The sequence below is a fragment of the Mesoflavibacter sp. SCSIO 43206 genome (assembly GCF_019904215.1).
Lineage (GTDB): Bacteria > Bacteroidota > Bacteroidia > Flavobacteriales > Flavobacteriaceae > Mesoflavibacter > Mesoflavibacter zeaxanthinifaciens.
The window spans coordinates 1,520,415-1,751,100 of the sequence record NZ_CP063201.1 but is presented as its reverse complement, the minus strand read 5'-3'; the positions used below and the strand labels follow the sequence as shown (position 1 = coordinate 1,751,100).

Here is a 230,686-nt window from a genome sequence, read left to right as displayed (position 1 = left end):
TTTGGATTTGCTCAGTTTGAAATCCCTAAAAAACCAGATTTTCAAACTAGTGTTTACGATTACGTAAACTTATTATCTGCATCAGAAAAAAACACACTAGAAAACAAACTAGTTAAATACTCTGATAGTACTTCTACACAAATTGTTGTTGCAATAATTGCATCTACAAAAGGTGAGTATATTAATTATTTAGCGACAGAATGGGCGCATAAATGGGGAATTGGTCAAGCTAAAGAAGATAATGGTATATTTATTTTATTAGCCAGAGATGACCGTAAAATAATGATTGCAACGGGTTACGGCGTAGAGCACTTATTAACCGATGCAATGTCACGCAGAATTATAGAGCGAGACATAATCCCTTATTTTAAACGTAATGATTATTATGGCGGTTTAAATCGTGGTGCAGATGCTATTTTTGAAGTCTTAAAAGGTGAATATCAAGGCACAAGAAAAAGTTCTGGTGGTGGTTTTCCTGTTGGTGTCATTTTCTTTTTGATTATCATCTTTATAATTATTCTTATTTCAATATCAAAACACAAACGTAATGGTGGTGATGGCGATCATTTTGGTGGTGGCGGAAATAGCACACGCGACATCTTAGAAGCCATTATTTTAAGCAATTCTGGTCGTGGTGGCTACAGACGTAGCTCTGGTGGATTTGGTGGTGGATTTGGAGGATCTTCTGGTGGTGGATTTGGTTCTGGTGGCTTTGGCGGCGGTTTTGGTGGCGGTTTTGGTGGCGGCGGTTTTGGCGGCGGTGGCGCTTCTGGTGGTTGGTAGTAAGGTTTACAGTCGCGATCGTATTTTTAGTTTCATTAGCAGACAACAAATTCAATTTCAACTAGTTCTAAATTTCAATATAAATTCTTTAGATGAAATATTTCACTTTTATATTAGCCTTCGTTTTTTGTATTTCTTGTAAAACAAAACCTCAGCAAACCTTAAAACATAATCAAGCAGTTGTCCAAGATTATGCTAATGTATTTTCTATAGTTGAAGAGGATTCGCTTACTAATTTCATTTTAAATTATGAAAAATTAACTACTAATGAAATTTGTGTAATGACCATAGATTCTTTACCTGCAAACACAAAAGCACTTAGACATGCAACAAATATTGCTCAAAACTTAGGTATAGGAAAAGCAGATAAAAACAATGGTCTATTACTTTTAATTGCTAAAAGTGACAGACAAGTTGCTTTTGCTACGGGTTATGGTACAGAATTGGTTTTAACAGATAGTGTTTGTTATCATTTAATTGAATCTACACTAATACCGAATTTTAAAAATAAACTGTATTATAATGGTGTAAGACAAGTGTTAGATTCGGTTAAGACTAAATGGTATTAATCTATAAAATACATACTGCTATCTCCACTTTCTCCTTTTGGACCTAGGCTATTAAACTTCCAACTAAAGTTAAGCATAAAATATTGCCTTAAAACGGTACTTTGCGTGTCTTCTATATAATCTAAAGTTGCGGTACGTCTTGCGTTGGTGTTTTGGTTTAATAAATCATAAACTTTTAAGGTTAGTAATCCTTTATCTTTTAAAACAGAATAAGACACACTTGCATTCCAGAACCAAGCATCTTTTTGAAATCCTTCGGCAACATTTGGATTGTAATTATATGCTATATCGTTTCGCCATTCAAAACCTTTAGGTAAGAAAAATGCAGTATTTAAATCTAAATTATGAGATGTGAAATTTCTGTCTTCAAATGTATCAATATCGTATTTATTATTTGTTAACGATATACGGTAACGAGGTCTAAATTCAAACACATTATTGTGGATGTAATCAAACCCTACGTTTGGATTAAAGCCCAATCTTTTACTAGAATATTGTACATCGTTATTATAGTTTATGTTTTCAGAAAAATTTCCCCACATACCTACTCTAGCTCTAAAACTTCTTAAAGAATCTATTTTGAATTTTTTTCTGAAACTACCACCAAAATATCCATTTTTGTTACCATTTACATTATCGTAAGTTGTTATTCTTGTCAAAGTTTCTGGATCTATGGTTGTTCTTGACACTATAGCATCATTAGTTATTGTAAAATTAGAATAGAAAAAGAAACCTGTTTTTTCTTGCCAATTAAACGAGTTAAAGTTAGCGTAAACACTATGAGAGTTTGTAGGACTTAAGTTTGGGTTACCTATTACTGTATTTAAAGGGTTAGAAACATCTTCAAAAGCTTGAAGTTGTCTTAGTGCTGGCGGTCTATTACTTAAGTTATAACTAACATATACTGTAGAGTTTTTACTAAAGCTATATCTAAAGCTAGAGTTAAGCTCTACAGCTTTAAAGTCTCTTTCTACATTAAACTGTGGTCTTAATCCATCGTTATTTTTTAACGTTCTTGCTACATAATCTGCACCAAATCTTGCAAACCATTTTTCTTTTCTAATACTTAACTCTATACCTGGTGAGTTTCTTGTATCTGTATACTCAAAGTCTGTACTTAATGCTAGATTAAAATCGTCATAAGCATTTGTGGTGTTATTAAAATCGAATGTACTCTGCTTATTTTCATCCTTATTATTTTGATATTGATAACCAAACTTTACAAAGATTTCTTTTGCTTTTATTGGTAATCTATACTCTAAGTCTGCTCTTAAATTTGTGCTGTTATTATCGCCATCTGTAAATTGATCTCTAACAATAGTTTCTGGGTTTGTTCCAAAAACTTCAGCAACTGAGTTTATGTAGTCATCACTTTCGTTATTGTTTATACTATTATCTAAATTTAATCTTAAAAACGCACCTTTGTTTCCAAACTTTTTGGTTGCACTAATTTCGTTTGTAAAATTGTTTGCTTGATTTTCTACAAAGGAGTTTAATGATGATTGGTTTGTCAGTACTTGTTCTTCGTCTAAAGTTTCGTCGTTACTTACGTAATCTGTGTTTGTTTTGGTGAAAGAAAAACGAGGTCTAACGTTAATCATAAAGGTGGTGTCTATTTCAATTTCAAAATCTGCATTTGCCGTATGCGAATTAGATTCGCTTACAGACCTTGATCTAGAGTTTGTAAAAAACCTAGAGTCTGACAGAATTGTTTCTCTTTGAGAGTTAGATTCATTTTCCGAGCTACTTCCTGAATAAAAATAATCTGCAGATGCTTCTAATGCTTTACCGTAATTATCTGCAAAATTTGCTCCTGCTAATTTTGAGGTCGTTATACCTTGTCCGCCTCCAAATTGTCTTCCGTTAATACTAAAAGAGCCATTACTGTTCCATGATGTGCTACCGCCACCTCCAAACATTTTTTCAATTTCTCCAAAACTAAATCCTGGAGAGTTAATGTTATTACCACCTACTAACGCACTAAACCTTTGGTCGTTATTAAAATGATTAAACATACCTGCAAATTCGTAGCGTTTGTCTGTTCCTGCTCCTGCTGCAACGCGACCAAAGACACCTTTATTGTTTTCTTCTTTTATAGTAAGGTTTATGGTTTTGTTTTCGGCATCACCTTCTTCTCCTGTAAAAGCTTCACTTTTAGTTTTTGTATCTACAACTTGAATTTTCTCAATAATTTCTTTAGTTAAGTTTTTTGTTGTAATTGACGGATCATTACCAAAAAACGGCTTACCGTTTACTAGGATTTGATTTACTTCTTTTCCATTTACGGTAATTGTGCCTTCTTCATCTACTTCTACACCTGGTAATTGCTTAAGTAAATCTTCTACTGTTGCGTCTTTTTTTGTTTTAAAAGACTTTACATTAAACTCTAAAGTATCTTTTTTTATGGTTACTGGAGCTGATGTTTTAATTAAGACTTCATCTAAAGCGTTACTGCTAACTTTAAGTTTAATTTCACCTAACTCTATATTATTTTTGTTTATAGCTATCTTTTGTTTGTAAGATTGATAACCAACATAAGAAACTAGAAGGTTTAGATTCTGATCTGATGTTTTATCTTCTAATTGAAAACTACCTTCTTTATCTGAAATAGTATAAGAAACAAGACTACTATCCTTTTCTCTTTCTAAATAAACAGTTGCTGCTTCTAAAGGTGTATTATCTTCTTCGGCTACAATTTTTCCTGAAATTTTAAAGTCTTTAGATTGACTAAACGAAAGTAAACTACATAAAATAGTTACTACAAAAAGTAATTTACGCATTTGGTTGTTTTTGATTGATAATAGCATGTCTAGTTAGGAATGCTAACTCTAAAAAAAACGAAAATATACTTGTTGTAGTATTTAAGCTCTTAAAATAAACTTAAAATTTTAATAAATTATTTTTTACGCATGTATACACTTACTGGTACACCTTTAAAATCATAAATTTCTCTTAGTTTATTTTCTAAGTATCTTTTGTAAGGATCACGTACATATTGTGGTAAATTACAGAAAAATGCAAATTGTGGCTGTGGTGTTGGCAATTGCATAATGTATTTAATCTTTACAAATTTACCTTTGTAAGCTGGCGGCGGATAACTTTCTATAATTGGAAGTAACGTTTCGTTAAGCTCGCTAGTTTTAATACGTTTTGTACGGTTATTATAAACCTCAACAGCAGTTTCTATAGCTTTATAGATACGTTGCTTTGTTAATGCAGAAATAAATACAATTGGCACATCTGTAAAAGGTGCAATTTGTTCTTTTATATATTTTTCAAATTGAACGGTTGACTTATGGTCTTTTTCTACTAAATCCCATTTATTGACAAGGATTACAATACCTTTTCTATTTCGCTCTGCTAACCAAAAAATATTTTGAACTTGCCCGTCAAATCCTCTATTTGCATCTACCACTAATAAACACACGTCTGAATGTTCTATAGCTCTTACACTTCGCATTACAGAGTAAAACTCTAAATCTTCTTTTACTTTAGATTTTTTACGTATTCCTGCAGTATCAACTAGGTTAAATTCAAAACCAAAACGATTATATTTTGTATCAATTGCATCTCTTGTTGTTCCTGCAATATTGGTAACGATATATCTATCTTCACCGATTAAAGCATTTATAAAAGAAGATTTTCCTGCGTTTGGACGACCAACAACTGCAAATCTTGGTAAGATTTCTTCTCTTTCGTCTTCTTTAGGTTCTGGTAACGCTTCAACTAAAGCATCTAATAAATCACCTGTACCACTACCATTTATACTGGCAATTGTATAATAATCACCAAGTCCTAAGCTATAAAACTCTACAGCATCTTCGGCTCGTTTTCCGTTATCAACTTTATTAACAACTAAAAACACTGGTTTTTTAACCTTTCGAAGTAGTTGTGCAACATCTTCATCCATTCCTGTTACACCAGATTCTACATCTACCATAAAGATAATTGCATCTGCTTCATCAATAGCTAATTCAACTTGCTTATCGATTTCAGCTTCAAAAATATCATCGCTACCAACTACATACCCGCCTGTATCTATTAATGAAAACTCACGACCATTCCAGTCTGTTTTTCCGTAATGTCTATCTCTAGTTACACCACTTACTGCGTCTACAATCGCTTCGCGACGTTGAATTAATCTATTAAAAAAAGTAGATTTTCCTACGTTTGGTCTTCCTACTATAGCAACAATATTACTCATATCTTTATGTTTTAATCTGCATTACATATCCTGCAAGCGAGTGCAAAGGTAGTGTTTAAACTATTTACTATTCAATAAAAAACAGTATTTTAGTTTATTATGAATTAATTATGAATGAAAATTTAAACGAAGTCATTTTAAGACCACGCTTTAAAATTGAATTAAATAAAAACAATATTTCTGTTTTAAATGCTTTTGAAGCTAAAAAAACATCTCAAAAAAAGTTTGTAGTCTCTAGAGTTGATGATCATGTTTTTATAAAATTCCCAAAAGCTAAGCAACGGTTTTGGACACCACAATTACATTTAGAAATTAACGAAACTAATGATCATAAAAGCTTGCTTTATGGTCTATTTGGACCCAATCCAACGGTTTGGACTATGTTTATGTTTTTTCATTTTGCAGTTGCTGGTTTTTTTATTGCATTTGCCATATGGGCATATTCTAATTATGCTTTAAAAACCGATTACTACCTACAAATTTGGGGTATGATTTTGATGATTATTTTATGGTTTGTACTGTACTTTGCTGGTAGTTTTAGTAAAAACGCTAATCAAGATGAAATGACACAACTTTACACATTTATGAGTGATGTTTTAGATGAATAATCTACTTTTGATTATACCCAAAACGTTTAAGTTGTCTTTGGTCACTTCTCCAATTTTTGTTCACTTTTACATAAAGTTCTAAATGTACTTGCTTGCCAAAAAATTTCTCTAAGTCCTTTCTTGCTTCTACACCTACTTTTTTTAAGGCGCTACCTTTATGACCGATTATTATTCCTTTTTGAGTTTCGCGTTCTACCATAATTACAGATCGCATACGGATAATGTTTTCTTCTTCAAAAAATTCTTCTGTATCTACTTCTACTGCGTACGGAATTTCTTTTTTATAGTTTAGAAGAATTTTTTCACGAATGTTTTCATTTACAAAAAAACGTTCTGGCTTATCGGTTAATTGATCTTTTGGATAAAATGCTGGACTTTCTGGAAGCAACTCGATAATTTTCTCAAAAACTTCTTTTACATTAAAACCTTCTAATGCAGAAATTGGATAAATTAAAGCATTTGGTACTTTTTCTGACCAAAGTTTAACTTGCTCTTCTAATTGGTCTTGATTTGAAGTATCAATTTTATTGATTAATAATAATACAGGAATTTTGGAATTGGTTATTTTTTTAAAAAAGGCTTCGTCTTTTAATTCCTTCTCGCCTATTTCTACCATGTACACTAAAACGTCTGCATCTTCAAAAGCAGATTTAACAAAATCCATCATAGAAGATTGCAGCTCGTAAGCTGGTTTTATAATTCCTGGTGTATCACTTAATACTACTTGAAAATTTTCACCATTTACAATTCCTAAAATACGGTGTCTTGTTGTTTGTGCTTTAGAGGTGATAATGGATAGTTTTTCTCCTACAAAAGCATTCATTAATGTAGATTTACCTACATTAGGATTACCAATTATATTTACAAAACCTGCTTTATGACTCATATGTAATTATTGTTTTAAAGTGCAAAGTTACGACCTTGGTTTGTTTATTCCTCTATCATACATCACAATACTTCCTGCAACCGATACATTTAAGCTTAATTGCGACTTAAATTTAACTAAAAAATGACTTTTTTCTATTGCTGCTTTTGATAATCCGTGATCTTCTGCTCCTAACAAATAAACACAACGTCTTGGGTGATGGAAGGTCTCTAAAGATTCTGCTTCTTCAGTTAATTCTACACCAACTAGTCTTGCGCCCTTAGGTAGGTTTTTATAAAACTCTTCAAAATTTTCATAATGAAAATAAGGCATAGATTTTACAGCATTATGCGTGTCGCAAGCTTGTTTGGCGTAACGATTACCTATTGTAAAAATAAAACTTGCTCCTAAATTTTGGGCAGATCGCCATAATACACCAAGGTTTTCTGGTGTTTTTCCGTTAAGGATACCGATGCCAAAAAATTCGTTTTCAAAATTATCAATCATACTGCAAAAGTATAATTTTTTATTAGCAACATTTAAAGCTATCTATAAGGTAAATTTAAAGCATTCGATTTTTTTATAAAGAAAGCTAATAATTTAGAACTAAATATTACAAATCAAATTGAAGATAATTATCATTAAAAAAACCTCAGGTTATGAGTTTAAACAAAAAATCTCTAACACCCCTATTTACAAGGCTTCCCTGCGTACCGTAAAAAAAACCTTATGCAAAAACGTATGCACTTTTTGTTGCCGGTTTGGCACCTCTGTTATACAATAAATTTATACACAAATCTACACTTTTTTTGGTTAACCTTGGTTAGGTTTGGTTAAAATTTTAGAAAACACCACAAAAACACAAACGGCTAAATATCAGTATCTTATGAATTTAAATATAATTGAGTTTTTGGTTAAGTTTTGGTTAACCTTGGTTACGTTTAGTTAACCACAAAAAATGTTTTTGATGTCATTTTTTGTTATGATTTGAAGTGTTTTTGAAACAAAAACATCTGGATTTTATTTTTATGAATATTTAGGTGTGAAAAAATTTAAAAAAGATGGGCTTATTAAATGGTAACTTTTTAATTCTTTATATTTTAAAAAAAGCGGATCATTGATCCGCTTTTTTTGTTTTGGTTTTTCTTTGGATCATAATTCATATTGTATCTAGTTATATTGATTACTTGGTTTAATTTGTAGCTTTTATCTTATAATTAAAAATTGTTTTTTTATATATTTACCCTAGCTATTAACAATAACCCTATTACGGATTACCGTAAAATAAAAACTATTGCTTGTATTATTTTTGGGATTATGTGATGTCTAATTATAAGTATTAGATGTTAGAATTTTATTATTGATAACAATAGTTTGAGAAAATTCAACAAAAAGAATAATTAGAATGATACTACTTGACAATTTCCCTGAAGTAAGTAACTTTTTTAGCAAAAAGTCTTTTAATGATGAAGAACTAAAATCATTCATAGACTATATTGAATACAAATATCCTGAAAGACATCTGAAGAAATCAGCTTTATCTTTAATTAAACTGCAAGTGATGAAATACGAGCTTGATCTAGAAAAAAACACTAAATCAAAATCTAATTATTTGTTTGATTATGAAAAATTAAACATTGGAATTATTTCAAAAAAACTCCAAGTTAGTACGAATTTAATTATTGAAATGCTCAAACAAAAAGGATTTACAAAAAATGAATCTGACTGTCTAGACTTAAAACAATATTTAATTTTGGAAGATTTTTTTAAGTCAAGAAAAAAAGCAATAAATAGAAGAATTAAACAAGAGCAAAGATTATTTAAAAGAAAACTAAAAATTGTAAAAAAATCATCATATAAAGGAATTCCTGTATATCAAGATATATCAAAAAACGGTGGTGTTGGCAAATTGATTTATATCAAAAAAAAATAAAATAATTTTATCGTTATAAATTACATTTTCAGTGTTTAGTTGTTCTTCACTTACTAGTACAATTAAAAACACACTTAATTACATTGAATTTAACAAAAATGACTTTGAGTACACTAAACAGGTAACTTCAACTGCTAAAATCAATTTTTTATTCGGAATTCCTTTATCTAACACAAGAAAGTCTGGTAAATTTTCAGATGGTAGCACATCAATAGTTGGATTTAGAAGCAAATTAAATAAAGCTGAAGATGTTGCGATATATAATTTATTAAAAGAAAATCCAGAATATGATTTAGTACTATACCCTAAATTTGACACTAAATCTTCTGGTTTTATTTTTACAAGTGCTCAAGTAACAGTTTCAGCAAGATTAGCAAAACTTAAAAAATAACAATCTGACGTCAACATCTTTATAGGTAAAACATGAGTCTAATTAAATAGTAATTTTAATTATTAGAAAAAAAGCGGGTCGTTGATTCGCTTTTTTTTGTTTTTTTTTCTCTGGATTAAAATTCATACTGTGTTTAGTTATATTGAATTCTTAATTTAATTTGTAGCTTTTATCTTAAAACTAAAAGTTGTTTTTTATATATTTACCGTAGCTATTAATAATAAACCTATTACGGATTACCGTAAAATAAAAACTATTACTCGTATTATTTTTTAAATTACATGATATCTAATTATAACTATTAGATGTTAGTAAATATAATTACTAATACGTTTTGCCATAATTTTAAAAAAAAGAAAATAAATGTCAAAAGTAACTGAAGTAAGATTAACATTAGCTGCCTTAATTTATGGTATCGAAATTGATTTAAAATCAACAATTAACAAGAATATTGTACCATATTTTTCAGATCTGAATTTTTTTCAGAATCAAGAGCTAATTGACAAAGTTTCTGAAAGATTTTCTAAAGAGAATCCAGGAATAGATATTTTATTGAATATTGAAGATTCAATAGACTATTTAGATTTTCACGACACTTTTGTAATCTTAAATAAGAACAAGTCTTTTTTAACTAAACAAGGAAGTGAATATCTTAAAAATATATTCAAAAGTCTAGAAGAAATAACCCCAATTCGAAATAGGGTTATGCATACACGACCTCTACTTGGAGGTGATTTCACCACTGTCTATAACTTTGTGTCAGAGCTATCAAGTAAAGACCCTATTGATTGGACAATAACTCTTGAAACTAAGAATAAAATTGAAAATGACCCATCTTATGTTTTAACACTTACTTTACCGACAATTGAATATCAAAATTCCCAACAAAAGGTAATACATAACTTACCATTACCTGACTTTGATGAAACAGGATTCATTGGCAGAAAAAATGATGTCGATGATATAAAAAAACTGATTTTTTCAAACAAAGTAGTTAGTATTATTGGAGATGGAGGAATAGGTAAAACAGCTTTAGCATTAAAAATAGCATATGATATTGTTGATATGAATGATAAAAGCCCTTTTGATTTAATCATTTGGACTTCTGCGAAAACAACAATGCTTACTCCCAAAGGAATTGAAGATATATATAATGCAATAACAAATTACACTGGTCTGGTAGATTTAATCTCAGACACTTTAGAAATTGAAAAGACTACTAGTGACAAACTCGAAGAAATAATAGAATATTTTTCATTATTTAACACTTTGTTGATTATAGACAACCTTGAGACAATTCAAAGTGAAGAAGTTATTGAATTTATACGTGAAGCTCAAATGAAATGCAATATTGTAATTACTTCTAGAATTGGACTTGGAGAATTAGAATATAGACGTAAATTAAAAGGTTTTTCAGATGCTGAATCCACCAAATTAATACGAGAAATTGCAAGAATAAGAGACAGCGAGACTTTGTTAAAATTACCTCAAGAAACTTTAATTGAAATTTCAAATAAGCTTTACCATAATCCTCTAGCAATCAAATGGTTTGTTAATACAGTTGAAGCAGGAATAAGTCCATCCGAAGTATTAAACAACAAGGATGACCTTTTAGACTTTTGTTTAACAAATGTGTATGGAAAATTAAGTGCTGGTGCTATAAAAATTCTAAGTACTTTACGTGCTGCAAGAAAAAGTTTGAGGTCTGCCGAAATCATTTATTTATCAGAACTTGAACCAATTGAAGTTCGAAAATGTCTTTTAGAACTATTTAAAACAACATTAATTAGTTCAGAGATAACAGATGGAGGTAATATTGAAGAAACAAATTATTACATATCTGATTTTGCAAAAGACTATTTAACAAAAAACCATACAATAGATGCTAGATTTATTAAGCAAACATCCTCTAAATTAAGAGATTTAACTTTAAGTACTGCCCACCTTAAAAAGGTTAATGCTTATAATACATTTGAAATTAATGCTATAATTTACAGAAACTCAAATGAAAAAATTGCAGCTAAATATTTACAAGATGCTTTAACCTTATCATGGAAAAAAGAATATGATGAAGCTATAAAAAAGGTAAATGAGGCAAGAAATATTGTTCCTAGCCATTTTGAATCTTATCGTGTTGGAGGTTTTATAAAAGCTACTTCTGGTGATTTACTAGGTGCTGATGATGATTACAGGCTAGGTTTAGAAATAGAACCTGAAAATCATAAACTCCTATATTTCTACTCACAATTTTTACTCTTTCAAATGGAAGACCCAGATTCAGCATTAGAATATGCAGAAAAATTAGCAGAGCAAAATGTAGAGCATCCATCAGTTGCTTTTCTTTTTGTAAGGATTTTTAACACAAAAAGAGAGTACAACAAAGGAATAAATAAATTAAAAGCATTACTTGAAAACCATTTGGATTCAAAAAATGAAAGAATTGCCTATACCGAACTTATTTCATTATACAATCATATGGGGCAAAGTTTTGCTAACATTGAAAAAGATTTTGACAACTCTTTAAGACACTTCAAACGAGCAATTACAGTATATCAAGAGTGTGCTGAAAAGAAAATACTTGACCCAAAAATGATTAAAAATTTTTCTGAGACTTTATTGGCTTGTTTTCAAATGTTACCATTAACATCTTTACAAGACGATAAAGATTATTTTAAAAATCTTATTTCTGATAATGATAGTAAAATTGGATTAACAAATATGAAACATAAAATAATTCATAGATTTTCAGAAAAATTTGATGATTATTCTTTAAGTTCTTTGTTAGACGAAACTAATTCCAATTCTGACAGACATATGGGTACTGTCAGAAGAAGTCAAAACAACGCAAGCAAACCATTTGTGTTCATTCAAACAGATGATAAATCAAGATATTACGCAAATATGTTTGACTTCACAGATATAAATAATAGAAGTGATTGGAAAAAAATAAAGAATGGTCAACTTGTGAGTTTTGAGATCGGTTCTAATCCTCAAGGTGAATGTGCTAAGAATATAAAAATAATTGAATAAAAACTATGGCTAACAATGGCTACAAGTAATTGCAAGTAGTAAACCACGCAACTACTCATAGTCGAGACCATTAGCTGCAATAATAAAAAAACTATGGATTTAACTTTAAAAATTTTTTCAAGTAATATTTTATCTGTTCTTTCAATATACAATGACTCTGAAAAAACAAGGTTAAAAAATAGAAATGAATTGCTTGAAAAATTAGAAAAAGAAGCAAACTGGTCTGATAAGGAATTCGATAAATTCTCACACTATGAATATCATTTTGAATGGCTATTAATGCATTCTCTTTTCATTTCCGCTTTTTCATACTTTGAGACTTTTATGCTATCGATAGCAAAACAAATTGAAAAAAATACCAAATCAAAAATCAAACTTAATGATTTAAAAGGGAAAGGAGATTTAGATTGTTATAGAAAATACATAAATAAAATTGGAGAAATAGAAAGCGCTAATAACACTTCGAAAAATTGGAATGAAATATCGGAATTTAAAACCATTCGGAATTCTATAATTCACAAATATGGAATAGTGAACAAGAAAGTTAATCTGATAAAAAAGTTTGATTTATATTTTGGAACAAATGAACAAATGATTAGAATAAAAAACATTAAGTTTCTCGAGCGATTTTGTGAACTTTCAACTGAATATATGAATGAAATAATATCTGAAACAAAAGAAAAAAATTACAGCTAACAATGGCTATAAGTAATTGCTTGTTCTCTCCTACTGAATAAAAATCGGTATATAAATATAATTCTTATTTTAGCGTAAATTAAACGTTCAATTTACGTTAAATAACTATGCTAGAACCAAAACACTATACATGCAATTATTGCCAACAAGACTTTGTGCCTAAGCGGCGTCGTGTACAAAAATACTGTAGTAACTCTTGCAGGTCTTCTGCATATCAATTAAGAAAAGGCAAGAAAAATAATTTACCTGCAACAAATAATACAAAACCTTTTACAGAACAAAATGATAAAATGACGTTAGCTGGTGTTGGTAATGCTGCTGTTGGATCTATGGTTGCTGGAGGACTTGTAAAACTTTTTACAAACGAAAAAAACAAACCAGCAACTAAAGGCGATATAGATTTACTTTTACAAAAATTAGAAGGTCGTTATCATTTAGTGAAAAATTTACAACCTAATGCTCAAGGTGCTCTACCCTATTATGATTTTATACAAGGTATAATTGTTTAATTGTAATTTTAAAATCATATTGAAATCTAATTACTCCATAAAAGATCATTTTAATAAATACATTGATTTTACCGAAATAGAAATTGATGATATTTTGTCTCATTTTACTTTAGTTGAATTCGATAAGAAAGAGGTTTTATCAAAAGAAGGTAATGTTTGTAATCATAAATTTTTTATAATTGAAGGCTTAGTTCGTTCTTATCAACTGGATCATAAAGGCAATGAAAAAATTAATCAATTTGCTATTGAAAATTGGTGGATTACTAATGTTGAAAGTTTTGTAAACGAAACGCCATCTTTGACTTCTATAGAAACTATCGAACCAACTATAGCTCTTAAAATTGATAAAAACACTTTGGAAGATCTATACATTAAACATCCAAAGCTAGAGCGTTATTTTAGGATTATCACAGAAAATATGCTAGTTGCTATACAACGTAGATACGAAGTCTTTCTACAGCTAAAAAGTAAAGACCGTTACCTCAACTTTATTAATAACCTACCAGAGTTTTCACAACGTGTTCCTCAATATATGATTGCATCTTATCTAGAAATAACACCTGAATATCTTAGCGAACTTAGAAAAGCATAAATTTATTTCTTAAGATATCTTAAGTAGATTGATATAGCTTCAAAATAACTTTATACCATAATTAAAATTTAAATATTTATGGAACGAATAAGTTATACAGATGTACCTCAAGACATCTTCAAAAATCTGATGGCAATTGAAAATTATTTAGATAATTCAACACTAGATTTACATTTATTAGAACTAGTGAGGTTAAGAGTCGCACAAAAAAATGGTTGTGCATATTGTGTAGACATGCATCACAAAATTCTAAAAAAACATAATGAAACCGATTTAAGACTTTCGTCGCTTTGCGTGTGGGAAGAGACTAATTATTTTAGTGAAAAAGAATGTGCTGTTTTAAAGTTTACTGATGTATTAACAAGATTAGAAAGACATCCTATATCTAAGAATGTTTTTAATCCTTTACTAGAACATTTTACTAAAGCTGAAATTGCTCAACTTACATTAGCAATATCTCAAATAAATACTTGGACAAGACTTATGAAAACGTTTGGTTTTGCACCTAGTAAATTTAGGGTTGATTAGAAAGATTTATTATAATTATAGAAAGGGGTTGAAAAAAATTAAAACACTTGTTTTATAGTCAATTACTTAATAAAAAAAAAAAAAAATATTCAAAATAGTTTATTACATTAGACCATATGATTAACTAACTGTTTAAAGAAGCAGATAAAATAGGTTTTATTATAGAAAGATTTTAAATAACTTTGGTAAACAAAATAATTAAAAACAAAACATGCCAAATTCTAATGTTCAAAGTAGAAGATAATAAAATGTTCCATATCTTAAAAAAAGGTAATATTACACCAAAAAATCTCAAAAGAATTTTTAGTATAAAATGAATAAAAAATTCACATTTATTGATCTATTTGCTGGCTGTGGTGGTTTAAGTGAAGGGTTCTTATCCTCAAATAAGTTTAAAGGATTAGCTCATGTAGAATGGGAACTACCCATGGTAAATACTTTAAGAAAAAGGCTTGTAACTAAATGGAACCATACAGAAGAAGAAGCATTAAAAAATGTTGTCCATTTTGATATTCAAAAATCGGAAGAACTTATAAACGGTTCATGGAAAGATGCAACAAAAAAACTCTATAAAAAAACCAATCATGATAACACTGTAAATAAAGGTTTAAAAGGGATCATTGGCAACAAAAAAGTAGATTTTATTATTGGTGGACCACCTTGTCAAGCATATTCAATAGCAGGAAGAGCTCAAGACAAAAATTCCATGAAAGATGATTATAGAAATTACTTATTTGAAAGCTTTGTTGAAGTTGTAAAAGAGTTTGAACCTAAAGCCTTTGTTTTTGAGAACGTACCTGGTATGCTAAGCGCAGAACCTGGCGGAATTAAAGTTACAGAGAGAGTATACAAAGCTTTTAATGAAATAGGTTATGAAATAACAGCTCCAAATAATTTAAAAAATAGAATATACGTAGCTGATGATTTTCAAGTACCACAAAAAAGAAGAAGATTAATTATAGTTGGGATAAGGAAAGATAGAAATTATAACTTGAATGAAATATACAAAAATATAGATACTCAAAAATCAACAAATAAGAAAACTGTAAAAGATGCTATTTTCTGCCTACCTAAAATCAAACCTCTAAAAAATATCACAAAAATTAAAGGAAAAAATGTTTCGCATAAACTTGTTCAAAACAAAGAAAAAATTAAACAACATGAGCCAAGACATAGTAACGAAAGAGATGTAAAAATTTTTAAAGAATGGGTTGAAAGAGAAATGAATCAAAAAACTTTGAGTGAGAAAATAGAGTTTTATAATAAGCTATTAAAAAAAGAATCAAAACATGCAAAATATCGCAATTTAGAATGGGACAAACCTTCTCCTACAGTTGTTGCTCATCTGTATAAAGATGGCCTAATGTTTATACATCCTGATTCTGAACAAGCAAGATCAATAACAATACGTGAAGCAGGATTACTACAGTCTTTTCCATTAGATTTTGAGTTTATTGGAAGTAAAGGATACTGCTACAAAATGATAGGTAATGCTGTACCTCCACTAATGGCAAAATCAATTGCTTTGGGCATTAATGATTATTTTAAGAATTTAAATTTATGAAAATATTAGTTGCTTGTGAAGAAAGTCAAGCTATTACAAAAGAACTAAGAAACCTTGGGCATGATGCTTACAGCTGTGATTTATTACCTTGCAGTGGAGGACATCCTGAATGGCATTTTAATTATGATGTTTTCAAAGTGATAGAAGAAAAAGGAGGCCTTTTGCAAAACGGCGACATAGTAAGTGATGGTTTAGATTGGGAATTAATGATAGCTCACCCTCCATGTACTTTTTTGGCTGTTAGTGGTGCTAGGTGGTATTATCATCCAGACGATAGTGGTAGGCCCACATCTGAGAGAAGACCACACCCAAGATTTCCTGATAGAGCAAAACATAGAGAAGAGGCTATTGAATTTTTCATTAAACTTTGTGAAGCTCCTATAGAAAAGATTGCTGTTGAAAATCCTGTTGGAATAATAAGTACAAGGTATAGAAAACCTGATCAAACAGTCCATCCGTGGATGTTTGGTGATAAAGCATCTAAAACTACTTGTCTATGGCTTAAAAACTTACCCTTTTTAGAACCTACGAATGTTGTGGAAAAAGGAGAAAGAGTGGTTTTAAAAAGTGGAAAAAGTTTACCAAAATGGTATTCTGACGCTTTAACTAAAGCTAAATCTCCAGCTGAAAGGAGAACTTTAAGAAGTAAGACATTTAAAGGAATGGCTAAAGCCATGGCAAAACAATGGACCTCACAATAAAAAACCAAAAATGGATCGAGATACTATATTTAAAATTTTTAAAGTTAAAATAAGACAGGAACTTGAAGCTTTTGGCTCTAATCTAACCTTAGATACTATTGAAAAATTTATAGAAAAATTACCACAAGAATTAACAATTGCTACTCAGATATACAAATTAGATACTGAGCAAAAAGACAAGCTTCTAAATCTTACAAAAAAACAATTCGGTTTTACAAGTGGGTCACATGTATACATCAAAGGAACTGGAATATATAATGACAGTGAAGAAATTGAGTTAGACAAAGAAAATTGGCATTATTATCTAAGACATAAAAACTACTTAAAAGATAATATTTTTAGAGATAACCCTGATATTGTTGAGTCACTAGATTACGAAACAGACCAAATAATTAAAAAATTTCCTAAGCCCGATAAGGATAAAAAAAACGTTTTTAGTAAGAAAGGTCTAGTTATCGGTCATGTACAATCAGGTAAAACAGCTAATTTTACCCACTTAATTTCTAAAGCAGCATCAATTGGTTATCGATTTGTAATTGTATTAGCAGGTATGACTGACACCCTCAGAATGCAAACTCAATTTAGATTAGATAAGGAATTGGTAGGTAAAAATAGTGCAGGAATAAAAGATTTAGAAACTATTAAATGGTTAATTGGGGAAGAAAAATTTCACCCTTTAACACGATTACCTGATCCAAATGTAGCATTAGACAATGGTGATTTTTCAGCACCGATTTCAAATTTTTCGGATCACTTTTCAAGCACTTCAGACGTTTCTATAGCTGTAATTAAGAAATTAGCAAGAACAGGTAATGAACATAAAAGATTCCAATCTATTTTAGGCAGCTTGATTAATTGGATTGAACATGCTAATGATAAAAATACTATTAACTCTGTTCCTCTGCTAATTATTGATGATGAAGCTGACCAAGCAAGCATAGATAATTCAGATGTAGAAACTGATCCTACAGTAATTAATCATTCTATAAGACACTTATTAAGTCTTTTCCCTAAATCAGTATATGTCGGTTACACGGCTACACCTTTTGCAAATGTATTTATTAACCCTGCTAATGATTATTTGGGGCTGCCTGACCTTTATCCAAAGGATTTTATTTATTCATTACCTGAACCTGAAGAATATTTTGGTAGTAGTAAGTTTTTTGGTATTAAGAATAAAGAAAATGAACTAGCGCTAATCGAATTTATAGAAGATAATGAGAGAGAAATAATAAATGATGAAGATCATGATATTACTTCAAATCTAGAGTCTGCAATAAATACTTTCATATATGCCTCAATAATTAGGAGGTATAGAAAGAATGACAAATATTGTGGTATGATGATTCATACAGACCACAGAAACAATCAACACAATACAGTTTATTCCAAAGTTAAAGAGTACATTCTTGGTTTAAAATGTAATTATCAAGTTTTTGAAAAATTTATAGAATTTAAAGATAAAAGTCAAAGTATTGGAAGATTACAAGGAATTGTTAGTGATTTACCCATTTACAATTTCGAAGAATTTGCTAAAGAATATAATCATGTAACTAACTATTTAAAGAGCTCTAAGGGAGGTAAAACAACTAATATTAAGGTTATAAATAGCAGAGAAGACAGGCTCGATTATCTGAACGAAGAATTGAAATACTTAATATGTATTGGTGGTAATATAATGTCAAGAGGTGTTACAATTGAAGGTCTAACAGTAACTTACTATCTTAGAGACACCCTAAAATATGATACTTTACTTCAAATGGGAAGGTGGTTCGGTTACCGAAAAGGATATGAAGACTTACTCCGCATATATACTACAAAAAGAATTGCTGAGCATTTTGAATATGTAATGGCTGTTGAAGATGACTTAAGAAATGAAGTTAGACGCTATATTGAAGAGGGTTTGACGCCTATTGATTTCGCACCAAAAGTAAGAGCTCATATGAGGATGCAACCAACTGCTAAAATGGGTAATTCAGCATTAACTAAATCCTACTCTCAACAAACAATTCAAACCATTTATTTTAACCGAGATTTATCTATTTTAAACTGTAATTATAATCTCGGAAAATCATTAATCAAGAAGTATAAAGATTCTTTTAACAGACCTAATAATTTAGATTATAAATATCTTGCTAAAGATTTAAGCATTGAAGATCTTTTAAGTTTTATTAAAGATTATAAATACACACCCTATAATTCTTTCGATTTAAATGATATAATTAAGTATATTAAAAAGAGAGTTAGAGATGGTGAAATAAAAGTTTTTGACATTCTTATTTCAGGGATAAAACAATTAAAAGAAAAAACTGAACCAACAAAGCTTTTTGGTTTATCTGTTAATCCCGTAAAAAGAAACCTAAGAAAGAGTAAAGGTAGAGAATATATTAATGAAAACATTGTCAATATAGGTGTGATTTCTGATACTGCTGATATTAAAATTGCGAATGATAATGATAAATTAACTCTGATTTTATATTTCATTGACCGAAATCATTCAGATGCTTTTAACGAATCTGATAAAAATTATTCGTCTGAAAATTTAACCTTTAATCCAATAGGATTTACAGTTGTATTTCCTGAGACTAAAATCGCTAATGGTGAAATCGATTATTACCAACAAATATTTGAATAAATGATAGAGAATTATATTTCCAAATTAAGTTTCACATCCTTAAAAGATGAAAAAATAAAGGCTTTAGAGGTACCCTTAAATGACTTAAAATGCTATTTGTATTATGATTACTCGAAGCAACTTCATTTAATTATTAAATCTGAAGAATCAATTAATGAAAATAGAAAAGGTATAAAAGTAAAAAATACTACACTAGATTTAATTGATTATGGTAAAGATAAATTTATAGATATTGTTTGTACTCATGAAGATTTTAAAAAAGAGTTTATTCAAATCATTGAACAAATTATTGAAAATTTTAAAGAAAATAATGATATAACAAGAGCTGTAAAGTTTACAATAAACAAATGGTACTACTTTTTTGAAAAAGAAATGAATGTTGAATTGACTGAATCTGAAATTAAAGGATTAATTGGTGAACTTCTACTAATCAAAAATTTATCTCAAAAAATAAACTATAAAGAAATTATTAAAGCTTGGAAAGGTCCTGAAAGTAGTTTACGAGATTTTAATTTTAAGACTTTCGACATTGAAGTTAAAACAAGTTCTAAAGAAATAGGTCATATTCATAAAATAAATGGTCAGATCCAACTAAAATCAGAAGACATACCTCTATACATTTATTCTGTAAGCCTTAAAAAAAGTGATTCTAGTAATGCCATTACAGTCAAAAAACTAATTGATTTTATTTGTATGGAAATTGGTAACGATTCATTTTTATTAAATGAATTTTTTGAAAAACTTGAAAAAATAAATGTTTTAGTTCCTGAAACAGAAAAGTATAATCGTTTTTCATACGAGGTAAACAACATTTTAACTATCAAAATTGATAACAAAAATGTAGATCAATTTTTAGTAAAGAATGAAAATACAAGGATTTCTAATTTAATTTATGATTACGATTTCAATGGTTTAACAAACAACGAAATAATATGAGTTTACAATCTAATGATGTTTACTTAAAAAAACTAACTACACAGGAGCTTGGCTACAGAAAAGGTAGGCTTATGACTGGAGGATATTTTTATATTTCTAAATCTGCAGTCGGTACTTTCTTCAAAGAGTTAGACAAATACGTATTAAATGATTATTTAAAATTAGATTTTAATGATCCTTTAGAACCTGGCAATATAATTCAAGCCTCCTATGTTTATCACAATGACAAATTTGCTAAAGAAAATGGAACTAGAAATGAATATCGAATATATCACAATAGGGATATTGCCAAACACGAATTACACTTCCAACCTTCTGAAATAGTAGCTTTTATTAAAGAATCTGATAATAATTTTAGAATAGAACATTTTACTCCTAGAGATAATAATTATAAAATTTTACTCGAAATAATAGAAAAAAGTAAAATTAGAGGTAATCATGCATTATTAAGCTTAATAGAATACAATAAAATTTAAGTGTAAAATCTCAATTATTAGACTACACGTATTCATTAAAAGAACTACACATAAAATCATTATATAATAAAAAAAAAATCTATCAATATAACTCCTCTTTTTTCAATAACAATATTAACTCTTCAAAACGTTCAGGTTCTCCTATCTCTTCAAAAAAACACTCTACTAAACGAGGAGGAAATTGTTTTATATTCTCATATGAAAGCTTTGTTGAGTAGAAGTAATCTTTAGCTTGAGGAACTTCAATAAACATATAAGCCAACTTTTTATGATATAAACCAGACATTTGAGCGAGTTGTTTTTTAGTAATCGGTTTTGACAAGTTTTGATTTGAATCTTGCCATTTAGTTATATACACAAGAATTATCTCTCCAATTTTAGGTTTAATCGATAAGTCTAGATAATTTGAAAAATTTTTTTTGTATGTATGTCTTGTAGTATTAAATAACCTGTAAACTTCTTCTTGACTCAGAGTTAATTTAAGATGATCATCTACAATATCTGCTAAATCCTGATTAGAAAGTGTAAAGTATGGTCTTTTTTTTAAATCAACCCAATTAGATAAATACATTATATAAACTAACCAACGCCGTGAAGATTTAAACCCATCACTAAATAAATAACTAAATACTACATTAAGTAGATGCCAAACATTCTTCCACCTATGGCCTTTTGGTGTTATTGCAACCAATAATTCAGTCCATTTAACATTATTCCTTTTTGGCATCTATTAATTATTTTACTTTTTAGATTCTCGATTTGGATTTAATTGCGCACCTCTATTGCCGTGTACTTGGCTATTTGTTTTATTACTACCTGAAGTACCTCTATTTGTATTAGACTGATTTGATTTGTGATTGTTTTGTTTACTCATAATAAAATTTTTAATTAATAATATAACAAAAATAAATCACTAAAAATTACTTTTTCTAGATACTGACAGTTTTAAAGTATTTATGAAATAATAGCCGTTTAATTCATTGTATCAAAAAAACTCTATAAAAACTTTCATCTTTTGCATAAAGCTTATACAATTCTAATTCTTGTTTTCGCTTTTGGTTCATGAGCTCGTCTAAAATTTTCTTAAACACTAAATCACTATTTTACTAGTCACTATTATTAACAACGTTTGCCTCAAAATAAGGGTTTGATTGTATATACTTTATTAAAATAATAAACTTAACACGTTGGTCTTTTGGTGTTGCTTCCTAACCTTGAAACCAACTTTGATTAAAGGGTTGAATAATCAAACCTAAAGGATCTTTTTCCTCATCAGCACCATTCTCACCTCTTGAATTTAAATTTTTTGGGTCTACTTCGCTTTCTGAAACATCTAACTTAATACTCGTGATTAGTTTTACAAAATCTAAAACATAGGTAGGTAAATCTACTGACTCTGATAACTCCTCTATGTCAAACTTTGCGATAAAAAAACTCAGTTGCTCAATTTAATAGCCTTTTCCTGTTTGATATATTGTGATATCTTCATTTATAGCATCAATAGAAATTCTTTGTAATTTTAGATCTTCTAAACAAATTCCTATCATATACTTTTCTGTGGCTACTTCTAGAGCTTGTTCGTTGTTTTGGTTATGTATATAATGTTATTTTAAACAATTTCTAAATGAACTAAATATTCATTTACACTAGTAATATATTTTGGATTTGAGAAGAAGTCATAAATTGGTATAATATCTTGTTTATTTTTAACTAGCCATACTTCATAGTCCTTTTCATTGTTTTTCCCGAAATCATATTCATATTTAGACAGGAAAAATTTGCCATTATCAAAGGTTTTAACTTCAACATACTTTACTTCTTCTTTTTCGTTAGTGTATCTTATATCGCATTGCAGACCTTCATTGTCATCACTTACAAGGTCAACATTTTTATAACCATTTTCTATTAGAAAATCATAGACTATTTGCTCCGAATTATTACCTTTTAACTTTAAACCTTTATTATTTTTCTCTTTTGGCGTATAAACACTGTGTCTATTATTACCATTAGTTGGGCTTTTGGTTTTTAAAACATCACTACTAAATAAACGAGTTTGTAAAACAACATCATTATCATTCCTACCATTATCTGAAGAAACTTCAATTTCAAGTTCTATATCTTTATTTAATTCTTCCTTAATTATTTCCAATGCATCTTCAAAATACAGCAGACTATTTAAACGCTCGCTTTGTCTTATTTTATAAAGCTCATTTTCAGTAAATTTCTCTTTGTGCTTTCTTTTTATTTCGTCAAGATTTACATTATCTATTAAAGTCAAATTTGGATAGACCAAATTCAAATAATCTTTAAAGACTATAGTCTTATCTATATTGAATTGATGTTTAAATTCTTCTGCTTTCTGTTGCGCAAATTCTTTATAGTCTTCATATCTATTTATTTCAGCTAAAAACTTCGCTTTCTCATCAATAGTTTTTTCTTTAAAATTTAGCCAGATAGAAGATTTTATGACATTCTTTTTAGAAAGAATTGCATCTTTAATTTTTGAAAGATGGTATTGAGCAATGCTAATTTTATAACTATAATAGTTAGCGAAATTTTCTAGAGTTATATCTAGTTCATCAAATAACTGTTCTATTTTTACTAATTCATTTTCTAAGTTTATCTTTTCGTAATCCAAGGAATTGGTATCAAACTCAATACCCAAACTCCCTTTTATTGTTTTTTCCAAAGCCAAATCGTCCAACAAATCATTATATTCAAGACCTCTTACTTGAAAAACGGCTTGCCAAAATGCTTGTTTATAATCTGCAAGTCCTAAAAACTCTCTTGCCTCATTTAACGTATCTTCTCCTAAGTCGCTTTTAATACTATTCTGGACATCTTCAAAGTCACTCCTTAAAATATATTTATATTCATTTTTATCACTAGTAATATCAAAAGCTAGAGAAATTATATCCGAAAAACTATTTGTGAAATCAACATTTTTCTTTAAACTATTAATAGTATCAAAATCATTAATTTTAATTAAATATGTTTGTTCCTCTAAATGTAAGAACTCATAGTCTGCTACTTCATAAACACCTTCTTTGACTTTATATTCTACCGAAGAACACAATAGAATTTTAATTTTTTGACATATTGAAGCTTGAACTTTTCTTACTTCAACATCTTCAATTACATTTAATCTATGGCTTAATAAGAAAGGCTTCAATTTGAACAAAACATCTTCAAAGCGTTCTGTTATAGAAGTTAATAACATTTTGTCTTTGACTTCGATTTTCACCTCTTTTAAATCGTTAATACCGAAAAACTTAATAGCTTCTGCACCACCTGCTCTAGCTGGATAATTAAAAATTGGGAAGTCTTTTTTAAGCTTATTGGGTAATTTAATTTTCTCGCTAAAATAAACATCGTTTTGGTTATAAAGCTGAAGTTCATTTCCATCATGAGCAAAGAGCTTTAGAGGTACTTCAATTTCAATTTCATTATGATTAAAATGGCTTAAGGCTTTTTTGTAAAAAGTTTGCGATTTAGCCCCTGTTGGGTAGTTATCAGGTAATTTATTTATTATTTCGGCGACTTTTTCTATTGGAAGGTCATTAAAATCATCGTTTGCACCTAAGCTTACTAGAATTTCATTAATTATGGTTTTATTGATGTTTTCATCCAAATCCATAATCTTTTTATAATTGATCTTAAAGTTGTTTACCCATGAGTACTTTTCATCAATAAGAAATTCTGAAAAATCATACTTGTAGAATTTTTTAATTAAATACTTTAGATAGGATGGTTTGTTCGTTATAATATTATAATCGTAATAAAAATATCTGAATCTGTCATCGTTGTTATAGTCATACAATTGCTGTTTTAAAACATCATCATAATAAATCCAAAGAATTAATTTTTCTATAGCTATCTTTTCTAAGATGGATTTAAAACCATTTATAGCGAGATAATCTATTCTGTATCCTGTATATCTATCAAAACCATCATATAGTTTAACGTGTTTAAAGTAGTCTTCTATTCCGTTGTCAACAACAGACTTGTTTTTATATCGGGCGTAAGAATTAACCTTAATCCATTTTAAATATCTTTCTAATTCGTGAATGTTTTCAGCCTCGTTGAAACCTAAATCTGTTGGTTTGGCAACGAAGGTTTTCTCTGGTAAAACGCCTTCAAAAATCAACGTCGTTCTTTTCCCTAAAGGATAAAAATCAGAAAGTACTAAGTCTTCAGTATAAGCCTTTGTTCCGCTTTTAGAAATACAAGGAATTTTGACTGAATCATCAGGAATTTTTGTACCATCGTTCATCAGCTTAAAATTGTGGTACAAGCATTGATTCATTTCTTTGATACAAACAATACTTTGATCGGTGTCCTTTTCAATTACCGCATTCGTTTCCCTAATAATCTTCTGTGCCAATGTTGCAGGTTCATAACTGTGAATATTGCAGAAACCTTTTAACTCATCATAAATAAAACGCGATTTATTAGGGTTGTCACGTGTATTAAATTTTAGTTCTGTCAGTAAAGCTTCAAATAGATTGTCGTTTATGAATTGTATATTGGTAAAAATGGGTGTTTTTAGCTTTTTCTCTTTTGTTATTGGGGTATAAATATATTCGTCTCCATTTATAAGCTCTCCATTATTATTGATTAGAAAATTACAACCATTTTCATGGTGATTCTTTATAAAGCTAGCTTCTTGCGTTATTAATCGTATCCATTGAGCACGCTGTTTTATGGATAACTCTTTATTTGAAATTTGATTTAAATGAAATAAATAATCTTCTAAATTTTGTAAACTACCATATATTTCATCTTCTAAATTAAAATTTTCAAGAGTTAATTCTTCCAAAGGCAGTAAGTGAATAGAAATTATATCTTCAGCATTTGCGTCTTGTAAAAATTCTGCAAATTCATCATTTATATAAATAACTTCTTCTAATTTTCTATACTCATTATCAATGCAAGGAAATATAGCCTCATTGTTAATTGCTTCTTCAATTAAATCGTAGTATCCTAAATTATCTAACGTATCGGCTTTGTGTGTGTGATTTAATATTGACAAAGGTTGATAAGATACTTTTGATTGCGAATAGTATTTAGCAACCTCAATAGTAAAAGCAACTACTTTTTCTAATATATATCTATTCTTTTCTGATTCGTTTAGTTGATTTCTTGTGGCATCTAAATCAAAAGTAGCGTGTAAAACATAAGGTTGATTTAGCTTAATATTGGTTGGAAAAAAAGAATACAAATTTGGGGAAGACTTTTCAAAATTATCTTCTACCGCTATTTTGATTTGATAAAACTGTTTTTCTGTTTTATTGGAATCTTGAAACTTAGAAGGCAACTCTTTTTCAACTTCAAATATAGACCAGGAATTAGCTGAAAATTGAATAAACTCTCTAGGTGAAAATTCAGCTGTTTTATGCAAATGAGTTTCTCTTTTGCATTTTATGTTTGCAACATCTTCAAAGCCTTTAAAATGTACTTCTTCTATGTGCTTTAAAAATAGTAATGTTTCGGGTGTTATATTTTTAACTTGTTTAAAAATATTTTTAAATACCTTTTTCTTAAACTGAATAATTATAGCAGTTTTAAAATCACCTTGATTTATATTTTTAAGTATTGGCATACTTAAAAATGGCACTGGAATGGTGTTTTCACCAAGATTTTCTTCTTCAACTATGCGTTGCCTTTCTTCTTTTGAAAACAGTTTTTCATAGTTCTCTTTGGTGTTTTGTTCTGAATAGAAAAGAGATAGATTATTACTTTGTATTTCTATAGATTTACTCCAGTTTATAATAGAACGAAAGCCTAAGCCTTTATTACCAATATATTTACGAGAAGTTTTAGAAGATAAATTGGCAATGAATAACGAACGATACCCTTTTTTTGAAAATGATGTATTACCATTGTTGCTTATACTAATTGTTCTTGCATCTTTGTCTAATGCAATAGTAACTTTAGTAGCGCCTTCATCATCACAATTTTGAAGCAACTCTAATAACTGCCTACCATTATATCCTTTAATAGTTTCTAGCTCTCGTTTGTAATCACCAAGCATCTCGCTATAATCTTCTCTATAGCGTTTTTGTTTATTCTCTATTAGTTGTAAAACAAAATCTCTCATACTAAATATAATTTATCTTAATTTTTAAATGTATGTTGTATTATTATGTGATAACTAGAATTCCAATTTATTTATTTCCATTTACCTCAGGTTTATCTGCTAGTGTAAACTCTTAAATTTTAAAACAAATCATAGATACCGCAGACATGTCTTTTAATTTTTTACCATCAAAGTCTAAAGTTTTAAGTGAAAAACTATTCATGTTAAGTTGATTGGTTAATATCCATTGTGTTGCTGTTAATTCTGCGTGTTCTTTCATTTGCTCTACAGCAGCAACACCTGCTCCAATAGCTAATAAACCACCTATTGCAGTTGCAGCTACAGCACCATCGTTTTAAGCTTTTACGTTGTTTGGTATAAATTGAAAGATTAAGACAAAAAGTATTATAATTTTTTCATTTGTTTAGTTTTAATTTTATTCTAATTTGTAAACTGTTGCTCCATAATAATTTACTTTCATTATACACTCAGTAGAATAACTAGCATATCCAAAATAACCTCTGAAAGTAACATAAATATTAGTATCTTTTATTTCATATAAATCACCATCTGCATCTGTTAAATCAATCTTATATTCTCCGGTATCAACACTTGTCTTAACATAGATGTAATCGATCGAATTTCCATCATCATCTAGTGTACCATAATCTAAATCTATTTTTTTGTGAAACTCTTCAACTTGATAATTATCTAAATCATCTAGATTTTGAGAAAACACATTACTAATACCTGTTACAAAAACAGAGCTATAAAATACAGTTTAATTAATTTCATATTATTCAGATTTTTCTTCCCACTTTATAACTGGTTTCATAAACTGAATCCAAACCATTGCAATAATTGGCATTGCAAAACCAAAAATTCCCCAACCTACTTGGTTACGGTTTAACTCTTTAGCTTTGCTTGCACATACGAATATTCCTAGTACTCTTAAACACAAGAATACTATTGCTAAGACACCTCTATCTTCCATATTAATTTATTTTTAAGTTTAATTTATTAATAGCTTCTTCTTTTATCTCTAAAAGTTTTTGATAATTTCTCTTGTTTTTAGATATATTTTGAAAAATTTCCTCTGCACTTGAGTGCTTATCAGTATTTATGAATCTATCAGGATGACAAGTTCTACTCAGTTGTTTATATAAGTCTTTTGAATTGTTTATACTATCCATCAAATTACTCATATCAACATTACTATTTTTGACTTTTTTCCTTAGATCTTTTTTACTAACGTCATTGAATGTTAAATCTGATAATTGCTTCTTTTTAAATAGTTTAAAAAGCAAAAAGCATATTACAGCTAATTCTAAAACTGCTATCCAAAACCATATATTTTGATAAAATAAGTCTGAATCTTGAATTAACCCAACTACCTTATCAACTTCTTGATTATTTTCTTGTATTAATTTCATAGTAAATCTATTGCAGGAAACCTCCTATGTTAGCATGATCTTTTAACGCCCATTTAACTCCATTATAACCTTGATTAGAATGTACTTCTAATGTATCCCAACCAAGTGAAATCATTTTTCGGGTTAAAGTTTCGTTATCAAGAACAACTCTTCCTATTTCAACTAATTCACTTCTTTCAAGGTTTCTACCTGATAAAGCTTTGATTCTAAATCCTCCGCCTCTCCATTTAGAAAAAGCATGTTTATATCTTGGGTCTCCTTTTGTTATTTTTGCCTCAAGTAATGTTGGAGCTGTCCCTCCTATAAATGAGAGTTTTGCTGCTTTATTAAAATCTCGAACTAAAACAAATCGTTCAGCCATTTCGCCGAACCATTCTTTGACTTCCATTATACGGTGCCACATAATTTTAAAAGTATTGGTTAATTATTTTATTGATTAATTTCAAACATAAACACAAAACATAAATATTCTTTACGGTTAACCGTAAGAGTTAAAATGTAATTAGTATGGTTTTATGCTTAAACTTATTGGGTATTATTTTGTATCAAAATAATACGTAGTAATAGAAAAGTTATGGTTATTCATTTGATTAATTAGCGATTAATTGATTTTGAATATTTTGGTTGGAATAAAACTAAAGAAAATCTTCAAAGTTGAAAGTTAATTCAAGTCTATTTTTCTATAATTCTTACTAAACCAAAATAACATAAAAACAAATCCGTTTTTGAAAACCAACATTAATTCAACAAGAATCAACAATATTCAACAGCAGATCAACAGCGGATAAACGATAAATCAACAAGATTCAACAACTAATCAACAAAAATCAACAGCGGATCAACAAGATTCAACAAAAATCAACAGCAATTATACATCTAAATTAAAAACACGCTTTAGTATATAACTTTCAGCTTCTTGATTAGCTTTTTCTTTTATGGCTTGTAATTTTTCTTTCTTTAGTTGCGACTTTGACTTTTTAACTTCTTCTTTTTTGTCATCAATTAAAAGTTGCTTTTTTGTTTTAAAGTCTTCAACTTTTAATTCTGGAATTTTTGAATTTGGAAAAGTACCCTTTAAGTCATTTAATCTTTTTTGATTTAACCAAGAATTTATATTTATTGGCGGAAAATTGTAAGGACTAAATTTAGAATCAAATTCCTCTTTATGTTTAATTAAATAATGATATTGATTTTTAAAGGAAGCTTTAATTGTATTATTAGTTTCTGGTATGTCATTATCAATATTATTAAAATAATACTCAGCTATATAAATTACTGCGTTAAGAGAATCTGTATATTTTTCTAATATGTACTTAAAATTATCTTTGTTATGCTGTTGTTTTAAAATATTTAAATCAAATATATTTTGACTTAACATAGATGATTTACCCATAAGCATAAAAAGCTCGGTCATTGTAGGTTCTTTGTCATAACCCTTTTTATCAATAATAATGATTTTATTAACCAAATTCTGAAAAAAAGTATCACCTTCTTTATTTATAAAATTGACGAAACGCTGAGGTACATATCCTATTGAACAACATATTAGTCCTAAGTTTAATTTATGATATATTTTACTTAAATCCTGTTCCATTAGCTTTTTAATAAATCTGAATAATCGTTAGGCAATTCAACATCAATATCACGAAGATAAGATTCCAATGCAGTCATAGAGGTATGACCTGTAATTTGCATTAGCTGACTTTTTGCTTCATGTGGTGATGAGTTTTCTTTTAATGCTCTGTATAATTTAGTTATAAATGTATGTCTAAAACTATACAAACCATACTCTTTACCTAAGTTAAACTTATCTTTTACTACTGTTTTAAAACGAAGGCTATATTTTCCTCTTTTAGTATCCTCTGATGCATTCCAATAACCGCCTAATTTTTTATAATTAAAAAGAAACTCATCCTCCTTAAATTGACTCAAATCTGGTAATTCATCAATAAGTATCGATGGAATAATTTTAGTTTTTAAAGGCTTATTTTTTGCTTTAAAAGAAATTGTTTTGTTCTTTAAATTAATATCTCCAATTTTTAATCGGCACACTTCTATTGGTCTTAAAAAGTTATACGACACAAATTTTATAAATAAAAGTAATGTTGGATCAGCTTTTTCTAAATAATCAAAAATTTCTTTTTGCTGCTCTTCTGTGTAGGTTTTGTTTCTTACCGAATTAGTTTTAAGCTTTTTTATCGAAACTATCTCATTAGTCTTTAAAACATCATTATCTACTAATGTTGAATAAAAACTACTAATACTTGCTTTATAATTATTTCTATTTCTAGCTGAAGAGTTTAAAAGCACCTTGTTTAAATATTTAATCACAACTGATTTATCTACTTGTTCAATATACTTTAAATGCTTTTGTTCTTTACGTAACCAGTCTTTAAATCGTTTTATGTGACTTGAATATGTTCTATAACTAGTTACTCTTAACGACTTTTGTTTTATCCTATCATCTAGGTTAAATGCATCGTCAATTAAAGTTTTGCCTTTATTATCTTCAACTTCTTTTTTTGATGTTGAATTAGACGCCTCTTTTATCTGGTTTCCTTCGGTTGCTGTACCCGAAACAGTTTTGGTTACGTCTTGGTTAACTTTGGTTAAATTTGGTTGTGTATTATCCTTTTCAACAGGCTTCACCTCTTCCAAAATACCAGCATTTACAGTATTAGAACCAACATCACTATTTTTATCTACTGTAGTTAACCTATTTGGTTTTTCCGGTTGCGGTTTTGGTTCATTTTTGGTTGGTGTATTCAGTCTTGTATGCAGCTCTGTATTATCTTCATATGGACTATAACCTTGCTTTAAAAGTTTTAATAAAACACGCCTATAAATAGTTAGAACGGCTAAACGTTCTTCTTTTGTTTTATAGGTGTTTGCATCGCCATATATTGGCGTTTGTCTAGTTAGCTTTCCTGTTTCAGGATTTCTGTAGGAAAAATACACGTACCATCGTTTTGATAGGTCGTTGTTTCCTAAGTAAATTTTTGGTTCAGAATATTGTTGTTTCATAGTCAAATCGTATGCACTTTCGTATGCACTTCTGTATTCACTTTCAATTAACTGCTGAAAATTAAGCATAAAAAAACGGTTTGTGAGGACACAAACCGTTGATTTTATTAGTCTAAAGACTTAGTAGCGGGAACAGGACTCGAACCTGTGACCTTCGGGTTATGAGTTGTATTTTAAACTCAAAAACACCTTCTTTTATGTCTTTTTTAGTAAAATCGTGTACAGAAGTATGTCCGTCAGTTATACTTAATATGGAGTAAAAGTAGTAATATTAAATTTACAATAGCATAACGCTATGGAATATGATTATTATGTTATATTTGAAATAGAATTTAAATTAATATGCATTACGGTTATCCGTAATAAATCTATTATTAGAGTTATTATTTTTGATTACTATCTAAACATAATTCATAACAGATTAAAAAGAAAAGAAACTTCCTATTCAATACGAAAATATATAATAATTAAAACCAATAAAATGACAAGAAAATACATCTTGATTATATTAAGCTTATTTGCATTTCAGAGCTACTCTCAAACTTGTGAAGAACTAATGGAATCAATTAAAGAAAATAACTACGGAACAACATACAACAGTTTTACAAGTGAAGCTATATCTAAAGTTACTTTCTACGATGTGACAGTTGATTATCAAACTTATTATTTTGCAATAGTATGCTTTAAACAAAAATATTCTTATGGCTGCAATGAATACTTATATCAGGTTTCATCTAGGACTGAGATAAATTATTCTTTAAACTATTTGGACAGCGCTGGTAAAGCTTTTTGGAAGTACATACAACCTCACAACGAGAATTTAGACTGTGCTCCAACATTTAATTAAACTAGATCATAAGTAGAATTAATAAGTAAAAATTGGAATCAGGAGAAAAAATCTGTAAAAACTGTAAACATTTGTTTATTTCTGGCATGCTAAAATCATGGGGAGAAACTTCTGGTTACTGTAATTTAATAAACCTTAGTAATAGACAAAAATTCAAACACAATGATATTCCTAAAGCAAAAGTCGAATCCATAAAATCAGTAACAGATAGTTGTGATAAATTTGAGAAATAGAAGATATAGACAACAGCTTCTGTAAGCAAACTAGATACCCACCTTATTAAGTTGAGTAAACCTGATAAAAGTATTAAGGCTTCAATAAAAAATATAATAACATTATTGCAATCAATAACACCTCTTAAAAAAACAATGAATAGTCATTTAAATATATTTAAGTCATACACTAATAAAAACCGTTCATATCAATTAGAAAATGACTTAACCAGAGCTTTAGCAATTTCTCTTCAAGAAGATTCTCTTTTTTTTCATGAAATTATTAAAGAGATTTTAAAAGGAACAAACTTTTATAATCAGCTTTTTGAATCTATAGAAAGCGAAACAAGTGTAAACATAAACATACAGCAAAGAACTAGTCAAATATCTGGATTTGATCACATTTTCGCTATCTCATTAAGTGAATCTGAAATTGATGACTTTTGGTCACAAAACAATAATAAGTATTATGACCCGATATGTGATTTAGTAATTCAGATTAACAATATAGTTTTTGTTTTTGAAGCAAAAAGAGATGATGTAAATTGTACTCATCAACTTTACAACCAAATATTAAATATTACTAAATCAGAGGACGAATTCAAAGAGTTTAATAAAGATAATTACGGAGAAATTATTACTCCTTTTGATTTTAATTGGCCTAAGCTAATGGCTATTGCTATTAAGGTTTCTAGCTTTGAAAAAACCATGAATAGTCAGAATAGGTTTTTATCTGATTTTATCTCTTTAGTGAAGCAACATAATTTTAGATGGTTACCAGAACCATCAATCTCTGCTCTTCAGCCTTCTAATAAAAAAGCTATATTAAGAAGAATTGAATCAACCATTGAAGAGTATGCTAAAACATCTAAAATTAATAGACTAAATTATAATGATAGATTAGGACTTGAATTTTATAAAAACTGGGCTAAAGAAATACTATTTAGCATTAATGATAAAGGAAGTTTAATAGTTGGGATATATCCTGGTAACACCAAAGCACAAGGGTATTCTCTTTTTAGTAAAAATCCTAAATTTAGAGAAAAGCTAAATATTTTAGACAATGAATACCTTGTCTCATACAGATACCATGTTAAAATGACAAGTTTTCAAAAATATTTTCAAGGTCTTTGGTTTTCAGAAAACGATTTAAAAAAACCACTTTACACAAAAGAAAATTTCCTGGAATTTACTGGTAGAAAGAAAAGAGGCGAACATTGGACACAACTATCATACTTATTTGATGATCATCTTAATTACAACTGGAAAAAGCAATGTGACTGGGAAAATTCAATAATAAATTCAGGTAAAAATCAATTTGATATTTCTTTTGGATATGAAATTCATATAGAGATACCTTTTGAGAAATTAAAACAATTAGATCAAAAACAATCAGAACTAGACAATTTGATAAATCTAATTAATGACATATACAATAGCTTTAGTGACAATTTGTTGGTAGAAGAATAAATATGACTAAAGCATATGCTTATTTCTCTTTTTACCCTACACTATTAAATATTAACTAGTTTATAATTCGTTTTAACATACTAAACCAAAATTTAAATAAACCAAACATGATTGCAAGAGTAGAAAAAAAAGGGAACTATTTGGAAACCTATGACAATAAAGGCAAAAGAATTAGTCGATTATATACTAATTCTGATTTCTTAGGATATTCTTCAGAAATAGTAGTCATTCAAAATAATAATTATATAGAAGTATATGATCAGGAACTAAAAAGAATATCTAGAATATATAAAAAAGTAGATAAATTTCTAGGTGCTTCAGGAAATACATTTTCCATTCAAAATGGTAATTATGCTGAAACATATGACGAAAAATGCAAAAGAATAAACAGAAAATACAACAATTAATCATGATTAAATCAAGTATAACAGATATACCAAGAAATGTATCACTTGGAGAAAAAGACAATTTTGGCATCGAACCATTTGAAAATGGACTCACCAAATTCATTCAAAACACAAATACTCCAATAACTATTGCTCTACAAGGAGAATGGGGAAGCGGAAAAACATCATTAATGAACAGCTTAAAAGACAATTTAAGCAAAAAAGATAATTCTAAATTTCATTCTATTTGGTTAAATACCTGGGAATATGCTTTAATGAAAGATGCATCATCAACATTAATAGATATTATCTCAAAATTGATAGAAAGCGTTTCTACTATTGCTAATGTTGACAATGAAAAGAAAACTAAGTTATTAAAGAATGTCAAAAAAATTGGTTTTTCTGCCCTTAAGGTTGCTAGTTCACTCAATAGCATAACAAGTTCTGCAATGGATGAATATACAAAAGCTTTAAGTCAAGAACAAGATGTAACAATTAGTCAAATTAGGGACGAATTAGAAACTATAATAGCTAATTGTTTAGACAAAGACACAAGCAAAGAAGGTTTTATCTTTTTTATTGATGATTTAGATCGAATAGATCCTCCTATTGCAGTACAGCTTTTAGAGTTATTAAAGAATATTTTCACTCTTAAAAACTGTGTTTTTGTCTTAGCCATAGACTATGACGTTGTTATAAAAGGACTTGAGCCAAAATTTGGAAAATTATCTGAACAAAACGAAAGAGAATTTCGTTCTTTTTTTGACAAGATTATCCAAGTTCCTTTTTCTATGCCAGTAAGAAGCTATAAAATTGATACTTTTTTAAAAGAAAGCTTAGTATCAATAAATTATATAAGTGAAGCACTAGCTGAAAATGAAAAGCTTGTCTCTAAATTTTCCGAAATTTCAAACTTATCTGTAGGAACTAATCCAAGAGCGTTAAAAAGACTTATGAACTCTCTTTCTCTTATAAGCTGTATCAACACTACAAAAAATCACTCTCAAGATGATGATCAATTAAATGAAGAATTAGAGCTATTAATAAACTACGCATTGGTTAGTATACAAATTGCTTACCCGCCTGTTTACAGATTACTTTCTTTACACTCTGCATTTGATAAATGGAATGAGAATGTTGCCTTGCAAATGAATTTAAAACCACTAGATCCACAAAGTATAGACAAGCTAAATCAGTCAGAAGAGTTTGATGAAGAATGGGAAAAAGTATTATTTCGTCTTTGTGAAAACGATCACTATCTAAAGAAGCGTGCATTAAGCATATCTAGACTATTAAACTCTCTTAAAGATTCAATAACAGAAAAAGGAGAAGATATTGAGGATATAATTAGTTCTGTAATTTCATTATCATCAGTAACCAATCTTGAAGCATTTGACAAACCTGTTGTAGACTATCATAGAGGTAATTTCTTAAAACATTTAAGACATCTTATAATACCTGAATTAAAAAACAATCTACCAAAAATAGCAAATCAAATAAATCCACAAGGTAAAAGAGTTCAATCCAATGCCTATATAAAATTTACTGAAAAAGATTGGGGACATTGGATTAAACTAAATTCGCAACCCTATGAAGGTGGTATTAGATTAATGATAACTTCAGATAAATGGGTTTCTCCAATAAAAAACAATAAAACCTTACAAGATTCTATTAAAGAAGCTGGACTAGAAAATGATTTTAATCAATTAGAAGCAGATTACAATAATTTCATAACAAGTTACTCTAACTTTACTGCTACAAAATTTTATGATCAAGTTGTTAACCGAGAAGGCTGTTTTGTATTGAACTATTATATCTTTTTAACCCTTCCAAATACAACTGTTTTTTATGAAGAAAACAATGTTAAAAATATTGGCTTAGTAATTACTGAAATGTATAAGTTTTTAGTGCGTTTAGAAGACTTAAAAAATAAAGTTTGGGAGTATTACGAGTAAATCACATTTCAAAACAAACCGATTCAATCACTTTAAAATGAATAAATTAAAACTTTAGAAACAAAAGCAACAGGAGCTAATAAACTAGTTTAAAATTATTTTTTATTGTTTTTATTGAAGGTTATTTTATTCTAAAAAAATTTAAACTATAAAATCTACAAACCAAACTCTTATGATTGACAAATATCGTAACCGACTAAAAGAAATCATTGAAATGTCGTTTCAAACGTTAGAAATGAAACTTGCAAACGGAGGAATAAATTCTAGAAATGAGGCTTCTTTTCAGCTCGAACTAGGATATATTTTAAAAGTTTTCGGGCAACTTTACGAATTTGCCCCTAAAGAAAAATTTAATCTTGAAATGGAAAGTTATATTAAGTTAAATACAAAGAGTATTAAAAGTAATAGCAAAAAAGCAAGAATAGATATTTTATTAACTTTTGGAACCGAAACTGAATTTGCAACTGGAGCAATAGAACTTAAATTCTTTAAAAAGAAAAACCACAGAGAGCCCAATAACAGATACGATATCTTTAAAGACATATCTAATTTAGAAGCTTACAAAGAAGATGGAATTGACTTAAACTATCTTTTCATTTCGACTGACCATAAACACTATGTAAATCAACTAGAATATTCAGTAGATACTAAAGACTTTGATATACGTAAAGGATCATCTTATAAATCAGGACAAGTTTTAGAATACAGAACAGCTAATCCTTATGGACCACCAATAAAGTTAAAAGGAAATTATGAGTTTGATTGGAGTGATCCAATTGAAAATATTTATTTTACAAAAATAGAAATTTAAAACTCTTACTACAGAGATGAAAGAAAGCAAACTAACTTTAAAAATTATTAATATTAAAATTAGAACACTAAATGTAACTAGAGAATTAAAAGTTTTAAATGGTTTAATTAATCAAAAAAATCATCCTGTAAATAATGACAAATTAAGTACTGAGATAAATTCTATAAATAAAGGGTTAAAAATATTATCGCTTATTTTAAGCAAAAAAAAACATGAATCATTACATAATTTAATAGAACAAGTTAGAAAAGATGATAAGCTGTACGTTTTTTTAAGAAAAAACACCAAAAAAAACAACAATAAAAAATTTACTATTAATAGCTTACTAAAAAGCTTAACTACTTTAAATAAGGATATAAATATTCAAAATAAATCAAATTTAACTATATCTACTAACTCAGTTCGAAATTGTTTAAGGTTATTGTTTTTATTAATTGACAAAAAAGAACAAAAACTATTAACACCCTTAACCACTCTTATAAATGATAATAATGACCTATACCAATATATTCATCATAGAACACGATCTTTAGATAATAAGAAACTACTTTCTCCTAAGAATATTTTAAAATCTATGTATGAAGTTTTAAATGAGGTGAAAAAAGAGAAAGATAACGGTATAGTATTAAGAAAAAAACCAATAAAAAAGAAAAAAGTTAAAATAAAAGAAGAAGTTGTTGTAGAGGAAATTACCAAGAAAGACTGTGATAAAGTATATTTTACTTGGAAAAACCTAATTTTTACTAATAGAGGAATAAAGGTAGATCCCAATATTTTGTATTTATCAATATCAATTGACGGGCCAACAAATATTTTAAATCAATTAAGCGAAACTTATTTTCAAAAAAAATATGCAAACGAACTTTATAAAGTTTATATTAATAAGTCAACAAGAAAAATAGTACTAAATTTATCTACAGACATAGATAAAATTAGAGACATCGTTATAAATCACGTAAATAATGTAAAAAAAACACAACTTAAAAGATCACAGATAAAAAAAGAAACAAAAGAAAATAAGCAGTTATCGTTTTCGAAAGAAATCAATTTAAATGAAATTAAAAAAAAATTTAAAAGCAATACATTTATTATACATGCTTCCAAGTTCATAAAAAATAAAAATAAAGCTATTGCTTTGTGGGAAAACAATAATTCCTCACTAGAAGAAGCCTTACTAATAATCATTAAAAAAAACAGACACAACTTTGTTATCTGGGAAAACATTAATGAAAATAGAGCATGCTATATCTTTAAATTCAATAATATAAATTTCAATAAAAAATTAAATAACTTAAAAAAATTTATAAATTCAAATGTTGAATATAAAAGATATGATCTATTTGCCAATAACGGGAAAGCAAACAAATTAAATTATTTAGAATATTATACTGTTACTCATGAAGATATCAACACATATAAAAGCAAACTAAACACAATTTTGAGATCTTTTTAAACCTTAATAAAATTACATTATTATATTATAAACACAATTTTACAACCCTCAAGAATTAACAATTAACCTAAATACAGTTCAACAAAACCCTCTGCTTAGAGTTTAAAAACTAACATTCCAAATAATTAAAAATAACAAAAATGAAAAAAACACTATTATTAACATTAACATGTTTGCTTTATGGACTTTTAACAGCTCAAACAATTACGTATAGTGATATGATTATTGGTTCCGAAAATTATGAGGTATTTAGAGAAACTCTATTATCAAAAAATTATATGATTGAGTCTCATAATACAGATAAGGATGGTTATGTTACAGATATTTTCTATCCAATCGAACTAGCTAACAAAGGAAAAAAACATAGAGTTTCTATGTCCTATAAACCTAATATGAAACCAGCATATATCTTATTAAATATCTGTGATGAATATAAAGAAAAGTTCATTGTAATGCAGAATAAAATAAAAGCAAACTTTTCGGTTGACAAGACTTATTTTAATGAAGATGCTAACAATTATACAACACGTTATTCAAATGGAAAAACCTATTTTACAATTGCAAACTATCTTGATTCGAATAACTCATCTTTATGCGTACAAATAACATGCTCTAAAAAGTTTTAAACACATATTTTAGTTTTCTTTAAAAACTTAATAAAATTGTATTTATCAACAGATTATACATCATAATAAACCATAAGATTCATAGTTTATTTTACAAAATATTACATTTTATTTTAATTAAAAAAACGTAATTTAGAACCCTTTAAAAATTAATCAATGACTAAAAACATCAACCAAAACCCTGAACAAATAGCTCGTGATAAAATAGACGAAATGCTACGTGCAGCTGGTTGGTTAGTTCAGTCTAAAAACAAAATTGATTTATCTGCAGGAAAAGGAATTGCAGTTCGTGAATACCAAACGGATGTAGGACCTGCAGACTATGTACTTTTCGTTGACCGAAAACCTGTCGGAATTATAGAAGCAAAACGAGAAGACGAAGGACACAGATTAACTATTGTTGAAGAACAATCTTCAAACTATGCCAACGCAAAACTTAAATATCTAAATAACGACCCTTTACCTTTCGTGTATGAAAGTACCGGAACAATAACACGTTTTACAGATTATCGAGACCCAAAGCCAAGAGGTAGAAATGTATTTTGTTTTCATAAACCTGAAACCATTGCAAAATGGTTGAAAAAAGGAAAAAGTCTTCGTGAAAGATTGTTATCAATTCCAACATTAGACGAAACAGGACTACGTCCTGCTCAAATTGTAGCGATTAACAATCTAGAACATTCTTTTAAAAAGAACAGACCCAAAGCCTTAATCCAAATGGCAACTGGCGCAGGTAAAACCTTTACTGCTGCCACATTTATTTATCGTTTATTAAAACACGCAGATGCAAAGCGTATTTTATTTTTGGTAGACACCAAAAACTTAGGTGAACAGGCAGAGCAAGAGTTTATGACCTTCCAGCCTAATGACGATAATCGAAAATTTACAGAATTATACAATGTTCAGCGTTTAACATCAAGTTATATCGCAAACGACAGCCAAGTATGTATTTCAACTATACAACGCCTCTACTCTATTTTAAAAGGAGAAGAATTAGACGAAAGTGCAGAGCTTGATAATCCAAACGAAAATTCTTGGCTTCAAAATAAACTGGCTAAAAATAAAGCTGTTCCTGTAGAATACACACCAAAAGTACCTATTGAACAATTTGATTTTATAGTCATTGACGAAGCGCACCGTTCTATTTACAATCTTTGGAAACAAGTTCTTGACTATTTTGATGCGTTTTTAATTGGCTTAACAGCAACACCAGACAAAAGAACTTTCGGTTTTTTTAATGAAAATGTTGTAAGTCAATACACCTATGAAGAATCTGTAATAGATGGTGTAAATGTGCCTTATGATGTGTACACCATTGAAACAGAAATCTCTAAAAATGGTGGTATAGTAGAGTCTGGATGGTTTGTTGATAAAAGAGATAAATTAACACGTAAGTTGCAATGGGAACAGATGGATGAAGACGAGCATTACAACAAAAATAAACTTGACAAAAAAGTTGTCAATCCAAGTCAAATTAGAAACATCATTCGTGAATACAAAAAGGCTTTAAAAACAACTATTTATCCAAATCGTATAGATGAAAATGGCGAATACGAAGTACCAAAAACTTTAGTATTTGCCAAAACAGATAGTCATGCAGACGATATTATAAAAATTATAAGAGAAGAATTTGACGAAGGCAACGACTTTTGTAAAAAAGTAACCTATAAAATAGACGAAGACCCAAAATCGGTATTAAACCGTTTTAGAAATTCATATTATCCAAGAATTGCCGTTACAGTAGATATGATTGCAACTGGTACAGACGTAAAACCTTTAGAAGTTTTACTGTTTATGCGAGATGTAAAAAGCATCAACTACTTTGAGCAAATGAAAGGTCGTGGTACACGAACCATTAATAGTGATTCTTTACAATTAGTAACCAAAACAGCAAAAAGTAAAACACATTTCGTTATTGTAGATGCAGTTGGTGCCACCAAATCTAAAAAAACAGACAGCAGACCTCTAGAGCGCCAAAAATCTGTTCCTATGAAAGATTTATTGGGTGCAGTAACTATGGGAGTTGCGGACGAAGATTTGTTTTTGTCTTTGGCTAACCGTTTAATTCGTTTAGAAAAACAAATTACAGAAAAGGAAAAAGATAGATTATTAGAATTTTCTGGTGGAAAAAACTTAAAACAAATTACCAAAGAATTAATTACAGCTTTTGACCAAGATGAAATTGAAACCAAAGCACAAATTGAGATTGATAAAATTCCTGCGCAAGACCAAACACCTGCTTTAATCGAAGAAGCTAAAAAGAAGGCACAAGAGCAGTTAATTTTAGAAGCAAGCAAAACATTTAACGGAGAATTAAACGACTATTTAGATAATGTTCGTAAACAACACGAACAAATTATAGACAGCGTAAACATAGATACGGTTACAAAAAGCGAATGGGAAACCACTTCTGTAGATAAAGCAAAGGAAGTTGTAAAAGACTTTACCGAATATCTGGAAGCAAACAAAGACGAGATTAAAGCATTAAGTATCTTTTACAACCAACCTTATAACCGCAGAAGCATCACGTTTAAAATGATAAAAGAAGTGATGGAAAAGCTGCAATTAGAAAAACCACTATTAGCACCAGATTATGTTTGGGATGCATATACACAATTAGAAGATGTAAAAAGCCAACAACCCAAAGACCAATTAACGGCGTTGGTATCTTTAATTAGAAAAGTTTGTGGTATAGATAAAGAGTTAAAAGCATTTGATAAAACCATAGACGAAAACTTTAAAAACTGGATGTTTAAACAAAACGCAGGACAACACAACCGTTTTACCACAGAGCAGGTAGAATGGTTACGAATGATAAAAGACCACGTAGTAAGCAGTTACCACATAGAGATAGACGATTTAGACTACACACCTTTTGACGCTAAAGGTGGCAAAGGAAAAATGTACCAACTCTTTGGTAAGGAAATGAACACGATTATTAACGAATTGAATGAAGTACTAGCAGCATAATGAAGGAAGATTGCGAAATAAATTACAAGGATGCTGTTTTTAAAATATCGACTACCAAACAAAAATTAAAACAGAAAGAATATTTACAGAAAGGAAAAATACCTGTGATTGACCAAGGTCAAGAACTAATTGGTGGTTTTACTAATGATAAAGAAAAAATACTTGATTGTAAATTGCCTGTCGTTGTTTTTGGAGACCATACAAAAAATGTAAAACTTATTAATTTTCCTTTTGCACCAGGAGCAGATGGAACTAAAGTTTTACAACCTAAAAAGGGAATATTGCCAAAATACCTTTCCTATGTGACAGAGGTTTTAGTTTTCAAAATAAAAGATAATGGATATGCAAGACACTATCAACATATTGAAAAAGAAGATTTCCCTTTAGTTTCAATACCAGAACAACAAGCTAACGTCAAAAAAATAGAAGAACTTTTTAGCAGTTTAGATAGTGGTATTGCAGACCTTAAAAAAGCACAAGACCAATTGGCTGTTTATAGACAAGCGGTTTTAAAAAAGGCTTTTGAGGGAATTAAAGAATTTAAGCCATTAAAAGAGTGTGGAGAATGGAAAGGTGGCGGAACACCAAATCGTCAAATAAAAGAATATTGGGAAAATGGCAAGATTCCTTGGGTTAGTTCTCGTGATGTAAAAACTAAAGAAATTCACGATACAGAAAGACATATTACAGAAATAGCAATTCCAAATTCTAGCACAAAATGGATTGAAGAAAATTCACTTCTATTTGTAATGCGAAGTGGAATTTTACGAAGAATTTTTCCAATTGCTATTGCAAAAACTAAGCTTTGTGTAAATCAAGATATCCAAACAGTTTCTCTTGATGCTAATTGGAATACAGAATACGTGTACTGGTTTTTACAAGGAAATGAATCTGATATTAGACATTCTTGCTCTAAAGATGGCACAACCGTTGAAAGTATAGATGCAAATTCTTTAAAAGCTTATCTAGTACCTTTTTGTAGTTTAAAACAACAACACCAAATCGTCCAAGAAATTGAAAGTCGTTTATCTGTTTGCGATAAAGTAGAAAAAGACATTGCAAACAGTTTAGAAAAAGCCCAAGCCTTACGCCAAAGTATTCTTAAAAAAGCATATGAGGGTACTTTGTTAAATGAAGAAGAATTAGCAGCTTGTAAACAACATAAAGATTACGAACCTGCTAGTGTTTTGTTGGAGAGGATTAAAGCTGAGAAAAAGAGTAAATAATGGCAGATAAAAAATTAAAAATAATGGTTTCTTCTACGGTTTACGGCTCAGACTCTGATTTAGACCAGATAAAGTACACACTAGAAGGATTTGGTTATGATGTTGTTATGTCTAAAGAGGGCTCTGTGTATGTGCCTATTGACAATGACCCAACAGCTGCTTGTTTAAAAGCAGTTGAGGATTGTGATTTGTTTTTTGGTATTATTTTCCCAAGATATGGTTCGGGCATAACGCATAAAGAATTTCAAAAAGCCATAGAGGAAGACAAGCCAATGTGGTTTATGTGCCATCATTTTATAGAATATACTAGAAAATTAATGCAACAATTCATGTTCGATAAAGATAAAAATCGTCTTGATTTTGATATTCATCCAACTAGCGTTTTAGATAGCGTAAAAGTAGTTGATATGTATAATTTAGTTAGACATAAATGGGTGCAACCATTTTTTAAAATAGATGATATTTTGTCTTTTATTACTACACAATTTAAAGATATAGAGGCAAGAAAAGAAGAATTAAAAAACAGAAAGAAAAATGAGTAACGAACAACTTTTAAACGACCTTATCAAGCAAGGTGAAAGTGAACAACTAGAGTTCAAAACAGTTGTTCAAAAAGATAGTATTGCAAAAAATCTTTGTGCATTTTTAAATGCAGATGGCGGAAGAGTAATTGTAGGGGTAACTGATGATGGTGAAGTTTTAGGTATTGAAAATGCAGTTTCTTACAAAGAAGAATTGCAAGCATTTTTAATCAATGCTATTGTTCCTGATGTGCCCATTAGTATTTCAGTTGAAATTTTAAACCAAAAAGAACTATTGGTTTTTAAAGTTTGGGGTGGCAGTAAGCAACCTTACATCTATGATGGAAGTATATTTTACAGAAAAGGAAACAAAACCCAAAAAGCAACATCAAAAGAAATAGCTTCACTAATTCACGACAGACAGCAAACAGAAAAACATTGGGAACGTCAACTCGTACTTGGAGTTGATTTGGAAGATTTAGACACCAAACTCATTAGAAAAACAATTGAAGAGTCTATAATTAATTATCGTAGTAGTTTTGAAGGAAATGATATTTTAGATTTTCTTACACATTATGGCTTATATAGTAATGGTTCTTTCACCAATGCCTGTGTAGTGTTATTTGCAAAAAATCCGAGTAAGTATATTCCTCAAATTAGAGTTCGCCTAACCGAATATGCAGAAGGCAAAAACGATAACGCTTTAATCAGAAATGAAATACTAGAAGGTAATTTGTTTCAAATTAGAGATGAGCTAGAACGTTATGTAAATGGTTTAGGTGTAAGAAGTGTTTTTGATGATAAGCAATGGAAACGTTTAGATTTTACCTTTCCCAAAAGAGCTTTACAAGAAGGAATAATTAATGCTTTAATGCATAGAGATTATAGTAGTTTTTCAAGCAGCGTAACTATTAGTGTTTATCCGGATAAATTTGTGATTTCAAATAGTGGTAAACTTCCGGACGATATTAAAGTTAAAGATTTAAAAAAGAATCACGATTCTCATCCTGTTAACCCAGATATAGCACATATTGTGTTTCTTAATGGTCTAATTGATAAATTAGGTAGAGGTACTATTAGAATGATTGAAGAATGTAAAGATGCTGGTTTAAAAGTACCTTCCTGGAAAGAAACTTCATCAGGTGTTGTACTTACTTTTAATGGTCCAAGAGGTTTAGCAGAAAAGAAAGAAAGAAATGATGCTGTAAATGATGCTGTAAATGATGCTGTAAATGATGCTGTAAAAGAATTTATAAATGATGCTGTAAGTGATGCTGTAAATGATGCTGCAAGTGATGCTGTAATAAAACGTTTAATACAAGAAGTTTTATTGCTTTTAGTAGAGCGAGGAAAAGGATTAAAAGATTTAATGGCTTCATTTAATGTTGCCAGAGCTACTATGCAGAGAGATATGGCTCTTTTAAAAGCACATCAATTTGTAATTTTTAAAGGCTCACCTAGAACAGGTGTTTATGAATTAACAGACTCATTTAAAAAAGAAATAGAAAAAATATAAAATGACAGACTCAACAATAATATCAAAAATATGGAACCTTGCCAACGTACTTCGTGACGATGGTGTAGGTTATGGAGATTATTTAGAACAAATAACCTATTTGTTATTTTTAAAAATGGCAGATGAGTTAAATAAACCACCTTACAACAAAGGATTAGTTTTTCCAAAGTTAAAAGATGTTGAAGGCAATGAGGTTGCAGATGCAGAAGTAGCCAATTGGGAAACTTTATCTAGCAAACGTGGTGCAGAATTAGAATCCTTTTATAGCCAATTATTACGAACATTGTCTACAGAAAAAGGTACGCTTGGACAAATATTTACCAAAAGTCAAAATAAAATTCAAGATCCTGCAAAACTGCTTAAAGTTATCAATCTAATAGACAAAGAAGATTGGTCAATGATGGGAGCAGATATAAAAGGTAAAATTTATGAAGGACTTTTAGAGAAAAACGCAGAAGACACAAAAAGTGGTGCCGGTCAGTATTTTACACCAAGAGCATTAATACAAACTATTGTTGCTTGTGTAGAACCAAAACCAATGAAAACTATTGTTGATCCAGCGTGTGGAACTGGTGGTTTCTTTTTAGCTGCATACGATTGGATTGTAGAAAACAACCAACTAGATCGTGAAGAAAAAGAATTTTTAAAGAACAAAACCTTTTACGGAAACGAAATTGTTGCTAACACTCGTCGTATGTGCTTAATGAATATGTATTTGCACAACATTGGAGAAATAGATGGAGAATCGTTTATTAATCCAAATGATGCATTAATTTCGGATGACGGAGAACGTTATGATTATGTGTTAGCAAATCCACCTTTTGGTAAAAAAAGTAGTATGACCTTTACCAATGAAGAAGGTGAAATTGTAAAAGAAGATTTAAGTTATAACAGGCAAGATTTTTGGGAAACAACATCCAACAAGCAATTAAACTTTTTGCAACACATAAAAACACAACTAAAAATAAATGGTGAAGCAGCTGTTGTGTTACCTGATAATGTTTTATTTGAAGGTGGTGCTGGCGAAGAAGTGCGTAAACAACTAATGAAAACCACTGAATTGCACACTATTTTAAGATTGCCAACAGGAATATTCTATGCGCAAGGAGTAAAAGCAAATGTGTTGTTTTTCAACAACAAACCTGCAAGCAAAGACCCTTGGACAAAAGAGATTTGGTTTTATGATTACAGAACTAACGTACATCATACACCAAAGAAAAGTCCAATGCGTCAAGAGCATTTAAAAGAATTTATAGAATTGTATAATGGTAACAACATTAGCAAACGAAAAGAAACTTGGAGCAAAGAAAATGAAGAAGGAAGATGGAGAAAATACACCTATGATGAAATCATTAAGAGAGATAAAACGAGTTTAGATATTTTTTGGCTGAAAGACAAAAGTTTAACCGATTTAGACAATCTTCCAGACCCTGATATTTTAGCAAATGAAATCATTGAAAACATAGAGTCTAGTCTGAATAGTTTTAAAGAAATAATGGAAACAATAAACGGAGAATCTGATTAAAATACTTTAACTATTCTTCATAAATTGAAAACTATGAATAAAAAAAATATTATTATAGGTGCTATAATACTTTTAATACTTAGTTTCTTTAGTATTAAAAGTTACTTAATGATTGAGGAAGATCAAAAAAAATATAAAATTTTAAGAGAGCAACAAAAATCTTCTAAAAAAGATCAAGAAGAACCAGCATCGAAACAAAAAGTTTTTGTTTACAGTAGTGATTATTATGACATTGAGTACCCTGACGGGAGTATGATTACAAAAAATGAGGTTACTTATCACACATTTGACTTTAATAATAAAACAGTAACACAAAACTCTGAATTAAATGGAGAACGTTTTATAATAACTTATCCTTTTAAAGAGATGTATGAGGTAAAGGGATTAATAGCAACAACGCATGTTCTTAAAGTAGGTACTTTAGGGTTAAAGGAAATTTGGTGGTCTCCTGAAGTTAAAAATTTAGGGTATGATTATGATGACGGCAAGAGAATTGCTTGTTATGGATTAAAAATTAAAGCTGATTAACTTATTCTGTGATTAAACAAAAATCTTCAAGTTATAACTATGTTGATATATAAAGACTGTTATGAAAGAATATACACTAAATTTTGGGAAGCATTCTGGTAAAAGTATTCTTGAGGTTTGGAAAGGCAATTTAAACGCCATTACTAATACTGTAATAGAAAATTATATAGACTCTTTTATAGATTTTTTATTTGGAAGAATTGACATTGACAAACACATAATTAAGAATTCTTATTCTTTTTCTAATAAAGATATTGAATTTATTAATACCCTTTACTTATCCTCATCTTTAAGAGACACAATTAAGGTTAATAAAAGTCGTATAAGAATATCTGATTCAGAAATAAGCAATCAACTTTCAGATTTGTTAATCAAGTGTTTTAACTATTCTCATTTTAATAAATCCCATCTCAATGTCTTAAAACATAAAGATAGTGAAAGTGAAGAACTAAATCTAGACAATAGTTCTTTAGAACTAGCTAAGCATATACCTGAACCAAGTTATATTGAATGGTGCTTTGAAGAAATAGAAGGTTTTAAAGAAAAATCAAATATTAGCTTAGAATATTTAAAAAAACAAGAGTCTTATTATCCTTCAATTATACTGGATAAAGTCAATAAAAATGAAATTAGATACAAACTATTAGCCTACGTTCATTTTCATGAATAAAAACAAATTAGCCAATGACATATCAAGAGCAATTAGATAGAATAGAATGGAAGAAAAAAAGAGAAGAAATTATAGAGCGTGACAATTTTTGTTGTAATAAATGCGGAATAGAAAGAAATAAAATTTTAGGGCTATCAAAAGATTTTGGTATTAACAGTTATAACGATTTAATTGAAAAAGGGTACAGCGTATCTTTAAGTAATACTACCCCAAAACTAATTTGTATACTAAAAAATAGTTTTATGAATCTTTGTTTTTATTTTGGTAAAATAGAAACTGTTCAAAGTATTAAAGATTTAAATTATGCTATCCAATGGATTGAAAATGAAAATGTATCATCAAAAAAAAGTAAAAGATTTGTCTGTTTTGATAAAACTATTACAATTAAAGACATGTATGATTTAAATGTTCATCATAAATATTATGTTGAAAACAAATTAGCATGGGAATACAATAATGACGCATTAATTACTTTATGTGCAGACTGTCATTATGAAGAACATCAAAATAATAAAATACCTTACTATAGCGCAAAAGGTGAAATTTTAGGTTTTGCAGAAAATTGTCTAAGATGTGACGGTTCTGGATACCTTTCCGAATTTAATTACTACAAAAATGGAATTTGTTTTGCTTGTATGGGTACTGGTTCTAATTTAAAATAATATCTTCCGTTAATTTTATCCAATTTGATTTCAGATTTAATAAAATAACATTTGATATTAACACTAAGAAACTTTTATCAAGTGAAGTCTTTTCAAATCACGAGTTACAGCCTGATTCATTTAATGAAATAAAAAAGTTATACAAAAGCATCTGTAAAACTACTCTTTAATAAATATATAATATCGTTTAGTAATTTGATCATTCATAAATTAGCATTCACTTTTTAACAAGCTATGTGCTCTATCAAGTTATAACTAAATCAATATTTAATCAATAAAATTCAACAACAGATCAACAGTGAATCAACAAGTTTTAACACTAAATCATCAAGAATCAACAGCATATCAACGCTGAATCAACAAACATCAACAGTAGATCAACAACAGATCAACAAACATCAACATGTATTTCTTCTTTTAAAAACAAATCAACTAAATCGGAACCCTCTTTTAAATTCTTATTTTCTAACAAATTACTACATCTTATATTAAACCCTTTTCTGTTTAGTATTTTAGATCTAGAATCCCAATTACTAAATTCACTTTTATCGGGATAAGCAACAATGTTATAATCTTTAATAGGTTGTAAAAACTCTTCTTTAAATCCTGACTTGCTACCTGTAGCTAACCACAAATTAGATGGCATAATAATACTCATTATTATTGCTGTTTTTTCAGACTCAACAACACAAAGAGTATTACTTGTATCATAATCACATAAATTATGTAAACCAAATAAACATTGCTGTAATACAAACTGGTTTAATTTAAGTTTTTTATGCATCCATGATATGTGATTATATGGTTGTTTTACACGTTTACCTGTATTACAATCGTATAGCATGATTTTCCCTGCTTTTATATTCATATTCTGGTCTATCTGCCAAAATACTGTTGCTCCTGCCCAATGATTAGAAGTGCCCATAAAGTATTTTTTAATTGCTTGTTTTACATCTATTGGTGCGAAGTGTTTTAGTAAATATGATACAAAATGGTTGTTTTTATAATTGCAACCCAACTTTTTTATTAAGTAGTTATTGTGATAGGATGGTTTAACCTGTTCTATAATACATTGATTCTTTTGTGTTACAATTTGGTTAGATTCTGGTTTTTTAAAGTAACCACATTTGGTTTCTCGGTCACATCTACCATCTATTGTATTTAAATAATTACCCGTTAATGTGTCTATAAACCTGACTAATGTCTTTTTATTACAATTTGGGCAAATATGCTTTTTACTTGTTTTATCTAATATATATTTATAATTCTTCTTCATTTGGGTAAACTCGTACCTATTCGTACTAATTTAATAGTACGAATAGGTACGAGGTTTATTATTTTTTGTTAAAATGATTAGTTAATAAGTACCTGATAGAATCTTCTAATGAAAAATCTGGTAATTTAGAAGCTTTTATTTTTGATTTAGGTTTAATAATTAACGGTTCTATATCTGGATGTTGAGCTAACAGCTTATAAAACTGTTTAAGCTCTTTTTTTGAAAGCGCTAAAGCTATTTTATATACATCTCTTGCTACCATAATTAAACACCTAATTTTTTTCTACGCTTTCTTACAGCTCCTTCTGATATACCTAATTCAGCACCGATTTTAACGTTACTAAGTCCTTGATCCAATAACTCAAGTATCTGTTCATTAGATTCTTCGGTTGACTTTCCGCTTAAAGAAGCTGATAAATGCATGGACTCACTTTCATAATCTATAAAATTGAATAAAAGAAAGTTATCTTCTTTTTCTAAAGTGCAGACTATAATGTTACCAGAATGATAAAGATGCTCTGTATTACGTTGTTTAATTTGCTTTAGGTACCTATACTCTGCCCCTTGAGAACTGGCTCCTATAGCAAACGAACTATCACAAAAATTCATTAGCATTTTACTACCTGCTAAATCATCTTTTGTTATCGGTTTGGAATTGTCTCGTTTTGGTGTATGAGATAAGACTAAAACAGAAACATTATTTTCTTTGGTTAACTTTTTTAATAATTTCATTAACTCTAAAGCATTTTTTGCCTTTTCGTTATCTGAATTTAAATAGGTAAGATTATCTACTATTAATACTTTAATTTGTTTCTCTTTAACTGTTTTTTCAAGAGTTTCAATAATATATTCTTCTAAAGATTTACAATTTTTTGGTAATAAAAAATTAGGGTTTAATTCTGCTCTTTTGAAGTTTTCATTAAACTTGTAATGATTTTTATAATTATTAGAATACCTGTTTTCTAATTGTTTGTCTGATAATTCAAAATCAATATATAATACTTTTTTGGCTTTTGTTTCTAATTTAAATCCGGGTATTGGTTTACCTTTACTTATACTATCTGCTATTTGTACAGCTAATATAGACTTCCCTAAATTTGTATCAGCAAATAATATACACAACTCATTTTCATACCAAAACTCATTAAATAACATGTTAGGTATAGGTCTTTTTTTGGCATCATTTATCCATTCTTCTGTTTCTTTAATAATAAAACAACCAAGTGTTTTTGTTTTTTCTTTTAGATATTCTTCATTTGCCTGAAGATCATCACTGATTTCTTTAATTTTCTTATTCATAGCTTTTTTTTTGCAATTAACAGAAACAAGACTCTGTCAACTTTAGTTTTATTAATTGCAAAATTTCAAATTATGAAAGCAAAAAAACAGGAAAGAAAAAGGGGAATGTTTGGGGAATTTGTGGGGAAATATTTAAAATTTAGGTAATTTAGAGTTATTGGCTTCTAGAGTTATAATTCACCCATTGCTTTCTTAGCTTTTCTACACTTTGGATATGTGAATTAGAAACAGAACTAGGTGCTTTAATCAATCCAATATTTAAGTTAAAATAGGAATTAACAATATTAGTAAACTGACTAGCAGTTGGCATCTTTATATTAATTTCTTTCTTAAAGAAATAAAATAATGCTAAGATAAATGCTCGATCCTTTTTTTTATTTTCATTTATTCTTTGTTCTATAAATTGAACCTGCTCTAAAGAATCGAAAGAAGTCTCGTATTTTTCATAAATAGAATAGCTAACACTAGATTTTGAAAAATAATCATCTCTTTCAAAGTTATATACAGAATTAAAATGACATATTACTTCTAATATATCTTCAAAGTATATTAACTGCTGAATTAAATTATTATTTTGATATAAGTCATCATTATAAAAAGCATGATTACCTTTTAAGTAATGTTCACTTAAATTAATATCAAAAGCAACTTGATTAATTAATTCGTCTTTACGTTTTTTTAATGCTTTAAATCTATTACCTGGTATCACTTCTCCTTCTTTAATTTCAGGGACATCTATATATGATTTATCACAAATATTCTCAAATAATCTCTGAAAATAATTTAACGCCTCTTTTTTTAATTCTGAATCAGTGTATCCAAAAGTCTCATATTCAAACTCTTTAAGCACATGTTTTAATGCTCCGGAATATATACTGTATCTATGTAACAAGAAGTCAATAAATTCTATAACAACAGGATAGTCTAATTTAGTACCTACTAACTTATCCTTAGTGTATTCAAAAATGATATTTATATTTCCATCATCATCATTCTCAATCAAAAAATCATCAGAACTAATCTGGTTGTTTTTTAACTCATAATTAAGTTCATAAACATCCCTATATAGATTTAAACTTGCTATATAAGTTTTTTCATCCTCTTCTGTTAGTGTAACTAGTTTTTTAGGATCTATAATTCCATAATATTTAAACTTCATTTACATTAATAATTTTGAGTAGTCTTCAGGTAAAACTGCATCAATATCTCTTAAATACTGTTCTAATGCAGTCATTGTTGAATGACCAGTAATTAACATTAATTTACTTTTTGCTTCATTGGGAGCATGCTGTTTTGCTAACTCTCTATACATTTTTGTTATATAAGTATGTCTAAAACTATATAAGCCATAGTTAGACCCTAAATTAAAATGATCTTTAACATTTTTAAATCGTTTGGTAAAATAATCTCTTCTATTACTTTCTTGTGCATCCCAAACACCTCCTATTTCATGAGGAGTAAAAATTAGAAGATCTGGTTTTTTATTTTTAAGAACTGAAAGTTCAGAAACTAAAATATCAGGTATGATTTTAATTTTAACTGGTTTATTTTTAGCTCTTACATACAGCTTTTTATCTTGTAGATCTAAATCCTCTATTTTTAGTCTACACACTTCTATAGGTCTTAAAACGTTATAGGATATAAATTTTACGAATAAACTTAAAATAGGGTCATTTTTATCAAGATATCTCTGTATTTTAATTAATTGATCAGGCTTGTAAGTCTTATTTCTTTCAGGAACTGCTCTTAATACATTTATCTTCTTAACAAAATTTTCCTTTATCAAATCATTATCTTCTAGAACCTGAAAAAAGGATGATAAGTCTACCCTTGTATTATTTCTATTTCTTGGACTTGAGCTTTGTAAAACAGAGTTTAAATATACAATTAGAGTCTTTTTAGTAATTTTAGTTATACAATCATTAGAATTAAAGTTATTTTCTAATAACCACTTTTTAAATCTATTGACTCTACTCCTATACTTTGGAAATGAATTTTGATTTAAAATACTTTTTTTAGTTTCTAGTACTAATGAAAAAGCATCATCTAAATTTAATACCAACGGATTTTCTTCTTTAACCAATGTAGGCTTAATATTTAAATTCACTTCAGAATTAGACTCTAAATGCTTTGTGTTTGTTTTTGACTCTTTGTTTTTTTCCTTATTAAACTTCAGATTTATATAATCTTCTATATTAGAAACAGAAGAATATGGATTAAAACCATCTTCTAAAAGGATCTCTAGACCTCGCTGTAACTTTTCTAGAATACTGTATCTGGATCTTTTGTCTTTAAAAAGGTTGGCACCTCCTTTAATATTAGATTGCCTAGTTAATTTACCAGTTTCAGGATTACGGAAAGAATAATAAACATACCATTGCTTTGAAATAGCTTCTTTTTTTTCTTTTGTAGAAAGTTTAGACCATTGATGTATATCTACACCTCCTGTATAAATTTTTGGTTTAGAATATTTTAATTTCATTCGTAAATCGTGTACTGAATCGTGTACTTGTTGTAAAAGCAAAAACATGTTTGACATAAAAAAACGGTTTGTGAGGACACAAACCGTTGATTTTATTAGTCTAAAGACTTAGTAGCGGGAACAGGACTCGAACCTGTGACCTTCGGGTTATGAGCCCGACGAGCTACCTACTGCTCTATCCCGCGATATGTATGTTGAAATGCTTTTCTTAGCTTTTAACTTGTCGATTCATAATGCCGACCAAAACATTTCGGACTGCAAATATACAACCCTTTTTACATATAACAAGAATATTTTTTAAAAAAATTACTGATCGATACTAATAGCTTCAAAATTAAATAGTTCTGCTTCTTCAAAAACTGGTGTAATTTGTATTGGATTACAACATACTTCGCAATCTTCTACATAAGTTTGATTCCTAACACTAGCATCTAGTAACATAGATATTGTTTCCCAACAGTAAGGACAAGTAAAAAAGTGTTCTAACATAATATATTAATATAAAAAAAGTCAACCAATTGGTTGACTATAATTTACAAACTTTATTTTAATTCTAATCTTTATCAACAACCGTTTGGTCTTCTAAAAATAAAGATACTTTTTTTGGATTATTATTAACTACAGTAATATAATCATTATTAAGATTATTATCACTAACCATTACTAATGATAGATTATTTAATTGCGATAACTGAAATGGTAATACTCCTGTTAAATTGTTATTTGACAATACTAATTCTTCTAATTTTGATAGTTCTGCAATTGTTTCTGGAATATTTCCTTCTAATCGGTTATCTAATAAGCTTAATTTTTTTAATTGCGTTAAATTGTTAATAGTATAAGGTATTGTTCCTTCTAAATAATTACTTCCTAATTCTAAGCTCTCTAACTTAGTTAAATTTGTAATGGTTTCTGGTATTTGTCCTGTAAACTTGTTGCTGTAAAGAGCAACAACTTCTAAATTCTTTAGATCTCCTATCCAAGATGGGATATTTCCTTCTAATTGGTTTAAGAATATCTCTAAATTTTCTAAAGATTTAAGATTAGATAACGTCTCTGGTAATGTTCCGTTAATTTTATTGAAGCCTAAATTTATTGATTTTAAGAAAACTAAATTTCCTATTTCTGAAGGTAATTGCCCTTTTAAATTATTGAAAGAAAGATTTAAAGCAACTACTTTAGAATCTTGAACAGTTACACCATGCCAAGTATTTATTGGCGCATCTAAATCCCAAGTTGTATTCCAACCAGCTCCGTTTGTACTGTTATAAAGTGCTACTAAAGCTTCTTTTTCTGAATTTGAAACTTCTGCAAAAGATAACATTGCAGTTAAAAAGAAAACGATGGTTAATTTTAAGTGTTTCATGGTGAATTATAGATTTGGTTTCTAATTTCATATTAAAACTAACTTAAAAGAAGGTGAATGACAAATTCTTTCGATTAAATGCATGAAATTTTAACATTCATTTCGGAAAAAGATGCACTTCATCGGATATTTACTTGAAGCTAAACATTATATTCTACGTTTATCGACTAAAAACACTGTTAAACAGCATTTTGCTAAAATTCAACATTTAATAATTCTCCACTAATTTGAAGTAATTGTAATTCGGCTAATTTTGCAGCATATTTAGCTTGATTTCTGCTTAATTCTGCATTTAATAAATTAAGTTGTGCTTGTCTAAATTCGATAGAATTAACTTGTCCTATTTTAAATTTTTCTTGCGTACGATCAAAGTTATTTTGGGCAGTAATGATGTTTTTTTCTTGGATATTATATATCTCCAATTTATTCATATAATCGTCCCAAGCGTTATCAAAATCTCTTTGGATTGATAGTAAAATATTTTCTTTTTGAAGTTGCTGTGTTTCTAAATTCACTTTTGCATTTCTTACACGCGTCACAGTTGCTCCGCCATCAAATAAATTCCAGCTTAAATTAAGTCCACCAGACAGTCCTGTATTTGTAGATACAGTCACAAAAGATGCTGCGTTATTATTGTTTTTATTCCAACCATAACTACCTGTTAATCCTAAGGTTGGCAAATATGCAGATTTACCTGATTTAATATCTAACTGACTAATAGCTATATTTTTTTCTGTTTGAAGTAAAGCTACATTACGCTGTTTTGCTTTTTTAAATAAGCTATCTTTTTTAAACTGAAGTAAAAAATCTACTTCTGTTTCTACGTTAAAATCTTCGGTAAACGTTTCGCCTAACACCAGCTTTAAATCTCGTTTTGCTATTTTTAAATCTTGTTTTGTGTTTATGATATTAATACTATCTGTATTTATATCTACTTCTGCATTAAGTACTTCTAGTTTAGTATTTTGTCCGTAATCAAATTGATATTCTGCTCTAACTAACCTATCTTTTGTTACTAAAAGTGTTTGATCTAAAGTTTCTAAATTTTCTGAGAGTTGAGCCACATTGTAGTACACAGAAAACAACTGTACAATTGTATTCTCAATGGTTTCTCTTGCCTGCAATTCACTTAATTGATACTGTTCTTTTAGCCGTTTGTAATTATAATGTCTTCCTAAACCATCAAAAATGGTATAATTTAAACTTACACCTGCATTATACCTGTTACTTTCTGCTCCGTTTAAAACGGTTGAATTTCCGTTAGAAAATTCGGCTTCTGTATTGTCTAAATTATAAGTTGCACCAGCAGTACCTGTTAGTGTCGGTAAATATCCAGAGTTTAAAACACTAGTGTTATTTTCGGCAACTTGAACATTGTTATTGGCAATTTTTATATCGTAATTATTGTCTAAAGCTAATTTTACAGCTTCCTCTTTAGTCAACATTTGTTGTGCATTCAAATTATTGATGCAAAACATAATAGAAATGCTTATTAAAAATGCAAAATTACTCTTCTTCATCTGTTTCATGTTGTTCTATTATTGCACGTTCTACTTCTTCTTTAGTTACATTATTACCTGTTGCTAACCACTTTCCTTTTTGTTTAATGGTATTGCTAAACGATAAAAATAGAGGCAGTACTAGTAATGTTAATATTGTGGCATAACCGATACCATAAGAAATAGAGATTGCCATAGGCTTTAAAAATTGCGCTTGCCTACTTTTTTCTAAAAGTAAAGGTGCTAAACCAGCAATAGTTGTTAAAGAGGTTAAGAATATGGCTCTAAAACGTGATTTACCAGCTTCAGATAATGCGATTTCAAATGGCATACCTTCTTTTAAATTACTATTGAATTTACCAATTAAGACCAAACCGTCATTAACCATAATTCCTATTAAAGCGATAATACCTAAAAGCGATAAAATATTTACAGGAAAACCAGAAATCCAATGTCCCCAAGCGACTGCTGTTAAACTAAAAGGTATTAAAAGCAATAGCAATAATGGTTGAGAATAACTTCTAAAAGTGAAAGCTATAGTAATGTAAATTAGCAGTAATATAGGTATTCCTGCTGCTTTTAAAGATCTTCCTAGTTTACTAAACTCTCTATTTTGACCTTCAAAAGAGGCATTAATTGTTGGATATTTTGACTGTAAATTTGGCATAAAATTATCTTTAATATCATCTAAAATATCATTAGGACTTGTACTAGGATCTTTTAAGTCTGCATAGACTTGTATTTCGCGTTTTCCTTCTAAATGGTTAATTGCCACGTCACCACGAACAATATCATATGCTGCAATGTCTTTTAAGGTTACACGATCACCTGTTGGTGTTACAATACGCATAGCATCTAGATCGTTAATTGAGCTTCTGTTGTTTTTATCATAACGTACCCAAACTCTAATCTCGTCTTGTCCGCGTTGAAACCGTTGCGCTTGTGCCCCAAAAAAACCAGCCCTAACTTGAGACATTACTGTTCTTAAATCTAAACCAAGTAAATAGGCGTTATCTTTAAGTTGTAATCTGATTTCTTTAATTCCAGCAGGATCATTATCACCTATATCTTTAAGTAAAGGATTAGATTCTAAATACTTTTTAAGCTCTTGTTTTGAGGCTTTAAGCTCTTCAATATTATTACTCAATAATGATACTGAAACTGGATTACCTCCAAAATTTCCGCCAGAACCATAAATTAGTCGTTCTGTTCCTATAACTGGTCCAACCAATTCTTCTAACCTATTAGTTACTAAAAAAGATTGAATTTCATCAGGACGTTCTTCACCTGGTAATAAATTAATTCTTAAAGTAGCGCTAGAGCTGCTACTTATTGTCACTATTGTATTTTCAAATAATTGTTTCCCTGTTCCTTTTAAATATTTTTCTGTAAGCTCTTGATTAACAATAAACGACTTTTCTTCTATCATAGAAATGATAGAATCTGTAATCTTTACGTTAGTTCCTGCTGGCATTACCAACTCGATATTTGCAGAATCACTTGCTATTCTTGGGAAGAAAGACGTTTTTATAATTCCGCCACCAATAGATCCAAAAGTAATCACTAATAAAGACACAAAAATACCCAACGATAATACTTTATAGCTTAAGACAAATTTTAAAACAGGCGTATAAACTTTATCTCTTAAATATGCCATAAAATTGTCACCTGCTTTATTAATACCTCGCATGACAGCAAAAAACCCTTTAGATTGTTTAGCGTGAAGCTCTTCTTTTTTTATTCTTAAAGCTTTAGAGTGTGCTAAATGGGCAGGCAGAATTATTAATGCTTCTACTAAAGAAACTACTAGCGTGAGAATAACAATAACGGAGACTTCGCTAAAAAATTCGCCAATACGACTTTCTAAAAAGAAGAATAATGAAAATGCTAAAAGTGTTGTAGCAATTGCTGAAACTACTGGAGGAATTACCTCTAAAGTTCCATCTATTGCTGCTTGGATAGGTTTTTTACCTTTTTCGTAATGTTGATAGATGTTTTCGGCAATAACAATACCATCATCTACCAAAATACCAATTACGATAATCATCCCAAACAATGACAATACATTTATGGTTACATCAAACTGACCTGCAAAAGCAAACATCCCAAAAAATGAAATAGGCAACCCAAAAGCTACCCAAAGCGCTAATCTTGTATTTAAGAAAATAGATAAAAATACTAGCACTAAAATCATACCTACAATTGCATTTTCTATTAGTAATTCTGTACGCTGATTTAATGTAATTGATAAATCTCTAATAACATTTAATCTAACGTTATCATACTTTTGATTATATTCTTCTATGTAAGCTTTTACTTTATCTGCTGATGAAATTAAATCTTCATTATTAGTACTTGTTATTGTAACATTAACAGCTAAATCTTGATTATAATATGTTGCATTTGGTGTTTCTGAAAAACGATCTCTTATTATTGCTACATCTTTTAACCTGATGACTTTACCATCTGCAGATGCTCTTACCACAATATTAGATAGCTCTTTACCATAATATTCACGATTATTAGCTCTAATTAAATATTCTTCGGCTTCTGTTTTTACATTTCCACCTGTTACTAAAATATTGGCGTTACTAACCGCTTGTGCAACCTCGTTAAAGGTTAAATTATAGGCTAATAAATCAAGTTCGTTTACTGCGATTTCAATTTCTTCTTCAGGAAAACCAGAGATTTCAATTTGCGAAATCCCTTCCATTGCACGCAAATCGGTTTCCACTTGACGTGCTAATTGTTTTAAAGTAACTAATGGTACGTTGTTTCCGCTTAAAGCGAAAGAAATAGTTTCTCTTACCGCTTCTTGTTTAGAAACCACCAAAGGTTCCATTCCTGTAGGAAAAGACGGTACTCTATCTACTGCGTTTTTTACTTCTAAAAGCATAAAGTCTAGACTTTCGCCTTTTTCAATTTCAACAGTAATTGATCCGCTATTTTCTCTAGAAACCGAAGTGACACGATCTACACCTTTTAACCCTTTTAAATTATCTTCAATTTGAAGCACAATACCTTCTTCTATTTCTTGTGGTGATGCACCTGGATAGGTAATAGCTACATTGATGATTTTGGATTCGGTTAAAGGGAAAAACGAAGATTTTAATGATAAAATACCAAGTATACCAAATACAATAAAGGCAATAATAAAAATGTTTACTGCAACGTGATACCTTATAAAATATTCAATTATCTTTTTCATTATTTAATTGAATCTTTAGTTGTTGTAGTACTACTTGATGATTTTACACGCATACCTGCATAAGCACCAGGTACTGGTTTACGTAATATGATTGTACCATTTGGCACGTCTTTTAAAATTACTTTTGTATCAGAAAAATGTATTGGTTTTGCAGGTATTACATCTAACAAACTATCTTTAACTATATAAATTTCTTGACTATCTAAAAGCAAGTTTCTGTCTATTTCTATAGCATTGTCTACTTTCTCTGCATCTAAATTTGCTTCTAGATACATGCCTTCTTTTAAATCTGGATGTTTTACTTCTATAAACACAGTTATGGTTTGCGTCGTCGCATCAATATTACCATTTACACGAGACACTGTTCCTGTATAGTTTTGAGTTTTTTCTAAGTTAGAAAGACTAACATTTTCGCCTTCTTTTAAAACACTTGCAAAAGATTTACTCACTGCAACTTCCATCTCGTAAACAGAAGGATTGATAAACTCTCCTAATTTTTGCCCATTACGTACCAAGGTACCTTCGGTTACTAAAGCTTCTGTTAAAATTCCTGAAAACGGTGCAGTAATGCGGTATTTTGCTAACCGCTGTTCTAAGTTTTTAACGTTGTAATAGGCACTAACAATACCTCTTCCGGTGATGAAATAATTTTCTTTTTCATTTGAAATTTCTGGAAGTTTTGGTGTTGTTTTGTTTAAATCAAAACCATTTAAATACGATTGCCACTTTGGGAAAACATCTGGAAAATCTAAACGCAAATCTGGCATAATCGCAGCAATGCTATTATATAAATTACTTTTTGCAGATTGAACACTAGCATAATATTCTGAGGCATCAATACGAATTAAAGTTTCTCCTTGATTATACTTTTGTCCTGGTTTAAATAACTTGTTGCCTGTTTTAAAAATACCCTGCACTTCTGAGTACAACTCAACTCTTTGCTTAGCTGTTAAGTTACCGTTGGCTTGAATAACAATAGGAACAGTAGTATTTTTAACGGTATCTGTTAATACAGTTTTTACCACTTTAGGCACTACTGGTTTTGGTTTGTTTTTATTATCTACTAGTGTTTTTGCTCCAAAAAAAGCTACTGCAATTAAAGCTAAGCCAAGTATGCTAAGTATAATTTTACGCATGGTTAGAAAGTTATTAGTCTTAAAGCTACAAAACTAGCTTTTAGATAGATGTAACTTTCTTAAAAATTTCTTAAAAAGAAATTAGCTAAGCGACTCTAATTCAATGGTAATAGCTTCCCAAGTTTCCATAAGTTCTGATAATTGGTCTTTTTTTGCTTGGTAGTTATCAAAGAAGTTTGGCTGCGCAATAACTTCATCATAATTTGTTGCTAACTCTACATCAATTTCTTTAATTTCTTTTTCTAATTGATTGATTTTAGCTTCTGTATTACTAAGCTTATTATTTAAAGATTTTAGCTTCTTTTGGTCTTCGTAAGACTGCTTATTACTTGCTTTTGGTGATTCTTTTTCTACGGTACGTTTTTCTACTTCACGTAAATTTTCAACATTGCGTTGTTCTAAATAAAAATCGATATCACCTAAATATTCTTTGATGTGTTGATCTTTAAATTCGAAAACTGTATTGGTCAATCCTTGTAGAAAATCTCTATCATGAGACACTAATATCAAAGTACCTTCAAAACGTTGTAAGGCATCTTTTAGTACGTTTTTGGATTTGATGTCTAAGTGGTTTGTTGGCTCATCCATTACTAGTACGTTAAAAGGCTGAAGCATTAATTTTGCTAAAGCAAGACGGTTACGTTCTCCTCCAGAAAGTACTCGTACGTATTTATCTACTTCTTCGCCTCTAAACAAAAACGATCCTAAAATATCGCGTACTTTACTACGGTTAGATTCGTTAGCGGCATCAATCATGGTATCTAAAACAGTTTTACTTCCGTCAAGATACTCTGCTTGATTTTGGGCAAAGTAGCCTATTTGTACGTTATGACCTAGTTTTAGGTTTCCATCGTGTTCAAGTTCACCAACAATTATTTTAGCTAAAGTAGATTTACCTTGTCCGTTTTGTCCAACAAAAGCGGTTTTAGCATCTCTTTCGATTAACAAATCTACTTCACTTAAAACTTGCTTTTTTCCGTAGCTTTTAGATACGTTGTTAGCCTCTACAACAACTTTGCCTGGCGTTACCGATACTGGGAAGTTTAAGGTCATGACGCTATTATCATCTTCATCAACCTCAATAATATCCATGCGATCTAGCTTTTTGATTAAAGACTGCGCCATTGTTGCTTTACTAGCTTTAGCACGGAATTTTTCTATTAGCTTTTCGGTTTGCTCTATTTGCTTTTGCTGATTTTTTTGAGCGGCTAATTGCTGTGTTTTAATCTCATCTCGCAAGACTAAATATTTACTGTATGGTTTTGGGTAATCGTAAATTCTACCTAAAGAAATTTCGATAGTACGATTGGTCACGTTATCTAAAAACATTTTATCGTGAGACACAATAACAACAGCTCCGGAATAGTTTTTTAAAAAACCTTCTAGCCAAATAATAGACTCTATATCTAAGTGGTTTGTAGGCTCATCCAATAACAAAATATCGTTGTTTTGGAGTAACAATTTTGCAAGCTCTATACGCATACGCCAACCACCAGAAAATGTATCGGTTAGCTTATTAAAATCTTCACGTTTAAATCCTAATCCTTGTAATATTTTTTCGGTATCACCTTGATAGTTGTAACCTCCAATAATTTCGTATTGGTGTTGAACTTCGTTTAGCTCTACCATTAAATCATGATAGCTTTCACTTTCATAATCGGTACGTTCAGCTAATTGTGTATTTATGGTTTCCATCTTAGCTTCTAACGATTTTATTTCTTCAAAAGCTTGATAAGATTCTTCTAATACTGTTCTACCAAAAACAAAGTCTATATCTTGTTTTAAAAATCCAATTTTTATATCCTTATCTGTTGCTATTTGACCAGAATCTGGCTGCATTTCTTTAGATAAAATTTTAAGCATAGTCGATTTTCCTGCTCCGTTTTTACCAATAAGACCTACTCTATCACCTCCGTTAAGTTTGAAGGTTATGTCTTCAAAAAGATATTCACCTTGAAAAGAAATAGATAAATTATGAATATTGAGCATAGATTTGTGACTTTTGTTACTTATAATTTTACCAAGAAACTTTAAATTTGTGTTTCTTAAAATCAATTGCAAAAGTACACAAATATTATGTTTAAAAAAGGCTCTAAAATATACTCTATTATAACTGGCGCATGCCCAAAATGTCAAGAAGAATCAATGTATGAAGATCCTAATCCGTACAATGTTTCAAAACTATTTAGCATGCACGAGCGTTGTAGCAATTGCAATACAAAATATAAAATAGAACCATCATTCTTTTACGGTGCAATGTATGTTAGCTATGCAGTTGGTATTGCTTTTGGTGTTGCCGCTTTTGTTATTAGCTACCTTTTTATTGGGTCGTCTTTAAAGACTGCTTTTTTAGCTATTGTTGGCGCTTTAATTGTGTTTTATCCAGTAATAGTAAGACTTTCTAGAAATATTTGGATTAATATTTTTATGAGCTACGATAAAAAATTAGCCAAAAAAAGTTAATTTTTGGGCGTTACCTTTATACTAAAAGTGTTTAGTATAAAGGTCGCGTTATCCACTATATCTTTTTTTATGGATCAATTACGACTACGCTAAGTAATCCATAAAAAAAGGATACCGTTACTACCGCTAACGCAACTATCTACTATGTATTAGCAAATCTGCTAATATTAATCTCATCATCTAAAGGTATTTCATTTTCAATGTGATTAAAAAGCTGTTTTGCAATGTAAGGTCCAATCATAACACCTCTTGTTCCTAAACCATTAAGCACAAACATATTTTTATGTTCTGGATGAGCACCAACTAATGGTCTTCTATCTTTAACCGTTGGTCTTATTCCTGCTACTTGATTTACAACTTCAAAATCGCATTTTAAAAAGGTTTTAAGCTTATTTAAAAGCTCTCCTTTCGCTTTTTGGGTAATATTATTAGTTTTATCAGTCCACTCATAAGTAGCACCTACAGTGTATTGATCTTTTTCTTTTAAGGGTATTAGAAATGCACTAGACTTAAGTACATAATCTAATTTTAATTTTGGAGCTTTTATAATTAGAAGTTCGCCTTTTGTTCCATTAAGCGGTAGATAATTAAAAAATGGGTTTTCTTTTAATCCAAAACCTTCGGCAAAGACAATATGTTTTGATTTTATAGTTTTATAATGTATACCTGATGGATTTACTTCTAATTGATCATGAATAAAACTTTCAGGGTAAAAACTATTTAAACTTTTTAACCAGATTTTATAGTTATCAATTAACGTATTGGTATCTATTTTTCCGGTTTCTAAAACTTCGCCTAATTTAAAATCAGCATCAATTTCATCATTTTCATTAGTAATTAAATTAGTGTTTAAAAAAGGTTTTAAACCGTCTTTATCTGAAGCTTCAAACCAATTGTTTTGTTCTTCTAATGAAGTAAACCTTCGTCTTACAGGAATTTTATAATCTAATTTTACATCAAGTCTATCTTCAATATTTTGATAGACTGGAATAGCTAAATCTAACTGCTCTTTACTTTTCCAAACTTTTGAGAATCGTTTTAAAACTACCGGATTATACAGTCCGCCAGCTACTAATGAAGATTGCTGACTTTGATCATCAAAAACAACAAATGACTTTTGGTTTAAATATAGTTGTTCGCAAAAGGCTATTCCCGCTAAACCACAACCAACAATAATGTAATCTACTTCCATAGTGCAAAGGTAATAAAGGGTATAAAAAAACGCTCACTAAAATAGTGAGCGTTTTAAATATTATTTAGTTACTTATTAGTAAGACCACATGTCTAACTCAAAGTTTCTAATTTTTTCTTTAATTCTTTCAGATTCTAAAAGTTGCATTAAAGCATTTTCTGCAATGTATTCTTTTACTTCTCTATCTCCATAAACGTTTTCTTCTTTATAAATAACACCATTAAAACGTCTTGAATTTAAGATATGATCAAAAGTAAAAGGCATAGCACTGTTTTTAGTGTTAAATGCTTTTGCTTCGTGTAAAACATCTCTTGCATCTGGATAGAAAATCCAGAATAATGGGATTGGCTCATTATTAGCAGGATCGTCTGAATCGATAAAGTTAACATCTGGAGCAGCTGGTGCTATTGCAAGAATACGGTATTTTAATTCACCTTGACGCTTGTCAAAGTACCATAATCCTTTGATTAAGTAAGCAGATACATTGTAAGCAGAAATTGTTCTCTTAATAATGTATTCTGGATCTACGTAACCATCTGCATTTAACTGATCGTAACCAATGTCCATTGTATCAATAGATGTTCTGATTTGAGCAATCTCTTTTTTAGTCTTCTTTGAAGTAAAATAAGAGTCTGTGTAAACGTCTTCAATTTTATTTTCGTCTACAGCTTTCATTAACGCATCAAATAAAGAACGTCTATCACTACCAATATTATTTGTATCTACTGGATAGTATAATGGAAAGTTTACACGCTCATCTAAAACCACTTTTTCCCAAGTCATTTTAGCAAACATAATATCTCTATCATCAACATAACCGTATTCTAAAGGTTTGTCGTTATCTAAAGCTTTTTGTTCTTCTGTTCTAAACCCAATTTGATCTGGATCTTTTGCATTAAGAATGTTAGCTTGTGCATTTACTTGAGCAGTAAAAACTACTCCGAATACGATTGCTAATAAAGATTTATAATTCATCTGAAAAATTTTAAAATTGTTAATCAATTATGATTAGTTTGCTAACTCGATAACGATAGCTGTTGCCGGCTTAATTTTTACGCTTGAATTAGCTTTTGACGAAATGTCAAATATTTGGATAGCTTCACCACGCTTAGCTTTTCTTAACGCTGCTTTAGCTTGTCCGTTTAATTTGTTACCAGATACTCTTACAGTAGCTTCACCAGGAACTTTAAATTTGAAACCTGTTACCGTTAACGGTAAATCAAAATCAAAGTCTTCTAATTCTGCTTTAATAGTACCTATTTCTACGTTGTTTCTTGGTAAAGATCCTGAAGACATACCAGCAATTTTACCAGTTGGCTTAGGAATATCTTTAATTCTAAATGTTTTGCTATCTCTAGCTGAAGAACCATCGTCTAAGGTAGCTGTAACATTAATAGTTACTTCTTTACCTCCACCTGGATTCATAACATATTTACCAACACCTGAAGTTTTAGATAATCCATTACCTGAGGCTTTTACTTTGTTATCTGGCACACCAGCAAATGAAATTGTCATTGGGTTAGGTACACCACGGTAAACAACATTCATTTTGTCTGCAGATATAGTAGCAGAGTTAGGTCTTGGTACAACAACATAGTTACCTTTGATGTCAATTTCTAATGGCTTACCATCTTCTAAGAAAGTAAATTTACCATCAATTTCGTGCTCACCAACATTACCTACGTTGAAGTCTAATCTAGCTGCTCCTGTAGAATCGATAGCATTAGATAAATCTATTTCTTGACCAGAAACTGTCATTTTTGTTGGTACAACATTAGCATACTTTCCTAAAACTACACGCCCTTGGAATTTTTCACCTGCGAAAAACGCTGATTTATCTGCTAATACAATTGCTTGATAATTTTTTAATGATGTAGCATCACTAACTAAGTTTCCTAAAAACCCATTATAAATGTTAGTCTCTGTAGCTTTTACATCATTTTGCATCGCTGTTAACTTAGTGTAAGATGCGATAGCTGGAAAACCTTGGAAGTGATAGTTTAACCAATCAACTTTTTTTCCGTCTTTATTTTCAACTTTGTTTGTGCTAAAACGCTCTTCAAAGCTAGTAATAACAGGTTGCCACTTTCCTTCGTTAGGGATAACAGCTTTAATATCTGATTTGTACTTTTCTATTCTGTCAACAATCTCTTGACCTCTTTTAGTTAGTCTGTCTCCAGTAAACCAATGTTCGTCAAGTTTGTCACCTTTGTCCATTTCTTCGTAAGGTAACTCTCCTGCTTCCATTTCGTAACCTCCTAATTTTACAATGTCTTTAGCTTTTACATCATCTAAAAACTTATAAAATTCGTCAGAGATTATACTTATTTGTTTTGCTTTTTCATTTGCTGCAGCAAATTCTTCAGGTTTTTCATCAGCTTGTGTTTCTAACTGCTTTAAAATACCATCATTTGAATTTGCAGCTAACTCGTTAGCTCTATCAAATTTTTGATCCATTAACCCAAATGCAGATAGTACTTCTTTTGACATTGTCATTGCAATCATTGCAATAAATACTAAATACATCAAGTTAATCATTTTCTGCCTTGCAGATAATTTTCCTCCTGCCATTTCTAATTAGTTTTTTTTAATTAATAAATAAATTTGAACTAATTACTAATTAGTTTTTTGACATTGCAGATAACATTCCACCATATACTCCATTTAATGAAGATAAGTTAGATGCTAAAGATTGCATTTGCTCTTTTAATTTTGCAGCGTTTTCTACAGTTTCTTCGTTAATTGAAGCTTGGCGAGTTGCAGCTTCCATTTGTACTTTATAAAGACTATTTAAAGACTCCATTTGCGCCGCAGCTAAAGTCATTTCTTCACCATACTTTTTTGTTGCAGCAACTGAATCTACTGTAGGTGCAATTCCTTTTGCAGCACCTTCGAAATTTTTAATACTTTCTCCTAAGCTTGCCATTAACTCTCCGTCAATTTTAGCTTCTTTTAATAAGTTATCTAATTTTTTAGATAATAATCCTTCTGCTTCTTTTGGATCTTCTTTTACAGCTTTTTTACCTGTAGATTTTCCTCCTGCTAATTCTGGATATACTAGTGACCAATCTAATTCTGCTTGAGATTTTTCAAATGCAGAAATAGTAAATACTATTGCTTCTACAATCATACCAATTGTTAAGATTAAAGAACCGTAAGGCCAGTGTTGAATCTTGAATAAAGCTCCAATAATTACGATTGCAGCTCCTAGTCCATAGACCATATTCATTGTTGAAAGTTTTCCTTTTTGTGCCATAATTTCTAAGTTTTAGTTTTTTGTCTACTAGTGTAGGTTATTATAATTTAGTTAAGTTGTTTAGTTTATTATTTTCTTGCATTGGCTGTTACATCTGTACCCATGTAATCTTGAACAGTTCTAAAACCAATGTAACTTCTGGCAGAGTCTGCGTATTCGTAATCTCTAGAACTTACTTGTAAAAAGTAAGCTACATCTTTCCAAGATCCACCTCTAACTACTTTACGCTTATTGTTAGGATCGTTTACACTTGGATTGATAGTTGATGCGTATTCATAAGAACCTGGATCATATGATGAATCTACCCATTCTGATACATTACCAGCCATATTATATAAGTTGAAGTCATTAGGCTCATAGGCATCTGCTTCAACAGTATATAATGCTTGATCAGCCGCATAGTCTCCTCTTAAAGGTTTGAAATTTGCCATAAAACAACCTCTGTCGTTTTTAGCGTAAGGTCCTCCCCAAGGGTAAGTAGCTGCTTGCAAACCACCTCTTGCAGCATATTCCCACTGAGCTTCTGATGGTAATCTATATCTAGCTACAAAATGTTTACCTCTTCTTTTTCTTTCTGCATTGTGGTATAGTGTTCTCCACTCACAAAATGCTTTAGCTTGTTGCCAAGAAACACCAACTACTGGGTAATCGCTATATGCGTCATGCCAAAAATAGTCATTGTGCATTGGCTCGTTATAAGAGTATGCAAAATCTCTAATCCAAACAGTTGTATCTGGATAAATTTCTACCTCTTCTTTTACTATAACGTCTTTACGTCTTAATTTTTTATTTTTTGCAGCTTTAGCTATATCCATGTAAGTATACTGGAATTTAAACTTAGTTACATCCCAAGTTCTTTGTCCGTTGTAAGATTCTTCTAAAGGAAGATACATAGTGTCCATTACTTCTACATAGTATTCATCAGGATATTCTGCTGTGTCAAAAATTAAATCTACGTCATGATTTAATTTTCTTCCTTCATAACCAGTTTCTCCTAGACCACTGTAGTTATCATACATGTATTGCTCGTATGGAGTCATTTCTCCTTCTTCATTATCTTTGAAGGCAAAATCACCAATACCTCCATCTCCTGGAGTTGCTCCAACCTCATCAGCTAAGATTGCTAATTTGGTACGAATTGTTGAGTCACGTACCCATTCTACGAATTGACGATACTCACTATTAGTGATTTCTGTCTCATCCATATAGTAAGATGCTACAGTAACTGTTTTAGCAGGTGCATCTTGGATACCAGCCAAATCATCGTCGGCTTTACCCATAATAAAGGCTCCACCAGGTATCAAGGTCATACCGTAAGGCTTTTCTGGATGCCATTTTTTTCCTTTAACACCAACTAGCTGTCCTTTGTCTTTAGACCCACAACTTGCCAATAGTGCGAAAACCGCTGTTAGTAATACAAACTTCTTCATATTCATAGAAAACTCGAGGTTAATTTTATACTCTTAAAATTTTAAGAGCGTAAACATATTTATATATTTTTTAAAAAACAACTTTTTAATGTAAAAATGTCACGTTTTATCGTCAAAATTTAACATTTGAACGGTATAAATTTACACTTAATCTGATTTTTCACTCACTTAAACGCTATTCTTGTAATAAGCTTTGAACCAACGATCTGGTATTTTGTCATTACAGGCATCTAAATAATCTTGATGCGTGCATGGTAATAACGTATGCTTTTTTAATTTATTATTAACATTTGATAAAAATGGAATTTCTATCCACCATCGCCCAGTTTTAACGCTTTTATAAAAGATTAACTCATGAGAGTCAGCTAAGGTAATAAATTTTTGATGACTTTTATCATCTGCAAAGTTATCATCTTGGACTCTGCAATTTACACCTTCTATAAAATACCAAATCATCTGAGAGATAAGCATTGATGTTATTTCATCATCTGTAGATGGTTTGTATTCATAAATTCCAAAACTACTCACCTTATTGCTTATACCTGCATATCTTGATACTGCACAGATCTCTTTTCCATCTAATCCATTGGGAGACACTTTTTGTCTTAAGCTTACTTCTGCTGCTTTTAACACTCCTAAATCTATAGATACAATATTAGCATCTCTCATTACAGGTTCTACCAAAGTAATATCATTTGATACTTCTCCTAATCTGTAAGACTCAAAATGAAGTCGCTCCATTAAGTCAATTTCTTCTTGACTATTAAAATAGGTTTGGTAACCTACAGTTGCGTAGTTAAATAAATTGTAAGGTTGATCTATAATAATTTTACCTACAAAGCTATTATTCTTTATTGGTTTGGAAGAATCTCCTAAGTCAAAAGCACGATCTACATTTACCACGTTTACCATTGGCATTAAACTATCGTATGCCCGATAATTAGCGTAGGTTAAATCTTGGCTTCCTCCTATTATTATAGGTAGGATTCTTTTTGGAATTAATATTGAAAGTGTTTCTTTTAAAGCAAAGTAAGTATCTTCTATGCTTTCACCTTTTTGGATATCTCCTAAATCTGCTATGTTGGTTGACCAACTTCCTGGAAAGAGCGAGTATAACGATTTTCTAATTTCATTTAAATTGAAATCTTCTCCTATATAATTTACATCATTTCTATTTTCTAATACTCCAAGTATTACAATATTAATGTTATCTAAATCAGGAATCCCGTCTTGTTCAGTGTGAATTTTAATTTTTCTTCCTAGACTAAGTGGCGCTAGTAATTGGTTATGCGCTAAAACTGTATCTGGTACTGGTGAAAGAAAGTTAAAATTCATTATATATTATTTCTTTTTTGCTGTTGTTTTTTTCTTGGTCGTTTTCTTTTTTGATGCTTTTTTCTTAGGTGCATTCTTTTCTATCAGATCTTTTACCTCTTCTAAAGTTAGTGCAGCTGCATCTACTGTTTTTGCTAACTCTATTTTAGTTTTGCCCTTAATTATATTGTGTCTGCCCCAACGTGCTTTTTCTACACGTATACCTTCATCTTCCCAATTATGTACTACTTTATCTATTTCCTTTTGAATTTTCTCATCAATAAGCGTTTCAATATCTTCTGTAGTTAAATTGTCCCAATCGTATTTTTTATTTACGTTAATAAACATACCGTCCCATTTAATAAACGGTCCAAAACGTCCTTTACCTTTTGTTACGTCTTTACCTTTATAATTATAGATTGGAGCATCTGCTTTTTCTCTTTCTTTAATTAACTCTATTGCTTGATCTAACTCGACATTTAAAGGATCTTGTCCTACTGGAAGAGAAATATATTTTTTACCAAACTTAACATATGGTCCAAAACGACCATTATTTACTTCTACTTCTTCCTCTTTATATTTCCCTAAAGATTTTGGAAGCTTGAACAGATCCATTGCTTCTTCAAAAGTAATTGTATTTAATTGTTGATCCGGCCCAAGACTTGCAAAAGTTGGTTTTTCTTCATCATCTACTGTACCCATTTGTACCATTGGTCCAAATTTACCTAAACGCACACTAACTTGCTTTCCTGTTTTAGGGTCTTCTCCTAAAATACGCTCTCCTGATTCTCTATCTGCATTTTCTTTAACATCTTCTACTACCGGATGAAACTTATCGTAAAAAGTTTTCATCATCTTTTTCCAATCTTCTTTTCCTTCTGCTATATCATCAAACTGGTCTTCTACTTTTGCTGTAAAGTTATAATCTAAGATACTCTCAAAGTGATTAACCAGAAAGTCGGTAACTATCATACCAATATCTGTTGGCACTAATTTTCCTTTATCAGATCCAACTTTTTCGGTTAGTTTTTTGTCTTCAACTTTTCCTTCTGTTAAGGTTAATTGCGTGTATTCTCTTTCTACACCTTCAACTGTTCCCTTTTCAATATAATTTCTATTTTGAATAGTAGAAATTGTTGGCGCATATGTAGATGGTCTACCAATACCAAGCTCTTCTAACTTCTTAACTAACGAAGCTTCTGTATAACGGTAAGGCGGACGTGTATAACGTTGAGTTGCGGTAATATATTTATTTAATAAGGTTTCGTTTACCTTCATTGCCGGCAGCATTCCGTCTTGCTCTGTATCTTCATCATCTGTCCCTTCTAAGTATACCTTAAGAAAACCATCAAACTTAATTACCTCTCCATTTGCTGTAAACGTTTGATCATGTGTATCTGCCTCAATTTTAACATTTGTACGTTCTAGCTGCGCTTCACTCATTTGTGATGCAATTGCACGCTTCCAAATCAATTCGTATAAACGTGCTTGATCACGATCAATATTAACGCTATGTCTTGAAAAATCTGTAGGACGAATCGCCTCGTGAGCCTCTTGAGCACCTTTAGTTTTCCCTGTAAAATTTCTTTCTTTACTATATTCTTTACCGTAGGCATCTACAATTTCTTTCTCTGCTCCTTTTCTTGCTTCGTCAGATAAATTTACACTATCTGTTCTCATATAAGTAATTAAACCGGCTTCGTATAAACGTTGTGCCATAGTCATAGTTTTACTTACTGAAAAGTATAATTTACGTGATGCTTCCTGTTGTAACGTAGATGTTGTAAATGGAGCTGCTGGAGATTTTTTTGCAGGTTTTTTTGTTAAATCTGCGACTTTAAAATTAGCAGTTGCATTTTTTTCTAAAAAAGCTAAGGCTTCTTCTTTTGTTGAAAAAGTTTTAGGCAATTTTGCTTTAAAAGACTGTCCTTCATCGTTAGAAAACTCGGCATCAATTCTGTAAGATGCTTCTGGTTGAAATTCTTGAATTTCGCGCTCACGCTCTACAATTAAACGCACAGAAACAGATTGCACACGACCAGCAGATAAACCTCCTTTTACTTTACGCCATAACACTGGAGAAAGCTCGTAACCCACAATTCTATCTAAAACACGTCTTGCTTGTTGCGCATCTACTAAATCGTAATCTATTTTACGCGGATTTTCTACCGCTTTCATAATGGCAGATTTTGTAATCTCATGAAACACAATACGTTTAGTTTTTTCTTTATCTAAACCTAATGTTTCGGCAAGATGCCACGCAATAGCTTCTCCTTCTCGGTCCTCATCACTTGCTAACCAAACCGTCTCGGCTTTTTTAGCTAAGTCTTTTAATTTTTTTACTACCGCTTTTTTATCGGAAGAGACTTGATATTTTGGCTCAAAATCGCCATCAACATCAACACCAAGTTCCTTTGAAGGTAAGTCTGCAATATGCCCAAAACTAGATTCTACTTTAAAATCTTTTCCTAAAAATTTCTCTATAGTTTTTGCTTTTGCAGGTGACTCTACTATTACTAAATTCTTCGCCATTCTTTGATTTTTGTGAGTGCAAAGGTAAATTAAAAAAAATTTATCTACCTAATTTTATAATTTTTACCATAATTTAACTAGCTGTCAGATTGTCATATTTTTAAATTAATCGTACCTTTGCATGCTTATTGAGTAGCAGTATTTCAATATTATATATGGAAAAAACAATAGACGAAAAAAAACAGGGCGAAACGTTAGTTATCCCTTCTAAAGCAGAAAACAACAAAAAGCTTTTTATAGAAAGCTATGGTTGCTCTATGAATTTTAGCGACAGTGAGATTGTAGCTTCAATACTTCAAAACGAAGGTTTTAATACAACACCACATTTAGAGGAAGCCGATTTAGTATTGGTTAACACATGCTCTATACGTGATAAAGCAGAACAAACTGTTAGAAAACGCCTTGAAAAATATAATGCAGTAAAAAAGATAAACCCAAAAATGAAGGTTGGTGTTTTAGGCTGCATGGCAGAACGTTTAAAAAGTAAATTTTTAGAAGAAGAAAAAATAGTAGACCTTGTTGTTGGTCCAGATGCTTATAAAGATTTACCTAATCTTATTAGTGAAGTAGAAGAAGGACGTGATGCAATAAACGTAATACTATCAAAAGAAGAAACTTACGGAGATATTTCACCAGTGCGATTAAACAGTAATGGTGTAACAGCTTTTGTAAGTATTACACGTGGTTGTGATAATATGTGTACATTTTGTGTAGTTCCATTTACACGTGGTAGAGAACGTAGTCGTGATCCTCAAAGTATTATTGAAGAAGTTAATGACTTATGGGCAAAAAGCTATAAAGAAATCACTTTACTAGGTCAAAACGTAGACAGCTACCTTTGGTATGGCGGCGGACTAAAAAAAGATTTTGATAAAGCTAGTGATATACAAAAAGCAACAGCTACAGACTTTGCAAAGTTATTACAACTTTGTGCAGAAGCGCAACCAAAAATGCGAATTCGTTTTAGCACATCTAATCCGCAAGACATGCATATTGATGTGATTAAAACGATGGCTAAATATGATAATATTTGTAACCATATTCATTTGCCAGTACAAAGCGGAAGCGATCGCATTTTAAAAGTGATGAATCGTTTACATACACGTGAAGAATATTTCACTTTAATAGATAATATAAGAGAGATTATTCCAGGTTGTGCTATTAGCCAAGATATGATTGCTGGTTTTCCTACAGAAACAGAAGAAGACCATAAAGATACTTTAAGCCTAATGGAGTATGTAAAGTATAATTTTGGATACATGTTTACTTATTCTGAAAGACCAGGTACATTGGCTGAACGTAAATTAGAAGATGATGTCCCTGAAGAAGTAAAAAGTAGACGCCTTGCTGAAATTATTGAATTACAATTAAAACACAGCGAATACAGAACCAAGCAATTTTTAAACACTACTGTAGAAGTTTTAATAGAAAAAGAATCTAAAAAATCTAACCAACATTGGTCAGGTCGTACACCTCATAATATTGTATGTGTATTCCCTAAAGGTCAATTTAAAGTTGGAGACTTTGTAAATGTAAACGTGACAGATTGTACAAAAGCTACATTAATAGGTGAAGCTATTGGGTTATCTAAAAACAACTAATAAAACTAAATATGAAAAAACTACTTTTAATTCTTATATCTTTAAGCCTATTTACTGCTTGTGAAAATGAACCTTTAGATAATGGGTTTACAGATTTTGACAACAACCAAAATAACGGTAATAATAATGGCAACAATGGTAACAATAGCAATAGTGATGATTTAACACTATCTGTTTACGAGCTAGATATTGATTTATCTCTTTCGTTTTTTGGATTTCCTATAAACACAATTACTAATAGCGATATTAATATCTCTAACGATATTATCGTTTCTAGCTCTATAGAATTATCTACAAATAACAGTCCATTTGTAACCGAAAACCAAACTATTACAAGAAACGCTAATGGGCAAGTAATTAGCGATATTAGCGTAAATGAATCTGGTCAAAATACAAACGAATATTTTGTTACTTACAGTGGTAATAACATTTCTCAAATAGAATACAATTATTACGATTACGAAGACCCAAGCTACAACGAAAACCATGTTTATAATTACTCATACAACGGTAACGTTATTACAAGAACAGAAGTTGGCTCTTCAATAACTGTAGAGTTTACATTAAACAATAATGACCAATTAATAAGAAAAGAAGCTTTTGAAAACGGAGCTTCAATACTAGCAGAAGATGTAACTTATAACAGTGAAGGTAATATTATAAGTAGCGTAAGCTCTGGAGAAAGCAACAATAGTGCTACTTACGCTTATGATAATTTTGAAAATCCTTTAAAAGTAGTTTATGACGAAAGTTATTTACTAAACTTTTTAGCAGACGATTATTCTGATGAAATTGGAGGATTAATTGCTCAATTCCATTCTACAAAAAACTGGAATAGTGTTACTGTAGACGGAACAACATTTAATTTCGATTTACAATATAACTCTGCAAACAGAATTCAGTCTAGAGAAATTTCTTACAATTACGGACCTGAATTTTCAATTTCAATAAACGAAAATTTCAATTATTTAAATTAAACCAATCGCTTAAATTCCTCTTCATATGGAATCCATTCAATCAATAAAACAACGTTTCGGGATTATAGGTAATAGCGCAGGCTTAAACCGTGCTATAGAAAAAGCTATACAAGTAGCACCAACAGATATTTCTGTACTAGTCACCGGAGAAAGTGGTGTTGGTAAAGAAAGTATTCCTAAAATAATACATCAATTATCACATCGTAAACACGGTAAATATATTGCTGTAAACTGCGGTGCAATACCAGAAGGCACAATAGATAGTGAACTTTTTGGACACGAAAAAGGGGCATTTACTGGCGCAACACAAACACGTAGTGGTTATTTTGAAGTTGCAGATGGTGGTACCATTTTTTTAGATGAAGTTGGAGAATTACCGCTTACTACACAAGTGCGTCTATTGCGTGTTTTAGAAAATGGCGAGTTTATTAAAGTAGGTTCTAGTAAAGTACAAAAAACCAATGTACGTATCGTTGCTGCAACCAACGTTAATATGTTTGAAGCTATAAAAAAAGAAAAGTTTAGAGAAGACCTATATTATCGTTTAAGTACTGTAGATATTCACCTACCTCCGTTAAGAGATAGACAAGAAGACATTCATATTTTATTTAGGAAATTTGCTAGTGACTTTGCATTAAAATATAAAATGCCAACTGTTAAGCTAACAGATGATGCTGTAAATATGCTACTTAGATATCGCTGGAGCGGAAACATTAGACAACTACGCAACGTAGCAGAACAAATCTCGGTCTTAGAACAAAATCGAACTATTAATGCGCAAACGTTACAAACTTATTTACCATCTGGAGCTAGCAATCTACCAGCTGTAGTCAATGCTTCTAAATCTGAAAGTGATTTTAGTAGCGAAAGAGAAATACTTTACAAGGTTCTTTTTGACATGAAAGCCGATTTAAATGACTTAAAGAAGCTTACCATGGAGTTAATGAAAAACGGTAACGCAAAAGAAGTACAAAAAGATAATGAAGGACTTATACAAAAAATCTATGGTGAAAATGAAAGCGATGCAGAGTTTGAAGAACAAGTACATGATTTAGAAATTTTATCAATTCCTGAGTCATCAGAAAGCAAAATATCAAGTACTGAAGACAAATATCATTTTGCAGAAGAAATTGAAGAAGAAGAAACACTATCACTTCAAGATAAAGAATTAGAGTTAATCAAAAAATCTTTAGAGCGTCACAACGGTAAACGTAAACTTGCTGCAGAAGAGCTAGGCATAAGCGAACGCACATTATATAGAAAGATTAAACAATACGATTTATAAAAAAAGCGTTACTTTCAAAAAAAACTAAGATGACATTACATAAAAATATATTAGTTGCTATTTTACCATTACTCTTTTTTGGTTGTGGCATCTACTCGTTTACAGGTATCGAAACTAACGCAAAAACCTTTCAAGTTAATTACTTTCAGAATAATGCTAACCTTATAGAACCAGGTTTAGATAGAGATTTTACAATAGCGCTGCAAGATCAAATCCTAAATTTAAGTAGCCTTAGTTTAGTAAACTCTAACGGAGATTTAGTTTACGAAGGAGAAATCACACAGTATCGTATATCTCCAACAACAGCAACTGCAAACAGTACAGCTGCACAAAACCGATTAACTATAGGTGTTAATGTTAGATTTTACAACAAATTGAACGAAGAAGAAAATTTTGAAAAAAGCTTTTCTTTCTTCTACGATTATACAGGTAGCGAATTATTAAGCGGATCAACAAAAGATACAGCGTTTGAAGAAATTTTTCAGCGATTAACACAAGATATCATCAACGCCTCGTTAGCCAATTGGTAAAAATACAACTATGACCACTAAAGACTTTATACAAATCTTACAACAACCGCAAACCGTTAGCCAAGAGCAAACCAATGCATTAAGTGGCATTATAGAAGAGTTTCCGTATTTTCAATCAGCAAGAGCAGTATATTTAAAAGGATTAAAAAACAAAGAAAGTTTTAAGTACAACCAAGCTTTAAAACAAACAGCAGCTTACACAACAGACAGAAGCATCTTATTTGATTTTATAACTTCAGAAAGTTTTAATCAAAACGAAATTTCAGATTATATCAAACAAAATACGGCTTACATTAACAATTTAGATGTAACTGCAGAAGACATTTCGGTTAATAAAAGTGTGACTTTTGATGACGATTTAGATACTCATATAAAAGCCACAAAAGAAATTATTAATCCAGAATTATTTCAACCTAAAATTGAAATTAAAGAAATAGCAAAATTTAATAAAAACGAAGTTGAAACAGAAGACCAAAAAGAAAAAACACCAGAAAAGGTTTTAAATATAGGTAAACCTTTAGAGTTTGATAAAACTGAAACACATAGTTTTAACGAATGGCTTAAACTAACCAGTTTTAATCCTATTGAAAGAAATGAAGACACTTCTATAGAAGAAGAAACTAATAATACTTCAGAATCTTCATCTGAACAAGAATCAGACAGAGACAAAAAATTTGAGTTAATAGATAAGTTTATAGCAAGCAACCCAAAGTTAGAACCTGCTAAAACTAGTGGCAAAAAACAAAACCTTGCAAAAGATCGGATGATACAACCAGAAGCGTTAATGACCGAAACTTTGGCAAGAATTTATGTAGAACAAAAAAATTACAAGAAGGCAATTCAGTCTTATAAAATTTTAAGTTTGAAATATCCAGAAAAAAGTGGTTTCTTTGCAGACCAAATTAAAGCAATAGAACAATTACAAGAATAAAATTATAATATAATGAATACATTTTTAATCTTCTTAATACTAATCATAGCAGTAGCTTTCTTTTTAGTAGTTGTAATTATGGTACAAAATCCAAAAGGTGGCGGATTATCTTCTTCTTTTGGTGGTGGCGGCACACAACAATTAGGTGGTGTTAAGAAAACAACAGACTTTTTAGACAAAAGTACTTGGACATTAGCAATTGCGTTATTAGTGTTAATATTAACATCTAGTTTAGCAATACCTAGACAAGGTGTTACTTCAGATTCTAAAATTTTAGAAAATGATAACATCGAGTTACCTGCACCAGCAGAAACACCTGCAACAGACAACACGTCTACTCCAGTAGATACAACTACAATAGGACAATAGTTATTACTATAAAATATATCAAAAATGCCAACTTTTACAGTTGGCATTTTTTGTTTCTGAAAGTTTGTCAGTCCTATGTCATTGGCACATTTTTGGCTAATTGATGATAGTAAAATTTAATAATCTAAAAATATATACAATGAGTAAACTAAACATTAAACCACTTGCAGATCGTGTTCTTGTAGAACCGCTTCCTGCCGAAACACAAACAGCGTCTGGTTTATACATTCCAGATACAGCACAAGAAAAGCAACACAAAGGAACTGTAGTTGCTGTTGGTAACGGTAAAAAAGATGAACCTTTAACTGTTAAAGTTGGTGACACTGTACTTTACGGTAAATACTCTGGTTCTGAAATCAAATTAGATGGGAAGGACTACTTAATGATGCGCGAAGAAGACATCATGGCAATTATTTAAGATTATTCTAAACCTAAATTAAGATTTAGAACATTCATTATTAACAATTCCAAAAACATTAAATTAAATAAAAATGGCAAAAGATATAAAATTTGATATTGAAGCTCGCGACGGATTAAAACGTGGTGTAGATGCTTTAGCAAATGCAGTAAAAGTAACATTAGGACCAAAAGGTAGAAACGTAACTATTAGTCGTTCTTTTGGCGCACCAGTTGTAACAAAAGATGGTGTAAGTGTTGCTAAAGAAGTAGAATTAGAAGACGCGCTAGAAAATATGGGCGCACAAATGGTAAAAGAAGTTGCTTCTAAAACCAATGACCTTGCTGGTGATGGTACAACTACTGCTACCGTTTTAGCTCAAGCAATAGTAAAAGAAGGATTAAAAAACGTAGCTGCTGGCGCTAATCCAATGGACTTAAAGCGCGGTATCGATAAAGCTGTAGAAGCTATCGTAACCGATTTAGGTAAACAAGCTAAAGAAGTTGGAGACTCTTCAGAAAAAATTAAGCAAGTAGCTTCAATCTCTGCAAATAACGATGATGTTATTGGAGATTTAATAGCTAAAGCATTTAGCAAAGTAGGTAAAGAAGGTGTAATTACTGTAGAAGAAGCAAAAGGAACAGATACATATGTGGACGTTGTAGAAGGTATGCAGTTTGACAGAGGTTATTTATCGCCTTACTTCGTTACAGATAGCGAAAAAATGGTTACCGATTTAGAAAATCCTTACATTTTATTATACGATAAAAAAGTGTCTACAATGAAGGATTTATTACCAGTTTTAGAGCCTGTTGCTCAATCTGGTAAACCTTTATTAATCATCGCAGAAGATGTAGATGGAGAAGCTTTAGCAACTTTAGTTGTAAACAAATTACGTGGTTCTTTAAAAATTGCTGCTGTAAAAGCACCAGGATTTGGAGATCGTCGTAAAGCTATGTTAGAAGATATTGCAATCTTAACTGGCGGTACTGTTGTAAGTGAAGAAAGAGGTTACACTCTAGAAAACACAACTCTTGATATGTTAGGTACTGCAGAACGCGTAACTATTGATAAAGATAATACTACTGTTGTTAATGGTGCTGGTGATAAAGACATGATTACAAATAGAGTTAATCAAATTAAAGCACAAATCGAAACAACAACTAGCGACTACGATAAAGAAAAACTACAAGAGCGTTTAGCTAAATTAGCTGGTGGTGTTGCTGTACTTTATGTTGGTGCTGCTAGTGAAGTAGAAATGAAAGAAAAGAAAGACCGTGTAGATGATGCCTTACATGCAACTCGTGCAGCTGTAGAAGAAGGTATTGTTGCTGGTGGTGGTGTTGCTTTAGTTAGAGCAAAATCTGTTTTAGAAAAATTAACTACAGATAATTTAGATGAAACTACTGGTATTCAAATTGTAGCTAGAGCTATCGAAGCGCCTTTAAGAACTATTGTTGAAAACGCTGGCGGAGAAGGTAGCGTTGTAGTAGCAAAAGTAATTGAAGGTAAAAAAGACTTTGGTTACGATGCAAAATCTGAAGCTTATGTAGATATGCTTAAAGCTGGTATTATAGATCCTAAAAAAGTAACTCGTGTAGCATTAGAAAATGCAGCTTCTGTTTCTGGAATGATCTTAACTACCGAATGTGCTTTAGTAGACATTAAAGAAGATAATCCATCTGGAGGAATGCCTGCAGGAATGGGTGGCGGTATGCCAGGAATGATGTAATATCATCAAATAAATAATACTAAGAAACCACTTCAATTTGAAGTGGTTTTTTTTATGTCTTTAACCGTTGATAATAATAAGCAGGCAACAATAATAACAATATTAAAGGCTGAATTAAAAAGCGCCTAATATTAAAAAACACGTAGTAATCTTCTTGTTTTGGATTTAAAACAAAGTACAAGAAAAGTGTAATTAAAATGACATAAGAAATCGAATAAACTAATACCGAAAACTTCACAACACTTTTATCTTTAAAAAACAGATATAAAATACCTAAAGAAATAATGGTGTTAATCCCATATCGCAATGTTGTAAAAGCTACCAATTTTGCAACTTCGCGTCTTGGCGAGTCCAAATACAAATAGTCATTTTGAAAAAACACCAAGTACGGATCATAAAACAATTCGTTTTCAAAAAAACGCACTAAGGCTAATAAGCAAAACAGCAAACCTATCCATATATATTTAGCGTATTTACCCATTAGTTTTCTTGATTTTAGAAAAACGATTCACCCAAAACATCCATAATAAAAATACCATTCCGTAAATTATTCCTGGAAAAATCACAGAGTGTAAAATTTCTTTTCGCCAAGGATAATGATACAATCCAATTGCTAAAATTACTATTCTAAAAAGATTAACTGTATAAATTAAAACACTACCTGACAAAATATAAAAAAAGGTGGTTTTTGGTTTACCTGCAAAAGCTACAACAAAAGCAATAAATAAAATTATAACACTTGTACCGTTACAACCTTCTATTACTCTTGCAACATATTTTTCATTAACTAAAAGTTTCATTGAAGGCTCGTCAGGATGTGGCAAAACTTGACTATCGTACCCAAAACTATCTAATAAAATTTCAGATTGGTTAGCAACCAAATTTGTCACGTAATCAGGATAATAAATCGTTCCTTTAGACAGCTCTAGATATTGACTATAAACAAAACTTAGCACACCATAAACCAATAAAAAAGTGATTATAAATTTAATAACAGACTTGTATTGTAATAATAAAGATTTCAAATGCGTAAATAGAAAAAAAATAGTTTTATAAATGTGGAAATTACACCTTTTTAAATACTTTTACCAAAAATTTTATGAAAATGAGTTTTGATACACTAAAACCTAAAGTTGAAGCTATAATTGCTAATTCTTCTTTATCTAAAGACGAAAAACTTTTAAACATCTGTAAACTTCTAGAAACCAATATAGAATATTATAATTGGGTGGGATTTTACTTTAAAAACGGTGATAAAAACGAACTTAAACTAGGTCCATACGTAGGAGAACCAACGGATCATACAATTATCCCATTTGGAAAAGGTATTTGTGGTCAAGTTGCAGTAAGTAACAAAAAATTTGTCGTTCCAGATGTTTCTGCACAAGACAACTATATTGCTTGTAGCATTACTGTAAAAGCCGAAATTGTAATTCCTATTTTTGTTAACGGAGAAAACATTGGTCAAATAGATATAGATTCTAACACTCCTGATCCGTTTACAGAAGCAGACGAACGTTTTTTAGAATTTGTTTGCCAAAAAGTAGCATCAATATTATAAAACGTAACTAATCAACAACTTACAAAAAGCAACTATTTCTTATAGTTGCTTTTTTTTATGTTAACAACTTATATTTTTTAGTTAAAAAAACTATCACAAACAAAGTTGAAAAAAACTTGAAATTCATTACATTTGATGGCTTATTAACACAACTATAATGAGCAACAAAACAATTAAATCTGCATTAATTTCAGTATTTAGCAAAGATGGTTTAGAACCAATTGTTAAAGAACTTGACAAACAAGGTGTAACCATCTATTCTACTGGTGGTACAGAAAAATTCATTAAGGATTTAGGCATTAACGTCATTCCTGTAGAAGATATAACATCTTACCCTTCTATTTTAGGTGGTCGCGTTAAAACATTACACCCAAAAGTATTTGGTGGTATTTTAAATCGTCAAAACCATGATGGCGATGTTAAAGAAATGAAAGACTTTGACATACCACAAATAGATGTTGTAATCGTAGATCTATATCCGTTTGAAAAAACGGTAGCTTCTGGCGCATCAAACCAAGATATCATAGAAAAAATTGATATTGGAGGTATTTCTTTAATACGTGCTGCTGCAAAAAATTATGCAGATGTTATTTGTGTGTCTTCTGTAGATGATTATGCTGAATTTTTAGAGCTAATCACAGATAAAAAAGGAAATTTAAGCGAAGAAGATCGTAAGCGTTTTGCTGCAAAAGCATTTAATGTATCATCGCATTACGATTCAGCAATCTTCAATTATTTCAATACCACTGAAAATATTCCTGCTTACAAATTAAGCGAAACTAAAGGTCAAGTTTTAAGATATGGCGAAAATCCTCATCAAGACGGTTTCTTCTTTGGTGATTTTGACGCTATGTTTACAAAATTACACGGTAAAGAATTAAGCTACAACAACCTTTTAGATGTCGATGCTGCTGTAAATTTAATAAACGAATTTAAAGGCGAAGCGCCAACTTTTGCTATCTTAAAACACAATAATGCTTGTGGTTTTGCACAACGAAATACAATAAAACAAGCTTATGCAGATGCTTTAGCTGGAGATCCTGTTTCTGCTTTTGGAGGTATTTTAATTTCTAATCTTGAAATTGATGCAGACACTGCTGCAGATATTCATAATTTATTCTGTGAAGTTGTAATTGCACCTTCATTTTCAGGTGAAGCTTTAGAGATTTTAAAAGGAAAGAAAAACCGTATTCTATTAATCTTAAAAGATACACCGCTTTCTGCTAAAACCGTAAGAACATGTTTAAACGGTGTTTTAGTACAAGATAAAGACAACAAAACAGATATTGTAGAAGATTTTACTTATGCAACAAACACAAAACCAACAGATACAGAAATTGAAGATTTAATCTTTGCTTCAAAGATTTGTAAGCACACAAAATCTAACACAATTGTTTTAGTAAAAGATAAGCAACTTTGCGCTAGTGGAACAGGTCAAACAAGTCGTGTAGACGCTTTAAATCAAGCTATACATAAAGCAACATCTTTCAATTTTGACTTAAAAGGAAGTGTTATGGCAAGTGATGCATTTTTCCCATTTCCTGATTGTGTAGAAATCGCAGGAAACGCTGGTATAACAAGCGTTATTCAACCTGGTGGATCTATAAAAGACCAATTAAGTATTGATTATTGTAATGATAATAATATTTCAATGGTCATGACTGGGACACGTCATTTTAAACACTAATTTCTATTTAAAATATATTTAAAAGCTTCAGTTAAACACTGAAGCTTTTTTTTTGCAAAAATTTTCAACTTCAATAAAATAAAACATAAAAAAATCTGTTACTTGAAAAGGAATTTATATCTTAATAAAATTAAGTAGCAAGTAAATTATTAAATTCATAATAATTTCAGCATTTTTCTTACTTTTACACCATCATATACTAATAGCAAATAATTACACGTAGCGCATGGGTTTTTTTGACTTTTTAACTGAAGAAATCGCAATAGATTTAGGAACAGCAAACACACTTATTATTCATAACGATAAGGTTGTGGTAGATGCGCCTTCCATAGTTGCCAGAGATAGAGTTTCTGGAAAAATCATTGCAGTTGGTCAAGAAGCTAATATGATGCAAGGTAAAACGCATGAAAACATCAAAACTATTAGACCTCTAAAAGACGGTGTAATTGCAGATTTTGATGCGTCAGAACAAATGATTAGTATGTTTATTAAAAACATACCTGCATTAAAGAAAAAGCTATTTACACCTGCCTTAACAATGGTTATTTGTATTCCTTCAGGAATTACTGAAGTTGAAATGCGCGCCGTAAAAGAAAGTGCAGAACGTGTTAACGGTAAAGAAGTGTACCTAATCCACGAGCCTATGGCTGCAGCAATTGGTATTGGTGTAGATATTATGCAACCTAAAGGAAACATGATTGTTGACATAGGTGGAGGAACAACAGAAATTGCAGTTATTGCTTTAGGTGGTATTGTTTGTGATAAATCTGTTAAGATTGCAGGAGACGTTTTTACAAACGATATTATATACTACATGCGTACACAACACAACCTTTATGTTGGAGAACGTACTGCTGAAAAAATTAAAATCCAAATTGGTGCTGCTACCGAAGATTTAGATTTACCACCAGAAGACATGAGTGTTCAGGGTAGAGATTTGTTAACAGGTAAACCAAAACAGGTACAAATATCGTATAGAGAAATAGCAAAGGCATTAGACAAGTCTATTTTGCGTATTGAAGATGCGGTAATGGAAACATTATCTCAAACACCTCCAGAATTAGCTGCAGATATTTACAATACAGGTATTTACTTAGCTGGTGGAGGATCTATGTTACGTGGTTTAGACAAGCGTCTTTCTCAAAAAACAGATTTACCTGTTTACATTGCAGAAGACCCATTACGTGCTGTAGTTAGAGGAACAGGTATTACGCTAAAAAACATAGGTAGATTTAAAGGCGTATTGATCAAGTAGGATAAAAACACTATGCAACAAATTGTAAATTTCATTTTAAGAAACAAATCGTTTTTGTTTTTCTTGTTGCTACTGTCTATCTCGGTTTCACTTACAATTCAATCACATTCTTATCACAGAAGTAAGTTTATAAATTCTGCTAATTTTTTTACTGGAGGACTTTATAATACTAGCAACTCAATTTCTAGTTATTTTAACTTAGAAGAAGAAAACCAAAAACTTAATAAAGAAAACGCTAGACTTAACACATTAATTGGTAATACTAAAAAGGAAAGTATTAGCTATATAGACACTACAACTTTTGAAAATACTTTTAAGTTTACACCTGCTAGAATAATTAAAAACAGCTACTCTAAGCAACAAAATGTTTTATTAATTAATAAAGGCAAAAAAGATAGTATAAAAGACGACTTAGCTGTTATTGACAATAATAAGATTATAGGTATTACAGCCAATTACAACTCAAAATACGCTACAGTTATTTCAATATTAAATACAACAAGTCGTATTAGTGCACAACTTAAAAAAACTAATCATTTTGGGACTTTAAGTTGGAACGGAAAGTCTCCAAAAGTTGTACAATTAACAGATATTCAAAAAAACGCTCCAGTTAAAATTGGAGATACTATTATAACTTCTGGTAGATCGTCAATTTTTCCAAAAGGAATACTTATTGGCTCTATCAAAGATTTTAAACTAGATATTACAGAGAATTATTACGAAATAAACGTTTCATTGTTTAATGACATGACCAATTTAGAGCATGTTATGGTTATAGAAAACAAAGACAAATCATTAATTGAAGATTTATTAAACAATGAATAATTTATTATCTATACATACATTAAGGTTTTTACTGCTAATAGTTTTTCAAGTATTACTATTTAATCATATTGACTTTTTAGGCTACGTAAACCCATACATTTACATACTTTTTATTGCATTATACCCTGTAAAAAACAATCGTATGTTGTTTTTATTTTTAAGTTTTTTACTAGGGTTAATTATAGATTTTTTCATGGATTCTGGTGGCATAAATGCAACAGCTTCTTTAATTATAGCCTTTATTAGACCTGCTGTATTAAAGTTTAGCTTTGGTGCAGTATACGAACACAATGTGTTGAAGTTTAACAACACTAATTTTATTCAAAAACTGGCTTACTTTAGCATCTTGATAGTTATTCATCATTTCTTTTACTTTTTGATGGAATTTTTTAACATTTCTAAAATAATTTTAATCTTAAAAAACACGTTATTATCCAGCATTTTTACTATACTACTTAGTATTTTAATAACTACTATTTTTAGCAAAAAAACTAAATGAGAAAATATATACTTTTCTTTTTTGTAATTATTGTTGGTATCATATTTATAGGCAGATTGTTATACTTGCAAGTATTTAACAGTCATGCCCAAAGCATTTATGATGACAATGCAATTAGAACAGTTTTTAATTATCCTAAACGAGGTTTTGTTTACGACAGAAATGGTAAACTTTTAGTATCAAACCAACCATCTTATGATGTCATGGTTATTCCTAGGGATGTCAAACCTTTAGATACTTTAGAGTTTTGTTCACTTTTAAAAATCAACAAAGAACAGTTTTTAAATAAATATAATAAAGCTAGGCATTACTCACCAAGACTACCTTCTGTTTTTGTTTCTCATTTAGCAAAAGAAGATTACGCTATCCTTCAAGAAAAAATGAGAAAATATAAAGGGTTTTATATTCAAAAAAGATCCTTAAGAAAATACGAAACCAATATTGGCGCAAATGTTTTAGGAGACATAGGAGAAGTAAATAACAGAGATATAGCAAAAGACAATTACTACCATAGTGGAGATTTAATAGGTAAGCAAGGTGTAGAAGCTTCTTATGAAAACATATTACGTGGACAAAAAGGGATTAAGTTTATCCAAAAAGATATCCATAATCAAGATATAGGACCTTATAAAAACGGTAAATATGATACGCTACCGAGAGCTGGTAAAGACATAAAAATTACAATTGATGCAGATTTACAAGCTTATGGAGAGTTACTAATGACCAATAAACGTGGTGGAGTAATAGCTATAGAACCAAAAACAGGAGAAATCTTAGCAATGGTTTCTGCTCCTACTTACAACCCAAATAGTTTAGTTGGAAGAAATAGAAGTAAAAACTTTACAAAACTATTTAACGACTCTATTGCAAAACCCTTATTTAACAGAAGCTTGCAAGGTGTTTACGAGCCAGGTTCACCTTTTAAATTAATGAATGCTCTTATTGCTTTAGAAGAAAACGTTATGTCCCCTAATGAAAAAGTAACGTGTTATCACGGTATTAAATACGGTAACCGTTTTATGGGATGTCACTGTCCTTCTGGTAAAAGAAATGATATGATTGAAGGTATTGAAGAGTCTTGTAATGCTTATTTTTTAACAGCTTATAGACGCATATTAGATAAATATGAAAACGCATCTGTTGGTATTGATAAATGGAGTAAGCATGTAAAAAGTTTTGGTTTAGGCAACTATCTAAATAACGATCTTTTTGTTGGTCAAAAAGGACGAATTCCGGATAGAGAGTACTATAGCTATCAATATCCAAAAACCTTCTACTCTACTTATACTGTGTCTAATGCAATTGGACAAGGTGAAGTTGCTACAACACCTATACAATTGGCAAATATGACTGCCGCAATAGCTAACAGAGGTTTTTATTTTACACCACACATTATTAAATCTATAGAAGGAGAAACTATTCCTGAAAGTTTTAAAACACCAAAATATACTTCTATAAGCAAAGAAAATTTTGAACCAGTAATTGAAGGTATGCACCAAGTTTACAAAACTGGTACTGCAAGTAGCCTTAAAATAAAAGATATTGAAATCTGCGGAAAAACAGGGACAGTAGAAAATTTTACCAGAATTGATAGTGTAAGAACACAGCTTACTGACCACTCTATTTTTGTGGCGTTTGCACCAAAAGATGACCCAAAAATTGCAATTGCTGTTTTTGTTGAAAATGGATATTGGGGAAGCAGATTTGCAGGAAAAGTTGCTAGTTTAATGATTGAAAAACATTTAAAAGGCGAAATCACAAGAACAGATTTAGAAGACTGGCTACTTTCACACAGTCTTGAAAACGAATACGCAAAACCTTATTCAGGTAAACCGTTTAAAATTAATGGTCAAACCGAGTTACAAGTCATTCCGCCAGAAGAATTTAATAAACTAAAACAAAAGTTAAACCAGCTTAACTAAATGCTAAGAGAAACAGACAGACATTTTAAATTTGATTGGCTAACCATAATACTATTTTTTTTATTAGTAGGATTTGGATGGGTTAATATACTATCTGCATCACATTCAGGTGATGCTATAGAACTTTTTAATTTTAGTCATTCTTACAGTAAACAATTAATATTTATTGGTTTATCTGTAGTTTTAATTATCTTTATTTTGTCTTTAGAAGCTAAATTTTACGAACGGTTTTCTAGTATTTTTTACCTCATCTCTATAGTTTCTTTAGTTGGTTTATTCATCTTTGGTAAGAATATTAACGGAGCCACTTCTTGGTACGCAATAGGATCTATGACACTTCAACCAAGTGAGTTTGCAAAAACTGCTACTGCACTTGCTGTTGCAAAATATTTAAGCGATTTAAACACAGATATTAAAAGTTTTTCGGATCAATTAAAACTTTTTGGCATTATTGTGTTACCTGCTCTATTAATTTTACTTCAAAAGGATGCTGGTAGTACTTTGGTGTATAGCGCTTTCTTCTTTGTTTTATATAGAGAAGGTTTACCGCAAATCTATTTAGTTATTGCGGTTTTAATAGTTTTACTTTCTATTTCTGCATTAAAATTTGGACTAATAATTACTTTATTAGTTACTGCTTTTATTGTGCTAACTCATCATTTCACCAGAAAAAAGAGACCATCATTTTTTCAACCTTTAATGGTCATTTTAATATCCGGAGCTCTAGCATTTACTGTAAGATTTATTTATCAAAACTTTTTACCTATCCACCAAAAAGACCGTATTACAATTTGGCTAAGTCTAGAAAAAGATCCTGTTAAATTAAAGCAAATGAAACAAACCATAGCCTACAATTTAAATGAATCTGAAAAAGCTATAAGTAATGGTGGTTTTGCAGGAAAAGGTTTTTTACAAGGTACACGTACTACAGGAAATTTTGTACCAGAACAACATACAGATTACATTTTTACAACCGTTGGTGAAGAATGGGGATTTATTGGTAGTACACTTACTGTTATTTTATTTGTATTGCTAATTGTAAGGGTAATTATTTTAGCAGAACGTCAAAAAAATCAATTTAGCCGCATGTATGGTTATGCGGTTGCTAGTATTTTATTTATACACTTTAATATTAATATTGGTATGGTTATGGGATTAATACCAACTATTGGTATACCGCTTCCGTTTTTTAGTTATGGTGGATCTGGTCTTTGGGGATTTACCATATTACTATTCATTTTTATTAAATTAGATTCTAATAGAATTAATGAGTGGTAATAAAAAAAAGCGCCTTTTTCAAAGCGCTTTTTTATCGGACTAAAATTCAATACTATAAATTATATATAACTCTTAGTGTTAAAAATCTTGGTTGTATGTAGTACTGACTTGTACTTACAGAAAATGTTCCGTTGCTTGTTTGGTTTCTTGTCGCTGTATCTAACAAGTTTGTCGCTTTAAGCTCATATTCCCATTTACTATCATTAGTTTTACGATACGCTAAAGAGGCATTCCATAAATCAAAAGAGTTTATAGTTTCATCTTCATTTCTTAAATTACTGTATGTATAGTCTGTCTTAAAAGTTAATTTTTTGAAGATTAACGCATCAAATTCAATAGTTGGTGCATTGGTATAAAACTTAGTTCTTGTATTACCTTGATCGCTATCTTGTATGCTGTAACGGTAGCTTACTTCAAAATTAGGTGCTTCTAAAAAGTTAGAACGTATACTTGCTGTATAGCTTTGATTATAGTTTTCGTTAACCGAAACAATATCATTAATTAACTGATTAAATTTTGTGTAGGCAAAACTACCTCTTACACTACCTTGAAGCTTACCAAATCGTCTTTGAAAACGTCCGCTTGCTGTAAAAGATTCGTCTTCAAAACCTGAGTTAAAAGGCGTACTACTTCTAATTACAGAACCGTCTTGAAATATCGACCTTGTTCTAATATTATCTATACTCTTCGTGTAGTTTAACATTGCAAACACGTTAGTATAATTAAACATATTAAAGCTGAAATAACTTAAATTTAAATTATGTGATAATGCACTTTCTAGATCTGGATTACCAATAAAAGTCGAATTGTAATTATTTAAAACTAATCCTCTAGCAAACTGATTAACATCTGTAAACTGTGTTTGCATTTTATAGTTGAAATTTAAATTTTCTGATTGTTTAAGCTGAACACGAACATTTAAATCTGGTAATAATCTGAAAAAGTTATCTTTAGTTTCTTCTCCAAACTGTGTATTAACCGCGCTATAAGCATGTGCCGAAACACCTGGACTAATCGTAAACTTACCTGTTTTCCAACGGTAATGTAATCCTAAATACACATCACTAAATGTGTAATCTGTATCATTTACATCGGTTACACCTGCAATTGGTGTTGTATCTAACTCATTTCCGTTATCTAACACTTGAAAAATATTAGAGTTAAACTGTTGTTTGCTGTAAATTGTCCCGATAGTAAAATTAATATCGCTCTTCTTATTAAGAATGTTCCAGTAATCTAATTTAGCGTCTAATTGATTAGATTTTACACGCTTCTCTTGATTAACATCGTATAAATTTTGATCTGTATTTAAGCCTAAAGCAAATGCAGTATTATCAAAAGCATCATTATCTGCATCTGCATTGTTTGTAGGATCATTCTCTAAAACAGCTTTATAAAAAGGATCTTCATCTTGTATTAAATGTTGTGCAGATAATGCAAAAATATTATTCTCGTCATGCGTGTAATAGTAGTTTAAATTCTGATTGATACTGTATGGATTTGAATTTTGATTTTCGTCAATGCCACCAACTACAGAAGATAATACTACTTGATCTTGAGACTCTTTAGATGTACGTCCAACAATATCATAATCTAGTTGATTATTAGTGTTAGGCTTGTATTTAGCACTTAATTTAATCATTCCCAAATCACTTTTTTGATGTGTGTTAGTCTCTGTTTGTTCATTAGGAATATTTAAACTTTGGTCTGTATAAATTACATTTTGGTTTTCTTGTAAGTCTATACGACTACTAGAAAAAATACCAAAACCACTTAAGTCTAGAGTCTTTTTAGGTGAAAAACTGAAGTTAGCAGCACCAAACTTTGTATTAATATCTTTAGCTTGGTTATTTTGTAGTTGAAGGAAACTTAGATTATTATTTCCTAAACTTATATTTGTACCACTTTGCTGACTTGGCATTTGGAAACCGCCTGAAAAGTTAAAGATGTCACGACGTGTCAAAGCCAACTCGCCAACATTATTTAAATCACCAATAAAGTTGATACTTTTTTCTGGACTATAATAAAACAATTTAGGTTGTGCCAGGTATAAAGTTTTGTTTGGAGAGTCACCAATACCGCCAGTAATTGTACCAAACCAAAAGTTTTTCTTTCCTTCTTTTAACTTAATATTTATGGCAATATTATCCTGATTATTAGTCACACCACTAAGTTGACCAACTTCTGAATAATTTTTTAAGACCTGAACTTTATCTACCGCATTTGCAGGAATATTTTTAGTTGCTAATTTAGAATCGCCATCAAAAAAATCTTTACCATCTACCATAACTTTTCCAACAGCTTTACCTTCTACTTCAATTTCACCTTCATCATTAACCTCAACACCTGGTAATTTTTCTAGGACGTCTCCAAGTTTTCTTTCGGTTCCGTTTTTAAAAGAATCTGCATTATAAACTATGGTATCGCCACTAATGGTTACAGGCATTTCATAGGTTAATTCAACTTCATCTAAACTATCATCAAAAGACATTGTAAAGTCTTTTTCTAAATTTGCTTCTTTAGTTTCTATAGTCTCTGATAAAGATTGCATACCGATATAGCTCACGGTAATTGTATAGGTAGAATTTTCTTCTAAATTTAACTTGAAACGACCTTTATCGTTAGTAATCCCGTAAGCATCTAAATTTTTAGTTGCTTGGTTTATAGCTACTACGTTGGCTAACTCCAAACCAACACCTGTACTATCTTTTACTACACCTTGAAACGTGACTTGAGCAAAAGATGTACTTGCTAATAAGATTATTAGCAGTTTTATTACGTTTTTCATTATTTGATTTTTGATTAGTTAAAAGAAATGGATTAGTGTCTTCCTCCGCCACCTCTAGCTCTTCTAGCTCTAAACATAGCACGCATTTCTTCCATTTTCTTTTTTACAATCTCTTGGTATTCTTCTCTACCAACTTCTTTACCTTTGGTTGGTTTTTTGATTTCTTTTTTATTTTCAGGATTTAAAGTGATTTTAGTACAAAGAATAGTTGTTCTTCCTGAGTTGATTTCTAAAATCAATCCTGGTAATCCCCAATATTCTCCAGGTCCAGCGCTTACTGGTATTTGCATAGTATACCATGCTGTAACTTCTATTTGTTCTGGGATTTCGATTTGATCAAAAGGATCTTTAAACTCGTCCTTTTTTGTAGAATCTTTTTCTACTTCTGCACCATCTTTTTCTTCATCTTTTTTCTTGTCTTCATCTTTATTTTTACGGCGCATATTTGTCCAATCTGCAGCATCTACTTTTTTTACAGCTGTTGCTTTAAAACACATGTATTGACCAATTTGTTTGGTTTCGCCTGTCATTTTCCATTCGTATTTTGGTAAACTATCGTTAATTAAAAATTGCTTACCAAAAAACTCTTGATCCTGCAAGTACTCGTTTGTTTTTACATTTTTATAAACTGGACCACTGCTTCCCATTCCGCCCATCATACGCATTCCTCCTTGTGCTGGCGACTCTAAAGCTTCGTCTTCTTTATACATCGATTCTGTTTTGTTAAACGTAAGTATGAAGGTTTTTTCTAGCATAGATTTCATACGCTCCATAATCATTTTCTTACGTTCTGGACTAAGCTCTCTGCCTCCAAAGTTATCTAAATCTACTGTCGTTTTTGACATGTAAACTGCTTCTCCTTGAAAATCGTTTTGAGCATGTAAACCAAAAGCAATCAACATAATAAATATTGATCCATAGGTTTTTAAGGTAGTTCTTAAATTCATTTTAAAAATTTTAAGTATTAAATTTTAATTTTTTATTTGACTTTGAAATTAACTAATAGTTTAATTCTGAAATGTTAATTATTTACTAATAAAAAATTAGTAGCAAAATTGCTGATTTTGTTACAAATATTGTTTGAAATTTGTACATTGTATCTTAATGAAACAGCTTTTAATTTTACTTGCTTTTGTTAGCTCTTCTTGTTTTGCTCAAGAAGAAATCACTACTACTCTTATTGAAAAAAAGTCTCTAAAAGCCGATTGGCTAGTTGGTATAGATAATTTTGAAGCAACTTACTTTATAAAAAACAACACCTTTAAAAAAGCAACTAACAAAGACACTTTAAACTATAGTAACTTTCAGTTAGGTCAAATTACTAGTGCTAACGCTTTTAACTCCTTAAAGATTAATTTGTTTTATGCGGACTTTAATACGGTTATTATTCTTGACAACCGTCTAGCTGAAGTAGCAAAAATTGATTTTAATTCAGCTGAAAACTATAAAAACATTACCCATGTCACTACTGGTTTTGATAATACTATTTGGGTCTATAATCAAGACTTTCAGTATTTAGAATTATTTAATTTTCAAACTAAAAAAACACGATACAAAACTATACCAGTAAGCTCTAAAGTTTTAGACCTAACTAGTAATTATAATTACTGTTGGCTATTAACAGATAATTTTTTATACTGCTACAACTACTTTGGTAGCTTAGTTTACAAAATACCAAACACTGGTTTTACAAAACTTCAAGCCACTAAAGAAAACTTAATTATAAAAACCAATGATGGGTTAATCTATTACAACTCAAAAGACCAAACACAAAAAGAAATTAAAACTTCAAATATGTTAATAAAACAGTTTTTTGTAACCAATCAAATCCTGTATATTTACACCCTTAATTTTTTATCTAAATTTCAACTTAAAACCGACTAATTATGCACGTTGCTGTAGCAGGAAATATAGGCGCAGGTAAAACCACGCTAACCAAATTATTAGCTAAACACTATAACTGGGAAGCTCAATTAGAAGATGTTGTAGACAACCCATATTTAGACGATTTTTATAACCAAATGGAACGTTGGAGTTTTAACCTACAAGTTTATTTTTTAAATAGTCGTTTTAGACAAGTTACCCAAATAAACGAAAGTGGTAAAGACATTATACAAGACCGTACCATTTATGAAGATGCACATATTTTTGCACCTAATTTACATGCAATGGGATTAATGACAAATCGTGATTTTGAAAACTACAAATCCCTTTTTGATCTTATGGAAACTTTTGTTCCTGGACCAGATTTACTAATATATTTACGCAGCTCAATTCCTAATTTAGTAGCTCAAATACATAAGCGTGGTCGTGATTACGAAAATTCTATAAGCATTGATTATTTAAGCAGGCTTAACGAGCGTTATGAAGCTTGGATACACGGTTACAACAAAGGAAACTTACTAATTATAGATGTAGATAATTTAGACTTTGTTGCAAACCCTGAAGATTTAGGTAATATAATAAACAAAATAGACGCGCAAATTAACGGATTGTTTTAGATTTTTTTTGGCGTTACCCTATCTAGTCTGATAAGAGTTTATACTGAGCGTAGTCGAAGTACGGGTTTATTTAATAATACCTAAACCTTTAGCGTGCGCAATAGCTTCTTTGCTGTTGTCTACTAACATAACAGGAATACTGTAATCTGCCAATAGCTTTTTAACACGCTGCATTTTCTGTTTATGTAATACACTACGCAAATAAACAACCTTAATACGGTTAGGAAAACTATTGACTAACTCTAAATAAATATCTGGATCATGCTCACTACTATCTCCAATTAATACAAATGGTAAATTAGGATAGGTATTTAAAATATTAGTAATTTCTAGTTGTTTTTGGGGCTTGCAAGTAGATGTTTTCTTTTTAAAAATAGTTCTAAAACTACGAAGCAATATTGGTCCTTTAGGAAAGTTGTTCGTTTTTAAAAAAAACTCTAAATATCTGTATAAATTCCATGGACTATGACTTACATAAAATATAGGATTAGCCTTTTTACCATTTGTACCACGATGCAAAAGATGATAAAACTCTGCTGCGCCTTCTAAAGGCATCCTACTTTGTACATGTTTTAAAAAAGTATTAAAAATAACACGCCATTTTAAAAATGAAGCTACTCCGGTATGAATAATCGTATCATCAATGTCACTTATTACACCAAAATCTGCATCTTTAGCAGGTATTAACATTTCACCTTTAAAACGGTTTTCTTTTTGAATGGTACGTTTTATGTTAGGTTCATCATAAGAAAGCTCAAAATTTAACCAACCTTCTGGATTGACAAGATGTTTAAAATCTTCATTACTAACATCTATTTTATAGTATCCATCTCTATCGGTTTTTGTATAATAAACCCTGTTATCTGGTAAAGTAATTTTGAGTTTGGTGTTTTTAATTTCATCGGTTTCAAAACGCTTCCAAGTATTAAGGATAAGATTCCACAAGCTTTTCTCTTCTAAATTAATAGTTTCGTCTTCTAAAGCGCGACCACGTATATAGAAATGATGTTGTGTACCATAACTTAAAAATGAAATTATTTGTAACGGATCTTTTTTAAACCAGCTCATATTAGTTTCAAATATAACATAAAAAAAACCTGCTAAAAACAATAGCAGGTCTTTAATTTTATAATACTTAAAGTATTAAGCTTGAGGTAAGTTTTTAATCTCTTCTTTTGTAACTTCTATTTGCTTTTTCACTTTTTTGTTATTGCTATCTTTAGTATTTTCTAAAGCATTAATTTTTGCATTAACTTCTTCTTCTGTTCCTGTAAAAACATGCTTTTTCACAAAAGATTCTCCGTTGCTAACTGTTGTTGATGTTACGTTTGCAGTTACAGTTCCGTCATTATTTTTTTCCATAATAACTTTAACTTTCACCTCTTTTTTATTACTATTATTTACTGTAACCTCAACATCTTTATTCATTGCCATACCTTCTTCCACATCGTGATTCCCTAGGATTGGAGCTATTACTAATCCTACTAGACAGGTTAACTTAATTAAAATATTCATAGATGGTCCTGAGGTATCTTTAAATGGATCTCCGACAGTATCTCCAGTAACTGCTGCTTTATGCGCTTCACTACCTTTATACTCCATTTTTCCATCTATTTCAACACCTGCTTCAAAAGATTTTTTAGCATTGTCCCATGCACCACCAGCATTGTTCTGGAAAATTGCCCACATAACACCAGACACACATACACCAGCCATATAACCACCTAAAGGTTCTGCTCCAAAAATTAATCCTATAATTATCGGAGTGATAATTGTGATTAATCCTGGTAAAATCATTTCTTTTAATGCTGCTTTAGTAGAAATATCTACACATTTTGCATATTCTGGCGTACCAGTTCCTTCCATAATCCCCGGAATTTCTTTAAACTGACGACGCACTTCTTGTACCATTTCCATTGCTGCTTTACCTACAGATTGCATAGCTAATGCAGAGAAAATTACAGGAATCATACCTCCGACAAATAACATAGCTAACACATCTGCCTTAAAAATGTTAATACCATCAATACCTGTAAAAGTTACATAAGCAGCAAATAATGCTAACGCTGTTAAGGCTGCAGATGCTATTGCAAAACCTTTACCTACTGCTGCAGTTGTGTTACCAACCGAATCTAAAATATCTGTACGTTCTCTTACGTGTGGCTCAAGCTCGCTCATTTCTGCTACTCCACCAGCATTATCTGCTATTGGTCCAAACGCATCTATTGCTAACTGCATTGCTGTTGTTGCCATCATTGCAGAAGCTGCTAATGCAACACCATAAAATCCTGCTAATGCATACGACCCATAAATTGCTGCTGCAAATAAAATTACAGATAAGAAAGTAGATTTCATACCTACCGCTAAACCTGCAATAATGTTTGTTGCTGCTCCTGTTGAACTATTTTTTACGATATCTAAAACTGGTTTTTTACCTAAGCTTGTGTAATGCGCTGTTACTATAGATATTAATGCACCTACTGCTAATCCAATCATAGCTGCATAAAACACATGTCTTGATGGAATAGCTTTTATACCTTCTCCAAAGAAGCTCATTTGAATTGTTTCTGGTAACATCCAACGAATTAAGAACCAACTTGCAGCAAGTGTAATACCTATCGAAACCCAGTTTCCTACATCTAGTGCTTTTTGAACTTGAGACTCTTTAGCTTCGTTTGAAGAAATTCTAACTAAAAACGTCCCTATAATTGAAGCCAAAATACCAACACCAGCTATGACTATTGGTAGTAAGATTGGTCCCATACCATTAAAAGATTCTAATACAGTACCAGCATCTGCCATATCTTTTATGATATAGTTACCCAATACCATAGCAGCTAAAACTGTTGCTACATAGCTACCAAATAAATCTGCTCCCATACCGGCAACATCACCAACATTATCTCCTACGTTATCTGCAATTGTTGCTGGATTACGCGGATCGTCTTCTGGTATACCAGCTTCTACTTTACCTACTAAATCGGCACCAACATCTGCAGCTTTAGTATAAATACCACCACCAACACGAGCAAAAAGTGCTATTGATTCTGCTCCTAAAGAAAAGCCAGCTAAGGTTTCTAAAACGATAGTCATATTTTTATAAAAAGAACCTTCATTACCCATAAATTGTCCTAAGAACAATAAGAATAACAAACTAAGCCCTAAAACTGCTAAACTAGCAACTCCTAATCCCATTACTGTTCCTCCACCAAAAGACACTTTTAACGCTTGTGGTAAACTTGTTTTTGCAGCTTCGGCAGTACGTGCGTTAGCATCTGTTGCGATTCTCATTCCTATATTTCCTGCTAAAGCAGAAAAAACAGCTCCGATAATAAATGCCGGAATAATCATCCAACTAGTTGTTGATACAACTTGAGATATTCCAAATAATGCAATTGAAGCAATGACTACAAATATTGCTAATAATCTGTATTCTGCATTTAGAAATGCTAAAGCACCTTCTTTTATAGCTTTAGAAATACCTTGCATTTTCTCGTTCCCAGCAGCTTGTTTTTTTACCCAAGCCATTTTAACGAACATAAAAACAAGTCCGAGAATTGCCAATGCTATTGGCAAATAAATCATGTTTGATTCCATATTTATTTTGATTTGTTAGTGTTAATTATCGTAAATGTAACAAAATGGAATCTAATACAAAAACCCTTACAATCAATATGTAAGGGTTTTGAATATTTAAAATGTTTATAAAATCTCCGTTTTTAGCGGGTATAATTTTATTAACTTAGATTAAGAAATCGCCGTTTGCTTTATGCTCGCTGTTTTCGTATCTATCTACGCATTTGCTTACAATTTCGTAAGCTTCTTTTGCATCTCCCCAACTTCCAACATCTACTTTCTTTTTTTCTAAATCTTTGTAAACTTGGAAGAAATGAGTAATCTCATCTAAACGGTGAGGATTAATATCTGATATATCATTTTTAGAATTCCAAATTGGATCAGATACTGGCACGCAAACTATTTTTTCGTCTGGACCTTTTTCATCAGCCATATGGAATACTCCGATTGGTTTTACCTCTACAACACACATAGGAAACGTAGGCTCATGCCCTAAAATTAAAACGTCTAATGGATCACCATCTAAAGCTAGTGTTTGTGGTATAAATCCGTAATCTCCTGGATACATCATCGAAGAGAATAGCATACGGTCAAAACGTATTTTTTTTAAATCAAAATCATATTCATATTTGTTTCTGCTTCCTTTAGGAATTTCTACTAAAGCATCAAATGTTGTTTCTCCTTTTGGGCTCATCTTAATTATTTTATACGCTAATAGCGTTATTTATTTATTAACTATCTAAAAATAAGGGATGCAAAAGTAAGTGATTATTTAGGTTTAGGCAAGAGAAAATAGTTTGACTTTGGAAAATTGATATAGTAACTTACCTACAGCGCATTCTTTTTTAAAAATAAAAACCAAAACTACCGGTTACGCCAAACTTTCTAGCATCTGGGTATAAAACAGGATCTGTATAATTACCTCTAAAATTAAAATCTATTCTAAAGACTTTAAAAATGTTTCCTACACCAAAACTATACTCATAGTAAGGTTTTCTGTTTGGAGCTTCATAAATTAATCCTGAAGCGTTAATATTTCTGTTGTCTTGAGATATATTACCAATAACACCTCTTGCTCCTAGAATAGCTCTTAAATTATATTTTTTTAAGAATGGGATACGTGAAAATAATCTTCCGTTAAAGTTATGTTCTATATGAAGTGTTGCATATTCATCGGTAACAAACTCATAAAAATCAAGGTTTGAAAAAGTGTTATATATTGAAAAATAACTTTGGTTACCTGGTACAACACTTAACAAACCTAAAGGAACTTCTCCAAAAGTCTTACCTGCTTCTACGGTTGTATACAGTCTACCAAAACCACCAATAGCCCAAGGTTGCGTATATGAAAATTGAACTTTAGTATAATCAAAATCACTATTTAAAATACTTTGATCGCCTATAGAAATCTGCGCAAAAAGCCTTGCAAAATCATCGTTTTTTGTTCTTCGTTCTACACCAAAACCTGTCATTTCTCTTTTTGGAAAATAAGATAAAGAGATTGCGGTTTCGTATTGTTTTACTTCAGATTTTGTCGTTGTTTGCGTAGCGTCTGTATAATAATCTAAACTAAATGTATTTGAAGCAGACTCTAAGGTTCGATAACTTCCACTTAAGCGAGTTACAAAGTTTTTTAGTGGCTCTGCTTCTATTGCTAAAGTACTTAGGTTAATATTGGTTAATTTATCGTTTATTCCTGTTCCAACAACGGATGAACTTGCTAAACTTCGTCCTAAAACATCTGTGCTATTAGTTAGACTTGCACCTATTTGTTCTACATCACGACGGTTTCCTCCAGAAATTATCAATCTGCTTTTTTTATCTAATAGCCATTTTCCTGAAATACCATATTTAAACTTATTATCTCTAAAACCGTACGCTGTAAATCCTTCTATACGCCATAAATCATTTTGCCCAAAATAAGTACGTCCGCCAGCTCTTAATCTAACACCTTCAACTTCATTATAACCAAAGGTTGAAAATATAGGTCCGTAGTCTAAATTTAAATCATCAAACTCTATATAGCCAGATGCCAAAATGCTTCCTAAGTTGTAAAGTCTTTTAAATTTTTTAGTCTTTTTTAAAGAATCTAACATGACATAAACACCTTTTTCGTCTTTACTTAAAGACTCCATACGGTTTTTATCCCAAAAACTATCATCTTGATTATAGATATCTTCATCAAAGCTGTAAACTTTTTGCTTGTAAAACTTAGGATCTTTTTCTTTATCAAACTTGTAATTATCGTAAAGTGTGGTACGTTTTCCGTAAATTCCTCTAGATTTTTCCTTCTTATTAAAGGCAAAATCTGACATAAAATAATCTCTTTTTATTAAGAAGACTGAATCGTTTAACACTTCAAAATCTTGCTCTATATAAATTTCTTTCACCCAATTTATATTGGCGCTTTTAGAGGCTTGCATATTGATGTTTTTTAATGCAAATGTGGTATCTGCCACCCAAAAATCGCCTTTAAAAGTAAGTTCGTTTTTACGTCTAGGATAATAAATTATATTATAACACCATTTATTATCAATATATGCACTATCTGAAAGGACGTAATTATACGTTTGTATTCCGGTACGAGAGATTGGACTAACAAAGCTTTTATCAAAAAACTTTAAATAGTTATCGTACACATCATAGTCTGAATACAAATCGTCTACAAAGTCAATAATTACCTGATTATTACTAAATCCTGAGTTTTTATTTCCTTTTAAAATTTCTCGTTTTTCATTAATTACATTATCACCATAAACCTCACTAGCAGCTTCGTTAATAAACATTGGTAAATACGTTTTACCTGTAACTTTAGAAGTATCTACTTGATCAAATACAAACTCCATACCTTTAAACAACTTACTATCTATTAGCGAACTATCTATGGTGTTAAGGTCAAATTCTACCTTTTCGTATTTATCATATTGGTATTGTTTGTACTGCTTAAGTCCATTACTACGTTTATTTGCCCATATTTTTCTTAAAATATCAATTGCAGGATTGTTCTTTTTAGGTTGTTTTCCTGAAACAATAACCACTTCATCTAATGCAGCAGCTTCTTCTTGAAGCGTCACCTTTAACTGATAAGTTACTCTTTTTTTAAGTTGAATTTCTTGAGTTTCAAAACCAATAAAAGATATTTTTAATACGTCCCAATTGTTTTCATCTTCAATATAAAATGTACCTTCTTCATTAGTTATTACTCCTATTGAAGAACCTTTAAAAATTACATTTGCAAAAGGCACCGGATTATTTGATGCGTCAAAAACTTGACCACTAACTTTGGTTTGTGCTAACGCAGAAATGATGCTAAAAAGAAAAAAAAGGGCAGAAAGAAGTCTATTCATTAATTTTGGTTTATAAACAAAAAAACTTCATCAACAATCGTGCTAATGAAGTTTAGATATAACGAAAATAATATTTTTTTATTTGTACATCACTTTTTTAACAGCCTTTATCACATCGTTATGGTTTGGTAACCACTCTTCTAACAATACTGGACTATATGGTGCAGGCGTATCTGCTGTGTTTATTTTTACAATTGGCGCATCCAAGTAATCAAATGCTTCACTTTGTACAAGGTAAGTAATTTCAGTCGCTACGTTACCAAATGGCCAAGCTTCTTCTAAAACTACCAAACGGTTAGTCTTCTTTACAGACTCTAAAATAGCTTTTCTATCCATTGGTCTAACTGTACGAAGATCTATAATTTCTACAGAGATTCCTTCTTTTTCAAGTTCGTCTGCAGCTTTGTAAGCTTCTTTTATAATTTTTCCAAAAGAAACGATGGTTACATCTGTTCCTTCACGCTTAATATCTGCCACACCTAATGGTATAGTGTATTCTCCTTCTGGCACTTCACCTTTATCACCATACATTTGCTCAGACTCCATAAAAATAACTGGATCGTCATCACGTATTGCAGATTTTAATAACCCTTTTGCATCATATGGGTTAGAAGGCACTACCACTTTTAAACCTGGTGTATTAGCAAACCAGCTTTCAAAAGCTTGACTATGTGTAGCTGCTAATTGTCCTGCAGAAGCTGTTGGACCTCTAAAAACAATTGGACATTTAAATTGTCCACCGGACATTTGTCTAATTTTTGCAGCGTTATTTATAATTTGGTCAATACCAACTAAAGAGAAGTTAAAGGTCATATATTCTACTATCGGTCTATTACCAGTCATGGTAGATCCAATAGCTACACCAGCAAAACCAAGCTCTGCAATTGGTGTATCAATAACACGTTTTGGACCAAACTCATCCAACATACCTTTAGATGCTTTATAAGCACCATTATATTCTGCTACTTCTTCACCCATAAGGTAGATGCTTTCGTCACGACGCATTTCTTCGCTCATGGCTTCAGCAATAGCTTCTCTAAACTGTATTGTTTTCATTAAAATATCTATTTGAATTGCAAAAATAAGAATTAATAAAAAACTTACAGTAAAAGAATTCTTTAAAATTTATTATGCACGCATAGTAAATTTTAAAAATAATTCCATATCTTCGTAACCACAACATTTTAGAGCGTTTTTTGCTTTAAAATTTTATAAAAAATTGCTGATTAACCCATGTTACTATAACGATTTAGTAGGTCTAAAGGCATAAATTTAAAAACTAAATAAATTAAAAAATATGAAAATTTTAGTGTGTATTAGTCACGTACCAGACACTACTTCAAAAATTAATTTTACAGATGGTGATACAAAATTTGACACAAATGGTGTACAATTTGTAATTAATCCAAATGACGAATTTGGTTTAACTAGAGCAATGTGGTTTAAAGAAAAACAAGGTGCTTCTGTAGACGTTGTTAACGTTGGTGGTCCAGAAACAGAACCCACACTAAGAAAAGCATTAGCTATAGGTGCAGATACTGCTATTAGAGTAAATGCAGAAGCTAAAGACGGCTATCAAGTTGCTAAAGAGTTAGCAAAAGTTGTAAAAGATGGCGGTTATGATTTAGTAATTGCAGGTAGAGAGTCTATTGATTATAACGGTGCAATGGTACCTGGTATGTTAGCAGAAATGGTTGACGCTAACTTTGTTACTAACTGCATTAGTCTTGAGGTAGATGGCACAAACGCTAAAGCTGTTAGAGAGATTGATGGTGGTAAAGAAAGTGTTTCTACTACATTGCCTTTAGTAATCGGAGGACAAAAAGGTTTGGTTGAAGAGAGCGACTTACGTATACCAAATATGAGAGGTATTATGATGGCTAGAAAAAAACCTTTAAATGTAGTTGAGCCTAACGGCGCAAATACAGAAACTGGAACTGTAAAATTTGAAAAACCAGCTCCAAAAGGTGATGTGACTTTAGTTGCTCCTGATAACTTAGACGAATTAGTTAACCTTTTACACAACGAAGCTAAAGTAATCTAATCGTTAGATTACGAAAATTAGTTTCAGAATTTAAAAAATTATAAACATGTCAATTTTAGTATATACAGAATCAGAAAACGGAACTTTTAAAAAAGCTGCTTTTGAGGTTGCATCTTACGCTAAAGCGGTTGCAGACCAAATGGGCACTAGCGTTACTGCTGTTGCAGTTAATGTAAATGACACTTCAGAGTTAGGTAAATACGGTGTAGACAAAGTACTTAATGTATCTAACGATGGTTTAGCAAAGTTTAATGCAAAATCTTATGCTTCAGTTTTATCTCAAGCAGCAAAGCAAGAAGGCTCAAAAGTTGTTGTACTTAGTCAAAGCGCAGACAGCAAATATTTAGCTCCATTATTATCTGTAGGGTTAGACGCAGGATATGCATCTAATGTAGTAGCTGTACCTACATCTACTTCTCCTTTTACAGTAAAACGTACAGCTTTTACTAATAAAGCATTTAACTTTACAACTATAGATACAGATGTAAAGATTGTTGGTGTATCAAACAACTCTTTTGGTTTAGTAGAAAACAGTGCAAGTGCTTCTTCTGAAGATTTTTCTCCGGAAATTGCTTCGTCTGGAGTTACTGTAGAGTCTGTAGATAAGGTAACAGACAAAGTAACTATTGCAGATGCAGAAATTGTAGTATCTGCTGGTCGTGGCTTAAAAGGTCCAGAAAACTGGGGAATGGTTGAAGAATTAGCAGACGTTTTAGGTGCTGCAACAGCATGCTCTAAACCAGTGTCTGACTTAGGCTGGAGACCACATAGCGAACACGTAGGACAAACAGGAAAGCCTGTTGCTTCTAACCTTTACATTGCTATTGGTATTAGTGGTGCCATCCAACATTTAGCTGGTATTAACGCCTCTAAAGTAAAAGTAGTAATCAACACAGATCCAGAAGCGCCTTTCTTTAAAGCTGCAGATTATGGAGTTGTTGGTGACGCTTTTGAAGTCGTACCTCAACTTATAGAAAAATTAAAAGCTTTTAAATCAGCAAACGCTTAATTTTTTTTTAACTTTAAGTCTGATATAACAAGGACTGTTTAAATTTTGCACAAAAATCTAACCCTTACGGTTTGGTAAAGTCCTAATTTAAACAGTTCTTTGTGTTTTTGAATGCATGAGTTTAGTAAGACTAAATATTAAAGGAATTTCGTACAGCCAAACCCAAAATGGTGCCTATGCGCTTATCTTAAATGAGGTTGACGGAGACCGTAAATTACCTATCGTTATTGGTGCTTTTGAAGCACAATCTATAGCTATTGCTTTAGAAAAAGAAATTAAACCACCTAGACCACTTACCCACGACTTATTTAAAAATTTTGCAGACCGTTTTGATATTGTCGTAAAACAAGTCATTATACATAAGTTGGTAGATGGTGTTTTCTACTCTTCATTAATCTGCGAACGCGATAAAATTGAAGAAATTATTGACGCAAGAACCAGTGATGCTATTGCATTAGCACTTCGTTTTCAAGCTCCTATTTTTACTTACAAAAACATTCTAGACAAAGCTGGTATCTACTTAAAAGTAGACCCAAAAGATGAAGACAACGAAGACGATGATGTACTTGTTAATGAAATAATTAACGAAGAATTAGAACCTTCTTCTAAAGACGAACTACAGTCTAAAAGCATAGAAGAACTCCATAAACTTTTAGATGAAGCTGTTAACAATGAAGACTATGAAAAAGCAGCTAAAATTAGAGACGAAATATCTAAAAGATAACTTACACTTTTTACAAATGAAAAATTTTTTAATTGTTACAGTAACCTTCTTACTTGCATTTACCTCTACTTTAGCGCAAGATATTAGTAAAGATTGGTTGTTAGACACTAGTAACATTAATATCAATTCTACAGACACCAAACCGCTAATTATTCAAAAAAACACAGAGCTTAAATTAAATCAAGGTTCTTTTAAGCTAAAAGATGCTAGCGGAGATTATATTTTTCAAAATAAAGTTTTAGTTTTTTATTATGATACACCTTTTGAAATGACAAAAAGGTTTAAAATTAAAAACTTAACAGATTCAACTTTAGTATTATCCCAAAAAGAAAACATCTATAAGTTTGTTGTAAAACCACAATCCAAAAAAGAAACAACCGTTGCAGAAGCAAATCAAATAATCCCAAATCAAGGATTTTCATTTAATAGTTTATGGCGTGGTGCGTTAGGTATGGTTTCTTTAATAGTAATAGCTTTTTTATTTAGTAGTAATCGTAGAGCTATTGATTGGAAAATTGTTGGAATAGGTTTAGCTTTTCAATTATTAATTGCAATAGGCGTTTTAAAAGTAGACTTTATAAAAAATGGTTTTGAATTTGTCGGTGGACTTTTTGTAAGTGTCTTAGATTTCACAAGAGCAGGTAGCAAATTTTTATTTGAAGGTTTAGTAGTAGATATGGATACTTTCGGTTTTATCTTTGCCTTTCAAGTGTTACCAACTATTATTTTCTTTTCAGCATTAACATCTGTTCTTTTCTACTTAGGAATTATTCAAAAGGTAGTTAAAGGAATGGCTTGGTTATTATCAAAAGCCTTAAAAATTTCTGGAGCAGAAAGTCTATCTGTTGCTGGTAACATCTTTTTAGGACAAACCGAAGCACCTCTATTAATTAAAGCATACTTAGAAAAAATGAATAAGTCTGAGATGCTTCTTGTTATGATTGGTGGTATGGCTACTGTTGCTGGCGCTGTACTTGCCGCTTATATTGGTTTTTTAGGAGGTGAAGATGAAGCTTTACGCCTTTTCTATGCTAAACACTTATTAGCAGCATCCGTTATGGCTGCTCCAGGTGCTATTGTTATTTCAAAAATACTATATCCTCAAACCGAAAAAGTAAATACAGACGTTGAAGTGTCGCAAGAAAAAATTGGATCTAATATTTTAGATGCTATTGCCAACGGTACTACAGAAGGTTTAAGACTTGCTGTTAATGTTGGTGCTATGCTTTTAGTTTTTGTTGCTTTTATTGCAATGATTAATGGTATTTTAGGCTGGGTTGGAGATGTTACTACTTTTAACTCTTGGATTGCAGATAATACACCGTATCAAAATTTATCATTAGAACTTATTCTCGGTTATATCTTCTCTCCTCTTATGTGGTTAATTGGTGTTGCTAAAGAAGATATGGCTTTAATGGGACAACTTTTAGGAATTAAATTAGCTGCATCAGAATTTATTGGATACATTCAATTAGCAGACTTAAAAAACATAGCAAATCCTACACATTTAAAGTATGAAAAGTCAATTATTATGGCTACATATATGCTTTGTGGTTTTGCAAATTTTGCTTCTATCGGAATTCAAATTGGTGGTATTGGTTCTTTAGCACCTGGACAACGTAAAACATTATCGCAATTTGGTATAAAAGCTTTAATTGGAGGTACAATTGCTTCCCTAATATCAGCTACAATTGCAGGAATGATTATTGGTTAAAACAATTTCTGCAAAAGCAGAAATCTTTAAATCCAAGACGTAACTTTTTCATCTAAAATAGTAGTTAATAACTTTTAATATCTTAAAATCAATTAACTAATTAACTACATTGATTTTTGTTTATTTTCGTTTTTAGCTATTCCTTATTTCAAAATAACTAGCTATTTTTATAACTAAAAATGAGATTTCTGCTTTCGCAGAAATAATATTATGAAGCAATATCACGACCTTGTAAAGCACGTTTTAGAACACGGTAATGCAAAAGAAGACCGTACAGGAACAGGTACCAAAAGTGTTTTTGGCTACCAAATGAGATTTGATTTAAGTGAAGGTTTCCCAATGGTTACTACAAAAAAACTACACTTAAAATCTATTATATATGAGTTACTTTGGTTTTTAAAAGGTGATACTAACATAAATTATTTACAAGAAAACGGAGTAAGAATCTGGAATGAATGGGCTGACGAGAATGGTAATCTTGGTCCTGTATATGGTCACCAATGGAGAAACTGGAATAGTGACGAGATTGACCAAATTAAAGAAGTGATAGACACACTAAAAAACAATCCAGATAGTAGACGTATGCTAGTATCTGCTTGGAATCCTTCTGTAATGCCAGACACTTCTATAAGCTTTAGTGAAAATGTTGCTAATGGTAAAGCAGCTTTACCACCATGTCATGCGTTTTTTCAGTTTTATGTGGCTAATGGTAAATTATCTTGCCAACTATACCAACGTAGTGCAGATATCTTTTTAGGTGTACCGTTTAACATTGCATCTTATGCTTTATTTACAATGATGATGGCGCAAGTTTGCGGTTACGAAGCTGGAGAATTCATTCATACTTTCGGAGATGCACATATTTACAATAACCATTTAGAGCAATTAGAATTGCAATTATCTAGAGACTGCAGACCATTACCTACAATGAAGTTAAATCCTGAAGTAAAAAATATTTTCGATTTTAAATTTGAAGATTTTACATTAGAAAATTATAATCCGCATCCACACATTAAAGGTGCTGTTGCTGTTTAATAACAATTATATGTTCGGCAAAAAAAAGGAAAAACCGCAGATAGATAAAGAGCAATTAGAATTAATTAAAAATGCTCAACAACGTGTTAAACAAAAAAAACGCCTATACTATCATTTTGTTATATTTTTAATTGGCGCTTTATTTTTAATCTTAGCAAATACCGTTTTAGGTATTGGTCAAGATCTAAAAATTTTTGGTCAAGATTGGTTTGTTATTGCCATTATTGTTTGGTTATTCTTATTTGTTTTTCATTTATTTAATGTATTTGTTACTCATAAATTTATGGGTAAAGAATGGGAAGAAAAACAATTGGCTAAGCTAGTAAACAAACAAAAAGTACGCATAGAGAAATTAAAAGCACAACTGGAAAAAGAAGATTTAACTATTGCAGAAAGTCAAGTATTTAATCAAAAAAACAGCAAAATAGTTGACAACTTAACTATGATTGTTGCTGCTGGGGAAAATAACGAAATAGGAAAAGATAACGATCTTATTTGGCATTTAAGTGACGATCTTAAACGCTTTAAATCATTAACTTCTGGACACCATATAATTATGGGTCGTAAGACTTTTGAAAGTTTTCCAAAACCATTACCAAATCGCACACATATTGTAATAACAAGACAATCAAATTATACAGCGCCAGATGGTGTTATAATTGTTAATAGCATAGAAGACGCAATAAAAATAGCTAAAAAAGACTCACAACCTTTTATTATTGGTGGCGGAGAAATTTACAAACAGGCTATGCCATACGCTAGTAAAATAGAAATTACGCGTGTACATGCAACATTTCCGGAAGCAGATACTTTTTTCCCGAAAATAGATACTTCAATATTTAAAGAAACCTCAAATGTTTTTCATAAAAAAGATGATAATCATCAATATGAGTTTTCATTTTTAACATTTGAGAGAATTTAATTTATTACTAAGTTTCATTCAAAATTTACCTAATTTCGCATTATGGTAAAAGACATTCAACTTCGCGTTTCTCTTAAAGAAGAAGAAATCCCAGATATATTATTAATTAAATCTGCGGAATGGTTGTCTATACCGCGTGAAGATATTTCTGGCATTAAAATACTACGTAAATCCATCGATGCACGTAAGCCTAAAATTATCTTCAACTATAAAGTATCAGTCTTTATAAAAGAACCTGTTCCAGAAACTTCCGACTATCATTTTGAATACAAAGATGTGTCTAACGCTAAACCAATTCATATTATTGGTTTTGGTCCTGCTGGTATGTACGCAGCATTGCGTTGTATAGAACTTGGTTACAAACCCATAGTTTTAGAACGTGGCGCTAATGTACAAGATAGACGTCGCGATCTTAAAGCCATAAATCAAGATCATTTTGTAAACGAAGATTCTAATTACTGTTTTGGTGAAGGTGGCGCAGGAACATATTCTGACGGAAAACTATACACACGAAGTTTAAAACGTGGTGATGTACGTCGTATTTTTGAAAATCTTGTTTTTCATGGTGCTACAGATCAGATTCTGGTCGATGCGCATCCGCATATTGGGACTAATAAACTACCTAAGGTCGTTCAAAATATTAGACAAACTATTTTAGATTTTGGTGGCGAAATTCATTTTAATACTCGCGTTAACGATTTCATTATAAAAAATGAAAAAATAGTTGCGCTTCAGCTTAATAATGGTGAGGAATTAACTACCGAAAAAGTAATTCTAGCAACAGGTCATTCTGCAAGAGATATTTTCTATTTATTAGACAGAAAACATATTTCAATTGAAGCTAAAAGTTTTGCAATGGGCGTACGTGCAGAGCATCCGCAGCAGATTATTGACAACATTCAATATCACTGTTCAGGTGAAAGACATCCTTTATTACCAGCTGCTTCATATAGTTTAGTACAGCAAGTAAATGGAAGAGGCGTATACAGTTTTTGTATGTGTCCTGGCGGATTTATTGTACCTGCTGCAACTGCAAATGGCGAAGTTGTAGTAAACGGTATGTCGCCTTCAAGACGAAACAATAAATTTGCAAACTCGGGTATTGTTGTTGAAATTAATGCGGACAAAGATTTACACAAATACGAGCAATTTGGCGCTTTAAAAGCATTAGAATTTCAAAAAGATTTTGAAACATTAGCTTTTACCTCTGGTAATCGTGATCAAACTGCGCCAGCACAACGTATGACCGATTTTGTAGAAGGTAGATTATCTTCAACTTTAAATGAAACATCATACCAACCAGGTATAAAAAGTGCGCCTTTACACAGCTTATTTCCTAAAATTATTGGTAGTTCTTTACGTAAAGGATTTAAAGCTTTTGGTGATAAAATGAAAGGCTATTACACCGAAGAAGCTAATATTATTGGTGTAGAATCGCGTACCTCATCACCAGTTAGTATTCCAAGAACAGACCAATTACATCATCCAGAAATTACCAATTTATATCCTTGCGGTGAAGGTGCTGGTTATGCTGGCGGAATTATTAGCGCAGCTATGGATGGCGAACGCTGTGCAGAAGCTGCTACTGGGTATTTGTGAAGTATGAGCAAATTGTATTGAGAAGCCTCAAAAGCTATACTTTTCTTTAATATTTTATTCCTATTTTTGCTCAATAATTAAGAAACTAAATTTAATGAAAGCATATATTTTTCCTGGTCAAGGTGCTCAGTTTACTGGTATGGGACTTGATTTATACGAAAACGCTCCAGAAGCTCAACTTTTATTTGAAGATGCCAACTCAATTTTAGGGTTTAACATCACAGATATTATGTTTGAAGGTACGGGAGACCAATTAAAAGAAACTAAAGTAACACAACCTGCTATCTTTTTACATTCGGTAATTTTAGCAAAAACATTGGGTGATAGTTTTAAACCAGATATGGTTGCTGGTCACTCTTTAGGTGAATTTTCTGCATTAGTAGCAAACGGAGCATTAAGCTTTGAAGACGGTTTAAAATTAGTATCTCAACGCGCTATGGCTATGCAAAAAGCTTGCGAAATCCAGCCAAGTACTATGGCGGCTGTTTTAGGTTTAGAAGACAAATTAGTTGAAGATATTTGTGCAAAAACCGAAGGTGTTGTTGTTGCTGCTAACTACAACTGTCCAGGTCAATTAGTGATCTCTGGAGAAGTAGAAGCAATTAATCGTGCATGTGAAGCTATGAAAGAAGCTGGCGCAAGACGTGCTTTAGTACTACCTGTTGGTGGCGCATTTCACTCTCCAATGATGGAACCAGCTAGAGAAGAATTAGCTGCAGCAATAGAAAACACAACATTTAGCAAACCTAATTGCCCAATATACCAAAACGTAACAGCTAGCGCTATTATAGATGAAACTGAAATCAAGGCTAATTTAATTTCGCAATTAACAGCGCCTGTACGTTGGACACAATCTGTACAACAAATGATTGCTGATGGTGCTACACTTTTTACTGAAGTTGGTCCTGGAAAAGTTTTACAAGGCTTAGTAAAAAAGATTGATAGATCTGCCGAAACCGAATCTGCAACAATAAGTACAGAGCAATAATGAGCGCAAGAAACATACTTATTACTGCATTAATTTTTCTTAACATTGCTATTGACCAAATCTCTAAGTTTATTGTTAGAGCTGAAGTCGGAAAAGGTAGTGTTAGTGAAATTATAGGAGATGTTTTTACACTACATAATGTTGAAAATAAAGGTGCTTTTTTAGGTATGGGTAGCGACTTTAGTCCTGCTTTACGCATTACACTTTTATTAATTTTACCAATATTAGTGTTAGCTTTTGTGCTTAGACACATTATTAAAGACAAAACCATGAACATGTTTACATTAGTTGGTTTTTGTTGTATAATTGGTGGCGGTATAGCAAATGTTTACGACCGTATTGTTTACGGGTCTGTTACCGACTTCTTACATTTAGATTTTGGTGGTTTTTTAAGAACCGGAATATTTAACCTCGCAGATGTTTCTGTAATGGTAGGAATGGGTTGTTTAATTGTAGGTAGCTTTAAAAAGAAAAAAGAAGCCAATTAAACTTATTAATATCATATAAAAAAAAGCCTCGAAAATTTTCGAGGCTTTTTTATGTTATCTAGCTAAGTTGCAATCTATACAATCTTTAACTTCGCCGTAATATGTTTCGCGATATTTGTGTAATGTTTTAAAAGGAATACCTAATAAGTGCTTCTTAATGTAGGTTACTTTTGCAGTTAATTTACCCATTTTTGGTGTAAATCTGTCTTCGTGTTTTGTTTGTCTTTTAACGGTAATCAATTTCATTGTTTTATCATTTGCATTAGCTACAAAATAAACAAGAATATTAACCAATCACGAATTTTAAAGATTAAAATATTGTTAATCAACACATTAATAAAATATCCTTAATGATTTTGCGTAATACTTACGTATTTGACAATTTAAAACCGAATAATTTATAATATACTAATTTGAATTTAAGCGTTTTTGCCATTTCCAAGCAGATGTCATAGCGTCGTCAAGTGAAGATTCTGCTTTCCAACCCAAAACTTGATTGGCTTTTGTCGTGTCTGCATATGCAGAAATGACATCGCCTTCTCTTCTATTGGCAATCTTGTAATTTAATTTCTCTCTAGAAATACGCTCAAATGAATTTATGACTTCTAAAACGCTACTTCCTTTACCTGTTCCTAAATTAAAATACTCGTAATTACTTGTATTATTAGATTCTAACAAGCGTTGTAAAGCGACAACGTGTGCTTTTGCTACATCTACTACATGAATGTAATCTCTTATACACGTCCCATCTGGTGTTGGATAGTCGTCACCAAAAACAGATAATTGTTCGCGTATTCCAACGCCTGTTTGTGTGATAAATGGCACTAAGTTTTGCGGTACTCCAATTGGTAATTCTCCAATTTTTGCTGTTGGATGTGCTCCAATTGGATTAAAATATCGCAAAGCGATTGCATTTAATTTTGGAGTGGCTTTACAAGTGTCTTTAATAATTTCTTCACCTATTTGTTTGGTATTACCGTAAGGTGATTCTGCAGGTTTTATTGGTGCGTTTTCTGAAATTGGTAACTCATCTGCTTGACCATAAACAGTACAAGACGAACTAAAGATGAAATTAGATTGCTCTAATTTTGTTAATTCTTGCAACACATAAACTAAAGTGTTTATATTATTTTCATAATACATTAACGGTTGTTCTACACTTTCTCCAACTGCTTTACTTGCTGCAAAATGTATAACACCAACTATATCTTGATGGTTTAAAAAGAATTCTTGGACTTTAGATTTTTCTTTTAAATCTAGATTTTCAAAAATTGGCGCTTTACCTGTAATACTTATAATACCGTCTAATACTTTTATTGATGAATTTGATAAATTGTCAATTATAACGACTTCAAAACCTTTGTTTTGAAGCTCGACTACAGTATGAGATCCGATAAATCCTAATCCTCCTGTTACTAGTACCTTCATTGGCTGGAATGTGCGTTAGGGATTGAGCAATTGTTGGAGCACATCTTTGATTGCGACTTGCGAAAGCCCGACCCTTAAGGGTAACGCCCTAATTATTTGCTATAAATTCTTTAATCTTTGATGTAATAAATTCGATTTGATCGTCTTCTAATTCGGTATGCATTGGTAAAGAAATCACTTGTTTTACCAATTGGTTTGTGACTGTAAAATCTGCTTCGTTGTACCTGCTATCTTGATACGCTTTTTGTTTGTGTAAAGGTATTGGATAGTAAACGCCGCAAGGGATATCGTGACTATTTAAAAACTTTACTAGCGCATCTCTATCTACATTTTCTAATTTTAATGTGTATTGATGAAACACGTGACAATCGCAAGTATCACAAATACCTTCGCAGTTATTTACGGTTTTAGGCAATGTAATTTGTGGAACATCTTTTAAGGCTGAATTGTACTTTCTTGCTGCGTCACGACGTGCTTGATTATAATTATCTAAATGTGGTAATTTGGCATCTAAAACTGCTGCTTGGATTGAATCTAAACGCGAATTTACACCGACTACATCATGGTGATAACGCTCGTACATTCCGTGATTTACAATACCTCTAATGGTATGTGCTAAATCGTCATCATTAGTAAAAATAGCGCCACCATCTCCATAACAGCCTAAGTTTTTTGAAGGAAAAAATGATGTTGAAGCTACATGACCAATTGTTCCTGCTTTTGCTTTTGTACCATCTTGATATGTGTAATTAGCTCCTATTGCCTGTGCATTATCTTCTATAACATAAAGATTATGTTCTTTAGCTATTTGCATTATCGCTTCCATATTAGCACATTGACCAAATAAATGTACTGGTACAATTGCTTTTGTTTTAGGCGTAATTGCTTTTTTAATAGCGTCTATATCGATATTAAAATTATCTGGATCTACATCTACTAAAACTGGTGTTAATTTTAAAAGCGCAATAACCTCTACGGTTGCTGCGAAGGTGAAGTCGGCTGTAATGACCTCATCACCTTGCTCTAAACCTAATCCCATCATTGCTATTTGTAAAGCATCTGTACCATTTGCACATGGTATAACATGCTTTACACCTAGATAATTTTCTAAGTTTTTTTGAAATTGATGCACTTTTGGACCATTAATAAAAGCTGTATTATCAATAATCTCTTGAATTGAAGTATCTACTTCTTGTTTTATATCTGCGTATTGACCTTTAAGGTCAACCATTTGTATTTTTTTCACTCGATTTTAATTTATAATCGTTTATGTAACGAATTTACAAAATTAGCCAACGCTAACCAATGAATTACGTATTTTAGCACAAACAAATTAATTTGAATATTATCTACAACATCCTTATTTATTTGACTTCATTGGTCTTAAAAGTAATTGCACTTTTTAACCACAAGATAAAATTAGGCGTAAAAGGTCGTGCTAACACGTTTGATATTCTTAAAAACGAAATTAAAAAAAGTGATAAAACGCTTTGGTTTCATTGTGCATCTTTAGGTGAATATGAGCAAGGTTTACCTGTATTTAATGTTTTAAGAATAGACTATCCTAAACACAAAATTATTTTAACGTTTTTCTCGCCTTCTGGATATGAGATTAGAAAAAATGCCCCTTTTGCAGATGTTGTTGTCTATTTACCGTTAGACACAAAATCTAATGCTAAACGATTTATTAATCTTGTAAATCCTGAGCTAACCGTTTTTGTGAAGTATGAAATTTGGCCAAATTATTTAAATGAAATTAAAAAGAATGGTTTGCGTGCCGTATTAATATCTGCTGTATTTAGAAAAGACCAATCCTTTTTTAAATGGTATGGAACACAAACTAAACAAGCGCTTTTTGCATTTGAACATATTTTTACTCAAAATGAAGAGTCTAAAAATCTACTTGAAAGCATAGGTTATAAAAATGCTACAGTTTCTGGAGACACTAGGTTTGATCGTGTTTTAAATCAGTTACAAATTGACAACACTCTTGATTTTATTGAGACGTTTAAGCAAGATAAATTATGTATTGTTATTGGTAGTTCTTGGCCAGAAGACGAAGCTATATTAGTACCGTATATTAATCAATGTAAACATGATGTGAAATTTATTATCGCACCTCATAATATAAAAGCTAAGCAGATTGAAGGCTTAAAACAGTCCATACAAAAAGAGACTGCTTTATTTTCAAATAAAGAAAATACAGATCATAGTAATGCAAGCGTCTTTATTATTGACACTATCGGCATTTTAAGTAAAATATACAGCTACGCAGATATAGCTTATATTGGTGGCGCAATGGGAAAAACAGGTTTGCATAATATATTAGAACCAGCTGTTTTTGGAGTACCAATTATAATTGGTTTTAACTACAAAAAATTTCCTGAAGCGCAAGCTATGATTGATAATGGCAATGTCTTTTCTGTAAATGATTATTCTTCACTTAAAAACAAATTAGACTTACTTATTGAAAATAAGATATTTAGAAAAGAAACCAGTAAAAAAAGTTTCAACTTTGTAAAAGAAAAAGAAGGTACTATCATCCAAATAATAGGTTTTCTACGTAAATAGTATATGTAAAAGGTTATAAATTAAAAAAGTAAGAGAAATATTTATTTCTTTTAAAATTCATTCATAACTTTAAAGAATTACTAATCAAAAACAATTAAAAATGAAAAAACTATTATTAAGTGCTGTTTTAGTATCTGCAATAGCCTTTACATCTTGTAGAGACGAAAAAAAAGCAGAAGAAGTTGAAGATACCATTGAAAATGCTGCAGAAGCAACAGGTGACGCTGTAGAGAATGCTGCAGAAGAAACAGAAGAGGCTGCAAAAGATGGTTTTGAAGCTACAGGAAAAGCAATTGATGAAGCTGTTGAAGAGACTAAAGAAGCAGGAGAATCTGTTAAGGATGCAGTAAAAGAAGCTACTGATGACGATAATTAAGAGAATTACTCTTTAAATTGAAAAGCTCACTTAAATTTAAGTGAGCTTTTTTTATGTCTGTAACTTATTGTAAATAAAAAAAAAGCCTTATCAAATGATAAGGCTTTTGTACTGAAGGCGGGACTTGAACCCGCACGTCCAAAACGGACATTGGATTTTAAGTCCAACGTGTCTACCAATTCCACCACTTCAGCATCTTGGTATATTTTTAAGAAAGTATCAGAGCGAAAGACGGGATTTGAACCCGCGACCCTCACCTTGGCAAGGTGATGCTCTACCCCTGAGCTACTTTCGCAGTCTTTTTTAATGAACGAGCAATATTGCTATTGCGGATGCAAATTTAAAATATATTTACGATTTACAAAGCCTTTTTTTAAAAAAAATAAAAATAATTTTCACTTACTTCTTTTTCAGCAACATACGTTTAATCTCATTTAGCTTCATTAAGGCTTCCACAGGTGTTAAGGTATCAATATCTGTTTCTAAAATTTCTTCTTTAATATTTTCTAGTAGTGGATCGTCTAGGTTAAAAAAGCTTAATTGCATTTCATCTTGCATAGATTTAACCTTGTCTGTTAACTCTTCGCTAGAATGGCTTTTCTCTAATTTCTTTAATATTTTATTAGCTCTGTGTAATACTTGTTGTGGCATTCCTGCCATCTTTGCAACATGTATCCCAAAACTATGTTCGCTACCTCCTTCTACTAATTTACGTAAGAATAACACATTATCTTTAAGCTCTTTAACCGAAACATTAAAGTTTTTAATACGACTAAATGTTTCTGACATTTCATTTAACTCGTGATAATGAGTTGCAAAAAGGGTTTTAGGTTTTGCTGGATGTTCATGTAAATATTCGCTAATTGCCCAAGCTATTGAAATTCCATCATAAGTACTTGTACCGCGACCAATTTCGTCTAACAAGACTAAACTTCTATTTGAAATATTGTTAAGAATAGACGCTGTTTCATTCATTTCTACCATAAACGTAGATTCTCCCATAGAAATATTATCACTCGCGCCAACACGCGTAAAAATCTTGTCTACAACACCAATTCTAGCTTCTTTTGCTGGTACAAAACTTCCTATTTGTGCTAGTAAAACAATTAAGGCAGTTTGACGTAATATTGCCGATTTACCAGACATATTTGGTCCAGTAATCATAATAATTTGTTGCGTTTCTCTGTCTAAAAATACTGAATTTGCAATATATGGTTCATCAATTGGTAGTTGTTTTTCTATTACTGGATGGCGACCATCTTCAATCTCTAAGTCAAAAGAATCATCTAATTGTGGATACACATAATTATTTTGTGTAGCCAATTGTGCAAAACCGCACAAACAGTCTAACTGCCCAATTAAATAAGCATTTTGTTGTACTGGTTTTATGTATTGGTTCATCCATTGTACCAAATCTGCAAATAACTTCTGTTCGATTGCAAGAATACGCTCTTCTGCTCCTAAAATTTTAGCTTCGTACTCTTTTAATTCTTCTGTAATGTAACGTTCTGCACTTACTAAAGTTTGCTTACGTATCCATTCTTCTGGCACTTTATCTTTATGTGTATTTCTAACTTCTATATAGTAACCAAATACGTTGTTAGATGCTATTTTTAAAGAAGTAATACCTGTACGTTCACTCTCTCGCTCTAACATTTTATCTAAATAATCTTTTCCTGAAGTTGATAGCGCTCTAAGTTCATCTAATTCAGAAGAAAATCCGTTTGCAATAGTATTTCCTTTTAAAACATTAACCGGTGCATCTTCCTTTAAAGTTTCTTTTATCTTTTCGCGTAGCACATTGCAACTTTGTAAATTATCACCGATAATCTTTAAAGATTCGTTATCGCAATTGGTTGCCAATGCTTTTATTGGCACTATTGCTTCAAGTGAGTTTTTTAGTTGAATAACCTCACGAGGACTTACCTTTTGCGTAGCAATTTTAGAAATTAAACGTTCTAAATCGCCTATGTTTTTTATATAATTTTGAATTTTATGTAAAACCGTATCATTGTCTTTTAAATAAGAAACTACCTCATGACGTTGCTTAATTTTATCTGCATGTTTTAAAGGTAATGCTAACCAACGTTTAAGCATACGTCCGCCCATAGCAGATATGGTTTTATCGATAACATTTAAAAGTGTAACTGCATTATTGTTTGTAGAGTTATACAGCTCTAAGTTTCTAATGGTAAACTTATCCATCCAGACATAATCGTCTTCGGCAATTCTTGCTATTGAAGTAATATGCTCTAGCTTATGATGTTGCGTTTCGGCTAAATAATGTAAGATAGAACCTGCTGCAATAATACCTTCTTTTAAATCTTCTACACCAAAACCTTTTAATGATTTTGTATCAAAATGTTTTAGCAAAGTTTCATTAGCAAAATCGGTTTGATATACCCAATCTTCAAGATTAAAGGTATGAAAATCGTTACCAAAAACCTCAACAAATTTGTTGCGTTTTGGCTTAGAAACTAGGACTTCACTTGGGCTAAAATTTTGAAGTAACTTATCAATATATTCTGCATTACCTTGCGCGGTTAAAAACTCGCCCGTAGATATGTCTAAAAATGAAATCCCTATAGATAATTTTCCAAAATAAACCGAACATAAAAAGTTGTTTGTTTTAGACTGAAGCACCTCATCATTTAAAGCTACACCAGGAGTTACCAACTCGGTCACACCACGTTTTACTATGGTTTTTGTTTGTTTAGGATCTTCTAACTGGTCACAAATTGCAACACGTTCTCCAGCCTTTACCAGCTTAGGTAAATAGGTGTTTAATGAGTGATGCGGAAAACCTGCTAATTCGGTTTCACTATCACTTCCTGCGCCTCTTTTGGTTAAAATAATACCCAAAATTTCGGCTGTTTTAACAGCATCTTCTCCAAAAGTTTCATAAAAATCACCAACTCTAAACAATAACAAAGCATCAGGATATTTCGCCTTTATAGCGTTGTACTGCTTCATTAATGGAGTTACTTTTTTGGTTTTAGATTTTGCTGCCAAAGGGAATATATTTTGATTTTGGTTTGATTGCGAATTTAATCAATTTACTAGTTGCTATAAAACGATGTTTAAATTATTATTTAATTAACCAAAGAAGTATATCTATTTTTCTAAATTTGTCTAATAATCCTATAATTATTTATCATGAAAAAAATAATATTGTTAAGCTTCGCTTTAATCGGAATATTAACATTAAGTGTTGCTCAAACAGCAGAAAAAACAGAAACTGTTAAAGCAGCAACCAATACTAAAGGTGCAAAAATTGAATTTGAATCTAAAACAATAGACTATGGTACAATTGAAAATGGTGCAGATGGAAATAGAGAATTTAAATTTACAAATACAGGTGACGCTCCATTAGTAATCACAAACGCCAAAGGATCTTGTGGTTGTACAGTACCAACTTGGCCAAGAACACCAATTGCGCCAGGAGCTTCTGATGTTATTAAAGTACGTTACGCAACAAACAGAACTGGCGGTTTTTCTAAAACAGTCACATTAACTACAAATGCTGTTAACTCAGCTACTGTTAGATTAAGAATTAAAGGAACTGTTAAACCAAAAGTTGAAGAAACGAAAGAAACAGAAACTAAAGAAGAGGTACATTAAACCTTATTTAGATACTTTTTATTAAAACTTCCTTTGAAAAAAGGGAGTTTTTTTTTGAATATTTGCAATATGAGAAAACTAAAAAACAGCGAACTAGACCGACTAAGTGTTGAAGATTTTAAACACTCTAAAAAAACACCTATTATTATTGTGTTAGACAATATTAGAAGTTTAAATAATATTGGTAGTGTATTTAGAACAAGTGATGCGTTTTTAGTTGAAAAAATTTATCTCTGCGGAATTACAGCTACGCCACCACACAAAGACATACATAAAACTGCATTGGGAAGTACAGAGACTGTTGATTGGGAATATGTAGAAAACACTGTTGAGTTAGTTGAAAAACTTAAAGCTGAAAATTGCAAAGTTTTAAGTATAGAACAAGCCGAAAATGCAGTTATGCTAGACCAGTTTACACCAGAAGTAAATACTAAATACGCGTTAGTTTTTGGTAACGAAGTAAAAGGTGTCTCTCAAAAAGTAGTTAATGTAAGTGACAATGTTATCGAGATACCGCAATATGGTACTAAACACTCTTTAAATATTAGCGTAAGTTGCGGCGTTGTAGTTTGGGATGTGTTTAGTAAGATTAAGGCGCTAAACAGTTAAAGTTAATTTATAGGAATCCAGATTTCTTCCTTATTTACAGCTTGATTTGGATCGTAGTCTGGACCAAGTCTTTCAAAATGTGGTCTATTATCTATTTCAAATTCTGAATTTGGTAGCCAATTAAAATGAAGGTCTTGCCAAAAGCTTACAAATGCTGCTATAGTTCCTTCAAAATTTACTACTAAATATCTGCCAGGATCTATAGTTAAAGTTTCCATATGTTCTGGTACAGATTGCAAGTTATCTACCTCTACACCTATCCATTTTTGAAACGTTTGATTAGGATTAAATTCTGAAATATTAAAACTTGAGTATTTATGAAGTGACAATTTAAAGTTGTCTTTTCTATGTGTTACTTCTTCAACTCTTGGCATAAATTGTCTTGCTAACTGACCAGTTATTTGATTAGTATTTAAAAAATTAGCAGTTGCACTTAAACCTACAATTAAAATTTTATCGGTCTTGACTATCTTGTACTCCATTATTTATTTCGTTTAAAAGCCATAAATAGTCTGCTCTATTTTTTACAAAATCTTTATCTGAAATATCAATGATTTTAACATTAAAATCTGACTGACTTTTTAAGAAATCTAAATAACCTGCATTAATTTTTTCTAAATAATCGTCTGCTATTTCGCTTTCGTATTTTCTACCTCTTTTCTTAATGTTAGCTTGTAAACGCTCAGTATTTTGATATAAATACACATACAAATCTGGCTTTGCAATATCTTTATACATCAAATAAAATAGCTTTCGGTATAATTTAAACTCGTCAGGTTGTAACGTAATTTTTGAGAAAATTAAAGATTTAAACACATCATAATCGCTTACAATAAAATCTTTAAATAAATCTAGCTGACTTAAATCGTCACTAATTTGCTGGTAGCGATCTGCTAAAAAAGACATCTCTAAAGTAAATGCGTAGCGATTTGGCTCTTTATAAAACTTAGGCAAAAACGGATTGTCTGCAAAACGTTCTAAAATTAATTTTGCATTAAAATCTGATGCAATTTGTGTTGACAAACTTGTTTTACCTGCGCCAATATTACCTTCAATAGCTATGTAGTTATTTTTAGATAATTTATACTGCTTAATTGGGTTTTTTAGCCAGATATTATAAGGTTCTAAAGCGGTTTGATCTGCGCAAGCGTCATAAAGTTCTTCTACTGTTTTTTCTAAAACTGGATGCTCTATTTTTGAAGCAATTAGCTTTAAAGGTTCTAAGACAAATTTACGTTTATGAGCTTCTGGATGAGGAATTACCAAATTACTTTCATCTAAAATTTCATCTTCAAAAAAAATGATATCTAGATCAATTTCTCTAGACTCGTAACCTTCATTTTTTTTAGGTTTTCTACCTAATTTCACTTCAATTTCTTGAAGCGTTTTAAGTACTTTTTTAGGTGTTAGTTTTGTCTTTACAGCTATACATGTATTTAAAAAATCATCGCCTTCAAAGCCCATTGCTTGACTTTGATAGACTTTTGAAATACTAATTATTGTGCCAATTTTTTCAAAAATAGCATCTACAGCAAGTTGTAAGTTTTTAAACTTATCGCCTTTATTACTACCTAATGCTATGTATACGGTTTTAGAATCCTTCATAAATCTTTGACAAAATAACTAAAAGAAATTCACTTAGTCCTTATCTTTACACAAACTGTTAATAAGTTTTTATGACCTTAAAAGACAAACTAGCTGCTCAAAAAATCTACCTTTTTTTAGGTGCCTTATTTATAACCTCTTTAGTGGTTTCTAATCTAATTTTTCAGAAGTTTTTTTATTGGCATCCTTTTGACATTGAAATTTTTGGCGCTAAGTTATTTGAAATTTCTGTTGGTATTCTTCCTTACCCGATTACCTTTTTAATCACCGATTTAATTAGTGAGATTTATGGTAAAAAACGTGCTAACCAAATTGTAATTGCAGGTATTTTTGCTTCTATTTTTTCTTTATTAATAGTTTACACCGCCAATCTTGTTCCTGCTACAAGTTGGTCACCTGTTAACAATTCTCTTTTTACCACAGTATTTGGCAACACTATTATTGCTGTATTTGCCAGTATGATGGCCTATTTATTAGCGCAACTTGTAGATATTCAGATTTATCACTTTTGGAAACGATTAACTAATGGAAAAATGCTTTGGCTGCGTAATAACTGCTCTACTTTTTTATCTCAGTTTGTAGACACCTTTTCGGTCTTATTTCTATTGTGTTCTTTTGGTGAAATAGGCTGGGATAAATTTGCTGGATTATTGATTAGCGGTTTTTTATTTAAGGTTTTTATAGCCATCATCGACACACCATTTTTGTACTTAGGTGTATATCTTTTTAGAAAGCGTTTTAAGCTTAAAGTTAACGAAGAGATAAATCTACTTTAAAAATGCTAAACTTATATTAAATCTAAGCTTATCAAGATCTTTTTACCTATTTTAATACGTAAATTCGTATGAAAATTCAACTTAAAAAGTTCTCATGAAGAAAAAGCTTAAAATTATCGGAATTTCATTTTTAATTCTACTATTACTTTTAATAGCTAGTCCGTTTATTTTTCAAAGTCAAATAAAGGATATGGTTAAAAATTTCATTAACAACAATGTAAATGCAAAAGTTGAATTTAATGATGTAGACTTAAGTTTTATTAGAAGCTTCCCACAAGCTAATGTTACCTTAGACAATTTGGTAATTACCAATTTTGAGCCTTTTAAAAATGATACTTTAGCTAGTGTAAAACAGCTATCCTTAGACATGTCTGTTAAAGAACTTTTTAAAACCGCTAGCGAAGATCCTATTATTGTAAACAGCATAAATATTGATGACGCCTTAATTAATTTAAAAACAAACAAAGACGGACAAGTAAATTGGGACATTGCTAAAGAAAGCACCAACAACACATCATCAGACACTTCAAATAATGATGGTTTTGCTTTTGATATTGAAAATTACAGCATAAACAACAGCGCCTTTAATTATATAGATGAAAGCGCTAATACATTAATAAAAGTAACAAACATTAATCATACAGGTAACGGAATCTTTTCTGGAGACACTTCCGAATTAGACACAAAAACCGAAGCCAACGTAACTTTCAGTCTTGATAGCACAGAATATTTAAGCAACAACCTAATTAAGCTAGATGCTTTAATAGATTTAGACATACCTAACCAAACCTATACATTTAAAGACAATAAAGGTTTTGTAAATGATTTACCGTTGCAATTTAAAGGTTATGTAAAACAACTTGAAGACGGACAAGAGATTGATATTTCTTTTGAAAATCCTGGTTCTTCATTTAAAGAGTTTTTAGCAGTTATCCCAAATACTTATGCTAAAAACTTAGACAACGTAAATACGACTGGAAACTTTAAAGTAAACGGAATTATTAAAGGAAAAGTAACTGAAGAAACCATACCTACTTTAGATATTAATACTCTATCTGATAATGCGTCTTTTAAATTTGCAGATCTACCAAAACGTGTAGAAAACATCAATATTAACGCACAAATAAAAAACGAAACTGGTTTAGTAGACGATACTTACGTTAACTTAAATGCGCTTAATTTTAAAATAGACCAAGATGTTTTTAAAAGTTCGGCTACTATAAAAAATCTAACGACTAACATGTTAGTAAACGCTAATATTGATGGTGTATTAAATTTAGCTAATATTACAAAAGCGTACCCAATTGAACTTGAAAATGAATTAAAAGGTATTTTAAAAGCTAAATTAAATACCAGTTTTGATATGAATGCTATCGAAACTAATACTTACGAACGTATCAAAAACAACGGTATGGTTAGCGTTAGCGGATTTGAGTTTTCTTCAGCAGATATAGTAAACCCAATTAATATAAGTAATGCAGAAGTTAACTTTAATCCAGGCACTATAAAACTTGATAAGTTTAATGCAACAACAGGACAATCTGATTTAAACGCAACTGGTACAATAAATAATTTACTTGGTTTTTTATTAAGCAATAAAAAGCTAAAAGGAAATTTTAATGTCAACTCAAATAAATTTGTGGTTAGCGACTTTATGATAGAAGGCGGTAGTGAAGCACCAGTAAACCAAAGCACAGAACCTGATACTGCATTAAAAATCCCTGAATTTTTAGATTGTAACGTAACAGCAAATGCAACCACAGTAATTTATGACAATCTTACTTTAAAAGATGTAAAAGGTAGCTTAAATATAGCAGATGGTAAAGCAAAATTAAATAACATGACATCAAGTATTTTTGATGGTAATTTAAGCTTAAACGGTTTAGTGGACACCACAAAAGAGCAATCTACATTCAGCATGCAACTTGGTGCGTCAAACTTTAATATTTCAGAGTCGTTTAATGGTTTAGACATGCTACAAGCGTTAGCGCCTATCGCTAAAGCTTTAGAAGGAAAACTTAACAGCTCTATTGATATTTCTGGTACATTAGGTCAAGATTTTACACCTATTTTAAATACAATTTCGGGTGACGCTTTCGCGGAATTATTAACTGGAGAATTTAAGCCTAAAAACGAACAGCTATTTACAGCTTTAGAAAACAAATTAAGCTTTTTAGATTTTAGTAAGCTTAATTTAAAAGACCTTACCGCAAAATTATCTTTTAATAATGGTCAAGTCAACGTCCAACCATTTGATATAAAATACAAGGACATAAAAATGACAATTGGCGGATCGCATTCTTTTAGCAACACAATGAACTATCAAGTAGTTATTGATGTACCTGCAAAATATTTAGGAAGTGATGTAAATGCATTAATAAATAAAATTAACGATCCTGCAGTAAACAACATTACAATACCCGTAACCGCATCTATTTCCGGAAACACAACAAAACCACAAGTGTCTACAGACTTAACTAGCGGTGTAAAAACATTAACACAGCAGTTAGTCGAAATTCAAAAACAAAAATTAATAAACCAAGGTAAAGGCAAGCTTAATGATGCTATTGGTAACATTTTAAACAACAACAATCAAAGTACTGACAGTACATCAACCACCACTAATAATCCAGTAAAAGATGTTATTGGCGGACTTTTAGGCGGAAACAAACCAAAAGACTCGACAAAAACAGATTCTACAAAAACTAAAAATAATGTAAAAGACGTGTTAGGAGGACTTTTTGGAAAAAAGAAGAAATCTGATTAATTCTTTTAAAAACTTCGCAACAAAACACCTAAAAAACTGTTAAATATTAGGAATTGTCGAATATTCTGTTAGATTGAAAATGTTAAACATTAAACTATATTGAATGCGACAATTAAAAATCACGAAACAAGTTACCAATCGCGAATCTAAATCACTTGACAAATACCTACAAGACATAAGTAAACTTCCTATGGTTACTGCTGAAGAAGAAGTAGAATTAGCCAAGAAAATTAGAGAAGGATGTCAAAAATCTTTAGATAAATTAACCACTGCTAACTTACGTTTTGTTGTTTCTGTTGCCAAACAATATCAAAATCAAGGCTTAAAACTTCCAGATTTAATTAACGAAGGAAATGCAGGTTTAGTAAAAGCTGCTAAACGTTTTGACGAAACTAGAGGTTTTAAATTTATTTCTTACGCTGTTTGGTGGATTAGACAAGCTATTCTTTCTGCTTTAGCAGAACAATCAAGAATTGTTAGATTACCACTTAACAAAATTGGAAGCATTAATAAAATTAGAAAAGTAACATCTCATTTAGAGCAAGCTAATCAAAGACCGCCAAGCGCTGCAGAAATTGCTAAAGAGTTAGACCTAACAATAAGTGATGTAAAACAATCTATGCGTATCTCTAGCAGACACGTTTCTATGGATGCACCACTAAAAGAAGGCGAAGATTATAGCCTCTATGATCTAGTAAAATCTGGAGAATCTCCAAACCCTGATAATCAACTAATGCATGAATCTTTAAATATTGAGATTGAACGTGCATTAGAAACTTTAACACCAAGAGAAAGTGATGTAATTAGATTAAATTTTGGTTTAGGTAATCAACCAGCAATGACATTAGATGAGATTGGAAGAACCTTTGACCTTACAAGAGAACGCGTTAGGCAAATTAGAGAAAAAGGTATAAGACGATTACGTCAAACATCAAAAAGTAAGATTTTAAAGACCTATTTAGGTTAAAAAACTAAAATAAAACATTAATAATTTGAATAATCCTAATATTTGAGGGATATTCGCAAAAGATTTAAAATACTGATATGTTAAGAATAGAAATTAAAGAAGGCGAAAACATAGAACGCGCCTTAAAACGTTACAAGCGTAAACACAGAAATATTAAAGTAATGCAAAACTTAAGAGACAAGCAATACTTTACAAAACCTTCTGTAACAAGAAGAAAACAAGTTCAAAAAGCAGCTTACATTCAAAGCTTAAGAGATGCTGAAGAAGTATAGAACTGAACATATATAATAAAAAAGCCAAGTGTAACACTTGGCTTTTTTTTATGACTAAAAATCTTTTTGATTTACCTCAAAGTTATTATTTAAAAGTTGAGACATGACTTTTGGATTAGAATTGATATAAAATTTTAAATCTGGTTTGACATCCGCTATATTAAGCAAGTTTAACTGTTTTAAAATAGCTTTTGTCTGTCTAGCAACAGCTTCACCAGAGTCTATTATTTTTATATGCTTAGGAAGCATTTTTAAAAGTTGTGGTATTAAATATGGATAATGTGTACAACCTAACACCAAATAATCGATATTAGCATTTAGCATTGGCTTTAAATAAATTTCTAAAAGCGCTTTCATCTCTTCCGAATTAATATTACCACTTTCAATTAATTGCACAATACCTTCTCCTTCTTGTTCTATTACTTCTATTCCATTAGAATACAATTGTGAGGTGTTAAAAAAAAGCTCACTACTTAAAGTGCCTTTTGTTGCTAAAATACCAATAGCTTTTGTTTGGGTTTGTAATGCTGCAGGTTTTATTGCTGGCTCTATACCTATAAAAGGCACATCATATTTTTTTCTTAAATGTTTAATGGCATTTGTTGTTGCTGTATTACATGCTACAACAATTATTTTGGAATTTTGATTTAATAAATACTCTGTGTTTTTTTCTGATAATGCTATAATAGCGTCTTTCCCTTTTGGCCCATAAGGTGCATTTGCACTATCTGCAAGGTAAATAGTGTTTTCGTAAGGTAATAAAGCGTGTATTTCTTTCCAAATAGAAGTACCACCAACTCCAGAATCAAAAATACCAATAGGCTGTTTACTCATAAAAAATTATAGTATAAAAAAAGCTGTCTAAATTTAGACAGCTTTATTGTATTTTAAAAGAGATTTTAATTAAAATCCTAATTCTTTTTGAACGTCTTGTAATAAGTTTTTACCTTCTGCCATGATTACTCCTGAACCTTGAGAAGAATCTAATACATAATCAAATCCTTGTGCTTTTGCTACTTTTAAAATAGCTGCTTTAGCCTTTTTTGTAATTGGCTCTAAAAGATCTAATTCTTTTTGTTGTAATTGTTGTTGTGCATTAGCTTGAAATTGTCTAATGTTTTGTTGCATACCTGCTAACTCTTCACCTCTTTTTTGGTTATCTTCATTAGTTTTTGTTGCAGCTTCTGCTTCGTATTGTTGAGCTTTTGTTTTATACTCATTCATCATTTCTTGAATGTCAGTTTCAAACGTTTTACCCATTTGTTCCATTTCTGCTTGTGCAGTTTTCATCTCTGGCATTGAAGTTACAAGCTCTCCAACATTAATATGCGCTACTTTTGATTGAGCATTAGTAAAACTTGTTGCTCCTATAAATAATGCTGCAGCGAATAAAAGTGATTTAATTTGTTTCATTTTTAATAGTATTTGTGTTATAAATTATTAATGTTTATCTAAGAGTTTGTTGTTAACTAAACTCTTTTTTTATTATTTTTCTTCTTTATTATTTTCATCTCCATCAAAAGATGGGTTTTCTTCGTCTTTAGTTTCTTGTCTAGCTTTTAATTTTTCTTCTCTAGCTTTTGCACGTTCTTCTATAAGTTTTTGTCTTTTCTCTTGTGCTGCTTTTTTCTTTGCTTCTCTTGCTTCTAATATTTCTTGTCTACGTTTTTCTGCAGCAGCTTCTCTTGCTGCTCTTTTTTCGTCTAATGCTTTTTGTCTAGCTTCTTGAGAGTCATTAATCTCTTCTACAACTTCTTCTTCTTTTGCTTCTTTACGCTCTTTTCTGTTTGTTGCTTGTTTACGTTTTGATGCTCTAGTTATTGTTCTTATTACTAAGTCGCTAATATCAAAACGTTCTGCTGAATATAGCATAACAACATCTGCAGATTTATCAAAAACAAAATCGTATTTTTTGTTTGCTGCTATGTCTTGTACTGCTTGAAAAATTTGGTCTTGAACTGGTTGCATTAACTGCTTTTTTTGAATCATCAAATCACCATTAGGACCAAAGCGTTTTTGTTGATAATCTAATATTTCTTTTTCTTCAAATAAAATATCTTCTTCACGCTCTTCTATTAACTCTTTTGTTAATAATGCTTTTTCGTTATTAAGTGCCTCGCGTTTTTGCTTTACAGTATTTAATCGACCTTCAATTTCAGTTTTCCATTTTTGTACTTTAGACTCTAATTGCTTAGTAGCTTCGGTATATTCTGGAACATTTTCTAAAATATATTCAGTATCTATATAACCTATTCTTACGCCACGTTGTGCATTTGCTTGAAAGGACACACTTAATATGAACAATACTAAAAGAACTTTAAATTTCATGTTGGATTTATTTAGTTTTTAATTTAAACTTAGCCGCCAAATTATTTGTGTTTAAGCTGCTATTTTCAAAATAACGAATTTTAATTATAAAAATTTTAATTCTTTAATTAAATCCTCAACTTGTTATTAGAAAATATCGTGCCAAAAATAAAAAAATTAGTAAACTATCAAGCTTATTAACCTATTTTATTGGGTTTTAGCATTGTTTTTTTTTAAAACTGTTGTCCTATGATAAAGTGAGTTTCCCAACCATGTTTTGAAGTTTCGCCTGGTTGTGGATCAAATCCATGTCCAAAGTCTATACCTAATAATCCAAATGCTGGCATAAAAATTCTTACACCAAATCCTGCAGATCTTTTTAACTCAAAAGGATCATAGCTCCTAAAATCATTATAAGAATTACCTGCTTCTAAGAATGTTAAAGCATAGATTTTTGCAGATTGTTTTAAGGTTATTGGGTAACGTAATTCTAAAGAAAACTTATTATAAATTGTTCCTCCATCTTGAGTTGATAAGGATTGGTTTTGGTAACCTCTTAAGGCTATTGCTTCCCTTCCGTCTAAGCTATAATTTCCTAAACCATCACCACCAACAAAGAAACGTTCAAAAGGTATAATTCCTCTATCTTGATTATAAGCTCCTAAGAAACCAAATTCTACACTTGGACGTAACACTAACTTATCTACTAATCTAGTGTACCAATCTCCTTTAAACTTAACCTTATAAAACTCTAACCACTTAAAACGTTCTTGGTCAATTTCGCTAACTCTATTTGATGCTGCGTTAGACTCGCTTACTGTGCTATTAGAGTCGTTAATTATAGCTATATTATCTTCTCTTTCTTGCTTTAATGCTTCATAATCTACATTATTAAACACAGAGTATGGTAAAGACATTTTTGCTGTAATAGAGAAGTTAGATCCACCCATTGGGAAAATAGGATCATTAAAAGTGTTGTTTCTTGTTAAACCTATTGTATAAGATAAGTTGTTAGAGTAACCATCACCAAATGTAAATAATCCTGTATTATAATTTTTTAAGTTATAATGCTGAAAACTTACTGCTTGAGATAAGGTAAAATAATCATCTGGGACAGATAAACGTTTAGCTAAACCGAAAGTAATACCTGTTATGTTAAAACGTCTATCCTTATCTGCGTTTTGTGTTAATGGATTATATAAAAACTGTTTTGTTTGTGATATAGAGGTAGAGAATTGCACTGGTTTTTTACCTCCTAACCAAGGTTCTGAAAATTGAAAACTATAAGTTTGAAAAAATCTACTAGCTTGTAATCTTAAAGCTAATCTTTGTCCATCACCCATTGGAATTGGCGTATAAGCATCTTTTTTGAATATATCTTTTAAAGAAAAGTTATTGAAAGATAAACCTAACGTCCCAATAAATCCTCCTCCACCGTAACCACCTTGCAATTCTATTTGGCTAGATCCAGATTCTACTACAGAGTATTCCATATCTACAGTTCCTTCATCTGGATTTACATTTTTAAAATTTGGTGTTAATTGTTCTGCATCAAAGAAACCTAGTTGACTTAACTCTCGTATTGTTCTTACTACATTTTCTTTACTGTATAATTCTCCTGGACGTGTTCTTATTTCTCTATAAATAACATGGTCGTTTGTTTTGTTATTACCAACAACTGTTACTTTATTAAAATAAGCAGGTTTACCTTCGCTTATTCTAATTTCCATATCGATAACGTTACCATCTGCATTAACCTCTACTGGGTTTATTGTTGAGAATAAGTATCCATTATTTTGATATAAGTTTGTAAGGTCATCTGCATCTGGACTAGATGCATCTGCTATTCTTTTTTGTAGTTCTATACCGTTGTATGTGTCTCCTTTTTCTATTCTTAACTTTCTTTTTAAGAACTCATCAGAATATACTGTATTACCTATAAATGTAATGTCGCCAAAAGTATACTTTTCTCCTTCTTCTACTTTTATGTCTAAAGACACAGTTTCTTCTCCATTGTATGTTAAAGTGTCTGAAATAATACGTGCATCTCTATAACCTATCTCTTTATATTTGTCTACAATCGAAGATAAATCTTCTTTGTAGTCTGCTTCAATAAACTTTGATCGTTTAAAAATACGAATTGGATTTTTCTGCTTCGTATTTTTCATTGCTTTTCTTAGCTTTTTGTCCGATAAGACTTCGTTACCTTCAAAGTTAATTTTTTTAACTTTAACTTTTTCTCCTTTATCTACAGCAACAAACATATTTACTTGTGGCTTAAATGTAGAGTCACTAACAACTTCTGTAGTATTTACTTTTACATCTGCATTTAAAAAACCATCTTTTCTATACTTATTTTCAAGGTAGTTTCTTGTCGTTGTTACTAGGTTTTCTGTAACCTTTGTACCTTTTAGTAGTTTATTTTCTTTGATTATAGTTTCTTTCTTATTCTTTTTAACACCTGTGATGTTAATTTCATTTAATTCTGGAAGATCTGATAATCTTATTTCTAAAAAGGCATCTTTACCTTCTGTTTTGACTAAGTAAACTTCTATGTCGCTAAATAAATTAGAACTCCAAAGCTTTTTTATAGCATTACTTATTTGTTCGCCTGGTATTTGTATTTCGGTATCTTTTCTTAAACCCGAGTAGGTTATTATGGTTTGTTCACTAAAGGTTGTGTTTCCTTTTACTGATATGCCGGCAAGGTTATATTTTTCTCCGCCTTCGTAGTCTAATTCTTGCGCGTTACCTAATGCTGAAATGGCAAATATGAAGGTAATTAAAACGTATTGTAATGCTGTTTTCAATGGTAATTGTTTAGCTAATTTGTTCACTTGTTTTCCCAAATCGTCGTTCTCTTTTTTGATATTCTATAATAGCTTCACTTAAGTGTTGCTCTGTAAAGTCTGGCCAAAGTACTGGAGTAAAATACAACTCTGCATAGGCTATTTGCCATAACAAAAAGTTACTTATACGTTGCTCTCCGCTAGTTCGTATAAGCAAGTCTACATCTGGTAAATTGTGCGTGTAAAGATGCTTATTTATAACTGACTGGTCAATACTTTCTTCAGAAATTATATTATTTTTAACTTTATTACTGATTTCTTTAACAGCTGTAACTAACTCTTCTCTAGACCCATAACTAAGCGCTAAAGTAAGATTCATATGCGTGTTTTTGCTAGTTAAATTAATAACTTCTTGTAATTCTTTAGACACTTTTTTTGGTAATAATGATAAGTTACCAATAGCATTTAGTTTAATATTATTATCTAAAAGTGTGTTAATTTCTTTTTTTAGTGAAGACACTAAAAGTTTCATTAGTGTATCTACTTCTAATTTTGGTCTGTTCCAGTTTTCTGTAGAAAACGCATAAAGGGTTAAGTTTTCTACACCTAATTTTGCACAAGACTCAACTGTTGTTCTAACTGCTTTTGTTCCGTTTTCATGACCAATAGCACGTAACATGCCTTTTTGTTTTGCCCAACGCCCATTTCCATCCATTATAATAGCTAGATGTTTGGGTAAATAGTCTTTATTTATTTTATCAATACTCACTTAAAATGCGCAATAACAAGGGTTTTTACCAAATGTATAGGTTAGTGTTACACCTGTAAAGGTATACCAATCATTATTATTTAAATTACCAAAGCTTCTACTTTGAAGTTCTTCTGCATCTGGCACACTTCCATCAATTTCATCTGAAAATGTATAACGTGCACCAATTTCAAAAGCAAGCACAAAATGCTGTGCAATTGCTGCTTTATAACCAACTACCATTGGTATACCGTAAGCAAAACTCTCGGTTCCTTCTGGTTCTAATTGTCCTGAATTTGCTAAAAAGAAGTTATCGTGTTTTGTTACTGTAACACCTGTGTATAAATATGGTGTTGAAACAAAACCTCCTTTGTGAAGATTAAAATCTAAAAAGGTAAACTCCATTCCGGCAGATAATTCTATTATTTGACTATTAAATTCTAATCCTCTGATTTGACGACTTGGGTCATCAGAGTTTTTATCAATTCCTTCTAGCTCACTAAACAGTAATGAAATTCTGTACGAATGTCTCGGACTTCTATTCCATTTATAAATTCCACCTATAGTTAAGTTTTTTGGCGCAATATAATCTGTTGCTCCAACATCTCCTATAAAATTAGAACCTCCTAAATACAAGCCAAATTCGTGTATTTGAGCAGTGCTAAACTGTATACTAAATAGTGTTATTATGATTACTGTAAATTGCCTCATAAATCTTCAAAGTTTGCAAATATAATAAATAAGATTAGCCTATAACAATTCTATTGAAATAGTTACTCATTTAAACAGATTTAGGCAAATTTTATTGTTTAATTACGCTTATCTTCTCCCCAAAGTAATTTTTTACGTAAGGTATCTAAGAAGGTTTCGTTATGAAGCGCTATCATTTTAATTGAAAATGGAGCTTTTTTTATGGTAATTTCGGTTTTATTCGAAAGTGTTGCAATACGTGAGTCTAAAGATACTAGATGTTGCTTCTCTCTACCATCTACTTTAAGTTTAATTGTAATAGAGTCTTCTATCACTAAAGGTCTTGCGCTTAAATTATGTGGCGCAATTGGTGTTAGTACAAAACTTGCTGCTTTTGGTGTTATTACTGGTCCGCCACAACTTAAAGAATATCCTGTTGATCCTGTTGGTGTAGATATAATTAATCCATCACTCCAATAAGAGGTTAAATACTCACCATCTAATTCGGTTTCAACCGTAATCATAGATGTGGTGTTTTTACGACTAACCGCTATTTCGTTTAAAGCGAAATTACAAGATTCAATTTCTTTATTAGGTTCAGAAACTGAAATACTTAACAAGGTACGTTCAGAAATCTTATAATCTTTTTCTATTATAGATTTAATAGCATCTTCAATTTCGTCATGTTGAATAGTTGCTAAAAAACCTAATCTACCCGTGTTTATTCCAACCATAGGTATATTTAAATCTCTTACTAAGGTAACAGCTCGTAAAATTGTCCCATCACCTCCAATACTTATTAAAAAATCGTAAGAATTATCTAAACTAGAAAAAGTATTTAATGTCTTTTTTATTTTGGATGAAATGTTTTTAAAAAAGGTTTCTTCAATAAAAACATCAAAATTCTCTTTCTCTAAAACCTCTAGTAATACTTCTAAAGATGCTAAAGGTTTTTTCTTTTGAAATTGACTGTAAATAGCAACCTTCATCTTAAATATCTAGATATTTTTTTAAATAATCCGATCGTTCTTTCAAGCCTTCTAAATAAGTATCTTCTTCTTGACCTGAAACTATATTATAGCTATACCTCCTAAAACTTTGCATAATATCGTTTAAGCCTGTATTCCCTATTTTTAAGGTAATTTGCGCTAAATCATTTTCATGTTTAGAAACAAAAGCGCCTAATAATCTTCCGTTATTACTCTCAACAATTTGACTAATTTCACTAAACGAATAATCCTGAATACCTTTTTCTACAATTAAAATCCCTCCATTTGCCGAGAAAAATGGAGTTTCATTAAACAACCCAATTACATCATTAAGTTCATAATACCCTAAATATTTATTATTCCTATTTAAAACGGGCATTATGTTAGTATGATTTTGAGCAAAAGCCTCTAAAACATCTAACCAGTTAGTTTCTTCTCTTACAAAAAAACCCTCTACAGAATACGCTATATCGCTTATCACTTCAGAGCCTTTAAAACAATGTGCATCATTTTCAGAAACACAACCTATATACACATCATTTTGATCCTTAATTGGTATATGCGAGAAGGTTAACTGATTAAACAGTAATTGTAAATCGCTTATTTTATCAGTACTTGATAAAGGTTTTATATCGTTTAAAATGTATTCTGAAAGATTCATTTAGTTTAACTTTTTGTTTATGCAAATTAATTAAATTTTAGCACAAAAAGCCTTTAAGAGTTCGTATTTTTGTGTTAAAATAAACTTTAAGTTAATGACAAAATTAAGCGTTAATATTAATAAAATTGCCACTTTACGTAATTCTCGTGGTGGCGATGTACCAAATGTTGTTCAATTTGCAAAAGATGTACAGCGTTTTGGCGCAGAAGGTGTAACCATACATCCTAGACCTGACGAAAGACATATTAGATATCAAGATGCTCACGATTTAAAACCTGTTGTTTATACAGAGTATAATATAGAAGGTAATCCCATACCTAAATTTATAGATTTAGTATTAGCAACAAAACCAACACAAGTTACTTTAGTACCTGATAGCATAGACGCAATTACTAGTAATGCAGGTTGGGACACTATTAAAAACAAAGATTTTTTAGTTGAAGTTATTAAGGAATTTAAAAATAACGGAATTAGAACATCTATTTTTGTTGATCCTGTTTTAAAACAAATTGAAGGCGCTAAAGAAACCGGAACGGATAGAATTGAATTATACACCGAAGCTTTTGCACACCAATACAGCTTAGGCAACAAAGATGCTGTAATACCTTATGCAGATTGTGCAAAATTGGCAGATAGTTTAGATTTAGGTGTTAATGCTGGTCATGATCTATCATTAGATAATATAGAATTTTTCAAACAAAGCATTCCTAATTTATTAGAAGTATCTATTGGTCATGCTTTAATTGCAGAAAGCCTATACTTAGGTGTAGAAAATGTAATAAACATGTATAAAAACAAGTTAAAATAAATGATTTTACATTCACAAATACTAGGTCAAGGCAAACCATTTGTGATCCTTCATGGGTTTTTAGGTATGAGTGACAACTGGAAAACTTTAGGGAATCAATTTGCAGAAAGTTTTGAAGTACATTTAATAGACCAACGTAATCACGGTAGGAGTTTTCATGATCCAGACCATCATTACGAAGCATTATCTGAAGATTTAAAGCAGTATTTTGATCATCATAATATTAAAGAAGCTATTGTTTTAGGACATTCTATGGGCGGAAAAACCGCTATGTTTTTTGCTAGCAAATATCCAAAATTAGTTAGCCACTTGATAGTTGCAGATATTTCACCAAGATTTTATCCAATTCATCATGACACTATCCTAGCAGGATTAAATAGTTTTGATTTTAAAGAAATTAAAAGTCGTGGTGCTGCAGATAAGCAATTAGCAAATTATATCCCACAGGTTAGTGTTAGACAATTTTTACTTAAAAATTTATATTGGAAAGAAAAAGGAAAACTTGCCTTTAGGATGAATCTTGAAGCACTTACTGAAAATGTTAGTGAAGTTGGCGAGGCGCTTCCACTTCATTTTAAATTCGACAAAAACACATTATTCTTAAAAGGAGATAAAAGCGAATATATTGGCGCACAAGATGAAGCTATTATAAAAAGACAATTCCCTAAAGCCAATATAATAACAATTACAAACGCTGGGCATTGGCTACATGCAGAAAACCCAGAACAATTCTACGAAGCTGTAATTAATTTTGTAAATTAGAACAACTCTTAATACTTAATTTATGAATCAAATTATTAGACTTTTACTTAACGCTGTTGCTGTTTTTGTCCTAGCACACATCTTAAATGGCGTAAGTGTAGACAGTTATATTACAGCTATTATTGTAGCATTGGTATTAGCTGTTTTAAATCTATTAGTAAAACCCATCTTAGTTTTATTAACATTACCTGCTACTATTTTAACGTTAGGATTATTCCTTTTTGTAATAAATGGACTTATAATTTTATTGGCAGATAAATTTATAGATGGTTTTGCCGTATCAAGCATTTGGACAGCCATTTTATTTAGTGTTTTACTCTCAATTTTACAGTGGTTTTTACAATCTTTATTAAAAACAGACATGAAATCTGAGTAAACACAAAAAACTCTGAAATACAACAGCTTAAAAAATTGGTTGGAGTGTAAAAAAGTAGTACTTTTGCACTCCTTTTTAAATTAAAACAAGTGTTAAATGCCTTTAAAAAGGCTTTATACCATTTATAATGAATATTACAAGAGAAAACATTGATGCATTAAATGCTGTAGTAAAAGTAGATATCGCTAAAGAAGACTATAGTGATAAAGTAGAAAAAATCTTATCAGATTACCGTAAAACAGCTAACATTCCTGGATTTAGAAAAGGTCATGTACCAATGGGAATGGTAAAAAAACAATACGGTAAAGCTGTATTAGTAGACGAAGTAAATAAATTACTTCAAGATGCATTAAATAAATATTTAACAGAAGAAAAACTTGATGTTTTAGGACAACCTTTACCAAAACAACAAGATGATATTGATTGGGATGGAGATAATTTTTCTTTTGAATTTGAATTAGGTTTAGCTCCAGAATTTTCTGTAGATATTAAAAGTAAAAAAGCAATTACGCACTACAATATCGTTGCAGATGATAAAATGATAGAAGAGCAAATAGAGCGTATCCAAAAACAATACGGTAAAATAGTATCTCAAGACACTGTTGAAAAAGATAGCGAAATTACCGGTACTTTCAAAAACGAAGACAAAGACATTGACAACACTGTAACTTTAACTTTAGACAAGTTTAAAGGAAAAGCTACCGAGAAGAAATTTATCGGTGCTAAAGTTGGTGATGTAATCACTTTAAAGACTAAAGGTCTTTACGAAGATGATCACGAGTTAATGCATGCTTTAAAAGTATCTCATGATGATGCTCATGGTTTAGACATTGAAGTAACATTTACAATTACTGAAATTAACAAACGTGAATTAGCAGATTTAGATCAAGAGTTATTTGATAAGTTATTTGGAAAAGACACCGTAAAATCTGTAACCGAGTTAAAAGAAAAGATTAAAGAAGATGCAGAAAAGCAATTCGTACAGCAATCTGATCAAAAATTATTAAACGACGTTACTGAATATTTAGTAGACAACACAAAGTTTGATTTACCAGCAGAATTCTTAACAAAATGGATGCAAGTTTCTGGTGAAAAAGAAATGGATGAAGCTACAGCTAAAGAAGAATACGAAAAGTCAGAAAAAAGCCTACGTTACCAATTAATCGAAGCAAAAATCATGGAAAAACATGGTTTAAAAGTAGATTTTGAAGACGTAAAAAGCAACGCCAAAAACATGATTAAAATGCAAATGGCACAGTTTGGACAATTAAACCCTTCAGAAAAAGAATTAGATGATATCGCAGCACGCGTATTATCTAATCAAGATGAAGTAAGACGAATTTCAGAACAAGTTGTTAGCCAAAAACTATTAGAGTTATATAAAGAAGAAGCCAACATCAAAACTAAAGAATTATCTTACGATAAGTTTGTAAAAGAAGTTTACGGAGATAAGTAAACCTCTTTTAAACCTTAAAAAGCAATAGTTTCTTTAGTATAGGTTTAACAAAATAATCATTATCTTTAGGCGTTGTTTAATCACTATAAACAACGCCTAATTTTATTTAAAAAATATTATTTACAACTATGGATTTCGGAAAAGAATTTGAAAAGTTTGCAATAAAAGACCAAGGGATAAACAGTAATTACTACAATAAAATTGTTAGTAGTATGTATCCAACTAATTTAACACCTAATATTATTGAAGAGCGCCAGATGAACATTGCTATCTTCGATGTATTTTCTCGTTTAATGATGGATCGTATTATCTTTTTAGGAACAGGAATAAATGACCAAGTTGCAAACATTATACAAGCACAATTATTATTCTTAGAAAGCACAGATGCTAATAAAGATATTCAAATATATATTAACTCTCCAGGTGGTAGTGTTTATGCTGGATTAGGTATTTATGATACTATGCAATTTATAAAACCAGACGTAGCTACTATTTGTACAGGTATGGCAGCATCTATGGGAGCAGTATTATTATGTGCAGGAGAAAAAGGAAAACGTAGTGGTTTACCACATTCACGTGTTATGATTCACCAACCATTAGGAGGTGCACAAGGACAAGCAAGTGATATTGAGATTACTGCTAGAGAAATTCTTACTTTAAAAGAAGAATTATATAAAATAATAAGTAAACATTCTGGACAAGATTACGACAAGGTTTACAATGATAGTGACCGTGATTATTGGATGAAAGCTGATAAAGCTAAAGAGTACGGAATGATTGACGAAATCTTAACAAGAGGCGAGTAAAAATTAAAATTAATAATGGCAAAAGAAGAATTAGAGTGTTCATTTTGTGGTAGGAAAAAGCCAGAAACAAATTTATTAATTGCTGGTTTAGATGCTCATATATGCGATAGATGTATAGAACAAGCACATGGCATTGTTATAGAAGAATCTAAACAAAACGAAGACAATGGTTTATCTGCAGAGCTAATGCTAAAAAAACCATTACAGATTAAAACGTTTCTTGATCAATACATTATTGGACAAGAATACACAAAAAAAGTAATGTCTGTAGCTGTATACAACCATTACAAACGTTTGTTACAACCAGCAAGCAATGACGATATTGATATACAAAAATCAAATATTGTTATGGTAGGACAAACCGGTACAGGAAAAACATTAATGGCAAAAACAGTTGCCAGAATGTTAAATGTACCATTAGCTATAGTAGACGCTACTGTTCTTACAGAAGCTGGTTACGTTGGTGAAGATGTAGAAAGTATTTTAACTAGACTATTACAAGCAGCAGATTACAATCTTGATAAAGCAGAAAAAGGTATTGTTTTTATAGATGAAATTGATAAAATAGCACGTAAAAGTGATAACCCTTCTATTACCCGAGACGTATCTGGTGAAGGCGTACAACAAGCATTATTAAAGCTTTTAGAAGGAACAGTAGTTAACGTACCACCAAAAGGCGGACGTAAGCATCCTGATCAAAAATTTATAGAAGTTAATACAGAAAACATCTTGTTTATAGCTGGCGGAGCTTTTGATGGTATAGAACGTGTTATTTCTAAACGTTTAAACATGCAAGCTGTAGGTTATAGCGCTTCTATTAAAGAAGAAGTTGTTGACCAAAATAACTTGTTACAATACATCATTCCTAAAGATTTAAAAGACTTTGGTTTAATACCAGAAATTATTGGTAGATTACCTGTCTTAACTTACATGGATCCTTTAGACGAAAAGACTTTAAGAGCTATTTTAACAGAGCCAAAAAATGCCATTATCAAACAATACAAAAAACTGTTTGAAATGGACGAAATAGAGCTTAACATTACAGATGGCGCTTTAGATTATATTGTAGAAAAAGCAATAGAATACAAGTTAGGAGCTAGAGGTTTACGTAGTTTATGTGAAGAGATTTTAACAGACGCAATGTTTGAGCTACCAGGAAGTGAGACTAAAAAGTTTAGTGTAACTAAATCTTACGCAGAAGAAAAGCTAAGTAAAACAAAACTTAAAAAACTAAAAGCTGTATCTTAAAATAAGAACACACTCTTTAAATAAAATTAAACCACTCACGTTTTGAGTGGTTTTTTTATAAATAAAAAAACCACTTTATACATTTACAAATATAAAGTGGTTTTCAAATTAAATGTTAATTTGACGTTTCCCCTAAGTCAGATTAATAGCTTTCTAAATGTAGTTAATTTTTTGTTAATATCCAAATTAGATAACACTAATTAACTGATTTAAAACATGTTTAATTATTAATAGATAATAATTCGTCTATAAACTGGCGTGTATTAGACAATCTTGGTACTTTATGTTGTCCTCCTAATTTATTATTTTTTTTAAGCCAATCGTAAAATAAATTTTCTCTAGCCACATTAATTTTAGGTTTGTTCAACGTCATATTATTATAACGCTTAGCTTCGTAGTCTGAATTTAAGCTTTTTAATGCATTATCAAATAACTCACTAAAATAATTAATATCTTTTGGAGGAGTTTTAAACTCTATTAACCATTCGTGCGCACCTTTTTCCTTACCTTCCATAAATATTGGTGCAGCTGTATAATCTTTAATTTCTGACTGAGTTTTTTTACACACCTTTTTTAGTGCATCTTCTGCATTTTCTATAATTAACTCTTCACCAAACACATTAATATGATGTTTTGTGCGTCCAGACACTTTTATTCTATAAGGATTAATAGATACAAACCTTACGGTATCACCTATCTTATAACGCCATAAACCTGCATTTGTAGTAATTATAACTGCATAGTTTTTATTTAGCTCTACCTCGCTTAACGGTATTACTTTTTCATCTTTTGTACCATAAGTATCCATTGGGATAAACTCGTAAAAAATCCCATAATCTAGCATTAATAATAAATCGCCAGAGTAATTTTGATCTTGAATAGCAAAAAACCCTTCAGAAGCATTATAAATCTCGTAATACTTAAATTCTTTCTTCGGAAGAATAGCTCGATACTGTTCTATATAAGGATTAAAACTTACACCTCCATGAAAGTAAACTTCTAGGTTTGGCCAAACATCAAAAATGCTATTTTTTCCTGTTTTATCTAAAATATTGTTGAGCAAAACCAACATCCAACTTGGCACACCAGCAAGACTTGTTACGTTATCCTCTATCGTTTCATCAACTATTGCTGCCATTTTAGTTTCCCACTCGCTTAACAAACTTACTTTATTGCTTGGTGTACTACTAAATTCTGCCCAAAATGGCATATTATCTATTAAAATAGCACTTAAATCTCCAAACGCTGTACCATTTTCTTTGTATAATTCTTTACTTCCTCCTAACCTTAAACTTTTACCTGTAAAAAGCTGAGACTCTTCATTATTATTAAGATACATGCATAGCAAATCTTTACTAGCAGCATAATGACAGTCTTCTAAGCTATCCATACTTACGGGTATAAATTTACTTTTAGAATTAGTAGTACCACTAGATTTTGCAAACCATTTAATAGGTTTTGGCCAAAAAATATTAGACTCGCCTTTACGTGCGCGCTCTATATCATCTTGTATATCTTCATAGGAAGAAATCGGAACACGATCTGCAAAAGTTTTATAACTTTTTATAGAAGAAAAGTCATACTTCTTACCAACTTCTGTGTCTTTTGAAATATCTATAAGGCTAGATAACAATTCTTGTTGTACTTCGTTTGGATACTTTAAAAACAACTCTATTTGATGAAAACGTTTCTTTAAAAACCAAGATGCAATAGAATTAACAAGAGGAATTGGCATAGTAATTTGTATCTTTAAAGTTTTAAAAATAATACTTTTTTTTATGACCTACCAAGGTGTTTTAACAAAAATGCAAACCGAGTTTTTAGACCCAATAGCCTACTATCTGGTTTTTAAAAACGACTTTATAAATTTTAATCAACTATTAGATAAAACCATATCGTTTGAATTTGTTGGTTATGAGTGTTTAAACTGTCATTTAAATAAACCCATTTACCGACAAGGATTTTGTAAAAGTTGTTTTTTTGACATTCCTCAAGCTGCAGATTGGATCATGAAACCCGAATTGAGTAAAGCTCATCTAGATATTGAAGACCGAGATTTAGAGTATGAAAAAAAAGTACAATTACAACCGCATATTGTTTACTTAGCTAATTCTAGTAACGTTAAAGTTGGTGTTACCAGAAAAACACAAGTCCCAACAAGATGGATTGATCAAGGTGCACATGAAGCTATTGAAATTGTAGAAGTCCCAAACCGTTATCTTGCTGGTATTACAGAAATAGCATTAAAAGACCATATTAGCGATAAAACCAATTGGCGCACCATGCTTAAAAATGATATTAAAGATGAAAATTTAGTAGAATGGAGAGATCGTTTGAAAGCTTATATACCAGATGAAGCTAAAGACTATTTTATTGAAAATAATAGCGAAACCGAAATACACTTCCCGGTTTTGCAATACCCTAAAAAACCAAAATCGTTGAATTTTGAAAAAGCCAAAACATATACTGGTGTTTTAAAAGGTATTAAAGGTCAATATTTAATTTTTGAAGATGATACCGTTTGTAACATTAGAAGTAACGAAGGTTACGTTGTAAACATTTCTATTTTATAATTACATTAACGCATTAAAACACTGGTTTTTAGTAATTTGTAAATAAAAATACAATTATGAAAATTCCAGTATTATTTTGGGTAGCAATTACTACCATGCTTTTAGTTACCGTAACTATAATGGTATCTATGAATATGCCTTTTAATTGGGTATTTTATTTAACCTGTATTGGTCAAGTTTTAGTTGGCGTTATGGTTTATAAGGTGTTAACCGATAACTATACAACCGATAAAACGTTTAAACATTTTTATGAAGACCGACCTATAAATTATCGTTAGTAATTTTACGTTAAATAAATGACCATTAGTTATACTCATGTTAGGGATTATTCATTACTACTTATTTTCAAATTTATGTATTCATGATTACTTCGTAGTTGAGGCATTGTTGGAGCACATCTTTTATTGTGACTGCCGAAAGCCCGACCCGATAAGGTAACGCCCAAAAAATTATAATTACACTATTCTTTAAACCAACTTGAATATTTAACGTAGTTATTTGCTATTCGGTTGATTTCGCCTTTAATTAATTCTTCGCTAATGTCTTTTACTTTTTTGGCTGGTACGCCTGCGTAAATGCTACCAGACTCGACTATCGTGTTTTGTGTCACGACTGCACCTGCTGCAATAATACTATTGCTTTCTACCACGCAATTATCCATTACAATACTGCCCATGCCTATTAAAACATTGTCTTTTATGGTACATCCGTGCACTATAGCATTGTGACCAATAGATACATTATTACCGATATTTGTCGGGTGTTTTTGATACGTACAATGGATAACTGCGCCATCTTGCACGTTAACTTTATCGCCCATTTTTATGTAATGTACATCGCCGCGTATTACGGCATTAAACCAAATACTACATTGGTTACCTGCTTGTACATCTCCTACTATGGTTGCGTTTTCGGCAATGTAGCAGTCTTCTGGAAGTTGTGGTGATTTACCGTTTACTGGTTTTATGATTGGCATTTTGATTTACGATTTTTGATTTATGAGTTACTATTTGTTCTCGATACATTTTGCTTATACTTCGCAAAACACTCGAACTGACGTATGTTAAGTTTTATGTTTTGATCATGCGTTTCAATACATATGAACTGAATTTATTAAATAATTTAGTTTTGGACTGCGCTCAGCCTGACAACATATATTATTAATTGTTTTTCATTCTTAGAGATTCCTGCTTACGCAGGAATTTGTTAATTAAAATACGATAATAATCCTGATTTTTTGGATGCAGAAACCATAATTTCTTTTCCGTTGCTTAAAATAACGCTTCCGCCTTTTCCTTTAACGTATTTGACTACTTCTGCAACATTTATTAAGTAACTTTTATGTACTCTTGCAAAACCAGATTCTGATAAAATATCTTCAAAATATTTAAGTGTTTTACTTACTAATTTTTTCTTGTTATTATTTAAGAAAATTTGTGTGTAATTATCATCTGCCTTGCAATACAAAATGTCTTTGGTGTTTAATACTTCAAAACCATCTTGTTGCGGAATGGTTATTTTACCTTCTACAGTATTGGTTTTTGGGATTAATACTTGGTCTTGTAAAGCGTCTTCTTTGGTTTTTATTTCGGCAACGTAATCTACTGCTTTTATCAGCTCGTCTATATCTATCGGCTTCATCAAATAATAAGACGCGTGCGCATTTAATGCATCCATCGCATAGTGATTATATGCGGTTACAAAAATGGTCTCAAAATTACGATCGCCAACCTTATCTAATAAATCAAATGCGTTTCCGTAAGGCATTTCTACATCTAAAAACACGAGATCTAAATCTAGTTTTCTTATGAGTTCTAAACCTTCGTTTATGTTAGAAGCTTCTCCTAAAATATTAACTTTTGGACAGTATTTAGTCAAGTAGTTTTTTAAAATTGTTCTACTTTGTTCTTCGTCTTCTACTAATATAGCGTTTAGTTTCATTGTTTATTTTTTTAAGCTTGAAAACCGAAGTCTGAAGCTTTTTTTTATTAATCCTTCTTTAAAGTTACTGTTACTTTTGTACCAACATCTTCTGCATTAAGCTGATTATCTTCTATGTTGATGTCTACTTTATCTTTGTACATTTCGTTTAAAATAGTAACACGTTTTTTGATGTTTCCTAATCCTTTAGAGTTGTGTTTTTTCTGATTTTCGGTCTTTAATGCTTTAGATTTTTTGCGACCAATACCATTATCTGCAATAGTGATTTCTATTTGGTCTTTTTGTTTTTTACAGATTTTAATATCTAAAATTCCTTTGTTTTCTTTATAACGTAATCCGTGCCAAACCGCATTTTCTATATAAGGTTGAAGTAGCATTGGTGGTATTTTGTAGGCTTCTATATCTATCGTCTCTTCCACAGAAATTTTATAATCAAATTTATCTTTAAACCTAAAATGTTCTAGCTTGGTGTATAATTCTATAAGTTGAATTTCTTTTTGTAATGGAATAAAATCTTCTTCTGAATTTTCTAAAACTGCTCGCATTAATTTTGAAAAATCTGACAAGTATTTATTAGCTGTACGCTCATCATTAGTAGCAATAAAACTGTTAACCGAGTTTAATGCATTGAAGATAAAGTGCGGATTCATCTGACTTCTTAAAGATTTTAAAGCCAGTAAATTGTTAGCCAATTTTTGTTGTTTGATGTATTTATACATTAAATACGCCAAGACAACTAATAAAAATAAGCCGCCAATTAATGAGTAAATGATAAGTTGTTGTCGTTTGTTTTTCTCGTCAGATAATTGCATTTGGCTTAAAGTAAGCTGTCTGTCGTTTTCTAGTGAAAGAATACGATTTTGCTTTTCGGCAATGCTTTTTGATATTCTTGCTGCTTGAGATATTTCTTGTTCTTTCTTAATATAAAGCTGGTCTACAGCTTCAGTATAGGCGTTAAAGGCTTCTTTAGCTTTTTCAAAATTACCCGAAGCCACAAATACATCGGCTAACTTTTTTGTGGCGTCTTTTTTAACTATTAAATCTTCTTTTTTATCGGCTTCTTCAATACTTTCTTCTAGATACGGAATAGCTTCATCTAAATTATTTTTTAAAAAATAAGCGTTACCAATTTTATAGTTTTGTTTTTGTTTGGTTAACGGACTTTCGTTAGTGATGACAGAGTCTTTTTCGATTGCATCTATATCTTTGATAATTTCTTTTCTTAATTGAATTTCTTTATCAAATGCTCTGTTTGTATTCTGAAAATCGGCTATTTTAATTTTTTGTTCTAGCGCTTTGGCTTTATTTTCTTTAGATGCTAAATTTATTGAATTTGTGAAATAGCTTTCTGCTTCAGTTTTATTTCCACTTTCGCTGTAAGAATCACCTAATTTTGAGTTTAAATCGGTGATTTTTGGTTTTATATTATTAATCTCGGCTATTTTTAATCCTTGCTTAAAAGATTGTGTTGCTAGTTTTATCTTATTTTGTTCTAAAAAGACATCTCCTAAACCTTCTTGTTTTTCAATTTGCTGCCAGTTATTAAGTGTTTTATCTTCTAAGTCATTATAAATCTCTAGGCTTTTTTGATAATTTTTATTTAAAAAGTAGGCTTTTGCTAATTTTAATTTTACATCTATATTACTATCATTTTTAAGACTTATGCGGTAGTTAGTGCTTGCTAAATCATATTGTTTCCAATACATATTTACATCGCCCAAAACTTCAAATGCTTGGGCATTTTCTTTTACTGATGTACTTTTAGATATACTTTCGGTAATAAATTGAATACTTTTTTCTGCTGAAATTTTCTTGTAAAATATAGCTGAGTCTATTGAGCTTCTAAAAGTGTTTTCTTTAGTTTTTATTTTTTGCACGTAACCGTTTACGCCTATTGGCTGGACTTCAACAGTTATGTCATCATCATCTTTAATAGTGTAATAAACGGTTTCAAAATCGTCGTGACTAATAACAATTTGATCTCCTTTTTTTACTTGAATTCTAAACGTACCGTCTAAAGACGATTTTGTGTAGCTACCACCATTTACCTGTATATCTGCGTTTTCTATTGGATTACGCGTATCGCTTTCTCTAATATTCCCTCTTACTGTAAAGGCTTCTGCATTATCAATTATTGTATTGGTTTGAGCCAATACAGATTGAAATCCGATTGTAAGAAAATAGATTAATATAAATTGTTTTAAAAGTTTCATTTTAAATTAAATATCGAGTATAAAGCTACACGTTTTAACTCATTTAATAAAATAGCATTTTTGGTATTCATAACTAAAAACTAACAAAATAACATCACTTACTCAGTCGTATTTCTTTTTCACTAAACTAAAGCTAATGTTGCCTCATTGCTATTTTTATTATAAAAAAGTTGCGTTTAGGTTTATACCTAATTTTAAAAAATTCAATTATGAAAAACCTTCACTTATTATTATTTATCCTAACTATTCTAACAGCAAAAGCACAACACAAGGGTAATTTTAATCAAAAAATATCTAGAGCTAACATAGCCGGTAACGCTATTGCTTATGGTCATACTCCTAAACGTATGCAACAAAATCTAAATCCTAACAGCACTTTAATTATTGATGTTAGAGCTTTACAAAATGTAAAAGCATCTAGTTACACAGCAGTTTTTAATATCTCTCAAATTGCAGAAACAGCAGAAGCTACAAAAGATTTAATGAGCATTAAAATTGAAAATATTAAAAGTGAATTGACTAAAATTGGATTGAAAGAAAGTGATATTGCTATAGATGTAATTTCTTTTATACCTGTTTATGAAGTTGAAGTTACTAAAAAACTGTTTAGCAAAACTTACACCGAAGTCCCTAAAGGTTTTGAGTTACAACAGAACATACATATACAGTTTAAGAAGACTAAGCAATTTGAAAAGATTCTTTCTGCTTGTGCGAATAACGAAGTCTATAATCTTGTTAAGGTTGATTATTTTATCGAAAACATTACTGAAGTCTACAAAAATCTACAAACACAACTTTTACAATTAATAAAAGATAAAAAAGAATATTACTCTGTTTTAGGTTTTGATTTAAGAGAATATAACGCACTAATGGCAGATCAAAAGTATTGTTACTTTCCAAAAGATTTTTACAATAATTATCAGGCATTTAATAGTATTTCTTTTGAAGCCTTAAAACAAAACAAAGGTGTTACTACTGCAAACAAGCAAACCTCTTATTACTACCAACCGCTAACCTATGAAAATTATGATATTGTTATTAACCCTTCCATTATAGAGCCTGTTGTACAAGTTGGTATGGAAATTAAACTACACTACCACCCTAAACCTAAAAACGATAAGCCAGAACCAATAGTAAATAAAGAAACAGAACGTAAGTATTATGTAATCTCTCCAAATGGTGATATTGATATTAAAGAACAAGACACTAAATAATACAAAAAAAGCCTTGAGAAATCTCAAGGCTTTTTTTAATATGTATTTTATATCTTAGTTAACCGCTGGACAGTTACAGCTATAAGCAGCTCTACCACAGTTAAAGTTAAAACCTAAAGTAATTTGATGAAAACCACCACTATTATACACAATATCATTTGTTTGATAATTGTAAGAATAAGCAAACATAAAGTCTTTTACATTAACCCCTAAAAGCGGTGTTAAATATTGTAATTTTTGACTACTTACAGATTGTCCATCTAAATACTCTGCTCCATCTAAAGAACGTCTGTAAGACAAACCTCCCCAAACTTTACCAAAGTCCATTTCTTTATAAACTTTAAGATTTACATCAAAAAGAGCTTCTTCTGTAGATTCTCTGTATAAGAATAACGCAGATGGCTCAAAACTCCACTCGCTTCCGTAGCTACCAAAAGTATTACCTACAGTAAAGATGTATGTTCTTAAATTATTAAAGTTTAAATTACCAGGGTTGTTATTATAGTTTACACCATCGTTGTTTAATAAATTCTTTACGGTTGCATGAGCATAAAAATCGTAAAGGTTATAAGAGAATCCAAAATCTACATTAAACTCAGTAGCAGACTGCTCTATACCAGCAATTAAAGGATCAAATCCATCTGCTAAAAAAGTAGTCTCGTCTAGTTTATATTGTATTGCACCAACACTTAAACCAAAAGATAATTGGTTTAAATCTGCTGTACTTCGAGAAAACATTAAATGATGGGCATAAGTTAAGTAAGCTCCTGTTTGAGAATGATATCCATTTCTATCAGAATAAACTATTGCACCTATTCCTGAAGGAGAATCACCAATTCTCCCATTTACACTTGCAGTAATTAATCTTGGTGCATCATCATCTCCAAACCATTGTTGTCTACCAGTAATTCTAACCTTTGCACAGTTAGCAGCACCAGCCATAGATGGATGAATTAAATAATAGTTATCAGTTAAATAATCTGAATAAATTGGAAGTCCTTCTTGAGCGTTAGCTAATTGCGATCCAAATAAAGTTGCAATTGCTATAAATAGAATATTTTTTAATCTCATAATCTCTTTTTTCCGAGGTCGTATGGTCTGTTATTTCAAATCAACTTATAATTTATAACTCAATTTTAAGTAAAAAAATTATAACGTTTGTAAATATATAAATTTAGAACGTATAATTAAGTTGAAAATAGTTAAAGGTTTCAATTTAAAATTCTTTTAGTACAATTACTAAAGTTATATTAAAAATTTCAACGTATATAAACATCAAATATATAGATATCTCTGCTATTGTTTTAGTATTTTTGCAAAAAATTTACAGCATGAGCACATATAAAATCTCTATAAAAAACACAAGTAACCCTACTATTTTAAAATTTGATGTTAATCAATTTATTACCAAGCATCAAAACTATGAGTATAATAATATTGATGAAGCAAAAGACTCTCCTTTAGCACAGCAATTATTCTACTTACCGTTTGTTAAAAAAGTATATATATCTAGTAATTTTATTGCAATAGAACGTTATAACATTGTTGAATGGGATGATGTAAAAGATGAAGTTGCAAAACAAATTGAAAACTATTTAAATAATGATGGTGTTATTGTGACCGAAACTGCTATTACACAAAAAGTACCTGTAACAGTTTACACAGAAAGTACTCCTAATCCATCCGCGTTAAAGTTTGTAGCTAATAAAAAATTAGTGACAGCGACTTATGATTATGATTCTATAGAAAAAGCAAAAACATCTCCTTTAGCAACCGCGTTATTTCATTTTCCGTTTGTAAAAAGCGTGTTTTTTGATGAAAATTATATATCTATAACAAAATATGATATTGCCGAATGGAACGATATTACTGTAGAACTTAGAGATTTTATCAAAAAGTACATAGAAGAAGGTAAAAATATTATAGATCCTAACGCGCCTGAAGTTATTGAAAAATCTACCGAAAAAGTAGAACAGCATTTTGAAAATTTAGATACTACATCTCAAGAAATTATAAATATCTTAGAAGAATATGTTAAACCAGCAGTAGCAAGTGATGGAGGTAACATTCAATTTGAATCTTATGATGAACCTTCTAAAAGTGTAAAAGTTATATTACAAGGTGCTTGTAGTGGCTGCCCATCTTCTACTTTTACTTTAAAAAATGGTATTGAAAATATGCTAAAAGAAATGTTGCCTGGTAGAGTTAATACTGTTGTAGCTATTAATGGTTAATTAATCCTAAAAATTAAACCTTTCATCTATTTTCAGTTCATTTAACTATAAATCAAACTTTTAAACATCAAATATTTGTTAATTTGATAGTATTAACATTTAAAAAACAAATATTATGGCAGTATTAAAAGTTATTGAAGTTTTATCTAACTCTGAAAAAAGTTGGGAAGACGCAACAAAAAAAGCAGTAAAACACGCATCAAAAAGTGTAAAAAACATACGTTCTGTGTATGTACAAGACCAAAGCGCTATTGTTAAAAGTGGTGAAGTAACTGAGTTTAGAGTTAACCTTAAAATTACTTTTGAAGTTGAGTAACCGCTTTTAGTTTTTATTTATAAAACACCTTATACTAAAAAGCCTGAACATAGTGTTCAGGCTTTTTTTTCTATTTGTATTGGTTTGTTTTTATTAGGAGTTTTCCTAGCGCTTTAGAGTAAAGTGTGCTCTAAATTGCTTCTTGGTATCACTTGTATCTCCTGGTTCTCTATATTCTACTGTAAACCAATAATCACTTGTTGGTAATGGGTTACCGTTATAGGTTCCGTCCCATCCTGGTCCTGTTGGGTTTAATTGCTTTAACAGCTTACCATATCTATCAAAGATGTATATTACTGCATCTGGCTGATCACTAATTCCGTATATCTGCCATGTTTCGTTATATGTATCTCCGTTTGGTGTAAAGAAATGTGGGTAATCCATAACCATCACAGTTGTGCTTGACTCGCCACATCCATTAATATCTCTTACTGTTATTGTATGCTCTCCTCCACTTACATCATTAAATATGTATGTATTGTCATTTGGCTCGTTATTATACCATGGTCCGCCATCTAACTGGAACTCATATGTTGAGATACCTGTTCCAATTGCGGTAACTTGTATACTATGCACGTCTGCAAATGCTGGTGTAATTACATCTGCTTCTATACTTGGTGGTGCGCTTTCTTCTACTAGAGTTGTATCTGTACTTATACAACCTGTTAGGTTATCTTCTATAGTTACTGTATAACTTCCGCCTTGTGTTGGCATGATACTACTTCCGGTTCCTACTACAGTACCGTTTAAGGTCCACTCAAACGTGTAGTCTGATGTACTTAATCCTGTCTCAATCTCTAATGGATTGATAACTTCGGTTCCGTTTGTATTTACACATAATAAGTAGTTATCTTCTAAATCTACTACTGGCAGTGGATTTACTTCTAATGTAATTGTTGCTATTTCGTAACATACCGAACTATCTACCATTGTACCAGTTCCATCATCTACCATGGTATCATTATCTACGCGTACATAGATCACTTGTGGGTTTGAGATGTTTTCATACAGCAACGGTAATGGGTTTGTAGCTGCTTCGGCATCTGCTAAAGTCTCATAGTAACTTGTTATATAGTTTGCTGGATCTTGACCCATTAACACTGCGGCGTCTTGACTTGATAAATCAAACTGTACACTGTCATTTGCTGGGTTACCATCAAATTCTATATTATCATCACATTCATAATACGTTGGCATTGATTGATTTGCTTGCGCTGCCTCATTTACCTCTATATTAAACATTGTAGTGACATCACATCCTGTTGTTGTATCTGTAATATTTACATATATAACTTGAGGATTACTTGTATTGTTATACGGACTTACTAAAGCATTTATTCCGGCATCGGCATCGGCTTGTGTATCATGATATGTTACTGTAAACACTGTTGCATCTTGACCGTTTAGTATCTCGGTTGTTTTACTTTCTAAGTCAAAACCTGCTACTTCATCTGTGTTTAATTCACAAATAATATAATCCTCGATTGGACTTACTACTGGTAATGGGTTTACTGTTATATCAAAATCTACTATTGTAAAGCAGCCTGTTCCGTTTAATCCTGTTTCGTCATCTCCATTTGTTACTCTTACATAGATCGTTTGAGGATTGATAGCTGTTCCTGGATTATCTGGATCTTCGTTTGTGTGCATTGTTGCGTCTGCTATTGCATTACTTCCTGCTAATGCATCGTCTAAACTTGTGTAGTAACTTGCTGTTACACCTGCTTCTCCATTTATGATAGCAACTTCGTATGTCGTTAAATCAAACGCTTCTATCATATCATTTGGTCCTACTATGTTTACATCATCACACAACTCTAAATCTGTTGGATCTGGTGTTGGTGTTGGATTTGGTAATACGCGTATAGTTAATGTTGTTAATGAGAAGCATCCTGTATCATTATCCGTTACTCTTACATGTACTGTTTGTGCGCCTGGATCTGTATTTTGATACATCGTTGGATCTGGTATTGCGTTGGTGTCTGCTTGTGCATCTGCTAGTGTTTCGTAATACGTCACTGTCCAACTTCCCACGCCGCCTGTAATTTCATCATTCTTTACTGTTAAATCAAATACAGCATACTGATCATTGTTCTCATAGTAATTAGCATCTAACTCATCACATATTGATAATGCGGTTGGCTGTACTATGACTGGTGGAAACTCTACTCTAATTTCAAATTCTCCTAAACTTACACATCCATTTATATTACTTTCTAAGCGTATATAAATAGTTTGTGGGTTACTCTGATTGGTATAGTTACCTGTATTTACTATTGGATTTGCTCCAGTTTCTGCTTGGGCTTGCGTCACGTGATAGGTTAACACATAATCTGCTGGGTTTTGCGTCCCTAATATTTGTGGCGTCATTACTGTGTTAAAATCAAATTGATTAAACCCATCATCGTCATCATCACATATAACATAATCTTCTAAATCTGTTGGGATAACTGGTGACTCCTCTACTATTAAATCCATTGTTACTATCGTATAACATCCAGTGATATCATTCTCTGCTCTTACATAAATAGTTTGAACGTCTGGATCTATATTCTCGTAAGGCAATGTGCTTGGTATTGGATCTGTTGCGTTTTGTGCATTGGTTAAGGTTTCATAATAACTAATGCTAATGTCTGGCTCTCCGTTAATAATGGTGGTTGTTTGACTGTCTAAATCAAATTCGGTATAAAAACCATCATTATCATCATCACAAGCTACTAATGGCGATGGTGTTGCTGGTGATGGTAATGGGTTTACTCTTAAATCTAAAGTAATTGTACTTACACATCCGGTAACATCATCTTCTGCTCTTACATATACAGTCTGTGGGTTTGGTCCGTTTGTATATGGACTAAAAATCTGTGCGGTTGCATCTGCTGTATTTGCTCCTGCTTGTGTATCATAGTATGTTAACGTAATACCGGTTTGCCCATTTAGGATTTGTGCATTAGCATCTTCTAATGTAAATACTTCTTGCTCATCTCCTGGATTATTGTAATCACATAAATTTAATGGATCTGGTTGTACTAATACTGGTAACGGATTAACTATTAAGTCTAAATCAGTCACTGTATAACATCCTGTAGCATTATATTCTACTCGCACCCATATTGTTTCCATATCCGGTGTAACATTGGTGTAGTTAGATGGTGTGCCTATTGCATTTGACGGTGCTTCTGCATCTGTTTCTGACTGATAGTAAGTAATGGTTACCTCTGATGGGTCTATATCATTACTTGTATCTGAGTCTAATAGGTTTAATAGCTCGTCATTTGCTTGTGTTAAATCAAATGCAGCTAATCCATCGGTATCATCATCACATTCTTCTAATTCAGCTGGTGTTAATTCTATTTGTGGTGTTTCATTTACTATTAACTGTAACTCGACATAACTTGCGCAGTCTGTTACTATGGTTTGACTCTCTACTCTTACATAAATAGTCTGTGTCTCAAAAACAATGTTATCGTATGGACTTGATAAGGCATTTACATTATTCTCTGCATCACTCATCGTTTCATGATACGTAACCACTAATCCTGCTGCGCCGCCTGTTACTTGCGTGTCTGCATCGGTTAACATAAATTCTCCAAAACCATCACTGTCTGGATCACAAAACTCTAACGCTGTTGGTGTAAATGCGGTTGGTGCTTGTTCTACTTGTAACTCTAACGTAGTAGTATCATAACATCCTGTATTTGCATCTTCTACTCTTACATAAACTATTTGACCATTAGCTAAATTTGTATATGGGATTGGTAGTGGGTTTGTAGCTGTTTCTGCTTCTGGTAATGTTAAGTAATAACTTGCTACATAACTCGCTATACCACCTGTAACTTCGGTATCTTTTAATGTTAAATCAATTTGTGTGATACCGTCTGGTATGTTATCGTCACATACTTCTAATGGTGTTGGATCTATTGCTATAACCTCTGGATGTACAGTTACATTTTGTGTTGTTGTTGTTGGACATGCTCCGTTAGTCGTATACTCTACAGTATGTGTTGATCCTGGTAATGCTCCTGTTACCTCTCCTGTTGCAGGATCTATCGTTGCGCCTGTACTTGTTAATGTAAAGGTTCCGCCTGTCATACCTGTGATTGTGGCTATTGCTCCGTCACAAGTTGGGTCTAACGTAAAGCTTGAATCGTCTGCTGGTAATACATTTAATACAAATGTGCTTGTTGCTGGACATTGGGTTGCTGTAGTGTACTCTACCGTATAACTTGTTCCTGGAGTTGCCATCGTTACTTCTCCTGTTGATGGGTTGATTTGTACAGTATCGCCTGCTGGTGCTGCTGGGTTAAACGTATACGTCCCGCCTGGCATCGCTACTGTATCTACAGTTCCTCCATCACAATTTGGTATCATTGTAAAACTTGGATCATCTTCTGTTAACGTTGTAACAGTTTGCGTGCTTACTTCTGGACATGGTCCTGATGTGGTATATTCTATCGTATATGTTGTACCGTAATCGCCGCCTGTTACTTCTCCGGTTGCTGCGTCTATTGTTACTGGTGCGCCTGGATCTGGGTTTAAGGCAAACGTTCCGCCTGTATCTCCTGTTATTGCTACTGTTGCACCATCACAAGTCGCTGTTGCCGTAAAACTTGGATCTTCTAATGGATATACTGTTACATCTACTGTTGTCGATGCTGGACATACTCCACTTGTAGTATGTTCTACTGTATAGGTTGCTCCTGATGTACCGTTTGTAATCGTTCCTGTGCCTGAATCTATCGTTGCTCCATCGCCTGGTAATGGATTAAAAGCATAGGTTCCGCCTGATAATACTGAACTATCTACTACAGCTCCATCACACGTTGGTTGCATCGTGAAACTTGGATCATCTGTTGTTAATACTGTAAAGTTAACCGTAGTTGTCGTTGGACATGTACCTGTTGTTGTATAGGTTACGGTATGAGTGGATCCAGATGCGGCTCCTGTTACTGTTCCTGTCGCTGAATCTATCGTTGCTCCTGTGGTTGTTAATGCAAAGGTTCCGCCTGGTGTTACGACATTACTCATTACTGCCCCATCACACGTTGGTGTGACTGTAAAACTTGAATCGTCATTAGCATTTACTATTAAATTGAATAATGGCATTGCGGTTGCACTATAACACGTCGCATCTCCCGCTGCCTCTATTCTTACATAGATTGGCTCGTTTGGTCCGCCGACATAAGGACTCGTTAATGCGTTTGTGTCTGAATCTGCTTCTGCAAAACTATTATGATACGTAACTACATAATCGGAAGCTGGCTGTGTCCCTAATATAAATGGCGTCTGACTCTCTAAATCAAATGGCTCTACACCATCATTACTAGCATCATCACAAACTACCATATCTGACGCTGGATTGATTGATAAGGAATAAATATCTAAAGTAAAACTATCAGTACTTACACAAGTTTCAGAAGCACTATCTTCTATTCTTACAAATATAGTTTCTGGGTAAGGACCTGAAGTTATATAATTATCGGGCGTCGTAATTGGATTAGTATCGTTTTGAGCATCTGTTAGAGAATTATGATAACTAACATTAACCAGAGAAGCATCTTGAGTACCAATAGCTTCAGCATCATTAACCGTTAAATCAAATGTTTCATCTGAAGAAAACACATCACATTGTATTAAGTCTATTGTATTTTCAACAGTAGGGCTAGGTAAAAATTCAATATAAATAGAATCTGAAGTTTGACAAGAAGCTGAATACACAATATCTACACTATAATTTCCTTCTTGATAAACATCTATAGTTGGTCCCGTTTCTCCTGCTATAGGATTTCCTTCAAAATACCAAGTATGTGTAGCTGTTGTAAGTCCTGTATCTAATGTAATAGGATTTCCTCCACAAATTGCAGTTCCTGCATCAATTGTTACATCATCACCTAAATCTCCTCCTAAGTCAAAAGAACCTGCTCCTAAAAATACAGCAGCATTATATGCACTATCAAACGCGTCTGCAATAACTAATTTAATACGATAATTATTGTTAGGTGTTACGTTTGAAAAAGCCGTCATTGATCTAGTGTAGCCTCTAAAGTCAATAGGGGCATTATTTAGAGGTTCTCCACCTGGGCCATAATAAGAATCAAAATATCCTGGGTTTACAGATGGGCATCCACCATTATAAGTATTATCACGAACTGTAAATACAGATACTACATCTGTTGTACCTGGTACTAATGCAAGATTAGTAGTTACTCCTGTAGTCAAATCTGTTAGTAAAAAAGCGAATGCATCAGTAAAACTACATTGGAAACCACCATATTCTTCTGACGCAAATAAAAAGTCAAAGCTTATTGAATTAGCAATAGGTACGAAATCAAATTGGATAAAACTAGCATCATTTGAATCATTCGCATTTAAAGCAGGAATTGCATTTTCCAAATCGGCATCTCCTGGCCATCCACCACTACTTTGTGTACCAGTTTCTGGTCCTTCTGCTTCCATTGCATCTCCTGAATTTAAAATAATTCCTGCTTCAAAAGGAAAAGCTCCTGGTAAGGCTGTAAAATACCCTATACCATTATCATTACCAAAATTAGTCCCTGTACTCCAATTAATATTTGAAACTGCTGCACATGGACTATCAATCAAAACATCTGTAACCAACTCATCCACAGTATAAGTTGTTTGATCTACATCTATATATGGACTAAGTACTTCTACTGTAACGGATGTTGAAGCCGAGCATCCTGTTGGATTTGTATCTGTTACTGTAAGCGTAGCTGTAAAAGTCCCAAGGTTATTATATGTATGACTAACTGATTGTCCTGAAGCTACACCTGCATCTCCAAAATTCCAGTTATAAGTAGCACCAGTACCATCATCTTCAAACGTTGCACTTCCATCAAACAACACTGTACCGCCTAAGGGAATTTGAATAACACCAGTTCCATCTGCAACAGGATCTGTTGAATCTATACTAGGCGTTATAGTTTGACAAGATTGTAAGCATGAAATGTTTGCTGCCCATCCTAAAGTGTTAGCTCCACTATCTGAAGTAAACTGAATAGTAATACAACCTGTAGTACTAGTTGGAGAGGCAGAAATAGTACCTGGGTTATTTGCAGCTCCACCACCAGAATAACTACCTATTACTGGCGCTGTAACATCATCTCCATCATAAATAGTCATGACGTCTAAATTAACCTGAGTACTAAATAAAGTAAAGTCTAATTGAATAAATTGTTCTGGTCCATCTGGACATATAGTTATAACAAAATCTTCATCATCTGCATAGTTAGATGAAGGTCCTCCAGAATCATAAAAAACACCCGAACATTGGTTAAATGTTCCGTTTTGCATATTAATATCTTGTGCCCATCCTAAGATTACCAAGAAAAAAGAGAATAACGATAGTAAAAATTTCTTCATGCTTACTGTAAAGAATTTGTTAAAAATGTGCTTGAATTTACGACATCGCATAAATTTTGCCTAATAAATCTGATAATTTAACTATTTCATCGATAAAAATCGCTTTTTAACTATTTGAATAGTTTTATCAAATATAAAACAAGTTAGAACAATAAATTCCTAACTTTGAATTTAAAGTTAAACAATAAAAATTTTATTTATGAAAGAAGAATGGATTGATACAGGTATTAAGTACGCTACCGATTATGGATTAAGAATAGTAGCAGCAATTATTATCTGGGTTGTAGGGTCATGGATTATTAAAAATCTACTAACCTCGACAAAAAAATTTATGAATAAAAGAGACTATGACGAAAGCTTAAAAAAGTTTCTTATAAATTTTTTAGGTTGGGTTTTAAAAATCTTGCTAATCCTGGCTATTCTATCTAAATTAGGTGTAGAAACCACATCCTTTGCTGCAATTTTAGCTGCTGCTGGTTTAGCTGTAGGTATGGCTTTACAAGGATCTTTAGGCAACTTTGCTGGAGGTGTTTTATTAATGATTTTTAAACCAATTAAAATTGGTGATTTAATTGAAGCACAAGGTGAAATAGGTGTTGTAAAAGAAATCGAAATATTTACCACCAAACTTATAGGTCTTTCTAACAAAGAAATTATAATACCAAACGGTGCATTATCTAATGGAAACATTGTTAATTACACTACAGAAGGAACAAGACGTGTAGATTTAGTTTTTGGAGTTGGTTATGATTCTGACATTAAAAAAACTAAAGAGGTTTTAATGAAAGTTATTACTGATAATCCGAAGGTTTTACAAGAGCCAGCTCCTACAGTTAACGTTTTAGAACTAGCTGATAGCTCTGTAAATTTTGCTGTTAGACCTTGGTGTAAGACTGAAGATTATTGGGCTGTATATTTTGAAACTATGGAAAAAACAAAAGAAGCACTAGATGCTGCTGGTATAGAAATACCATATCCACATCAAGTAGAAATACACAAAGAAAATTAATTACTTTTTTGATTTTAAAGCAATAAAATCTTTTAAATAAAAAGGCTCAAAATAAGCAACATCCAAGATGTTGCTTTTTTTATAGGCTTCAAAAGACAATGCACTCATTTCATTTGCAGAAGGTAGTTTTTCTTCTATAAAAACTGCATTTTCACTTTTAATTAAATCCATTGTCTTTTTTACACCGTTTCCTATAAAGTAAACTTTATTCGCTTTTAAATATTCTGAAAAAGAATTTTCATCTAAAACCTGAGCTTCAATAGCTCTTACTTCTTGATAATCTGAATTAAAAATTGCTGAATACACTTCTAAGCGTCTTGCATCTAACATTGGTACAATTAAGCCGCTTTCAGCTTCAACTTGATGTGCTAAAGCCTCTAAAGTAGATACCGCGATTAAAGGTACATCTAAAGCAAAACATAATCCTTTTGCTGCTGATACACCAATACGCAAACCTGTATAAGAACCTGGTCCTTTACTAACCGCAACTGCATCTAATTGTTGTTTTTCGATTTGTGCTTCTTTTAAAACTTCATCTATATAAACATGAAGTTTTTCTGCATGACTATAACCGTTGTCATAGTCTTCTTTTAAAGCTATAGTTTTACCATCTTTTGCAACAGAAACAGAACAGTTTGTTGTTGCAGTTTCTATATTTAAAATGTATGCCAAAGTATTACTGAGTTATTGGTTTACCAAGGTAGAAATCTAACACTTTTGTTTTAAAAATAAAATCGTATTTAGCATTAATTAAAGATGATTCTGCATTGACCAATCTTAATCTTGATTGTTCTAAATCAAAAGCATTCATTGCGCCTATGTCATATCTTTCTTGTGAGTTTTGAAATGCAATTTTTTGAGATTGCAAACTAGACTTTGCAGCTTCATAAGCTCTTAAAGCAGCTTTAGCATCTGTAAAAGCGCGTTGTACATTTGCTTCTACATCTAACTTAGCTTGTTTAAGATTAAGCTGAGCATTTTCTTCTTGAATTTTTGCTTTAGCGACATTAGTTTTATTTTGAAACTGCGAAAATATTGGAACGCTTACATTTAGTGAGAATCTATGTCCTTTTTGGTTATTTAACTGATTGAAAAAAGAATCTTCTGTGTCTATAAGATTTGTAAAAAAGACATTAGATCCAAATGCATAGTTAAATGAAACTGTTGGTAAATATCCACTCTTAGATATTTCTGTATTTAAAGCAGAGTTTTCAATGTTTTTTTGAGCTACTTTAATTTCGTATCTATTATCAAGAGCATAAGAAACTATAGGACTAGCGTTATTATACATTAACTCTGATGAAGGGTTATCTAACTCTATAACTTCTACTTCAAAACCTTCATAAGGTAATTGTAATAATTGAGATAAAGAAAGTAATGCTAGCTCGTAATTATTTTCTGCAACTGTAACACTTTGCAAGTCGCTACTTAATGTTGCTTCTGCATCATAAACATTAGCTTGTGGTTGCACACCTGCATCTACTAAATCTCTTACTTGATCTAATTGTTTTTTACTAAAACTGTATTGCGCTTTAGCTATTTCAAGATTTTCTATATTAAATAATACATTAAGATAAGCATTAACCACATTTAAAGAAATATCATCTTTAATTCTGTTAAGTTCTAACTTTGATGTTTCTAAATTTAATTGAGATTGTTTGTAAAGATTAGTTAATCTAAATCCATTAAAAACAGTTTGATTTAAACTAATCGATGCGTTAGTTGAGTTATCTGTACGGTCTACAAATTGACCAGGAAATAACTCTCTGTTACCTAATGACAATGTGTGTCCAACAAAACCACTCACGCTTGGTAAAAACTGTCCTTTTGAAGCATCTATATTTTGCTCGTTATTTAATATTGAATTTTCTCCTTGTAAAATGGTTATGTTATTTTCAAGAGCGTAATCTACACACTCTTGTAAACTCCATTTTTTTTGTTGTGCTGAAGCAGATAATCCTACTAACAGCAATCCTGCTAGGGTTAGTTGTTTTATCTTAGTTGTTACCTCCATCATTATTATCTTTTGATGCTTTATTCCACACTTTTATTTTATCTCCTTCACTTACACCTTCAGTAATTTCGATATTGATACCGTCTGATATACCAGTTTCTACATCTACTTTTTCAAAAGTGCCGTCTTCTTTTTGTTTTTCAACAAAAGGTTTTTCTGTTATTCTATCAAATTGAAGTAATGATTCTTTAATTGAAAGAATACTGTCTTTACTTTCCATTTCTATTTCTGCATTAGCACTATAACCTGCTCTAATTTTTGTAGATTGTTCTACATCTACATCTGCTTTAATAGTAAATTGTACTGCACCGTTTTCTTCTATTCCTTTAGGTGCCACAAAGGTTAAAGTTGCAGGGAAGTCTTTTTCGTTTAAAGCTCCTAAAACTACTTTTATTTTTTTGCCTTCTTCTATTTTTCCAACTTCAGCTTCGTCTACTTTTCCTTCAAAAATCATTTTACTCATATCTGCAATAGTAGCAATAGTTGTACCTGCATTAAAGTTGTTACTTTGAATGACTTGGTCTCCTTCACGAATTGGGATTTCTAGAATTGTTCCTGCTATTTGTGCAGTAATGTTTGTGTTTGCGCTACTTCCGCCAGATAACGATCCGCGTTTTATGATTTGATAATCGTTTAAAGCTTGATTGTAAGTTTCTTTAGCTTGGTTGTAAGACAGCTCGCTATTTTCAAAATCTTGTTTAGAAACTACTCCTTTTTCAAAAAGAGTTTTATTTCTGTTGTACAGTGTTTCAGCATTATTCATAGATAATTTAGCTGATGCAATACGACTGCTTGCACTTGCTAAATTTTGCTCGTTAGGTACGACTCTAATTTTTGCAATTAGATCTCCTTTTTCTACGATATCTCCTTCTTCTACTAACACTTTATCTACAATTCCTGAGATTTGAGGTTTAAGCTCAATTTCTTCCTCTGGATTTAATTTTCCTGTTGCGACAACTTTAGTGTTAATTGAGGTATAAAATGGCTCTTCCACTTTAAACTCTTCAATAGCTTTTGAATTAGCGTTATTAAAATACTTTAAAACTACAGCTAGCAGTAATACTATTACTATGACGCTAATTAGGATTTTTGCTGTTTTACTCATTGTATTGATTATTTATTTTGATTGTTTAGTTTATTCTTCTCTTAATGCTTCTATTGGTTTAATACTTGTGGCTTTAAATGCAGGTATTAGCCCTATTAATGTTCCTAAAACAACAAGTATAATTAATGCTATAAATACGACTGCTATAGACACTGAAGCGTTTACTATAACAGCTTCATCACCTTGTCCAAAAGCTGCATCTAATGCAATTAATATCCAACCTCCAGAAATTATTCCTAAAATTCCTGCAAATATGGTTAAGAAAACGGCTTCTACTAAAATTTGTCGTTTTATCTCAAAAGGTGTTGCCCCTAAAGCACGTCTTACACCAATTTCTTTAGTACGTTCTTTAACCGTAATTAGTAAAATGTTTCCAATTGCAAAAACACCTGCAATTAATGTTGCTATACCAACAAACCAAGTTAAAAACTGCATACCAACTAAAAAGCCGGTTACTTTTTTAAACTCTTTACCTAAGTTAAAACTACCAAAAGCACGATTATCTTCTGGGTGAATTCTATTAAGGTTACGCAGTAATAATTTTGCGTCTTGTTCTATTTGAGCGATATCATATTCTGGTTTACCAGTAATCATCATCCAACCAATTCTATCTCCTAAATTATAGATTTGCTGAAATGTTGTAAATGGTATGTGCATATCACTGGTTGGTCCCATGTTTACATTTCCGTTTTGAAACATACCAATCACTTTAAAATTCATGTCGTTTATTTGAACGTATTCGCCAATCATTTCAGCATCTTTTTCAAATAATTGTTTATAGACTTCTTCTGAAATTACAACAACTTTTCTGTTGTTGTCAATATCGTTTTGATTTATAAATCTTCCATGAATTAATTTTTTCTTCTGTACTTTATCTAATAAAGGATAATCTCCATTTAAACTAAATGTCCCTGATAAAAAATTTCTAACAACTTGTGCTTGATTTTGATTACGAGGTACAACAAACTCAATCCCTTCTACATTTTCTTCTACTTTTTTAGCGTCAGATAATTGTAATTGTACTTGTCTTCCTTCTTGAAACCCTTTAAAAGGTTTGCTTGTACTTTGTCCCCAAACAAATACACTGTTTGTAGCAAAGTCACCAAATAATCTGTTAAACGAATTTTCTAATCCGCGTGCAGCACCAAGTAACCCGATAAGGAGTAAAATTCCCCACCAAACACCAACCATGGTTAATATGGTACGAAGTTTATTTTTGCTTAAACTTTCGTACACTTCTTGCCACGTATCTCTTTCGAATAAAAACTTCATATTAATCGTTTCTAAGTGCTACTATTGGTTTTATTTTTGATGCCTTTTTTGCTGGTAAATATCCTGCTATAGATCCTGCAATAATTAATGTAATGGTTGCACTTACAACCAAACTAGTACTTACACCAGGATCTTTAATAAAGTAAGGTTCTAAAATTGGTCCAACAAATTCTAAAACACCAACACCAATTAACAATCCTACATAACCAGCAATTGCTGTGATTAGGATAGATTCTATTAAAATTATTGAAACTATTGATCGTGGTGATGCCCCAAGTGCTTTACGTATACCTATTTCTTTAGTACGTTCTTTAACTATAAATATCATGATATTACTAATACCAACAACACCTGCTATTAGTGTACCAAAACCAATAACTATAATTATAACAGTTAGTCCAAAAGTCATCATACCAACTTGCTTTGTCCCTTCTGCCATATTACGCACTCTAATGGCACGCTGATCTTTTGGAGACACTGTAAAACGTTCTTTTAGTTTATTTTCTAATTGTCTTCCAAAATTTATAGCTTGATCGTAATCTAATTCTGGATTGTAGCCTAGGTTAATCTGGTCTATATAATCGTTATTACCATAAATTTGTTGCGCGGTAGATACAGGCATATATATCATTCGTTCTTCATTATCACCACCATCGTCTGTAAAAATTCCTACAACTTTATAAGGTATACCACTTAGGTTTATATATTTACCTAAAGCAGTTGTCTTTAAAAATAAATCTTCTTCTACCAAACGACCAATAACAACAACTTTAGATTTATTATCTATATCTAATTGGTTTATGTAACGTCCATCTCTTATCATTGTTTTTTCTAAAAACTGATGATCAGGATTTACTGCTCTTAAATTGTAACTGTTTTTTTCGTTACGAAAAGAGGCGTTCACATTTTTATAAATTCTAGAAGTGATGTATTGAACTTTATTACCGTACTCGTCTTCAATAAAGTTTTGATCTTCATTTTTAAGTTGGATACGTCTACCTGACTGCAATCCTTTATAGGCTTTTGTAGTCATACCTGCATTGATAAAAATAGAATTGGCTGCATCATCTACAAATGCTTCTGCAAAAGTATTTTTAAGTCCGTTAGCAATCCCAAAAAGTATAACAAATAATAAAATGGCAAACGCTACCGTAAAACCAGATAGTAAACTTCTAGTTCGGTTTTTGTTGATACTTTGAAATATCTCGCGCCAAAGATCTATATCAAACATATTGAGAAGCTCTTACTTGTTCTACAAATGTATCTTCCATAATTACACCATCTTTAAGACGTACAATACGCTTACACATACTAGCAATATCTTCTTCGTGTGTTACCATAAGAATAGTCTTTCCTTCATCGTTTAAAGACTGGATAAAATCCATTATCTCATGAGATGTTTTGGTGTCTAATGCTCCTGTTGGCTCATCTGCTAATAATAGTTTTGGGTTAGCTGCTAAAGCACGCGCAATTGCTACACGTTGTTTTTGTCCTCCAGACAACTCGTTAGGTAAGTGATGTGCCCATTCTTTTAAGCCTACTTTTTCAAGGTGAAATAAAGCTTTTTCTAAACGCTCTTTTCTTTTTTGACCTTGATAATATAATGGTAGCGCCACATTTTCTAAAGCGTTTTTATAACTAATTAGGTTAAACGACTGAAATATAAATCCTAAAAATTTATTACGATATATGGCTGCTTTTTTCTCTGTAAGATTTTTAATTGGTACACCATCTAAAATATATTCTCCTTCATCAGCTTCGTCTAACATACCTATAATATTAAGTAGTGTTGATTTTCCTGAACCAGAAGAACCCATGATGGCTACCATTTCGCCTTCTTCGACTTGTAAATCAATTCCTTTTAAAACATGTAGACTAGAATCCCCAATTGGGTAAGACTTGTGTAGTTTTTTTATGGTGAGCATAATTGATGGTTTTTGATTGATTTAAGTTACTCATTATCAATTAGACTACAAAGGACAAGATTTGTTACAATTTTTTTTTGAAATTTTTTGTTAAAAGCTGATTTAGAGGTTTTAAGCCTCTACTTTTTTCTTCCTAAAATATTTCCAATACACAAAAAAGCCTAAACCAAACACTAAGATATAAGGTATAGACATTAAATAAATAATACCGTCGTTAATTCCTTTTGCTGCAGATTGCCCTTCTTCATTTTCTAAAACAGCACGACACATAGCACACTGCGCATTGCTTTTTAGAAAGAAAAAGCATGATATAATTATAAAAAGAAATTTTGTTTTCATTATTAATTAGTTCTCGACTGCGCTCAAACAGACAAATTAAACATAATAAGGTGAAATCATTATATAAACTATAACTCCTGTAATTGCTACATACAGCCACAACGGAAAAGTAATTTTTGCTATTTTTTTATGTCTTTCAAAATTGTTTGTAATAGCTCTAACATATGTAATTAACACAAATGGTATTACTGCAACAGACAATACAATATGAGTAATTAAAATGAAGAAATAAATGTATTTTATAGCTCCTTCTCCTCCAAATTTGGCCGAGTCGCTAGTCATATGGTAAGCTACGTACATGACTAAAAACAATACAGAAAGTGTAATTGCAAACTTCATTAAATTTTCGTGTTGTTTGCGTTGTCCTTTTTTAATAGAAATTACAGCATATACTAATACCATTGCTGTTACTGCATTAATAGCTGCATAAATTGGAGGCAAAAAGGTTAATGGTTCTACATCTATACCAAAATCTTTAAGTTTTATACCAAATAATGCTGCTACAGCTAATGGGATAATTACCGAAAGTGCAACAATCCATTTGTTGTACTTTTTTTCTTCTTGTAGGTTTTCTGTGCTCATGTTTTTTAATAAAATCAACCTCTCGACTGCGCTCGAGGAAACAACTTTAGTTATTCTTTTAATAATTTGGCTATATCTTCTTTTAGCATTGAGATTTCTTGCGGATTGCCGTCTTCATCAACTTTTTCTTGCTCGCTAATTACACCTTTGTAAAAGATTTTTGGGTTACCAAAGTCATCTTTTCTAGATCGTAAAAATCCGTTTTTATCTACTAAAGCAAAATCTCCTGAATGTTCAAAATTCTCTACATCTACAAAGATATTAAATCCAATATTTGACAAGTTATAAATATCTTGTTTATCTCCTGTCATTAAATGCCAATTAGGATTTGTTATTCCGTAGTTTTCGGCATATTCTTTTAATTTTTCTGGCGTATCTGTCTCTGGCATAATACTAAACGACGCTACACCAAAATTAGTTTCTTCTTTAAATGTGTTTTGAATTTCGACTAAATTTCTATTCATTCTTGGGCAAATAGTTGGGCATGTTGTAAAGAAAAACTCTACCACATAAACTTTACCTAAGTAATCTTTGTTAGTAATCGTGTTTCCGTTTTGATCAGTAAAGCTAAATTCTGGCACCTTTTTACGTTTACCATTAATAACCAAATACTCTAAAGCTTGATCTTTTTTATCTACTTCTGAAGGATTTTTTAATATACTTCCTGATCTACTTTCATACGTACGATTTACATCTTTGTTAGTTATTCTGTCTACAATTTTTGGAATAAAAATAATTCCAAACAGTAAAATAATAAACGATATCCCTACGTATGAATAGTTTGCTTTTTTACTCATTTTGCTCTCCTTTTAAATCTTCTGCTCTTCTAACTGTTGAGTTAAATTCGCCTTTACGTTTTTGTCTGTACTCTGTAAAAAGTACTCGCAAATCTTCTGCTGCTAATTTATTTTTTAACTCAGAAACCATTGTTGCATTATATGATGTTAAAATATATGGCTTCTCTTCTCTTTTAATTTCTCGTTTTGACCTATCATCAAATCGCCCTCTTTGGTTAAGGTCTTTATCTATTATAAAAACACTACTAATAGCCTGATTATAGTCTAGAACTTGACTTGATCTTAAACTATTAAACAGTTTTTTTATATCAGAATTGTTTAATGAAACAAAATGCCAATATTCTAAAGGTTCAAATTTAGATAGCTCTTTAGATAATCGTTCTGTTTTATCTTCTGTACCTTCTGCTACAATCATCACAATTTGAAACTTTTTAAACCCTTGAAACTTATCATAAATAAGCTCTTTTAAATTTGAAGTTTCTACAATTTTTGACTCTGGATCTTCACCTAAAAAACCTAAAACTGTTATATGATCTTTAAGATTTATGTCTGTTTTTGCTGAAGAAAGATTTGAAAAATCTAAAACATCTTCATGCACTACATCTAATGGATTATAATTATTTGTAGATGGATACAGAAACAAAAGAAAAATAACTGGTAGAAAGAATAGAATGCTTAGTATAGCTCCTTTTTTTATATTTTTCTTCGTCATTTTATGAAATGTATTTAGTTATGCAAAAATAAAAAAAGGTGGCTTTATAAAGCCACCTTTTTTACTATAATTTATGTTAAGTTTCTATATTAGAAATCTCTTTTAATAAAACCATTATCATAAACATCGTAAACGTATCCACCTTCTTGTAATAAAATAAATACTAGGTAGCAGATTAAGAATACACCTGTCCAAACAACTGCACGTCTTAACCCTGGTGTTTCGTCACGCATGTGCATAAAGTCCCAAGTAATGTAATATGCTTTTACTATTGTTAGTATGATAAAGATCCAGTTTAAGCCTTTCATCCCTAATATATGAGATTCTAAAGCTTCTGGTTTGTAAATACCTAATACAACTTCTACAGCTGTAACAATAGATAGTAAGATTAATACGCCCCAAATTTTTTGAGTGTTAGACTTAAACTTGATAAGTCCTCTAAATATTTCTAATTTATGTGTATCTGCCATGATAAATCTTTTTCTATTAAATTATACTAAGTAGAAGAATGTAAATACGAATACCCAAACTAAATCTACAAAGTGCCAGTAAAGACCAACTTTTTCAACCATTTCGTAGCTTTTACGTCTTTCGTAAGTTCCTAAAATAACATTAAACCAAATAATGATATTAATTACTACTCCTGATAGTACGTGAAAACCGTGAAAACCTGTAATAAAGAAGAAGAAATCTGCGAATAATGGCGATCCATATTCATTAACTTCTAAGTTTGCACCTTCTACAACGCGCTTACCGTTATTTTTGATAGCTGCTAATGACTCTTCACGAGAAAGTACAGTTTTTTGTCTTTCTTCATTTAAAATTTGAGTTCTTACTAAAATATTTGGATTAGCTTCTAAACCAGCAACGACATCTTTGATTTGATAAGGAGGTAATGTACCTTCATCTACAAACCAAAGTCCGTTTTTACGCTCGTGATTAGTTCTTTCTGTAGGAGATACTATAACAAAATCTTTAACTGCTACTCTTTTAAATTCTTGTTCTCCGTTTTCGTTTGTTTTATATTCTCCAAACTGTAAAATGTTTCCTCCTTTTGTTTGAACAGCACCATAATCTCCTTTTATAAATGTTGCCCATTCCCAAGCTTGAGAACCAACGAAGATGATACCACCAATAATTGTTAAGAAAAGATACCAAGTTACTTTATTCTTTTTCATATGGTGACCAGCATCTACCGCTAATACCATTGTTACAGAAGACATGATTAATATAAACGTCATAAACGCCACATAAATCATAGGTAATTCTTGACCGTGTAAGAAAGGTACGTGAGTAAAAACCTCATCTGCTATTGGCCAAGAGTCTATAAATTTGAATCTTGAAAATCCGTAAGCTGCTAGAAACGCAGAAAAAGTAAGGGCATCTGTTACGATAAAAAACCACATCATCATTTTACCATAACTTGCTTTAAGTGGCTCATTTCCACCACTCCAAGTTTTACCTTCTGTATTGGTAGTTGCAACTGTCGTGCTCATAGTGTTAAATTAGTTGTTAAAAAGTGTGACAAAAATAATCAATTTATTGACTTAAAAAAATTGCTTCCGCTAAATTTTAACGCGTCTAAATAAGGTTTTACGCCAATTTTTAGCTTAAGAAAAAATATAAGAAGAAGAATAAATAAAGCCATAATAGGTCTACAAAATGCCAAAATATTTCAGCTAATTCAAAACCTGTATAATTTTCTGAGGTATATTTTCCTCTTAAATGATTTACTATTACTACTAAAATTGGTATTAATCCTGCAAGAACATGAATAATATGTACCACTGCTATAAGATAGATATAGCTTACCGTTACATTACTTGTTGGTCCTGTAAAATTATATCCCATGTCTATAATTTGATTAAATCCTTTAATTTGATTTAAAACAAATAATAGCCCTAAAACAAATGTAACTACTAGCATTACAGTTGTTAATGATTTATTATTTTTTTCTAAAGCTTTTCTAGCTATTATAAAAGTTACACTACTAATTATCATAATTATAATGCTAGTCCAAAAAGGCTGAGGCATTACAAAATCTGATAACCAATCTGGCCTAGAACTACTTACTATAAATGCACTAGTCCAACCTGCAAAAGACATAATTAATGCTCCTATACCAAAGTATAGCATCATTTTTCTTGATCTTCTGTGTTTTTCTTGAATTGTTCCTTCGGTTAAATCCATTGTTTATCTTAAAAATTTGTCTACGACGTAAATAACTTGAATAATTGTTATATAAAGTACACTAGATAACATTAATTGTTTTGCCGCTTTTTCGGTCATTTTCTTATAAAGAAGTATAGCGTAGTATAACATCACTAAACCTAATGCAAAAACAATAATTGCTGCTACTATCGATAATTCTAATTTTCCTGTAAAACCAAAAACTGGAATTATTGAAACTAAAATAGTCCAAATAGTGTATAATATAACTTGAATTGCTGTTCCTTTATCTTGTTTTCCTGTAGGTAACATAAAAAAACCACCACGTTTATAGTCTTCAAATAAAAACCAGCCTATTGCCCAAAAATGAGGGAATTGCCAAAAAAATTGAAGTGCAAACAAAGTTCCTGGTTCTATACCAAAATGATCTGTTGCTGCTACCCAACCTAACATAAATGGGATAGCTCCTGGAATAGCTCCTACAAATACCGATAAAGGTGTTTTTGTTTTTAAAGGCGTGTAAACACTAGTGTAAAGAAATATTGAAATAGCACCAAACATTGCTGTTTGCTGATTAATAGTGTAAAGAATAACTATACCTAAAATAGTAAAAACACAAGCAATTATAAATGCTGTGTTTACAGTCATTCTTCCTGAAGCAACTGGTCTGTTTTTTGTGCGATGCATTAAAGCATCTAAATCTTTTTCTATAATTTGATTAAAAGCATTACTTGCTCCAACCATAAAATAACCGCCAAGAGCTAATAAAATTAAGACTTTTACACTTATTGTATCTGCACCAAGTAAATAACCTGCAATAGATGAAAATACTACGCTTAGAGACAAACGCATTTTTGTAATTTCTTTAAAATCTGAAATTGCTGTATGTTTTACGACCGTAGTTGTTGTACTCAAAATTTTAGCTTACTTTTTTGCTTGCGCAAAGATACTGCTAATTGATTATTTAGCATAAAAAAACCTCAAGGTTTTTAACTTAAGGCTTTAATATGATGGTTTTAATTGTTTTTAGTAATCAAAATACCAATTAAATAAGTCTGTTCTTAAACCAAAGTTAAACCAAACAGTACTGTTATTATAAACGTTTAATGTTTCTGCTTCTGGATTAAAATTTCTATAGTTTACATTAACAAATGCTTTTAAATTAGAAGCTGGATTAACTAAGTATCCTAATTGAGCACTTGCATTTATTGATGTTGTTTTTATACCTTGACCTATTTTTACACCTGTATCAAATGGTCTGTCATTATAATCTCTATAAATATCGCCACCATAGCTAAAGTTATCTGTTTCGTTATTGTAATCAAAACCTCTAACACCAGTAATAACCTTAACTTCTCCAAACCAACGTTGTTTTTGATAACGCCCAATCAAAACTAACTCTCTAAAATTTGCGCCCCAAAGATGAGCCATAGGTTGATTGTTATGTGCGTAATTTAGCACAATTGTATTATGAGAATATGTATACGGTCTTACTTGGTTATATTCTGCTTGAAGCATTAAGTTTTTTACTTTAAAAGCGTTGTAATATTTAGCGCCTAATTGAAACCCAAACTTATTTTTCCAGCTTTTTTCTCCTGCTTTCACATCATTTAAAGAAAATTCATCTAAAATAAATTGTCCGTAAACATTTACATTGTCATTAAATTTATATTTTCCTGAAGCTCCTAAAATAGCATTACCTGCACCTTGACCAGTTTCAAATTCTATCGCTCTAAAGAAAATTACTGGGTTTAAGTAGTTAACATCAAAGCCTCTATCGTTAGTATTTTCCCAGATAACAGATTCAAATAATCCTATGTTTAATTTTTTTGAGACATTCCAACTTAAGTAATGATTTGCTATATATTTTGTTCTAAATGCATCATCTACTACCGCTTCTGGTCTTACATCTTTTAACCAGGTCCAAGTGTTGGTGTACTTAATTTTCCAAAATTTAGTATTCAACTTTAAAAAAGGATAAGGACTTGCTACATCACTTTGTAGTAAACTACGGTAACCGTCGCCAATAAATTGCTTGCCATGTCCAAACTGAACATTAATAAATTTTGCAGGTGAATATGACAAATATCCTTCTGCTACAGGATAATCATAAGCATCATCTTTAAATCGTTTTGCAATACCACGACCAGGGATTATGGCAGGATCAGGACCAAACGCCTTTAAACTTTCTGCATATTGATTAACATATTCTGCAAACCGACCTTGATTTTCGTAAACTGTTGCAGAAAAGCTAAATTTATTACCTAATCCTCCTTGAATATAAACACCACGAGTATTGTTATACGTGTAATCAAAATCTGCATCAGTATCTTTACCCAGTTGTAAATCAAAAACAGGATCTACAGTAAACCAATACTCTTTTCCTTGTAATTGCACTAAATGCTCATTCCATAATTTTTGTCCTGCCCAAGTCTGTCTATCTTGTTTTAAAGCTTCATTTTCTGCTTCAAAATCGTAATAATTTTTAACATCTTCATACATAAATGGTTTTGATGCTGTGTGACTATTGGTACCTACTAAATTCATCGAACGGTCAAAACGAAAATAGTTTTCATGACTAAATGGGATATTTATTTGACTGTTATATTCTTTATTTTGATATTTTGTTACCGCTTTTTGTACGCTATCAAATTCGGCTTTAGCCTTCTTTTCTAAAGCTGATAACTGTTCAATCTGGTTGGTTTTAGATTGATTGCTGTTGTTATCAACACTAAAAGCTTCAACTTCTGAAGGTTTATTAGCTTCATTTAATGGTAAATAAATAGACATAGAATATTGTCTAAACGTAGGATTACCGTTATAAGTTGCTGGTTCTATTTGAGGAAATAGATCAAATATACGTTGTGTTTCTTCCTTTAACGATTTGTGCTTTGCTTCAATAAAAATGGTTTTAAACACTCCTTTTTCTGTTACTTCAAAAACCACAACTATTTCGCCTTTATAGTTAGAATCAATTTCTTTTGGTGTTTGAAAATTTTTAAATATAAAATTAAAAACCTCTTGATTAAAGCAATTAAGTTGAGTACTATCTTCTTGGTTTTTACAATTTTCGAAAACCGGTGGTTTACTTATAAAAGTATTGTTTTGCCCGTAGGATAGACACGTTAATAGAGTGAATAGGGTTAAAATGAATGACTTCATTTATTTTGGGTTTAAATTTTGCTGAAAGATAAGGCTTTTTTTAAAACAGCTTTAAACGAAAAAAGTCGCTATCTATTACGATAACGACTTTTAAAAAATGATAGTATCTGTTTAATATCTTACTTGAAATATTATAGGTAAGGTATATAAAACCGAAACTTCTTTTCCACCTTGTTTACCAGGTTTCATTTGTGGTATTTTACTAACCACACGTTTAGCTTCTTCTTCTAAATCTTGATGTGGTGCACGTGTCTTTAAAATTTGAACATTACCAGCTTTATCAACTCTAAAATTCACATAGATTTTTTGAATACCTTCGTTTAAACCTAACTCGCTACCAAGACCAGTATCAAACTTTTTTCTAACTAATTTGGTGAGCTTATCTGATAGACATTTTTTTCGCCCATTATTAGTGGTTTCACTTTCACAACCTGGGTAAATTGGTACTTGCTCAACCAAATTTACATTAAAAATTTTTTCAATTTCTTCTTCTGGTTCATCAACATTTAAATCGTCAGGGTTTAAATCAATTGGTTTAGTCTTTACATTTGTTTCTGTAACAATATTCTTTGTGATTTTTTCATCAGGAATATCATCAGGCACTTCTTTTAAATCAATTAATTCCTTTGGTTGCTCTTTTGGTTGCGGTTCTTCAGTTTTAACTGCATCTTCAACAACATACTTTTTTTGATCTAAAGTGTATTCTTCAAATTCTGGCACTACAGAATTTTCGACAATAGCTAAATCTGTTGATTCGAAACGCATTTCTAAAGCGCCATAAACAGCCAATAAGCAAAGAATTAAACCCACTTGAAAATACAACGTTGAGTTTTTTTGTAAATTTGCATCATGTTTTTGTGAATGCTGCACTTTATTCTCATTTTGGCGAGTGAGATTGTGCTCTTTTTTAAGATTTTTCATAATTAATAAAGTTTAAATGTTAATATTATGAAAATGTCACAATAAACATACCAAAAACAAAAATCCCGTTACAATTGTAACGGGATTTTTAATATATGATAGTTTTTTAACTATTCTACTCTAAATGTAATTGGTAAAGAGTAAGGTACATTTACTGGCTTACCTCTTTGCTTACCCGGTTTCATTTTAGGTAATTTTTGGATTACTCTTGCAGCTTCTTGTTCTAATCTTGGATGCGGAGCTCTAGATCTAATTCCTACGATATTACCTTGTGTATCTACTTTAAATGATACAAAGATTCTTTTAATACCTGAATCTAAACCTAAATCTTGAGCTAAGTCTGTATTGAAGTTACGTTGCACAAACTTATTGATTTTATCAGACATACATTTTTTCTTAGCATCGTTGTTACCACTTTCGCATCCAGGAAAGACTGGCACATTTTCGATAATTGAAAATGGTACGTCTTCAATAACTTCTTCTACTTCTTCTACCTCTACTTCTTCAACCTCTACGATTACTTCTTCTTGAGTTGTTTCTGTAGACTCGATTACTGTTTCTTCCACTTCTTCTTCATCTTCCACAACTTCGATAACTTCTGGAGCTGCTGGTGGAGGTGGTGGTGGCGGTGGTGTATTTTGTATTTCAGTAATTGGAATTTCTTCTTCTATTTCATCACCAAGATCTAATTGACCAATGTCAATTGCTTCTTTGTCATATGTTTTATGATTAATCGCTGTGTACGAAATAAACATCATAAGTGCTAAACCTACTGCTAGATATAGACTACTGTTACGACCTACATTTGCTTCTGGATTTTTCTTTGGTTCCATGTTTGTGATTTTTACTGAATGCTAAAATAACTATTTATTTACTAAAAAAACAAGGTATTAGTTGTTTTTAACTTTCATTTTTAACGCTAATTTAATAATCAATACAGCTAAAAGAGCTCCTATTATATTGGCTACTACATCTTTAATATCTGCTTCTCTGTGCTGTGTTAATGTGTGTTGTAATATTTCAATAATTATGCCAAAAACTATGGCTAATCCAACTGCTTTACTTAAAGCTTTTTTTAAAAAATAACTTTGTTTTAGTGTTAGATACCAAATCATGGTAAAAAACATATAAGCAACTGCATGAAATACTTTATCACTATTACTTGGCATATTACTTGGTCCTACTTGTGGCAATAAACTTAATATTGTAAGCACAATTGAGTAACCTATGCTAAGTAATATTAATAATTTACGCACCAATTATGGCTTTATAATCTTCTGCAGAAAGTAAGTTATCTAATGATGATACATCAGATACTTTTACTTTAATCATCCAACCATCTCCGTAAGGATCTGTGTTTACTTTTTCTGGTTCGTCTTCTAAAGAATCATTAAAAGCAACAATCTCTCCTGCTACAGGTAAGAATAAATCTGATACTGTTTTTACTGCTTCTACTGTTCCAAAAACTTCTTCTGCATCTAAAGTTTCGTCTAAAGTTTCAACCTCAACGTAAACTATATCTCCTAACTCACTTTGAGCAAAATCTGTAATACCAACTGTTATTTGGTCGCCTTCAATTTTAACCCATTCGTGGTCTTTAGTATATTTTAAATCTGCTGGAATATTCATCTTTTATTTTTTAAGTTGCTACAAATGTATTTAAATGAGTAATAATTTCAAATAAAGAATTACTAATTTCCGAAATTATATCTAAGGGTTAAACCTGATCTAATTGTTGTTTGAGGAAATGCTGTTGAAATTGCATATTCTGAGAAAGTATAATCGAAGTAAAAAATACCTGTTAGGTTTCTACTAAAAGCATATTCTGCATTGTATTTTAATCCCCAAATGGTTTGACCGTTTGTTATTTGGTTGTTATCTACATCTAAGTATCTAATTATTGTTTTGTTATCTCTTACAGACAAGTCTGCAGACATAATTAAATCTGATACTATTGATCGTCTTGGTCCTGCTAATTTTGATTTTATGCGTACGTCTTTAAGGCGGTAGCCTAATCCTACTGTATACTCGTTTCCTGCAATTTCGGTCATTAGATTATTATCAAAACTTAATGATAGCATACGGTCTTTTTTCATCTCTAAAAGTACTCTTACTGAGTTTTTCATCTCCATATCAAAACGGAATAATGGGCTAAACATTTCTGTTAAAGTTACACCGCTTAATAAACTTTTTGCTTTATAGTTTCCTGCTTGATCTAAAGCTTCGTTTGGTTGTGAATCGTAATCTACTGTAAAATCTATTGGTGTATAATCTAAGTTTGTTCTAAACTGTTGAATGGTATATGTTGAACGATATCCATGTGTTAAAGAGAAACGTTTAAATCGTTTTTTAAACCAATTAAACTTCATAAAACCTGTATACTTTAAATCCCAGTTAGGAATTGGTATATCTCTTAATGCATCTAATGGTGTTTTGTTAGCTCCTCTTCCTGTATATGCACTTACAAATGATGGCAATAATACTTGTTGACTTGTTTTACCAAACCCTTTTGGATAACCTTCTGCATCTAAATTTGCAGGATCTGTCACATCAATTCCTCTTTGTGTGGCTAAACGTTTTGCAACTTCAATTCTATTTGCTCTAAAATCATCAAATGCTTGAGATCCATTCTCATCACTTTTACTAAATGCTGTTGGTAATGTAAATGCAGATATACTAAAATTACCGTACGTATTTGGTGTTAAAGACACATACTCGTCATTTTCTATACGGTAGTTTTCTGTATAATTTTCAGCATAAGTCCTAAATCCAATTAAATCAATTTTTAAATCTTTAACCGGCTCTAAGTTTGCAGATAAATCTAACTGTTTAGTTTGGTTAGTCGTATACTGTTGGTTAAAATCTGGGAATATGGTTAACCATCCATTTCTTGCTGCAAGATCACGCACATCTCTTTGACTACCTAAAGTATAACCTAGTGTTGGTTTAGATGTACCTAAAAAACCTGGAGTTTGTAAGTATCCTGGTAAATATGTCCCATTAGTTTCGCTATAAACAGCTTGTATACGTTTTATCGATGTTAATATTCCTATACCAAAGTTGCCTAGTTTGGCTCCAAAACCATCTCCGCTTTTCTTTTGCTTTGCTTTTTCATCTTTATTGGCAACAGCTGGTGGTTGAGCACCACGTGTTCTACTAACTCTATTACTACGTCTTGGACTTCTCTTTTTTGCAATACCTAAATATTTATACAACTTATTCATGTCTAAAGTTGAATTAATATTGTGTGAATTACCATTAGAAATTGAGTTACCTAAATCGTAAGTATTACCATCATCTGCTGTAAGATTACCAAATAAATCAGATCCTTTTTGCCACTGGTATAACCCAGAGTAACTATACGTTGCTTTTATAAAGTTTAAGGTTGGGATTTTAGCAAAAGGAATTTCATAATTAATACCAACTTGTTGTTGTTGACGGTTTGGATCTCCAAAATCAAAGAAACCGTCCCAAACATCTAGCATAGGATCTGGTTCTCCGTTAATAATATTGTCTTTAAAATAATTACGAACAATATTGTTATTTGATGCAGATAAGTTAAGCTGAAGTGATTTTGTTAGATTCCAGTTGATATTGTATTGATAGTCGAAAGTATAATTTCTTCTGTATAGTTCTTCTAATCCAATATTATTACCTCCTAAATCTATGTCTCTAAACTTTTGTCTATTATACTGACGGTTTAAATCTGTATTTACAGTAAAACTAGCAGGTAACACATTAAAGTTTAAGTCTTTTAATAGCTTCCAATATTCTCCTGTAAATAAAGAATCATTTTTCTTAAATGGCTCAATTACTTTTGGTTCAAAATTATAAGCATAATTAACGCCTGCTCTTACTTGTTTGTCTACAGAGTTTTTAATTTCAAAATCTCTATGTTCTGTTTTGTTGTAAGAGTAGTTAAGTGTTAAATTTTCTACGTCGTAAAAACGTGGTTTTGCTTCTCCTGTTCTATTTTTTTTAACTCCAATAAAGTTGATACTTTTTCTTTTAGTATATTCTTCGGATTGTTCTAAAATTTGATCACGTTCTGCATCGTCTGCAGCCTCATCCATTCGTGTTTGAAGCTCTAAATCTTCGTATTGTTGATCAAACTTTGGTGTTACCACTTCTACTCCTTGACCATAATTAAATGGTATTTGTAATCCCCATTTTTCTGGTAATAATTGACCAATATTAACATTAGTTACAACATCATATTGTTTTACATCTTCTAAGCTACGCTCGCTAGGTCCTTGGTTGATGTCTCCAAAACCAGAAGTGCTCATTCTACCTGTAGCACTTACTGTTGCAAAGTCTGCTAAATTAGTATCTACACTCATTACTGCAGCCCAACCACCTTCGTTATTCATGTCTGAAAGTCTTAGCTCATTAAACCAAACGTCACCACATAAATTACTATTAGTTGCATTTTTTACACCAACCATTAAGGTTCTAATATCTCCAAAATTAGGATTACCTTTTATTGCCACACGATGTTGACCAGATACATAACCTTCAAATTGTTCAGAAAAAGGAACCTCTATTAAATCATCTCCTACAACATCATAAAAATTAGCCTGACCACTTGTTAATGTTTGGTTACTAATTGCTAAAGCTTTTAAGCGTTGTAAAACTTCTAGCTTTAAGTTTATTTCATTTACTTCTGGCCAAAAATCTTCTGCTGTACCGCCTCCGTTATAAACTTCTAATGGAATTTCTATTTGATAATAGTTTTGGGTTAAATCGTTACCCATTCTTATAAACCCTACCATCTCATTATCACCTAACCCTGGTGTTTCGCCTTGACGTGCATGCATAAACATACGCAACTTTTTATATTGACGCATATCTATTGCAATGTTCTTAAATACAGCTCTAGCATCTTTAGCTTTTAAATCACATACTTTAACGACTAAAGACTGCTCATTTTGCCTAACAATGGTATTATTATTATTTAATTGTTCTGGAACTACGCTTGGAGGCGACACATAACTACCTTCGTTTTCTTGTGTACTTACTGCACCTACGCTAAAATCTGTATCTTCAAATGTTGGATCTGTTGGACCGCCATCTAATGCTAATCTAAATCTTCTCCAATCACTTCTTACTAGATCTAATGTACCAAATCTAAATACTGTAGGTTGCTCAAAGCCATTTAAGAATAGTCTTGTAAACCTTATAGATCTTAAGTCTGTAATACCATTTACAGCTTCACCAGAACTTACTGGTATTCTAAATTGATACCATTTTGGATAAGCAGTATCTCCGTTTGGTAAAACTCTTGGATTACTGTTTCCGTTAACATTTTTAGTATCAACAATAAACTCGTTATCTAAGTTTAATGTAGCTGGCGTTATTTCTATTTCATATTGATAATAGCTATCAATAGTATTCATAGTATTATCACGGTTAACATCTTCTACATCTGGTTGTGTTGTTGATCCTCTGTTAGTATCACTAAAGAAATCTGGAGAGTTACCTTCTACACCGTTATATTGTTTGTAACGCTCAAATAAATCGCCTTCAGCATTTAAATAATAGTTGTAGTTATCTTTTGCTGGATCTGCTATTCCTGAAAATGCTGCTGGAAAATTAGCTGCTTCTTCTACGTCATTATAACCATCAAATCCAACGTCTTGATTAGTTCTTTCATCTCCTGTCGTATCAAATGCATAAATTAACGCTTGGTTTTGTGGCACTACAGACTGATAAGCTGTTTGAGGCAACAAACTAATATTACCGTCTTGTGGTAAACCGTTTTCATATTGCTTACGACCATCTTTTAAGATATCTTCTGAAATACTTCCAAGATTTATAAATAATTTACCTCCTGGATTAGATGGATTTTCTTGGAATGGATCTTGAAGCCAAAACTCGATATACTCAACATTAGATTGCTCAAAATCTGTAGATGTTATTTGTCTAGTTATACCTGCCCAACTCTCTTCAGGGTTTACTGTATTTCCATTTTCAGAACCGGGTTGAAAATTGTACGGACCACGTTCATCTGGATAATAAACTAAGTCTAAAGTATTAATAACTGTAGTTTGTCCTTGAGCTATATCTTGCTGCGGAAAAAGTTCGTTTACAAATACTCGGCTTGTATAAAGGCTTGACATATCATCATCTGAGATACCTGATGGTCTTTGACTTCCGTAGAAAATTGGGTCTATAGAATACCAATTTAACATTGCTCTACCATAACCATTTTCTATACCTACAGCATCAAAAGCTGTCGTGTTATTTAAATTTAAAGGTCTAGAAGATAGTGTCCAAGATTGCGGTGATTTTAGATCAATTCCGTTTTGAGTCCCTTCAAAATCATCTATATATGCAGTAGCTTCTCCATTAAAATTAGTTCCTTTTGGTGCACCTGGTAGTAAGTATGCAAAGTCACCACGAACAGAAAAATTTGATGGTGCATCTGTATCTATATTTGGTAACTTATTAACAAGTCTTGTAAAAAATGGAACCTCTGTAGAATAATTACCATTAAACCCTAAAATTGTATTGTTTATAGGCTCTGTAGCATAGTTTGCTTTTTGAGTAATAGGTCTTTCGTTAAGATTTAAATACGTAGCACCAACCACAAAGTTTTCGTTAAAACGATGTTCTACATTTATTCCTGTAAAACGTTTAGTTTGTTGTCCAAAGATTGAATTATTTTCTGTAGAAACTTGAATTGGAGTATTAGAGGCTTTTAAAGCATCATCAATAATGTATACTCTACCTAACTGATAATTTACTGTATAATCTACACCTTCTACTAACACTCTTCCTCCTGCTTGTACACGTACTGATCCTCTTGGCACATTAAATCCTCCAATCGGGATACCATCACCACCAGACGATTTGTAACGTCCTTTTATTTGGAATTTATTTTTTTCGGACTCGTCTAAAGCAGCTGTTTTTGTTGCTTTATATAACAAGTCATAAACGTATTTTTCTTGGTTTAGGTTAGTGTAAGTATCTGCTTCATAATCTGCAGCATTATCACCTGGGTTACCATCATCATCTAATAAGTCGAATAAATAACGTCCAAACGGTTCTACTTTAGTAAAAACTATTTTACCGTTTTCTGGTATTACAGTTATTCCTGATACAAAATCAAAAAATCCGTCTCCTCCTATTTGGGGATCATTATTAAAATTTAATTTATCAAAATTGAATAATCTTAGCAGCGTAGTTTCTTGTATAACCTCATCATCTGTTGTTGGATTGTTATCTAAATCTACTGTAGGAAAAGATGTTCCTTCTACTGGTGTGATATAGTTAAGTGGTGCAGCTTCGTTATAAAAGATATTAAGCTTAAAATCTTCTTGACTTAATTGATAAGCTCCGGTATCGTAAATGTTTTTCATCATTAGATCCCAAATTGGCTGCTGTACACTAGTAATACTACTTTTTAAAAGTTTTAAAACTAATGCGTTGTTAGTTACATTAGTTACTTGACCTTGAGAGTTGGTATTAACATCTGTTGCATCAAGACCATCGTTAGCAAATTCTCCTACTTGAAATACTTGCCCACCAACAGTATATTGATAAGCTACTGCTAAAACTTCATCGTTATTAAGTCTTTGATTTAAAGAAATATATCCTAATTGTGTGTTTACTTTATATTCTTGTCCTTCTATTAACTTTCTGGTATTTTCTTGTTTTGCAAAGTCGAAACCTTCGTTAAAACCAGGTATTAAAATTCCGTTTTGTACCGTAGCAATATCTCTTACTGCATCTGTTAATTGAGACATTGGCTGCCCAATAATTGTTGGATCTAAACCATTGTTTCCGTTATCCGGAAATGCGTTTGGACCTTGATAAACATTTACACCTGCATTACCTATAACACCTGTTTCTCCTAAATCTTGAAACGCTACAACGTTACGTACATTTTGCGTTTGATTACTTCTGTTTGTTACCCATACTTCAATTCTTGTAATCTGAATATTGTTATTTATAAACGGGTAATTTTCTAATGCTTTATCATAGTTGTTACGGAAATATTGTGCTAAGAAGAAGTGACGGTTTTCATCATAATCTCTAATAAAAAAGTCAAATTCATCTAAAGTTCCGCCACCTTGAGCAACTACAGATCTTGTATCTGATCTTTGATCTGAAAACACACCTGTAATTGTTGTTTTACCAAATTTAAGTTGCGTTTTAACACCAAATAAACTTTGAGCTCCTGAAATTAATGAGTTGTTTAAAGGCATGTTAACGTTACCAACTTCAATTTTTTGAATGATATCGTCTTCTGTTGGTGTATATTCTAATTTTATTACGTTTTGAAAATCAAACGTAGACTGTGTATCGTAATTTGCATTTACTTGTAAACGTGTTCCTACTTTACCCAACATACTTAAGCTAATACGTTGATCAAAGTCAAAAGTAAAGTTACGTCTGTTTCTTGGTGAAAATGAAGGGTTATCTTGCTTTGTAAAAAGGATACCTAAATCCATTTCTACAGATCCTTGAGGGATAAACTCAATAGTATTTCCTCCAAAAATGCTTTCAAAAAAACCTGAATTTACATAAAACTCTGGCAATAGGTTTTTTTGAGCTTCTTCAGAGTTTTCTTTCTTTCCATCATAAGCATCAATCTTTTCTTTATAATAAGATTGCATGTTTTCTTTATCTACTAAAGATTGATACTCTTGTGGTGTTAAAATTATTGGGTAATTGATATTAAACTCTCCTACAGACTCTGTATAGATATATCTATCTGTTAAAGCATCATAAGTGTATTTTGAAACAATACTGCTTGGATTAGGCATTTGTATTTGTCCTAAATTAAAGCCTGTTTTGGTACTATCGGTTTCTGTTTCTGGAGTTTCTTGAGCTACAATAACAACACTAAATAATAATAAAAAAGTGGTAAATAGGTTAGTTAGTGTGGATTTATAAAAACTATGTTGAGCTGTATTCAAAATAAATTATAAATTTTTTAGTGCTAGTTTTATTATAGTTTCTACGTTGGCATCTGGTTGTTGAGCCACTATTTTATCTATAACTTTTTCGGCTTGCTTTTTAGCAAAACCTAAAACTTCTAATGCAGATAACGCTTCTTCTTTATTTGTATTGCTTTCTTTAACAGAAACTTCGTCTATATCATAGATTTTAAGAATCTTATCTTTTAGATCTATGATTACTCTTTGTGCTGTTTTTGCTCCAATTCCTTTTATAGATTGAATTAAAGCTACATCTTCTGTTGCAATACCTTCTCTAATTTGTTTTGGAGTTAATGAAGACAACATCGTTCTTGCTGTATTTGCACCAATACCACTTACTGATATTAATAACCTGAATACTTCTCTTTCTGCCAATGACGCAAATCCAAAAAGCGTATGTGCATCTTCTCTAACTTGAAGATGTGTATACAGTTTTAATGCTTCTTGGTCTGGTATTTGAGAATAAGTATGAAGTGATATATTTAACAAATATCCTACACCGTTGCAATCTATTACAACATCTGTAGGATTTTTTTCTACTAATTTACCTTGTATATGAGTAATCATAAAATAGCCCTATTAAACCCTCAAATGTAATAAAATTATTCTTACTCAAAATTACTTCTTATTCCTTAGACTTTCTTCTAGTTTTTGCTTTTGCTGAGCATCTATTACAGCTATAGCTGCCATACTTACAATTTCGTCTACACTTGCATCTAATTGTAGTATATGAGCAGGTTTTTTCATACCCATCATAATTGGTCCTATTGAATCTGCTTTATTCAATTCTTTTAAAAGCTTGTAAGTAATATTAGCTGCATCTAAATTAGGAAATATTAATGCATTAACTTTACGTCCTGCTAATTTTGAAAAAGGAAAAATGTCTTGAAGCATTTTACTATTAAGAGCAAAATCTGTTTGTAACTCTCCGTCTACTACTAAATCTGGATAGGCTCTATGTAGGTAACTTACAGCTTCTCTTACCTTTGATGCTCTTGGATTTGTTGATGAACCAAAATTAGAATATGAGGTCATTGCCATTACAGGCTCTAAACCAAACATTTTCATGGTTTTTGCTGTCATCTGAGCTATTCTAGCTAAATCTTTAGCAGAAGGATCTACATTTATAGCCGTATCACTTAAAAATAATGGTCCACGTTGTGTCATCATTAAGTTTGTTGTAGCTATTCTTGAAGAACCAGGTGCTAAACCAAATAGTTCTAACATTGGTTTTACAACAGAAGGGTAACTACGAGAATATCCTGTAATTACAGCATCTGCATCTCCTTCGTTAACCATCATAGCTGCAAAATAATTACGCTCTCGCATAATCTTTTGTGCATTAAAAAGAGTTACGCCACGTCTTTGACGTTGTTCCCAATAGACTTGAGCATATTTATTTTTTTGCTCTAACTGCTCATCTGATTTTGGGTCTATAATAGGCACTTCTGCATCAAACTCTATTTCTTCTTTAAGACGCTCTATTTCTTCTTGACGACCTAACAAAATTGGATGTGCAATACCTTCTTCATATACAACTTGAGCTGCTTTTAGTACGTCTAACTGATCTGCTTCTGCAAATACAACACGCTTTGGATTCATCTTAGCACGATTAAATAATAATCGCATTAATTTGTTATCAGATCCAAGACGTTGCATTAATTCGTCTTTATATTTTTCCCAATCTTCAATTGGTTCTTTTGCTACGCCACTTTCCATAGCTGCTTTTGCTACTGCTGGTGGTACTTCAGAAATTAATCTTGGGTCAAATGGTTTTGGTATAATATAATCTTTACCAAATGCTAAACGCGTTTCGCCATAAGCTATATTTACTTGTTCTGGCACTGGCTCTTTAGCTAAATCTGCCAAAGCTTTAACTGCAGCCATTTTCATAGCTTCGTTAATTTTTGTTGCTCGAACATCTAAAGCACCTCTAAAAATAAATGGGAAACCTAATACGTTATTTACTTGGTTAGGATGATCACTACGTCCTGTAGCCATTATAATATCTTCTCTAGTAGCTATTGCTAAATCATAGGCTATTTCTGGATCTGGATTTGCCATAGCAAATACAATAGGGTTTACAGACATTGAACGCAACATCTCTTGATTTACAATATCTGACGTTGATAAACCAATAAAGACATCTGCATCTTGCATTGCTTCTTCTAATGTATTTATTTTTCTATCGGTTGCAAACTCTGCTTTTTGAGCTGTTAAGTTATCCCTATCGCTTCTAATCACACCTTTACTGTCTAACATGACAATGTTTTCGCGTTTTGCTCCAAAAGCTTGATATAGTCTTGTACATGAGATAGCAGCAGCACCTGCACCACTTACTACAATTTTTATTTCATCTATCTTTTTATCTGCCAACTCTAAAGCATTTAATAATGCTGCTGCAGATATAATAGCAGTACCATGTTGGTCATCATGCATTACTGGAATATCCAGTTCTTCTTTTAATCTACGCTCTATTTCAAAAGCTTCTGGTGCTTTAATATCTTCTAAATTAATCCCTCCAAAGGTTGGAGCTATATTTTTTACGGTTTGGATAAATTCTTCTACATTTTTTGTGTCAACTTCTATATCAAACACGTCAATATCTGCAAAGATTTTGAATAATAAACCTTTACCTTCCATTACTGGTTTTGAAGCTTCTGGACCTATATCTCCTAATCCTAAAACTGCTGTCCCGTTAGATATTACTGCTACTAAATTTCCTTTAGAAGTATATTTATAGGCATTATTTTTATCTTTTTCTATTTCTAAACAAGGCTCTGCAACACCTGGTGAATATGCAAGAGACAAATCTCTTTGAGTTGCATATTTTTTTGTTGGTACTACTTTTATTTTTCCTGGAGTTGGCTTTGCATGATATACTAAAGCTTCGCGACGTCTACTTTGTTTACTCATAAGGATATAATGTTTCTGCTTACGCGGAATTTTTTTAAGTTTAAATTGAATTACAAATGTAAGCTATATAATTGTTTGCTTAAAATTAGTGTATAAAAAAAGCCACCTTTAATAGGTAGCTTTTTTTAAAATTATGAATAATTTTTTTTAAAACTTAACTTGATTAGGTAAACCTCCAACGTGTTGAAGTTTTTGTTTTGCTATTTTTTGAGCAAAATCAACACTATCCTCTAAGTTTTTATTATTTAATTGACTATATAAAAAACCTGTCCAAAAAGCATCACCAGCACCTGTTGCGTCCTTAATATTTTCTATTTTTAAGCTTGCTTTTTCTACTAACTCTCCGGACTTATCAGACACCACAACTCCATTACTGCCTTTTGTTAAACATACTACTGATGCACCTAAAGAATGAAAATAATTAAAAATAAATTGATCTTTTTTATCCTCTTTAAATAATCGCTTACAATCATCTAAACTTAATTTTACCAAAGGATCTAATTTTAAATATTCTTTAATTACAGAAATTGCCTCTTCTGTGTTTGGCCAAATTTTTTCAGAATAATTTATATCTATACTAAGTGACAATCCTTTTTCTTTTGCTTTTTTTGCTTTATTTAGAATTGTTGTTCTTGCCGGATTTTTACTTAACGCAAAACAAGTTGTATGGTAAATTTTTGACGACTCTATTAATTGTTCTGAAATTTGACTTTCATTTATATGAAAATCTGCTTGTCTAAATGGTAAAAAATCTGGAGTTTCTGTAGATTTTGACACTAAAATGATAGATGTTGGATACTCTTCAGTTTTATTTAGTGCACTTACATCTACATTGCTTTTGGTTAATTTATCTTCTACAAAACGTCCTAATCCATCCTTACCACAAGTAGCAACTAATGCAGATTTTAAGCCAAGCTTTACTGCATTTACTGCAACATTTGTAGGAGATCCTCCTAAGTATCTTTTATATGCGCTTGTTGTTTGTACCGTTTTATTAGCCTCTTCTCCAATAAAATCTAACAATACTTCACCAACGCATAAAATATCTATAGTTTTCAATTTAAATAAATTTTATTTGTTGTTTTATAGACTGAGTAAGTAGCACAGATGCTGCTGCGCTCCATGCGCAATAAGGCACTCCGTTAGGTTCTGTTGTTTTAGTATTAAAGTTTTCGTAAAACTTATAATCTTCAACTTGATTAACTTTATCTATATTTTTAAGTATTTTTTTTGCTTGTTCTGTTTTTCCTTGTTTAAGTAGTCCTAATCCAAAAAAACCATTAACCATTGCCCAACTACCACCGTTATGAAACTCGTATGGGTAATTTCTAAATTCATATTTACAGTTGTCTTTAAGTAAATCCCAATGTTGATCGTTTGGTTTTATAACTGGCCAAAAAGCAGGTAGCAAACCTAATTTTGTAGATTCTGCTAATTCTAAACTGAAATCTATTAGTTTGTTTTTAAATTTTTTATCTCCAAAATCTAAAATTAACAGCAATGCATTTGCAAACGCGTCGTAGTTAGTTTTATATCCTGATGGTGAGAATGAGCATGGTAAAAATGAATCTATCTTTATTGCATTATAGGCACGATCATGAAATTTTTCTTTATTAGAATTAGGAAAAAAGTTTGCTTTAATTTGATTTTTTATTTGAATAAGCTTATTACTTAAGCTTTGATCGTTTTCTAAATAATTAAAAGATTGTATTGCCCAATACCTTAATAGTTGGTCGTATAAGACATATCCATCGGTAATATATTCGTCAGCCCAATTACCCGATAACGGAATATACATTAGGTGTTTATTATTAAATTCCCAAGCATTTAAAAGCTGTAATACTTTGCATATTTTTGGTTTTAAATCATTAAAAAAAGCAAAATCATTAGTATAGTTAGCGTATTGGCAAACACCAATTACAAACCAAGTAGCAGCGTCTACACGACCTGCTAATCCACCATAACTTACAGATTCATCTTTTTCTGAAACACCTACATTAGATGGTATTGTACCTACTTCGTGTTGATGCTTTGCTAGTGTAAGTAATGTGTTTTTAAATGTTTTTATTAACTCTCTATGTCCAGAAGCTAAAGCAGATAAACCACATATTACTCCATCTCTAGCCCAAACACGTTTATAATTTGAAATATCTTGAGCGCTTGCAACAAATCCTTTTTCTGTACTGCATTTTAAAAGTAACTCTATGGACTTTTCGTAGTGCATATATTAAGCTTTATTTTTTGTTTTAATAATTAATGTTAGCGCAGCACTGATAACCAATAGTACTGCTGCAAAAGTTATTGCGTTTCTTGGATCATTACCTAAAAAATGTTTAAGTATGTATCCAAACGACAATGTTTGAATAATCATTGGTATAACTATCATCATATTGATAATTCCCATATAAACTCCGTATCTTTCTTTTGGTATGTCCGATACAACAATTAAATAAGGAATACCCATCATACTTGCCCAGCCAATACCAAATCCTGTTATTGCCACAAACAATAAATTTTTATTCTCTATAATTGGAAATACAAAAAAACCAACTGCTGCTACAAGTAAACAGATAGCATGTACATGTTTTGGTTTTATTTTTTTTGTTAGATACACTAAACCAAAAGCAACTAAAAATGTGATAATATTATACCAGCCGTTAATTAATCCTGTCCAACCAACTGCTTCTGCATATGCATCTGGATTAGAACTTGGTGTAGCATTCCACACAGAAAGCGCTACACTTTTTGAAGAGTTTTGCCAATAACAAAATAATGCATACCACTGAAATAGATATACTAAAGCTAATTGCCACATTACTTTTGGCATATCTTTGATAGCTTCTATTATCTCTAATAACGGATGAAAAATCCCTTTATCGTTGCTTCTTATTAACTCTAACTCTTCTTTTGTTGGTGGATCTTCTTTGGTCTTACTCATACTCCACAAAATAGATCCGATAGAACATATAGATCCTAAAAAGAAAGATGCATATACCCATGAAGGTAATGAACCTGTGGTACCAACTATAATTAAAGGAAAAATAAATAAAGATAAATTAGCTAATGTCTGTCCAAATCCTGTAAAAAAGCTTTGCATTTGAAAACCAAGTGGTTGTTGCTCTTCGCTTAATTTATCTGCAATCAAAGCACGGTAAGGCTCCATAGCAGTATTGTTACCTGCGTCTAAAATCCATAACAAACCAGCAGCCATCCATAATGAACTACTAAACGGAAAAGCTAACAAAGCTATACTACATAATATTGCTCCTATTAAAAAGAAAGGCTTACGTCTACCTAACTTAGGATGCCAAGTCTTGTCACTTAAAGCACCAACTAATGGTTGTACAATTAAACCTGTAACCGGTCCTGCTAAATGTAGTATTGGGATTTGATCAGGACTTGCTCCTAGAAAATCGTAAATAGGTGTAACTGCGCTTTGTTGTAAACCAAAACTGTATTGGATTCCGAAAAATCCAACATTCATATTTAGTATTTGCCAGAAACTTAATTTTGGTTTTTTTAGCATTACGTTTATTCTTTTATCTTATTTAAAAAATCTTCAAACTTAATGTTATTTGTAAAGATGTTTCCGTTTTTATCTATTACCGGTATCTTTAAATCTGAAACACTTATTTTTTTTGCTCTTAATTTAGTAAGCATTTCATTTAATGCTTTTTCATTTTTATCAATATCATAGTACGTATACTTAATATTGTTTTTATTTAAAAATGTTTTTGTATCCAAACAGTAATGGCAAGTATCACTTCCATAAACTATTATTACATCTTGAATATTATTATTTTCAAATTGGTTTTGATCTTCAATTACACTTGTATTGAAAAGAAATATTAATGAAAAAAAAGTATTTAGAATTATTGTTTTCACAGTTAGCTTTATTTAAAATAGGCTGATACTTTTTTTAAATACCAACCTATTTTTTATCAATCAAATCAAATAAATTTTAAAATTTATATTGTAACCCAAGCGTCATAGATCTTCCTGGTAAAGGTCTAGCTCTAACATAGTTGTCTTGATTTTCTACAATGCTTCCTTCTTCTACCTCGGTCACACCTATACTATCAAAAATATTGTTAGCAGAAATGTTAGCAAAAAGTGAATCTGTAATCTTAACGTTAGCAAAACCACTTACTATAACAAAGCCTGGCATTACTAACTCGTTATTATCCTGTGCATAAGCTTCTGTTTGACCAGTAAAGCTTAATCCTATAGAGTTTTGTTTTGTTTCACCAAAGTTATAAGATGGCATTATGTTATAAATAAAATCTGGTTGTCTTCTTGGTGTATTACCTTCGTTAGCACCAGAGTCTACTTCTGCATCTGTGTAAGTTACAGCACCGCGTAAGTTAAAGTTATTAAAGTTGTAAAAACCTTCTACTTCTAATCCCTTAGATTTATAATCATTTTCTATGATACTATTTGTAGAAGCCTCAAAACCGCCTTCTTCGGCTGTATTAGCCATAAAGAAAGTTGCATACAAAGCTCCATTTTTAAACCCTTGTTTAAAACCTAATTCTGCTTGTCTAATAAAGTCTAAAGCGTTTATTCTATCTCCGTCAGTATAGTTTAATCCAGAAAATAAAATTCTATCTGCTTTTGCTGAAGCTCCTTTACTATATCTTGCAAAAACTGCTTGGTTTTCTTTAATCTTGAAGTTTGCTCCTATTGAGTATGAAAAATAATCGTAATCGTAATCTACCGGTGTTACATTAGCATTATCTATTGCAGCTACGCTTTGTTCTGGTACAGAAATAACTCCATCATTATTAACATCAAATTGAGTTGTTACTGCACCTGCAAAAGAACCATCTACTCTACCTTTATCATACCTTGCACTTGCATCAAAAGTTAATTGATCTGTAGCTTCTACTGTTACGTTAGCATATGGTGCAGAAACATTGTATTGTGTATCGTAGTTTCTTGTACAACAGTTACCCCAAAACGGAACTCCGTAAGCATACAATCCGTTTTCACTTAATGGATTATTTGATGCGTCAAATGCATTTATTAATCTTGCGTTATCATCATTAACTTCTTGTAAGTAAGAATTCCATAACCAAGACATTGACACATTTTGTAAAGATTTAAAGTAACCAACAGTTAAATCTACACCTTCAAAAGATTTTTGAAGTTTAAAATCATTCATAAAGTTGTTAAAGTTGTTTAACTCTACATCAAACATATGTATTCTAGCTACTAAACTGTTCGTAGGGACTGCTGTCCCATCTACAAATTGTAATGTTGATCCTGCTCCAAAACTATCTGCTATTGAAGATGCTGAAGCAACTTCTGCTGGAAATGGAGATACAAAGCTTCCGTTATTTGCAGAAAATCTTGCGTTGTTTTTAATTTTCCAACCTTCACCTATATCAAATTTTGCTTCCATACCTACAGATGTAGATTTAGGATGCATACCGTCTCTTACATCTCCTCTTCTTAACTGTCCGTCTGCACCTAAACCTACTGTTTGTAATAAATTTGACGAGTGTAAAGATCCTGTTGTTGCATCAAAATTAGGTGCATTACTCCAATCTGGATTACTATTTGTTCCTGTTACCTTCATTGGCATTGGTAAGTAAGCTGCAGCTTTATCATTTAAATATTTAGCATAAACTCTAATTTGACCTTTTTCAAATTCTTTTGTTAAACTTAATTTTAATTGACCTCCATTATTAGCCGTAAAACCAGTTTCTCTCACACCTTCTCCTACACGATAAAAACCACCTGTATGCAAGTATAAGTCTTCTCCTACTTTAGTACCGTAATCAAAATCTGCTCTAAAAGAATTATAATCTAAACCAACTGTTGTTGCTAAGTTACCACCTTCTGTTTTTCCGGTTTTACTAATGATGTTTATAATTCCACCTGGTCCATTTGATGTTAATGTAGATGCAGATCCACCTCTTATTGCTTCTATACGCGCTACATTAGAATCAAATCTTGTAAAAATATCTGCGGTACCAAAAGAAATATCACCAAATAACAACACTGGTAATCCATCTTCTTGTAGTTGGACATATTTTGATCCACCTGAAGAAATTGGTACACCACGAACAGCAATATTAGAGTTACCTTCTCCTCCAGAAGATTCAGATCTAATACCTGGTATCGTTCTAAAAATTTCTGCAGTTGTACGAGGCGCTGATTGAGCAATAACCTTAGGCTTCATACTTGTTACAGATACACTAGATTCAATTTTTGATCTAGGATTAGTAACACCTGTTATAATAATTTCATCTAAAGATTCTGTATCTTCTTCTAAATCAAAATTTAATGTTACATCTGCATTATTAACTGAAACATTTTTAGATTGCGATGCATACCCTAAATATGATGCCTTTACAATGTAAGTACCATTTTCTACGTTAGAAATCGTGTAATTACCTTCAAAATCTGTTTGAGATCCTTTGGTTGTTCCATCTAAAATTACATTAACACCTGGTATTGGTGTACCGCTAAGGTCTTTAACTTTTCCTTTTATCGTTGATTGAGCCAATACAAACGATAATGAAAAGAAAAAAGAAACTGCTAAAAAGCATTTTGTTTTAATCGTGTTCATCATGTAATGAGTTTTAAATATTCAAAATTATTAGTTGTTTGTTGTCAAATTTATAACTAGATCTTAATAAAAATATAAATTTCTAAACGAAAACGTTTTCGAAAATAACAAAAACGTTTTCGTAAATTTTAGTTACTTTTACAAAAACATATAAAATGCCAACTACTTTAAAGGAAATTGCAGAAAAAATTAATGTTTCTGTATCTACAGTATCTAAAGCTTTAAAAGGTTACGCTGATGTAAATCCTGAAACCAAAAAGCTTATTCTTAAAACTGCTAAAGAGATGAATTATAAACCAAACTCTTTTGCAGTAAATTTAAGAACTAAAGAGTCTAAAACTATTGGGTTAATAGTTCCTGAAATTGTACATCATTTTTTCTCTAGTGTTATTAAGGGTATTATTGCGCAGGCAGAAAAAAAAGGGTATTTAGTTATAATCTTACAGTCTAACGAGTCTTATGAGCTAGAGAAGAAACAACTAGAGCTATTACAAAACAAAAGAGTGGATGGAATTTTAGTTTCTATAGCAAATGGCACTTCTAAATTTGATCATTTTAAAGAGGTTATAGATAATGATACACCTTTGGTTATGTTTGATAAAATTGCAAAAATTATTGACTGCTCGAAGGTAATTATTGATGATAGAAAAGCTGCTTATGAAGCTACAAAGTATTTAATTGAAATTGGTTGTAAAAAAATTGCCCATTTTAGAGGTCCATTGCTACCTCAAAACTCAATTGATAGATTTTTAGGATACAAAAAAGCACTAGAAGATTTTAACATACCTTACGATTCTAAACTAGTTTATGTTTTAAATGATGTTAGTTTTGAAGAAGGGAAATATTATGCAAAAAAATTAGTTGAAGAACATAAAAATGTTGATGGTATTTTTGTAAATACAGATTTAGTTGCTATCGGAGCAATTACTGCTTTTAATGAAATGAATATAAAAGTTCCTGAAGATATTTCTATAGTTGGATTTAGTAATTGGTTTATGTCTACAGTTGTTTCTCCTTCTCTAACTACTATAAATCAACCAGGATTTAAAATGGGTAAAGAAGCTTTTAAAGTTTTATATAAAGAAATTAAAGCTAAAAAGAAAAATGAGAAATTTAGATATAAAAAGGTTGTACTAGATACAGATTTAATAGTTAGAAACTCTACTAAACCTATTTTAAAAAGTTAATATTTCTTTGTAAACCAGAAAATTTTGTACGTTTTACCGCTGATTTTTTAAATAGTTTATTAAAAACATCCTTGGTAATATCTTGCCAATCATTTTTAGTCATAGATAGCAATTCTGGATGCGGATTAAATAATGGTTCATTATGAGGTTTACTAAACCTATTCCATGGACAAACATCTTGACACACGTCACATCCAAACATCCAATCGTCAAATTTGTCTTTCATATTGGACGGTAATTCGTCTTTTAACTCGATAGTAAAATAGCTAATACATTTACTTCCATCTACCACATAAGGTTCTACAATTGCTTGTGTTGGGCACGCGTCTATACAAGCTGTACATGTCCCACAATGGTCAGTTGTTGGGTTATCGTAATCTAACTCTAAATCTATAATTAATTCTGCAATAAAATAAAAGCTGCCCGTTTTTTGGCTTAATAGGTTACTATGTTTGCCTATCCAACCTAACCCACTTTTTGCTGCCCAAGCTTTATCCAAAACTGGTGCAGAATCTACAAAAGCACGACCATAGACTTCTCCTATTTCTTCATTTATAAATGCTAGAAGTTGCTTTAATTTATCTTTTATTACAAAATGATAATCTGTACCGTATGCGTATTTTGATAGCTTGTAACTATCTTCTATTTGCGTTTGTTCTGGGTAATAATTAAGTAATAACGAAATGACGCTTTTAGAATCTTCTACTAATTTTGTAGGGTCTAAACGCTTATCAAAATGATTTTGCATATACGACATTTGACCATGCATATTCTTATTTAACCATTTTTCTAAACGTGGCGCTTCTTCTTCTAAAAATTGAGCTTTACTAATTCCGCACGACAAAAAACCGAGACGTTTTGCTTCGGTTTTAATTAATTGCGTGTATTTAGTTTTAGTATTCAATATTATCTAGCTTCAAATTTTAAGATAGCATTTTTTGGTTTTAAAGTAATAAGAGGCAAAATATCTATAGATTTAAATTCTGGTTTGATTTTGTAGCGTTTTATAATTTCGTTTATTGCTATAATCATTTCAAACATCGCAAAATTATTACCAATACATTTTCTTGGTCCAGCTCCAAAAGGAAAATATTGTGATGAAAATTGCCTGCCACCATCTTCAAATCGTTCTGGTAAAAACTTATTTGGTTGATCCCAAAGTTTTGGATGACGATGAATTTCAAAAACCGAAAACAATAAATTTGAATTCGCTTTAAAATGATAATCCTTAAAACTATCGTCCTCTACATTCACTCGATCTATAAAATATACTGGCGGATACAAACGCATAGATTCTTCTATAACTTGCTGACAAATTTTTGAATTCATTACTTGATTCATCAAGTCTTGCTCATCTTCATTCGCTTTTATTTCATCATAAATTTTGTCTTGCCATTCAGGATGTAACGCTAATAGTTGCAGAGTAAATGTTAGCGCATTTGATGTGGTTTCATGACCTGCAACAAATAGGATTAAAATTTCGTCTAACAGCTGCTTCTCTTCCATTGAAGAACCATCATCATATCTTGCAGACAACAACATATCTAATAAATCGTTGTACTTAACACTAGATTGCTGGCGTTGGTTTACAATTCGTTTTAAAATATCTTTAGACTCTTGCCCTAAATCTAAGTGATGTTGTAATGTACCACTTATTTTAAACCACCAACCTAGGTACGGTTGTCTAAGCTCTTTGACCAACATTTTCTGAACTTCTTCAGTAATGTGTTGTAGTCTATTAATCTCGTCTGCATTTGCGGCACTACTAAATAAAGATTTAACTACAGTTTGAAACGCTAAATCATTAAAAATAGGAAAGACATCTATAGGTTTATTAGTTTCGATTTTATCATACTCAGTATTAATTGCAGACTGAATCGTATCTAATAACTGTTGAAGATTTTTTTTATGAAATGCAGGTTGAATAAGTTTTCTCTGCGTTTTCCAATGATCTCCTTCTGCAGTTAATAGTCCTTTACCAACATATTTTGCTAAATCTTTAGTTTGAATTTTTGACTTTGTATAATTTTTTTGATTTTTCTGAAGTACGTGAATAGCTAATTGTGCATCACGAGAAAAGAAAATATGATTTTTTGCTCCAATGTTTAGTCTAAAAATATCACCATATTTCTTAAAATTTCTATGATGAAATGGTAACGGATTTTTTAGAATTTTGAAAGAATGTTTTATAAACTGAAGCAATGAAACCTCAGGAATATGTGTTTGTTGCTCCATAAATTTTATTCTTTTCTTAAAATAAACCGCCTTGTGTTGGCCCTTTTATTTTTCCAAGATGCTTGTAGGCTAGTTCGGTTACTTCTCTTCCTCGTGGCGTACGAATGATAAAACCTTGCTGAATTAAGAATGGCTCATAAACTTCTTCAATAGTTTCAGAACTTTCACTAACAGCTGTAGCTATGGTTGTGATACCAACTGGCCCACCTTTAAACTTATCAATGATGGTAGAAAGGATTCGGTTATCCATTTCATCTAAACCATAAGCATCAACATTTAAAGCTTCTAAAGCATATTTAGCTATTTTGATATCTATAGATCCATTACCTTTTATTTGCGCAAAGTCTCTAACACGACGCAATAATGCATTAGCAATTCTTGGTGTACCACGACTACGACCTGCAACTTCTATTGCAGCTTCCATAGAAATTGGTACATTTAAAATGTCTGCACTACGTTGTATGATTGTTGTTAATAATTCGGTGCTATAATATTGTAATCTACTTTGAATACCAAAACGAGCACGCATAGGTGCTGTAAGCAATCCTGAACGCGTTGTAGCGCCAACTAAAGTAAACGGATTTAGATTGATTTGAACGGTTCTTGCATTTGGTCCAGACTCAATCATAATATCAATTTTATAGTCTTCCATAGCGGAGTATAAATACTCTTCTACGATTGGACTTAAACGATGAATTTCATCTATAAAAAGAACGTCTCTTTCATCTAAGTTAGTAAGAAGTCCTGCAAGATCACCTGGTTTATCTAAAACTGGTCCAGAAGTCACTTTAATACCAACATTAAGCTCATTAGCCAAGATATTTGCTAATGTCGTTTTACCTAAACCTGGTGGACCATGAAAAAGCGTATGGTCTAATGCTTCTGATCTTTTATTGGCTGCTTGTACAAATATTTGGAGATTTTCTAATACCTGATCTTGACCTGTAAAATCGCTAAAATTTAGAGGTCTTAAAGTTTTTTCGATATCAAATTCTTCAGGAGAAAAATTATCGTTTGTTGGATCTAGGTTTTCATTCATACAAAAGCAAATATAAAGAAAAAGCCTTTCTGTTTAGAAAGGCTTTTTAAATATTTTAGAGTGATGATTAGTGTTGTAACTCTTCTTCTCCTTCTTTTAAAGGTATATCTTGAGGAACAAAGTCGTCATCATGTCCTGGTTTACTATAATCGTAAGCCCATCTGTGTACAGTTGGGATTGCTCCTGGCCAGTTACCATGTATATGCTCTACTGGAGTTGTCCATTCTAAAGTGTTAGACTTCCATGGGTTTTGTTCTGCTTTCTTTCCGTAGAAAATACTAGAGAAGAAGTTATAGAAAAATACGATTTGGAAAGCACCACCTACTAAAGCAAATACTGTAATAACAACGTTCACATTTGATAAATCATCAAATAATGGAAATGCACTGTTTGTATAATAACGTCTTGGTAATCCTGCCATACCTATAAAGTGCATTGGGAAGAATACACCATAAGCACAAACTGCAGTGATCCAGAAGTGAACGTAACCTAAATTTTTGTTCATCATTCTACCAAACATTTTAGGGAACCAGTGATAAACACCTGCAAAGAAACCATAAAGTGCAGAAATACCCATTACTAAGTGGAAGTGAGCTACTACAAAATATGTATCATGGACGTTAATATCTAATGCGCTGTCTCCTAAAATAATACCTGTTAAACCACCTGTAATAAAGGTAGAAACTAAACCTATAGAAAATAACATTGCTGGGTTAAGCTGTAAGTTACCTTTCCACAATGTGGTAATATAGTTAAATGCTTTTACAGCAGAAGGAATTGCAATTAATAATGTTGTAAAAGTAAATACTGAACCTAAGAATGGATTCATACCTGATACAAACATGTGGTGACCCCATACAATTGTAGATAAAAATGCAATTGCTAAAACTGAAGCAATCATGGCACGATATCCAAATATAGGTTTACGTGAGTTAGTTGCAATAATCTCTGAAGTTATACCTAATGCTGGTAATAATACGATGTAAACTTCTGGGTGACCTAAGAACCAAAATAAATGTTCAAATAGTACAGGAGATCCTCCTTGGTAATGTAAAACTTCACCTTGAATAAATATATCTGATAAGAAGAATGATGTTCCAAAACTTCTATCCATTATTAATAATAAAGCTGCAGATAATAATACCGGGAAAGAAACAATACCAATAATTGCAGTTACGAAAAATGTCCAAATTGTTAAAGGTAATCTAGTCATAGACATACCTTTTGTTCTAAGATTTAATACTGTAACAACGTAGTTTAATGATCCTAAAGCAGAAGAAGCAATAAAAATAGCCATAGAGGTTAACCATAATGTCATACCAAGACCAGATCCACCTTGAGCCATAGGTAAAGCACTTAATGGAGGATAAATAGTCCAACCTGCTGCTGCTGGTCCAGCTTCAACAAAAAATGAAGCAACCATTATTACACAAGATACAAAGAATAACCAATAAGACACCATGTTTAAGAAACCTGAAGCCATATCTCTTGCTCCAATTTGTAATGGTATTAATAAGTTACTAAAAGTACCACTTAAACCTGCTGTTAATACAAAAAATACCATGATGGTACCATGAATTGTTACTAAAGCTAAGTAAATATCTGCGCTCATTACACCGTCTGGAGCCCATTTACCTAAAAAGGTTTGAAGGAAAGCGTTAGGTTCTCCAGGCCATGCAATTTGCATACGCATCATTAAAGACATTACAACTCCAATAATTCCCATTATAAGCCCAGTAATTAAATACTGCTTGGCAATCATTTTATGGTCTTGACTAAATATATATTTAGTTATAAATGTTTCTTTATGGTGATGACCATGATCGTCATGTGCATGTGCTTCTACGTGTGCTGACATAATCTAATAATCTTTTCTTTAATTAAAATTTTTCTTTTTCTAGAATTACAAATTTAATGAATTTTTGAACTGTTTTTGTTCTTTCATCCAAGCGTCGAACTCTTCTTGAGTTTCTACAATAATTTTCATTTGCATATTGTAGTGAGATGTACCACAAATTTTATTACATAAAAGTAAGTAATCAAACTCGTAAGGTTCTAAAGCTTCTTCACCATTAGCAATAAGTTCTTTACTATTTTCAGTTCTTATTTTATTAATGTTTGCAACTTTATCTTTAATTTCTGGTACTTCTCTCATTTCAGCAGTAGTTTTTGTTGGTGTAAAACTAAACTGAGTAATCATACCTGGAACACAGTTCATTTGTGCTCTAAAGTGAGGCATATAAGCTGAGTGAAGTACGTCTTGAGAGCGCATTTTAAATAATACTGGTTTACCTACAGGTAAGTGTAATTCTGTTACAATAACATCATCTTGGGCATTAGGGTCAGATTCATCAACACCTAAGATATTAGCTTTATCTAAATCAATCAATCTTACGTTAGCTTTACCTAATGCGTTATCTGCTCCAGCATATCTTGCTTTCCAGTTAAATTGTTGTGCATAAAGCTCTACAACCATTGGATCTGCTTCTTCATCTACATTCATGATGCTAGTCCAAGTAAATAAACCTTGAATGATTAAACCTGCTAAAACTATTACCGGAATGATTGTCCATATAGCTTCTAATTTGTTGTTATCTGCAAAGAATAAAGCTTTTCTTCCTTTTTGACCTCTGTATTTAAAAGCAAAATAGTGTAGTAAGAATTGTGTAATTGTTTGAACAAAGAAGATAACAAGTAAAGAGATTATCATTAATCTATCAACACTTGGTCCATGCTCTGATGCAGAATTAGAAAGTAACGGTAAATCACCATATTTTGCGATGCAAACAATAGTTATTGCATAAATGAAGATTAAGAAACCTATCATTAAGTAACCGTTTACTTTGTTGTCATTATCATTAGCAATTTGGTTGTTCTCTGAAGATTTACCCGTTTGAGTCAAATCAAAGATTTTAACCATTTGCCAAATGGCAACGAAAATAAATATTAAAACTAAAATTGATATTAAAGCCGTCATTGTTGTCGTTCTTCTTAATTTGTTTTTTTATTAATAATGGAAATGTTCACTTTCTTTTACAAAAGGATTTCCTTTTGCTGTTAAAGGTGCTTTTGATATTGCATAGAATACTAACAATAAGAATAATCCAGCAAATAATAATATTGAACCTATTTCTGGTACACCAATAAACCATCTATCTCCTACTGTTGCAGGCATAATCATATTGAATATATCAAGATAGTGACCTGCTAATATTACAACTCCTGCCATTACAACAAACCAAGGAATACGTTTGTAATCACTGTTCATTAATAATAATAGTGGGAAAATAAAATTCATTGCTACCATACCAAAGAATGGTAATTTATAATCTTCTATTCTAGTTACAAAGTATGTTACCTCTTCTGGGATGTTTGAGTACCAGATTAACATAAATTGAGAGAACCATAAATAAGTCCAGAAAATACTTATACCAAACATGAATTTTGCTAAATCATGAATGTGACTATCATTTACTTGTGGTAATAATCCTTTAGATTTTAAGTAAATTGTAATTAATGCTATTACAGTAATACCACTTACAAACATACTTGCAAATACATACCATCCAAATAATGTAGAGAACCAATGAGGATCAACACTCATAATCCAGTCCCAAGACATCATAGATTCAGTATAAATAAAGAATACTAAAAACCCAGCTGCAATACGGAATGATTTTTTGAAATTAGAATTATCTCCAGCTGCTGCTTCATCTTGAGCTAAAGAGAATTTACGAGCAAAAAATCGGTATATACTCCAACCTGCTATAAAAATAATACCTCTAATTAAGAATCCAGTAGAATTAAGCCAACCTGATTTTCCTGCTACTAATTTGTCAAAGTGTTCGCTTTCTGGATTAACCATGTCTGGATTCATCCAAACAAAAATATGATCTCCTGCCATCATTGCAATAGCTAGAACAATTATTGCACCAGGTAAAAGGTAATACGTAATACCTTCCATGACTCTAAATAATAAAGGAGACCAACCTGCTTGTGCTGCAAATTGAATTGCATAAAATGCTAATACACCTAATGCTATCATCATAAAGAAAAATGCAGCAACATATAATGCAGACCATGGTCTGTTATGTATTTGATGTTGAACATGTTTTGCATGCTCGTCACCTTGATGAGCATCTGTACTTGAGTGATGTCCAGCATCTTCTAGTGCTCCATGCGAGTTTGTATCATGTGCATTGTCTGAATGGTCATTACCTCCTTTAACAACATGCTCTTCTGTTTGATGAGAATCGCCATGACCTCCATGACTTGCTTCTGCCGCTAACATTTCTTTTACTTGGTCTAATGTTTTATGAGAATTCATAAAACCATAGGTTACCCCTAAAAGTCCTAAGACAATTAAGATACCAGCAAAAATCTTTAGTCTATTTGAAAACGTGTACATATCTTTATATAAACTTTATCTAAATCTTATTTTTCTAAATTTGCTTTTAAGCTTAATACATAAGCTACAACTTGCCAACGCTCTTCTTCATTTAGTTGATTAGCATAGCTACCCATTGCATTCTTACCGTAATAAATAACATGGTAAATACTACCTTCATTTATCGCTCTACCTGCATCTGCATAACTAGGAACTCCAAGTATTTTTTCTCTCTTTACTAATTGTCCTTGTCCTGCACCTTTATTACCGTGACAAATACCACAATAAATATTGTAAAGTTCTTTACCTCTATTTAAATCAACTTGAGTAGAATCTAATGGACTTGTTAATTCAGCTTTAGCTAAATTATATCCATCAGTGTCTCCTGCATAATCAAAAGGCATATATCCTCTTGAGATTGTTCCTTCAACAGGCAATTGTCCTTCTTTACCGTTTGCAAAAGCATCAGACTCTTGATAAGTTTCGTAAGCTACAGATTCATACATGTTTGGCATGTACTCGTAATTGGGTCTTGTCTTTTTATTACAAGACGTAAACGATACTGCAATTAAGGCTACTATTGTTATTTTAATTAAATGTTTCATTGTATCTAATTAATGAGCTTTATCAACTACGTTAATTTCTACTGCACCAGTTTCTACTAACAAGTTATGTAATTCGTTTTCGTTTCCACTAACAGGTATTTCCATTAAAAAATGGTCATCAGTAGTTCTAGGATCAGGGTTTTCAGCTTTTTTGAAAGGCCACATTCTACTTCTTAAATAGAATGTAATTACCATTAAGTGAGCTGCAAAAAATACTGTAAGCTCAAACATAATTGGTACAAATGCTGGCATGTTTTCTAAGTAGCTAAAACTTGGCTTACCTCCAATGTCTTGAGGCCAGTCTTCAATCATGATAAAATTCATCATTAAAACTGCAACTGTTAAACCTACACAACCGTATAAAAAAGCTGTTATTGCTATACGTGTTGGTGCTAATCCCATTGCCTTATCTAGTCCGTGAACTGGAAAAGGAGTGTAAATTTCTTCTATATGATGTTTTGCAGCTTTAACTTTTTTTACTGCGTTCATTAAAACATCATCGTCGTTATAAATAGCGTGAATTACTTTTGAAGCTTCCATATGCTACTTTTAGTTTATTAAATTTTTAGCTTGTCCTGACCAATCATCACGTTCTGCTCTTCCTGGGAAAGAACCTGTAATTTCATCTAACAAGTCGTATTCTTTCTTTGTCATCTTACTTACTTGAAGGTAAGTATAAATACCGATACTGTTAAGTACTTCTTCCATTTTAGGACCAATACCATTGATTTTCTTTAAATCGTCAGCAGTTTGTGTTGCTGGGTCAAAGGTCCCTATTCCTGAAAGTAGATTGCTTACTTTTTCAGTGTTTTCTGGTTTTGGTAATGCTTCAGTTTTTGGAGCTGCCTCTACTTTAGGAGCTTCAACTTTGTTGTAAACTGAAGTTCTTTCATCTGCACCTGTACCTACTAAGCTATCACCTCTTTCTCTTATGTTTTTATAGCGTTGTCCTGAAGATTTCAAGATTGTTTTAACCTCTGCTTGTGCTATTACAGGGAACGTACGAGAGTATAATAAGAATAATACAAAGAAGAATCCTATTGTACCTACAAAAATACCTATATCTACAAACGTTGGAGAAAACATTGTCCATGAAGATGGTAAGTAATCACGGTGTAATGATGTAACAATAATTACAAAACGCTCAAACCACATACCTATGTTTACAACAATAGAAATAAAGAATGAGAACATAATACTTGTACGTAACTTTTTAAACCACATAAACTGTGGAGAGAATACGTTACAAGACATCATCATCCAATATGCCCAAGCGTAAGGACCAGTTGCTCTGTTTAAGAATGCATATTGCTCGAATTCTACTCCAGAGTACCAAGCTACGAAAAGCTCAGTAATATATGCCACACCTACAATAGAACCAGTAATCATGATTACGATGTTCATTAACTCGATGTGTTGTACTGTAATATAATCTTCCATATTACACACTTTTCTCATAATAATAAGAAGTGTATTTACCATTGCGAAACCAGAAAAAATTGCTCCAGCAACGAAGTATGGTGGGAAGATTGTTGTATGCCATCCTGGTATAACAGACGTTGCAAAGTCAAACGATACAATGGTGTGTACCGAAAGTACTAATGGTGTTGCTAAACCTGCAAGTACTAAAGATACTTCTTCAAAACGTTGCCAGTCTTTTGCACGACCTGTCCAACCAAAACTTAATAAACTATATATTTTCTTTTGAAATGGCTTTATTGCTCTATCACGTAACATTGCAAAGTCTGGTAATAATCCAGTCCACCAGAATACTAATGATACTGACAAATACGTAGAAATTGCAAATACATCCCAAAGTAAAGGCGAGTTAAAGTTAACCCATAACGATCCAAATTGGTTTGGAATCGGTAATACCCAATATGCTAACCATGGACGACCCATGTGAATAATCGGGAATAAACCAGCTTGAACAACAGAGAAAATTGTCATTGCTTCTGCAGAACGGTTAATTGCCATTCTCCATTTTTGACGGAATAATAAAAGTACTGCTGAAATCAGAGTTCCTGCGTGACCAATACCAACCCACCAAACGAAGTTAGTAATATCCCAAGCCCAGTTTACTGTTCTGTTTAATCCCCAAGTACCAATTCCTGTTGATACGGTATAAATAATACAACCTATTCCCCAAAGAAAAGCAACAAGAGCAATTGAAAAAACAATCCACCATTGTTTATTTGCTTTACCTTCTACAGGAGCAGCGATATCTACTGTTACATCGTGATACGATTTCTCGCCGGTAACTAGAGGTCTTCTAATAGGTGCTTCGTAATGAGACGCCATAATCCTTATATAAGTGTTTCTTAGTTAATTTATGATTCTGTAGTATTTCTTACTTTAGTATGGTACATCACATTTGGTTTTGTACCTACATGCTCTAGTAAGTGATACATTCTATTATCTTCTGTAAGTTTTGCAACTTTACTTTCTTTATCATTGATATCTCCAAAAATCATCGCTCCACTACTACAAGCTGCAGAACATGCTGTTTGGAACTCTCCATCTTTAATCTCACGTCCATCACGTTTAGCATCAAGAATGGTTTTTTGTGTCATTTGAATACACATAGAACATTTTTCCATTACACCACGAGAACGTACTGTTACGTCTGGATTAACAACCATACGACCTAAATCGTTATTCATGTGATAATCAAACTCATCGTTTCCATTGTATAAGAACCAGTTAAAACGACGTACTTTATATGGACAGTTGTTAGCACAGTATCTTGTACCTACACAACGGTTATATGCCATATGGTTTTGACCTTGTCTACCATGAGCTGTTGCTGCAACTGGACAAACAGTTTCGCAAGGTGCATGATTACAATGTTGACACATTATTGGTTGGAAAGCCACTTGAGGATTATCCGCTGGATGTTCTAATTCTCCAAATCCACCTAAAGATCCGTTATCTCCGAATAGTCCAGAGAAACCTTCTTTCTTTTCATCATCAGCTTCAAAAGTTTCTTCAGAAGAATAGTATCTATCAATACGTAACCAATGCATATCACGACTACGTCTTATCTCTTCTTTTCCTACTACTGGAACGTTGTTTTCAGCATGACATGCAATAACACATGCTCCACATCCTGTACAAGCGTTTAAGTCTATAGATAAATTAAAGTGGTGACCTATTGATCTATCAAATTCATCCCATAAATCTACTTCTGGTGAAGTTACCGGAGTTTCTTCATGGTTTAATGATACTTCTGGAATTGGGTTCCAATAATGTTTATCTTTAGTATTGAAAATTTCTAAAGTTGTTTCTCTAACAATATCACCTCGACCCATTAAGGTATTTTGTAACTGTACACAAGCAAACTCATGCATTCCAGTAGCTTTTTCTACTGATACAGATTGAACATTGTTAAAGTCTTTGTATAAAGGATAAGCGTTTACACCTGTTTGCATTTCTTCTTTTAAACCAGCTGTACGACCGTATCCAAAAGATAAACCAACAGATCCTTTTGCTTGCCCAGGTTGAATAATTACAGGAACTGTAACACTTACACCATTGGCTTTTACAGTAGCATAACTACCATTTAAAGCACCTGTAGCTTCATGTTCATTTACTAATCCCCAAGCTTCAGCATCTGATTTTGATACTGTTAAATAATTATCCCAAGATGTTCTAGATATTGGATCTGGAAACTCTTGTAACCATGGATTATTAGCTTGTTGTCCATCCCCCATACCTGTTTTAGTGTAAAGCACTAATTCAGTACCGTTAGATTTAGCTGAAGACGCTAAAGCTCTTGCAGCATTACTTGCAGGTGTTTCATCTTGCTCAACTTCTTCAGTTTCTGCAACTTCAGCTGAGTTAATTGAACCTACAAATATTCCATCGTGTAATGCTTTGTTGAATGAACTTCCATTAAGTACACCTGCATTCCACGTAGTTTTGATATATTCATTTAAAGAAGAATCGTTACCGTTCCACTTTAATAATGCTTCTTGAAATTGTCTTGTATCAAATAAAGGACGAATTGTTGGTTGCATTAAACCATAGTGTCCTTTTTTAAATTCTACATCTCCCCAAGATTCTAAATAATGTGGTGCTGCAGCAAGATATTCTGAAACAGATGCAGTTTCATCTTCTTTCATTGTAAAGTAAATTGAAAGATCTGTTTTCTTGATTGCTTCAGCAAAATCTTTGGCGTTAGGTAAAGTATACATTGGGTTTACACCACTCATAATTACCGCTCCAACTTTACCAGCTTTCATATCTGAGATTAAAGTCTGAACAGCTTTTACATTACCTTGACGTGTTTTTATAGGTGTTTTAGCGTCAAATGCTTTACTATTTAAAGCTTCGTTAATTTCTAAAACAACTGTTTGAGCGTTTACATCTTGAATACCTGATACTAACACACCATTGCTTCCTGCTCTTTTTAATTCTGAAGCTACTTTTTGAACAGCTTCTTTTACATTTGCTGGTAGTGCATTAGCATTTACAGATCCACCGACAATTAAACTATGTAATTGCGCTAACACTAATTTTTGGTTAGTTGGTGTAACAGGAACACGCTTATCTGCGTTTGCACCTGATAAAGACATGTTAGATTCAAATTGGATGTGACGTGACATCTTACCATCTTTCGGTATACGTCCTTGCGCATACCCTGCATCAAATCCTCCACCTTGCCAATCTCCTAAGAAATCTGCACCAACAGAAACTATGGTCATTGCTTTAGCAAAGTCGTAACTTGCTAAACCACGCTCTCCGTATTTAGCTTGGAAAGCATCTAAAGCAGCAGATTCTGAAACAGCGTCATAAACCACATGGTTTACATTACCATAAGCTTCAGTAAATTCAGCTACTAATTTGTTGGTTGATGGACTTGAGTATGTTTGAGTCAACAAAGCAATTTGCTTTCCTGACGCTTTAATTTCATTTAATTTTTTTGAGGTTTCAGCATCAAAATCAGACCAAGAGATATTGTTACCTCCTTTTTTTGGTCCTTGAAGTCTTAAGCTATCATACAAATCTAAAACTGAAGCATTAACTCTTGCATTAGCACTACCGTGTGTTGGTGCTAAAGTGTTATTTTCAATTTTAATTGGACGACCTTCACGAGTTTTTACTAAAACACTAGCATAATCAAAACCATTTGCAATTACAGTAGCATAATAGTTAGCTACACCAGGAACGATTCTTTCTGGCTGAACTACGTAAGGAATTGATTTTACAACTGGTCCTTCGCAAGCCGCTAAAGAAGCAGCAGCTGTACTAAAACCAACATACTTTAAGAAATCACGACGTGTTGTTGAAGAACTCTCTAACTTATCTTTATCTCCTAAAAACTCGTCAGTTGGAATTTCTTGAACAAATTCGTTTTGTTTTAGCGTCTCAACAATAGAGCTATTCTCATTTAGCTCCTCAACACTTTTCCAGTATTTCTTGTTTGATGACATATTATATAATTGAATTTATTTCTTATTAATAATTAATAGTGACATTTACCACATTCTAATCCACCCATTTGAGCAGCAGTAAGGTTTTCAACACCATACTTTTTAGATAATTGCTCGTGGATTTTTGTGTAATAAGCGTTGTCTTTAACTTTTACATTGGTCTCTCTATGACAGTTAATACACCATCCCATTGTTAATGGTGCATGCTGACTCATAATTTCCATTTCTTCAACAGGACCATGACATGTTTGACACTCTACACCTGCAACAGTTACGTGTTGCGAGTGGTTAAAGTATGCAAAGTCAGGTAAGTTGTGTATTCTTATCCATTTAACCGGAGAAGTTTCACCAGTGTATTTTTGCTCAGCATCATCCCAACCTACAGCTGCATAAAGCTTTTTTATTTCTGCATTGTAATCAACTCCATATTCAGCTAAACCTTCTTGTTGAGTCTCTGGCGCTACTTCGTAAATTGATTTATGACAATTCATACAAACGTTTAACGAAGGAATACCAGAATGCTTGCTAACTCTTGCTGAAGAGTGACAATATTTACAATCTATACCATTTTCTCCAGCGTGAATACGGTGAGAATAGTGAATTGGCTGTACCGGCTCGTAACCTTGATTAACGCCAACTTGCATAAAGTAACCGTAGACAAAATATGCCGAAGCTAACAACAACACAATTACACTTACCAATACTAAAAATTGATTTTGAATAAATGCTTTCCAAATAGGTGTACGTTTTGTAGATTCTAATTCAACACCTTTAGCCTCAGCAAAACGACGTAATGTTTTGTTTACTAAAAATAACGCGATTGCTAATAAAGCAAATAACAAACCTAAAGCACCTAAAATAATATCGTTTGAAATACCACCTTCTACTTGAGCTGTTCCTGTCTCTGTTCCAGGAGTTTCTGGTGGTGGCGGAGCTGCTTCGGTAGCAGTGTATGCTAAGATATTATCAATATCTGCATTAGATAACTGAGGAAATGGAGTCATTGCTGCACCACCATATTCTTCATAGATTTTGACAGCATAAGCATCTCCAGCCTTAATCATTGATGGACTATTCTTAATCCAAGTGTATAACCACTCTCTATCTAAGCCTTGTTCTTCAGAAAGACGCTGCTCTACATTACGTAGCGCCGGACCAGTCATTTTCTTATCAAGCTTATGACAAGCCGCACAATTAGCATTGAACAATGATTTTCCTGCTACAGGATCGCCATCTTGAGCGAAAAGCGAGGTAGAAAAAGTTAGTAAAAAAATTAAGCTTAAACGAAGGGAATTAATGCCTAACTTACGGTGAATCACCTGTTTCATATTATATATTGAATTTACTTCTTGACTTTGGTATGATTTTTTCATCTATATTTTACAAACACAGTTATAAAATGCGCTATGCAAAAGTAATATTTAAAGTCGATTTTAGAAATGTTAGCGAACTGTTAATTGGTAATTTAGAGTAATTCTAAATAATAAATTAACTAATAAATAAGTTTATAAAATTTACATTTGCATTAAACAAAGATAAAAATGAATAAAATTAATACCTTAAAAACCTTATTGTTAACAACCATTATTATTCTATTTAGTAATGAAATATTTGCTCAAAATGGAAATATTACCGTTAATGAAGACGATAAATTGACTAAAGTTATAGAGATTAAAAAAGATCTAAATAAGGAGAATACAGATTTTAATAAATATAAAATTCAGATTTTCTCAGGCTCATTAGCAGTAGCTGAAAAAGAGAAATCAAAATTTATAAATTCTTATGAAAAATGGTCTAGTGAGTTGGTTTATGAAACGCCAAATTACAAGGTATGGGTAGGTCGTTTTAGAAGCAGATTAGAAGCTGATAGAGCGCTTATTGAGATTCAAAAGAAATTCCCTTCAGCATTCATTTTTAAACCTAAAAAAGACAAAGATTAAGATTGTTTTTTAGTTAAAATAAAAAAGCGATTCTAATATCTTTAGAATCGCTTTTTTTTATGATTTAAGTTAAAATTACTTTAACTTCTTTTTTACTTCTACTTCATGGAATGCTTCTATAACATCTCCAATTTGAATGTCGTTGTAGTTTTTAATCTGAAGTCCACAATCGTATCCTTTAGACACTTCTTTAACATCGTCTTTAAAGCGTTTTAGAGAAGCTAATTCGCCTGTATGAACCACAACTCCATCTCTAATAATTCTAACCTGAGATGATCTTAAGATTTTACCGTTAGTAACCATACATCCAGCAATTGTACCAACTTTAGATACTTTAAACAATTCTCTAATTTCTACAGTACCTGTAACTTCTTCTTTAACTTCTGGAGATAACATACCTTCCATAGCGTCTTTAAGATCGTTAATAGCGTCATAGATGATAGAGTATGTTCTGATATCTACTTCTTCTTGATCTGCAATTGTTCTAGCATTACCAACTGGACGAACATTAAATCCGATAATGATGGCATCTGAAGCTGATGCTAACAATACATCACTTTCTGTAATTGCACCTACACCTTTGTGTAAGATTTTAACTTGAATTTCTTCAGTTGAAAGCTTTTGGAAAGAATCTGTTAATGCTTCTACAGAACCATCAACATCACCTTTAAGAATAATATTTAACTCTTTAAATGTTCCTAATGCAATACGACGACCAATTTCATCTAACGTTAATGTCTTAGTTGTTCTAACATCTTGCTCACGTTGTAATTGCATACGTTTGTTTGCAATTTGTTTAGCTTCGCGCTCATCTTCAAAGACATTAAACTTATCACCTGCTTGTGGCGCACCATCTAATCCTAGTATTGATACTGGAGTTGATGGACCAGCAACTTCTACATCATGACCTCTTTCGTCATGCATTGCTTTAATCTTACCACTATGTTTACCAGCTAATACGTAATCTCCAATTCTTAATGTACCTGCCTGCACTAAAACGGTTGCAACGTAACCACGTCCTTTATCTAAAAACGCTTCTACAATTGTACCAACTGCTGGTTTATTTGGATTTGCTTTAAGCTCTAATAATTCTGCTTCAAGTAAAACTTTTTCTAATAAATCTTTTACACCTGTACCTACTTTTGCAGAGATATCGTGAGATTGAATTTTTCCTCCCCAATCTTCTACAAGTAAATTCATACTTGCTAAACCTTCTTTAATCTTATCTGGATTAGCTGTCGGCTTATCTATTTTGTTAATTGCGAAAACAATTGGTACTCCTGCAGCTTGTGCGTGAGCAATTGCTTCTTTTGTTTGAGGCATAATATCGTCATCAGCAGCTGCTACGATTATTGCAATATCTGTAACTTGTGCACCACGAGCACGCATTGCCGTAAAGGCTTCGTGACCTGGTGTATCTAAAAAGGCTATTTTTTGACCATTTTCAAGCTCTACACTATATGCTCCGATATGCTGGGTAATTCCTCCTGATTCTCCTGCGATTACATTTTCTTTACGTATATAATCTAATAAAGATGTTTTACCGTGATCTACGTGCCCCATAACAGTTACGATTGGTGCACGAGATTCTAAATCTTCTGGTTTATCTTCTACTTCTTCAATAGACTCTTCTATATCTGCAGTCACAAATTCTACTTCATAACCAAATTCTTCTGCTACAATAGTTAATGTTTCTGCGTCTAAACGCTGATTCATTGTTACCATCATACCAAGAGACATACATGCTGAGATAATAGATGTTACTGGTACATCCATCATTGTTGCAACTTCGCTTGCTGTAACAAACTCGGTTACTTTTAGAATTTTACTATCTGCTTGTTCTGCTTGTAAGTCTTTTTCGGTTTTTTCTCTGTGCTGCTCTCTTTTTTCTCTTCTATATTTAGCACCTTTACCTTTGTTAGACTTTCCTTGAAGTTTCTCTAAGGTTTCGCGGATTTGCTTTTGTACTTCTTCTTCGCTTGGCTCTTCTTTTACAGGAGCGCTTTTACGTCCTTTTTTACCTTTAAACCTGCTGTCTTTTTTATTATTGTTATTATTTCTGTTATTACCAGAGTTGTTGTTATCTCCTGGTTTAGAAATACGTCTTCTTTTCTTTTTGTTTGAAGAATCGTTAGATTTTTTATCGTCTTTCTTTTTCTTAGGCTTATTAAATTGAGAAAGATCTATTTTATCTCCAGCTATTTTTGGACCAGAAAGCTTTTTATATTGGGTCTTTATGGTTTCTTCTGCTGGTTCTGATTTTACTTCTTCAGCTTTTGTCTCTTCAGCTTTTGACTGTTCTTTTTTAGGCTCTTGTTTCTTTTCAGCTTCAACTTTAGACTTTTCTATTTTAGGAGCAGCAACATCTTCCTTTTTAGAAACTTCTTTTGAGACGTTTTCTTCTTTTGGCTTAGGCGCTTCTTTGGCTTTTTCTGTGGTTGGCTTTTCTTCTTTTTTAGCCTTTTTACCTTGGTCTAAGTCGATTTTACCGACAGTTTTAGGACCAGAAAGTGTTTTTGAAGCCTTAACAACTTTTTGCTCTTTTTTAAGAGCTTCTTCTTTTGCTGCTTTTGCTGCTTTTTCCGCCTCTTCTGCTTTCTGCTTTGCCTCTAATTCTTTTTCGCGCTTTAGCCTAAGTTCTTCTTTTTCTTTATTCTTTTCTTCATTTACTTTTTGCGACTTGATTTTTTTATTTGCATCAGTCTCAAATTCGTCAGAAAGAATATTGTAAGTGTCTTGCGAAATTTTTGTAGTAGGACGCTTCTCTATTTCGATACCTTTAGAATCTAAGAATTCTACAGCACGATCTAAAGAGATGTTAAGCTCGCGTAATACTTTATTTAATCTAATTGTTTCAGCCATAAATTGCCTTTAACCTTGTTTTTTTTCAAATATATGTTAATCTTCGAATTCTTCCTTAAGAATTCTGATAACATCTAAAATTGTTTCTTCTTCTAGGTCTGTTCTTTTTATTAAATCTTCTACGTCTTGTTCTAGTACACTTTTTGCTGTATCCAGACCTACTTTAGAGAACTCGTCTATGATCCACTCTTCGATTTCGTCCGAGAATTCTCTTAATTCTACATCTTCTTCTGCACCTTCACGTAACACATCAATTTCATATCCTGTTAATTGACCTGCTAGACGTATATTGTGTCCACCTCTACCAATTGCTTTACTTACTTCTTCTGGTTTTAAGATGGCTTCTGCTCTTTTATTTTCTTCATCTATTTTGATAGATGTTACTCTTGCTGGGCTTAATGCACGCGTAATATACAACTGTAAATTGTTTGTATAGTTAATTACGTCTATATTTTCGTTTCCTAACTCGCGTACAATTCCGTGAATACGAGATCCTTTCATACCGACACAAGCTCCAACAGGATCTATTCTATCATCATAAGAATCTACTGCTACTTTTGCTTTTTCACCTGGTATTCTTACTACGTTTTTAATGGTGATTAATCCGTCAAATACTTCAGGGATTTCTGATTCGAATAATTTTTCTAAGAACTTTGGCGATGTTCTTGACATAATAATTGCTGGCTTATTCCCTTTTAGCTCTACACTATCAATAATACCTCTTACATTATCTCCTTTTCTGAAGAAATCTGATGGTATTTGTTTGTCTTTAGGTAGGATAATTTCATTTCCTTCATCGTCTAATAAAATTACAGCTCTGTGACGTATATGGTGCACTTCTGCTGTATATAAATCGCCTTCTAATTCTTTAAATTGCTTATAGAGATTTGTATTATCGTGCTCGTGAATTTTTGAAATTAAGTTTTGGCGTAATGCTAAAATTGCACGACGACCAAGATCTATTAATTTTACTTCTTCAGATACATCTTCACCTACTTCAAAATCAGGTTCTATTTTACGAGCTTCGGATAATGAAATTTCTTGATTTGGATCTTCTACTTCTCCATCTGCAACAACTATTCTATTTCTCCAAATTTCTAAATCTCCTTTATCTGGGTTTATAATTATATCAAAATTATCGTCATCTCCAAATTTCTTCTTTAATGCATTTCTAAATACATCTTCTAAAATAGCCATTAGTGTAACACGATCTATTAACTTATCGTCTTTGAATTCTGAGAAAGATTCAATTAATGCTATATTCTCCATAACTCTATTACTGAATTAAAATTTTATAATCACTTTAGCCTCTAAAACGTCTTTAAAAGCAATATTTTCTTTTTTTTGAACTGTTACTTTGCCTTTACCAACTGGTTTAGGCTCTCTCGCTTTCCACTCTAAAGTTATTCCGTCTTCTGATACAGATGTTAACTTTCCTTCAAACTTACCGTTTTCGGTCTTAACTTCAAGTGTTCTTCCTACATGTTTAGCAAATTGTCTTGGTAATTTAAACGGTGCTGCTGCGCCTGCTGACATTACATCTAAAGAAAAGTCATACTCCTCTCGATCAATATTATGCTCTATTGCACGACTAATATAAATACAATCCTCTACAGTAACGCCTTTATCTCCATCTATTATAATTTTAATAGCGTTATCATTAGACATTTTAAAATCTATCAAAAATAAATCTTGACGTTCTTCTAATGCTTTGTTTAATAAATTCTTGACTATATCTGTAAACATGTGTAAGTATAAAAAGAGGGGACATTTCCGTCCCCTCAATTAATCTTTTTTCTTTCAACGCTGCAAATATACACATTTTTATTGATTTACATAATATTTTGATTATCAATTTTTATTCATAAATTTATAAGACTATCCACCCAAAAAAACATCTTTTTATGAAAAAAATATTAGTACCAACAGATTTTTCTAACGAAGCTGAAAATGCTGTAAAAGTGGCTGCAGAATTAGCTAAGAAGCACAATTTTGAAATTGTATTATTACATATGCTAGATTTACCTATACAACAACTTAATACTGGAAGCGCTCCTGCAGATTTACCTGAGGCTATGTACTTTATGAAACTTGCACACAAGCAGTTTGAAGATGTTTTAAAAAAAGATTACCTAAAAGATATTACTGTTACCGAAACTGTAGATTTTCATGACATCACTAAGGGTATTCTTGAAACTTGCGAAAAAGAATCTATAGATCTTATTGTAATGGGATCGCATGGCGCAGAAGGATTAAAAGAGCTCTTTATTGGGTCTAACGCAGAAAAAGTAGTAAGACACTCTAAAACACCTGTTTTAGTTATTAAAAACAGGCATGAACATTTTGACATTAAAGAATTTGTTTTTGCTTCTGACTTCAAAAATGACAATAAAGAAACTTATAGCCAAGCGGTTAAGCTAGCCCAACTTTTTGATGCTAAGATTCACCTTTTATACGTAAATACACCTAGTAATTTTGTCACTACTGCTACTTCAAAAGTTAGAATTTTTGACTTTATTGAAGGACAAAACTATAACAACTACACTATTAATATTTACAATGACGAAACTGTAGAAAAAGGCATTTTAAACTTTTCTAAAATCATTAATGCAGATTTGATAGGTATTAGCACTCACGGTAGACAAGGTATAGCTCACTTTTTTAACGGAAGTATTAGTGAAGATTTAGTTAATCACGCCAATAGACCTGTAATCACATTTAAAATTTAATCTACTAAATGCCTTAAAATAAAAAAGCTTCCTAAAATTAGGAAGCTTTTTTGTTGGCCTACTAGGGCTCGAACCTAGACTCTTCTGGACCAAAACCAGACGTGTTGCCAGTTACACCATAGGCCAATAACCTTATTGAGCGTGCAAATTTAAAACATTCTTTTATTTGTACAAATATTTTTTAAAGAAATTATCAATAAAAACTTAACGTTAACTTAAAAACCTTACTTATAACATAATAATTACTAAATTCGCCCACGTAAATAAAACAAAACATATGATGTCCTTAAGTTTTAAAAAATGGAATCTAATTTTAGGTTGGTTCGCTTTTTTAATTGCATTAATCACATACTCTTTAACTGTAGAACCTACAGTTAGTTTTTGGGATGCTGGAGAATATATTTTAACTGCTTCTAAATTACAAGTTGGTCATCCACCAGGAGCACCTTTATATCAAATGCTTGGTGCTGTATTTTCTGTTTTTGCTTTAAACCCAGATCAAATTGGACTTTTAATGAATATGATGAGCGCCGTATCTAGTGCTTTTACCATTTTATTCATGTTTTGGACTATTGTTTTAATTTTAGAAAAAATTTTAGGAGAAGGCAAGACTCTTAAAAGCAGTCAACAAATAGCTGTTTTAGGAAGCGCTTTAGTTGGATCTCTAACTTTTTCATTTACAGATTCATTCTGGTTTAATGCAGTAGAGACAGAAGTATATGCTATGGCTATACTTATAATGTCTATAATGTTTTATTTGGGCTTACGTTGGGAAAAAGACATGCACAAACCACGTGGCAATAGATGGCTAATCTTAATTGCATTTGTTATAGGTTTATCGTTTGGTATTCACTTTATGGGATTATTAACCATACCTGCTATTGGTCTAATTTATTATTTCAAAAATTATAAAAAAATAACTGTTAAAAATTTTATTATAGCTAATGTGGCTTCTGTAGCCGTTCTGCTTTTTATATTCAAACTAATGTTTCCTAATGTACTTAGGTACTTTAGTGCTTTAGAGTTATTTTTTGTAAATCAAATAGGTCTACCTTTTAATTCTGGCTCTATCATTGCTGGTATTTTACTTATAGCGGCTTTTTATTATGGATTAAAATATACTAGAGCTAAAAAACTTTATGACTTTAATACTGGTATTCTTTGCTTGTTATTCATTTTAATAGGTTCATCATCGTGGTTAATGCTACCTATTAGAGCTAATGCCAATGTAGTAATTAACGAAAACAACCCTTCAAGCGCTAGAGAACTTTTAGCCTATTATAACTTAGAACAATATCTAGAAACACATCTTTTTTACGGACCTTTATTTACTGACCAATATTCTGGTTTAGATGAAAATGAACCATATGTTGACGACAAGCCTAAATATGAAAAAGATGAAACTACAGGCAAATACATTATAGTTAACGATTACAAAAACGCTAAGCAAAACTACAACTCTAAACACGCTGCGGTATTACCTCGTATGTGGAGCGCAGAAAACGCAGAAAACTATATGCTTTTTACTGGTTTTTTAGATTTTAGAATAAAACCTGCTTACCAAGGAGAACCACGTTTAGAACAATCCATTTTAGACTTTAAAAATGATGTTGTTAAAGGGAGAATTGATTATGAAGATTACCATAATTTTTTAAAGCAATTTGGTCAATTTTTAGATGTAGAAAAACCTTCTTTTGGAGATAACCTTGCTTTCATGTTCGAGTACCAATTAGGTTACATGTATTGGCGTTACTTTATGTGGAATTTTGTTGGTAGACAAGATGATATACAAGGTAAACTAGACCAACACGGTAATTGGATTAGTGGCATTCAATTTATTGACGAGCTTCATTTAGGGCAATCTCAAGATAATCTACCAAGCGATGTGAAAAATAATAAAGCAAGAAACACTTATTATTTCCTTCCATTTATATTAGGGTTAATTGGACTATTTTTTCTTTTTAATAAAGACAAAAAATTATTTTGGGTTATGCTAGTATTTTTCTTGTTTACAGGAATTGCTATTCAAGTCTACACAAACGTAAGACCTTTTGAACCTAGAGAACGTGATTATTCTGTAGTTGGCAGCTTTTATGTTTTTGCTATTTGGATTGGGTTTGGAGTATATGCCATCTTTGATATGCTAAAAAAATATCTTTCTGGTAAAATCTTAGCTTCAATTATAACTGTGCTTTGTTTAGCCTTAGTCCCATTAATTATGGCTACTCAAAATTGGGATGATCATGATCGTTCTGACAAGTACACAGCTTTAGCTATGGCTAAAAAATACCTAGATTCTTGTGATGAAAATGGTATTTTATTCTCAATTGGTGATAACGACACCTTTGCGCTTTGGTATGCTCAAGAAATTGAAAAATATCGTACCGATGTGCGTGTTGTCAATACAAGTTTATTCCAAACAGATTGGTACATTGATCAAATGAAACGTCAAGCTTATGAAAGCGAGCCAATACCATCTGCTCTTACACATGACAAATACAAACATGGGACAAGAGACTATATAATGAAGCGTTTACGTACTAAAGATACATTAGCTATAAAGGAGTTTATGACCTTTATAACAAGTGACAATCCAAAAACTAAGCTAAAACACATAATGCAGCAAGAAGGAGATGATGTATCTTCTTACCCTAGTCAATTAATTAACTCAAATTATTTCCCTGCAGAACATGTCCGTATTCCTGTAGACAAAAAAGAAGTAATTAAAAACGGAATTGTTAAAGCTAAAGATAGTGCCTTAATAGAAGATAATCTTTACATAACAATAGACGATAGTGCTATATATAAAAACAGATTACTAATGTTAGATATTGTAGCAAACAATAATTGGCAACGTCCAATCTACTTTACAGGTGGCGCATTTGGAGATGATGATTACATTTGGCTTAAAGATTATCTGCAATTAAACGGAATGGTTTACAAATTAGTACCTATAAAAACTCCTGTATCTAGAGCAAACCCATACGATATGGGACGCATTGACACAGATTTTATGTATAATAAAGTCGTAAATTGGGATTGGGGAAATAGTGGTGGAGACATCTATCATGACCCAGAAACACGAAAAAACTCGATCACTTACCGCGGTAACTTAGCTCGTTTAATAGAAGCTTTATTAAACGAAAACAAACTAGACAAAGCAGAAGAAATTGCAGATATTGCTATGGAAAATATGCCTGTTGATAAATACGGATTCTACACGCTTTTAGAACCATACATTAGCACATATTATGAGGTAAATAATAAAGAAAAAGCAAGACAATTGTTTAAAGAGGTTGCAACAAAATACCAAGAATATTTAAGATACTATGGTAATTTAACGATAGAAAACCAAGAGTATAACTTTACAGAAATCCTAACTAACATCGAACGTTATAAGGCTTTAGTAGATGTTCTTAGAAGTTACGACAAAGAGTTTGCAGAGCAAGAAACAAAAGCTTTTAATAACTATCTTGATTTATTTAAGCATTTTTATGAAGAAGAACCTACAGCAAAACCAATGTCTGAAGAAGAGTTCTTAAAAGAATTTGATACTGTTTTAAAAGCTGAATAAATGTTAGCTTTTCCTGTAAAAATTCCAATAATAATTAAACGTCTTTTTCCTAAATACATATGGGAAAAGACGTTTTCTAATAAAACATTATACCTAACCTTTGATGATGGTCCAACTCCTGAAATTACAGAATGGACATTAAACACATTAAAACAATTTAATGCAAAAGCAACTTTCTTTTGTATAGGAGACAATGTAAAAAAATACCCAGATATACTTCATAAAATAAATCTAGATGGTCACAGTATAGGCAATCATACTTTTAATCATATAAACGGTTGGAGTAATAAAACCAACTCTTATGTCAACAACACAGAAAAAGCTCAAAACACTTTAGAAAAAGAGTTAGGTTTAGAATATTTTTCAACTAAAAAATTATTTAGACCGCCATACGGAAAGATTAAAAATAAGCAAGCTAGACAACTAATTAAAAAAGGCTACCAAATTGTAATGTGGTCTGTAATTAGTTATGACTGGAATATAAATTTAAGCGGTAAGGATTGCTTAAACAATGTTTTAAAACATACTAAAGATGGTAATATAATCGTGTTTCACGATAGTATTAAGGCTAAAAAAAATTTACAATACACGTTACCAAAAGTACTATCTTATTACTCTGATAGAGGCTACAGTTTCAAAAGTCTTTAAATAAACTGTTCTACAACATTAATTATAGAGTTTGCATCTAGCTGTCCTGTTTGCCTCCATTTCATCTCTCCATTTTTATAAATAATTAAGGTTGGCAAACCTTTAACTCGTAAAGCCTCAGACAGCTCTTTATTTTTATCCAGATCTATCTTAATGACTCTTGCTTTATCTCCCAATGCAGCTGCAACATCCCTTAAGACCGCATGCATGTTTTTAGATGTTTCATCCCATTCTGTAAAAAAATCTAAAAGCACAGGAATTTCTACATCAATTAATTCTCCAAATTTTGACATTTGATTAAAGCTTTTGTATTAACGTATCTTTAAAAATAAAACATTTAGTTTAATTTAAGCCTCTTGAGGTCCTTTTTTAAGCTTAATAACCGTTATTTCTGGCCAAATACCTACTCGACCAGGAAAAGCCAAGTAACCAAATCCTCTATTTACGTTTATTATTTGTTTGTTTTGTTCATATAAACCAGCCCAATATTTATAACGCCATTTTGCTGGGCTCCATTTTATCCAACCTGGTATTTCTATTCCAAACTGCATACCATGTGTATGACCACTTAATGTTAAATGATAGTGTAAAGGATGGGTGACAGCAACTTTTTCCCAGTGTGTTGGGTCATGAGACATTAAAATTTTAAAATCATCTTGATTTACGCCTTCAGAAGCTTTATCTAAATCTCCAACTTGTTTAAAACCTGCTCCCCAATTTTCAACACCTATCAAAGCTATTCTTTCTCCATTTCGTTCTAAAAATCTATTTTCATTTTTCAACAAATCAAAACCCATTTCTTTTTGAATTTCAAAAAGATACTCTAAGTTTTCTTGCTTAGCAGTTTCGTTTGGCCAGTTCATATAATCTCCATAATCATGATTTCCTAAAACTGAAAACACACCATCTTTTGCTGATAATTTTGAAAAAGTGCCTTTCCATTGTTCCATCTCAGAAGCCTCATTATTAACCAAGTCTCCAGTAAATAATATCACATCAGATTGCTGTTTATTAATTAAATCTATTGCATATTCTATTTTTTCTTTATTATCAAAGCTTCCAGAATGTACATCACTAATTTGTGTGATTTGATAACCATCAAAAGCTTCTGGTAAATCTGGATATTCTAAAGTATAAGTTAACACTTTGTAATTATATCTTCCTTTATAAATTCCATAAAGCATGGATGCAAATGGTATTGCTGCAATACCTAAAGCTATTTGGCTTATAAATTTCCTTCTAGAAGGCAAATAAAAGGTTTCTTTATCTCCAAACACTTTTTGATATGCTCCGTATAAAATACGGATTACATCTTCTGTAAATAAAAAAGAAATCAGTACTACTTTTAAAGCAATAACAGTTAGAAAAAAACCTAAAGCATAACTCTTAGCTGGTGTAAGTACACGACCTTGAGTTGGTATTATAAACTGGTAAACTAAGTTTACTAATACCATTATTGTAAGCGCAAAAAACAAGAAATAAATCCATTTTTTACTTGTTAAAGTCTTTACCGATTGAAAAGCATAAAAATTAAAAATTCCGTATAAAACTATTATTATAATCCAGCGTAACATATCTATAATTTTAACAAAATTACAGTCTTAAAAATCATATCTACTTTAATTTAAGGGAAGATTAACATTAATTACATTAGTCAAAAATCAAATTATTGCTAATAAGGTTTTAAAAAATCTAAGTAAAGCTGAGTTAAGTTTCGTAATTTTGATGTTCTTGTCTGTTCGAGCACAGTCAAGAACTTTTTATAAGATTAAAATTCAAAACATGTCAGAACAAAAACGCCTCTTTTTAGTCGATGCTTACGCGCTTATTTTTCGTGGATATTATGCATTCATAAAAAACCCAAGAATTAACTCTAAAGGTGAAGATACTTCAGCAATTATGGGTTTTATGAACTCACTTTTAGATGTTATCAAACGCGAAAGACCGGACCATTTAGCGGTATGTTTTGATAAAGGCGGAAGTGTAGATCGTGTAGAAATGTACGAAGACTATAAAGCCAACCGTGATGAGACACCAGAAGGCATTCGCACTGCAATTCCTCATATTTGTAACATTTTGGAAGCTATGCATATTCCAATTATGGTAAAGGAAGGTTTTGAGGCAGATGATGTTATTGGGACACTTTCCCGTCAAGCGGAAAAAGAAGGTTACAAAACCTATATGGTCACGCCAGATAAAGATTTTGCACAATTAGTTACCGAAAACATTTTTATGTATCGCCCAAAATCATTTGGTGGCGGATATGAAACTTGGGGAATTCCAGAAGTTCAGAAAAAATTTGAAGTCGAAAGACCAGAACAAGTCATTGACTTTTTAGGAATGATGGGCGACTCTAGTGATAATATTCCTGGCTTACCTGGCGTTGGCGAGAAAACTGCTAAAAAATTCATCAAACAATTTGGTAGTATGGAAGGTCTTTTAGCTAACACAGACCAGCTAAAAGGTAAGATGAAAGAAAAAGTTGAAGCTAATGCCGAATTAGGAAGGCTTTCAAAAGAATTAGCGCGAATCATGCTTGATGTCCCTGTGGAATTCAATGCTAAAGATTTCGAGTTAGATCATCCAGATATTGAAAAAGTAAAAGAAATTTTTCAAGAATTAGAATTTAGACGTCTTACAGACAATTTCATTAAAACGTTTACTTCTGAAAGCGATAATTCAACTACAACAACTAATCAAAATGTCACTTCGAGCGCAGTCGAGAAGTCTCAAAAAACAAAAGAAAACGCATCTGCTGGTGCAGGACAATTCTCTTTATTTGGCGGCGGAGATGATGATTCGCAAACCGACACAAACACATCTTTCACAAGAAATACAGCCGAAAACACAAGTCACTTTTACCAAAGTGTTGCAAGCGGAATGGCAACAAAACTTTTTGTAAAAAACCTGCTTAATCAAACTTCGGTGTGTTTTGATACCGAAACTACAGGCTTAAATCCGTTAACTGCAGAATTGGTTGGTATTGCATTTTCTTGGGAAACTGGCAAAGGATTCTATCTGCCTTTTCCTGAAAACAAAGATGAAGCACAAGAATTAATTGAAGAATTACGTCCGTTTTTTGAAGCTGAAAACATTCAGAAAATTGGTCAGAATTTAAAATACGACATCAAGGTTTTAGCTAAATATAATATTGAAGTCAAAGGACCTTTATTCGATACCATGTTAGCGCACTATTTAATTAATCCAGACATGCGTCACAACATGGATGTGCTTTCAGAAACGTATTTAAACTACTCGCCTATTTCCATTGAAACCTTGATTGGTAAAAAAGGTAAAAACCAATTATCAATGCGCGATGTGCCTTTAGAAAAACAAACCGAATATGCTGTAGAAGATGCTGATATCACACTTCAACTTAAAGAACATTTTGAAAAAGAGTTAGGCGAAGCCAACACACAAAAATTGTTTGATGAGATAGAAATTCCGTTACTACGCGTTTTAGCTGCTATGGAATTAGAAGGCATTAACCTAGACAAAGACTTTTTAAATAGTTTATCAGAGCAATTAAATACAGATATTGCCAATTTAGAAAAAAACATTTACGAAGCTGCTGGCGAAGAATTCAACATTGCATCACCAAAGCAATTAGGTGTTATTTTATTTGAAAAAATGAAATTAGTAGACAAGCCAAAAAAGACTAAAACTGGGCAATATTCTACCGCAGAAGATGTGTTAAGCTACTTAGCAAAAGATCATGAAATCATCCAAAATATTCTAGAATTTAGAGGTTTATCTAAACTAAAAAGCACCTACGTAGATGCGTTACCGCTTCAAGTTGAAGAAGCTACAGGTCGCGTACATACCGATTATATGCAAACCGTTGCAGCAACTGGTCGTTTAAGTAGTAATAATCCTAATTTACAGAACATTCCTATTCGTACAGAACGTGGAAGACAAGTACGAAAAGCGTTCGTACCTCGTAGCGAAGATTACACGTTATTAGCTGCCGATTATTCTCAAATTGAATTACGTATTATCGCAGCGTTAAGCGAAGAAGAAACCATGATTGAAGCCTTTAAACATGGTGAAGACATTCACGCATCAACTGCTTCAAAAGTATTTAATGTTGCTATTGAAGACGTGACTAGAGAACAACGTAGCAATGCAAAAACAGTAAATTTTGGAATTATTTATGGTGTATCGGCATTCGGTTTAAGTAACCAAACCGATTTATCACGTAGCGAAGCCAAAGAACTAATAGACACCTATTATGAAACCTATCCAAAACTGAAAAACTACATTAGCAAACAAGTCGATTTTGCTCGCGACCATGGTTATGTGCAAACGGTTTTAGGCAGACGCAGATATTTAAAAGATATCAATTCCAGAAATGCTGTGGTACGTGGTGCAGCAGAGCGAAATGCGGTAAATGCACCAATTCAAGGTAGTGCTGCAGACATCATCAAACTGGCGATGATTAATATTTATGAGAAATTAGAAGCTGGTGATTACAAAACCAAAATGCTATTGCAAGTTCATGATGAATTGGTATTTGATGTCTATAAACCAGAACTTGATGAAATTTCAAAACTCATAAAAACTGAAATGGAAAATGCCTTTACATTATCGGTACCATTAGATGTTGAAATTGGTCTTGGTGATAACTGGTTAGAAGCGCATTAAATTTAAAATCTCTATCGAATTTTGAAAATAGACAAATTCGTCATTGCTATTATAATTACCGTGATAGCGGCATACATTTATCCTGATTTGGGTAAAGATGAAAGTGCTCAAGTTTTAAACACTTTGAGTAGTATTGGTATATCGCTTATTTTCTTTTTCTACGGACTAAAATTAAGTCCGCAGCAAATTAAAATTGGCTTAAAAAACTGGAAACTACACGTCTTAATACAAGCGACAACATTTATTGTTTTTCCTTTAATTGTATTATCTGCATACCCTTTAATTACTGAAGATAACAAAGCACTTTGGCTAGCTTTTATGTTTTTAGCAGCATTGCCTTCAACAGTGTCTTCGTCTGTAGTTATGGTATCTATTGCTAAAGGAAATATTCCTGCAGCTATATTTAATGCGAGTATTTCGGGATTAATTGGCGTGATACTTACACCGTTATGGATTGGTCTTTTTATGACGTCTACCGGAACAGATTATAGCTTAATCGAAGTCTATCAAAAGTTATTGTTAGAAATTTTAGCACCAGTTATTTTAGGTTTATTGTTACGACGCTTTTTAGGTGCTTTTGCGTTAAAACACAGTAAAAAAATTACGCTATTTGATAAAAGTGTGATTTTGTTGATTATCTACAAGAGCTTTTCTAAATCCTTTTTAGATCGCATTTTCGAAAATTTAAGTCCATTAAAATTACTAGCAGTTTTAGCTGTTGCCATCTTAATCTTTTGGATAGTATATTTCTTTATAGGATTTATTGCAAAACGGTTTCATTTTTCTATTGAAGACCGAATTACAGCACAATTTTGTGGCACTAAAAAGTCTTTAGTACACGGTACAGTATTTTCTAAAATACTATTTCAAAACGCTTCATTTTTAGGCATTATTTTACTGCCGATTATGATGTTTCACGCGTTTCAAATTGTAGCGATTAGTGTGATTGCTGCTAAGCATGGAAGAAGGGATTTATAAAAGCAAAAAAATTACTTTCGCTTTTTCTTCTTATACTTCACCTTATTTTTTCGCTGGTTAAAAGGTACAGCATCGTTAAAGGTGTTTTTAGTTTTACCAGGTTTATTTTTACGCCATTTTTCATCTTTTTTAGGCAGTAAAACATCAAGTAAATCTTGACGACCAAGTTTATTAAGCGTGTTTTTAATCCAAGCTTTATTTTCATCTTTATACCAAAAGAAAAAACGGTGTTGTTCGTCTTTTTCTTTTCTGGTTTTTGGCGTATTTACTTTTTTAAGTGTATACGGATGATAACCACTGTAATAAATCACCGTTGCAACTGTCATTGGTGTTGGCGTAAACCCTTGTACTTGCTCAAGCTGAAAGCCCATATCTTTAGTTTCGGCAGCAAGATTTGCCATATCTTCAACTTCGCAGGCAGGATGATTTGAGATGAAATACGGAATTAACTGTAAGTTCAGTTTATTCTTGATATTGATTTTATCGAAACGCTCCTTAAACTTATGGAAGTAACTAAATGATGGTTTTCGCATCAGTTTCAATACAGGATCACTAGTATGTTCAGGCGCTACTTTTAGTCGTCCAGAAACGTGCTTGGTCATCACTTCTTCGGTATAATCGTCTAACTCTTTTGGATCTGCATTTTTATTGAATTCTGGCACCAACATATCGTGTCTAATTCCAGAACCTATAAACGACTTCTTAACCTTCGGATGACTATCAACCGCTTGATATAATTCGGTTAATGGTTTGTGAGACGTATCTAAATTGCTACAAATTACTGGCGAAATACAACTTGGCGCGACACATTTATCGCAAATAGATTGTACTTTACCTTTCATTTGATACATATTCGCGCTTGGTCCACCAATATCAGATAAATAGCCTTTAAAGTCTGGCATATTCGCCACTTTATCAACTTCTCTTAAAATAGACTCTTTACTACGACTCGCTATAAATTTTCCTTGATGTGCCGAAATGGTACAAAAACTGCATCCACCAAAACATCCTCGGTGAATATTTATAGAGGTCTTTATCATCTCGTAAGCAGGAATTGGTCCACGCTTATTGTATTTTGGATGCGGTAAACGCGTGTAAGGCAAATCGAAAGAGGCATCAATTTCGGCTTCCGTCATTGTAGGATAAGGCGGATTTATCATCAATATCTTATTACCTACCTTTTGAAAAATACGTCTTGCAGCTAACTTATTTGATTCTTGTTCTATAATCTTAAAGTTGGACGCGTAAGCCTTTTTGTCTTTTAAACAGGTTTCGTGTGAGGCGATTTCAACATCTTCCCAATTCTTGTTTTTTGGGATATCGTTTTCATCATTAATAAGAATTGCAGTTTGGTTAACTGTATTAATGCTATTGAAAGGTACACCACGTTCTAACAGACGCACAATTTCACGTAAGGGCTGTTCGCCCATTCCGTACACCAACATATCTGCTTTAGAGGTTTCTAAAATGGTTGGCATTAATTGGTCACTCCAATAATCGTAATGGGTTACACGACGTAATGAACCTTCAATACCACCAATTAAAACTGGTGTATCTGGCCATTTTTCTTTTAAAATTTTACTGTAAACGGTAGATGCATAATCTGGTCTAAAACCTATTTCGCCATTTGGCGTGTAGGCATCTTTATCACGACGCTTTTTGTTGGCGTTGTAGTTGCTAATCATAGGATCCATACAACCACCTGTAACACCGAAAAATAAACGTGGTTTACCTAACTTAACAAAATCCTGAAGATTATCGTTAACATTAGGTTGTGGTACTATAGCCACTCGTAAACCCATACTTTCTAGCAAACGTCCAATTACTGCTGGACCAAACGTGGGATGATCTACATAAGCATCGCCGCTAAATAGAATTACATCCAGATATTCCCATCCGCGAATTTTCACCTCTTTATTTGTGGTAGGTAACCAACTAGAAAGTCTTAATTCTTCTTGCATAACGCTGCAAAATTAATCAAAAATTATACTATAATAGATTTTTTAAAAGGAATTATTAGTTATGGTTACCCATACTCACCAAACAACACAACAACTCATTATGAGATAGTTACCAATTTTTATCTTAATTTGTCTGTATGTAATTGCCTTAGCTTATTCAGTTTTGGATCTATGACATAGGTGCAATACCCATAATCTGGATTATTTTGATAAAATTCTTGGTGTTCTTTTTCAGCTTCATAAAAAATACCCATTGGACTAACTTCTGTAACTATTTGATTGTTATATAAAAGATTTAATTCTTCTAAAACACGATTAGCAATTTCCTTTTGTGTATCATTATAATAGTATATCACAGATCGATATTGCGTCCCAACATCTGCACCTTGTCTATTTAAAGTTGTAGGATCGTGTGTTGTCATAAAGATTTCAAGAATTTCTTTATAACTAATAATATTAGCATCAAAAGTTACTTTAACTACTTCGGCATGACCTGTTAACCCAGAACAAATCTCTCGATAAGTTGGTTTGCCTGGCGCATTACCACCTGTGTAACCAGAAATTACTTCTTCTACACCTTTTACATGATTAAACACAGCTTCTGTACACCAAAAACATCCACCACCAACGGTAGCGACTTCTAACTTTTTTATTGTCATTAAATTACCCTTCTTTATTAAGAATTAAAGATTCTGAATTTACACAATAACGCAAACCACTTGGTTCTGGACCATCTGGAAAAACATGTCCTAAATGTGCATCGCAAGTATTACACATAATTTCTACACGAATCATCCCAAAAGACGAATCTTTTTCATATTTGACTGCATTAGTTTGGATTGGCTGCGTAAAACTAGGCCAACCTGAACCTGAGCTAAATTTAATTGTAGAATCAAATAAAGGCGAATCACAACATACACAATTATATTGTCCTGCTTCAAAAGCACTACATAATGCACCACTATGTGGCGCTTCAGTTCCTTTTAATCTTGTAATCCTATATTGATCTGGTGTTAATTGTGCTTTCCATTGCTCATCGGATTTCTCAACACGTGTATCTGGAGTTGGATTTCCGTTTACAGTAAAACTTATAATATCTTTCCAAGTTAGCATTGTTTTCTTTTCCTATTAAATGTTATACATTAAGTCGTGTTAATAAAGCTATCCTTTCAACTTAAATAAAACACTAAAATAATATATTCTTAACTTCTTATAATTAAAATGTTAGTTGTTTTTTTACTTGAAAAAAGAACTAAAAAAAAGATATCAACAGAGTTATCAAATAAAAGTAAGCCCACTATTTGGTAATCAAATATATAATCGTAAATTTGCAAACTCTTTTTGAGAGAGGAATGTTTAATAAAAAATAATTAATAACGTGGACACATTAAGCTACAAAACGATTTCAGCAAATAAAGCTACTGTAGATAAGCAGTGGGTTTTAGTAGATGCTGAAGGTCAGACATTAGGTCGTTTAGCTTCTAAAGTTGCAAAACTTTTAAGAGGAAAACACAAGCCTAGCTTTACACCACATGTTGATTGCGGAGACAATGTAATTGTTGTTAATGCAGAAAAAATCAACTTAACAGGAAACAAGTGGAACGATAAGACTTACTTACGTCACACAGGTTACCCAGGTGGTCAAAGAAGTTTAACTGCTACTGAAATGTTTGGAAAAGATCCAGCAAGATTAGTAGAGAAATCAGTAAAAGGGATGTTACCTAAAAACAAATTAGGAGCAGACTTATTCCGTAATTTAACTGTTGTGGTTGGTACAGAGCACGCTCACGAAGCTCAAAAACCAAAAACAATTAACTTAAACGAATTCAAGTAATGGAAGTAATTCACAAAATTGGTCGTCGTAAGACCGCAGTTGCTCGTGTATACTTATCTAAAGGAGAAGGAAACATCACGATTAACAAAAAAGATTTAAATGACTACTTCACTACAGGTACATTACAGTACAAAGTAAAACAACCTTTAATGTTAACAGAAAACGAAGGTGACTTTGATATTAGAGTAAATGTATTTGGAGGTGGTATTACAGGACAAGCAGAAGCTGTACGTTTAGCAATCTCTCGTGCAATGTGCGAATTAGATGCTGAAAACAGAGGTATTCTTAAACCTGAAGGATTATTAACAAGAGACCCAAGAATGGTAGAGCGTAAAAAATTCGGTCAGAAGAAAGCTCGTAAGAAATTCCAGTTCTCTAAACGTTAATATTATTGCTAAAATTTTTAGCACAAAACAAAAAATTAAACTAGTTATTGTTGTACTTAGCCCAAAAGGCAAGTATAGTTTAGCATCTAAATAATTAAGGCGAATTTATTTTAATGACCACTTAATTATTGCTAATTCAACAGAACGTAAACTATTACAAAATGGCAGTAGAAGTAAAAGAATTACTTGAAGCAGGTGTACACTTTGGACACCTTACACGTAAGTGGGACCCAAACATGGCTCCTTACGTATACATGGAGCGTAATGGCATCCATATCATAAACTTATACAAAACAGCAGCTAAAATAGACGAAGCTGGTGCA

Annotated in this window: 195 protein-coding genes and 4 tRNA genes (2 of these 199 only partly in view); 88 read left to right on the top strand and 111 right to left on the bottom strand. The window is 31.4% G+C overall.

Translation table 11 applies throughout. The annotated features are described in order from the left end of the window. A protein-coding gene (locus INR78_RS08040) for a YgcG family protein (RefSeq protein WP_223076118.1) crosses the window boundary here: on the top strand, positions 1-783 show its 3' portion. The gene continues 63 nt to the left of window position 1, outside the view; only the last 783 of its 846 coding nucleotides appear in the window; the start codon falls outside the window, past its left edge; the stop codon is at positions 781-783. A gap of 92 nt (positions 784-875) precedes the next feature. Continuing rightward, positions 876-1,352: a YgcG family protein gene (locus INR78_RS08035; RefSeq protein WP_223076117.1), complete on the top strand. Its 477-nt coding sequence runs from the start codon at positions 876-878 to the stop codon at positions 1,350-1,352. Here INR78_RS08035 and INR78_RS08030 read toward each other — a convergent pair. Beyond that, positions 1,349-4,132, bottom strand: coding sequence for an outer membrane beta-barrel protein (locus INR78_RS08030; RefSeq protein ID WP_223076116.1), 2,784 nt, complete (start codon positions 4,130-4,132; stop codon positions 1,349-1,351). The genes INR78_RS08035 and INR78_RS08030 overlap by 4 nt on opposite strands. A 116-nt stretch (positions 4,133-4,248) precedes the next feature. Then, positions 4,249-5,556: a ribosome biogenesis GTPase Der gene (gene der / locus INR78_RS08025; RefSeq protein WP_223076115.1), complete on the bottom strand. Its 1,308-nt coding sequence runs from the start codon at positions 5,554-5,556 to the stop codon at positions 4,249-4,251. A 110-nt stretch (positions 5,557-5,666) separates the two neighbouring features. On the opposite strand from der, the gene INR78_RS08020 reads away from it, so the two are divergent. Beyond that, positions 5,667-6,164, top strand: coding sequence for a GTP-binding protein (locus tag INR78_RS08020; protein ID WP_223076114.1), 498 nt, complete (start codon positions 5,667-5,669; stop codon positions 6,162-6,164). Between the two features lies 1 nt (position 6,165). Here the strand turns inward: INR78_RS08020 and era are convergent, their stop codons facing one another. Both era and INR78_RS08010 read right to left on the bottom strand, forming a co-directional pair. Then, the gene (gene era, locus INR78_RS08015; protein WP_223076113.1) at positions 6,166-7,050 is read right to left on the bottom strand and encodes a GTPase Era; all 885 of its coding nucleotides are present in this window, start codon (positions 7,048-7,050) and stop codon (positions 6,166-6,168) included. A gap of 27 nt (positions 7,051-7,077) precedes the next feature. Continuing rightward, on the bottom strand, positions 7,078-7,536 hold the full coding sequence (locus INR78_RS08010; protein WP_223076112.1) for an RNA methyltransferase: 459 nt from the start codon (positions 7,534-7,536) through the stop codon (positions 7,078-7,080). 898 nt (positions 7,537-8,434) lie between these two features. On the opposite strand from INR78_RS08010, the gene INR78_RS08005 reads away from it, so the two are divergent. The 12 genes from INR78_RS08005 (at position 8,435) to INR78_RS07950 (ending at position 21,020) form a co-directional block, all read left to right on the top strand. Next, positions 8,435-8,962 carry a hypothetical protein gene (locus tag INR78_RS08005; protein WP_223076111.1) on the top strand — a complete coding sequence of 176 codons (528 nt, stop codon included), beginning with the start codon at positions 8,435-8,437 and terminating at the stop codon, positions 8,960-8,962. A 31-nt stretch (positions 8,963-8,993) separates the two neighbouring features. After that, positions 8,994-9,353, top strand: coding sequence for a hypothetical protein (locus INR78_RS08000; protein WP_223076110.1), 360 nt, complete (start codon positions 8,994-8,996; stop codon positions 9,351-9,353). 363 nt (positions 9,354-9,716) lie between these two features. Continuing rightward, positions 9,717-12,383 carry a M48 family metallopeptidase gene (locus INR78_RS07995; RefSeq protein WP_223076109.1) on the top strand — a complete coding sequence of 889 codons (2,667 nt, stop codon included), beginning with the start codon at positions 9,717-9,719 and terminating at the stop codon, positions 12,381-12,383. 93 nt (positions 12,384-12,476) lie between these two features. Further along, positions 12,477-13,079, top strand: a complete 603-nt coding sequence (locus INR78_RS07990; protein ID WP_223076108.1) for a hypothetical protein — start codon at positions 12,477-12,479, stop codon at positions 13,077-13,079. A gap of 107 nt (positions 13,080-13,186) precedes the next feature. Next, the gene (locus INR78_RS07985; RefSeq protein WP_223076107.1) at positions 13,187-13,588 is read left to right on the top strand and encodes a hypothetical protein; all 402 of its coding nucleotides are present in this window, start codon (positions 13,187-13,189) and stop codon (positions 13,586-13,588) included. 19 nt (positions 13,589-13,607) lie between these two features. Further along, a complete protein-coding gene (locus tag INR78_RS07980; RefSeq protein WP_223076106.1) occupies positions 13,608-14,180 on the top strand; it encodes a Crp/Fnr family transcriptional regulator in 573 nt (190 codons plus the stop codon). A gap of 78 nt (positions 14,181-14,258) precedes the next feature. Further along, positions 14,259-14,708: a carboxymuconolactone decarboxylase family protein gene (locus tag INR78_RS07975; protein ID WP_223076105.1), complete on the top strand. Its 450-nt coding sequence runs from the start codon at positions 14,259-14,261 to the stop codon at positions 14,706-14,708. Between the two features lie 313 nt (positions 14,709-15,021). Beyond that, complete coding sequence (locus tag INR78_RS07970) at positions 15,022-16,272, top strand: DNA cytosine methyltransferase (RefSeq protein ID WP_223076104.1); 1,251 nt, start codon at positions 15,022-15,024, stop codon at positions 16,270-16,272. Beyond that, entirely contained in the window at positions 16,269-16,973 is a 705-nt protein-coding gene (locus INR78_RS07965) for a hypothetical protein (RefSeq protein WP_223076103.1), read from the top strand. Before INR78_RS07970 ends, INR78_RS07965 begins: the two co-directional genes overlap by 4 nt. A gap of 10 nt (positions 16,974-16,983) precedes the next feature. Continuing rightward, entirely contained in the window at positions 16,984-19,608 is a 2,625-nt protein-coding gene (locus INR78_RS07960; protein ID WP_223076102.1) for a Z1 domain-containing protein, read from the top strand. Beyond that, positions 19,609-20,544 (top strand): PD-(D/E)XK motif protein, encoded by a 936-nt coding sequence (locus tag INR78_RS07955; RefSeq protein WP_223076101.1) that lies wholly within the window; start codon positions 19,609-19,611, stop codon positions 20,542-20,544. Next, positions 20,541-21,020 carry a hypothetical protein gene (locus tag INR78_RS07950; protein WP_223076100.1) on the top strand — a complete coding sequence of 160 codons (480 nt, stop codon included), beginning with the start codon at positions 20,541-20,543 and terminating at the stop codon, positions 21,018-21,020. The genes INR78_RS07955 and INR78_RS07950 overlap by 4 nt, the downstream gene beginning before the upstream one ends. A gap of 82 nt (positions 21,021-21,102) precedes the next feature. Here INR78_RS07950 and INR78_RS07945 read toward each other — a convergent pair whose 3' ends face one another. The 10 genes from INR78_RS07945 to INR78_RS07905 form a co-directional block, all read right to left on the bottom strand. Next, positions 21,103-21,747, bottom strand: a complete 645-nt coding sequence (locus tag INR78_RS07945; RefSeq protein ID WP_223076099.1) for a hypothetical protein — start codon at positions 21,745-21,747, stop codon at positions 21,103-21,105. 12 nt (positions 21,748-21,759) lie between these two features. Then, positions 21,760-21,894 (bottom strand): hypothetical protein, encoded by a 135-nt coding sequence (locus INR78_RS13650; protein WP_255593002.1) that lies wholly within the window; start codon positions 21,892-21,894, stop codon positions 21,760-21,762. Between the two features lie 735 nt (positions 21,895-22,629). Beyond that, positions 22,630-27,120, bottom strand: a complete 4,491-nt coding sequence (locus tag INR78_RS07940) for a sacsin N-terminal ATP-binding-like domain-containing protein (protein WP_223076098.1) — start codon at positions 27,118-27,120, stop codon at positions 22,630-22,632. Positions 27,121-27,232: 112 nt separating this feature from the next. Further along, complete coding sequence (locus tag INR78_RS07935) at positions 27,233-27,379, bottom strand: hypothetical protein (RefSeq protein WP_255593001.1); 147 nt, start codon at positions 27,377-27,379, stop codon at positions 27,233-27,235. Positions 27,380-27,535: 156 nt separating this feature from the next. Next, positions 27,536-27,838, bottom strand: a complete 303-nt coding sequence (locus tag INR78_RS07930; protein ID WP_223076097.1) for a hypothetical protein — start codon at positions 27,836-27,838, stop codon at positions 27,536-27,538. Positions 27,839-27,895: 57 nt separating this feature from the next. Further along, positions 27,896-28,093: a hypothetical protein gene (locus INR78_RS07925; protein WP_223076096.1), complete on the bottom strand. Its 198-nt coding sequence runs from the start codon at positions 28,091-28,093 to the stop codon at positions 27,896-27,898. A gap of 1 nt (position 28,094) precedes the next feature. Further along, on the bottom strand, positions 28,095-28,532 hold the full coding sequence (locus INR78_RS07920; RefSeq protein ID WP_223076095.1) for a molecular chaperone DnaJ: 438 nt from the start codon (positions 28,530-28,532) through the stop codon (positions 28,095-28,097). Between the two features lie 7 nt (positions 28,533-28,539). After that, the gene (locus INR78_RS07915; protein ID WP_223076094.1) at positions 28,540-28,935 is read right to left on the bottom strand and encodes a hypothetical protein; all 396 of its coding nucleotides are present in this window, start codon (positions 28,933-28,935) and stop codon (positions 28,540-28,542) included. Positions 28,936-29,400: 465 nt separating this feature from the next. Then, a complete protein-coding gene (locus INR78_RS07910; protein ID WP_223076093.1) occupies positions 29,401-30,126 on the bottom strand; it encodes a hypothetical protein in 726 nt (241 codons plus the stop codon). Beyond that, complete coding sequence (locus INR78_RS07905) at positions 30,126-31,625, bottom strand: tyrosine-type recombinase/integrase (RefSeq protein ID WP_223076092.1); 1,500 nt, start codon at positions 31,623-31,625, stop codon at positions 30,126-30,128. Before INR78_RS07905 ends, INR78_RS07910 begins: the two co-directional genes overlap by 1 nt. 412 nt (positions 31,626-32,037) lie before the next feature. Between INR78_RS07905 and INR78_RS07900 the strand changes: the two genes are divergently transcribed. The 16 genes from INR78_RS07900 to INR78_RS07825 all read left to right on the top strand — a co-directional run bounded on the left by INR78_RS07900 (position 32,038) and on the right by INR78_RS07825 (position 48,934). Beyond that, positions 32,038-32,403 carry a hypothetical protein gene (locus tag INR78_RS07900; RefSeq protein WP_223076091.1) on the top strand — a complete coding sequence of 122 codons (366 nt, stop codon included), beginning with the start codon at positions 32,038-32,040 and terminating at the stop codon, positions 32,401-32,403. Positions 32,404-32,435: 32 nt separating this feature from the next. Beyond that, a complete protein-coding gene (locus tag INR78_RS07895) occupies positions 32,436-32,636 on the top strand; it encodes a hypothetical protein (protein ID WP_223076090.1) in 201 nt (66 codons plus the stop codon). A 135-nt stretch (positions 32,637-32,771) separates the two neighbouring features. Further along, complete coding sequence (locus tag INR78_RS07890; RefSeq protein ID WP_223076089.1) at positions 32,772-34,085, top strand: hypothetical protein; 1,314 nt, start codon at positions 32,772-32,774, stop codon at positions 34,083-34,085. Positions 34,086-34,192: 107 nt separating this feature from the next. Beyond that, positions 34,193-34,492, top strand: coding sequence for a hypothetical protein (locus INR78_RS07885; RefSeq protein ID WP_223076088.1), 300 nt, complete (start codon positions 34,193-34,195; stop codon positions 34,490-34,492). Further along, positions 34,459-36,426 carry a P-loop NTPase fold protein gene (locus tag INR78_RS07880; protein ID WP_223076087.1) on the top strand — a complete coding sequence of 656 codons (1,968 nt, stop codon included), beginning with the start codon at positions 34,459-34,461 and terminating at the stop codon, positions 36,424-36,426. The genes INR78_RS07885 and INR78_RS07880 overlap by 34 nt, the downstream gene beginning before the upstream one ends. Before the next feature lie 172 nt (positions 36,427-36,598). Continuing rightward, a complete protein-coding gene (locus INR78_RS07875) occupies positions 36,599-37,237 on the top strand; it encodes a hypothetical protein (protein WP_223076086.1) in 639 nt (212 codons plus the stop codon). A gap of 16 nt (positions 37,238-37,253) precedes the next feature. Continuing rightward, positions 37,254-38,690, top strand: coding sequence for a hypothetical protein (locus INR78_RS07870; RefSeq protein ID WP_223076085.1), 1,437 nt, complete (start codon positions 37,254-37,256; stop codon positions 38,688-38,690). Between the two features lie 140 nt (positions 38,691-38,830). Next, positions 38,831-39,316, top strand: coding sequence for a hypothetical protein (locus INR78_RS07865; RefSeq protein ID WP_223076084.1), 486 nt, complete (start codon positions 38,831-38,833; stop codon positions 39,314-39,316). 156 nt (positions 39,317-39,472) lie between these two features. Continuing rightward, positions 39,473-42,286, top strand: coding sequence for a DEAD/DEAH box helicase family protein (locus INR78_RS07860; protein ID WP_223076083.1), 2,814 nt, complete (start codon positions 39,473-39,475; stop codon positions 42,284-42,286). Beyond that, the gene (locus INR78_RS07855; RefSeq protein ID WP_223076082.1) at positions 42,286-43,512 is read left to right on the top strand and encodes a restriction endonuclease subunit S; all 1,227 of its coding nucleotides are present in this window, start codon (positions 42,286-42,288) and stop codon (positions 43,510-43,512) included. Before INR78_RS07860 ends, INR78_RS07855 begins: the two co-directional genes overlap by 1 nt. After that, entirely contained in the window at positions 43,512-44,054 is a 543-nt protein-coding gene (locus INR78_RS07850; protein WP_223076081.1) for a DUF4062 domain-containing protein, read from the top strand. The genes INR78_RS07855 and INR78_RS07850 overlap by 1 nt, the downstream gene beginning before the upstream one ends. Continuing rightward, the gene (locus INR78_RS07845) at positions 44,047-45,549 is read left to right on the top strand and encodes an RNA-binding domain-containing protein (RefSeq protein WP_223076080.1); all 1,503 of its coding nucleotides are present in this window, start codon (positions 44,047-44,049) and stop codon (positions 45,547-45,549) included. Before INR78_RS07850 ends, INR78_RS07845 begins: the two co-directional genes overlap by 8 nt. Position 45,550: 1 nt before the next feature. Next, on the top strand, positions 45,551-47,074 hold the full coding sequence (locus INR78_RS07840; RefSeq protein WP_223076079.1) for a class I SAM-dependent DNA methyltransferase: 1,524 nt from the start codon (positions 45,551-45,553) through the stop codon (positions 47,072-47,074). Positions 47,075-47,107: 33 nt separating this feature from the next. Beyond that, positions 47,108-47,602 carry a hypothetical protein gene (locus INR78_RS07835; RefSeq protein ID WP_223076078.1) on the top strand — a complete coding sequence of 165 codons (495 nt, stop codon included), beginning with the start codon at positions 47,108-47,110 and terminating at the stop codon, positions 47,600-47,602. Between the two features lie 61 nt (positions 47,603-47,663). Continuing rightward, positions 47,664-48,272 carry a hypothetical protein gene (locus INR78_RS07830; RefSeq protein ID WP_223076077.1) on the top strand — a complete coding sequence of 203 codons (609 nt, stop codon included), beginning with the start codon at positions 47,664-47,666 and terminating at the stop codon, positions 48,270-48,272. A gap of 14 nt (positions 48,273-48,286) precedes the next feature. Beyond that, positions 48,287-48,934, top strand: a complete 648-nt coding sequence (locus tag INR78_RS07825) for a hypothetical protein (RefSeq protein WP_223076076.1) — start codon at positions 48,287-48,289, stop codon at positions 48,932-48,934. 388 nt (positions 48,935-49,322) lie between these two features. On the opposite strand, the gene INR78_RS07820 is transcribed toward INR78_RS07825, so the two are convergent. The 12 genes from INR78_RS07820 to INR78_RS07765 form a co-directional block, all read right to left on the bottom strand. Further along, the gene (locus INR78_RS07820) at positions 49,323-50,210 is read right to left on the bottom strand and encodes a DUF6371 domain-containing protein (protein ID WP_223076075.1); all 888 of its coding nucleotides are present in this window, start codon (positions 50,208-50,210) and stop codon (positions 49,323-49,325) included. A 58-nt stretch (positions 50,211-50,268) separates the two neighbouring features. Continuing rightward, complete coding sequence (locus INR78_RS07815) at positions 50,269-50,472, bottom strand: hypothetical protein (protein ID WP_223076074.1); 204 nt, start codon at positions 50,470-50,472, stop codon at positions 50,269-50,271. Between the two features lie 2 nt (positions 50,473-50,474). Next, on the bottom strand, positions 50,475-51,509 hold the full coding sequence (locus tag INR78_RS07810) for an AAA family ATPase (RefSeq protein WP_223076073.1): 1,035 nt from the start codon (positions 51,507-51,509) through the stop codon (positions 50,475-50,477). A 154-nt stretch (positions 51,510-51,663) separates the two neighbouring features. Further along, the gene (locus INR78_RS07805; protein WP_223076072.1) at positions 51,664-52,668 is read right to left on the bottom strand and encodes a hypothetical protein; all 1,005 of its coding nucleotides are present in this window, start codon (positions 52,666-52,668) and stop codon (positions 51,664-51,666) included. Continuing rightward, positions 52,669-54,039: a tyrosine-type recombinase/integrase gene (locus INR78_RS07800; protein ID WP_370632440.1), complete on the bottom strand. Its 1,371-nt coding sequence runs from the start codon at positions 54,037-54,039 to the stop codon at positions 52,669-52,671. Between the two features lie 64 nt (positions 54,040-54,103). Then, positions 54,104-54,176, bottom strand: a tRNA-Met gene (locus INR78_RS07795). A 121-nt stretch (positions 54,177-54,297) separates the two neighbouring features. Further along, positions 54,298-54,480, bottom strand: coding sequence for a CPXCG motif-containing cysteine-rich protein (locus tag INR78_RS07790; protein WP_223076070.1), 183 nt, complete (start codon positions 54,478-54,480; stop codon positions 54,298-54,300). 64 nt (positions 54,481-54,544) lie between these two features. Then, positions 54,545-55,357, bottom strand: a complete 813-nt coding sequence (locus tag INR78_RS07785; protein ID WP_223076069.1) for a Two component regulator three Y domain protein — start codon at positions 55,355-55,357, stop codon at positions 54,545-54,547. Between the two features lie 194 nt (positions 55,358-55,551). Next, a complete protein-coding gene (locus INR78_RS07780) occupies positions 55,552-56,877 on the bottom strand; it encodes a TolC family protein (protein WP_223076068.1) in 1,326 nt (441 codons plus the stop codon). Then, positions 56,864-60,064, bottom strand: coding sequence for an efflux RND transporter permease subunit (locus INR78_RS07775; RefSeq protein ID WP_223076067.1), 3,201 nt, complete (start codon positions 60,062-60,064; stop codon positions 56,864-56,866). The genes INR78_RS07780 and INR78_RS07775 overlap by 14 nt, the downstream gene beginning before the upstream one ends. After that, positions 60,064-61,200, bottom strand: a complete 1,137-nt coding sequence (locus INR78_RS07770) for an efflux RND transporter periplasmic adaptor subunit (RefSeq protein ID WP_223076066.1) — start codon at positions 61,198-61,200, stop codon at positions 60,064-60,066. The genes INR78_RS07775 and INR78_RS07770 overlap by 1 nt, the downstream gene beginning before the upstream one ends. A gap of 81 nt (positions 61,201-61,281) precedes the next feature. Further along, positions 61,282-63,189 (bottom strand): ABC-F family ATP-binding cassette domain-containing protein, encoded by a 1,908-nt coding sequence (locus INR78_RS07765; protein WP_223076065.1) that lies wholly within the window; start codon positions 63,187-63,189, stop codon positions 61,282-61,284. An 87-nt stretch (positions 63,190-63,276) separates the two neighbouring features. Here INR78_RS07765 and INR78_RS07760 point away from each other — a divergent pair, with 87 nt between their 5' ends. Beyond that, entirely contained in the window at positions 63,277-63,663 is a 387-nt protein-coding gene (locus INR78_RS07760; RefSeq protein WP_223076064.1) for a DUF983 domain-containing protein, read from the top strand. A 142-nt stretch (positions 63,664-63,805) separates the two neighbouring features. On the opposite strand, the gene INR78_RS07755 is transcribed toward INR78_RS07760, so the two are convergent. The 7 genes from INR78_RS07755 to topA all read right to left on the bottom strand — a co-directional run bounded on the left by INR78_RS07755 (position 63,806) and on the right by topA (position 73,387). After that, positions 63,806-64,855, bottom strand: a complete 1,050-nt coding sequence (locus INR78_RS07755; protein WP_223076063.1) for an FAD-binding oxidoreductase — start codon at positions 64,853-64,855, stop codon at positions 63,806-63,808. Positions 64,856-64,930: 75 nt separating this feature from the next. After that, a complete protein-coding gene (gene gldN / locus INR78_RS07750) occupies positions 64,931-65,830 on the bottom strand; it encodes a gliding motility protein GldN (protein ID WP_223076062.1) in 900 nt (299 codons plus the stop codon). A 33-nt stretch (positions 65,831-65,863) separates the two neighbouring features. Next, positions 65,864-67,426, bottom strand: a complete 1,563-nt coding sequence (gldM, locus tag INR78_RS07745; RefSeq protein ID WP_223076061.1) for a gliding motility protein GldM — start codon at positions 67,424-67,426, stop codon at positions 65,864-65,866. Between the two features lie 49 nt (positions 67,427-67,475). Continuing rightward, positions 67,476-68,111, bottom strand: coding sequence for a gliding motility protein GldL (gene gldL, locus INR78_RS07740; protein WP_027880539.1), 636 nt, complete (start codon positions 68,109-68,111; stop codon positions 67,476-67,478). Between the two features lie 68 nt (positions 68,112-68,179). Continuing rightward, complete coding sequence (gene gldK, locus INR78_RS07735) at positions 68,180-69,547, bottom strand: gliding motility lipoprotein GldK (protein ID WP_223076060.1); 1,368 nt, start codon at positions 69,545-69,547, stop codon at positions 68,180-68,182. 162 nt (positions 69,548-69,709) lie between these two features. Continuing rightward, positions 69,710-70,876 carry a formimidoylglutamase gene (locus INR78_RS07730; protein ID WP_223076059.1) on the bottom strand — a complete coding sequence of 389 codons (1,167 nt, stop codon included), beginning with the start codon at positions 70,874-70,876 and terminating at the stop codon, positions 69,710-69,712. Between the two features lie 6 nt (positions 70,877-70,882). Next, positions 70,883-73,387 carry a type I DNA topoisomerase gene (topA, locus tag INR78_RS07725; RefSeq protein ID WP_223076058.1) on the bottom strand — a complete coding sequence of 835 codons (2,505 nt, stop codon included), beginning with the start codon at positions 73,385-73,387 and terminating at the stop codon, positions 70,883-70,885. A 155-nt stretch (positions 73,388-73,542) separates the two neighbouring features. Between topA and miaB the strand changes: the two genes are divergently transcribed. The 8 genes from miaB (at position 73,543) to groL (ending at position 81,209) form a co-directional block, all read left to right on the top strand. Next, positions 73,543-74,988: a tRNA (N6-isopentenyl adenosine(37)-C2)-methylthiotransferase MiaB gene (gene miaB, locus INR78_RS07720; protein WP_223076057.1), complete on the top strand. Its 1,446-nt coding sequence runs from the start codon at positions 73,543-73,545 to the stop codon at positions 74,986-74,988. 11 nt (positions 74,989-74,999) lie between these two features. After that, positions 75,000-75,965, top strand: a complete 966-nt coding sequence (locus tag INR78_RS07715) for a hypothetical protein (protein ID WP_223076056.1) — start codon at positions 75,000-75,002, stop codon at positions 75,963-75,965. 25 nt (positions 75,966-75,990) lie between these two features. Further along, a complete protein-coding gene (locus INR78_RS07710) occupies positions 75,991-77,250 on the top strand; it encodes a sigma-54-dependent Fis family transcriptional regulator (RefSeq protein ID WP_223076055.1) in 1,260 nt (419 codons plus the stop codon). 29 nt (positions 77,251-77,279) lie between these two features. Beyond that, a complete protein-coding gene (locus INR78_RS07705; RefSeq protein ID WP_223076054.1) occupies positions 77,280-77,780 on the top strand; it encodes an LptE family protein in 501 nt (166 codons plus the stop codon). 10 nt (positions 77,781-77,790) lie between these two features. Further along, the gene (locus INR78_RS07700; protein ID WP_223076053.1) at positions 77,791-78,711 is read left to right on the top strand and encodes a hypothetical protein; all 921 of its coding nucleotides are present in this window, start codon (positions 77,791-77,793) and stop codon (positions 78,709-78,711) included. A gap of 12 nt (positions 78,712-78,723) precedes the next feature. Next, complete coding sequence (gene secG, locus INR78_RS07695) at positions 78,724-79,080, top strand: preprotein translocase subunit SecG (RefSeq protein ID WP_106676535.1); 357 nt, start codon at positions 78,724-78,726, stop codon at positions 79,078-79,080. Positions 79,081-79,219: 139 nt separating this feature from the next. Then, positions 79,220-79,498, top strand: a complete 279-nt coding sequence (gene groES / locus INR78_RS07690) for a co-chaperone GroES (RefSeq protein WP_223076052.1) — start codon at positions 79,220-79,222, stop codon at positions 79,496-79,498. A gap of 73 nt (positions 79,499-79,571) precedes the next feature. Continuing rightward, on the top strand, positions 79,572-81,209 hold the full coding sequence (gene groL / locus INR78_RS07685) for a chaperonin GroEL (RefSeq protein ID WP_027880528.1): 1,638 nt from the start codon (positions 79,572-79,574) through the stop codon (positions 81,207-81,209). Between the two features lie 52 nt (positions 81,210-81,261). Here groL and INR78_RS07680 read toward each other — a convergent pair whose 3' ends face one another. Both INR78_RS07680 and xrtF read right to left on the bottom strand, forming a co-directional pair. After that, the gene (locus tag INR78_RS07680; protein ID WP_223076051.1) at positions 81,262-81,690 is read right to left on the bottom strand and encodes an exosortase F system-associated protein; all 429 of its coding nucleotides are present in this window, start codon (positions 81,688-81,690) and stop codon (positions 81,262-81,264) included. Next, positions 81,683-82,234, bottom strand: coding sequence for an exosortase family protein XrtF (xrtF, locus tag INR78_RS07675; protein WP_027880526.1), 552 nt, complete (start codon positions 82,232-82,234; stop codon positions 81,683-81,685). The genes INR78_RS07680 and xrtF overlap by 8 nt, the downstream gene beginning before the upstream one ends. 80 nt (positions 82,235-82,314) lie before the next feature. Between xrtF and INR78_RS07670 the strand changes: the two genes are divergently transcribed. From INR78_RS07670 to rodA, 7 genes are all read left to right on the top strand, one after another. Then, complete coding sequence (locus INR78_RS07670) at positions 82,315-82,770, top strand: GAF domain-containing protein (protein WP_223076050.1); 456 nt, start codon at positions 82,315-82,317, stop codon at positions 82,768-82,770. A 157-nt stretch (positions 82,771-82,927) separates the two neighbouring features. Continuing rightward, positions 82,928-84,457 carry a bifunctional phosphoribosylaminoimidazolecarboxamide formyltransferase/IMP cyclohydrolase gene (gene purH / locus INR78_RS07665; RefSeq protein ID WP_223076049.1) on the top strand — a complete coding sequence of 510 codons (1,530 nt, stop codon included), beginning with the start codon at positions 82,928-82,930 and terminating at the stop codon, positions 84,455-84,457. Positions 84,458-84,683: 226 nt separating this feature from the next. Beyond that, the gene (locus tag INR78_RS07660) at positions 84,684-85,712 is read left to right on the top strand and encodes a rod shape-determining protein (RefSeq protein ID WP_027880522.1); all 1,029 of its coding nucleotides are present in this window, start codon (positions 84,684-84,686) and stop codon (positions 85,710-85,712) included. A 12-nt stretch (positions 85,713-85,724) separates the two neighbouring features. Further along, complete coding sequence (mreC, locus tag INR78_RS07655) at positions 85,725-86,537, top strand: rod shape-determining protein MreC (RefSeq protein ID WP_027880521.1); 813 nt, start codon at positions 85,725-85,727, stop codon at positions 86,535-86,537. Beyond that, a complete protein-coding gene (locus tag INR78_RS07650) occupies positions 86,530-87,036 on the top strand; it encodes a hypothetical protein (RefSeq protein WP_027880520.1) in 507 nt (168 codons plus the stop codon). Before mreC ends, INR78_RS07650 begins: the two co-directional genes overlap by 8 nt. Continuing rightward, positions 87,033-88,958 (top strand): penicillin-binding protein 2, encoded by a 1,926-nt coding sequence (gene mrdA, locus INR78_RS07645; protein WP_223076048.1) that lies wholly within the window; start codon positions 87,033-87,035, stop codon positions 88,956-88,958. The genes INR78_RS07650 and mrdA overlap by 4 nt, the downstream gene beginning before the upstream one ends. Beyond that, positions 88,959-90,236 (top strand): rod shape-determining protein RodA, encoded by a 1,278-nt coding sequence (rodA, locus tag INR78_RS07640; protein WP_223076047.1) that lies wholly within the window; start codon positions 88,959-88,961, stop codon positions 90,234-90,236. Between the two features lie 52 nt (positions 90,237-90,288). Here rodA and INR78_RS07635 read toward each other — a convergent pair whose 3' ends face one another. Then, complete coding sequence (locus tag INR78_RS07635; protein WP_223076046.1) at positions 90,289-93,024, bottom strand: TonB-dependent receptor; 2,736 nt, start codon at positions 93,022-93,024, stop codon at positions 90,289-90,291. A 32-nt stretch (positions 93,025-93,056) separates the two neighbouring features. Further along, positions 93,057-93,971 (bottom strand): GLPGLI family protein, encoded by a 915-nt coding sequence (locus tag INR78_RS07630; protein WP_223076045.1) that lies wholly within the window; start codon positions 93,969-93,971, stop codon positions 93,057-93,059. A gap of 157 nt (positions 93,972-94,128) precedes the next feature. Here INR78_RS07630 and INR78_RS07625 point away from each other — a divergent pair, with 157 nt between their 5' ends. Together INR78_RS07625 and INR78_RS07620 are read left to right on the top strand one after the other, a co-directional pair. Continuing rightward, positions 94,129-94,908 carry a hypothetical protein gene (locus tag INR78_RS07625; RefSeq protein ID WP_223076044.1) on the top strand — a complete coding sequence of 260 codons (780 nt, stop codon included), beginning with the start codon at positions 94,129-94,131 and terminating at the stop codon, positions 94,906-94,908. Positions 94,909-94,910: 2 nt separating this feature from the next. Next, on the top strand, positions 94,911-95,525 hold the full coding sequence (locus tag INR78_RS07620; RefSeq protein WP_223076043.1) for a deoxynucleoside kinase: 615 nt from the start codon (positions 94,911-94,913) through the stop codon (positions 95,523-95,525). Positions 95,526-95,591: 66 nt separating this feature from the next. On the opposite strand, the gene INR78_RS07615 is transcribed toward INR78_RS07620, so the two are convergent. The 5 genes from INR78_RS07615 to INR78_RS07595 form a co-directional block, all read right to left on the bottom strand. Next, positions 95,592-96,593, bottom strand: a complete 1,002-nt coding sequence (locus tag INR78_RS07615; RefSeq protein ID WP_223076042.1) for an App1 family protein — start codon at positions 96,591-96,593, stop codon at positions 95,592-95,594. A gap of 75 nt (positions 96,594-96,668) precedes the next feature. Then, positions 96,669-99,122, bottom strand: a complete 2,454-nt coding sequence (locus tag INR78_RS07610; RefSeq protein ID WP_223076041.1) for a sodium-translocating pyrophosphatase — start codon at positions 99,120-99,122, stop codon at positions 96,669-96,671. 145 nt (positions 99,123-99,267) lie between these two features. Next, entirely contained in the window at positions 99,268-99,795 is a 528-nt protein-coding gene (locus INR78_RS07605) for an inorganic diphosphatase (protein WP_027880511.1), read from the bottom strand. 151 nt (positions 99,796-99,946) lie between these two features. After that, positions 99,947-102,448, bottom strand: a complete 2,502-nt coding sequence (locus tag INR78_RS07600; RefSeq protein ID WP_223076040.1) for a DUF5686 family protein — start codon at positions 102,446-102,448, stop codon at positions 99,947-99,949. A 78-nt stretch (positions 102,449-102,526) separates the two neighbouring features. Next, positions 102,527-103,504, bottom strand: a complete 978-nt coding sequence (locus INR78_RS07595; protein WP_027880509.1) for a pyruvate dehydrogenase complex E1 component subunit beta — start codon at positions 103,502-103,504, stop codon at positions 102,527-102,529. 241 nt (positions 103,505-103,745) lie between these two features. Between INR78_RS07595 and INR78_RS07590 the strand changes: the two genes are divergently transcribed. The 9 genes from INR78_RS07590 (at position 103,746) to lspA (ending at position 112,971) form a co-directional block, all read left to right on the top strand. Continuing rightward, the gene (locus INR78_RS07590) at positions 103,746-104,492 is read left to right on the top strand and encodes an electron transfer flavoprotein subunit beta/FixA family protein (protein ID WP_106676498.1); all 747 of its coding nucleotides are present in this window, start codon (positions 103,746-103,748) and stop codon (positions 104,490-104,492) included. A 46-nt stretch (positions 104,493-104,538) separates the two neighbouring features. After that, positions 104,539-105,501 (top strand): electron transfer flavoprotein subunit alpha/FixB family protein, encoded by a 963-nt coding sequence (locus INR78_RS07585; RefSeq protein ID WP_223076039.1) that lies wholly within the window; start codon positions 104,539-104,541, stop codon positions 105,499-105,501. 115 nt (positions 105,502-105,616) lie between these two features. Further along, on the top strand, positions 105,617-106,225 hold the full coding sequence (locus tag INR78_RS07580) for a bifunctional nuclease family protein (protein WP_223076038.1): 609 nt from the start codon (positions 105,617-105,619) through the stop codon (positions 106,223-106,225). Between the two features lie 16 nt (positions 106,226-106,241). Further along, a complete protein-coding gene (locus tag INR78_RS07575; protein WP_106676492.1) occupies positions 106,242-107,939 on the top strand; it encodes a NupC/NupG family nucleoside CNT transporter in 1,698 nt (565 codons plus the stop codon). Between the two features lie 210 nt (positions 107,940-108,149). Further along, entirely contained in the window at positions 108,150-108,974 is an 825-nt protein-coding gene (locus INR78_RS07570) for a thymidylate synthase (protein ID WP_223076037.1), read from the top strand. Between the two features lie 10 nt (positions 108,975-108,984). Continuing rightward, on the top strand, positions 108,985-109,896 hold the full coding sequence (locus tag INR78_RS07565; RefSeq protein WP_223076036.1) for a dihydrofolate reductase: 912 nt from the start codon (positions 108,985-108,987) through the stop codon (positions 109,894-109,896). Between the two features lie 42 nt (positions 109,897-109,938). Beyond that, positions 109,939-111,495: an NAD(P)/FAD-dependent oxidoreductase gene (locus tag INR78_RS07560; protein WP_223076035.1), complete on the top strand. Its 1,557-nt coding sequence runs from the start codon at positions 109,939-109,941 to the stop codon at positions 111,493-111,495. 94 nt (positions 111,496-111,589) lie between these two features. Further along, entirely contained in the window at positions 111,590-112,483 is an 894-nt protein-coding gene (fabD, locus tag INR78_RS07555) for an ACP S-malonyltransferase (protein WP_223076034.1), read from the top strand. After that, positions 112,483-112,971, top strand: a complete 489-nt coding sequence (gene lspA, locus INR78_RS07550; RefSeq protein WP_223076033.1) for a signal peptidase II — start codon at positions 112,483-112,485, stop codon at positions 112,969-112,971. The genes fabD and lspA overlap by 1 nt, the downstream gene beginning before the upstream one ends. A 54-nt stretch (positions 112,972-113,025) precedes the next feature. On the opposite strand, the gene INR78_RS07545 is transcribed toward lspA, so the two are convergent. The 3 genes from INR78_RS07545 to INR78_RS07535 all read right to left on the bottom strand — a co-directional run bounded on the left by INR78_RS07545 (position 113,026) and on the right by INR78_RS07535 (position 115,630). Then, a complete protein-coding gene (locus tag INR78_RS07545) occupies positions 113,026-113,217 on the bottom strand; it encodes a hypothetical protein (RefSeq protein WP_027880499.1) in 192 nt (63 codons plus the stop codon). Between the two features lie 162 nt (positions 113,218-113,379). Then, complete coding sequence (gene galE / locus INR78_RS07540; protein WP_223076032.1) at positions 113,380-114,399, bottom strand: UDP-glucose 4-epimerase GalE; 1,020 nt, start codon at positions 114,397-114,399, stop codon at positions 113,380-113,382. Positions 114,400-114,487: 88 nt separating this feature from the next. Continuing rightward, entirely contained in the window at positions 114,488-115,630 is a 1,143-nt protein-coding gene (locus INR78_RS07535) for a DegT/DnrJ/EryC1/StrS aminotransferase family protein (protein WP_223078046.1), read from the bottom strand. Between the two features lie 107 nt (positions 115,631-115,737). On the opposite strand from INR78_RS07535, the gene INR78_RS07530 reads away from it, so the two are divergent. Beyond that, positions 115,738-116,970, top strand: a complete 1,233-nt coding sequence (locus tag INR78_RS07530) for a 3-deoxy-D-manno-octulosonic acid transferase (RefSeq protein WP_223076031.1) — start codon at positions 115,738-115,740, stop codon at positions 116,968-116,970. A 100-nt stretch (positions 116,971-117,070) separates the two neighbouring features. Next, positions 117,071-117,346, top strand: a complete 276-nt coding sequence (locus INR78_RS07525; protein ID WP_027880495.1) for a hypothetical protein — start codon at positions 117,071-117,073, stop codon at positions 117,344-117,346. A 109-nt stretch (positions 117,347-117,455) separates the two neighbouring features. Here INR78_RS07525 and INR78_RS07520 read toward each other — a convergent pair. The 3 genes from INR78_RS07520 to mutS all read right to left on the bottom strand — a co-directional run bounded on the left by INR78_RS07520 (position 117,456) and on the right by mutS (position 120,319). Beyond that, a tRNA-Leu gene (locus INR78_RS07520) sits at positions 117,456-117,540 on the bottom strand. 29 nt (positions 117,541-117,569) lie between these two features. Then, positions 117,570-117,641, bottom strand: a tRNA-Gly gene (locus tag INR78_RS07515). Between the two features lie 104 nt (positions 117,642-117,745). Continuing rightward, positions 117,746-120,319 carry a DNA mismatch repair protein MutS gene (gene mutS, locus INR78_RS07510; protein ID WP_223078045.1) on the bottom strand — a complete coding sequence of 858 codons (2,574 nt, stop codon included), beginning with the start codon at positions 120,317-120,319 and terminating at the stop codon, positions 117,746-117,748. 183 nt (positions 120,320-120,502) lie between these two features. Between mutS and INR78_RS07505 the strand changes: the two genes are divergently transcribed. Next, on the top strand, positions 120,503-120,967 hold the full coding sequence (locus INR78_RS07505) for a DUF1573 domain-containing protein (RefSeq protein WP_223076030.1): 465 nt from the start codon (positions 120,503-120,505) through the stop codon (positions 120,965-120,967). Between the two features lie 69 nt (positions 120,968-121,036). Next, positions 121,037-121,576 carry an RNA methyltransferase gene (locus INR78_RS07500; protein ID WP_223076029.1) on the top strand — a complete coding sequence of 180 codons (540 nt, stop codon included), beginning with the start codon at positions 121,037-121,039 and terminating at the stop codon, positions 121,574-121,576. 2 nt (positions 121,577-121,578) lie between these two features. Here the strand turns inward: INR78_RS07500 and INR78_RS07495 are convergent, their stop codons facing one another. Beyond that, on the bottom strand, positions 121,579-122,058 hold the full coding sequence (locus INR78_RS07495; RefSeq protein ID WP_223076028.1) for a GyrI-like domain-containing protein: 480 nt from the start codon (positions 122,056-122,058) through the stop codon (positions 121,579-121,581). Continuing rightward, positions 122,030-123,181 carry a 2-amino-4-hydroxy-6-hydroxymethyldihydropteridine diphosphokinase gene (gene folK, locus INR78_RS07490; protein ID WP_223076027.1) on the bottom strand — a complete coding sequence of 384 codons (1,152 nt, stop codon included), beginning with the start codon at positions 123,179-123,181 and terminating at the stop codon, positions 122,030-122,032. Before folK ends, INR78_RS07495 begins: the two co-directional genes overlap by 29 nt. Positions 123,182-123,252: 71 nt before the next feature. Here folK and INR78_RS07485 point away from each other — a divergent pair, with 71 nt between their 5' ends. From INR78_RS07485 to rpsU, 4 genes are all read left to right on the top strand, one after another. Beyond that, the gene (locus INR78_RS07485; RefSeq protein WP_027880489.1) at positions 123,253-123,957 is read left to right on the top strand and encodes a queuosine precursor transporter; all 705 of its coding nucleotides are present in this window, start codon (positions 123,253-123,255) and stop codon (positions 123,955-123,957) included. 94 nt (positions 123,958-124,051) lie between these two features. Further along, positions 124,052-126,724 carry an AsmA family protein gene (locus INR78_RS07480; protein WP_223076026.1) on the top strand — a complete coding sequence of 891 codons (2,673 nt, stop codon included), beginning with the start codon at positions 124,052-124,054 and terminating at the stop codon, positions 126,722-126,724. Positions 126,725-126,827: 103 nt separating this feature from the next. After that, entirely contained in the window at positions 126,828-127,691 is an 864-nt protein-coding gene (locus tag INR78_RS07475) for an RNA polymerase sigma factor RpoD/SigA (protein ID WP_027880487.1), read from the top strand. A gap of 77 nt (positions 127,692-127,768) precedes the next feature. After that, positions 127,769-127,963: a 30S ribosomal protein S21 gene (gene rpsU / locus INR78_RS07470; RefSeq protein ID WP_027880486.1), complete on the top strand. Its 195-nt coding sequence runs from the start codon at positions 127,769-127,771 to the stop codon at positions 127,961-127,963. A 54-nt stretch (positions 127,964-128,017) separates the two neighbouring features. Here the strand turns inward: rpsU and murI are convergent, their stop codons facing one another. From murI to INR78_RS07430, 8 genes are all read right to left on the bottom strand, one after another. Beyond that, complete coding sequence (gene murI / locus INR78_RS07465; RefSeq protein WP_223076025.1) at positions 128,018-128,797, bottom strand: glutamate racemase; 780 nt, start codon at positions 128,795-128,797, stop codon at positions 128,018-128,020. A 69-nt stretch (positions 128,798-128,866) separates the two neighbouring features. Next, complete coding sequence (locus INR78_RS07460) at positions 128,867-129,376, bottom strand: OmpH family outer membrane protein (protein ID WP_027880484.1); 510 nt, start codon at positions 129,374-129,376, stop codon at positions 128,867-128,869. A 72-nt stretch (positions 129,377-129,448) separates the two neighbouring features. Then, positions 129,449-130,291, bottom strand: a complete 843-nt coding sequence (locus INR78_RS07455; RefSeq protein ID WP_223076024.1) for an OmpH family outer membrane protein — start codon at positions 130,289-130,291, stop codon at positions 129,449-129,451. Positions 130,292-130,503: 212 nt separating this feature from the next. Further along, a complete protein-coding gene (locus INR78_RS07450) occupies positions 130,504-133,119 on the bottom strand; it encodes an outer membrane protein assembly factor (RefSeq protein WP_223076023.1) in 2,616 nt (871 codons plus the stop codon). Then, entirely contained in the window at positions 133,091-133,774 is a 684-nt protein-coding gene (locus INR78_RS07445; RefSeq protein ID WP_255593145.1) for an isoprenyl transferase, read from the bottom strand. Before INR78_RS07445 ends, INR78_RS07450 begins: the two co-directional genes overlap by 29 nt. 54 nt (positions 133,775-133,828) lie before the next feature. After that, the gene (locus tag INR78_RS07440) at positions 133,829-134,518 is read right to left on the bottom strand and encodes a DUF6089 family protein (RefSeq protein ID WP_223076021.1); all 690 of its coding nucleotides are present in this window, start codon (positions 134,516-134,518) and stop codon (positions 133,829-133,831) included. Between the two features lie 98 nt (positions 134,519-134,616). Further along, a complete protein-coding gene (locus INR78_RS07435; protein WP_223076020.1) occupies positions 134,617-135,486 on the bottom strand; it encodes an NAD kinase in 870 nt (289 codons plus the stop codon). 1 nt (position 135,487) lies between these two features. Further along, entirely contained in the window at positions 135,488-136,147 is a 660-nt protein-coding gene (locus INR78_RS07430; RefSeq protein ID WP_223076019.1) for a CBS domain-containing protein, read from the bottom strand. 94 nt (positions 136,148-136,241) lie between these two features. On the opposite strand from INR78_RS07430, the gene INR78_RS07425 reads away from it, so the two are divergent. The 6 genes from INR78_RS07425 (at position 136,242) to clpX (ending at position 141,603) form a co-directional block, all read left to right on the top strand. Then, positions 136,242-136,955 carry a pyridoxine 5'-phosphate synthase gene (locus INR78_RS07425; RefSeq protein WP_223076018.1) on the top strand — a complete coding sequence of 238 codons (714 nt, stop codon included), beginning with the start codon at positions 136,242-136,244 and terminating at the stop codon, positions 136,953-136,955. Next, positions 136,956-137,717 carry an alpha/beta fold hydrolase gene (locus INR78_RS07420; protein WP_223076017.1) on the top strand — a complete coding sequence of 254 codons (762 nt, stop codon included), beginning with the start codon at positions 136,956-136,958 and terminating at the stop codon, positions 137,715-137,717. A gap of 22 nt (positions 137,718-137,739) precedes the next feature. Then, the gene (locus INR78_RS07415) at positions 137,740-138,093 is read left to right on the top strand and encodes a phage holin family protein (RefSeq protein ID WP_223076016.1); all 354 of its coding nucleotides are present in this window, start codon (positions 137,740-137,742) and stop codon (positions 138,091-138,093) included. Between the two features lie 127 nt (positions 138,094-138,220). Next, positions 138,221-139,549 (top strand): trigger factor, encoded by a 1,329-nt coding sequence (tig, locus tag INR78_RS07410; RefSeq protein ID WP_223076015.1) that lies wholly within the window; start codon positions 138,221-138,223, stop codon positions 139,547-139,549. Between the two features lie 128 nt (positions 139,550-139,677). Further along, positions 139,678-140,355, top strand: a complete 678-nt coding sequence (gene clpP, locus INR78_RS07405) for an ATP-dependent Clp endopeptidase proteolytic subunit ClpP (protein WP_027880474.1) — start codon at positions 139,678-139,680, stop codon at positions 140,353-140,355. A gap of 15 nt (positions 140,356-140,370) precedes the next feature. Continuing rightward, a complete protein-coding gene (clpX, locus tag INR78_RS07400; protein ID WP_027880473.1) occupies positions 140,371-141,603 on the top strand; it encodes an ATP-dependent Clp protease ATP-binding subunit ClpX in 1,233 nt (410 codons plus the stop codon). Positions 141,604-141,823: 220 nt separating this feature from the next. On the opposite strand, the gene INR78_RS07395 is transcribed toward clpX, so the two are convergent. After that, positions 141,824-143,338: a GH3 auxin-responsive promoter family protein gene (locus INR78_RS07395; RefSeq protein ID WP_223076014.1), complete on the bottom strand. Its 1,515-nt coding sequence runs from the start codon at positions 143,336-143,338 to the stop codon at positions 141,824-141,826. A 43-nt stretch (positions 143,339-143,381) separates the two neighbouring features. On the opposite strand from INR78_RS07395, the gene INR78_RS07390 reads away from it, so the two are divergent. Together INR78_RS07390 and INR78_RS07385 are read left to right on the top strand one after the other, a co-directional pair. Beyond that, the gene (locus INR78_RS07390) at positions 143,382-144,176 is read left to right on the top strand and encodes a DUF2797 domain-containing protein (protein ID WP_223076013.1); all 795 of its coding nucleotides are present in this window, start codon (positions 143,382-143,384) and stop codon (positions 144,174-144,176) included. A 56-nt stretch (positions 144,177-144,232) separates the two neighbouring features. After that, positions 144,233-144,454: a hypothetical protein gene (locus INR78_RS07385; protein WP_027880470.1), complete on the top strand. Its 222-nt coding sequence runs from the start codon at positions 144,233-144,235 to the stop codon at positions 144,452-144,454. 182 nt (positions 144,455-144,636) lie between these two features. Here INR78_RS07385 and INR78_RS07380 read toward each other — a convergent pair whose 3' ends face one another. From INR78_RS07380 to INR78_RS07370, 3 genes are all read right to left on the bottom strand, one after another. Continuing rightward, entirely contained in the window at positions 144,637-145,152 is a 516-nt protein-coding gene (locus INR78_RS07380; protein ID WP_223076012.1) for a gamma carbonic anhydrase family protein, read from the bottom strand. A 230-nt stretch (positions 145,153-145,382) separates the two neighbouring features. Then, on the bottom strand, positions 145,383-146,117 hold the full coding sequence (locus tag INR78_RS07375; RefSeq protein WP_223076011.1) for a LytTR family DNA-binding domain-containing protein: 735 nt from the start codon (positions 146,115-146,117) through the stop codon (positions 145,383-145,385). Positions 146,118-146,164: 47 nt separating this feature from the next. Then, positions 146,165-148,330, bottom strand: coding sequence for a histidine kinase (locus INR78_RS07370; protein ID WP_223076010.1), 2,166 nt, complete (start codon positions 148,328-148,330; stop codon positions 146,165-146,167). A gap of 209 nt (positions 148,331-148,539) precedes the next feature. Between INR78_RS07370 and INR78_RS07365 the strand changes: the two genes are divergently transcribed. Then, positions 148,540-149,544 (top strand): SIMPL domain-containing protein, encoded by a 1,005-nt coding sequence (locus tag INR78_RS07365; RefSeq protein WP_223076009.1) that lies wholly within the window; start codon positions 148,540-148,542, stop codon positions 149,542-149,544. Between the two features lie 54 nt (positions 149,545-149,598). On the opposite strand, the gene INR78_RS07360 is transcribed toward INR78_RS07365, so the two are convergent. Next, a complete protein-coding gene (locus tag INR78_RS07360; RefSeq protein ID WP_027880465.1) occupies positions 149,599-150,615 on the bottom strand; it encodes a type IX secretion system membrane protein PorP/SprF in 1,017 nt (338 codons plus the stop codon). Positions 150,616-150,875: 260 nt separating this feature from the next. Here INR78_RS07360 and INR78_RS07355 point away from each other — a divergent pair, with 260 nt between their 5' ends. Together INR78_RS07355 and INR78_RS07350 are read left to right on the top strand one after the other, a co-directional pair. Further along, complete coding sequence (locus INR78_RS07355) at positions 150,876-151,778, top strand: NifU family protein (protein WP_223076008.1); 903 nt, start codon at positions 150,876-150,878, stop codon at positions 151,776-151,778. A 115-nt stretch (positions 151,779-151,893) separates the two neighbouring features. Continuing rightward, entirely contained in the window at positions 151,894-152,094 is a 201-nt protein-coding gene (locus INR78_RS07350; RefSeq protein WP_027880463.1) for a dodecin family protein, read from the top strand. Between the two features lie 105 nt (positions 152,095-152,199). On the opposite strand, the gene INR78_RS07345 is transcribed toward INR78_RS07350, so the two are convergent. Further along, positions 152,200-159,474 (bottom strand): choice-of-anchor L domain-containing protein, encoded by a 7,275-nt coding sequence (locus INR78_RS07345; protein ID WP_223076007.1) that lies wholly within the window; start codon positions 159,472-159,474, stop codon positions 152,200-152,202. A 199-nt stretch (positions 159,475-159,673) separates the two neighbouring features. On the opposite strand from INR78_RS07345, the gene INR78_RS07340 reads away from it, so the two are divergent. Further along, positions 159,674-160,483: a mechanosensitive ion channel family protein gene (locus INR78_RS07340; protein WP_223076006.1), complete on the top strand. Its 810-nt coding sequence runs from the start codon at positions 159,674-159,676 to the stop codon at positions 160,481-160,483. Here INR78_RS07340 and tsaB read toward each other — a convergent pair whose 3' ends face one another. The 27 genes from tsaB to INR78_RS07205 form a co-directional block, all read right to left on the bottom strand. Beyond that, positions 160,484-161,155, bottom strand: a complete 672-nt coding sequence (gene tsaB, locus INR78_RS07335) for a tRNA (adenosine(37)-N6)-threonylcarbamoyltransferase complex dimerization subunit type 1 TsaB (RefSeq protein ID WP_223076005.1) — start codon at positions 161,153-161,155, stop codon at positions 160,484-160,486. 4 nt (positions 161,156-161,159) lie between these two features. Beyond that, on the bottom strand, positions 161,160-162,497 hold the full coding sequence (locus INR78_RS07330; protein WP_223076004.1) for a TolC family protein: 1,338 nt from the start codon (positions 162,495-162,497) through the stop codon (positions 161,160-161,162). Beyond that, positions 162,481-163,602: an efflux RND transporter periplasmic adaptor subunit gene (locus INR78_RS07325; protein WP_106677493.1), complete on the bottom strand. Its 1,122-nt coding sequence runs from the start codon at positions 163,600-163,602 to the stop codon at positions 162,481-162,483. The genes INR78_RS07330 and INR78_RS07325 overlap by 17 nt, the downstream gene beginning before the upstream one ends. Before the next feature lie 30 nt (positions 163,603-163,632). Further along, on the bottom strand, positions 163,633-164,874 hold the full coding sequence (locus INR78_RS07320) for an ABC transporter permease (RefSeq protein WP_027879428.1): 1,242 nt from the start codon (positions 164,872-164,874) through the stop codon (positions 163,633-163,635). Between the two features lies 1 nt (position 164,875). Then, positions 164,876-166,105, bottom strand: a complete 1,230-nt coding sequence (locus tag INR78_RS07315; protein WP_027879429.1) for an ABC transporter permease — start codon at positions 166,103-166,105, stop codon at positions 164,876-164,878. Further along, positions 166,098-166,799 carry an ABC transporter ATP-binding protein gene (locus INR78_RS07310; protein ID WP_223076003.1) on the bottom strand — a complete coding sequence of 234 codons (702 nt, stop codon included), beginning with the start codon at positions 166,797-166,799 and terminating at the stop codon, positions 166,098-166,100. The genes INR78_RS07315 and INR78_RS07310 overlap by 8 nt, the downstream gene beginning before the upstream one ends. 111 nt (positions 166,800-166,910) lie before the next feature. Continuing rightward, positions 166,911-167,138, bottom strand: a complete 228-nt coding sequence (locus INR78_RS07305; RefSeq protein ID WP_027879431.1) for a hypothetical protein — start codon at positions 167,136-167,138, stop codon at positions 166,911-166,913. Positions 167,139-167,174: 36 nt separating this feature from the next. Continuing rightward, positions 167,175-167,720 (bottom strand): DUF420 domain-containing protein, encoded by a 546-nt coding sequence (locus INR78_RS07300; RefSeq protein WP_223076002.1) that lies wholly within the window; start codon positions 167,718-167,720, stop codon positions 167,175-167,177. A 50-nt stretch (positions 167,721-167,770) separates the two neighbouring features. Next, positions 167,771-168,517, bottom strand: coding sequence for an SCO family protein (locus tag INR78_RS07295; protein WP_223076001.1), 747 nt, complete (start codon positions 168,515-168,517; stop codon positions 167,771-167,773). Further along, entirely contained in the window at positions 168,510-169,229 is a 720-nt protein-coding gene (locus INR78_RS07290) for a hypothetical protein (protein WP_223076000.1), read from the bottom strand. The genes INR78_RS07295 and INR78_RS07290 overlap by 8 nt, the downstream gene beginning before the upstream one ends. Positions 169,230-169,318: 89 nt before the next feature. Further along, positions 169,319-169,699: a cytochrome C oxidase subunit IV family protein gene (locus tag INR78_RS07285; protein ID WP_027879435.1), complete on the bottom strand. Its 381-nt coding sequence runs from the start codon at positions 169,697-169,699 to the stop codon at positions 169,319-169,321. 21 nt (positions 169,700-169,720) lie between these two features. Beyond that, entirely contained in the window at positions 169,721-170,725 is a 1,005-nt protein-coding gene (locus tag INR78_RS07280) for a cytochrome c oxidase subunit 3 (RefSeq protein WP_223075999.1), read from the bottom strand. A gap of 109 nt (positions 170,726-170,834) precedes the next feature. Then, positions 170,835-171,419, bottom strand: a complete 585-nt coding sequence (locus INR78_RS07275) for a cytochrome c oxidase subunit 3 (RefSeq protein WP_027879437.1) — start codon at positions 171,417-171,419, stop codon at positions 170,835-170,837. Between the two features lie 3 nt (positions 171,420-171,422). Beyond that, a complete protein-coding gene (gene cyoE, locus INR78_RS07270; RefSeq protein WP_027879438.1) occupies positions 171,423-172,316 on the bottom strand; it encodes a heme o synthase in 894 nt (297 codons plus the stop codon). A 108-nt stretch (positions 172,317-172,424) separates the two neighbouring features. Then, positions 172,425-174,560: a gliding motility protein RemB gene (locus tag INR78_RS07265; protein ID WP_223075998.1), complete on the bottom strand. Its 2,136-nt coding sequence runs from the start codon at positions 174,558-174,560 to the stop codon at positions 172,425-172,427. Between the two features lie 111 nt (positions 174,561-174,671). Continuing rightward, positions 174,672-175,481: an energy transducer TonB gene (locus tag INR78_RS07260; RefSeq protein ID WP_223075997.1), complete on the bottom strand. Its 810-nt coding sequence runs from the start codon at positions 175,479-175,481 to the stop codon at positions 174,672-174,674. 110 nt (positions 175,482-175,591) lie between these two features. Next, a complete protein-coding gene (locus INR78_RS07255) occupies positions 175,592-176,314 on the bottom strand; it encodes an energy transducer TonB (protein ID WP_223075996.1) in 723 nt (240 codons plus the stop codon). Positions 176,315-176,371: 57 nt separating this feature from the next. Then, positions 176,372-176,695, bottom strand: a complete 324-nt coding sequence (locus INR78_RS07250; protein ID WP_223075995.1) for a VanZ family protein — start codon at positions 176,693-176,695, stop codon at positions 176,372-176,374. Between the two features lie 34 nt (positions 176,696-176,729). Continuing rightward, positions 176,730-177,110: a glycine cleavage system protein GcvH gene (gene gcvH / locus INR78_RS07245; RefSeq protein ID WP_106677472.1), complete on the bottom strand. Its 381-nt coding sequence runs from the start codon at positions 177,108-177,110 to the stop codon at positions 176,730-176,732. Positions 177,111-177,172: 62 nt separating this feature from the next. Further along, positions 177,173-184,405, bottom strand: a complete 7,233-nt coding sequence (sprA, locus tag INR78_RS07240; RefSeq protein WP_223075994.1) for a cell surface protein SprA — start codon at positions 184,403-184,405, stop codon at positions 177,173-177,175. A gap of 6 nt (positions 184,406-184,411) precedes the next feature. Next, complete coding sequence (gene ruvA, locus INR78_RS07235; RefSeq protein WP_027879445.1) at positions 184,412-184,993, bottom strand: Holliday junction branch migration protein RuvA; 582 nt, start codon at positions 184,991-184,993, stop codon at positions 184,412-184,414. Between the two features lie 51 nt (positions 184,994-185,044). Then, positions 185,045-187,342 (bottom strand): NADP-dependent malic enzyme, encoded by a 2,298-nt coding sequence (locus INR78_RS07230; RefSeq protein ID WP_223075993.1) that lies wholly within the window; start codon positions 187,340-187,342, stop codon positions 185,045-185,047. A gap of 147 nt (positions 187,343-187,489) precedes the next feature. Further along, positions 187,490-188,401, bottom strand: coding sequence for a carbohydrate kinase family protein (locus INR78_RS07225; RefSeq protein WP_223075992.1), 912 nt, complete (start codon positions 188,399-188,401; stop codon positions 187,490-187,492). Position 188,402: 1 nt separating this feature from the next. Beyond that, positions 188,403-189,566, bottom strand: a complete 1,164-nt coding sequence (locus INR78_RS07220; protein WP_223075991.1) for an amylo-alpha-1,6-glucosidase — start codon at positions 189,564-189,566, stop codon at positions 188,403-188,405. Between the two features lie 3 nt (positions 189,567-189,569). Continuing rightward, positions 189,570-190,868: an MFS transporter gene (locus tag INR78_RS07215; protein WP_223075990.1), complete on the bottom strand. Its 1,299-nt coding sequence runs from the start codon at positions 190,866-190,868 to the stop codon at positions 189,570-189,572. A 5-nt stretch (positions 190,869-190,873) separates the two neighbouring features. Next, the gene (locus INR78_RS07210; protein WP_223075989.1) at positions 190,874-191,227 is read right to left on the bottom strand and encodes a glutaredoxin family protein; all 354 of its coding nucleotides are present in this window, start codon (positions 191,225-191,227) and stop codon (positions 190,874-190,876) included. A gap of 76 nt (positions 191,228-191,303) precedes the next feature. Further along, positions 191,304-193,922, bottom strand: a complete 2,619-nt coding sequence (locus INR78_RS07205; protein WP_255592972.1) for a TonB-dependent receptor — start codon at positions 193,920-193,922, stop codon at positions 191,304-191,306. A 152-nt stretch (positions 193,923-194,074) separates the two neighbouring features. Between INR78_RS07205 and INR78_RS07200 the strand changes: the two genes are divergently transcribed. Then, the gene (locus INR78_RS07200) at positions 194,075-195,106 is read left to right on the top strand and encodes a LacI family DNA-binding transcriptional regulator (protein WP_106677459.1); all 1,032 of its coding nucleotides are present in this window, start codon (positions 194,075-194,077) and stop codon (positions 195,104-195,106) included. Here INR78_RS07200 and queG read toward each other — a convergent pair. The 11 genes from queG to INR78_RS07145 all read right to left on the bottom strand — a co-directional run bounded on the left by queG (position 195,090) and on the right by INR78_RS07145 (position 210,135). Continuing rightward, entirely contained in the window at positions 195,090-196,010 is a 921-nt protein-coding gene (gene queG, locus INR78_RS07195) for a tRNA epoxyqueuosine(34) reductase QueG (protein WP_106677457.1), read from the bottom strand. The two genes, INR78_RS07200 and queG, sit on opposite strands and share 17 nt — an antisense overlap. 2 nt (positions 196,011-196,012) lie before the next feature. Next, on the bottom strand, positions 196,013-197,341 hold the full coding sequence (locus INR78_RS07190) for a cytochrome P450 (RefSeq protein ID WP_223075988.1): 1,329 nt from the start codon (positions 197,339-197,341) through the stop codon (positions 196,013-196,015). Positions 197,342-197,357: 16 nt separating this feature from the next. After that, a complete protein-coding gene (ruvB, locus tag INR78_RS07185) occupies positions 197,358-198,380 on the bottom strand; it encodes a Holliday junction branch migration DNA helicase RuvB (protein WP_027879454.1) in 1,023 nt (340 codons plus the stop codon). Between the two features lie 67 nt (positions 198,381-198,447). Next, positions 198,448-200,238, bottom strand: coding sequence for a cbb3-type cytochrome c oxidase subunit I (locus tag INR78_RS07180; protein WP_223075987.1), 1,791 nt, complete (start codon positions 200,236-200,238; stop codon positions 198,448-198,450). A gap of 45 nt (positions 200,239-200,283) precedes the next feature. Next, positions 200,284-201,357, bottom strand: coding sequence for a cytochrome c oxidase subunit II (locus INR78_RS07175; protein WP_223075986.1), 1,074 nt, complete (start codon positions 201,355-201,357; stop codon positions 200,284-200,286). A 30-nt stretch (positions 201,358-201,387) separates the two neighbouring features. Beyond that, positions 201,388-202,788, bottom strand: a complete 1,401-nt coding sequence (locus INR78_RS07170) for a quinol:cytochrome C oxidoreductase (protein ID WP_223075985.1) — start codon at positions 202,786-202,788, stop codon at positions 201,388-201,390. Between the two features lie 26 nt (positions 202,789-202,814). Next, positions 202,815-203,372: a cytochrome c gene (locus tag INR78_RS07165; RefSeq protein WP_223075984.1), complete on the bottom strand. Its 558-nt coding sequence runs from the start codon at positions 203,370-203,372 to the stop codon at positions 202,815-202,817. Between the two features lie 9 nt (positions 203,373-203,381). Next, a complete protein-coding gene (locus INR78_RS07160) occupies positions 203,382-203,912 on the bottom strand; it encodes a DUF3341 domain-containing protein (RefSeq protein ID WP_027879459.1) in 531 nt (176 codons plus the stop codon). 9 nt (positions 203,913-203,921) lie between these two features. Next, a complete protein-coding gene (gene nrfD, locus INR78_RS07155; protein ID WP_223075983.1) occupies positions 203,922-205,673 on the bottom strand; it encodes an NrfD/PsrC family molybdoenzyme membrane anchor subunit in 1,752 nt (583 codons plus the stop codon). 29 nt (positions 205,674-205,702) lie between these two features. Beyond that, the gene (locus INR78_RS07150; protein ID WP_223075982.1) at positions 205,703-208,807 is read right to left on the bottom strand and encodes a TAT-variant-translocated molybdopterin oxidoreductase; all 3,105 of its coding nucleotides are present in this window, start codon (positions 208,805-208,807) and stop codon (positions 205,703-205,705) included. 32 nt (positions 208,808-208,839) lie between these two features. Next, positions 208,840-210,135, bottom strand: a complete 1,296-nt coding sequence (locus INR78_RS07145; protein ID WP_223078043.1) for an ammonia-forming cytochrome c nitrite reductase subunit c552 — start codon at positions 210,133-210,135, stop codon at positions 208,840-208,842. Positions 210,136-210,348: 213 nt separating this feature from the next. Here INR78_RS07145 and INR78_RS07140 point away from each other — a divergent pair, with 213 nt between their 5' ends. After that, entirely contained in the window at positions 210,349-210,747 is a 399-nt protein-coding gene (locus INR78_RS07140) for an SPOR domain-containing protein (protein WP_223075981.1), read from the top strand. Between the two features lie 75 nt (positions 210,748-210,822). Here the strand turns inward: INR78_RS07140 and infB are convergent, their stop codons facing one another. Genes infB through rimP form a run of 3 tightly spaced genes read right to left on the bottom strand, consistent with a single transcriptional unit; the run spans position 210,823 to position 215,355 of the window. Continuing rightward, the gene (gene infB, locus INR78_RS07135) at positions 210,823-213,609 is read right to left on the bottom strand and encodes a translation initiation factor IF-2 (RefSeq protein ID WP_223075980.1); all 2,787 of its coding nucleotides are present in this window, start codon (positions 213,607-213,609) and stop codon (positions 210,823-210,825) included. 36 nt (positions 213,610-213,645) lie between these two features. Beyond that, positions 213,646-214,878 (bottom strand): transcription termination factor NusA, encoded by a 1,233-nt coding sequence (nusA, locus tag INR78_RS07130; protein ID WP_223075979.1) that lies wholly within the window; start codon positions 214,876-214,878, stop codon positions 213,646-213,648. A 15-nt stretch (positions 214,879-214,893) separates the two neighbouring features. Beyond that, complete coding sequence (gene rimP, locus INR78_RS07125; protein WP_223075978.1) at positions 214,894-215,355, bottom strand: ribosome assembly cofactor RimP; 462 nt, start codon at positions 215,353-215,355, stop codon at positions 214,894-214,896. Positions 215,356-215,513: 158 nt separating this feature from the next. On the opposite strand from rimP, the gene INR78_RS07120 reads away from it, so the two are divergent. Then, complete coding sequence (locus INR78_RS07120; protein WP_223075977.1) at positions 215,514-216,338, top strand: universal stress protein; 825 nt, start codon at positions 215,514-215,516, stop codon at positions 216,336-216,338. A 53-nt stretch (positions 216,339-216,391) separates the two neighbouring features. Here the strand turns inward: INR78_RS07120 and INR78_RS07115 are convergent. Beyond that, positions 216,392-216,464, bottom strand: a tRNA-Gln gene (locus INR78_RS07115). Positions 216,465-216,615: 151 nt separating this feature from the next. Here INR78_RS07115 and INR78_RS07110 point away from each other — a divergent pair. Beyond that, complete coding sequence (locus INR78_RS07110) at positions 216,616-219,912, top strand: DUF2723 domain-containing protein (protein WP_223075976.1); 3,297 nt, start codon at positions 216,616-216,618, stop codon at positions 219,910-219,912. After that, positions 219,913-220,560: a polysaccharide deacetylase family protein gene (locus INR78_RS07105; RefSeq protein WP_223075975.1), complete on the top strand. Its 648-nt coding sequence runs from the start codon at positions 219,913-219,915 to the stop codon at positions 220,558-220,560. Here the strand turns inward: INR78_RS07105 and INR78_RS07100 are convergent. Further along, positions 220,557-220,853, bottom strand: a complete 297-nt coding sequence (locus INR78_RS07100; RefSeq protein WP_223075974.1) for a co-chaperone YbbN — start codon at positions 220,851-220,853, stop codon at positions 220,557-220,559. The two genes, INR78_RS07105 and INR78_RS07100, sit on opposite strands and share 4 nt — an antisense overlap. Positions 220,854-220,907: 54 nt before the next feature. Continuing rightward, positions 220,908-222,134 carry a metallophosphoesterase gene (locus INR78_RS07095; protein WP_223075973.1) on the bottom strand — a complete coding sequence of 409 codons (1,227 nt, stop codon included), beginning with the start codon at positions 222,132-222,134 and terminating at the stop codon, positions 220,908-220,910. A 208-nt stretch (positions 222,135-222,342) separates the two neighbouring features. Between INR78_RS07095 and polA the strand changes: the two genes are divergently transcribed. Both polA and INR78_RS07085 read left to right on the top strand, forming a co-directional pair. Then, positions 222,343-225,204 (top strand): DNA polymerase I, encoded by a 2,862-nt coding sequence (gene polA, locus INR78_RS07090; RefSeq protein ID WP_223075972.1) that lies wholly within the window; start codon positions 222,343-222,345, stop codon positions 225,202-225,204. Between the two features lie 21 nt (positions 225,205-225,225). Further along, positions 225,226-226,182, top strand: coding sequence for a bile acid:sodium symporter family protein (locus tag INR78_RS07085; protein ID WP_223075971.1), 957 nt, complete (start codon positions 225,226-225,228; stop codon positions 226,180-226,182). An 11-nt stretch (positions 226,183-226,193) separates the two neighbouring features. Here the strand turns inward: INR78_RS07085 and INR78_RS07080 are convergent, their stop codons facing one another. From INR78_RS07080 to msrB, 3 genes are all read right to left on the bottom strand, one after another. After that, on the bottom strand, positions 226,194-228,143 hold the full coding sequence (locus INR78_RS07080) for a YgiQ family radical SAM protein (RefSeq protein WP_223075970.1): 1,950 nt from the start codon (positions 228,141-228,143) through the stop codon (positions 226,194-226,196). A gap of 119 nt (positions 228,144-228,262) precedes the next feature. Beyond that, complete coding sequence (msrA, locus tag INR78_RS07075) at positions 228,263-228,802, bottom strand: peptide-methionine (S)-S-oxide reductase MsrA (RefSeq protein ID WP_223075969.1); 540 nt, start codon at positions 228,800-228,802, stop codon at positions 228,263-228,265. 4 nt (positions 228,803-228,806) lie between these two features. Further along, positions 228,807-229,256 (bottom strand): peptide-methionine (R)-S-oxide reductase MsrB, encoded by a 450-nt coding sequence (gene msrB / locus INR78_RS07070; RefSeq protein ID WP_223075968.1) that lies wholly within the window; start codon positions 229,254-229,256, stop codon positions 228,807-228,809. Positions 229,257-229,521: 265 nt separating this feature from the next. Here msrB and rplM point away from each other — a divergent pair, with 265 nt between their 5' ends. The 3 genes from rplM to rpsB all read left to right on the top strand — a co-directional run. Then, positions 229,522-229,977: a 50S ribosomal protein L13 gene (rplM, locus tag INR78_RS07065; protein WP_027879477.1), complete on the top strand. Its 456-nt coding sequence runs from the start codon at positions 229,522-229,524 to the stop codon at positions 229,975-229,977. After that, a complete protein-coding gene (gene rpsI / locus INR78_RS07060; RefSeq protein WP_027879478.1) occupies positions 229,977-230,363 on the top strand; it encodes a 30S ribosomal protein S9 in 387 nt (128 codons plus the stop codon). The genes rplM and rpsI overlap by 1 nt, the downstream gene beginning before the upstream one ends. Before the next feature lie 161 nt (positions 230,364-230,524). After that, positions 230,525-230,686, top strand: the 5' portion of a protein-coding gene (gene rpsB, locus INR78_RS07055; RefSeq protein WP_106677418.1) for a 30S ribosomal protein S2. 609 nt of this gene lie beyond the right edge of the window; the window shows 162 of its 771 coding nt (coding positions 1-162); the start codon lies at positions 230,525-230,527; its stop codon lies beyond the right edge, outside the window.

Excerpts from the sequence above, each read along its gene's own strand:
- INR78_RS07810 (WP_223076073.1), bottom strand. The coding sequence starts at position 51,509 with ATGAATAAGAAAATTAAAGAAATCAGTGATGATCTTCAGGCAAATGAA.
- INR78_RS07305 (WP_027879431.1), bottom strand. The coding sequence starts at position 167,138 with ATGAAAACAAAATTTCTTTTTATAATTATATCATGCTTTTTCTTTCTA.
- INR78_RS07765 (WP_223076065.1), bottom strand. The coding sequence starts at position 63,189 with ATGCTCAATATTCATAATTTATCTATTTCTTTTCAAGGTGAATATCTT.
- INR78_RS07660 (WP_027880522.1), top strand. The coding sequence starts at position 84,684 with ATGGGTTTTTTTGACTTTTTAACTGAAGAAATCGCAATAGATTTAGGA.
- INR78_RS07960 (WP_223076102.1), top strand. The coding sequence starts at position 16,984 with ATGGATCGAGATACTATATTTAAAATTTTTAAAGTTAAAATAAGACAG.
- INR78_RS07940 (WP_223076098.1), bottom strand. The coding sequence starts at position 27,120 with ATGAGAGATTTTGTTTTACAACTAATAGAGAATAAACAAAAACGCTAT.
- INR78_RS07255 (WP_223075996.1), bottom strand. The coding sequence starts at position 176,314 with ATGGAACCAAAGAAAAATCCAGAAGCAAATGTAGGTCGTAACAGTAGT.
- INR78_RS07850 (WP_223076081.1), top strand. The coding sequence starts at position 43,512 with ATGGCAGATAAAAAATTAAAAATAATGGTTTCTTCTACGGTTTACGGC.
- INR78_RS07350 (WP_027880463.1), top strand. The coding sequence starts at position 151,894 with ATGGCAGTATTAAAAGTTATTGAAGTTTTATCTAACTCTGAAAAAAGT.
- INR78_RS07825 (WP_223076076.1), top strand. The coding sequence starts at position 48,287 with ATGACATATCAAGAGCAATTAGATAGAATAGAATGGAAGAAAAAAAGA.
- INR78_RS07375 (WP_223076011.1), bottom strand. The coding sequence starts at position 146,117 with ATGAAACTAAACGCTATATTAGTAGAAGACGAAGAACAAAGTAGAACA.
- INR78_RS07220 (WP_223075991.1), bottom strand. The coding sequence starts at position 189,566 with ATGCACTACGAAAAGTCCATAGAGTTACTTTTAAAATGCAGTACAGAA.
- gcvH (WP_106677472.1), bottom strand. The coding sequence starts at position 177,110 with ATGAATATTCCAGCAGATTTAAAATATACTAAAGACCACGAATGGGTT.
- INR78_RS07325 (WP_106677493.1), bottom strand. The coding sequence starts at position 163,602 with ATGAGTAAAACAGCAAAAATCCTAATTAGCGTCATAGTAATAGTATTA.
- INR78_RS07615 (WP_223076042.1), bottom strand. The coding sequence starts at position 96,593 with ATGAGCTGGTTTAAAAAAGATCCGTTACAAATAATTTCATTTTTAAGT.
- INR78_RS07715 (WP_223076056.1), top strand. The coding sequence starts at position 75,000 with ATGAAAAAACTACTTTTAATTCTTATATCTTTAAGCCTATTTACTGCT.
- msrA (WP_223075969.1), bottom strand. The coding sequence starts at position 228,802 with ATGACAATAAAAAAGTTAGAAGTCGCTACCGTTGGTGGTGGATGTTTT.
- murI (WP_223076025.1), bottom strand. The coding sequence starts at position 128,797 with ATGAGTAAACAGCCTATTGGTATTTTTGATTCTGGAGTTGGTGGTACT.
- INR78_RS07095 (WP_223075973.1), bottom strand. The coding sequence starts at position 222,134 with ATGTTACGCTGGATTATAATAATAGTTTTATACGGAATTTTTAATTTT.
- INR78_RS07845 (WP_223076080.1), top strand. The coding sequence starts at position 44,047 with ATGAGTAACGAACAACTTTTAAACGACCTTATCAAGCAAGGTGAAAGT.
- INR78_RS07975 (WP_223076105.1), top strand. The coding sequence starts at position 14,259 with ATGGAACGAATAAGTTATACAGATGTACCTCAAGACATCTTCAAAAAT.
- INR78_RS07900 (WP_223076091.1), top strand. The coding sequence starts at position 32,038 with ATGACAAGAAAATACATCTTGATTATATTAAGCTTATTTGCATTTCAG.
- INR78_RS08035 (WP_223076117.1), top strand. The coding sequence starts at position 876 with ATGAAATATTTCACTTTTATATTAGCCTTCGTTTTTTGTATTTCTTGT.
- INR78_RS07175 (WP_223075986.1), bottom strand. The coding sequence starts at position 201,357 with ATGACGGCTTTAATATCAATTTTAGTTTTAATATTTATTTTCGTTGCC.
- INR78_RS07575 (WP_106676492.1), top strand. The coding sequence starts at position 106,242 with ATGAAAAATTTTTTAATTGTTACAGTAACCTTCTTACTTGCATTTACC.
- INR78_RS07340 (WP_223076006.1), top strand. The coding sequence starts at position 159,674 with ATGAAAGAAGAATGGATTGATACAGGTATTAAGTACGCTACCGATTAT.
- INR78_RS07710 (WP_223076055.1), top strand. The coding sequence starts at position 75,991 with ATGGAATCCATTCAATCAATAAAACAACGTTTCGGGATTATAGGTAAT.
- topA (WP_223076058.1), bottom strand. The coding sequence starts at position 73,387 with ATGGCGAAGAATTTAGTAATAGTAGAGTCACCTGCAAAAGCAAAAACT.
- INR78_RS08005 (WP_223076111.1), top strand. The coding sequence starts at position 8,435 with ATGATACTACTTGACAATTTCCCTGAAGTAAGTAACTTTTTTAGCAAA.
- INR78_RS07415 (WP_223076016.1), top strand. The coding sequence starts at position 137,740 with ATGAATCAAATTATTAGACTTTTACTTAACGCTGTTGCTGTTTTTGTC.
- INR78_RS07260 (WP_223075997.1), bottom strand. The coding sequence starts at position 175,481 with ATGAAAAATCTTAAAAAAGAGCACAATCTCACTCGCCAAAATGAGAAT.
- INR78_RS07500 (WP_223076029.1), top strand. The coding sequence starts at position 121,037 with ATGAGAAAACTAAAAAACAGCGAACTAGACCGACTAAGTGTTGAAGAT.
- INR78_RS07990 (WP_223076108.1), top strand. The coding sequence starts at position 12,477 with ATGGATTTAACTTTAAAAATTTTTTCAAGTAATATTTTATCTGTTCTT.
- INR78_RS07680 (WP_223076051.1), bottom strand. The coding sequence starts at position 81,690 with ATGGGTAAATACGCTAAATATATATGGATAGGTTTGCTGTTTTGCTTA.
- INR78_RS07945 (WP_223076099.1), bottom strand. The coding sequence starts at position 21,747 with ATGCCAAAAAGGAATAATGTTAAATGGACTGAATTATTGGTTGCAATA.
- INR78_RS07630 (WP_223076045.1), bottom strand. The coding sequence starts at position 93,971 with ATGAATTTAAGAACTACCTTAAAAACCTATGGATCAATATTTATTATG.
- miaB (WP_223076057.1), top strand. The coding sequence starts at position 73,543 with ATGGAAAAAACAATAGACGAAAAAAAACAGGGCGAAACGTTAGTTATC.
- rpsI (WP_027879478.1), top strand. The coding sequence starts at position 229,977 with ATGGAAGTAATTCACAAAATTGGTCGTCGTAAGACCGCAGTTGCTCGT.
- purH (WP_223076049.1), top strand. The coding sequence starts at position 82,928 with ATGAGCAACAAAACAATTAAATCTGCATTAATTTCAGTATTTAGCAAA.
- INR78_RS07785 (WP_223076069.1), bottom strand. The coding sequence starts at position 55,357 with ATGAAACACTTAAAATTAACCATCGTTTTCTTTTTAACTGCAATGTTA.
- galE (WP_223076032.1), bottom strand. The coding sequence starts at position 114,399 with ATGAAGGTACTAGTAACAGGAGGATTAGGATTTATCGGATCTCATACT.
- INR78_RS07140 (WP_223075981.1), top strand. The coding sequence starts at position 210,349 with ATGAATAAAATTAATACCTTAAAAACCTTATTGTTAACAACCATTATT.
- INR78_RS07385 (WP_027880470.1), top strand. The coding sequence starts at position 144,233 with ATGAAAATTCCAGTATTATTTTGGGTAGCAATTACTACCATGCTTTTA.
- INR78_RS07535 (WP_223078046.1), bottom strand. The coding sequence starts at position 115,630 with ATGGTTGACCTTAAAGGTCAATACGCAGATATAAAACAAGAAGTAGAT.
- INR78_RS07760 (WP_223076064.1), top strand. The coding sequence starts at position 63,277 with ATGTTTAAAAAAGGCTCTAAAATATACTCTATTATAACTGGCGCATGC.
- INR78_RS07360 (WP_027880465.1), bottom strand. The coding sequence starts at position 150,615 with ATGAGATTAAAAAATATTCTATTTATAGCAATTGCAACTTTATTTGGA.
- INR78_RS07120 (WP_223075977.1), top strand. The coding sequence starts at position 215,514 with ATGAAAAAAATATTAGTACCAACAGATTTTTCTAACGAAGCTGAAAAT.
- INR78_RS07105 (WP_223075975.1), top strand. The coding sequence starts at position 219,913 with ATGTTAGCTTTTCCTGTAAAAATTCCAATAATAATTAAACGTCTTTTT.
- INR78_RS07160 (WP_027879459.1), bottom strand. The coding sequence starts at position 203,912 with ATGGAAGCTTCAAAAGTAATTCACGCTATTTATAACGACGATGATGTT.
- INR78_RS07190 (WP_223075988.1), bottom strand. The coding sequence starts at position 197,341 with ATGGAGCAACAAACACATATTCCTGAGGTTTCATTGCTTCAGTTTATA.
- INR78_RS07885 (WP_223076088.1), top strand. The coding sequence starts at position 34,193 with ATGATTGCAAGAGTAGAAAAAAAAGGGAACTATTTGGAAACCTATGAC.
- mreC (WP_027880521.1), top strand. The coding sequence starts at position 85,725 with ATGCAACAAATTGTAAATTTCATTTTAAGAAACAAATCGTTTTTGTTT.
- der (WP_223076115.1), bottom strand. The coding sequence starts at position 5,556 with ATGAGTAATATTGTTGCTATAGTAGGAAGACCAAACGTAGGAAAATCT.
- INR78_RS07730 (WP_223076059.1), bottom strand. The coding sequence starts at position 70,876 with ATGAATTTTAACTTTCTTTCACCAGTACCAGATACAGTTTTAGCGCAT.
- INR78_RS07800 (WP_370632440.1), bottom strand. The coding sequence starts at position 54,039 with ATGTTTTTGCTTTTACAACAAGTACACGATTCAGTACACGATTTACGA.
- clpP (WP_027880474.1), top strand. The coding sequence starts at position 139,678 with ATGGATTTCGGAAAAGAATTTGAAAAGTTTGCAATAAAAGACCAAGGG.
- INR78_RS07755 (WP_223076063.1), bottom strand. The coding sequence starts at position 64,855 with ATGGAAGTAGATTACATTATTGTTGGTTGTGGTTTAGCGGGAATAGCC.
- INR78_RS07650 (WP_027880520.1), top strand. The coding sequence starts at position 86,530 with ATGAATAATTTATTATCTATACATACATTAAGGTTTTTACTGCTAATA.
- INR78_RS07880 (WP_223076087.1), top strand. The coding sequence starts at position 34,459 with ATGCAAAAGAATAAACAGAAAATACAACAATTAATCATGATTAAATCA.
- mrdA (WP_223076048.1), top strand. The coding sequence starts at position 87,033 with ATGAGAAAATATATACTTTTCTTTTTTGTAATTATTGTTGGTATCATA.
- INR78_RS07495 (WP_223076028.1), bottom strand. The coding sequence starts at position 122,058 with ATGGAGTACAAGATAGTCAAGACCGATAAAATTTTAATTGTAGGTTTA.
- INR78_RS07200 (WP_106677459.1), top strand. The coding sequence starts at position 194,075 with ATGCCAACTACTTTAAAGGAAATTGCAGAAAAAATTAATGTTTCTGTA.
- INR78_RS07670 (WP_223076050.1), top strand. The coding sequence starts at position 82,315 with ATGAGTTTTGATACACTAAAACCTAAAGTTGAAGCTATAATTGCTAAT.
- INR78_RS07875 (WP_223076086.1), top strand. The coding sequence starts at position 36,599 with ATGATTGACAAATATCGTAACCGACTAAAAGAAATCATTGAAATGTCG.
- INR78_RS07780 (WP_223076068.1), bottom strand. The coding sequence starts at position 56,877 with ATGAAGAAGAGTAATTTTGCATTTTTAATAAGCATTTCTATTATGTTT.
- INR78_RS07330 (WP_223076004.1), bottom strand. The coding sequence starts at position 162,497 with ATGGAGGTAACAACTAAGATAAAACAACTAACCCTAGCAGGATTGCTG.
- INR78_RS07290 (WP_223076000.1), bottom strand. The coding sequence starts at position 169,229 with ATGACGAAGAAAAATATAAAAAAAGGAGCTATACTAAGCATTCTATTC.
- INR78_RS08030 (WP_223076116.1), bottom strand. The coding sequence starts at position 4,132 with ATGCGTAAATTACTTTTTGTAGTAACTATTTTATGTAGTTTACTTTCG.
- INR78_RS07430 (WP_223076019.1), bottom strand. The coding sequence starts at position 136,147 with ATGAATCTTTCAGAATACATTTTAAACGATATAAAACCTTTATCAAGT.
- INR78_RS07620 (WP_223076043.1), top strand. The coding sequence starts at position 94,911 with ATGCACGTTGCTGTAGCAGGAAATATAGGCGCAGGTAAAACCACGCTA.
- INR78_RS07460 (WP_027880484.1), bottom strand. The coding sequence starts at position 129,376 with ATGAAACAAATTAAATCACTTTTATTCGCTGCAGCATTATTTATAGGA.
- INR78_RS07590 (WP_106676498.1), top strand. The coding sequence starts at position 103,746 with ATGAAAATTTTAGTGTGTATTAGTCACGTACCAGACACTACTTCAAAA.
- INR78_RS07475 (WP_027880487.1), top strand. The coding sequence starts at position 126,828 with ATGCGACAATTAAAAATCACGAAACAAGTTACCAATCGCGAATCTAAA.
- INR78_RS07425 (WP_223076018.1), top strand. The coding sequence starts at position 136,242 with ATGACAAAATTAAGCGTTAATATTAATAAAATTGCCACTTTACGTAAT.
- INR78_RS07300 (WP_223076002.1), bottom strand. The coding sequence starts at position 167,720 with ATGAGCACAGAAAACCTACAAGAAGAAAAAAAGTACAACAAATGGATT.
- INR78_RS07890 (WP_223076089.1), top strand. The coding sequence starts at position 32,772 with ATGAATAGTCATTTAAATATATTTAAGTCATACACTAATAAAAACCGT.
- INR78_RS07485 (WP_027880489.1), top strand. The coding sequence starts at position 123,253 with ATGACCTTAAAAGACAAACTAGCTGCTCAAAAAATCTACCTTTTTTTA.
- lspA (WP_223076033.1), top strand. The coding sequence starts at position 112,483 with ATGAGCGCAAGAAACATACTTATTACTGCATTAATTTTTCTTAACATT.
- fabD (WP_223076034.1), top strand. The coding sequence starts at position 111,590 with ATGAAAGCATATATTTTTCCTGGTCAAGGTGCTCAGTTTACTGGTATG.
- INR78_RS07455 (WP_223076024.1), bottom strand. The coding sequence starts at position 130,291 with ATGAAATTTAAAGTTCTTTTAGTATTGTTCATATTAAGTGTGTCCTTT.
- INR78_RS07435 (WP_223076020.1), bottom strand. The coding sequence starts at position 135,486 with ATGAAGGTTGCTATTTACAGTCAATTTCAAAAGAAAAAACCTTTAGCA.
- INR78_RS07925 (WP_223076096.1), bottom strand. The coding sequence starts at position 28,093 with ATGGAAGATAGAGGTGTCTTAGCAATAGTATTCTTGTGTTTAAGAGTA.
- INR78_RS07565 (WP_223076036.1), top strand. The coding sequence starts at position 108,985 with ATGTTCGGCAAAAAAAAGGAAAAACCGCAGATAGATAAAGAGCAATTA.
- INR78_RS07835 (WP_223076078.1), top strand. The coding sequence starts at position 47,108 with ATGAATAAAAAAAATATTATTATAGGTGCTATAATACTTTTAATACTT.
- INR78_RS07920 (WP_223076095.1), bottom strand. The coding sequence starts at position 28,532 with ATGAAATTAATACAAGAAAATAATCAAGAAGTTGATAAGGTAGTTGGG.
- INR78_RS07570 (WP_223076037.1), top strand. The coding sequence starts at position 108,150 with ATGAAGCAATATCACGACCTTGTAAAGCACGTTTTAGAACACGGTAAT.
- INR78_RS07770 (WP_223076066.1), bottom strand. The coding sequence starts at position 61,200 with ATGCGTAAAATTATACTTAGCATACTTGGCTTAGCTTTAATTGCAGTA.
- INR78_RS07180 (WP_223075987.1), bottom strand. The coding sequence starts at position 200,238 with ATGTCAGCACACGTAGAAGCACATGCACATGACGATCATGGTCATCAC.
- INR78_RS07855 (WP_223076082.1), top strand. The coding sequence starts at position 42,286 with ATGAAGGAAGATTGCGAAATAAATTACAAGGATGCTGTTTTTAAAATA.
- gldK (WP_223076060.1), bottom strand. The coding sequence starts at position 69,547 with ATGAATATGAAGAAGTTTGTATTACTAACAGCGGTTTTCGCACTATTG.
- INR78_RS07165 (WP_223075984.1), bottom strand. The coding sequence starts at position 203,372 with ATGAAACATTTAATTAAAATAACAATAGTAGCCTTAATTGCAGTATCG.
- INR78_RS07955 (WP_223076101.1), top strand. The coding sequence starts at position 19,609 with ATGATAGAGAATTATATTTCCAAATTAAGTTTCACATCCTTAAAAGAT.
- rpsU (WP_027880486.1), top strand. The coding sequence starts at position 127,769 with ATGTTAAGAATAGAAATTAAAGAAGGCGAAAACATAGAACGCGCCTTA.
- ruvA (WP_027879445.1), bottom strand. The coding sequence starts at position 184,993 with ATGATTACTCATATACAAGGTAAATTAGTAGAAAAAAATCCTACAGAT.
- INR78_RS13650 (WP_255593002.1), bottom strand. The coding sequence starts at position 21,894 with ATGAGTAAACAAAACAATCACAAATCAAATCAGTCTAATACAAATAGA.
- INR78_RS07985 (WP_223076107.1), top strand. The coding sequence starts at position 13,187 with ATGCTAGAACCAAAACACTATACATGCAATTATTGCCAACAAGACTTT.
- INR78_RS07915 (WP_223076094.1), bottom strand. The coding sequence starts at position 28,935 with ATGTGGCACCGTATAATGGAAGTCAAAGAATGGTTCGGCGAAATGGCT.
- msrB (WP_223075968.1), bottom strand. The coding sequence starts at position 229,256 with ATGCTAACTTGGAAAGATATTATAAGTTTTACTGTAAACGGAAATCCA.
- INR78_RS07100 (WP_223075974.1), bottom strand. The coding sequence starts at position 220,853 with ATGTCAAAATTTGGAGAATTAATTGATGTAGAAATTCCTGTGCTTTTA.
- INR78_RS07965 (WP_223076103.1), top strand. The coding sequence starts at position 16,269 with ATGAAAATATTAGTTGCTTGTGAAGAAAGTCAAGCTATTACAAAAGAA.
- INR78_RS07420 (WP_223076017.1), top strand. The coding sequence starts at position 136,956 with ATGATTTTACATTCACAAATACTAGGTCAAGGCAAACCATTTGTGATC.
- INR78_RS07970 (WP_223076104.1), top strand. The coding sequence starts at position 15,022 with ATGAATAAAAAATTCACATTTATTGATCTATTTGCTGGCTGTGGTGGT.
- INR78_RS07395 (WP_223076014.1), bottom strand. The coding sequence starts at position 143,338 with ATGCCAATTCCTCTTGTTAATTCTATTGCATCTTGGTTTTTAAAGAAA.
- INR78_RS07830 (WP_223076077.1), top strand. The coding sequence starts at position 47,664 with ATGAAAGAATATACACTAAATTTTGGGAAGCATTCTGGTAAAAGTATT.
- INR78_RS07110 (WP_223075976.1), top strand. The coding sequence starts at position 216,616 with ATGATGTCCTTAAGTTTTAAAAAATGGAATCTAATTTTAGGTTGGTTC.
- INR78_RS07905 (WP_223076092.1), bottom strand. The coding sequence starts at position 31,625 with ATGCTTAATTTTCAGCAGTTAATTGAAAGTGAATACAGAAGTGCATAC.
- nusA (WP_223075979.1), bottom strand. The coding sequence starts at position 214,878 with ATGGAGAATATAGCATTAATTGAATCTTTCTCAGAATTCAAAGACGAT.
- ruvB (WP_027879454.1), bottom strand. The coding sequence starts at position 198,380 with ATGAATGAAAACCTAGATCCAACAAACGATAATTTTTCTCCTGAAGAA.
- INR78_RS07345 (WP_223076007.1), bottom strand. The coding sequence starts at position 159,474 with ATGAAGAAATTTTTACTATCGTTATTCTCTTTTTTCTTGGTAATCTTA.
- INR78_RS07440 (WP_223076021.1), bottom strand. The coding sequence starts at position 134,518 with ATGAGGCAATTTACAGTAATCATAATAACACTATTTAGTATACAGTTT.
- INR78_RS07605 (WP_027880511.1), bottom strand. The coding sequence starts at position 99,795 with ATGAGCCCAAAAGGAGAAACAACATTTGATGCTTTAGTAGAAATTCCT.
- gldN (WP_223076062.1), bottom strand. The coding sequence starts at position 65,830 with ATGAATTATAAATCTTTATTAGCAATCGTATTCGGAGTAGTTTTTACT.
- INR78_RS07310 (WP_223076003.1), bottom strand. The coding sequence starts at position 166,799 with ATGCTCACCATAAAAAAACTACACAAGTCTTACCCAATTGGGGATTCT.
- INR78_RS07280 (WP_223075999.1), bottom strand. The coding sequence starts at position 170,725 with ATGAGCACGACAGTTGCAACTACCAATACAGAAGGTAAAACTTGGAGT.
- INR78_RS07545 (WP_027880499.1), bottom strand. The coding sequence starts at position 113,217 with ATGAAATTGATTACCGTTAAAAGACAAACAAAACACGAAGACAGATTT.
- INR78_RS07445 (WP_255593145.1), bottom strand. The coding sequence starts at position 133,774 with ATGGATGGAAATGGGCGTTGGGCAAAACAAAAAGGCATGTTACGTGCT.
- INR78_RS07170 (WP_223075985.1), bottom strand. The coding sequence starts at position 202,788 with ATGTACACGTTTTCAAATAGACTAAAGATTTTTGCTGGTATCTTAATT.
- INR78_RS07860 (WP_223076083.1), top strand. The coding sequence starts at position 39,473 with ATGACTAAAAACATCAACCAAAACCCTGAACAAATAGCTCGTGATAAA.
- INR78_RS07295 (WP_223076001.1), bottom strand. The coding sequence starts at position 168,517 with ATGAGTAAAAAAGCAAACTATTCATACGTAGGGATATCGTTTATTATT.
- INR78_RS08020 (WP_223076114.1), top strand. The coding sequence starts at position 5,667 with ATGAATGAAAATTTAAACGAAGTCATTTTAAGACCACGCTTTAAAATT.
- tig (WP_223076015.1), top strand. The coding sequence starts at position 138,221 with ATGAATATTACAAGAGAAAACATTGATGCATTAAATGCTGTAGTAAAA.
- INR78_RS07525 (WP_027880495.1), top strand. The coding sequence starts at position 117,071 with ATGAAAAAACTATTATTAAGTGCTGTTTTAGTATCTGCAATAGCCTTT.
- INR78_RS07215 (WP_223075990.1), bottom strand. The coding sequence starts at position 190,868 with ATGCTAAAAAAACCAAAATTAAGTTTCTGGCAAATACTAAATATGAAT.
- INR78_RS07600 (WP_223076040.1), bottom strand. The coding sequence starts at position 102,448 with ATGAATAGACTTCTTTCTGCCCTTTTTTTTCTTTTTAGCATCATTTCT.
- INR78_RS07380 (WP_223076012.1), bottom strand. The coding sequence starts at position 145,152 with ATGCCAATCATAAAACCAGTAAACGGTAAATCACCACAACTTCCAGAA.
- infB (WP_223075980.1), bottom strand. The coding sequence starts at position 213,609 with ATGGCTGAAACAATTAGATTAAATAAAGTATTACGCGAGCTTAACATC.
- INR78_RS07150 (WP_223075982.1), bottom strand. The coding sequence starts at position 208,807 with ATGTCATCAAACAAGAAATACTGGAAAAGTGTTGAGGAGCTAAATGAG.
- INR78_RS07080 (WP_223075970.1), bottom strand. The coding sequence starts at position 228,143 with ATGCAAGAAGAATTAAGACTTTCTAGTTGGTTACCTACCACAAATAAA.
- INR78_RS07840 (WP_223076079.1), top strand. The coding sequence starts at position 45,551 with ATGACAGACTCAACAATAATATCAAAAATATGGAACCTTGCCAACGTA.
- INR78_RS07790 (WP_223076070.1), bottom strand. The coding sequence starts at position 54,480 with ATGTTAGAACACTTTTTTACTTGTCCTTACTGTTGGGAAACAATATCT.
- groES (WP_223076052.1), top strand. The coding sequence starts at position 79,220 with ATGAGTAAACTAAACATTAAACCACTTGCAGATCGTGTTCTTGTAGAA.
- INR78_RS07560 (WP_223076035.1), top strand. The coding sequence starts at position 109,939 with ATGGTAAAAGACATTCAACTTCGCGTTTCTCTTAAAGAAGAAGAAATC.
- polA (WP_223075972.1), top strand. The coding sequence starts at position 222,343 with ATGTCAGAACAAAAACGCCTCTTTTTAGTCGATGCTTACGCGCTTATT.
- nrfD (WP_223075983.1), bottom strand. The coding sequence starts at position 205,673 with ATGGCGTCTCATTACGAAGCACCTATTAGAAGACCTCTAGTTACCGGC.
- INR78_RS07865 (WP_223076084.1), top strand. The coding sequence starts at position 38,831 with ATGAAAAAAACACTATTATTAACATTAACATGTTTGCTTTATGGACTT.
- INR78_RS07820 (WP_223076075.1), bottom strand. The coding sequence starts at position 50,210 with ATGAAGAAGAATTATAAATATATATTAGATAAAACAAGTAAAAAGCAT.
- INR78_RS07635 (WP_223076046.1), bottom strand. The coding sequence starts at position 93,024 with ATGAAAAACGTAATAAAACTGCTAATAATCTTATTAGCAAGTACATCT.
- INR78_RS07935 (WP_255593001.1), bottom strand. The coding sequence starts at position 27,379 with ATGAAAGAACACGCAGAATTAACAGCAACACAATGGATATTAACCAAT.
- INR78_RS07775 (WP_223076067.1), bottom strand. The coding sequence starts at position 60,064 with ATGAAAAAGATAATTGAATATTTTATAAGGTATCACGTTGCAGTAAAC.
- INR78_RS07950 (WP_223076100.1), top strand. The coding sequence starts at position 20,541 with ATGAGTTTACAATCTAATGATGTTTACTTAAAAAAACTAACTACACAG.
- INR78_RS07285 (WP_027879435.1), bottom strand. The coding sequence starts at position 169,699 with ATGGCAGATACACATAAATTAGAAATATTTAGAGGACTTATCAAGTTT.
- INR78_RS07870 (WP_223076085.1), top strand. The coding sequence starts at position 37,254 with ATGAAAGAAAGCAAACTAACTTTAAAAATTATTAATATTAAAATTAGA.
- folK (WP_223076027.1), bottom strand. The coding sequence starts at position 123,181 with ATGAAGGATTCTAAAACCGTATACATAGCATTAGGTAGTAATAAAGGC.
- mutS (WP_223078045.1), bottom strand. The coding sequence starts at position 120,319 with ATGAAGCAGTACAACGCTATAAAGGCGAAATATCCTGATGCTTTGTTA.
- era (WP_223076113.1), bottom strand. The coding sequence starts at position 7,050 with ATGAGTCATAAAGCAGGTTTTGTAAATATAATTGGTAATCCTAATGTA.
- groL (WP_027880528.1), top strand. The coding sequence starts at position 79,572 with ATGGCAAAAGATATAAAATTTGATATTGAAGCTCGCGACGGATTAAAA.
- INR78_RS07355 (WP_223076008.1), top strand. The coding sequence starts at position 150,876 with ATGAGCACATATAAAATCTCTATAAAAAACACAAGTAACCCTACTATT.
- INR78_RS07805 (WP_223076072.1), bottom strand. The coding sequence starts at position 52,668 with ATGAAGTTTAAATATTATGGAATTATAGATCCTAAAAAACTAGTTACA.
- INR78_RS07610 (WP_223076041.1), bottom strand. The coding sequence starts at position 99,122 with ATGGAATCAAACATGATTTATTTGCCAATAGCATTGGCAATTCTCGGA.
- INR78_RS07580 (WP_223076038.1), top strand. The coding sequence starts at position 105,617 with ATGAGTTTAGTAAGACTAAATATTAAAGGAATTTCGTACAGCCAAACC.
- INR78_RS07585 (WP_223076039.1), top strand. The coding sequence starts at position 104,539 with ATGTCAATTTTAGTATATACAGAATCAGAAAACGGAACTTTTAAAAAA.
- INR78_RS07275 (WP_027879437.1), bottom strand. The coding sequence starts at position 171,419 with ATGGATTTAACCGAAGGAACAATTCAAGAAAAACACAGAAGATCAAGA.
- INR78_RS07705 (WP_223076054.1), top strand. The coding sequence starts at position 77,280 with ATGACATTACATAAAAATATATTAGTTGCTATTTTACCATTACTCTTT.
- INR78_RS07480 (WP_223076026.1), top strand. The coding sequence starts at position 124,052 with ATGAAGAAAAAGCTTAAAATTATCGGAATTTCATTTTTAATTCTACTA.
- INR78_RS07595 (WP_027880509.1), bottom strand. The coding sequence starts at position 103,504 with ATGAAAACAATACAGTTTAGAGAAGCTATTGCTGAAGCCATGAGCGAA.
- INR78_RS07320 (WP_027879428.1), bottom strand. The coding sequence starts at position 164,874 with ATGAAGTTTTTATTCGAAAGAGATACGTGGCAAGAAGTGTACGAAAGT.
- INR78_RS07315 (WP_027879429.1), bottom strand. The coding sequence starts at position 166,105 with ATGTTTGATATAGATCTTTGGCGCGAGATATTTCAAAGTATCAACAAA.
- INR78_RS08010 (WP_223076112.1), bottom strand. The coding sequence starts at position 7,536 with ATGATTGATAATTTTGAAAACGAATTTTTTGGCATCGGTATCCTTAAC.
- clpX (WP_027880473.1), top strand. The coding sequence starts at position 140,371 with ATGGCAAAAGAAGAATTAGAGTGTTCATTTTGTGGTAGGAAAAAGCCA.
- secG (WP_106676535.1), top strand. The coding sequence starts at position 78,724 with ATGAATACATTTTTAATCTTCTTAATACTAATCATAGCAGTAGCTTTC.
- INR78_RS07205 (WP_255592972.1), bottom strand. The coding sequence starts at position 193,922 with ATGATGAACACGATTAAAACAAAATGCTTTTTAGCAGTTTCTTTTTTC.
- gldM (WP_223076061.1), bottom strand. The coding sequence starts at position 67,426 with ATGGCAGGAGGAAAATTATCTGCAAGGCAGAAAATGATTAACTTGATG.
- INR78_RS07505 (WP_223076030.1), top strand. The coding sequence starts at position 120,503 with ATGAAAAAAATAATATTGTTAAGCTTCGCTTTAATCGGAATATTAACA.
- INR78_RS07910 (WP_223076093.1), bottom strand. The coding sequence starts at position 30,126 with ATGGAACAGGATTTAAGTAAAATATATCATAAATTAAACTTAGGACTA.
- INR78_RS07370 (WP_223076010.1), bottom strand. The coding sequence starts at position 148,330 with ATGAAACTTTTAAAACAATTTATATTAATCTATTTTCTTACAATCGGA.
- INR78_RS07700 (WP_223076053.1), top strand. The coding sequence starts at position 77,791 with ATGACCACTAAAGACTTTATACAAATCTTACAACAACCGCAAACCGTT.
- gldL (WP_027880539.1), bottom strand. The coding sequence starts at position 68,111 with ATGGCACAAAAAGGAAAACTTTCAACAATGAATATGGTCTATGGACTA.
- INR78_RS07390 (WP_223076013.1), top strand. The coding sequence starts at position 143,382 with ATGACCTACCAAGGTGTTTTAACAAAAATGCAAACCGAGTTTTTAGAC.
- INR78_RS07230 (WP_223075993.1), bottom strand. The coding sequence starts at position 187,342 with ATGAGTAAACAAAGTAGACGTCGCGAAGCTTTAGTATATCATGCAAAG.
- INR78_RS07265 (WP_223075998.1), bottom strand. The coding sequence starts at position 174,560 with ATGAAGTCATTCATTTTAACCCTATTCACTCTATTAACGTGTCTATCC.
- INR78_RS07815 (WP_223076074.1), bottom strand. The coding sequence starts at position 50,472 with ATGGTAGCAAGAGATGTATATAAAATAGCTTTAGCGCTTTCAAAAAAA.
- INR78_RS07995 (WP_223076109.1), top strand. The coding sequence starts at position 9,717 with ATGTCAAAAGTAACTGAAGTAAGATTAACATTAGCTGCCTTAATTTAT.
- INR78_RS07145 (WP_223078043.1), bottom strand. The coding sequence starts at position 210,135 with ATGAAACAGGTGATTCACCGTAAGTTAGGCATTAATTCCCTTCGTTTA.
- INR78_RS07625 (WP_223076044.1), top strand. The coding sequence starts at position 94,129 with ATGAAACAGCTTTTAATTTTACTTGCTTTTGTTAGCTCTTCTTGTTTT.
- INR78_RS07365 (WP_223076009.1), top strand. The coding sequence starts at position 148,540 with ATGAAAAACCTTCACTTATTATTATTTATCCTAACTATTCTAACAGCA.
- rimP (WP_223075978.1), bottom strand. The coding sequence starts at position 215,355 with ATGTTTACAGATATAGTCAAGAATTTATTAAACAAAGCATTAGAAGAA.
- rodA (WP_223076047.1), top strand. The coding sequence starts at position 88,959 with ATGCTAAGAGAAACAGACAGACATTTTAAATTTGATTGGCTAACCATA.